Source organism: Clostridium budayi, assembly GCF_055396605.1.
Window position 1 is genome coordinate 2,258,157 of sequence record NZ_AP042456.1, and the last position, 230,686, is coordinate 2,488,842.

Sequence of the window (230,686 nt, forward strand, 5' to 3'; positions counted from 1 at the left end):
GAACTTTTTTTGTTCTATCTACTAAACTCTCTTCAAGTGCTATACTTCCTGTTCTAGGATATGTTATAAATTTCTTTTCATAAAGACTTTGTGCTACTTTTAATACCTTGTCTGATGTCCATCCTTTATATTTACTAGTTACATATCCTTGAAGATTTGAAAGATTAAATAAAAATGGAGGATATTCTTTCTTTTTCTCAGTTTGTTTATCAACAATCTCAGCGGTCTTTCCTTGTAGCTTTTTACTTATGTTTTTCAATACATCCCTGTTTTCAAATTTTTCTGAGTCATTTTCGTAATATAACCCATCATACTCATCATTATTTTTTGTTTTAAACTTACAAGCCAATTTATAATAAGTTGTTGCTTTAAAGTTTTCTATTTCTTTATCTCTATCATAAATAATTTTTAATGTAGGAAGCAAAACTCTTCCTATATTTAAAATTTTATCATCATTAAAATTATATTTTATAGTTGCAACAGACGTTAAATTAATTCCAATTATCCAATCTGCCCATTGTCTTCCTATTCCCGCATCTTGAAGTGATTTCATCTCACTATTATTTTTTAAGTTATCCATACCTTTTTTTACTTCAGTTTGTGTCCATTCATTAAGTAGTAATCTATATACAGGCTTTTTCTCATTAAAATATAAAAATATTTCATCTGCAATTACTTGACCTTCTCTATCAAAGTCAGTAGCTGATATAATAGAATCTACATCATCTCTATCAATTAATGATTTTATTATATTTAACTGTTTTTGTGCACCTTTATCTGTAATACTTCTGTTTTTACTATCTACTTTGATTTTGTACTTAAATTCTGATGGTATAAATGGAAATTTATTAAGTTTCCAACTTCTCATATTCTCATCATAATCTTTAGCATCATAAAGTTGTAGTAAATGTCCAAAAGCCCAAGTAACTAAGTATTCCTCGCCTTCAAAATACCCATCTCTTCTTGTCTTTATTTTAAAAGCATCAGCAATATTTTTAGCTACAGATGGTTTCTCTGCTATTATAACTTTCTTCAATTTATCAGCTCCTAAAATTGTCTTTCTCTATTTATAGAAAACTTATTACAAAGTTATATTATAAACCGTTTTTTAAGAAAAAGAAACTTTTTAGAATCTACATTTCGTTTAACATCCAAATAACTATGTTTAAATAAAGAAATATTCCACTTCCTAAAATATATGGTATAAGTAGTATTCCAGATACTTTATCTATCTTAAAGAATTTTATTATTGTTACAATAAGTATTAATATAATAAGAATAAGTTCTATCCATGCAATACCATACAATCTTAAAGAGAAAAATATTAAAGGCCATAATAAATTAAGTATTAATTGCAAACTATAGAAAAATAATGATCCATTTCTTCTACTATCACATTTTTTTATCATTCTTATTCTATAAACTGCAATCCCAGAAAGTAAATATATCACTCCCCACATAACTAAAAGTATCCAAAATGGTGGAAAAAAGCTTGGCTTTTGTAAATCTTTATAAATATTAATATTATCTTTAATTAATATTGATACAATAAAAAAGCCTACAAAAGGGATTAAAAGATTTATGATAAATGTAAAAAATTTAAATTTCCCATCTATCTTTAATATATTTTTCATAACTTCACCTCAAAGTATAATTATCTAATACTATTAATATAATGTTTCTTATGAAATTATTCTTTAAAGATAAATATCTGAAAATTCTATATCAACCTTTTTATCAAGACTTATAATCTCAACATCCTCACCTTTAGAATACTTTCCTAGGTTATATTCTATTGGAAGATTAATAATAAATTTATTCCACCCTTCTTTACAGCTTTTATAATATATACTTCCTCCATGAAGTTTAACTATAGCTTTAACTAAATATAACCCAAGTCCACTTCCTTCTTTTTCTCTTGATAAAGATTTATTTAAATTTGTAAATTGATCAAAAATATAAGGTTCTTCTTCTTTTTTAATAGGTCTAGAATTATTTTTAACTACAATTTTTACAATTCCTTTTTCTATTTGTAAATTTACAATTATTTTCCCACCATTTTCCCCATACTTTACACTATTAGAAAGTATATTCAATATAACTCTTTCTATTAAATCTCTATCACAGGCTAAATTAATTTCTTCAAATTCTGAATCAAAAATAAGAGTATTTTTGATTTTATCAACATATTTTTTAGTTGCAATAGTTGCATTTTCAACAACCTCTACAATATTATATATTTTTTTATTTAGCTGTAAATATCCTTCCGAAATCTTATTTGTATCAATAAAGTTATTTATAGTTCTAATTAATCTTAAACAATTTTGTCTTATCCTATTGTTATTTTTACTTAATAAATTTAAATCTTTTTTGTTTAAACATACTTCATTTAGTTTTAATGCTGAATTTATTATATTTATTGGTGTTCTAAGTTCATGGGATATATTTGAGTAAAATTTATTTTTTATTTCTTCTTGCTTCAAATACTCATCATATTTTTCCTTCATTTCATTATATCTATTTAACTCACTCATATCTCTTATATATACTATTTCTATATCTTGCTCACTTTTTATTATATAAAGCTCTAATTCTTTATATTTGTCTATTCCACTTTTTAAAACGTATCTTTTATCTATTTTTGTATTGAATATATTTATATTCTCTTCTTCTATAATATTTTCTTTATCTATCATTTGCTCAATACTTATCATATAAATGAAATTATTAAAACTTCTATTTAATATATTAACTCTATAATCTATCCCCATCATAAATAAAGCTTCATTATTTATATAAGAGACTCTCTCATTTTTTAGTATAATAATCCCATCCTTAAATGATTCTATTAAGTTACAATATCTTTTTTCACTTTTATTATTAAGTAAATTTAATTCATTAAGTATAGCATTTCTATCTTTTAATTCATTATTTAATTCACTTTCCTTCTTTTTTACGTCTTCTATATGCAATTTCATTTTATCATATACTAAAACTAGAACATTTTTAGTAATTCCATTATAGATTAATAAAAAAGCACAATACTTTAATATATCTCCTATAATAAAAGTCTTAAAACTTTGCATTTCAATATTATAAATAACATTATATAAAACTATAAAAAGCAGATATAAATATATGCATTTATTTTCTACTGTTATATCTTTTTTAATTTTTTCTTTATATATTATTACTAATACTAATATCATTTGAAATAATAAATTTAAACTCATTATATTGTCATAATATTCATTATGACTTGAATTACTAAATATAGTAGAGTAGATTACTACTAATACAAATGTTATAAAACTATAAAATTTTACAGTTTGTTTTATATTATAATTTTTTTTAAGACACATAAAAGAAGTTACTATTATTAATATTTCTAAATTTTTATTTGTATTTTCTATAATTTTAATAATGTCATTAAATAATGCATAATTTTGAATAATATTTAAAAATAGCTTTATATACTCAATTATTCCTACAAATAAAAATCCAATCCCTATATATTTATACTCGTTATTTACTTTTCTTAATATAGTTACCATTCCTACTGAAATTGCAAAAGTTGCACAGAAAATACTAACTGCATAATGGAACTGCAAATAACGACCTGTAAATAAAAATACAGATATATATAACACTAATATTAAAATTTGTAAATTTGTATATTGTAGCTTTCTTCTTACGTTTTCTTTAACGTAGTTCCCAACCTCTATTTTAATCCCTTCCTTTTTTGAATAATATTACAAATTCGGTTCCTTCTCCCTCTTTGCTATTTATCTTAATTTCTCCTTTTTGTAATTCAACTAAATTTTTAACAACAAATAATCCTATTCCACTTCCCTTTTCTTTTATACTCTCATTATTTTTACCCATAGTATATTTAACAAATATTTTATTTATAAAGTTTTCATCCATACCAACACCATTATCTTTAATACTTATTTCTATATCATTTTCTTTTTCTATTACATTTATATAAATTTCGCCACCAACTTGAGTAAATTTTATTGAGTTTGATATCAAATTAAGCATTATTCTTTGCATAAAACTCTCATCTATATATAAAAATACCTCTTCATTATTAGTATCAAATATAAGAGATATACTTTTCTCTTTAGCATAATCTACTAGTCCAAATACAATGTCTTCTATAAACTCTACTATATTTACTTTTTCAAATGTTGGATAAAGATAGTCAGCCTGTATTCTACTATTATCTATAAGGTTATTAGTAAGCTTCATTAAAGCTAAACAATTTTGTTTGCATATAGAATTATATTTTTTTAAGGAATTTATATCATTATTTTGAGTAAAAATATTTTCCAATTGGATGGCTGAATATATTACATTAATCGGTGTTTTTAAATCATGACTTATATTAGATAAAAAATCTGTCCTTATTCTTTCTTTTAAAATTTTTTCTTCTATACTTTCTTTTATTGAATTCATATCCATTATTGTTGTTGTATCAGTAACGCTAAATACAATTTCACCATTTTCCTTATTATAATCTACCACTTCTAAACTTAAATATTTTTTATATTTACCATTTTCAATGTATCCTCTATATATCTTTTTTTCTATAGTTTTATTCACAAATGTTATTTCTTCATCTAATTTAATAAAAAGTGATACTTTTTTATTTATTATATCTTTTAAGTTTTCCTTGCCTATTAAATTCAAAAATACTTTATTAGAATATATAATTCTTAAAGTTGCAGAACTTAATATAAAAATTGGAACAGGAATAGATTTAAAAAAGTTTTTAAACATAATTTCGTTTTCTCTAACTATTCTTTGTGATATTTCTAATTCATTATTTTTCTTGTAAATTTCTTTATTTATTTTATTTAGTTTTTCAGAACTTTCATATAAATCCTTGAATAATAGTTTATATGGAGCGTTTAACATTTGATCAATTGTACATAAAAATAAAGATGTATACGAAACATATATTATAAAGCAATTGATTGCTAATAAAAATTCTAATAAAATTCTACTATACATAATCAGAACAAGAAAAAAATACAATGTTATATGTATAATAAACCTATTCATATAATTGATGTTTTCACTTTTTATTTTATTTAAATTTTTAATTACTTGTAAAAATTTAAATAGGCAACCTATAATTAACAAAGCACTTGTATATTTGGCTACTTTTATAAAATCATTAAGTTCAAATAAATATATAGTATATGTAATTACTAATCCAACTGCTATATATACTATTGGCTTAAACTTATCTCCATTTAAATATTTAAAAACAACTACTATAAATACTAAAAACATAACATTAGTCGTATATGGAAATAATAACATATAACTTTCATAAAAATTTCCAGATACCAATTTAATATTTACAAAAATATTTACATTAGAAACTATCATTGGTACAAATATTAGTGATATATAATCAAATATCTTATATCCTGTTACATTTGCAGTAGAATATGTTAATAATCCTATACAGAATGCTATTATTAAATGAAAAATGCAATTTATATAATGAAACAGATGTGAATTATTCCAACCTATTAATACAGTTAAGCAATATATAGCTATAGATATGCATATTATAATTTTATATTTTTCTTTACTAATATATAAAATATTTTCTTTTTCCTCTTTTACCATAACTTTTACCCCCATACATTTTCTATTTTACTTTATTTTTCCTAATATGTGAAGTTTTATGATATATAGGGCAAAAAAAAGTCAGCTACCAAAAGGTAGCCGACTTTTTATCTCTTTATTATTGTTGCAACAACATCTTTCCCCTCAACTGCTGGACCATAATTAAAGTTTATTTTTGCATTATCTGTCAAATTAGTAAATACTATTGGCGTTATTAAAGATGGTACTTTATCTTTTATAAGATCAAAATCAACTTCTAAAAGTTTATCACCAACTTTAACCCTATCTCCTTGCTTAATAAATGCAGTTATCCCTTCTCCTCCTAAAGATACCGTATCCATACCTACATGAATTAAAATTTCAAGTCCATTATCACTTGTTATTCCTACTGCATGCTTTGTAGCAAATAATGATGTTACTTCTCCACTTACTGGAGCTATAACTGTTCCTCCAGTTGGATCTATAGCAAATCCATCTCCCATCATCTTCTCTGCAAATACCTTATCAGGTACCATGCTTAACTTTAAAACTTCTCCTGTAAGTGGACATAAAATATCTTCTGGAAGATCATCTAAATTATCTTTCTTTATTTCTCTTATATCATCATGTTCTTCTAATTCCTCTTTTACAACGTTTCCTGCTATTACATCTTTAATTTGACCTTTTAAAATATCTGATTTAGGACCAAAAATTGCTTGAATGTTATTTCCAACTTCCATAACTCCTGATGCCCCAAGATTTTTAAGTTCTTCCTTATTAACTTTAGATACATCATTTACTATAACTCTAAGTCTAGTTATACAAGCGTCTAAATTATTTATATTTTCTTTTCCTCCAAGTGCTTCTAAAACTGATACTGCAAGTGCCGCACCTTTAACATCAGCTTTACTTACATTATCACTATCATCTTCTCTTCCTGGAGTTCTTAAATTAAATTGTCTAATTAAAACTCTAAATACGACATAATAAATAACTGCATATATGAGTCCAACTACTATAGCTAAATACCATGGTGTTCTATTTGGTATAACCCCAAATAAAAGAAAATCTATTATCCCACCTGAAAATGTCATACCTATTTTAACATTTAATAATTGCAGTATAGTATATGATAAACCAGCCATTACACAATGGAATGCAAATAGTAATGGTGCTACAAATAAAAATGAAAATTCAAGTGGTTCTGTAATTCCTGTTAAAAAAGATGTAAGCGCTGCTGATACCATAATTCCAGCTACTGCTTTCTTATGTTCAGGTTTTGCTTCTTGATATATTGCAAGTGCTGCTGCTGGAAGTCCAAACATCATAAATGGGAATTTACCTGCCATAAATGTTCCTGCTGTAAATGGAACTCCATCTCTTAATTGAGCAAAGAATATATTTTGATCTCCCATAACAAGATGTCCTGCTTTATCTACATATTCTCCAAATTGATACCAGAATGGATTATACCATATATGATGTAATCCAAAAGGAATTAATGCTCTTTCAATAGTACCAAAGAAGAATGAAGCAATTGTTGGATTTGCATCAATCATTCCTCTTGAAAAAGCAAACAATCCTGATTGTATAGGAGGCCATATAAATGTCATAATTATACCAATAATTACTCCAAGTGCAGCTGTAACTATAGGTACGAATCTTTTACCTGCAAAGAATCCTAAATAAGGAGGTAGCTCTATCTTATAGAACTTTTTATACATAGCTGCTGCTATGAGTCCCATTATAATTCCACCAAAAACTCCTGTTTGAAGTGTTGGTATTCCAATAACTACTGAATACATAGGGTCACCTATCATATCTAATGTTATTCCTAAGAATGTCCCCATAGCTACATTCATTATTAAGAATCCAACAATAGCTGCAAGACCTGCAACTCCATCACCATCTGATAATCCAATTGCAACTCCTACTGCAAAAATTAAAGGTAAATTGCTAAATATTATACCTCCAGACTGTTCCATAACATTTGCAACTAATTGAATCCACTCTGCTCTCATAAAGGGAGCATTTACAAGTAAAGCTTCATTCATGAATAAATTACCAAATGCTAATAAAAGTCCTGCAGCCGGTAATAAAGCAACTGGTAACATAAGCGCCTTACCAATTCTTTGTAATACTCCAAAAATCTTTTTACCCATCTTTATTCTCCTTTCTCTTTGATAACAAAGTTATTTTCCCCAAGATTCTCCTTATTTACACTAGATATTTATTCCAATAAAAAAAGATGAGATATTTAAAAATAATACCTCATCATCTTTATTAAATCTCTTCTATCCAATTTTTCATATCAAGAATAACATCATCTTTATTTACTTCATTTAACATTTCATGTCTTCCATTTTTATAAAGCTTTCGTTTTACATTTTTAACTCCAACATTTTTATATCTTTCATAAAGATCATTAACACCTTTTCCAAAATATCCAACTGGATCTTTATCTCCTGAAAAAATGTATATAGGTAAATCTTTTCTTACCTTATTAAAATTTTCTTCTTTATGAATGTTCCATAATCCTTTAATTAAATAATGATAAAATGATGTTGTACATATAAATCCACATCTCTCATCATCTATATATTTATCAATTTCTTTGTTATCACTACACATCCAATCAAATTTTGTTCTTGCTGGCTTAAAGCTTTTATTAAAATCACCAAATGATAACTTATCCATTAATTCACTTCTAACTTTTTCTCCTTTTAATTTCATTTCTATTTTTGCTATTACCATTCCTATTTTAGTAATCCACTTTGGTTTTCCATTACTTCCTGATAAAATTAATCCATCAATTGTATCACTATAAAGTTGTGCATACCTTTGGCTTACAAAAGATCCCATGCTATGTCCAAGTAATATTATTTTTAAATCTTTATTTTCTTCTCTTATTATAGTGTTTAATTCCTTCACATTTTCTACAAGTAAAGAGAAACCATCGCCTTCTCCTAGATATCCAAGTTCATCTTCATCTTTTGCTGTATACCCATGTCCTCTATGATCATTTGCATAAACTATATATCCATACTCATTTAGCTTTTTAGCAACATAATCATATCTATATGCTGTTTCTGTCATACCATGAGCAATTTGAATTACACCTTTTATCTCTTTATCTGACTTTGGTATCCACTTATAAACATTAATCTCTTTTCCACTATTATCTTTAAATTTAAAATTCATAATATTAATCCCCCTATTTTAAATTGTTTATACCTTAATTATTTAACTAAAAAAAGAAACTGTCAAAAGTTTTTAACAGTTTCTTTTTAATAAAATTAATGTTCAACTATATCACTTGATCTAAGCTTCTTAATAAATTTCTCACTTGATTTATTCATAATCTTCTTAAAGAATATTCCAATTAGTAAGAATATTATAGCTGCAACTATTAAAACTTTAATGTCTCTACTTATAAGCTCTGGAACTATTCCTCCAACAAATCCTCTCATAGCATCTATTGCATATTTAAATGGAAGTGCAGGATTTATTCCTCTAAAGAAGCTTGACATTACTTCTACTGGGAATGTTCCACCTGAAGCTGCAACTTGTAATACTAAGAATACAATACAAATAGCTTTACCAATATTTCCAAAGACTGAAACTGTTGAATATATAATAGTAATAAATATTAAACTAGTAAACATACCAAATAATACAAATAGTACTGGATGTAATACATATGTTTTTAATATAAATATATCCCCAAGAGTAACTACAGCACCTTGTAATACTCCAATAGTTATAAATAGTAGATATTTCCCAAAGAATATTTCTCTACTTGTTAGTTCCTCTTCACCTTCAAAGTTCTTTGCATTTACAGTTAGTAATGAAACTAATATTAATCCTCCAACCCATAAAGAAAGCACTGTATAAAATGGTGACATTGCTGAACCATAGTTCGGAACTGGGAATAACTTATTAGTTTGAACATCAACTGGGCTTGTTAAGAAACTACTTTGTTCTTTCCAGTTTCCAGTTATTATTTTTAATACTTCATCAATATTATTTTTATTATCTAATTTCTTTAATTCTTTAGTCATCTTACTAAATGATTTTTCTATTTCAGGCATATTCTTTTTAACCTTTATAAGTTCTTCATTTGTAAGTTTTGTTCCCTTTGATAATAATGAAAGTACATCTTTAACATTTGGCATAACACCTTGTGCATCTTTTATTATTGAGTTCATATCACTTGAAAATCCATCTAATTTATCTAATGCTGAATTTATTGCAGGTACTATTTTACTATCATAGTCTCCTATAATTCCTCCAATGTTAGATGAAATATCATTTATTTTATTTATTATTTTTTGTATTGTATCAGGTTGTAATAAAGCATTATTATTTACTAAATCAATATCTTTGTTTATGTTAGATATTAAATCTGCTGTTTTATTTTCTATCTTCTTTAATCTATTAATTATCTCTGTTAGCTTTTCTTTATTGCTTATTTTATTTATTGATTCTAATACATTTATAGTAGATTTAAGTGAATTATCTGCAGCTGTAAGCTTGTTATTAACACTTTGTAATGCCTTTAATAAAGCTTCTTTATCATATTTTTCTGTAACATTATTTAGTAATTCTGTAGAACCATTTAATAAATCTCTACTGAATATTAAGTCATCTTTAACTATAGGTGCAACTTTATTAAATCCTTCTTTTGATTTTCCTATAAAATCTTTACTTTTATCTAAAGCAGTATTTGTTTTATTTAAAGCATCATCAACTTTAGGAAGTATATTATTCATTTTATTTAACATCTCATCTATAGTTATAGTGCCATCATATGCCTTGTTTACAAGTTTATTTATTTCAGGCATATTATCGTTTATTTTATATATTAAATCTACAACTTTTCTAACCTTATCTCTTGAACCTATATATTCAAGACCAACTTCATTTAAAACTTTAAGTACAGTACTATTTACAGTATCAGATACAGTATCATCTATTTGCTGCTTTAATGATTGTACTCCTTTATCAGTTATTTTTGGTGCAATTGCATTTGTAGATTCATTTACTGTATATATAAGTTTAGGTTTTATTATTTCTTTTGATGTTATTGATATTAAATCAGTTGAGAAGTTATCTGGTATTACTATACTTGCAAAATAATCCCCCATTTTAACCCCATTGTCAGCTTTTTCTTTATCTACAAAATTCCAGCCAATTTGATCATTCTTTTTAAGTTCAGTAACTAAACTATCACCTATATTAATATCCTTACCATTATAGCTTGCTCCCTTATCCTCATTTACTACCGCTACTTTTATTCCTTTTGTATTTCCATATGGATCCCATGATGATTTTATATTAAACCACGCATAAAGAGAAGGTAGTATTATAAGCCCTATTACCACTACTAAAGCAACCCAATTTGTAACTATTTTCTTTATATCTCTTTTATAAATCTTAAAAATATTCTTCATATAATAATCCTTTCTCAATATTTTTAGTAATGTATAGATTATAACAAATAACTGACTAAAAGTCATTAATTAAATTTATTAAAATTTACCATAATTTATTATAAATTTGTACACTATTTAGTATGCTCTATTAATAAATAATTAAAATACCACCTTAAATAAAAATTTAATTTATTTAAGGTGGTATTTTAATTATTCCTCATTTCTATATGCAAGTAATGCATTTAAATTATCAAATGAATATACATCTAAAGTTTCTGCATTCCCAAAGCCTCCATATATAACTGAATTTTTATTCATTACTTGGAATGACTCCATTTTCTTTAATGCTTTATTATAAAGTTCTTTATCGCCTGTAACTTCGCATATTCTAACAATTAGTGCATATATTGATGTTGATTCTATGTTAGATTTTTTCTCTCCTGTTTTAGAATCATATTTAGCATAAATTGCTCCATCTTTATTAAACTTTGCATTTAAAAATTTTATACTTTTTGATATATCTTCTGATACTTCAGCCTTATTTAATAAAACAATTAATGATAATAAAGTATCTACATCTTCATCAGTATCATAGCTTTTTGTTTTTCTATCATAAAATTTTTTATAAAGTGGTACATTATCACTTATATACCCACCATTTAAAATTTTATCTGATTCATTATATACTTTCTTCCATTTATAATCTATATTACTCAAATATTTTATTGTTGGTAGATCTAAATAGCAAAGTGTTGTAATATTACTTTTATTATATCCATCGTAAAAATCACTAAGTAAATCATTTTCTATTAGCTTTTCATTTATTGCCCTGGAAATACTTATAGCCTTTATTCTGTAGCTAAATCCTCCCCATCTTTCATCCGCTAAAAGAAGTGCCTTTACTATTCTTAAATCATCTATAGTAGCTGATGTATTTGTTTTTTGTTTTCCATCAACTCTCCATGATATTAATTTATCTTTAAGTCTCATATAGTTTTCAATAAAACTCAACGTCTTATTGAAGTTATCTCTATCATTTTTTTCTAAATAATAAAGTAACATCATCCCTTCCGATTCTGATAAAACAGTGTGACCTTTTGTAATATCTCCTTCTGATTCTAAATTTTTATAATTAGTTTTTATTCCTCCATCACTATCTGTCATTTTTGTATCTATAAAATCTAGCAGTATACTCTCTCTATGACTCATTTTATTATCTTTAAATGTAACTCCACTATCTACTGGAAGGACATATGGTATTCCTACTTTGGCTAAAACTAAAACAACTAATAAAATTACAAATATTATTCCGTACCTTGAAGGTTTTATTTTTATCAACTTTTTCTCATCTCTTTTCAATTAAATTTAAAGAGCTAAATAATATTTTTAAGTCAAATATTATTTAACTTATAATTTATTATTTAGCTCCTATATTTATATGTTATATTAAAAATTTTACATATATATTTTTAATCATATAAGTATTTGTAAATTTTATAATAAATATTCACCTTATCTACATAATTTTTAGTTTCAGGAAATGGTATATAATGAATTTTCTTTCCATCTTTTGAATAATTATTATCTTTAAGCCACTTGTTAACATTTCCTCTACCTGCATTATACGCAGATATTACAAGGTCCTTATTTTGAAACTCATTATACAAATTATTTAAATACCAACATCCCATTTTTATATTCATATTTTCATCATAGAGCATATCACTTGAGAAATCTTTTATTCCCATTTGCCCTGCAATCCACTTTCCTGTACTTTCAGTAATTTGCATAAGACCAATTGCATCCTTATGTGAACGTGCACTTTTGTCAAACTTACTTTCAGCTTTTATTATTGAAAGTACGAATAACGGGTCTAAATTATACTCTTTGCTATACTTATCAATAACTCCCTTATGTTTATAAGGAAAAGCATATTTCTTAACGCCAAATTTTATTCCAGTGAATGCTAAGAATATAATAATAATCCAAACTACTATTCTTCTAAATTTCATTATAAAGCTCCCCACTAAATTACTTTGCTTACAAAATCAATAAAGTCATCAACTTGTTCTTTAGTGTATATAAGATCCTTGCTATTATCTATTATTACATTTGCAAATTCTTTTTTTCTCTCAACAGACATTTGAGCATTTATCCTATTTAACGCATCATTATTTGTAAGCTTATCTCTATTTTTTAATCTTTGTATTTGAGTTGAGCTATCTGCATAAACTAATATTACAAAATCCATTTCTTCATGAAGTTTTGTTTCTATTAAAGTTGGTGCATCAACAATAACTAGCTTTTCTCCATTGTTTTCAAAAGTTTTTATTTGATTGTTTATTTCACTTTTTATAAAAGGAAGTATTATATTTTCATATTTTATTCTTTGTTTTGGGAATCTAAAAATATGATTTCCAAATTCCTTCCTTCTAAATTCACCTCTCCAATCAAAAAAACCTTCTCCAAATTCAATTCTAACTCTTTCTAATATCTCCGGATATTTTACTAAAACATCCCTTGCTATAATATCTGCATCAATTATTTTAAACCCAGCTTCTTTTAGCATCAAAGATATTGTGCTTTTCCCTGTACCAATACCACCAGTAAGCCCAATTCTCATCATGATACTATTACCCTCCTTTATTTTGTGTTATACCATGTATCTCCAAAGTTTGCATCTACATCTAATGGAACACTTAAATTCATTACATTTTCCATCTCTTCTACAACTAATTTCTCTACTTTAGCAGTTTCTTCTTCTTTTACATTTAATATAAGTTCATCGTGAACTTGTAGTAAAAGTCTACTTTGTAGATTTTCTTCTTTTAATCTGTTATATACATTAATCATTGCTATTTTTATTATATCAGCAGCACTTCCTTGTATAGGTGCATTCATAGCAAGTCTTTCTCCTAATGCCTTAACAATCTTATTAGAAGATTTTATCTCTGGTATAAATCTTTTTCTGTTTACTATTGTAGTAACGTATCCTGTTTCTTTAGCATCTTTTACTACTTTATCTAGATATTCTTTTATTTTTGGATACCTATCAAAATAAATGCTCATATATTCTGAAGCTTCTTTTTTAGTTATATTTAAATCTTGTGCAAGTGAAAAATCACTAATACCGTATACTATTCCAAAGTTTACAGCCTTTGCTCTTGAACGCATAAGTGGTGTAACTTCATCTATTGGCACATTAAATACTTCTGATGCTGTTTTTGTATGAATATCGCTATGGTGTTTAAATGCATTTATCATATTTTCATCGCCACTCATATGTGCTAATACTCTAAGTTCTATTTGTGAATAGTCACAAGATAAAAGTTTATCTGATTCTTCTTTTGTTATAAATATTTTTCTAATCTCTCTTCCCATTTCATATCTTATAGGAATGTTTTGAAGATTAGGCTCAGTACTTGATAATCTTCCTGTTGTTGTTACTGTTTGATTAAAGTTTGTATGAATTGATTGATCTACATCTATTAAACTTTTCATACCTTCAACATATGTTGAATTAATCTTAGCAATTTGTCTATAATAAGTTATTTTATCTATTATAGGATGTTTATCTCTAAGTTTATCTAAAACATCTGCATTCGTTGAGTAACCAGTTTTTGTTTTCTTTATAACAGGTAAATCTAATTTTTCAAATAGCATTTTTCCAAGTTGCTTTGGTGAATTTATGTTAAACTTTTCATCAGCCATTTCATAAATTTCGTTTTCTACAATTTGAATTTCTTTTTTAAACTTATCTTGAAGTTCATCTAAAACATTAGTATTAATTTTAAATCCTTCATTTTCCATACCAGCTAATACGAATATAAGTGGATGCTCAATATTATAGTATAGTTCTTCCATATTTTCTTCTTTAATTTTATTAGTAAGAATTTCGTATAATTTCTTAAGGTACGTAGAACCTTCTAAAAGTCCTTCATAGTCTTTTGAAACTTCATTTCCAATAAATGTTCCTACAATACTACTTAATGCATATTCACTTTTTGATGAGTCTATTAAATATGCTGAAATAGCAGTGTCAAACTCAAATCCTTTAATTTGTATACCCATCATACTTAATATTTTAATTAAAGCTTTACCATCATGTATTACTTTTTTCTTATTTTCATCTTCAAAGAATTCTTTTAATATTTTTGTAACTTCTTCTTTTTCATTTTCATAAAAGTCTTTAAACCTAAATTCTGTAGTTTTTCCTTCATCTCCAAATATAATGTTATTTATTTTTCTCTTTGAATTTAAAGGTGATTCTTCTATATCATAAGCTATATAATATGTTTTATTATCTTTTAATAGACTTTTTAATTGTTCTAATGATTTTATTTCATTAATTTCTATTTCTTCTTTTTCTTCCTCACCTATGAATTTAGTTAAAGAAGATTGCATTCTAAGATTTAAAAGAAGTTCTTTAAGACCTTCCTTATCTATCTCATTTTTCTTTCTTATACCATCCATTAGATTATCTATTGGAACTTCAGTCATTATAGTAGCTAATTTCTTACTAAAGATTGCTTGTTCAGTGTAATTTTCTAGATTTTCTTTTAGTTTTTTACCACTAATATTATCTATATTCTTTAAGACCTCTTCCACAGAACCATATTCTTTAATTAACTTAAAGGCAGTCTTTTCTCCCACTCCCGGAACCCCTGGAATATTATCTGATTTATCTCCCATAAGTCCTTTAACATCTATAAATTGAGTTGGAGTTACTTCAAATTCCTTTATAAATGCTTCTTTATTATATTCAGCAGTTTCTGAAACTCCTTTTTTTGTAATAATAACATTTATATTATCATCTGCAAGTTGAAGAGCATCTTTATCTCCAGTAACAATATAAACTTCCATTCCATTTTTTGATGCTTCTTTTGCAGCTGTTCCAATAATATCATCAGCTTCAAATCCATCTAATTCATATATATTAATTCCAAGAAGATTTAGCATTTCCTTAACTAGTGGAAATTGTTCTCTAAGTTCTTCTGGCATCTTTTTTCTTCCTGCCTTATAATCTCCATATGCTTCATGTCTAAATGTTGGAGCTTTTTTATCAAAAGCTGCTACTATATAATCAGGATTTATATCTTCTTTCATTTTTAAAAGCATATTCGTAAAGCCATATATAGCATTAGTATGAACTCCTTCAGTATTAGTAAGAGTTGGTGGTAATGCATAAAAGGCTCTATTCATAAGTGAGTTAGAATCCAAAATCAATACTTTTTCCATATTTTCCTCCTTAACTTAAGCCTTAGGCCCATAGTTATAATTATATCCTTTAAATTTTATTATAACACTCAAAGGTTACTTAAATTTATTTATTATTCTAAAATATGCTAAGGTCTAATTCTTCTGATAAATCTTTAAGTATTTTTATACCTGCAATACTGTTACCTTTTTCATCTAAAGCTGGACCATATACTCCTATTCCCATTCTCTTAGGAACAGAACCTACAATTCCTCCTCCAACTCCACTTTTAGCTGGTATTCCAATATTTACAGCAAATTCACCAGATGCATCGTACATACCACAAGTTACCATTATTGATTTAACCATTTTACATATTTTCTTTTCTATTAATACTTCTCCACTCCATGGAATAACACCATCATTTGCAAGTACTGCTCCAAATCTTGCAAGATCTCTAGCATTTGCTTCAATTGAACATTGTCTAAAATATAAATCTAATATTGCCTCTACATTTCCTTCTAATATTCCATTACTTTTCATAAAGTATGCAAGTGCTCTATTTCTATCTCCAGTAAGCTTTTCAGAAATATATACTTCTTCATTTATTTTGATTTTATCGTTATTTGTTGCCTTCTTCATAAAATCTATTAGCCTTCTAAGCTTTTCTTCTTCTGTTCTTCCTTTAATTAAAGAAGTAGTAGCTATTGCCCCTGCATTTATCATAGGATTATAAGGTCTTTTAGTATCTGTTGTTTCAAGTTTTACTATTGAATTAAAACCTTCCCCTGTTGGCTCAACATTCACTTTTTTTTGTACATTTTCTATACCGTTATCTTTTAATGCAAGTATTAAACTAACTACCTTTGAAATACTTTGTATTGTAAATTCTTTAGTACAATTACCTGCAAAATATTCTTTCCCATCTAAGCCTATTATTGCAATACCTAAATCATTTACATCAGCTTTAAGTAATGCTGGAATATATGAAGCTAGCTTACCCTCTTTACCGTAGATTTTATTTTTCTCTACTAATTGATTTAATAAATCAGTCATGTTAAACTCACCCCATTTTCTTATATTTAAACAAAATCAAGTAAATATATTATATTACTTATTAACTCTTCTTACAACAATCTCATATCTTATTATTTACATTAGTATTTTTTTCATATTTTATGGTAAAATAATATTAAAAATTTAGGCGGTGATACTAATAATGGATAACTTTGATTGTTTATTAAAAAAATATGCTAAACTAGTTGTTACTAAAGGAGTTAACCTTCAAAAAGACAAACTTTTATTTATTAACTCTCCTATAGAATGTAGCAATTTTGCAAAACTTTTAGCAGAAGAAGCATTTAAAATTGGTGCAAAAGATGTTTATATTAATTATTCTGATGAACTTTTTACAAAATTAAGATTTCAAAATGCTTCAATAGAAACTTTATCTAATGTTCCACAATATGAAATAGATAAATATAACTATTTCGTAGATAATGATGCATCTTTTATTTCAATTTCAGCAAGTAACCCTTCTTTATTCAAAGGTATTGACTCAAAAAAAATTGCATCTTCAAGCAAAGCAAAAAGCTTAGCACTTAAAAATTATTCTAATAAACTTATGAATAATGAAAATGCTTGGTGCGTTATATCAATGCCAACTAAAGCTTGGGCAATGAAAGTATTTAATGATTGCAGTGAAGATGAAGCTGTAGATAAATTATGGAATGCAATTTTTAATGTAATGAGACTTAATAATGAAGATCCATCTAGAGCATGGGATATTCACTTAGAAAATCTAAAAAATAATATGGAAAAATTAAATAAATTTAATTTTAAAAAGCTTATATTTAAAAACTCCTTAGGAACAGATCTTCATATTGAATTACCAGAAGGTCACATTTGGTGTGGTGGTGCAGATTATACTAAAAACGGTATAGAATTTATTGCAAACATGCCAACAGAAGAGATATTCTCAACTCCTAAAAGAAATGGAGTTAATGGAAAGGTTGTTTCTACTAAACCTTTAAATTATGGTGGAAACTTAATAACTAATTTTTCATTAACTTTTAAAGATGGAAAAGTAGTAGATTTTACTGCTAAAGAAGGCTATGATTCTTTAAATGAACTTCTAAATACTGATGAAGGTTCTAGATATTTAGGTGAAGTTGCACTTGTGCCTTACGATTCACCTATTTCAAATTCAAATATATTATTTTATAATACATTATTTGATGAAAATGCTTCTTGTCATTTAGCACTTGGAAAAGCTTATCCATCATGTATTAAAGATGGCGAAAATATGAGTGAAGATGAACTTCTAAATGCAAACTCTAATATCTCTTTAGTACATGTTGACTTTATGATAGGATCAAAGGACCTTGATATCATTGGTGTAACTCAAGATTTAAAAGAAGTTCAAGTATTTAAAGACGGAAACTTTTCATTATAATAAGAAAACTACAAGCCAAAATGCTTGTAGTTTTTTATTATCTACTCTTTTCTTTATAATTTGTATATATTTTCCCAAGTAATTCTTGTAAACTATTTGAAGCTTCCTCAATAACTTCTCCTTTGGGCATTTTCCCTCCCTCAATTTTAATATTATAAGCTCCAGACACTGATGGATTATATTTAAATTCAACTGTTGTTTTATCTTTTTTTAACTCTTCTAAAAGCTTATAATATTTCATATATCCTTTTATACCCATATCTCATTTTTCTCCTTATAAAAATAAGAACTTAACTCTTCTTAGAATTTTTCTCTATCATTTCTCTATAATTTTTCATTTCTACTTCTAAACCACTAACTAAAAAAGCAAATCTTTTTTTAATTCTACTTTTAAATAGTAGGTTTTGAAGCATAGAATTTATTCCTTTAAATATTCCTGATGTACTATCGCTTTCTTCTAATGTAAATAAACATTTATTATCATCTATTTTTTTAAATCTATATGTTGAAACAAAAGATAACTTATTTCTTACACTTGTTATTTGATATAATTCATTTTGTTTATAATCAGTTACTTCTACATTCATATCTACACTTTTTCCAGCATATGCTCCACCTTTTTTTGTAACTGATGCTCCTATAGGATTCTTATCATCAAACTTTGGAAAGTCTCTTTTAGCTGCTCTCATAAATACTTTAAATACTTCCTCTACTGGATAATTTACTTCTACTGAATTTTTAAATGACATATTATTCCCTCCCAAAAATTAAAAGCTAAAATTATGCTATAAACTAATTATATTCTAAAGTTTATAATATAATTTTAATCTTCAATATATATTTTGTTAACTATTATAAAGAAGGCATAAGCCATAAGGCTTATGCACTTCAAAAATTTATTTATTATTCATCATTTCCCATTTTATTTGCAGCTATAACGAATGGAGCCCAAATTACTAATGCTAGTAAGAATAGTAATGCAGCTAAAATTGTAGCTTTGATATCTCCATTAGTTGCTAAGAATGCAGATATTACTGGAGGACAAGTCCATGGAATGAATGCACTAATCTTATCAACTAGTCCCATACTTGTCGCGAAGTAAGCAATTGTACATAGTATACCTGGAATTAATACAAATGGTATGAAGTAAATTGGGTTTAACACGATTGGTAAACCGAATATTACTGGTTCATTGATTTGGAATATTGCTGGTACTGCTGCAAGTTTTGCAAGTTCTCTATTTTCTTGTCTCTTAGAGAATATGAATATTGCAACAATTAATGCTAGTGTACCACCTGATCCACCTGGCATTGCATAAACGTCAACGAAGTTTCTTGTGAATATATGAATAGCTTCTTTACCTTGGTTAACAAGTTCTATATTTTGATTTAATGTTGGTAAATATAGAGTGTTAAGAGCAGGTTCTACCATATTTAAACCATGTAATCCGAAGAACCATAGTAATTGTGATAAAGTAATTAATCCTATATAAGCAATTGGTGATTGTCCAAATTTAGTTAATGGTTGTTGTATTGTTTGATCAATCCAGTTCTTAAAGTCAACTCCTACAATTTTCATGAATATCATTGAAATAATTGCAAATACACCAACTGTTAAGATACCTGGTATAACAGCTGAGAATGCTTTTGAAACTGCTGGTGGTACTTGATCTGGTAATTTGATAACCCATCCTTTTTTGTTAATAGCACAGAAAAGTTGAGCTGAAACTAATGCAACAAGAATTCCTGTAAACATTGCAGTTGAGTTAAATGATCCCCAACTTATATTTCCCCAAGTTGGTGTATCAGTTATAAATTCAGCACCAATAAGAGCATCTTTAACAGCAGCAGCATCTACTTGAAGTTTTGCTGCAATAGCATTTAAAGTTTCAGGTACTTTATCTGCATTTTCAGTCATACCTGTTATAGTTGAAGTTCCTCCAGCTATTTTTAAGCTATCTGGTACCATTGCTAAATATGAAGCAACAGCAACAAGAGCTCCTGCAAGTGGGTCAACATCTTGTGATCTACAGAATGCATATGCAATTGTAACTAATAAGTAAATAGTTGTCATTGCAAGTGTAGCCCACCACATTTGGTTGAATACTGTGTTTACATACTTTTCAAGGAAAGGAAAAACTGTATCCTTGTAAGTATCAATCTTCATTAATTCTTTACCTATTAATGAGTCCGGTTTAAGTAAAACGTTTAGGAACATTGTTCCTACAGCACCAATTAAAGAAATTGGTAGATAAGCTATAAATCCATCTCTTAGCGCAGCTAAGTGTCTTTGGCTACCTAATTTTGATGCAATTGGCATCAAGACTCTTTCAAGCCAGGCAGCAAATTTGTCCATAAATTTCATTTCGGTTCCCCCCCAAAATTAATAAAATAATAAATTTATATGAATGTTTCATAAAACCTTATGATTAGAAATTCCGTCAAACCACTTAGGTTTTAAAACATGCATAGCTAATAAATAATTCCCCTTTGTAAAAGATTACATAAAACCCTGTATTGTGCTTATATAATAATAGTATTATATAAGCGTCAATTTAATTACTCTTTATTATATTTTTTCTTTAAGTTTTTCCCGTACCTTTTTATATTAATTGAAATATGGATCTAATAAAGGTAAAATCTTGTCCACTCTTTTAAGGCCAAAATCAACTGGCTTTAATACAACATATGGAACGTTTTTAGCATCTAGTTCTTCTTTTATCTTAGCTTCAACAAGCATCATCTCTGGTGATATAATAACAACATTAATATCTCCCTTGTCTACATATTTACTCATTTCTGATTGATTTGAAAAAATCCATTCTATATCTAATGAATTTTTTTCAGTATGTTCAACCATAACTCTTTCAAAAGATTTTGCTTGTCCAGTTCCTTTGGATAAAACTAAAACTTTATTCATTTTTTCTACAACCCCTTCTAAAAATAAATATTAAATGTTTGTCAGTAATTGCTATACGAAATAAATTTCATTATATTTACAATTTTATCATATTTTTAATATTTTGTATATACTTTTGTAATTTTTATCAAATCCTTTTCATAAAAGCTATTACTGATCTATTACTATAATTATTGCTATGTTTATTAATTTATCAATCGTTTTATTTCTTATATTAACTATTTTATACAATACTTTCCTATTTGTAAACATTTTTTGTTAAGAAAATATAAAAAAATATATTTTTTTGTAACTTTATTGATATTTCGTTTACATAATATCCATTTTAACTATAAATATTAGCATTTTAAATTTAAAAGAAGATGCATCATAGGCATCTTCTTTTAAATTAATTTATAATAAATTTTCCAATTTTTCTTTTATAGCTTTTATAAAATCGAAACTATTTACAACTTTAATATTTTTATAATCTGATATAATTGCTAAGTCTTTTGTCATAGTTCCACTTTCAATAGTATCAATTGATGCTTTTTCTAAAACTTTAGCATATCTTATAAGTTCTTTATTATTATCAAGTTCTCCCCTCTTTTTTAAAGCCCCGCTCCAAGCAAATATTGTTGCCATTGAATTTGTTGAAGTTTCTTCTCCTTTTAAGTGTTTATAATAATGTCTTTGAACTGTTCCATGTGCAGCTTCATATTCGTAATTTCCATCTGGTGAAACTAATACTGATGTCATCATAGCTAATGATCCAAAGGCTGTAGCTACCATATCACTCATAACATCCCCATCATAATTTTTAAGCGCCCATATAATTCCACCTTCAGATTTAACTACTCTAGCAACAGCATCATCTATTAAAGTATAAAAATATTCTATTTTAGCTTCTTTAAACTTTTCTTCATATTCTTTTATATATATTTCTTTAAAAATATCTTTAAATGTATGATCATATTTTTTTGATATTGTATCTTTTGCTGAAAACCATAAATCATTTTTGCATTCTAATGCAAAATTAAAACAACTTCTTGCAAAACTTTCTATTGATGATTTTAAATTGTGCATTCCAAGAACAATTCCATCCCCATCAAAGTTTTGAATTAATTCTCTCTTTTCATTTCCATTCTCATCTGTAAATACTAATTCACACTTTCCTTTTCCTTCTATTTTCATTTCTACATCTTTATATATATCCCCATAAGCATGTCTAGCTATAGTAATTGGCTTTGTCCAATTCTTCACGAAAGGCTTAATAGAACTTATACATATAGGTGTTCTAAATACAGTACCATCTAATATTGCTCTTATTGTTCCATTTGGACTTTTCCACATTTCCTTTAAATTATATTCTTTTACTCTATCTGCATTAGGAGTTATTGTTGCACACTTTACTCCTACGCCATATTTTTTTATTGCTTTTGCTGCAAGAGTTGTAACTTCATCATTAGTCTTATCTCTATTTTCTATTCCTAAATCATAATATTCCGTTTTAAGGTCTACATAAGGACTTATAAGTTCATCCTTTATTGCTTTCCATAAAACTCTTGTCATTTCATCCCCATCCATTTCTACTAATGGATTTTTCATTTTTATTTTTTCCATAAATATTCTGCCCCCTTTTAATTACTAGTTTGTAGTAATTTAATTTATTATACATTATTTCCCTATTATTTTCAATTTTACTAATCTTTCTTAAAGAAAAATAGCTGTATGAAAATAAATTTTATTAGTTTATTTTCATACAGCTATTTATTAATTATACCTTATAAGCTCTTGCTTCATCCATAAATTCATTCATATTATTACTTATAAATTTATCTTTATGAACTAATAACAATAAGTCTCTTTCTATAGTTTCTTTATCTAATGTTATATTTTTTAATTTTTTTCTCTTAATTTCTTCTTTTATGCACTGCTTAGATATACAGCCAATTCCAAGGCCTGCCTCTACACTTCTTTTTATAGCTTCACTATTTCCAAGTTCCATAAAAATATTATATTCTATAGCTTTATCTTTTAAATATGATTCTACTATTTCCCTAGTTCCACTACCTTTTTCTCTAATTATAAATTTTTCTTTTCTTAATTCATCTTTTTCTATAGTTGATTTCTCATTCCATTTATCATTACAAGGCGCTATAAATACAATCTCATCTTTCCATACCTTTTCATATTTTATTTCATCAGAATGTACTTTTCCTTCGATAAAAGCAAAATCTATTTTATTTTGAAGTATCATCTTTTCTATGTTTTTAGTGTTTTCTATTATAAGAGAAATTTCTATCCCTTTATTTCTTTCAACAAAATCTTTAATTATATCAGGTAAAATATATATACCTATTGTAGTACTTGCTCCAATTACAATTTTACCTTCTTCTTTATTATTTATCATTTTTATTTTTTGTGCACCTTCATCATAAAGATTTAGTATTCTTCTAACGTAGTTAAAGTATACTTCGCCTTCGTATGTTAGACTAAGTCTTTTACCTATTCTATCAAAAACTTTAACTCCAAGTTCCTCTTCAAGTTCTTGTATCGCTTGACTTACAGATGGCTGACTTATATATAAAGCTTTAGCCACTTTAGTCATATTTAAATTAATTGCAGTTTCGTAAAAAATCTTTAGTTTTCTAAAGTTCATTATATTACCCCTCTTTATTAAATACGGATTAACATATATTTATTATTTATTATTTATCTTTATCTACTTCTTCATAATCAACATCTATAGCTTTTGAAGTATCAAAATCATCATCGCTGCTTGCATTATTATCATGACTTTCATATGTATAAGTCTCTTCATACTCACTATTATAATCACTCTTTTTATTCTTAGTAAAATATCCTCTTACTTTAAATATTATCCACATTACTAATATTATAGCTAGTAAAAAAGGTAATAGTGTAATAAATACTTTTGCAACTACTCCAATTACTAATATAGTTATTATAAAATATAATGCGAATTTTAAATTTCTATTCATTCTCTCATTCCTTTATAATATTATCATTTTTTATTATTATACAATTTAATTGTTAAGTATTAAAGAGATTTCTCTTTCATTTTTATTAACATTTATTTGAAAAAAGTGACATCTACTAATGTAGTAGATGTCACATTATATTTATTAATCTTTTATTTTTGTCTTCTTGCAATTTTAGGAAGTATAAATCCAAGTCCTATTAATATAAATGGTGTTGCTACATTTAGTATTAATTGGAACCACCATCCGCCTGTTAAAGCTTCAACTCCTTGTGGTGCCATTCCTAATATACATGCAACTGCTGTAAATGCAAAGCACCAAACACCAATTGCTAATGCAAACTTATCGTTTTTAACGAATTTATAATCTGTTTTAAATTTGTCCCCAGCTTTCTTAAGTAATATGAATGCTAAGAATACCCATAAGTATCTAAGTGGCATTACAACTGCATTTAATCTTAATAGCCAGTTATAAAGTTCATTTACATTACCAATTCCAAGTGCTGGTACAATTATTAGTATACCAACTAGTATAGCAGTCATTAAATATCCTTTTATTGGTGCTCCATACTTATTAGTCTTTGTTAATCCTTTAGGTACAAAGTTATCATCAGTTTCTGATAATAATACTTTAAGTGGTGCATCTATTGAGAATATTAATGCTGATATTTGTGCTAAAGCATTTGCAATAGCATATATAATTAAGAATACATTACCTATTCCATAGTATTCTCCAAGCTTTTGGAAAGCATAGTATTGACCATTCATCATAAGGTCTTTAGGAATATGATTTGCATCAAACATCATTCCCATTGCAAATGATCCAAGTATTGCTGATACTGCAACCATTACTGCAAGTATTATCATTCCTAGAGGGAATTCACGACTTGCATTTTTTGTATTATTTACATAAGGTGATATTTTTTCTGCTCCACCAACTGAGAATACAAGCATAGCTATTGTTGTAAAATATGCAAAATTAAAATTAGGTACTATAGTATCTACTGAAATATTAGTTGTAGCTATTGTTGCTCCAGTTATAGCTGGTGCTGCTATCATTAATACTATATAAAGTATAGACATAATAAATGTCGCTGCCCCTGCTATTGTTCCGATAAGTTTAAGTGATGTCATACCTCTTGAAGCTATCCATAAGAATAATAGGAATATTCCTAAAGTTATAAGTTGAGCTACTAAAGGATCCATTGATTTTATAAGATCACCGTTACCTTTAAATACCCATCCTAATGCTACTAATAAAGTTTGTGGCTTTTGTGCTAAATAAGGTATATGTACAACCCAATAAGTCCATCCTGCAAAGTATGCAAGTGTCGTCCCTTTAGTTTCTCTAATCCATGTACTTACACCAGCTTTACCATCTTTAAATACTGATCCAAGTTCACCAACCATTAAAGCATATGGTACAAAATATAGTCCTATAATTAAGACCCATGATACGATAACTTGTAATCCTTGGTTAGCAAAGTTATTAACAACATTACCAAATCCCCAAACAGAAACAAAGGCCATCATAGCAAGATTATACCATCTTAGTTTTTTATCTTGATTTGACATTGTCTTCTCTCGCTTTCTTAGTTTAGTTATATTTTTACTGGTATATTATATCAAAATTTTTACTTTTCGACAATATACTATTTTTTTATATATTTTTTTCATATTCATTCGAAATTATAGACTTATTTTATTAAATTAATAATATTATTTCTTATATTTATTATTTAATTTATCAATTCATTACTTTAGTTTATTAAATTATTAAGATTATTATTTTTTCTATGAATGATAAAAAAAATTCTGTGATTTATATAAATCACAGAATTTTATATTTTAAATTAAAAATTTAAGTAAGAATACAACCCCTATAATTACAGTAGTTATACTTATTTCTTTTACTTTACCAGTAAATAATTTTAGTATTATATATGATATTACTCCGAATATAATACCATCTGATATACTGTATGAAAATGGCATCATAATCATAGTTAAAAATGCTGGTATTGATTCTGTATAATCTTCTAGGTTTATACTTCTTATAGGTTCAATCATAAATAAACCAACTAATACTAAAGCTGATGCTGTTACAGCTGGAGTAATTGATGCAAATATAGGTGCAAATAATAATGATAATCCAAACATTACAGCTGTAGTTACTGCTGTTAGTCCTGTTCTTCCACCTTCTGCAACACCTGATGCACTTTCAACAAAAGTACTTACTGTACTTGTTCCTACACATGCACCAAAAGTTGTACCTATAGCATCTGAAAGTAATGCCTTTTTGATGTTTGGAACTTTTCCATTTTCATCAAGCATTTTAGCTTTAGTTGCAACCCCAACTAAAGTTCCTATTGTATCAAATAAATCCATAAATAATAACGTGAATAAAACTATTACCATATCCATTGAGAATATATTGTGCCATTCAAAATCAAAAAGCACTCCGCTAATTGAAGGTGGTGCACTCATAAAGCCTGTTGGCATTGGAGTTATTCCAAATGGAATTCCAATTATAGCTGTTATCATCATTCCAAAGAACAAAGCACCCCTAACGTTTTTTGCTAAAAGAATAGATGTAATTAATAGTCCTATTATAGCAAGTAATCCTGCTCCTTTAGTTATATTTCCAAGTGCAAGTATTGTTCCTCCATCTGCTGGATGTACTACAATACCGGCTCCTTCTAATCCAATTAAAGCTATTAAAAGACCGATACCAACTGATATACCTTTTTTAATACATTCTGGTATTGAATCTACTATCGCTTCTCTAACATTACATAATGTAAGTAGTATAAATATTATACCTTCTAAGAAAACTGCTGTTAATGCAAATTGATATGAATATCCCATACCAACAACTACTGTATAAGCAAAGAAAGCATTTAATCCCATTCCAGGTGCTTGTGCAAAAGGTAGTTTAGCATATAATCCAGTAAGCATAGTTGCAACAAATGCTGAAAGTGCTGTCGCTGTAAATACTGCTCCTTGATCCATTCCTGCAGCTGCTAATATTGATGGGTTAACAATTAATATGTACGCCATAGTCATAAATGTTGTTAATCCTGCAACGATTTCTCTTTTTGTGTTTGAACCATTTTTACTTATTTCAAAATAGTTATCAAGTAATCCATCTTTTTTAAAGAAGTTTCTCATGTTACCACTCTCTCTTAATATTTTTCGTCCGAGAACTATAATATCTTATTTTTCAACAAATTTCTACCCTAAATACGAATAATTTTTATTTTTTTTTGAATTAATTATGTTTTTATAGTATATTTCCGAACTTTACACCTTTTTATCTTTAGCTATTATTCGTATTTTAAAAATTAAAAAGGTTAATTTAGATAATTAAACCTAAATTAACCTTATATTGATTATTCTTCCTCAGAACTTTTTTCATCCTCTAAGATTGTAATTTCTACTTCTTCAACTCTTCTATCTCTGACCTTTAACACTTTTAATTTTATATTGTTTATAACAAATTCTATCTTTACACCTTCTTTAGGTATTTTTCCAATGTAAGTTGTTATATATCCATTTAAAGTATCGTAGTCTCCTTCTTCAATCTCAGCACCAAACTCTTCATTAAAATCATAGATACTTATAGTACCTTTGACTATATATTTATTATCACCAAGTTTTTTAATATCTGGTTCATCCATATCATACTCATCATCGATATCACCCATAACTTCTTCAATTAAATCTTCCATTGTTACAATTCCTGAAAAACCACCATATTCATCAATTAATATTGCCATATGATTTCTATTTAATTGAAGTTCCTTAAATAACTCATTAATTCTTTTCGTCTCTGGTACAAAATACGGCTTATGTAGAATATTTCTTATATTTACATTTTCAAACCCAACTTTTCTTGCTTCTATGAAAAAGTCTTTTATATATAAAATACCTACTATATTATCTATGCCATCTTCATAAACAGGGATTCTTGAATATTGAGCATTTATTATTTCATCAACATATTCACTTATATTTGAAGATATATCTAACATATAAGTATCTTTTCTAGATGTCATAATTTCCTTTGATAGTCTATCATTAAACTCAAATATTCCATTTAACATCTCTTTTTCATCTTCATCTATAGCTCCCTCAGCTTCACCTTCTGATATTAAAGCTTGTATCTCTTCTTTAGATACTTTTTCTTCAATTCCACTTTCATTAACCCCAATTAGTTTTAAACTAAGTGCAGTTGATACTGAAAGTATTTTTATAAATGGTTTTGCTATTATTGATGTAAAATATATTACTTTTACAGATGATAATGCAGTTTTTTCTTTCTTTTGAAGTGCCATCCTTTTAGGAACTAATTCCCCAAATACTAGTGTAAAATAAGATAATATTATAGTAACTATTATTACTGCTATTTGCTGTGCATATGGTATATTTAATTTGCTTAATTCATTTGAAAAAGCACTTGAAATTCCAGTTGCAGCTGATGCACTTGAAAAGAAACTTGCAAGGGTTATTCCAACTTGTATTGTCGCTAAAAAATTACTTTGATTTTTAATAACTTTTTCAAGTAAAATCGCTTTTTTATTTCCACCTTCTGCTAAGTACCTAATTTTATTTTTATTTACTGATACTATAGCCATTTCTGCTGATGAGAAAAAAGCGTTTATTGCTGTTAATACTATTACTAATATAAGCTGTGGAATAATACTCCCCGATTCTGGTTCTATTGTCATTTTTGTTCCTCCTAAAATTTATATAATGTTTTGATATTATCATATGATAAAGATTTTTTCAAATATTTTTATTAGTGTATTCTTCCCATTCCAACTATCATTCCTGTGAAATATGGTATTAACCATATTGCCCATACTACTATACTAAATTTATGGAACTTAGCCTTAGACTCTGGATTATTTTTAATAAGTACTATTGTTGCCCAAGCTGCATGGAATAGCATAAGTAATAATGCCATTAATCCTGTAACTCCATGAAGATTTAATTTAACTCCACCTGCTATGTCACTCATAAAATGTGTTCCTAATGCATCACATACTAGACCACAATAAAAGATTATTACATGCCATTTTTTAAGTTCTCCTTCTCTTTTTTCTGACCACACACCTATTGTGTAAAATATTAATGCTGATGTTATAAATATAATTGCTCTTATTAATTCTGTTGACATAATCTTTCCCCCTTAAAATTTTAAGTGTGATAATTCTATCTAAATAATACTTCTCACCTCTTTATATTACAATTAATAGAAGGTTAATTAATTATGAATAAATTTTTCTTATATTCTTATTTACATATTTATTAAGTATGGAAACTTCAATACATAGAAGTGTCTGAGCTATAACCTTATATAAATAAAAATTAGGGCAGGTCTAACTAAACCTACCCTAATTTCTATAATACATTTTTTATTTTTTCTACAAATATATCATTACCATCCCTTGTTAATATATACATAACTCCATCAATTACCATAGCTGTTTCTTCATTTAAATCCTCTGTATTAATTAATATATTATTTATGTTTTCCTTTTCATAGTACTCAATGCCTTCATCATATTTAATCATAAATTACCTCCGCATACAAAACTCTCTCAATTTAATTTTATTCCATATTTTATCTTTTATGTGTGTTTATACCTATATTATACAATAAAAAAAGCCTCATACAAGACTTAATAAAATCTTGTATGAGGCTCTATTTTAAACTTTTATAATCTAAAAGCCGTTATTACAATGAATTAATTATCTGTTCATTGCTTCTTCAACAGCAACAGCTACAGCTACAGTAGCTCCTACCATTGGGTTGTTACCCATTCCGATAAGACCCATCATTTCAACGTGAGCTGGAACTGATGATGATCCTGCGAATTGTGCATCTGAGTGCATTCTTCCCATTGTATCAGTCATACCGTATGAAGCTGGACCTGCAGCCATGTTATCTGGGTGAAGAGTTCTTCCAGTACCACCACCTGATGCAACTGAGAAGTATTTCTTTCCTGCATTTACACATTCTTTCTTGTATGTTCCAGCAACTGGGTGTTGGAATCTAGTTGGGTTAGTTGAGTTACCAGTGATTGATACGTCAACTCCTTCTGAGTGCATTATAGCAACCCCTTCTCTAACGTCGTTAGCACCATAACATCTAACCTTTGCTCTATCTCCGTTTGAGTAAGCTTTTTCTCTTACTATCTTTAATTCTGAAGTATAGAAATCGAATGCTGTTTCAACATATGTGAATCCGTTAATTCTTGAGATTATCATAGCAGCATCTTTTCCAAGACCGTTTAAGATAACTCTTAATGGTTCTTTTCTTACTTTGTTTGCTTTTTCTGCTATTTTGATAGCTCCTTCAGCAGCAGCGAATGATTCGTGTCCTGCTAAGAAAGCGAAACATTTAGTTTCTTCTCTTAAAAGCATTGCTCCAAGATTTCCGTGTCCTAGTCCAACTTTTCTGTCGTCAGCAACTGATCCTGGGATACAGAAAGCTTGTAATCCTTCTCCGATTGCTTCAGCAGCATCAGCAGCTTTTTTGCAACCTTTCTTTATAGCTATAGCAGCTCCTAAAGTGTAAGCCCATCCAGCATTTTCAAATGCGATTGGTTGAGTTTCCTTTACGATTGTGTATGGATCTATTCCTGCAGCATCACATACAGCTTTAGCATCTTCTATTTTTTCCATTCCGTACTTGTTAAGTACAGGAACGATTTGGTCTATTCTTCTTTCATAACTTTCAAATAATGCCATGATTAAAATTCCTCCTTACAAATTAAAATTAATTATTCGTGTCTTGGATCTATTAATTTAACAGCGTCAGCTACTCTTCCGTATTGTCCTGATGCTTTTTCCATTGCTTCGTTAGCGCTCATTCCCTTAGCAACGAATTCCATCATCTTTCCTAAGTGAACGAATTTGTATCCGATAATTTCGTTATCAGCATCTAAAGCAACTTTTGTTACGTATCCTTCTGCCATTTCAAGGTATCTTGGTCCTTTAGCAACTGTTCCGTACATAGTACCAACTTGTGATCTTAATCCTTTTCCTAAATCTTCAAGTCCAGCTCCTACAGGTAGTCCACCTTCTGAGAATGCAGTTTGAGATCTTCCGTATACAATTTGTAAGAATAATTCTCTCATTGCAGTGTTTATAGCGTCACAAACTAAGTCTGTGTTTAATGCTTCTAATATAGTCTTTCCTGGTAATATTTCTGAAGCCATAGCAGCTGAGTGAGTCATACCTGAACATCCTATAGTTTCTACTAATGCCTCTTCTATTATTCCATCTTTAACGTTTAAAGTAAGCTTACAAGCTCCTTGTTGAGGTGCACACCAACCTACTCCATGAGTAAGACCTGAGATATCTTTTACTTCTTTAGCTAAAACCCATTTTCCTTCTACAGGAATTGGTGCTGGTCCATGGTTAGGTCCTTTAGCGATTACACACATTTCTTGAACTTCTGTTGAATACATCATATTCTTATTTCTCCTCCCTAATTATTAGATTATAAACTGCTTTTTATGTATAAAAAATTAGTTTACTTTTCTAGCTAGGTCAAAAACCGCCCCGGTGGGGTTAGTTTTATCCTACATACATTTTAACAAAAGTGCTACAATCAAACAACTATAATATTAAATTTTTTCATTTTTTTGATATATTTATTTCTCCATTGAATTTTTTTCTATTATTTGCTATAATGTTTTTATTCTTAAACTTTACTTTGCCACCATGGCGGAACTGGCAGACGCACATGACTCAAAATCATGCGGTTTTACCGTGTGGGTTCGATTCCCACTGGTGGCACCATAGTTTTATAGAAATAGCACTATCACTTACTTCATTAGTATTTTGATAGTGCTTTCTTTTTATATTTACCACTATTTTTCCACTTCTACAATGAAATTATAATAATATTAATTTTAAATCGCTTGGATCACTATAAAAATAGTTTTTATATGTATAAAGAAAAATACAAAGTAAATTTTCTACTTAAGATAAAAAGCTAATTAAAGTCATGCCAGTACCTAAATTCTTTTTAAGTAATCCAGTAGTAGAAATATCCATATAAAATTTACCAACTTCCAAACTAAGTGTTTCTTTATTATTTAACTTGCGAAGTGCTAGTTGTCGTAAGGATTCTGCTAAGTTCATTAACTGTTGCTCAAAATCCTTTCCGCTTTCAACTGCATCCTTAAATTCAATCAGTTTAGAACGCTCATCATCAAGAGTTTCTGTATTTAAAATCAAATCATAAACTCTTGATAATAAAGCATCTTGTGCTGCCATTCTTTTTTCTTTTTTATTCATCCAATACCCACCTTCTGCCAAAGCATATGTTCTTTGACTATATAAGAAAATTTTTAAAATACTATCTTAATTAATTATATCACTAAACACTAGGACAACGAAATTGTATTCCTAAGAATGCGTATTCCTACAAAACGGTGAGTGAATAAATATTTTATAGATATATACTCCTATATAAACACTCTAATTCAATGAATTTTATTTTAATTTAGTAAACTTTTTCCTAACTCTCACATTAAGTTATAGGTAAGTATTGACAATATATAATAATACAAGTTAATATACAAAAGATTGTCATAAAATTTAATTATTAAAAAGGAGTAATATTATGCTTATTTGGAGTAGAGGTGGAATATTAGCACCTATAATGGCTGCTTTTAGTCTTATATTAACTGAGTATTTAGTTAATATATTATTTAACCAAAATTATTATGGAGATCATGGTTGGCCTAAATTTATAGCACTTTCTATTGCAGGACTGCTATGTCTATTATTAGGGCACATCTTAAATAATGATGAAAAAACATACATAGATAAAGAAACTGGGAAAGAAGTGCTCCTTAGAAAAAAACATTCTTTCTTCTTTATTGATATAGAATATTGGGGGATTATTTTTCCTATAATAGGGATAATATCTTGGATTATATCTAATTAAAAGCACATAAAGAAAGAGTGTCAGTTTTAGTGACACTCTTTTATTTTTTATTCATCCTCATATTCAATTTGATCAATAGGCTTAACTTTAAATCTTTCTAACTCTATTTTTACATCTCCAGTAAATGCAGTTAAATTTTCAGCTGTACCTAATATACTCTCACTAATACCATGAAACTCTTCAACTGATGCTGTAACTTCTTCAGTAGTTGCAGATATTTCCTGGGATATAGCAGACACATTATCAACTTTTTCTAAAATCTCACTTTTACTCTCTTGTATATTATAAAAAGCTTTAGACATAGTTTCTATCTTTGGAATTATATCATTTATTGATAATGATATCGCTGAAAATACCCTTATTGCATTAGATACAATCTCCGTTTGATCTGAAAGCTGTTTATCTATTTTAGATGTTCTTTCAATAAGCAATTCTGTATTATTCAAAATAAATTTTACAGTATTACATATATTTTCAGTTGAACTTCTACTTCTTTCTGCAAGTTTTCTTATTTCATCTGATACTACAGCAAATCCACGCCCAGCTTCCCCTGCTCTTGCAGCTTCTATTGCAGCATTTAGCGCTAAAAGATTTGTTTGTTCTGATATATTATTTATTAAGTCTGTCATTTGATTTATTTTATTAATTTCATTTGTAGTTGATATTATAGATTTATTAAATCTTCCAAATTCCTCTATAAACTCTTTCATATTTGATGTTAATTTTTCTAATTCATAGTTACTATCATTTGCTTTTTTATTTATAGCACTTGCCATCTCTTCTATTTCTTTCACATCTTTTGACACATCATCAACATCTTCACCGAACTTATTAAAAGTGCAGGAAATAGTAGACAAATCAATTGCTTGATTAGCAGTTCCTTTTGCAACATCATTTATAGCTATTGTAATACCTTCTGTAAGATTATATAACTTTTTAGATGTTGTTGCTAATACGTATGCATTTTCATCTATTGCCTCTGAATTAAACTTTACATTTGCAATCATACGTTCAATAGTTCTTTGAGTTTTCTTAAATGAATTAAACATTTCATCTAGTTCTGAACTTGAATCTTTCTCTCTTTTCATATTAAATGAAAAATCCCCCATAGCAAATTTACCTAAGTCATTTTTCATTCTTTCTAATGCTTTTAAAGATTTATCAATTATCTGAACAATTATTGATGTTATAATTGTAAGCAAAACAAATATTACAAAAAAACTCTCTATTGCATATGTATTCATTTCCTTTGTTAAGAAATCATCATTTAATGTAATCTCTCTATTTTCATTTAAAGACTTATGTTGCTCTTCAATATTTACTAATTCTCTAACATTTTGTTTTATTTCAACTTTAATTAAATAACTTAATGATATAGCCCCTATAACTGATACAATAAAAATTACTGGTAATATCCTAACTATAATCTTTTTCTTAATTGTCATATTATTATCCATATCCTCACCTATCTCCCTTTCACTCATTATAATTTATTTTTCAATTTTATACAATATATGAATTATATACAAATTACCATTAAAAAATAAAAAACCTTTTTAAAAAGGTTTTTTATCTTAAAAATTTATTATATAAGTTCTACAAAAATCTTATAAACTAAAAATACTATGCTCGTACAAGCAGCTGTCCATACTAATTGAGCTAATGCTATAAGAAAGAAAGTATTATCATCTTCTTTTTCATTCATATATTCATCCACCCCATATATTTAATTTGTAAATATTAACTACATCATTTAAAAATTTAACTGTCTTTATTGGTGCTTTTCCAATTGATGTCTCTCCAGATAGTAGAAAACCTTTAACTCCATTGCAAATTAAATTATATATACTATCTACTTCTGAGAATTCTGCCATCCTTCCAATCTTCATACTATTTAAAATATGAGTTGCGGCAATAATTTCTCCATTATAATTCTTAAGATTTTTTATTAACTCTCCTTGATATATAGGAGCCTCTATTATACTACTTTCTGGAACTAAATCGCCTCTTCCAATTACTATTCCAGATACCTCATTTGCTATTTCATTAATATTTTCTACACCTTTTATAGTTTCAACCTTTGCAAATATAATAGGCTTGTACTTACTATCACTATTTTCTTTTATATATTTTTTTACTATTTCTATATCCGAAATATCTTCTACAAATGATTCACATATTATATCTGCATTATTTTTTATTGCCCAGTCTAAACCTATCTTATCCTTTTTAGATATATTGCTTTTGTCCCTTCTAATATATCCTTTAATATTAAAGCCTTTTCCCGCTCTTATTATCCCACCTTTTTTAACCCTAACTCTTATCCCCCTATCCTCTTTTTTTATTACTTCAAATTGCATAGTACCATCCTTCATAGAGATACTTTCAATATCATCTTCATTTAAAGTATTATCTTTAATATTTAAAGGTATTATCTTCGTCTCACCTTTTCTAATTATATATCCTTTATTAACATACACATCTTCCCCGCAAAATATGATTTCTTCTCCATTGTATATTTTATAAATGTATAATAACTTATCAGAAATTCTTATTTTATTTCCCGGTAGGTCAACCATAATATCTATGTCCTCATTTAAGCTTTTGATGTTATTCTTCATATTATTAAACTCATCTATAGAACCATGCGAAAAATTAAACCTAAATGTATCAACATTATTTTTTATAAGCTCATCTATTACTTTCTTCTTTCTAATACTTGGTCCCATAGTCGCTATTATCCTCATTCACTCTAACCCCCTTTATTTACTATGAAATATTGTCTATACATTTTATGCACTCTATTATTTTCTGTCCTAATATTTCTTTATTTATATTAAGCACTTGTAAGTTCATTTTCATTAAAATAGTTGGTACATCAGTATTTTTTATTAAATAAAAATCTTCACCATTTTCTAAACTTATATCATTTAATTTAAGCTCTCTTAATTTTTTTAATATTTCATAGGAAAATTTTTTTGAAAGTCCATCTTCTTCGTAATAAATCTTAATAGAATTTTCTTCTTCTGAGATTTTAATAGACAAGAAAAAATCTAACCTTGAAGCATTTACAAGTATTGCTTTTCTAAATACTTCCTCACCTATACTTCTTATATTTTTTAAACATATATCTACCACTTGGTATTCATAATCTTTAAGTTTCTCTTTTATTTGGTTTGAAATAACAGAATCATTAATGTCTATTCCTATCTTCATCCTATACCTCCTAAAGAGCACTTTTATTAATTTATTATATTCAGATAGGCTTAAAATGTTCTAAATATACATATATAAGAATAAGTTATTATAGAAGTTCATTATTTTAAAAGGAGGTTTGTTTTGAAAAAAATTAAATTTTTTATTTTACTATTACCTTTAATTTCTTTAATAGGTTGTAATTTTGACGTAGCAAGATATGCAAACTTTAAAGATAGTCCATCTAAAACATATTACACTAACGAAATATTAGAAAAGTTATCAAATAAAGAAGAATTCTCATTAGATGTATTTGACACTAATCTTTATAAGTATTATTCTGTTTCTTCGGAAGATCTTAATATTTTAAATAATTTTTTAACCTCTTTAGATGATGAAGCTTTTTCTAAAGAATTTACTACTAAAAGCAAAGAAAAATTTAGATTAATAATAAAGTTTTCTGATTCTAAATATATTATAAAAATTTATGATAAAGAAAATGCTAAATTATCACCTTGGGATGGAAATTATAGTGAAGATATTGTAAATATGAAAGACGTGCCTACTCATTATAATTTATATGACTTCTGTGACTATATTGAACATAAAAAAGTGGAGCAAGATTAATCTTGCTCCACTTTTTATCATTCAATTCATTTCTTAAAATAATCTATTTTAAATCTTCAAGTAATCTAAAAACTCTTTTTTTAAGTAATGGATGAAGCTTATTTGGTGCTATTTCACATAAAGGCTTAAGTACAAATTCTCTCTCTTCCATTCTTGGGTGAGGTATTACTACATATTCATCATCACTTATAATATCATCATAAAAGATAATATCTAAATCAATTATTCTAGGTCCCCACTTTACAATTCTTTCTCTTTTCATTAAAGCTTCAATGTTTAAAAGAACTGTCATAAGTTCCTTAGGTGATAATGTTGTCTTTATTTTTAAAGCTCCATTTAAAAATTCCTCTTGATCCTCAAGTCCCCAAGGTTCTGTTACTATAAAACTTGATACATCTAAAACTTGTATCTCATCTATTTCTTTTAAATATTCAATTGCTTTATTTAAATTTTCTTCTTTATTTCCAATATTACTTCCTATTGAAATAAAAGCTTCATGCCATCCCCTATTCACCTCAATAGCAGCATATTTCAAATGTCTTCCAATTGGTGCCCAAGGCTTTTTAACTTTTACTTTAACATTTTTAACTTGATTATATTCATTAAGTATAAAGCTCGCTACCTTTTCTCCAACAGTTTCTATTAGATCATAATCTTTTTCTAATACTACTTTCTCCATAGCAAGGCAAAGTTCTCCATAATGAACTGATGATTCTAAATCAGAAGTTTTACCTGCTTTTGAAAGATCTAATTCAAGCTCTATATCAAAGATAAACTTTTGCCCTAAAGTTTTTTCTTCTTTAAAAACTCCATGATTTGCAAATATTTCAACGTCTTTTAAATATATTTTATCCATAAGTATTCCCTTCTTATTTTGCTTTTAGCATTGCATCAGTCATAACACACGCTCTCTTATTTTCTCTTATATCATGAACTCTAACAAATTCACATCCTTTAGTAATCCCAAGAACTGTAGTTGCAATCGTTCCTTCAACTCTTTGATCAACAGGTTCATCTAAAGTAAGGCCTATCATAGATTTTCTTGAAGTAGCTAATAACACTGGATATCCTAAATCCTTTATCTTTTCAAGGTTATTCATAACAATTAAATTTTCATTTAAATTTTTAGCAAATCCTATACCTGGATCTAAAATAATATTTTCTCTACTTACTCCAGCATTAAGTGCAATATTTATGCTTTCTACTAAATCAAATACTACATCTTTCATTAAGTCGTTATATTCTTTATTTTCTCTATTATGCATTAATATACATGGTACATTATATTTAGCTGCTACCTTTGCCATATCTTTATCTTTCTTAAATCCCCATATATCATTAATTACATCAGCACCAGCTTCAATTGCCGCTTCTGCTGTTTTACTTTTATAAGTATCTATAGATACCGGAATATCAAAATTTTCTTTTATTGCTCTTATTATAGGAACAACTCTTTTTATTTCTTCCTCTTCTTTAACAACTTCAAAGTTTGGTCTAGTTGATTCTCCACCTACATCTATAATATCTGCACCTTCTTCAATCATTTCTTTAACCCTTTTAAGCGCAGCATCTACTTCATTAAATTTTCCTCCATCTGAAAAAGAATCTGGAGTTACATTTAATATCCCCATTACATATGTTCTTTCTTTTAAATCAAATTCTTTATTTCCTATTTTCATATGCTAAATCTCCCACCTTAATAATTAATTATATTATTTTTCTTATTACTGCCCCAGTAACACTCATCATAGCTTTTACACATAAAACAATTTCTAGATAACTTATCACTCTTAAAAATAAGTTTATTAAATTCACTAGCATTCTCTTTGTTTCTATGATTTTTAATAGCCTCAATTATTATACTGATTTCTTCATCATCATACGAAGTATCTTTCAAAATTTCTTCTGCTATTATTACACTTCCTTCATGATGGGAAACTCCTTTTTCATATTGCATAACCCTTCCTATATCGTGCAGAAGGGCTATAGCGTATATAATGTCCTTTGAATAATCAAGCCCATTTTCTAAAGTCATAATATATGCTATTCTTGCAACATCTAAACTATGATTAATTCCATGTCTACAAAACTCTCTATTTTCCTCAAGTTTTTCAAGCTTCTCCATGTTAAGTTTAAATATATCGTTTTGTAAAATTTCATTTATTTTATCCATAAAAATATATTCACCTACTTCATAAGTGATAAAATTTCATTCTTTAAATCTTTATCATCCTTGCATATTCCTCTATATGTTGTTGTTATTGTTCTTGTACCTGGCTTTTTTACACCTCTCATAGTCATACACATATGTTCTGCTTCAATCATTACAACAACACCTTTTGCATCTAAATACTCCATTATAGCATCTGCAACTTCATTAGTTAAATTTTCTTGAAGCTGAGGTTTTTTAGCATATGTCTCTAGTGTTCTTGCAAGCTTTGATAAACCCGCAACTTTTCCATTTGGAATATATGCTATATGTGCTTTTCCAAAGAAAGGTACAAAGTGATGTTCACACATTGAATAAAATACTATATCTTTTTCTATAACTAAATCATCTCTTGAAACTTTAAATGTCTTACTTAAATGATCTTTGGCCGTTTTATGTAACCCTTGAAATATTTCTTCATACATTCTAGCAATTCTATCTGGAGTTTCTATAAGCCCTTCCCTGTTTGGATCTTCCCCTATACCTTCTATTATAAGTTTTACGCCTTCAATTATCTTTTCTTTATTTACCATATATCTTCAATCCTCCATTAGGTCCGTTAATTGTTTTATTATAATCTTCTCTTATTTTATCTGTAAAAATTGTTTTATTAAATCTAACTTCATCAATACATTTAATTTTCATTATACCAAATAAACTATTTGTTACAAACACCTCGTCCATTTTTAGCAAATTGTCTTTTGTTATAAAAGTTTCCTCTACATCATAATTTTCTATTATAAAATTTCTAACTGTACCGTTTAAAAGCCCATTTTCTAATTTAGGAGTAAATATTTTATTATTTTTTATACAGAAAATATTTGAAGTTGATGTCTCGCATAAATAACCTCTTTCATTATAGAAAACTACATCATTATAGCCTTCTAAAATAGCCTTCTTCTTTTCAATTATATTTTCTATATAATTAGTAGATTTTATTTTTGGAAGTATTGATGTAGAATTTCTTAAAACCCTTGATGTTTTAAGTTTAAATCCTTTTTCATAATCACTATCTTTATAAGGTATATCTCTCGTTGTAATTACTACATTTTTATCCGTAACTGTTATTTTTAAAACCTTATCTTTTAAATTTAATTTTTTGATTATTCTTAAAGCCTCTTCCTTTTCATAAAAAGGTTCTAAATTTAATACTTTAAGACCTTCTTCTAATCTTTTAATATGATAATCTAAAAATACTAATGACTTATTTACTAAAATAGTTTCAAATACTCCTTGACCAAAAAATAATCCATTATCTAAAATTACATTTTCACCTTCTAGTATTATTTTTCTCATCTTAATACACTCATAAGCGCTTTAGCTTTTTGAATTGTTTCATAATATTCTTCTTCTTCATTAGATTCAAAAGTTATTCCCCCTCCAACTCCAAAGTAAGCTTTATTATCTTTTTTTACTATAGTTCTTATTACTATGTTTAAATCGCTATTTCCTCTTAAATCAAAATAACCAATTGAACCTGTATAAAGATTTCTTTTTAAACCTTCAAGTTCTTCTATAATTTCCATTGATCTTATTTTTGGTGCTCCTGTTATTGATCCTCCAGGAAAAGCTTCTTTTATACATTTAACTGCTGAGTTTTCTTTTTTTAGTTTACCAACTATTTCTGAAACTAAGTGGAATACTGTTGCGTATTCTTCTATTTTGAATAGTTCTGTTACCTTTACTGAATTATTTTCACACACTTTACTTAAATCATTTCTCTCTAGATCAACAATCATTAATAATTCTGATTTATCTTTCTCACTGTTTTCTAATTCTTTTCTATAAAATAAATCTTCTTTACTATCTTTTCCTCTAGGTCTTGTACCTTTTATAGGTCTTGTTATAACCATTCTATCTTGGATTTTTATAAATCTTTCTGGTGATGAACTTATAATTTGGAAATCTTTATAATTTAAATAAGCAGAAAAAGGTGCTTTATTTATTTTTCTTAATTTTGAATATATAAAAAATGGATTTTCATCATTATGACAATAAAATCTTTGAGTCATATTTGTTATGTATATATCCCCTTCTTTTATATAGTTTTTAAGTTTTCTTAAAGCTTCAATATATTCTTTCTTTGTAAAGTTTGAATAAAACTTTATGTTTTTATTCGTAAGTTCTACATCCTTAGCCTTTTTTGCATTTAATATTTTACTTTCTATCTCTTCAATATCATTTTCCTTGTACCCAAGAGATGTTATAAATGTTTTTTGATTTATTAAATCAAATATAATTATATTATTATATAATATAAATTTCATATGAGGTATATTAAAGTCTTCTGTTGATGTATCAGGTAACTTTTCGAGCGTTCTTCCTGCATCATAAGATATATATCCTATAAATCCGCCAAGTAGTGGAATATCACTTTTATAATCTAATTTATAATGTTCTATTCTCTTTTCAAGTTCTATAAAATAGTCACCTTTTCCTATACTTTCTGAGTTTATAAAAACTTCTCCATTAATACCCTCTATTTCTTCAATTTTATTAATTCCTATAAATGAATACTTAGATAATTCTTTATCTTCTTTAGAACTATCTAAAAATACACTATCTTCCTCATTTTTAAATACATTATATATATCAAAAGGAGACAGGTTAGTTTTTATTTCTTTTATTTTAAAATTCATTCTCTTCTCCTTAAAGTTCTTTGCATATTTTTATAAAATTATTAAGTAAACTATGTCCTTCCTCTGTAAGAACAGCTTCTGGATGATACTGAACTCCATATATCTTCATATCCCTATGTTCTATCCCCATTATAACTCCATCATCTGTTTGTGCTGTTATTTTAAGTTCTTTTGGAAGAGTCTTTTTATCTATTATTAAAGAGTGATATCTAGTAACATTAAATTCACTTTTTAGTCCCTTAAATATACCTTCTCCTGTATTAGTTATTTTGGATATCTTTCCATGAATCGGTCTTACGCCCTTTACTATATTACCTTTAAAATATTCACCAATACACTGATGTCCAAGACATATACCTAATATAGGCACTTTCCCCTTAAAACTATCTATTATATCTAAAACTTCTTTAGCATCTTTTGGCGCCTTTGGACCTGGCGATATTACAATTCCGCTAGGTTTTAATTCATTTATAATCTTATTATTTATTTTATCATTTCTATAGACTATAACTTTTTCATTTAACTCTTCAAAATATCTAACTAAATTATATGTAAATGAATCGTAATTATCTATCATTAATATCATAAAACAGCCCCCATTTTATTTATTATTATTTTCTTTTGTGCTAAAATACTCTTAATATTTAAATTAAATTATATCATAGGTTTTTCTATTAAAAAATAAAATAGTAATAAAAGGAGTTGACCCCCATGAAAAAAGTAGATTTTCATGTTCATACTAATTTTTCTGATGGTTTACTAAGTCCTAAAGATGTGGTTAAAAGGGCTTCTAATAATGATGTTTCAATACTTGCAATAACCGATCACGACACTATTGATGGTATTTCTGAAGCTATAGAAGAAAGTAAACTTCATAATATAAAAATTATACCTGGTATAGAACTTTCAACTAACTATAATGGTGAAAGTATTCATGTGTTAGGATATTTTAAAGACGATAGCTATAAAGAAAAAGACTTTATAGAGTTTTTAGATAAAATAAAAAATAGAAGACTAAATCGTGCAAAAGAAATGATACAGAAATTAAAAGATATATTTAATATAGAAATTAAATTTGAAGATGTAATTAAATATGGAGAAAACGTTGTAGCTAGACCTCATATTGCAAAGGCAATTATAGATGCAGGATATCCATATACTCAAGATTATATATTTGATAATTTTATAGGTAAAGGAAAGCCTGCTTATATAGAAACTACCAAAATAACAGTTAAAGAAGGAGTAGATTTATTACATAAATATAATGCTCTTGTATTTTTAGCTCATCCAATTTTAATTAACAATAGTAACATATCTGACTTTTTGCAGTTTAACTTTGATGGAATTGAAGGAATCTATTTCTTAAATTCTAAAACTCAAGAAAAAGAACTATTAGACTTTGCAAACAAAAATAATCTATTAGTATCTGCTGGTTCTGATTGTCATGGTGACTTCATAAATGATAGTAGACACGGTGATATTGGAGATATGAACCTTGATGAAAATTACATTAATCTAATATTAGAAAAATTAAATGCTTAATCTTAAAATTCAAAAATATAGTGGATATATTTATTAAAATATATCCACTACCTTAACTTAAGCTTTAAAGTGTTTATCTTTATCCTTTGTTATATTTTATCCACTTATAAATTCATTATTTCTCTATTTTTTTATTATCTAAATCAATTTTATCATCAACGAATCCTTTATTATCAGTAGTAGGATTACTTATTATTCCTAACATAACTAGTATTGCTAAAACTGCATTTATTACTTCTTGATAATTATCTGGTAAAATATCGATATTAAATCCTTTTAAAACCATTGGTATTAAAGCTGCTATTGAAACCCATAACCCATAGTTTTTAAAACGTGACGTATCTATATTTAACATAATATCAGCTCCTTTGTTCTATAATATATGCAGATTTCTTTCCTATTGTTACATTATGAAGAGTAAAAATATTATTTTTAAAAAAAGCAGTAAGTTATTATTTTAATAACTTACTGCTTATCTTTTTTATTTTATGCTTCCTTTAAGAATGCAACGTATCCTTTTTTAGTTTCATATATATCAACTTTTGAAGCTACTTCCCATGGTGCATGCATATTTTGAAGTGCAACGCCACAATCTATTACTTCCATATTATACTCTGCTAATATATAAGCGATGGTTCCGCCACCACCTTGATCAACTTTTCCAAGTTCAGCTGTTTGGAAAGATACATCATGTTTTTCCATAATAGCTCTAAGTTCTGCCATATATTCAGCATTTGCATCATTACATCCTGATTTTCCACGTGCACCAGTATACTTATTAAATACAATACCTCTACCAAAGTATGCAGAATTTTTCTTTTCCATAACTGATGCATAGTTTGGATCAAAAGCTGCACTAACATCTGATGATAACATTTTTGAATTAGCTAAAGTTCTTCTAAGTTTTAAATCTGAATATCCTTCAATTCTATCTATAACTTCTGCAACCATATTTTCAAAGAATTTTGATTGCATTCCTGTAGCACCAATGCTTCCAACTTCTTCTTTATCAACAAGTAAACATACACAAGTCTTATCGCATTCTTTTATTTCAGTTATTGCCATTAATGATGTGTATGCACATACTCTATCATCTTGACCATAACCAATTACCATACTTCTATCTAATCCGTAGTCTCTAGCGTCTCCAGCTGGAACAACTTCTATTTCAGCTGATAAAAAATCTTCTTCTTCAAATCCATATTTATCTTTTAATATTCTAAGAATATTTTTCTTAACGGCATCTTTTTCTTCACCTTTTAAAGGCATGCTACCTACTAATACGTTAAGGTCTTCACCTTCAACAACTTTATTACCTTTCTTTTCTAATTGTGTTCCTGCAAGATGTACTAAAAGATCTGATACACCAACAACTGGATCACCTTCATTGTCACCAATATTTACATCAATCTTTGTCCCATCTTTTTTAACAACTACTCCGTGTAATGCAAGTGGAAGAGTAACCCATTGATATTTTTTAATACCACCATAGTAGTGAGTATCTAAAAGAGCTAAATCTGTATCTTCATATAATGGATTTTGTTTTAAATCTAATCTTGGAGAATCAATATGTGCTCCTAAAATTTTAAGCCCTTCTTGAATACTTTCTTTTCCTATAACAAATAAAGCTAATGCCTTTCCCATATTGTTTGCATATACTTTATCCCCTGCTTCTAAAGGCTCATTTGATTTTATTATATCTTTTAAATTTTTAAATCCATTTGCCTCTGCAATTTTAATGCTTTCTTCTACGCATTTTCTTTCTGTCTTACATTTTGATATAAATTCCTTATATCCTTCATTAAACTCAAAGATTTTCTCAATACCTTTTTCATCGTATTTTTCCCAAGCACTCTTTTTCATTATATGTCTTCCTCCCTATTAATTTCTCTTACCATATTATTATTATATTAATTATTATCGCTTATACTATTTATTCTACTTTCTATTATATCTACTGGTGTTTCATTAGACATAAGTGAATATCTAAAGTTTACAGCAGCTGCTTCAATAATAACAGCTATGTTTCTACCTGGTCTTATTGGAACTGTTAATTTTCTAACCTTAGTACCTAGTATATCCATATATTCATAGTTAGTTCCAAGTCTATCATAATCACCATCATTTTTCCAATGTTCAAAGTGCATAACAAGCTTTATGTCTTTTTGTTGAAGCACAGAGCTTAATCCATATAATGCAGATACATCTATAATTCCAATCCCTCTAACTTCAAGCATTCCAATTGTTATCTTTGGTGATGAACCAATAAGTTCTCCATCAATTTCTTTTATATCAACAGCATCATCCGTTACTAATCTATGTCCTCTTTTTATAAGTTCAAGTGCAACTTCACTTTTACCAATTCCACTTTCACCTGTTATTAATATACCAATTCCATATACATCTACTAACACCCCATGTAATCTTGTTTCTGGTGCAAGCTTGTCAGACATATATATTGTAAGTCTACTAATGAACTTAGTGGTAACTAAACTAGTTCTTAAAACCCATATATTTTTATTCTTTGCATACTTTATAAATTCCTCATGTGGCTCAAGATCTCTTGTTATGATTACACATTTCATATCAAAACTAAAATATTTTTTAAGTCTTTTTCTTCTTAGTTCGACTTGCATATCATCTAAAAAACTCCATTCAGCCTTACCAATTACTTGTATTCTTTCAGGCGTAAAATAGTTATAGAATCCTGATAGCTGAAGACCTGGTCTATTAACATCACTAACAGTTATTACTTCATCCCCGCTACCTTCTACTAATACTTCTAGTTCGAAATCTTTAATTAACTTTTCAACAGTTACCGCCATATACTATCACCCTTTTTAATTTTATTTCTTTTTTATTGAATCAAGTTGTGCTTTAAAATTTCTTTTTACATTATCTATATATCTTTTTCTAAGCTTTTGTTGTAAATCCTTCTCTTCTTCAGTAAGTCCACATTCCTCTTTACTTTTTTTATATAATTCATTAATCTTTTCAGTTACTTCTTCTATTGACATCTTATCTATATTGTATTCTTTATTTTCCATTATCATTTCTCTCCTCAAATGTTTGTATATTTTTATTTTCTTATTCCTATTTTACCTATAATTATGTGTATAATCAACTTTTATCCACAAGGCTTTTGTGTTTTCAACAGCTTTATTTAAAATTATTTTTTTCAATTAAATATGTTTTTTGACAGTTACTTATGTTTTATAGACAAATTAACTTATTAATCTTTGACATTCCCTGTTCATTTGTCAATTTTTGTATATCAATTTAAATTTACATATTTGGTATAAATGTTATAATATGACTATAAAATCAATATTTTTACAAGTGAGGTGTAAATTATGACAGCTAAAAAAATCCGTAAAAAGATATTAAAGAGACAATTTATTATGAATTTATTACTTAAATTTTTAAAGCCAACTAATAAATTAATGGTTAAGTTATCTCAGAATTTAGATAAAGATATAACTAGATATCAAATGATTTTGTACAAGCTTCATGTAAATAAAACTAAAAATAATAGGAATTTAGATCGCATAGCCGCTTAATAATTTTTATATTTAAAATTGATTTATAGTGTGTAATAATAATTTTCATAGACTTTTCCCTAATTGCTACCTATAAAAGCACTAGAAAATTATTATTACACCTAACTATATAATTTCTAAATATTCTAGTTAAAATAAAAAAATACCCCTTTAAGAGGTATTAATTTTCTAAATAATTCTCCCAACATGCCGTTAGCTTATATATTCAAAACCTGCGCCTCGCAGGTGGGTTCTACTCATATAATCTCAGCCTTCTCCTGTCAAAAATTTTGAAGCATAAAGCTTGGAGCCTGACATCCATTATAATTTTGCAAATCCCGGATATCATATGTAGGTTGAATATGATAAGCCTGGCGCACATCTCAGGAACTTTATGACTTTATTATATCACAATTTTTTTCTATTTCAAGTATTTAATAATTACTTATTTATCCTCTTTATTCCTTATAAGTAATCGTTTAAAATTTCTTCTAGATCTAAACTACAATTTTCTGTACAAAATGCTCCTACAAACTTTATGTAATCATTGTTATTACCATCAATGTTTGCTTCTTTTATTATACCCTCTACTTGAAGTTCTTCAGTTATATCTTCTAATACAGCTTCAACATTATCTTTAGCTAAATCTAAAAGATATGGTATAAACCAATCTCTATTCCATTCATCACTATTTTCTTCTGCATCACTTTCTTCATTTGCATAAGCTTTTGCAGCCGTAAGTTCATCTCTATCAAAGTCATAGAAAAATTCTACTACTGCATTATCCTCTTCTACCATTAATTCTTCAACTTCTGATAACCCATTTTCTTCTAATATGTCAATTATATCGGCTACATTCATTTTTACTTCTCTCCTTTTAGTATAAAAGCTTCTTGTATTCTTTCTTTACAGCAATAAATTCCTTATCATCTTCTACAAGGTTAAGTTCTTCCTTGTCACCATCTACTTTATCAACTCTGAAAATAAATATATCTTCTGCATCCTCTTCAACAGGTGTTAATAAAAGATATTCTTTATTATCAAGAAATATTCTTGCAACAGCTTCAAAATCTACTTTGTTACCTTCTTCATCTCTAAATGACATTATTTCCTTATCGTCCATTATTGTTCCTCCTAAATTATTAATTAATTTATAGCATAACTTAAGCTTAAAGAAGTAAAAAATATAGTTTACTTCTTTAAGCTATATTTCCTTTAAGATCTATTCTTTGACTTAAACTATAGAGAATTATATATTAATTTTTTTTATTTTTCAACAAAAAATTTAATACTAATTATCTGTAATTAAAGATGTAGTATTTCCTAATGAAATTATATATTCTGTGTGAAGTGCTCTTGTTAAAGATACATATAATAGTCTTTGATCCAATGTACTTTCTTCATTATAATTTTCTTCACTTGGATTATAAATTATACTACAGTCAAATTCCAATCCTTTTGTTAGATATGATGGAATTATTATCATATCTTCTTTTATTTCTTTTTCTTTTCCTTTTATTCTTTGGAACTTATACTTACACTTTCTTTTTATAGCCTTTTCTAATTGTTCGGCTTCAGCACTATCTTTTGTTATAATTGCAATACTATTCTTACCCTTTCTTATAACATTATCTATAATATTTTCTATAACATTTGGTAATTCAGTCTTTTCTTCTACATTTATTATTTCTGGAACATCACCATGTCTAAGTACTGGTTTTGCATCCTTTAATCCCAATTTTTGTGCATCTAATGCACCTTTTGCAAAGTCTATTATTTCAACTGTTGAACGATAACTTTGTGTTAAGCTTATAAAAGTAGCTTTCCCTCCAAATAATCCATCAGTTATATCAGTCCAATTAGTAAGGCCTTTATAATAATAAATTCCTTGAGCTAAATCTCCAACTAATGTTAAAGAATTTCCTTTTGCAAGTTCATTTACTAAATATATTTGCATAGGACTATAGTCTTGCGCTTCATCCACGACTATGTGTTTAAACTTTTCCTTTTCATCTATTCCTTCAAGTAAGACTCTTATATATAAAAGTGCAGCTAAATCATCTTCATCTATATAGCCTTCTTCATCTCTTTTATTAAATTCTTCTCTCATAAATTCAGCTAACTTATCTGGTATTTTAGAATCGGTTGCTATAGAGAATAAATCTTCATCATTATAAAATCCTCTATATATATCACTTGGATTTATACCTCTCCAAGCTTTAAAATAATTATTCATACATGTTTTTGAATTTTTCTTTATACTATCTTTTATTCTATCTCTTTCATCATATACCTTTATAAGCTTTTCTCTTCTCTCCTTAGAGTCAGATTCATTTAACTTAATTTCTCTAATTTTACTTTCCCACTCTAAATTAACTTTTTCAGTAAGAATAGCTATCTTTTCTTTTAATTTAAGAGATAAATATCTTTTTATCTCATCTTTTCTCTTATTTATTGGATATGCTTTTAAATCCTTTAAGTACAGTCTCATTATTTCTTTTCTAGTAAATAATACTTGACCTTCAATTTCTATATCTTTTATTTCAAGTGCTCTACTTTCAACTAAGGTAATATATCTATCTATCATAGTTTTAAAAACTAATGATCCTCTAATTTTTGCAGAATTAACAATAAGTTTTTTCTTATTCTCATCTGTTTCTTCCATTATACTTTTAAGTTTTTCATCTTTATTGTATATTTTACCTTTAAGCTTAGCCTTTTCTTTTGCCATTTCTTCAAATGTGCTTTGCTTAACTTCCATAGCACCAAGACTTGGCAGAATATCTGAAATATAATCTAAAAATAATTTATTAGGGGCAAGCACTAGTATATCTTTACTTTCCATAGTTTCTTTGTATCTATAAATAAGATACGCAAGTCTATGAAGTGCAACAGTTGTCTTTCCAGAACCTGCTGAACCTTGAACTATTATAGGAAGATTTCTTGGCCATCTTATAATATCATTTTGTTCTTTTTGAATTGTCGCAACAACTTCTTTAAGTTTTTTTCCTCTGCTTTCTTCAAGATTAATCTTTAAGAATTCATCTACTAATCCTTGACCTTCTTCTCCATTTATCATAAGTTCATTTATGCTTTCATCAAACACTCTAGACAGTTCTCCATCTTCATTAAAAAGGAATTTTCTCTTTAATGAAAGTTCTCCATCTATTATTCCAGAAGGCGCTTTGTAATAAGCTTCTCCACCTGTACCACTATAGTATAAATCTGCAACAGGTGCTCTCCAGTCAATTACTATTTCTTCTCCATTTTCTGAATCACTTACACTATGTTTTCCAATATATATATTTTCAATCTCTGCTGATCTTTTCTCTCTAAAATCAACTCTTCCAAAGTAAGGGGTAAAATATGTTTCTTCATACTTTTGAATGTCATTTTCAGCCATATTCATAGCTTTTTCTGTTGTATCTTTTTCAGCATTATACTTTCCCTTTGCTTCTTTACTTAATTCGTTGAATTTTCTTCTTACTTGATTTACGTAATCACGTTTACTTAAAAGCTCTGCTTCTATACGTTCTCTCTTTTCTTTTAATATAATCTTTTCTTCTTTTAATCCACTACTCACACTAAATACCTCTTAGTCTTTATTTTAAAAATCCAATACTTTTATAAAAAAGCTCTAACTTATATTATATACTTATTACCCGTAATCTATAAAGTAAATTTATTTTAAATCTGTACTATAATAAAGTAAATTATTCATTTCCTATAAATAAAATCTATATTTTTTCTATAATATATTATAAAAAAAATAGCCTATATATAGGCTATTTTAATAATTTTATTTAAGTTAAGCTTGTACTTCTTTATTTAATCTAACATCATCAAATAAAGTATATATATTTTTTCTCCTAACTTTACTCATTAAAGTTAATAATCCATAACTAATTCCACTGTCTATTGAATGATGAATTATAGCTCCAACTCCAGTTACAATTAATAATTGATATACATCAAGACCTATAAAAGGTATTACAACTAATGCCTCTAAGCCTCCATGTATTATTGAAGTGATTACAGTCATCTTTACATATGATTTTCTTTTCATTATATAGACTGCTCCAACATATCCAACAATTATATGTGTTGCAGCTCTAAATACAACTGGCATTGGCATTCCTGATATTAGGAATCCTAAAGTTGATCCAATTCCTGTTACAACTGCAACCATTGGTGATATTAAGATTGCTATAAACATTGGTACATGTGCTGCAAGTGTTGCACTAAATGGTGGTATGTTCACTTTTAGAAAACTAAATTGTATTGGAATTATAATTGCAAGAGCCGTTAAAAGTGCTCCATAGACCATTTGTTTTACTTTATTATTCATAATAACTCCCCCTTTATACTGATGTATATACACTAGTATATACTCGATGTAATCTTTTGTAAATATAATTTAGAATTTTTACCATAAATTTTATTTATAGTAAATTTGTATTTGACAACACAAACTCTCTTCCATATAATTCAAGAAAGGTGATGAAATTATGGAATTAAACGCAGAAAAAATCAAAAAACTTTTAAAAGATAACTATAAAGATAGTGACATATTTATTTATAAGTTAATAGATTCTACAAATACAGAGGCAAAAAAACTTTGCAAGTCTAATTTATCTAAAGAAACTATTATTATTGCTAATGAGCAAACTCTAGGTAAAGGTAGGCTATGCAGAAAATTTTTCTCCCCAAAAGATACAGGAATATATATGAGTATTATATTAAAAGCTAATACTTCTATATCAAATGCTATATTAATTACAACTGCTACATCTGTTGCAGTATGTAGAGCAATAAAAAAGGTATGTAATTTAAATGTAGGAATCAAATGGGTAAATGATATATTTTTTAATAATAAAAAAGTATGTGGAATTTTAACAGAAGCAACTCCAAATCTTAAGAATGGGAATATAGAAAATATAATAATAGGAATCGGATTAAATTTTAATACTAAACAGGAAGACTTTCCTGATGAACTTAAAGAGATATCAGGTTCTTTATATAATATAAATAATCCTACAACTACTAGAAATGAACTTATAGCTCAAATTATTAACGAAGTCTTAGATATATATAAAGATTTAAACAATGATGAGATTTTATTAGAATATAAAAAACTTTCTTTAGTTATTGATAAACCTATTAAATTTTCTAGAAATAATGAATGGATAAATGCAAAGGCATTAGATATTGATTCTAATGGTGGTTTAATAGTTAAAACTAATGACGGAAAAATTGAAACATTAAACTCTGGAGAAATATCAATAAGAAAATTATAAATTTTATAAAATAAAGAGAAGGCTAAGCCTTCTCTTTATTTTATAATTGATTTAAGTTTCTTTATTAATAATTCATTTTCTTCATGCTTTAATACACAAACTCTAAAGAATTTGTTATTAAGTCCTTCAAAGGAACTACAATTTCTAATTATTATTCCTTCTTTTAAAAGTGACTCGTATAATGTACCTGCATTTAAATTATCCTTTTCTATTTCACATAATATAAAGTTTCCTTTACTTTCATAAACTTTAATTCCTTCTATGCTACTTAGCTCTTTATTTAAATATTCTCTTTCATCTGTCATATGCTTAACAGTACTTTCTATATACTCATAGTCTTTAAACATTACAGTACCCATTGTCTCAGCTAAAATATTTATATTCCATAAATCAAGTTTTTCTAATATTTTATTTCTTATATTCTCATTAGAAATAAGTCCATATCCAAGTCTTATTCCTGGAGTTGAGAAAAATTTTGATGTTCCCCTTATAACAAATAAATTATTATATTCATTAACTAACTGAGATGATGAGTATTTAGATTTATCTGTGAATTCAACATAAGTTTCATCCACCATTACATTACCCTTAAAGTTTTTTAGTAATTTTTCTATTTCTTCCTTTGTAAATGCAAAACCTGTTGGATTATTAGGATTACATATAATTATTAGATTATATGTACCTTCAATAGATTCTTCAATTAATTTATCAATATTAATTTTAAATCCATCTTCCTTTTTAGAAAAATATTTAACTATATTACAATTTATTTTCTTAAGTTCTCTTTCATATTCAGAATAAGCTGGAGAGATAAGTAGAGCCTTATTTGGATTAATTATACTTATAAATGATGAAATAAGCTCTGTTGCTCCTGAACCTAATATAATATGCTTTGAATCTGAAGCGCAGTAATTTGATATACTTTTTTTAAGTTCAACATATTCAGGGTCTGGATATATTGAGACCATATCTATATTTTTAATAACAGCTTCTTTAGCTTTATTTGATGCTCCAAAAGGATTTATATTAGAACTAAAATCTAAAATCTCATCTTTTTTAATTCCAAGTTCCTTTGAAAGTTCAAATAAATTAGCGCCATGTTTAATAGCCATAAACTTTCCTCCCAAAAATTATATTATTTTATTATTATAATATAATTTAACATAAATAATATATTATTTTTTATCCTTTAAAACTTTTGAATGTCTAACACCATAACTAAAATAACTTATTACTATAAGAATTAATATAATACTAAATAATATCCATGTAATTTTAGATAGATTAACCATTAAAATAATACAACATACAACTCCAAGTGATGGAATAAATGGTACTAATGGTGTCTTAAAACTTCTCTCTAATTTAGGATATTTTTTTCTAAATACTATTATTGAAGAACATACCATTATATAAACTAATAAAAATGCTATACTTGCAAAATCAGCTAATGTTTTTAAATTACAAAAACCTGCAAGTATTACTTCAACAATACATATTGACCATAATGATATATATGGTACTCCATTTTTATCTTTTTTATCAAAGAATTTTGGTATTAATCCATCTTTACTCATAGTTGAAAATATTTCAGAAGTTGCAAAATTACCTGCAAAAATTACAGCAAGTATTCCTATTACACTTCCAAGAGAAACAATAAATGCTACTTTATAATACCCTGCTACTTTTAATCCATAAGAAAGAGCATCTCCAACATTTAAATTTTTATAAGATGTAATACCTGTAAGAACTAAAGATACTGCTACATATACTAATGCACAGACTAATAGTGAAACTAAAAGCCCAATAGGCAACGCTTTTTTAGGATTTTTTACATATGGTGCAGCTGACGCTGTTGCATCAAATCCACAATATGCAAAAAAGACAGATGCGGCTCCAGTCATAACCCCTGTAGTTCCATATGGTGTAAATGGAATCCAATTAGATGTTTTCATATGAAAAGCTCCAACTGCAATAAATATCGCAATAACTCCTACCTTAACTAATACCATAATATTATTTACTTTCTTACTTTCCTTTGTTCCTCTAGATAAAACTATTGTTATTAATAGTATAGCTATTATAGCAGGAATATTAATAATACCACCTTCAGCTGGTATTTTAGTCAATTCACTTGGAATATGTATATTAATAATATCAAGTAAGCTTAAAAGATAACTTCCCCACCCTGATGCTACTGTTGCAGTAGATAATATATATGCAACAACTACACACATTCCGACTACATAGGCTAAAACTTCACCTAAAGTTACATATGTAAAAGTATAAGAACCTCCAGAACTTTGTATACTTGCACTTAACTCTGCATAACATAGAACTATTAAAGCAGCAACTATAGCTCCAATTGCAAATGATATACTTACAGCTGGTCCTGAATCCTTTGCCGCAACTATCCCTGTAAGAACCATAACTCCTGTACCTATTACAGAACCTATACTCATTAATGTTAAATCTAAAGTTCCAAGATTCTTCTGATCTTGGGTAACTACTTGTGATACATCCTCTATTTCTTGAGTTCTAAAAATATTCAAAATTTTATTCACCTTCTTTTGTTTATAAGCAATATTAAACTTGTTTACTTTATTATAGCAACTATAGTGCCAATTAATTATTAAGTTTATATGTAAAAAATGAATATTTATTTTCACATTTTAGTACAAAAGTTTTGTAATTATGTATATACTATAAGTTAGACTATACACAAAGGAGATTAATATTATGGATTTTATAAAGCTAAATTTAAATGAAAATATAATTTCTGGATTAGAAAAGCAAAATATAACTGTTCCAACAGAGATTCAAGCCCTTTCTATTCCTGAAATATTAAATAATAAAGATGTCATAGGAGAAGCACATACAGGTAGCGGTAAAACTTTAGCATTTTTAGCACCATTATTTCAAAAGATAGATACTTCAAAAAAAGAATTACAAGTTTTAATTCTTGCGCCAACACGTGAACTTGTTATGCAAATAGAAAAACAATGCAAGTTACTAGCTACTAATTCTACATTACCTGTAACATCAGTTCCTATTATCGGTGACGTTAATATGGATAAACAAATAAAAAAATTAAAGGAAGTTAAACCTCATATAATAGTTGGATCTCCTGGAAGAGTTAGAGATTTAATATTAAAGAAAAAAATAAAAGCTCATACAATTAAAACAATTGTACTTGATGAAGGGGATACTCTTTTAGATAATACTCACACTAAAATTGTTAATGATATAATTAAAACTACAATGAGAGATAGAGAGCTTTTAATTTTCTCTGCTACAATAAGTCCTAAATCTTTAGAAATGACAAAAAGCTTAATGAAGGACCCAGTAATATTTAAAAACGAGAAAAAGGCATCTTTAAACCCTAACATTGAACATATGTTTATAGAAGTAGATGAAAGAGATAAGCCAGAAGTTTTAAGAAAGCTTATTGCAGCTGAAAGTCCAGAAAAAGCTATAGTATTTATAAATCGTGGTTATGATGTAGAAATGATTGCTGAAAAATTAAATTATCATCATAAAAATGCTTTTGCAATGCATAAAAGAATTACTAAAGAACAAAGACAACAAGCTCTTGAAAATTTCAGAAATGGTAAAATAAATATATTAGTTTCTTCAGATATTTCTGCAAGAGGTCTTGATATAGCTGATGTAACTCATATTATAAATTTAGATTTCCCAGCAAACCCAAGTGAATATCTTCATAGGGCTGGAAGAACTGCTAGAGGAAATAAATCAGGCATTACTATATCTTTAGTTACTAAGAAAGACCTTAGAGCACTTAAAATGTACGAAAAAGAATTTAATATTAAAGTAAAGAAAAAAGAACTTTCACATGGTAAGTTAATATAAAAATAAAGGATGAGATTAATCTCATCCTTTATTTTTATTCATTAAATTATTAACTACATCCCCAATTATCTTTATTCCCTTTTCAATATCCTCTTCACTTACTCTAGAAAATCCAAGTCTTATTGTATCTTCTCCAATATCTCCGTTATAGAAGATATCTCCTGGCATAAATACAACGCCTCTTTCATAACATTCCTTAAGTACATCTCTACCATTTATTCCTTTTAATTTTATAAATATATGAAGTCCGCCTTCACCTAAAATATAGTCATTTGGTATATACTTTTTAACTTGTTCTAATGTAAAATTATATTTATCTTTATAGTGCTTCCTTATCTTTTTCATATATTTTTTAAAAGCACCACTTTCCATATACTTATAAAAAACAGCCTGATCTATAAAAGATGAATGAATATTTCTTTCTCTTTTTACACTTTCTAATATATCTATAAGTCTAGCATCTCCAAATATCCATCCAATTCTAAGGCCTGGAAATAATATCTTTGAAAAGCTTCCTACATAAACTACACCATTTCCATTAGAGCAAAGTGATGCAATTGGTGCAACGTGTGAGCTTGAATATAAAAGTTCTTCATTAAACCCATCTTCAATTATTGGAACTTTATATTTTTCACATACATTATAAACATCTTGCCTCTTCTCGCCTTTTATTACAATACCAGTTGGATTGTGATAAGAAGGTATTAAATAAATAAATTTTGGCTTGCTTTCTTTTAAAGTTTTCTCTAAACTTTCTATATCAATTCCGTCCTTATTCATTTTTACAGGCTTTATATCTAAATTATGAGTTTTCATCATCTTAATTGCTGTATTATGAGTTGGCTCCTCACAAGCAACTTTATCTCCATCTATAGTAAGAGTGCTTAAAAGTATATCAAATCCTTCTGTAAAACCATTTGTAATTAGAACATCTCTACCTTCTAAACTTACACCTTTATTTTTCATATATTTTTTTATATATTCAATTAAAGGTTTATACCCTTTTGCATATCCATAATTTAAAAGCTTATCCCCTTCTAATGAAAATGCATTTAAAAAACTTCTTTTAAATTCTTCTAAATCAAATAAACTTCCATCTGGCGCTATACTTTTAAAAGAAATCATACCTTTTTTCCATGGAAGTTCTGTCTTAACTATATCAAGCTCTTCACAAAGCTTTCCATAATCATTAATCATATCTTCCCAGTTTATAGTTAAATCACCTTTTTGCATTTTAGAGCTAGCTTTAACAAAGGTTCCTCTCCCTTTTAAGCTTTCAATAATTCCTTCTTCTTCTAAATTTTCATAAGCTGTAATTACTGAATTTCTGCTTATTGAAAGAAGTTTACTAACTTCCCTAGTTGATGGAAGTTTACTTCCTTTTTGAAGTAAACCATTATTAATTTCATTTTTTATATGATTTTCTATCTGAATATGAATTTTCTCTTCGCTATTTAAGTTTAAGGATGAAAAAATCAAAAACTCACCTCAATTTCTAAAGATAATTTTTAACCTTTACAATTTCATTATCTTTTATATATATTCTTGGAATTCTATGTCTTATCATACATAGTACTTCATAATTTATTGTACCCATAGCTTCTGCCATATCATCTGCATTAAATTTTAAATCTCCATCTTCTCCAAGAAGTATAACTTCATCAGAAACTTTAACATCTCCAATATCTGTTACATCTATCATACATTGATCCATGCATATTCTTCCTACAACATTTGCAAACTTACCATTTATAATAACTTTAGCTTTTCCACTTAGAAGTCTTAAATATCCATCTGCATATCCAATTGGAAGTGTTGCAATTACACTTTTTCTTTCAGTTTTAAAAGTTCTACCGTAACTAATATACATATCTTTATCTAATGTTTTAACATGAGCTACTCTAGTTTTTAATGTAAGTGCTGGTTCTAATTTAAGTCTGTCTTTATTAACTTCATTTGATGGATAATATCCATATAATATTATACCAGCTCTAACTCCATCTAAATAAGTTTCTGGAAGATCTATTATAGCTCCACTATTTGATGCATGTTTTAATTTAATATCTATTCCTACTTCTTTAAGTTTATCATTAAATTCTTTTATTTTATTAAATTGCTCATAAGTGTAAGTTTTATCTTCTTCATCTGCAGTAGAAAAATGTGTAAATATTCCGCATACATCTAAGCCATCTAAATTACATATTTCTACTACATCTTTAAAACTTTCTTCATTTGGTAAAAATCCTATTCTACCCATTCCAGTATCTAAAGCTATATGAATTTTTGCTTTCTTTCCTAATCTTTTAGCTATATTTGATAACTCTTTTGCATATTCTAAATCATATACTGTTTGTTCTATATCATAATTAATTAAGTCTTCTCCAAGTTCTAATGGAGTGTATCCAAGAATCATAATCGGCTCTTTTATACCTGCATCTCTAAGTTCTATACCTTCTGCAATTACTGCAACAGCAAGCTTTGATGCACCATTTTTTAAAAGAACAGGTGCCACACTTGTTGCTCCATGTCCATACGCATCAGCTTTAACTACAGCAATAACTTCTTTGTCTCCTGCAAGTTCTTTTATTCTTTTCATATTATTTTCTATTTTATTTAAATCTATCTCTGCCCATACAGCTCTTAAATTCTTTTCCATTATTTCACCTCTAGTTATTAAAAAACTCTATATTACTATTATAGGGATTTTATAATTAAATGAAAGAACCACTATTAAGTCAATTTTGTTACATAGTGGTTACATTACATAAAAAATTATGGATTTATTTACATCTTAATATATAATGTACTTAGCAATATACGCAATCAAAAATTATTTAAGGAGCAAATAATGACTAAAGAAACACATTCATCAGGAGGATTTTTAATTGCTCTTATAGCTTTAAATTCTTTCATAGAAAATTTTTTAATAAATTATAATATATACTATAAGATTTTTTTAATTGTAATATACTTTTATTTTGCAAATTTGGGATCACTTTTTCCTGATATTGATCTGAAAAGTTCATTTATAAGTAAAAGACACCCTTTTATAGCCAAACATTTTGGGAGACATTTTAGACATAGAAGCTTTACTCATAGTTTAATATGTGTACTTATTCTTTTTTTTATATGTAAAATATTAATTTCTATTAGTTCTCTAAATGTTGCTATTATTTCTATATGTTATGGTTTTTTATTTGGATATATATCACACTTACTTTTAGATTTACTTACTAAAGAAGGAATAGAATTATTTTTCCCACTTAAAACTAATATAAAAGTATTTTTTATAAAAACAGGCTCTAAAGCTGAAAAAGTATTTTATAAAGTATTAAAAGTAATTGTTGTATTTTTTGTGCTTTATAACGTTTATATAATACTTAATAACTACTATCATATTGATATATTTAAGAACTTAAAGTTATTTAAATTTAAGTAACATAAAAATTATTAAATTACTGTCTTTAATTCAAATATTTTTTACTTTTCAAAATTTGCTAATATTCTACATAAGTTGTAAAATTGTATTATAAAAGTAATTGAGGAGATGGTTATATGTTAAGTGAAAACTTACTAAAAAATCTTAATGACCAAGTAAATTTTGAATTTTATTCATCATACACTTATTTAGCAATGGCAGCATATGCTGAATCTGTTGACTTAAGTGGTTTCGCTAATTTCTTTAGAGTCCAAGCTAAAGAAGAATTAGACCATGCGATGAAATTTTATGATTACATATTCCAAAAGAACGGATTTGTTGAACTTGAACAAATTCCAAAGCCTAATCATAAATACGATAGTATAATTGACGTGTTCCAAAAAGGATACGAACATGAACAATTAGTTACAAGTAAAATATATGCTCTAGCTGATATTGCAGCAGAAGAAAGAGAACATGCAACTATGAGTTTACTTAACTGGTTTATTGATGAACAAGTAGAAGAAGAAAATAATTTTAATTCTCTTTTAAAGAGAGTTAAAAGATCAGAAGGCAATCCTGCCGCTATATATATGATGGATGATGAACTTGCTAAAAGAGTTTACGTTCCATTAACTAAAAATGCTTAAAAAAATAGTCATCACAAAATTTGTGATGACTATTTTTTTCTTTCTTTTAACTTTTCTATTCTATATCCAATTTCTTTATTAGCTAATCTATACCCTTCATCTATCATATCTTTTTCTGACATTCCAGTCCCTAAAAGAGAATCTATAGTGATTTGGTTTCTATCTTTAAAGTATTTATCAAGAAGTCTATTTTCAATATCTTCTTGATTTATTATAGAATAATCATCTAATATATGATTTACCTTTACCCCTCTTTTATTGAGTTCTCTTCCAATTAATATTGCTCTATGACATCTTATAGGCTCTTGCATCGCTCCAAGAACTGCAATTTTAAAATTCTTATTACATCCATCTATTAATCTATCAATTCCTCTTATAAAGGCCTCTTCATTAATTACTTTTTCAAAATCTGAATATCCTTCTTCATTATAAGATTCCTTATTATCTCTTTTAGCCCCAAGTTCATTTGCCATGTAAATATATATAAAACCTTCTTTTTTTAATGTATACATTAATCTTTCTTTGTCAAATTGTACATTATATTTTGAGTAAGGAATCTTTCTAACATCCACAACACAATCTATTTTAAAATGTTTTAACATATGGATTAATCTCTCTATTGAATAATTTGAATGTCCTATCGTAAATAATTCCAAAAAATCACCTCATAAATATTATAAATCAAATTTCATTTCAATATGTGTATAGTGTTTATTTTTTTATTGTTTACATAATGTTAAATTATAATTTAATCTTTAATTATTATCCTCATGGTAAAATAATGTTAATTTGTTTAATAGAGGTGATTCGTTGTATATTATTTTTATTACTTTAGTTTCATTATTCTGCACAATTATAATGTACTTTCTTATTCATACATATAAAATTTTTAAAAATACTAATTATAAAATAGTTTCTACTTTTAAGAGAAAGCACTATTCGTATAAGTATCTTTTATTTATCAAAATTTTTTCTCTAGAATTTTTATTAATTGCTAGTATTATAAGTGTTTTTATTTTTAATGAAATACCATCTTACATAATATTTTTACCAGTTTTATTATTTTTGCCAAATACATATAATTATGCATTATTAATTAATGATTCATATATATCTACAATGCTATATAATATTCCAACAAAAAATTTAGATTATATTTTGATTGAAAAACCAAATTATAATTCATCAAATATAGTTTTTCATACAAATGATAATCACAAATATCGTAGTATAGTAGTATCTAATAGAAATATAAAATATATTGTTACAACTTTACGAGAATTTGGCTATGAAGTACATATAGCCCCTTAAATATCTTATAAATAAATGTTACTAATAAAAAATAAGGGCGTATGTACGCCCTTATTTTTTACATTATTAATATTATTTTTAATTTAATATACTATTATTTATTATCATAATCAATATGTTTTATATCTATATATTTATTAACTCTAGATTATTCTTACTTAAAAATTCATTTATAGCTGGAATAGTTAAATGTAAAAACTGACTAAATGATACTATAATTTCTCCTTTTCTTGCATCATTTAATGCTTTAAGTATTGCATCTCTCTCTTCAAGTAAAATAATTATATTTTCTTCTTTAAATCCTTTATTTATTAACCCCTTTTTTAGAAGTTTAGCAGTTTCACCATCTTCTTTTCCTCTTTTATCTTCTTGCTCTTTAATTATAACTTTATCACAAAACTTTGCTGCTATTTCTCCAAGTTCTATTATGTGATTGTCTGTTCTATCTCCAGGTGCTGTTATTAGTCCTGTTATTCTAGTTGGATTTAATGATTTTGCAATTTTAAAAACTTCATTAAAAGCTTCACTATTATGTCCATAGTCTATTATTAATTTAAAATCTTTTATATTTAATATGTTTTGTCTTCCTTTGTTTGTTGTTAAATCACATTTTATGCTTTTTAAAGCATTAACTATTTTATTAATATCATTATTTATTGTTTTTATAGATGCTATAGCTGCCATTACATTTCTTACATTACTTTCTGATGCACCATTATGTGTGAATTCTAATTCATTTAATGAAACTATATTACTTTCAGCTCCATTTAAGTTATGTACAATATACCCTTCTCTTGTATAAAATGCTTCCCCACCATTTTTATATGATTACATATAATATCATTTTTATCATTTTCAAATAAAATTAATTTATCATTTTCTTTAAATAAATTCACTATTTCATTAGTTGCTCTAATAACCACTACTCCACCTTCTCTAAGTCCTTCTTTTATTAAAGCTTTAACCTTTCCTAATTGTTCTAGTGAATTAATGCCTTCCATTCCCATATGATCTTCTGATAAACTTGTTATTATACATGCCCTTGCATTTTTAAAACCGAGTCCTTTTTTTATAAGCCCGCCTCTTGCAGTTTCTAATACAGCTACATTTACATCTTTTCTCTTTAAAACTTCTAATGCACTATAATATCCAGTTGTATCTCCAGTTCTTATAGTTTCATTTCCAATTATTATACCACCTGTTGATGACATTCCACTTTTATAACCAAGTTCTAGTAATGTATTATGAATTAATCTTGTTGTAGATGTCTTTCCGTTAGTTCCTGTTACTGCAATAATTGGTATATCCCATTTATCAATTAATTTGCTTATAATTTCATCAATATTAAAATCTTTATAATTTTCCTTTGTTAAAATTATAGAATTTTCTCCATAACCAATTAAAAGAGAATCATCTTCAAGTTCTACTTCACTGATATTATTCTCTCTTAATTTTTTTATTATTTCATTTTTCCAATCATTCTTTAAAACTTCTGCTATATTATTTAAAATATATTTATCATCATCTAGTATTGCTTCAATTATCATTGAAGCAATACTTTCTCTATCATAACTTAAGTATACACTTTCCTTTTCTAATTTAAGTATTCTTCCATTTATAGAAAGCTTTGAGCATACATCTTCATATATCTTTGCTACTTTTTCTAAATTAGACCCTTTTATGAAAATAACTTTTTTCATTCCTGTTATATTTTTTTCAGCTAAAAATCTTATTCTTTCTATATTCATATATACTCTGTGCTCCCTTCTTAACTTAAGTTTAAATTTTCATAATACTATTTTAATTTTCCAAGTTAAGCAGAGTTTTATTCAAATTTAATTTATTCTGAATACTTCATAACATGATTTTCTAAAAAGTTTTTAAAATCACTAAATTGATTTTCTGATATTATACCTTTATAACTTAATACCTTTAATTTATGTCCTTTATCTCCCTTTTTATATGGAGGATGTAAGTGATTAAATTTATTCATCTTAAAACCTAATCTTTCATAAAAAACTAATCTCCTTTCTGATATCTCATCTACAACAGGATCAATTTCAAGTATAGTTATTTTATCATCGTTGCATATCTCTTCTAATATTTTAGATCCATATCCACCACCTCTTAAATTTATGTTTACTGCAAAGTGTTCAATATATCTAAATTGTTCCCATTCCCAATAGAATATTATTCCTACTACTTTATCATCTTCTTTTACATAAGTACAAAAGAATTCATCATCATTCATAGCATCCTTTTGTTCTTTAATATTTCTAAGCTCATAATGCGGAAAGCTTTCCTCATATATTTGCCAAACTTTATTCCAATTTTCATCTTTTATATTTTTAAGTCTTATATATTCCATAATCTCTCCCCTTTTAATTTTATAAAATATAATTTATTAATTTATATCTTATTTCCTAACTTTATGCAAATCTCATATTATTTCTCTATATAAGAATAGATGGTGACTTCCACCATCTACTCTTATATAATATAATACTATCTTTGTTTTTGCTTTCTTAATACTTTTACTATCTCATACCACATTACAGCAATTATTGAAATAAAAATCACTATTATAAGTTCTTTTATTCCTAATGGTGCAAGTTTTAAAAATCCTGATATTGGAGTATACATTATTAATAATAAACCAATTATTGTTCCACCATTTACAACCCACATAACTTTATCTTTAATTAGCTTTTTAAATGATTGGTATGCAAGTTCTGTATTAGAGCTATTTACATAAACTAATAATATATTAGAGATTATAATTATAGCTAGTCCCATAGTTCTTGCTATATTAATATCTCCCGCATTATATTTATAATATATATAGTAAGTTCCAAAGGATGCTAAAAACATTACAATTCCTTGTACTATACTCTTTATAAGAACACCCTTAGTTAGAATGCCTTCATTAGGATTTCTAGGTTTACGCTTCATTATATCAATTTCTGCTGGCTCTCTTTCTAATACTATTGAACACGTAGGATCAATTATTAATTCTAATAACACAACATGAACCGGAAGTAATAATAGCATTGATGACCCTATACCTAAAATAGGTGCAATTATTGAAGCAAATGCTATTGGTATATGAATTGTAAATATATAACCAATGGCTCTTCTAATATTATCATATATTCTTCTTCCGTCTTTAACAGTATCTACTATGGTACTAAAATTATCATCTAAAAGAATCAAATCTGCTGCCTCTCTTGAAACTTCTGATCCTCTCTTACCCATTGCTATACCTATATCTGCATATTTAAGAGCTGGTGCATCATTTACTCCATCACCTGTCATCCCAACAATTTCTCCATTTTCCTTAAATGCTTTAACTATACGCATCTTATGCTCTGGTATAACTCTTGAGAATATATTTGTATGCTTAACTTTCTCCCTAAGTTCATAATCACTAATTTTATTTAATTCATCACCTGTAATTATTTCACCACTATGTGAAATTCCAACCTTTCTAGCAATAGAACTAGCTGTAATTCCACTATCTCCAGTTATCATAACTACTCGTATTCCTGCTCTATTACATATTTCTATGTCCTCTTTTATTCCTTCCCTTGGTGGGTCTAAAAGTCCAACTAAGCCTATAAAATTAAGAGTACACTCTTCTAAAGTGTCCTTAATTTCTTCTTTATCATTAATATTCATTTTAGCTACAGCTATAACACGAAGCCCTTTTGATGACATACTATAAATTTTATCTTCTATTTTATTACGCTCTCCATCATTTAAATTACATATATTTAAAATCTTCTCTGGTGATCCTTTTGCAGCAACTATAGTGCCCTCTTCTCTTTTCCATACATGTCCCATCATCTTCTTCTCATGTGTAAATGAGTATTCAGTTATTAATTCTCCATTAAATAAAAATTCTTTTGATATATTATTCTTTTCACAATATTTAAGCATAGCCTTTTCCATAGGATCATAGGCTTCAGTTTCACAAGCCATGCCCATAACTTCTAATAAAGGCTTATCATTCCCATCCATTGACCACGCTTCATCAAGGATCATTTCATTCATAGTAATAGTTCCTGTTTTATCTACACAAAGAACTGAAATAGCACCTAATGTTTCAACTGATGGAAGCTTACGTACAAGTGAGTTTTTCTTTGCAAGTCTCCAAGCACCCATTGATAAAAATACTGTTAACACAACTGGGAATTCTTCTGGTATCATAGCCATTGCAAGAGTTACACCAGAAAGTATACTTTGAATTATTCTATCTTCAAAAACTACATCCTGTAGATTTAAATAAGTCATTCCACTAACTAATGCAAATAAAACACCTGCTATTCCTGCACAAACTTTAACAAGCTTGCCGGTTTGTTTTTGAAGTGGTGTATCTTCCTCCACATTTTCAGAAACATTTTTTCCAATCTTTCCATACTCAGTATTAGCTCCAATTTTCTCTACTAAAATGACTCCACTACCTTGTATCACTAACGTACCTGCATAACAGTAATCTTTTCTAAAATATTGTTTATTTTTATCTATACATTCAGAACATTTCCATACACCTAAGGCTTCCCCTGTAAGAGATGATTCATCAACACAAAGATCATTTGAATAAACTACATTTCCATCTGCCGGTATTTTTACTCCTTCTTCTATTATCATCAAATCACCAGGTACTAGTTCTTCGCTGTTTATTAAAGTTCTCTTAGAATTCCTAATTACCTCTATATGAGGTGCTGATAAGTCTTTAAGTGCTTTAAGAGTTTTGTCTGTTTTCCATTCTTGGATAACTTCTATACTAATTACTCCAAACACAAATATAAGCATTATTGATCCATCTTTAGGTTCGCCTAATATAAAGTATATTATAGCTGCAATCATTAATAGTAAAAACATAGGCTCCTTTATTACTTCTACAATCTTCATTAAAAAGTTTTCTTTTTTCTCTTCAATTAATAAGTTCTTTCCAAATTTTTCTCTAGCTAATTTAACTTCTTCATTTGTTAAACCTTTCATATTATAATTTTTTTCTTGTGCCATAAAAGTTACCTCCAAATTGTATTCATAACTTTTTTATTATGAATAATTATTTTGATAGCTCTATGTCAATGCATAAGAATGGCCAGTTACAATAATAAAATGTTCTAAAATAATAAAAAACCTGTAGAACATTTTACTGTCCCACAGGTTTTAATAGTCCTGTTGCCTTTCGGCCCGGCTCCATAAATACATATTTAACGGCCTGATCAGTTTGTACTGTAGATTTGTATGCAGCGCAAAGAGATTTTTCTATATATAATATGCATTTATTCCTTTATTTTCTACTATTTTTTTCAATTTTATTTCAAAGAAATCCAATAGCTAAGTACTTTATCCTCCATAAATCCTCTTTTTTTATACATTTTATAAGCAATTTTGTTAGTTTCAATAACTATTAAATATACATTTTCAATATCTTTACTTTCAAAAAAGTCTATTGCTGTCTCAAGTAGTCTTTTCCCATAACCTTTACCTCTAAATTTACTACTTAATCCTATATCAAATGTACCTTGTTTTCCCTTTATAGTTGTATTTAGTACACCTATATTTTCATTTAAATTAGAAACTATAAAATACTTATTTCCTGTATTATTCTCATTTAAGTATTCTTCAGCCTCTTCCTCATCTAAAGATGCTCCATGTGGCATATTATTAAATGATTCATTATAAAGTCTCATATACTCCAATTTATTTTCTTTATTTATTTCTTCTATATTTAATACTTTTTCTTTTTTTGTTCTATCTTGTAATGTCATTATCTTAGCTGCATAATCAGCATCAAAACCAATTTCATGTAGCATTTCAGTAGTTTCTTTCTTTCTAAATCCAAGAAGTATCTTATTAGCATTATATTCTTCTGCTTTTTTATAACACTCATTTATCATTTCCTTAATTACTTCTTTTTTATTTTCTACATTCTTTAATATATCTAAAAAATGTATATATGCTATTCCCGTTAATGGAATTTCTTTCAGAACTACTCTACCAACACAAATTACTTTATTATCTTTTTTAAAGACTAATATACCGTCTCCATTCCCATAAACTTTATTTTCAAACATTTTTCTCATTTCAGATAATGCTACATTTTCATTATTTCTATTTAAAAATACTAAAAGCTTGTCTTTCTCATCACAAGAAAGTTCTAAATAACTTTTTATCATCTCCCCACCCCACTAAACTCTTATAATTTATTGTCCATATTATAACATATTAATTTATTATTTATTACATTCAAATTTTGGAGTTACAATAATATTTTCTTCTTTTATTCTATTATATTTTTCTAATGCATTTATAACTTGACTTTGTCTTTTTTTGCATAAATCATTATTGTTACTTAATGCGTAAACACTTGGTGCTTGAGGAAGTCCTGCAAGCATTGTAGCTTCACCATAAGTTAAATATTTTGCACTTTTACCAAAGTAACCTTTTGTAGCTTGTCCTATTCCTATATTACCATCACCAAAATTTATTACATTTACATATAACTCTAATATTTCTTCTTTTGAATATTTTTTTTCTAATTCAAAAGCTAGTAATATTTCTTTAAATTTTCTCTTAAAACTTCTTTCATTAGATAAACATAAGTTTTTTGCTAATTGTTGAGTTATTGTGCTTCCCCCTTCTACTACTCTTCTCGCCTTTATATTATTTATAGTAGCTCTACAAATTGATATATAATCTAATGCCCCATGAGAATAAAACCTATGGTCTTCTATTGCAATAATTGAATCTAAAAATTTTTTATCTATATTTTTAAGTTTTACGTAATTTCTATTGTTTCTTATTGAATTAATCTTATAACTTAATGATTTACTATCTAATTCTACTTTATATGAAAAAAATCCAAAACTTAATATTAATAATAATGCTAAGGCTGTAAATATCCATAATAATTTTCCTTCATGTAATATGATACTTTTCATTACTATCGCCTCCATTTATATTAGTAACTTTTTATATACATTATTATATGTTCTAGAGGCTAAGTCTCATATTTATTAACATTACTCTAATCTTTCATTTATGTAAGATTAAATTAAATGTCCTATAAATTACAGAAATCTCTCTATATTTCTTCTATTATTTCATTTAGTTTTATATTTAATTCTTTAATTTCAAATGCTATATTTATTTCTCGATCCTTTAAAATAGTATTGATTCCTTCTATTTCATTCTTGTAATTAACTATATTTTTTAATGCTGATTTCATCTTTCCCTGAAGTGATATATCTGAAAAAAGTTTATCAAAAACAATATTTAAAGTATACGTGAAATTATCTATTTCTAATATACTCTTTGGTATTTTAAGATTTACATTATTAAGTTCTTTTTTAAATTTATCTATAATATATATAAGCCCATTTAATTCCATTTCAACATCATCAATTCTACTATTCTTTATTGTTTGTGATAAAAATCCTCCACCTATAATATCATATACCCCAAATCTTATAGCTGCTTCTAAATTTTCTTCTATTTTTCCAATTATTAATATACATTTTTCACCTTGATTAATAGCTTCATCTAATTCTATCTTTTCCTTAACTAATTTCTCTCTTTCTTTATCAATTCTAATTACTTCTTTATTATATGCTAAGTTTTTCTTAACTAAATTATATTTTTCTTCTACTAGTGTTTTATATTTACTTTCTAGTCCCTCAAGATTATTAAGCTTTTTCTTTATCTCTTTATATTCTTTCTCATACCCTTCTATAATAGCAATACATTCTTTATGTCTTATCTTTAAAATAATATATTCTTGTTCTTTCTCTTTTAATTTACTATCTTTACTTTTTAAAATTTTAGTTATTATTTTATATATAGATAGTTTTTCTAAACGTTTAACATAAATCTCATCTCTACTTAATTTCTCTTTTAAATTTATCTCTTCTTCTTTTTTATCATTTAAAATTTCTTCTAAATATTTTTTTCTATAACTTAGAGACTCCTTTAATAGCAATTTATCTTTACACTCTCTTATTTCTTTATTAATATCTTCTACCATAGTTTCATCACCTTCAGTTTGAAATTTTAATATTTTGCAGTATAATTATACCATATAAAGGAAACTATATTCTATTTATTAATTTTAAACTTTAATTTAACATATGTTTTATTACTATGTTCAAGCTGTTTAGTATTTTGATGAATTTTTTTCTATGCAAAGAAGTTAAAATAGAACAAATTCCAAAAATTTATTTAATGGTTATAAGGAAGCTTCTAAAACTTATTACTGATACTATGAATGGGAAAATCAAAATTTAATTGAATTGCTTGAAGAAAAAGGACTAACACTATAAAATTAAAAAAGCTATTTTGATTAGTTTCAAAATAGCTTTTAAACTTATCTTAAGCTTCGCTCTGTTTTTTAGGCTTTATAAGAAATTTTGAAGAAATCATTCCAATTAAAAGTATTCCTATAGGAAGTAAAAATTCAACTGAAAGTGGATTCTTAAAACTCTTTCCTAGAACTGAATAACACATAGTTTCAGGTACTACCCCTAATAGAGAAGCTAATATAAAATCTTTATATTTAATTTTAGTTAAACCACATGCATAGCTTAATGGATCAAATGGCAAAATTGGTGGTAATCTTAATAAAAACAATATTTTAAATCCATTCTTTTCCATATTATCTTCTAACTTTATAAATCTTTTACCAATTATACTTTCAACAAATCCTCTTCCTAAAAATCTTGCTACATAAAAGGCTACTGTTCCTGATATAAAAAATCCTGTCATTGTTAATAAAAATCCTTTTATAGGACCAAACATAGTTCCACCAGCTATTGCTATTATATTAGTTGGTATAATAACAAAGAATGGTTTTATAGCAAAGAATATTAAGTAAAATATCGCAGCAAGCAATCCATGTTCTTTTATAAATATAGAAATTTTCTCTGTATCTAAATTACTTATTGTTGTCCAATTTTCTAATAATACAAATACACAAATTCCAACTAATGCTATAAAAATAACAAATTTAATTATATTTAATTTTTTTCTTCCCATCTAAACTCCCCTTATTAAATTTAATACTAAATATATCTATCCCCTAAGTAAAAATATCATATAATATTTTCTATGTAAACATTTGTACCACAGTATTAAGAGTTTAATTATAAAATCTTAATAAATTTATAAGTAATATCAAAAAAGAGGTGTAATAATATTGCTTATACACCTCAAAAGCTTAGAAATTTTAATTATTAAATACTTCTTTCGCTATTTCTACTGCCATCTTTGCATCTTTTGAATAATAATCTGCTTTAATTTTTTCTGCGTAATCTTTTGTAAGTACTGCTCCACCAACCATAACTTTTCCTTCGAACTTAGCATCTCTTAATGCTTTAATTGTATCTTCCATAGATTGTATAGTAGTTGTCATAAGTGCACTAAGTCCTACAAGTTTTATATCATTTTTTATTGCTTCATTTACAACTTTCTCTATTGCTACATCCTTACCTAAGTCTAATATATCATATCCATAATTCTCCAATATTACTTTAACTATATTTTTCCCTATATCATGGATGTCCCCTTTAACTGTAGCTAATATAATTTTACCTTTACTTACAGTATTTTTATTATTATTAACTAAGTTTTTCTTTATTAAATCAAATGCTACTTTAACTGTTTCTGCTGATTGAATTAATTGTGGAAGAAATATTTCTCCCTTTTCGTATTTTTCTCCCACTTTATCTAAAGCTGGTATTAAATACTCGTTAACTATTTCTAGTTCACTTTTACTATTTAATAATTCTTCAGTACATCTTTTTGTGCTATTTTTTAAACCTTTAATAATAGAGTTTTCTAACGTTTCTTCATTCTCTACTTTCGCTATATTATTCTCACTTTTAACTATAACTCTCTCTATTTTTTTATTCCCATATTTATTAATGTAATTACTTCCACTCTTATCAGTATTATTTAATACTTTAAAAGAATTAATAACATCCATCATTCCAGCCTTATTAGGATTCATTATTGGAAGGTCAAGTCCTGCCCCTAAAGCTAATGCTAAAAATGTTTCATTGATTAAATCTCTATTTGGAAGTCCAAAAGATATATTAGATACTCCAAGAAGTGTTTTTACTCCAAGAAGTTCTTTAACCATTTTTACCGCTTTAAGTGTTTCCATAACTTCCTCTTGCTGAGCAGAAACAGTTAAAGTTAAACAATCTATATATACATCTTCTTTTTTTATTCCATACTGAGCTGCTTTATTAACTATCTTTTTAGCTATATTAAATCTTTCCTCTGCCTTTCTTGGTATTCCATTGCTGTCTAATGTTAACCCTACAACTGCAGCTCCATACTTTTTAACTACAGGTAATATACTATCTAATACATCATCTTCCCCATTTACAGAGTTGACTATAGGTTTTCCATTATATATTCTAATGGCTTTTTCAATTACATTTTTCTTTCCTGAATCTATTTGAAGTGGAATATCCACTATTCCTTGTATTTCTTTTATTGCACATTCCATTATTTCTTCTTCATTTATTTCAGGAAGTCCAACGTTAACATCTAATATTTCAGCTCCGCCTTCAATTTGTTCTATAGCTTGTTTTAGTATATAATCCATATCTTTATCAATAAGTGCTTTTTTAAATAATTTCTTTCCTGTTGGATTTATTCTCTCACCAACTACTCTAACTTCATCTATATATACAACTTTAGATGGAGATGTTATTGCTGAAAAATGTAATTTCTTTCTTGATACTATTTTTTTATTATCTTTAAGCTTTTTAAGTTCTTTTATAAAGTCTGGATTTGTACCACAACATCCACCAATAATTGATACCCCAATATCAACAAGTTTTTCTATCTCTTCTCTAAACTCTTCTTTGCTTATATCATAAACAGCTTTCCCATCAACTATTTTAGGTAAACCTGCATTTGGTTGAACTATAATTGGTAAATTAGTATTACTTATAACTTTTTCTGCTATGCCATATAACTCTTTAGGACCTAATGAACAGTTTATACCTACTGCATTAACCCCTAATCCTTCTAAAGTTATTGCCATACTTTCTGGAAGACATCCAGTAAATGTTCTACCATCTTCCTCAAAAGTCATTGTAGCAAGTATAGGTAAATCACATACTTCTTTTGCTGCAATTATAGCTGCTTTCATTTCATATAAATCAGTCATAGTTTCTATAATTATTAAATCTACTCCTGATTTTACTCCCTGAGTTATTTCTCTTTTAAATATTTCAATAGCTCTTTCAAAACTTAAAGTACCCATTGGTTCTAAAAGTTCACCTATAGGTCCAATATCAAGTGCAATATAGCATTTATTATCTCCTCTAGCTTCCTTTGCATTTGATACTGCTTTATCTATTATTTCTTCAACAGAATATCCTGTATTTTTTAATTTAATTTCATTTGCTCCAAAGGTATTTGTTGTTATAACATCTGCTCCACTATTTATATATTTTTTATGTATCTCAACTATTTTATCACCTTCTGTCATATTAAGCTTTTCCATATTTTCTCCAAGCTTAATACCTAAAGTCTGAAGCATAGTTCCCATAGCTCCATCAAATACTAATATATTATTTTTAATACACTCCCTTACATCCACAACTATTCTCCTCTTTTCTATATAAGCAATTATCGTAATTTTTACAATTAATACAACTCTTTTTTATTTTTTTCCCTAGTTTTTTTCTTATTCCAACTATTGCCGTAACAGATTTCCTAGGAAATAATAGCATATGCTCTGAAACATTAACGCCAATTTTTCTTGTGGCATCTAAAACTTCAATAAAGTTTTTCTGAATATTTAGGCTTAAATCCCCATAACCTGGACTATATCTAAAAGTTAACTCTTCAAAATTTTCTATAATATCTTTTTCTATAAAATCACATACTTTATCACATAAATCTTCAACTGCTGTAGTTGAAACTGAATCTAATATCATACCTCTTGTAAGATCTATTCTCTCATATAATCTTATCTTCTTTTCAATATAATTTCCAATAGTTGCAACCATTAATATACATCTATTTGAGTCTATTAATAGTTTTTTTATATCATTTCCTTCAAGAACTAATGTTGTTCCAATAACCTCTACTCCATTTTCTAAAATATTTATAGGATATTCTTTATATATAATTTTTGGTGCAAATAACTTTTTTCCCTCTTCTATTGTGTCTTGTATTTTTAGAAGAAGTTCTTCTTCTATTTTTTGGCCTTTATAACCTAAATAGCGAAAAACTTCATTTTCATCAATATTTATTTCTATATTAGTCTTCTCCATAAATATTTAATGAAAAACCTTTCTCTAATATTTCTTTTGCATATTCCTTTGCTCCAAAAAGGGAAAGATCCTTATAATTACCACATTGAATTTCATTATTTGCTGGAACTTCTGTTGCCTTTAATACAATCTCTAAAACTTTTTCTACTGCACTTTTAACTTCTGCAGGGTCCCTATCTCCCCAAATAATCATATAAAAACCTGTTCTGCATCCCATTGGAGATATATCTATAACTCCATCTAGGAAATCTCTTATATTATAAGCTAAAAGATGCTCTAAGGCATGCATAGCTGCTGTTCCAAACGCTTCTTTATTAGGTTGTAGAAATCTTATATCAAATTTACTTATAGAATCTCCTAAATTACCTTTAAGATTTCCACATTTCCTTATATATGGTGCTTTGACTTTTCTATGATCTAATTCAAAACTTTCAACTTTTTTCATGCTATTGTTTCCCCCTTATTATTTATTGATTTAACTATTACTTCTATATTTTCTTTAATCCTTCTTGCAACATATGGGTTATTCATTGTGTATAAATGAATTCCATCCACCCCACTAGATGCTAAATCTATTATTTGTTCTATTGCATAAGCAATACCAGCCTCTCTTAAAGCTTCACTATCATACTCATACTTATCCATTATCTTTTTAAATTTTAATGGTATAGTTGCACCACAAAGTGATGTAATTCTATCTATTTGCTTCTTATTTACAACAGGCATAATTCCAGCTTGAATTGGTACATTAATACCGCTACCTTTTGCCTTATCTAAAAAATCATAGTATATATTATTATCAAAAAATAACTGAGATATAAAACTCGATGTTCCAGATTCAATTTTCCTTTTCATATTCATTATTTCAGCTTCAATACCTTTATTTTCTATATGCCCTTCTGGATAACATGCTGATATTATATTAAACTTTTCTTTTTCATTTACGTATTTTATAAGATCTGTTGCATACTTATATTCACCGGCTCCATTGTCATTATTGTCTCCTCTTAATGCAAGAATGTTTGTTATTCCTTCAAGTTCTAATCTCTCCATAATATAATCTATATTTTCTTTCTTAGAAGATATACATGTTAAATGTGCTAGCGCTTCTATGTTGTATACGTTTTTTATTAATGATGAAATTTCAGAAGTCTTATTATTTATAAGGCTTCCACCTGCCCCATAGGTTACACTAATAAAATCTGGTTTTAAAGTGCTAAGCTCATTTAAAGCTTTATAAATTGTTTTAACAGGTGAAGTATTTTTAGGTGGAAATACCTCAAAAGATAAAATTAATCTTTTACTATCAAAAAGTTTTCTAATATTCATAAAAAGCCCCCTTATTAATAAAAAAGGTCCTAGGATAATACCTAAGACCTGTAATCTTAAATTTATATCCTTATCTATCTGGAATTAGCACCACATTTTTATATAGGTTGCTGGGCTTCATAGGGCCAGTCCCTCCGCCACTCTTGATAAGTTTTTCCAATTGTTGTATTTTATTATATACTAAACACTTTTATTTGTAAATATATTCTATTTTGTATTATTAAAATATTCATCTTTAAATACAGCCATTAATATTACATCTGCGTACTTTCCTTCTCTATATAATTCCTTTTTTAACCTTCCTTCTTCCTTAAATCCTAATTTTTTATAACAAGCTATTGCTCTACTGTTAAACTCATATACACTAAGCTTTACTTTCTCCATATTACATTCATTAAAAATAAAATCTATAAGTGTTTTTAATGCATCATAGCCATAGCCTTTTCCCCAATAATTTTTATCTCCAATCATAATTCCAACTGTACAATTTCTATTTTTTATACTAGTCTCATTTATACTACATCCACCGATTATATTTCCACTTTCTAAATCTTCTATTGCAAAGTCATAAGTTTGATCATTAGCTCTTTTTCTTTTTACCCATTCCTCTTCTTGCCACTTTGTTAATGGAAGTACTGTTTCAAGATCTAGAAATTTTTTTACTTCATAATCATTTATAAACTCATAAAGTTTTTCTATATCTTCCTCACAATGACACCTAAGTAATACCTTTTTCCCTTTATACATAAATATTCCCCCTTCATTTATTTTTTATATATTACCAATTAAGGCATCATAAGTCAATTAAAATATAAAAAAAGAGTAAGCTAATGCTTACTCTTTTATGTTATGACCCTTTTACGGGTGATTATAAAATACTAATAAAATTGATGCACATGCACATAGGATACTAATTCCAACTATTAAATGTACAATTTGTGGCTTAGTAAGACCCTTTTCCTCTAGTCTAAAATGCATTTGACTTCTATCAGCTTGATATACTGGCTTTCCTTCATTAAATCTTTTTAGTATAACAAAGATATTATCAAATATAGGAACAGCAATTGCTAATACTGGTGCTACTAAACTTAATACAGTTGCTTGTTTAAATGCGCCATCTAAAGCGATTATACTAAGTATAAATCCTAAAAAGTTTGCACCTGAGTCACCCATGAATACTCTAGCTGGATATTTATTATAAACTAAAAATCCACCAATAACTCCAGCAAGTATTATTGAAACTGTTGCTGAGTAGCTTTGGCCTAATATAATTGCGGCAATAAAAAATGTACCTGACGATACAAGAGATATACTTCCAGCTAAACCATCCATTCCGTCTGACCAATTTATAACAGTTGTAACCCCAAATATCCAAGTTACACTAAGAACAAACTTTAAAAAATCATTTAACTCAATATACTGTCCTGTAAAAATGTTAGTAAACCCATTAAAGGAAACCCCTGCTTTAAAAACTATAATAGCTGCTAATATCTGTATTATTAATCTTGGCATTATAGGGAATTCTTTTCCCTTTGATTTATAATAATCATCTACAAGACCTATACATACTATTAAAATCGATGCTACAAATACCCAAAACATTTCATTATCAAATCCACCATTTGTAAAGTATAAAATAGTGAAAAATCCTATAAACATTCCAAGCCCTCCAGATAATGGAGTTATGTTCTTATGTTTTTTCCTCTTTGTAGGTTTATCTGTAAAACCTATCTTATGTGATAATTTCATAAGTATTGGCGTAAGAATCGTAACGACTACAAACGAAATTATAAACTCTATAAAATAATTCATCTTTCCTTCTCCTACACTATAACCTATTAAAAATTATACTATTAAACTATTACATTATCAATTCTAATAAATTAAATTTAATTTTCTTTTAAGCTTTATAAAAAAAAAGTGTACCTTAAGTATTCTACCAAGGTACACTTTTTAAACTAACTAACCTCTTTGTTCTATCATGCTCTTAACTTTCATAAGTCTTGTTAAAGCACTTCTTTCATTTTCATCAAGTTTCATTCTTATATACTTGATAGTTTCTTGTAATTGAGGAATAGTCATATATTCAAGAGCATTAACTCTTCTTCTAGTTTTTTCTATTTCATCTGCCATAAGTTGACATGATTTTTCTACTTCAGCTAATTCTAAAAGCTTTGGTAATATTCCATAAAGCTTTGTTATTGCACCATCTAATTCTGATGATGTATTTGCAAATCCATATGGGAAGATACTACCTTCATCTCCTTCAAGCTGTCTTTTAAAGTTCATAACTGGAACATTAACACTCATTATGTTCTTGTTTCCAACTTCTACTGAGATGCTTTCTTTTGGATAAGCTATAGCTTCTTCTAAAAACTCTGAACTCATTACAGCTCTTGCCATAACGAAATCTTTTAAAGATCCTTGAAGTTCATTCTCAACATCTTTTCTTAATGAGTTATTATATTTTACTAGGTTAATGAATTGTCTCATTAACTCATCTTGCTTATCTTTTAAAAGCTTATGACCTCTAGTAGCTGTTGTTAATCTCTTTTTCAGCTTTGTGAGTTCCATTCTAGTAGGATTCACATTTAATCTAGCCATAGCTTATTCTTCCTCTCTTGGCATATATTTTTCAAGATATTCATCTCTGATTCTCTTAAGTTCAGTTCTTGGAAGTAATTTAAGTAGCTTCCATCCTAAGTTAAGAGTTTCTTCAATTGTTCTATTTGCAGTAAAGCCTTGTGAAACATATTCATTTTCGAACGCTTCTGCAAATTTAGCAAATGCTTTATCTGTATCTGAAAGAGCTGATTCTCCTAAGATAGCTGATAATTCTTTTGCTTGCTTACCTTGAGCATATGCTGAGAATAATTGGTTCATAGTATCCGCATGGTCTTCTCTAGTCTTTCCTTTACCAATACCTTTATCTTTAAGTCTTGAAAGTGATGGTAAAACATCTATTGGAGGCATAATACCTTTTTTATAAAGTTCTCTTGAAAGTATTATTTGTCCTTCTGTTATATATCCAGTTAAGTCTGGAATTGGATGTGTCTTATCTTCTTCAGGCATTGTAAGTATTGGAATTTGAGTAATTGATCCTTCTTTACCTCTAAGTCTTCCTGCTCTTTCATATAATGTTGAAAGGTCAGTGTATAGGTATCCTGGATATCCTCTTCTACCTGGAACTTCTTTTCTAGCTGCTGAAACTTCTCTTAGAGCTTCTGCATAGTTTGTTATATCTGTCATTATAACTAGAACGTGCATTCCTTTTTCATATGCTAAGTATTCAGCAGTAGTTAATGCCATTCTTGGAGTAGCTATTCTTTCGATAGCTGGGTCAGATGCTAAATTCATAAATAGAACTGATCTATCTATAGCACCAGTTGATTTGAACTCATCAACGAAGAATTGAGCTTCTTCGAATGTTATACCGATAGCTGCAAATACAACTGCGAATTTTGAATCTGAATTTAAAACTTTCGCTTGTCTTGCAATTTGTGCTGCAAGTTCAGCATGTGGAAGTCCTGATGCTGAGAAAACTGGAAGCTTTTGTCCTCTAACTAGAGTGTTAAGTCCATCGATTGCTGATATTCCTGTTTGAATGAATTCTGATGGATAATCTCTAGCAACTGGATTTATAGCTTCTCCATTTATATCAAGTCTTTTTTCTGGTATTATCTTTGGACCATTATCTGTTGGTCTTCCCATACCATCAAAGACTCTTCCAAGCATATCTGCTGAAACCCCAAGTTCAAGAGGTCTTCCTAAAAATTTTGCCTTTGTTCCTTTTAAGTTAATTCCTGAAGAACCTTCGAAAATTTGTACCATTGCAGTTGATCCATTAACTTCAAGTACTTTACCTTTTCTCTTTTCTCCAGTTTGTAATTCTATTTCAACTAGTTCGTCGTATTTAACTCCACTAACACCGTCAACTGCCATTAATGGTCCTACAACTTCTGTAACTGTTCTATACTCTTTAAGCATCTAGAAAGCCCCTCCTTCGCTGATTAATTTATCCATTTCAGCTGTTAAATCAACACCGATTTGGTCAATCTTTGAAATATCTGATTCTGGGATATATTTAGCTCTTGCAATTCTATCTCTTATTTCATCTTGAGCTAAAATCTTGTCTAAGTATACTCCAGCTTCTAAAGCTCTATCTGCTTCATTCTTAAATTGAAGAATTAACTTTAACATTTTATGTTGCTTATCTAATGAAGTGTATGTATCAACTTCATGGAAAGCATTTTGTTGAAGGTAATCTTCTCTTATTGATTTTGCAATTTCAAGCTTTAATCTATCCCCTTCTGATAGGGCATCAATACCTACAAGTCTTACGATTTCTTGTAAGTTTGCTTCTTCTTGTAATAATGCCATAGCTTCTATTCTAAGCTCTGACCAATCACTAGCTATTTCTTCATCCATCCACTTACCGATTCTATCTGCATATAATGAATATGAGTTTAACCAGTTAATTGATGGGAAGTGTCTTTGGTATGCAAGTTGAGCATCTAGTCCCCAGAACACTTTAACTATTCTTAAAGTTGATTGAGTAACTGGTTCTGAAATATCTCCTCCTGGAGGTGATACCGCACCGATTGCTGTAACTGCTCCTTCTCTTCCATCTTTACCAAGACAAACAACTTTACCAGCTCTTTCATAGTAATCTGCAAGTCTTGATCCTAAGTATGCTGGGTAACCTTCATCACCTGGCATTTCTTCAAGTCTACCTGACATTTCTCTTAATGCCTCTGCCCATCTTGATGTTGAGTCAGCCATGATAGCTACTGAATATCCCATATCTCTGAAGTATTCAGCTATTGTTATACCAGTGTATATTGAAGCTTCTCTCGCTGCAACTGGCATGTTTGATGTATTAGCTATAAGAACTGTTCTCTTCATTAAGCTTTCGCCTGTTTTTGGGTCTTTAAGTTCTGGGAATTCGTTAAGAACGTCTGTCATCTCATTTCCACGTTCTCCACATCCAACATAAACAACTATTTCAGCATCTCCCCATTTAGCAACTTGGTGTTGTACAACTGTTTTACCAGCTCCGAATGGTCCTGGAACAGCAGCAGCTCCACCCTTAACAACTGGGAAGAATGTATCTATAACTCTTTGTCCTGTAGTTAATGGCGCAATTGGGTTTAACTTATTTGCATAAGGTCTTCCCTTTCTTACTGGCCATTTTTGCATCATTGAAACTTCTTTTAATCCATTTTCAGTTTCAATAGTACAAACTATTTCTTCAACATTGAATTCTCCACTCTTTATATCTTTAATTTTACCCTTTACTCCAAAAGGTACCATTATTCTGTGAAGAACTACTGGAGTTTCTTGAACTGTACCAATTACATCTCCAGCTTCAACTTCGTCACCAACTTTTGCAGTTGCTTCAAAAGCCCAAACTCTATCTCTGTTTAATGATTTAACAGATACCCCTTTTATTAAGAAGTCTGAATTTGCTGCTTTCATGAAAGCATCAAGTGGTCTTTGTATTCCATCGAACATCGCTTCAATAAGTCCTGGTCCAAGTTCAACACTTAGTGGTTCTCCAGTTGTAACAACTGGGTCTCCAGGTCCTATTCCTGATGTTTCTTCATATACTTGTATAGATGCCTTATCGCCTCTCATTTCAATGATTTCTCCGATAAGACCCTTCTCTCCAACTTTACATACGTCAAATATATTAGCTTCATCCATTCCTTCAGCAACTACTAAAGGACCTGAAACCTTAATTATTTTTCCGGTCTTCACCTTACAAAACCTACCTTCCTATAAGATATTAACGCCAACAGCTTTTTCTACGTTATCGCTGATTCTTTGCATTCCTATATTTAATGATCCTTGATTACTTGGTATTAATATTACAGCTGGAAGTGTCACTCTATTGTATCTTTCAATAGTTTCTTCTATTTCCTTTGCAACTTGCTCTGTTACAAAGATAACTGCGTAATCTTTCATTGCTAATCTATCTATAGTTTTTCTAGCTTCTTCTGCTTCAACAACTGGAAATACATCTATTCCAAGTGCTTTGAAAGCTAAGACAGAATCCTTATCTCCAACTACACCGATCTTCTTATACATAAATATCACGCAGCCTTTCTCTAATTACTTCCCCTGATATATTATTAAGTTTACCTACCATTATAATTCTAACAATCTTAATTTCTGTTTCTTTAGCATAGATATAAGCTAAAAGTGGCTCTACACCAAAAGGAATATATTTAGCTTCCTTCATCATGTTCATAATATAATTATCAACTAATCTTTCTAGCTCATTTACAGAACCTGATTTAGTGAAATCTTCGATTCCAAGCTTTATCATTTCTCCGTAATTTGTAAATGCTAATTTGTTAGATATATTTTCTGGTGCATCATGTAGCATTGAAATTAAAGTATCTTTATCAATTTCTCCGCCTTCTATAATAACTTCTTCTAAGAAATCTTTATCTTTCTTTTGCATTTTAACTCTTAATAAAGTTTTTATATTAGTTGAATCAATAGTAACTTTAACGTATTTATCCACAAATTTGTCATCTATTTGCTTAGCTATTTCTCTCATTTCTTTAAACATAGTATTATCTAATATAATATCTATTGCTTGAGGGTCTTTAGTTTCTTCAAATACTTCTTTAGCCTTTATTATTCCCTCTTTCATAGTTTCATTTAGATCACCTAAATTATTATTTTCAATGCTATGCTTTAATGTTTGAACATCTATCATTCCAACTGGAATTAGCATGTGACTAAAGTCTTTTTGAAGGAACATTCCTTTTAAAATAACTTTTATATTGTGGTAATCATATTTAATACCCATTATATCTACTAATGATTTAACTGGAGATGCATCATACATAAGTTCATAAACTCTTTTTAGTTCTCTTGCAAGTACCATTTCATAATCTTCTGGTCTTTTAACACCAGTCATAACACCTGCATATTCAGATTCTTGAAGCACTTTAAGTGCTTCATTTGCAGAATCTCCATCAATCATTCTATCGATTTTAGCTTTATCAAGGAGTCTTGTTTCTAATACCCTAAGTCTTGGTATAACTTGAGTAAATTGCATTGGGTTCATTTGCTCTCCTCCTTAATTAAATAGAACTTTGGCTACTTCGAATTCTAAATCATCTCTTTCTGAGTTAACTAAATCTTCGAAAGTATTATTTATTTCTATGCCATCCTTTTCTAAGATAAATCCACCTTTAAAGTTTCTTACCTCTTTACTTATAGTAAGTTCGCCTTTTTTACCTTTTGCTAAAAGCTCACTATTTATTTCTTTAAGTAGATTTGCATCAACTAATTTATTTCCTTTTTCATTTAATATGATAGCTTCATCTCCAACTATATCAGCGTTAACTATCTTATTTTTAATGAATTCTTTTATTTCTTCATCAGACATTTTACATAGTTTTTCTATGCTATTTTCAAATACTTTATCTATAACAGCTTGCTTTGCAGTAAGCTTTTCATTTCTACTTTTAAGCTCTGCACCTGATATGATTCTTTCTTTAGCTGTTTTAGCTTCAGTTTTTGCTTTTTCTACCATAGTAGCTTCTTCTGATTTTGCTAAAGCTTCTTTTTTTGAAACTATTTTAGCTTTTTCTTCATTAGCTTCCTTTAGTATGCTTTCCTTTCTTTCTTCCGCATCACTTAAGATTTTGGAAGTTAGATTGTTTATGTTTGACATAGCTTCACTTCCCCAATCTTAATTAAAATAAGTTATTTACTAATAAGAATGAAATAACGAATCCTAATAATGCATAAGTTTCAACCATGGCAGCAAAGATGATACCTTTAGTTGTTTGTTCTGGTTTTTTAGCTAATATTTGAATACCTGCAGCAGCTGCTTTACCTTGAGCAATACCTGACCATAATCCTGCGATAGCTATTGGTAAACATGCGAATAAAAGATATAAACCTTGTGCTAAAGTAGTTTGAGCGCTTAATTGGTTTAATACTAAGAAACCTATAACGAATCCGTATAAACCTTGTGTACCTGGTAATAGTTCAAGAACTAGTGCTTTACCGAATTTTTCTGGTTGTTCTGTCATTAATCCTGCTGCTGATTCCCCAACAAGTCCAACACCTTTTGCTGATCCAATACCTGATAATCCAACTGCTAGAGCGATACCTAGTGCTCCAAATATAAATCCTCCATTATTTTGTATGAAAAAGTTAATCCAACTCATTTCCATGATGAAATCCTCCTATTTTCTCTTAAATTATTTTGCTTTATTATTTTTTTATTTTTATAAATTTATCTAAAGTCTTAAATGGTTCAAATGGTCTTCCGCCACCTTCATAGAATTTTGAGAAGTACTCTACATATTCTAATCTACATGTATGAACATAACCACCTAGTAATGATAACCCTAAGTTAAATATGTGGGCTAATATAAATATTACAGGTCCAAGTATTATTAGAGCAACAGTTGGGAACATACCTATTATAAGATTAAGTGCTCCAGCTATTGATCCACCTGCAAGTCCAAGTGCCATAAGTCTTGTATATGAAACTAAGTCTCCAACGTATCCTGTTATTCCATATAAAGCATATAAACCTTGACCTAATTTTCCACCAACTGATTTCATATGTCTTCCTTGTGTTAAGACAATTGCAATCATACCAACTATCATTCCGTATTTACCTATAGTAGCTAATGATCCGCTACCCATTGCAAATACTCCGATTGATACTAAAGTAAGTACCCATGATCCAACATCATATAGAGCATCTAAAGGTCTTCCATCTCTTATTAAGACATAAGCCTTTATTCCAAGTCCAAAGAATATTTGAATTACACCAAATACAACTGATGCAACAAGTATTGTATTAACATCCTTGCTTGGGTCTATAAGTTTTACACCATCTAGATTTATAAAGTCTCCAAAGAAGGAACCATAAATAAATCCAAAGATTATTGTAGGTATGCTTAAATACATAAAGAATTTAGCAAATTGTTTTTGTGAATCATCTAGATTAAATACTTTAAGTGCTACTAAAGAACCTATAAGTATTAATAATCCATATCCTGCATCTGCAACCATCATTCCAAAGAATATTAAGAAGAATGGTGCAAGTAGTGGTGTTGGGTCTATTTCGTTGTATCTTGGTAGACTATACATTTCAGTAATATTTTCAAATGATTTATTTAAATCATTATTTTTTAGTCTTATAGGAACATCGTCTATCTCTTCATCTTTTACTTCAGCAAATGAAAGATAATAATCTTCCCCAAGTGTATCTTTTACAATTCTAGTTAGCTCATCATTATCTGAATAAGCAATCCATCCTTGAATTAAAGATACTTTATTTGTTTTTAAGAAGTTAGTATTTACTAAAGTTCTTGTATATTCATTATGATAATATTCATACGCAAGTTCTAAGTATTTAACTTCCTCATCTAAAGCTGATAATTCTTCTTTTATTAAGAATTTTTCACCTTCAATTTTTTCAATTCTATCCATGTTAGTATGGATAACCTTAATTGGAGTTTCAGTTCTTTCAGTTTTAAATGCACTGAATCCAAATCCTCTTAAGACCTCTTCAATCTCTTCTTTATCTTCTTTATTAGCTAAAGCTAAGAAGTAGACATCTTGATTATCTCTTGAGATTATTTCTATATAACCTTTTGATAATCCACTAACTAGTTCGTCTTCGTATTGCTTTGCAACACTTCCTAAAAAATAAGGTGTATTCATACTATTTAACTCTTCGAAAGATACATCTAATCCTTCTAGAGGCTTTAATGAATCAATTTCACCTTCTAGTTTAGTTTTTTCATTGTCTAAATTTGCAAGGTGAACGTCTTTCTCCTTAACTTTTTCATAAAGCTCTTCCCAAGCACTATTTTCGACTTCGGCTTTAAGCTCCTCTAATGTTAAGGCTCTTTTCCCTTCACGCATTGCTTTTAAACCGGATTTTTGAGGTACGTATTTTTTCAAGAATTCTAAAGTAAATTTTACTTTAGATAAATCTTCTTCACTTCTTGCATACTTTGAATCAACAGAATCCTTCATTAATTCTTTAAGTTCTTCATGATCTTCAAGATAGTCTTCATTTTGAAGGTTTATAAATTCTACCTCAGAAAAACCTTGAAGCTTTTCTAAAAGAGTATCCTTCTTTGATTCAAAGGCTAATAAAGTGAACTTATTCATCTTAACTATTGCCATGAATCTTCACAATCCTCTCAATCACTAATTTTACAGCATTATCTAACTTATCTTCTGATACGTTATAGATATCTTCTGCATCTTTCTTACCTTTAAGTAAGATAGGTTCTGCTTCCTTATTTCCTGCATCTATAGCATCTTGCATGATACTATTACATTTGTTCTTAGCACCTTCTAAAACCTTATTATAATTCTCTATAGCTTCTACGGTAGCTTTTTGAACGATATCTTTTGCATCTGCATTAGCATTTTTAATAATTTCTTCTGCCGTAGCTTCTGCTTTTTTGATTTCTTTAATTGCTTCTAATGCCAAAATCTCACCACCTTTGTGCTTGAATGCATAATAATATATGAATTAATACTTTATATAGTATTAATTACTTTTTATTCATAAATCTAATTATACACTTTTTATGGATAATTTCAATAAAATTATTTATTTTTATGCCTTTATTTGTTTCTAAAGTGTTAAGTTTTAAAAATAATATTGAATAAAACCGCTATTTGTTAATGTCTATTTCATTTAAATTGATGAATTTAAAGTTTTTACAATTATCTAACAAAGCGTACTTAATTTCATATTTTATTAATCCATTTTCTATATAATCAATTATATTTATGTTAAATTTCTCAATACTGTAATCTCTAAATGAATAAAATTCTCTTAAAGATTCTTTTAATTTTCTTTCCTCTTCTTTTGTTATATCACCTTTTATATAATCTGGAATTCCTCTTCTTTTATTATGTAATAAGTAATCATATCTTATTACTTCTTTTAAAACATCATTCTCTCCATTTAATACTTCCTCATTAAAATCCAAGAAAAATTTATAATATTCATTATTACTTATACTTCTATTAAAGTATCCTTTCTTATCAAAAAACATACCTAAGCTATGGAAAAAGTCAAAGCTAGTTTCAAATTTATCATAGAAGAAGTTTAGTATATTATTAAACTTTTGGCTATTATAGTATTTATCTACCATATGCTCAACTTTCTTCAAATCAATAAGTTCTTCATAACTTATTTTATCTGTACTTAATATTTCATATGGAGGATATGGTGAATATTTCATTCCATAATTATCTCCCTCTTCTCTCATTGAAGAACCTTTAAGTAATTTTAAGAAACCAAGTTGTATTTCTTCTGGCTTAATTGAATGAACATCATTAAAAGACTTTTTAAAAGATTCATAATTCTCACCTGGTAGTCCTGCTATTAAATCTAAATGTTGCTTTATATTTCTTATAGATAATAATTCACATACTTTTTCTTTTATATCACTAAAATTAACAAATCTATTTATGTTTCTTAAAACTTCATCATTAGTAGTTTGAACTCCAACTTCAAATTGGAACTTTCCTTCTTGAGTATTTCTTAAAAGTTCTATTTCTTCATCTTTTAATATATCTGCTGATATTTCAAAATGGAACTGAGTATCTGTATTGCTTTCTATTAAAAACTTCCATATCGCCATAGAAAATTTATGATTACAATTAAATGTTCTGTCAACAAACTTAACTAATCTTACTTTTTTATCAATAAAATATTTAAGCTCCTCTAAGACTCTTTCTATACTATGAAATCTAACTCCATGTACTGTTGATGATAAACAATACTTACAATTAAAAGGACATCCTCTTGAAGCTTCATAATATACTATTTTATTTTCTAAATCTTCATCATCTTCATAAGGGAATACAAGATCATCCATTGACATAAGAGGCCTTTTACCATTAAACTTAACTTCCCCATTTTCTTTATAAACTAAACCTCTAATTGTTTTTAAATCTATTTCTCCTAACTTATATGAAACAAACTCCCTAAATGTTTGCTCTCCTTCTCCTTCTATAACATAATCACCAACATTCTCTTTTAAATAGACCATGCTGTCATATGATACTTCTGGACCTCCATAAAGTATTTCAATATTAGGATTAACTCTTTTTATAAGTTCTGAAAGTCTAGATATCATTTCTACATTCCATATATATGTTGAAAAAGCAACAACATCTGGCTTTTCTTTTATTATTTCTTCTAATATCTTTTCTTCCCTATCATTAATTGAGAATTCTCTTATAGTACATTCATAAGGCATATCCTTAGTAAATGCTCTTAAATATCTAACAGCTAGATTACTATGCACAAATTTTGAGTTTATAGCTGTAAGTAGTATTTTCATAAAACTCTTCCTCTCTTAAAAGATTATATTTTTATTCCTTTTACGAAATAAATATCTTCCCAAACTTTAGTTTCTTCTATTTTGAATTTTTTTTCAAGGATTTTTTTGCATTCTTCTAGATTTGAAGACGAAATTATATTATTGTTTTTAATTTTAAGCTCCCTTATCTCTTCATTTGGAAGAAGAACCTTTAATTTACTATCAACAAATTCTCCAATATTTTTATTAATATCCCATATATATATTTTTGCATTATCTTCTAGCTTATTATAAATATCTTCTATTAACATTTCTCTTTTAGTAGTGTTCCATATACTACTTAAATAAAAAAAGATAGTACAAACTCCATATTTTTTATAATTTATACTAGCTTCATTTTCTCCGCTTAAATCTATTGCTATCTCATCATTATTATCTACTATTAAACTACTTATAATTTCATTATCTTCTTTAGATACATCTATAACCTCTCCACTAATTTTTATATCTTTTAAATTTAATATCAATGTTTTTTTCATAATAATCCCTCCGTAAATATATTATAAATCAATATTACCATTATTTTACATATATATAAAGATGAGCAGCTTAGATTTAAGGATCTAAACTGCTCATATAATTATTTTTTATTTGCTTTTATCTTATAAACTAAAATAGTAACTCCAAGTAATATAATTATGCTAGTTATTATTATAACGCTATATGGTATTTTATCTCCAAGTATTTTATCTTCTTTGAATATTCTATAAATATAACCTTTATCACTATCTAAAAGGAGACATTTATCATTAGAAATTATTATATCCTCTATATTAGTTTCATCTCCAAATGTTACTATATTGCTTAATACTTTTTTGTTATCTAATGAATATAAAGTCTTTTCTTTATTATCATAAAATATTATTGCATCTTTTTCTAAAATGTTACCTGTTTTATCAACAACAAGTCCATCTAGAGAATTAACGCTTTTATGTTGATACATAGGCGTAGGTGTTTTCTTTTCAGGTTGATTTTTTATTATAGGTTTAATTTTTTCTCCATCACTAAATCTTGGTGATGTTATAGGGTCCCCTCCACTAAAATCTGGCCATCCATACCATATACCTTTAGTAATTTTATAAATATAATCGAAGTCTCTTATAACTCCTCTAGTTCCAGAAGGAGTCATACCAGCAATTCCTGCAATTACTTCTCCTTTACTATTTAAATCATATCCTTTTACATTTCTTATACCAGAAGAAAAAAGTGAAACTTTATGTGTTTTTCTATCTACTGATATTATTGAAGCGTTTGCTATTTTCTTTCCTTCTATTTTTTCATCTTCTCTGCTGCTATCACCATAAGGTTTAAATCCACCTGTTTCTCCAGTTCCAAAGTTGTTCCCATTTAATATTAAGTCTATTGGATATGTATCATATGGCTTACCCCTTTCTGCAATACCAGAATTAGTACTAGCACCTATAGAAATTAAAATACTCTCCTTATTATCCAAAAGTTTTCTATCTAAATTTTCACCTTCAAATGGTATATTATCTAAAATAACTTTGCCATTACTATTATTCTCATTAAATAGTAATAGTTTATCCTTAGATATAACATAAAGTGAACCATCTTTATACATTATATCTTCTATATCTAGATTAACATCTTTATATACTTTATTTATTTTATTATCGCTATTAATATTTATTATTTCATTTTTAAATGCTACAAATAGTTCATCTCCATCCCCACTACATATGGAATTTGCTCCTTCAAGTCCTTTTATTAATAGATCACTTTTTATTCCATCTTTTTCTATATCGATATCGTACCTATTAGAATATTTATATATAATAAGCGACATAGATACTACTAAAATAGAAAATATCGAAAATTTTAAAAACCTCTTCATTTTCCCCTCCAAAAAAACTTATATATCCATTAATAAATTTATATTTTACATAGTATATATTTTATTCCTTTTATTTCATTTATTTATATATATAAATAGTTCGTATAAATAATAACTCTTATGAATATTATTTATTGTAGTATAAAGGGGTGAATTTTAATTTGGCAAAAGATAATTTTTTTAGAAATTCAATATTGCTAACAGCTTCTAATATAACTACAGGTTTATTAGGATTTGCCTTCTCAATATATTTATCAAAAGTTTTAGGTGCAGAAGGAATTGGACTTTACAATTTAGTAATGCCTATATATAACTTATTTATTTGTCTTATGACAGCTGGTGTTGTAGCTGCTCTTTCTACAGTCTCTGCTGTTTACAGCGAGAAAGGCGAAAGTAACAACTTAACTAAAACAGTTAATTCAGTTGCCATATTTAATATTATATGGGCTATTTTCATTGGAATTTTAGTATTTTTCCTAGCACCTATTATAGGAAAACATGGTGTAAATGATATAAGGACAATAAATGCAATAAAAGTTACTTGTCCTGCTATGATTTTTATAGCTTTATCTAATATTTTAAAAGGATATTTTTTAGGTACATCAAAAATTAAAGTTCCCGCATTAATAGATATATTCGAGAAAGCTATGAGAATAGTTACAATAACTCTTTTAGTGTATGCATTTAGTACTGAAAATCTAACTACACTGGTTACTTTAGCATACGTTTCTCTTGCTATAGGAGAACTTCAAAGTTTAATTTTACTATTCATTTATTATAGGCGATGCGTATCTAAATTACCTGTATCTAGAAAACCTGCTGAAAGTAGAGCCCAGCTTTTATTTAATGTACTTATTATTTCCTTACCGCTTTGCATAAATGGGTTTTTAAATAATATTTTTTCAACAGTATCTACACTTATAGTTCCAAGAAGATTAATTGGAGCTGGATTTGCTTATAATGAAGCTTTAGCTATGATTGGAAAATATACTGGTATGGCAATGACTCTAATAGGTATTCCGTTAATTGTAGTTGGATCCATTAATACGTTACTTATTCCAGACCTTTCTCAGACTTTAAGTAAAGGGCAAAGCTACGATGCATCTATTAGAATCCATAAAGTTATGAAAATAGCTTTTTTACTTGGATTATCAACTACTGTAATTTGTTCTTTAATACCAAAAGATCTTGGCAGTCTATTTTATGGACGTAGCGATCTTGGAGGATACATTTTTATGGCTTCTATATCTGCTCCAATATTCTTTACTGCCTCTACAATGTTTGGTATCTTAAATGGGCTAAATAAGCAAGGCGTAATTGTTAGAAATTCTCTTATAATAGCATTTTTAGATTTAGTATGTCTATCTATATTTACATCTATTAAAAGTATAAATATATATGGATATAGCATAACTCTTTTAATCACTTCAATATGTAGTTTAATTATAAATCTACATGAAGTTAAGAAAGCTGTATATTTAGATATTTCATTAACTAATGTAATTATTTTTATCTTGCTAGCTATATTAACATTCTTAGTTTTAAACATATTTATTAAAACAGTTTTATTCCCTCTTAGTACTTTAGATATATTAATTGTAATATTTATAACATTCTTATTGTTTATATATTACTCAAAGTTTGGGGAAGCTTAAATTTTAAAATACAGAGAGAAGATTTAAATCTTCTCTCTGTATTTTTTATATAATAAAAGAGTGCCTACTTATAGGCACTCTTTTAAAATGTAAATTAAATTATATTCTTTTATAATAATTTTTTTCTTAAAAATCTTGGAAGCATTCCATATACTTTTGGTGATATAGATTCTATGTCCATTCTTCTTATTCCTCCTAGAATAATCATTAAATAAACATATACGAATCCACCAATTCCAACTAGAATTATTGTATATATTAATGTATAAATCATATAAACTATACGTATGCTGCTAAAGAAGCTTCCTAATATAATTGCAGGTTGTCTTAAAATTAGTATTACTCCTGCCATTATAGTTGCTGATATTATTGGTTTTACACAATTTCTTATTAGTGGTATTCTAGCTTTCATACTTCTTCTAAGTATTCTATGGTTTAATATAACCGGTATTACAAAACATAAGAAGTTACCTATTAATACCCCCATTATATTTATAGATCTTATTCCAACAAAAATATAGTTTGCTGCAATTTTAAATATTATCCCTATAGTAAATGATAATATCATAGGATAAAATTTATTTATACCTTGTAATATAACACTTTGAACTTGAGCTAATGCTGTAAAGATTAGTATTACAGCACCAAGTTGCATAAGATATGCTCCTCTTGTGTCCCTATATAAAATTGTATATATTTCATTACTTAATACAGCAAGCCCAACTGCTGATGGTATTGTTATTATGAAGGTTATTCTAAATGCAAAATTAGAATTTCTTATAAGCGATTTTCTGTCCTTTAATACAGCAGCTTTTGATATAGCTGGTAATACTATTGTAGTAAGTGCAGTAACTATTATAAGTGGTACTCCAATTAAAGTTTTATATTTATATAAAAGACCATTTAAAGATGCAGATTGAATTTGTGTAAATTCTGCATGAAGTAATCTTAAGTTAACATTCATCATATCAACTACTCCACCAAGATTTTGTATACCTGCACTTAATGTTATTGGAAATGCATATCTTATTAACTTTCTTAAAATAGCTTTAGAAGATACTTTTCTTTCTCTAGTTGTTAATCTTAAAGCTTCTTCTTCAAATCTTTTCTTATCATAAATATGAACAAGATAGAAAACTGCAAATATAGCACCAACTGAAGTACCAATAGTACCTCCAGCACTTCCCATAGGCGTACTTATAGTAACTAAAAGCCCTGCAAATAATAAACTTATAACTACATTTAATATTTGTTCTAACACTTGTGATACGGCAATACCTGTCATTTCATTTTTTCCTTGGAAATATCCTCTATAAGAAGATAATATAGCTGTAAAGAATATACTAGGTGCTAATGCAATTATTGCATACATTGAATCTTGTATTTTTACAAGATTTGATAATGGATAAGCTAAGAGTATTAATAATATACTTAAAACCGCTCCAATAACTCCATATACTTTTCTAGAAATCTTTAATGCTCTTATAGCATCTCTTTCATTACCTAATGCTCTAAGTTCAGCTACTACCTTTGCAACTGCTGGTTGACATCCCATACTAGTTATGGCATAGACAAACATAAATATGTCATAACTTCTAGAATACATTCCTATACCACTATCACCTATTATAGCGTTTAAAAAAGGAACATAAAAAGCTGATAATACTTTCCCAAATATACCTGCAATAGATAGTATCATAAATCCTTTAGTGGATGATGATTTTTCCCTCATTTTTAATCCCCTAACTATAATCTAATTTTAAATGTATCGTACTTAATCTTTTTAAATATTGGTGGTAATGCTTGAGTTATAATTTTATTTTTTAAGTATTCAAGCTTTCCATCTGTATTCTTAAAATTTAATTTATATGCATATAAGAATTGATAGTCTAATCCATATTTATTAAAGAAATGTGAATTTAATGCCCTATCACCATATTTATAGTCTCCTATTATAGGATTTCCTAAATGTGATAAGTGAGCTCTTATTTGATGACTTCTTCCTGTTATTAAATCAATTTCTAAAAGAGAAAAAGCACCATCACTTTCTAATGTTTTAATTTCCATTGATATCTCTTTTGAATCTTTAACTTTTTTATCATAGATTCTTGAGATATTTGTCTCTTCATTTTTTAATATGTAACCTTTGTATAAGCCATCTTTTATTCTTCCTTTAACTAGAGCCATATAGTATTTCTTTACTTTTCCTTCTCTAATTATTTCATTAAGTTGTCTTAAACTTTCAAAATTCTTACCAAAAATAACTACTCCTGATGTATTTCTATCTAATCTATTACATGGTGCTGGAGTAAATGTTATTTCTGTCTCTGGAGTATAATCTCCTTTTTCATTTAGATATGATAAAACATAGTCAGTAAGTGTTGGTATCTTCTTGTTTGAGTCTGGATGTACTAAAATTCCAGGCCACTTTTCAACTACTAACATATTGTTGTCTTCATAAACTGTTTTTAATCCACTTGCATCGACCTTTATGAAAGTATCTTTTTTCTTTTCAGTCATCTTTTGACTTTGAATGTATCTAATTTCAACTACATCATCAATTTCAAGTGTATATTTTTCTTTTTGTTTCTTTCCATTTACTCTTATATCACCTTTTCTAAGTGCTTTAAATATAGCACTTAAAGGTACATCTTTAAGTAATTTTCTTAGGAATTTATCTAATCTCTGGCCCGCTTCATTTGCGCCTATTTCTATTCTCACTATTTAATCACTCCTACTTATAAAACTTCTTTAGTGAATCACTTTCTAATTTAATTATTTACATTATTCTAGAGTAATATTTATTTACTCCATTGTCAAATAATCTAAAGCTGATTGACACTGAATTGCTACTCCTAAAGGTAGTGCATCTTCGTCTATGTCGAATAAGCTACTATGAGCAGATTTATCTGTACCCTTTTCTTTATTTCCTGTTCCTAAGAAGTAAAATGCTGATGGCCTTTCCATTGCAAAGTAAGCAAAACTTTCTACTCCCATACTTGGATTCTTTTGTTCTATTACATTTTCTTCTCCTAACACTTTAATTGCAGCATTTTTAACTAAGTCTACAGAATCATCATCATTAGTTAAACAAGGATAACTTTCTTCTATGAAAACTTCAGCTGATCCTCTTGCTATCATTGCAGTACCTTCTGCAATTTCTTTAAGTCTTTTACATGCAAAAGCTCTATCTTCAACAGTCATTGTTCTTATTATTCCTGAAAGTTCAACTTCTTCTGGAATAATATTTTGTGCTGTTCCACCGTGGAAACTTCCAACTGTAATAACAGCAGGGTTAACAGCAGATATTTCTCTACTTACTATTGTTTGAAGCATTGATACAACATTTGCCCCTATAACTATTGGGTCTACAGTTGCACTTGGTGCAGCACCATGTCCACCACTACCTTTTATTTTTATCTTATATGGATTTGATGCTGCATTTACAACACCTTTTTTTATTCTAATTTTTCCGCATTCTAAGTCTTCAGTAACGTGTAGTCCTATAACTCTATCTACTTTTGGATTTTCAAGTGCTCCTTCTTTTATCATTATACTTGCACCACCAGTTGTCTCTTCTGCTGGTTCAAATAATAATTTTACATTTCCACTAAATAAATCTTTGTGTCTATTTAATAACTTAGCCACTCCTAGTAATATTGTTGTATGCCCATCATGTCCACAGGCATGCATTTTCCCTTTTACAGTAGACTTATATTCACATACTTTATTATCTTGTATTGGAAGTGCATCCATATCAGCTCTTATTCCTATAGTCTTTCCACTACCTTCTTTTGTTCCTCTTATTATTCCGCACACTCCAGTACGAGCAACACTTGCATATTCTATTCCTTCATTTTTTAAGAAGTCTTTAATAAGTGTTGAAGTTCTAACTTCCTCAAATCCTACTTCAGGATGCATATGGATATCTCTTCTTATATCTATTAATTCGTTCTTTATTTCATTTGCTTCTTTTCTAAAATCAACCATTCCTCTTTCCTCCTAGATTTAAACTTTAATTTAAAATGATTAATTATACCTAATTTTAAACATAACTATTATAAGTATATCATCTTTTTACATTATAATAAGCTGAAAAATTTCTCTATCTAATTATTCTATGATCATAATTAAGTTTCGTTCTAATAAAACTTTAATAGAAAATGTTCTACTTACGCCATCACTAAATAGTATTTTTATTTTATCACCACTGCATTCCTCAACAATTCCTTGTTCTTTGCGTCCATTATGATAAATTGTAGTTCCTTTTTTAATATCAGAATTTTTTGCTTCCTCAATTTTAAAATCTGTTTCTTTTAAAAATCTAGAAGCTTCCTTAAATTTTCCACCCTTAGTTTTTGGATATAATACATAAAGATTATCTATAGCTCTTGTAATTGCTACATAAAATAATCTTCTTTCTTCTTCAATATTTTCTTCTCCTGCTGATGCATGAGGCATTGTACCTTCATTACAATTTACAACAAATACATTTTTAAATTCCATTCCCTTAACTCTATGAATTGTACTTAAGATTACTCTATCTTCATCTTTTCTATTCTTAGAATTTTCTATTTCTTCTTTTACTTCTTCTATATGCCTAAAGAAATCTACTATCGTTCTGTATTCACTTGCTGATATTTTAAATTCTTCTAATATTTCCTCTAAATCATCTAAGTTTTGATTAAACTTTTCGCAGTACTCTTTTAAGTAATCTAAATATCCTAAATCACTTATTATAAATTGTATTGCACTATTTAAATTTAGCTTAGATAAATAGTTTATATCTTTTCTTAAATCATCTAACTTTTTAATTTGGAAAGGTGGCGTATCTTTTTTATCCATTAGAATTTGAAATGGATCTTTATCTTCTCTAAATCTTCTAACATACTCAACATTATTTTTACTTACATATCTAAAAGGTTTATTTATTATATTTAAAAATGCACTTCTATTATTTGGATCAATAGATAGCTTTAAATAGGTTAATATATCTTTGCAGATAAAATGCTCAAAAAAATTATATTCTTTATCCAATAAAGTAAATGGTATTTTCTTTCTAGTAAATACATCTATAAATGTCATTGCTTCCATATTGGTTCTATAAAGAATTATATTGTCTTTATAATCATAACCATTATTTTTTAATGACTTAATTTCATCTACTATTTGCTCACCTTGAATTTTCTCATCATATGGTGACATAACCTTTATTATTCCCTCATCCTCTTTATTAGCTATTATTTCTTTTTTATTTCTCTTTTTGTTATATTCAATAACGTTTTTAGCTCCATCTATTATATTTTTAGAACTTCTATAATTTTTTGATAAATAGTATTTCTTTCCTTCCTTAAATATATCTAAAAATGTTACCATATATTCTGGTCTAGAACCTCTAAAAGAATATATACACTGATCCTCATCCCCTACTGCAAATAAAGAATTTTCTTTATCCTCATTCATCAATTTTAAAAACTCAATTTGAAGTTCATCACAATCTTGAAATTCATCAACTAATATATGTCTAAAAAGACCTCTATACCCTTCTCTAAGTCTTTTATTTTCCTTAAATAATTCTAATACTTTAATTGCTAAATCATCAAAGTCCCAAAGTCCATTTTCCTTACAATATTTACTGTATGTAATGAAGCATTCTTCAAAAATCTCTTTTGTTAACGATGGTTTAAAATCTTCAATGCTAACTCTTGAATTTTTAAATAATGAAATATTATTAATTACTTCCTTTATTTTATCTTCATTTATATCATCAAAGTACTTTTTTAAAATACTCTCTACTAATCTATGTACTTTAAATCCTTCTATTATTCTAATATCATAGTTTTCTCTAGTTAAAATTTTATAAAACAGTCCATGAAATGTACCAAAAAACGGTGCAGAATTTGTATTAAATGTTTTTATATATCTATCTTTCATATTTAATGCAGCAGCCTTTGTAAAAGTTATTACAATAATATTTTTATTTAATATATTACATTCTTTAACTAAGTGTCTTATTCTGTTTATTATTACAGTTGTCTTTCCAGAACCTGGTGCTGCTACGACTAATATATTTCTATCTTTTGCTAAGATAGCCTCTTTTTGATATGAATCTAAAATCAAAAAAATTCCCTCCTTCTTCTTGATTATTGCCATATTTAATAGGGAATAACTATATTGTAATAATTCTGTTTAAGTTGTACAATAGGTTTAAGTATTTTTTTAGAGGAGTTGACTTATGGACAATATAACAACTTTTAATGTTCAAGATAATAGAAATCTTACTATGTTAGTTGATTTCTATGAATTAACTATGGGAAATGGTTACTTTGAAAAAAACATTGAAGATAAAATAGCTTATTTTGATATGTACTTCAGAAGAGTTCCAGATGGCGGCGGATATTGTATAATGGCAGGAGTTGAACAACTTATAGAATATCTAAGCTCACTTAAATTTACAGATGATGATATAAATTATTTAAGATCTAAAAATATTTTTAGCGAAGCATTTTTAGAATATCTTAGAAACTTTAAATTTTCATGTGATGTTTGGGCTGTTCCAGAAGGAAACCCAGTTTTTCCAAATCAACCCTTAGTTACAGTTAGAGGACCAGTAGTTCAAGCTCAATTTGTTGAAACTATGATTCTTTTAACTATAAATCACCAAACTCTAATTGCAACTAAAGCAAATAGAATTTGTAGAGCAGCTAAAGGCAGAACGGTAATGGAATTTGGCTCAAGACGTGCTCAAGGATATGATGGTGCTATATATGGTGCTAGAGCTGCAATGGTAGGTGGATGTGATTCAACAGCGTGTACTATAGCGGACCAACGTTTTGATATTCCTGCAGTTGGTACTATGGCTCATAGTTGGATACAATTATTTGACACAGAATATGAAGCTTTTAGAACGTGGGCTGAGGTTTATCCAGATAACTGTTTACTTCTTATCGACACTTATAACGTATTAAAATCTGGTCTTCCAAATGCTATTAAAGTTTTTGATGAAGTTTTAAAACCTCAAGGAAAAAGACCAACAGGTATAAGAATAGACTCAGGAGATATAACTTATTTAAGTAAACAATGCAGAAAAATGTTAGACGATGCAGGCTATAGCGATTGTAAAATAGTAGTCTCAAACTCTCTTGATGAATATATAATTTCAGATGTATTAGCTCAAGGTGCTTGTATTGATTCTTTCGGAGTTGGTGAAAGACTTATAACAGCTAAATCTGAACCTGTATTTGGCGGAGTTTATAAACTTGTTGCAGTTGAAAAAGAAGGAAAAATTATTCCTAAAATAAAAATAAGTGAAAATAACGAAAAGATAACAAACCCAGGTTTTAAAAAGACAGTAAGAATCTTCGATAAAGATTCTCATAAAGCTATCGCTGATTTAATTATGTTACATGACGAAGTTATTGATGAAAGTTTACCTTTAACTATTTTCCATCCTATACATACTTGGAAGAAGAAAAATATAACAAATTACTATGTTAAGGATTTAATGGTTAAGATATTCGATAACGGTAAACCTATATACACTTCACCTTCAGTTATGGAAATTAGAGAATTCTCTAATTTAGAAACTGAAAGACTTTGGCCAGAAGTATTAAGATTTGAAAATCCACATGAATATCCAGTAGATTTATCAGATAATCTTTGGTCATTAAAACAGACTTTATTACACTCAGCAACTAACTTTTATTCATAAAAAAAAAGCAACATTGATACTAATGTATCAATGTTGCTTTTTCTATGTTATTTAATATAACAATTTTATAAATTTCTATAGCCTTTTACATTTACTAAATTACCATAACCTAGGCTAGCATCATCTAAATATTCCTTAAAAACACAAACCTCATCTTTCTCTAAGTCTTGTTTCATAGGACATTCAGAATTACATTTTACATCTTCAAATTCTGAAGACCAAAATGGACAATTATTCATAATTTCTCCCCACCCTTTTGAAAACGAACCCATTATTATACACCATTAGTATATAATAATTCTAATGTAAAATAAAGTATTTTTTTCGTTTTTCTATAATTAAAAAGCCACATATAACAAAATTTCCATGTTACATGTGGCTTTTTAATTATTTTAATATACCAGTATTCTTTCCAACTGAAATATCAATTATTTCATTTTGGAAGGCCTTTAATAATGCTTTTTCTAAAACTTTTTCTTGATTAAAGTTTTCTATATCTTTACATACTGCAAAAACTTTATTTGTTTCTCCATTTATGTTTCTATATGTAAGTGTAACGTTTGGCTTATCATACTCAACATTTAATATTTTAATACCCCATGATATTTGAGCATAATCATCATCTACTGTTAACTTTGTTAATTCTTTCAATCTTTGTTTTTCTTTTGTAGGATCATTTACTATTATTAGTTCGTCTCCAACTTTGTATTTAGCCATATTTTCTGCCTCCTTACTAAACTCTCTATATTTTTATATTAGCACTTTAAAATATTATATTCAACTAATCTTTTACTTTTAATCCTAAATTAACTTATTATTAAAATTATTAAAAAAAAATATAGAACAGATTCACTGCTCTATATAAAATGAAATGAACACGGAATTTGTTAATCAATTAACAACTTTGTTTATATTTTAACATTGTTTTTTTAATATGGCAAGTAAAAGTTTTTATTTATTTTCGGAATATTTAATCAATATTGATTATCCACAAATTATCATAACTCTTTGATAGTCATTGACTTCATATATTATTAACGATATAATAATATTATTAAGGATTAAGGAGTGTAAATTATGAATAATATTACAGCTATTTTTAAGGAAAAAAAACTTAAGCTAACACCTCAAAGACTTGCTGTTTACAAATATTTGATGAGTACTTCTGAACACCCTTCAGCTGAAGTAATTTATAAAGCTATTCAAGAAGATTTTCCAACTATGAGTCTTGCTACTGTTTACAAAGCATTAAAAACTCTTGTTGAAGTTGGTTTAGTTCAAGAATTAAACGTTGGTGAAGGAAACTTCAGATATGACGGTAATGCAGATTCTCACCCTCATATTCAATGTGTAAGTTGTGGTAGAGTTGATGATTTAATGAATTTATCATTTGATCACTTAAACTCCGAAGTAGAAAAAAATTCTGATTATAAAGTTTTATCTAACCAAACTTATTTCTATGGCCTTTGTAAGGATTGTCAATAGAATTTATATAAAAGCAGACTTAGTATATAGTCTGCTTTTATTTTTCTATTATTCTCTTCCACTCTTTTCCATCATATTTCCCACTTAGTACATTTTTAACTTCTTTGTCTATCTTTTTGCCCTTTTCTTTTGAAATCATATCAATATATAATATATTTATTTCAGATGCTGCATGAATACTATTTGCCATTTGTCCTTGTACTCCTTTGAGATTACTATCTCCTTTTTTATTTCCTGAAATACAATTTTTTTTACTTAATTTATTAAATGGTTCTTCCTTTAATAAATATCTTAAAAATTTATCTACCTCATCACTTTTTTTATTACCTATTGAGGAACATACTATAAAGTCTACTCCAACTGGTGAATTTATATAATTATCACCTATTGACATTTTATTTACTACTTTCACTTCATTATTACTTTTTATATCGCTTGAACTTAATGTTGTTATAAAAACTACTGGTGATTTTCCTTCATTAAAATTCTTAATTGCTCCCTCTCCTTCTTCTAAAAACATATCTTCTTTTAAAATATTATCTTTATATAAGTCATTTAATCTATTAAATATTTCCTGACCATTATCTAAGGCATATATCCTATCATCGACCTCACTTACTTTATTCATTTTATATATGTCATATATTACAGTATCATTTGCAACTAAAGCACTTATTAGAGCTTCTTTAGAATATTCACTTTTTATATACGTAGGTATTTTTATATTTTTTTCATTTAATTTTTTTAATACTTCTTTCATATCATTGTCACTAATTTCTATTCCAAGTTTTTTTAATTCCTCTTCATTATATACAAGTTCTAAAGAGTATGGCATAAGTCCTATTCCATAATATTTATCATTATAAATACCATATATATTTGTTATATATGAAAACTTTTCCCTAGTATCCTTACTTTTATATAGATATCCTAAATCCCTTAAATAATTTTTATTTGCAAATTTTATATAAGTGTAATAATCTAATAAAAGAACTGAATTTTCCTTTTCTTCTGATATATTTTTTTCAATGTCTTTTTCACTATTAACTGGATTAATATTAACCTTTATATTAGATTCTTTCTCAAATTCCTCAATTATTTCTTTTGCAAAATTAAATGATTTAGTTAATTCGCTATTATAGTATAAATTTATATCTTCATTTTTCTTTGAACCTTTCTTACATCCAGCTGTTAGTGTACAAGTAATTATCAAAAGTAAAATAATACTAATTTTTTTCTTCATCTTACGTACCTCCTTTATTATAGTTTGCCTATATAATCATTAAATTATATATGTTTCATATACTTTATTGAAGGAGGTTATTCTAAATGAAGAATTTTTTTAATTTAAAGATAATTTTACTTTTATTATGTTTTATTATTTTTGTATCATTTTTATTTTTTAAAGATAATGATGAATATATTCAAACTAATGCACCTGTATTATTAAAAGATGAATCTACTATAGATTTAACTGGTGATGGTATTCCTGAAACAATTAAAATTACTAATAAAAAAAATAGAGGTGATGTTCAAATAATAACTTCTAATGATACTATTTTATTAAGTTCTTTGACTTCATCTGACTATTTATCAGATGTTTCTGATTCTTATTCCATGAATGTCGCAATATTAAATGTATCTAGAAACAATACGAATGAAATTATAGTACAAGGATATAAAGATAAGAAACCTATAACTTATTTATTTACATTTAAAAATAATAAATTTATTTTAAAAAATTCTCAAAACAATAATATTGTTGGAATTCTTGATTCGAATTTAAATAGAACTCCAATGTTACAATCATTTAATTGTATAAATTTAAAAGATACATTTAAAAATTATATGCTTTTAAATGATGAACTTATAGACATAACAAACAATTCCTTTGTAGACATAGGATATATAAATATAATTAAATTCATAGATTTAATGCTTATTGATTATGAACTTTCCGAAGTTCCAGATATATTTATTCAGGATATAGATAAAGATGCTCTTTCTATACTGTGGCAACTTGATAAAGAATCCTATAGTTATAGTTTTAAAGATGCATTTTTTTATGATAAAGTAGTTGATGAAAATGGTGTGTTAACTATTTTAGATGTAACTTTAAATTTCGAAAAACTTGATAAGTCTAATTCTAAAAAAACTCCTTTTATTATTAAATTAAATCTTTCTAGAACAGATGATGGAAATTTTAAAATTTCTAATATAATGAAAAAATAAAAGGCCGCTTAATGCGGCCTAAAAGGGGGATGGGGGGTTTTACTATATTAAATGCAATTTAATATAGATGTAGGAGAATACTTTCTCCGGTACATTTATATTATTAACAGCATTAATATTTTTTATTCAATTTTTTAATCTAAATCACCTTTTTTATACATACCTATTATTTTATCTACAAACTCTATTCTATCTGAGTCTACAGCATTTCTAAGAGCTAATAACATATCCATGTTAGCATCTCCAGTATTGTATTTATTTTTTTTGATATTTTTCTTATTTCCATTATTTCTGTTATTCTGATTGTTAAAGTTCCCCATTTGAGTGAGCTGACTAAGTATCGCCATCGGATTCATAGAACCCATAGCCCCCATAGGCCCCATATTATTATTCATCCCCATATTATTAAACATATCCATTGGATTCATATTATTAGGATTAGGATTCATATTATTAGAATTAGGATTAGGATTATGGTTAGGGTTAGGATTACCATTTCCTCCATTGTTATTCATTCCATTATTTCCTGGATTCATTCCATTTTGGGCCATAAATGAATTTAGATCTACTCCATCTTTACTCATTGACTCCATTATGTTATTTAATTTATCTTTATCTACATTTCCTAGCATACTCATAAGTTGATTAGGATCTATTCCAAATGGATTATTCGCAAATGGATTGCCGGAAAAATTATTAAATTGGTCTTGACCGTTTTCATATTCGTTTTCACGATTTTTATGTCTTTTTTTGCTCATATTCATTCTCCTACAAAGTATTCTACTTTTATTGTATGTATGTAATACCAATTTTGTTATTATTTTTGGGCATTTTTTTTGGAGGGCATAAAGCCCTCCAACAACTATCAATTACATGCAATTGATTAATTTGTTTAGATTACCATCCGAATCCATTTCCGTCTCCGCAACAGCATAGTATTAAGATTATCCAAATAATCCACCAGTTACCAAAACCGTTGTTACATCCGTTATTGCATCCGTCATTACATCCGCAGTTTCCACCGAATCCGTTATTTCCACAGCAACAGAATAATAAGATTATTATTATCCACCACCAGCATCCATTTCCGAATCCACAACCTCCTCGGTTATTAAAATTACCCTCATTACCAAAAGGTGAAACTATGACTGTTTTATCACAGCAACTACAACATGATCTTCTGTGTGACATACTAAATTCCTCCTAATATATTATTTTTTATTAACAATTTCCGCAGTTTCCAAAGTTTCCGCAGTTTCCACCGAATCCGTTATTTCCACAGCAGCAGAATAATAGTATTATTATGATCCACCACCAGCATCCATTTCCGAATCCATTGCCACCATCGAATCCTTGGTTTCCGTATCCCATGTTTCCGTATCCCATGTTGCCAAATCCACATTCTGGAACATAGACTGTTTGTTTGCATTTTCTAAATTTTGGTTGTTCACAACAACAACAACAACAACAATTATTTCTTGACATATTACCAAATCCTCCATTTCTATTTTGTGATCCACAACCACAAAGAATTAATAATAAAATGATTAAAGTAAGATTATTATTACCACAGCCACAATTATTATTGCAGTCATGGCGATCATCATCATCTCTGCATCCGAAGTTATCATCGAAATCATCGAATCCACAACTATCGTCTATGCAATCGCTGTCACAATCTGGGTCATTATTGAATCCGTTTAGGATATCATTAATTTCCATCGATCACTCCTCCTTGACTCTTTCTTTTACTTTTTATACTATATACTATTCCCTTCCAAATTTTTTGACACTATTTTTTTTCATATTCTAGTAAGCTTCTACTAAAATTATTCATAAAAAAAAAATCCTATCAAAATATAATATTTTGATAGGATTTATAAGGTTACTATTTTATTCTATATCTTCTGCTAAATCACCAAAAAGATTATTGATTAGCTGTTCACTACCTTTTTTATTAAGAGATGAGAAGAAGTATAGTTTATCATTACCACTTAATTTTAATGCGTCTCTTATAGTTTTCTCACTTTTTCTTAATGCATTATTTGATAATTTATCACTCTTTGTAGCTACTACAATAACATCATATCCATAATGTTTTATCCACTCATGCATCATTATATCATCTGCTGTTGGTTTATGTCTTGAATCAACTAATAATACAACTCTCTTCAGTTCTTCTCTTCCATTTAAGTATCTTTCAATAGTTTCTCCCCAGCTTGCTTTTTCAGCTTTAGATACTTTTGCATATCCGTATCCTGGTAAGTCAACAAGATAAAAATCATTATTGATTAAAAAGAAGTTTATTAATCTAGTTTTTCCTGGAGTCTGACTAACTTTAGCTAATTTTTTTCTGTTTGTAAGAGCATTTATTATTGAACTCTTACCAACATTTGATCTACCAACAAAAGCAATCTCAACCCTTTGATCTACTGGATATTGTGACTTCTTAACTGCTGATATTATAAATTCTGATTGTTTAATTCTCATGGGTATCCTCTCCGATTATAGCGTTATTTAATACCGTATCAATTTGTTCTGCTAAAATTATCTTTAGCCCCTTCTTAATTGAAGCTGGTATTTTATCCGCATCTTTTTCATTTTCTTTTGGAACTATTATTGTATCAATTCCTGCTCTAACTGCTGCAAGCGACTTTTCTTTTAAGCCTCCAATAGGTAATACTCTTCCTGTTAAAGTAACTTCTCCTGTCATTGCAACATTATGTCTAACTTTCTTTTTAGATAAGGCTGATACTAAAGCTGTTACCATAGTTACCCCTGCTGAAGGACCATCCTTTGGTACAGCACCTTCTGGAACGTGTATGTGTATGTCTTTATTTTTATAGAATTCACTATCTATCCCATACTTAGCTGCATTAGCTCTTACATAAGTAAATGCTGCCTTTGCAGATTCTTGCATAACATCTCCAAGTTGGCCTGTTAGTTGAAGCTTACCTGTTCCATCCATAACCATAGCCTCAACTGGTAATGTATCTCCACCATAAGCAGTCCAAGCCATACCTGTAACTACGCCAATCTTATCTTCTTTATCTATTTTTTCATAGCTAAATATCTTTTTACCTAATAGGTTCTCCACTTTTTTAGAATTTATACTTATTGAATCTTTATTTTTCTTAAGCATTTCTGTAATTGATTTTCTAATTAATGCTGCTATAACTCTAGTTAAGCTTCTAACACCAGATTCTCTAGTATATCCTTCAATTATTTCTTTTAAAGCTGTGTCACTTACCTTTATCTTATCTTCGCTTATATTATGTTCTTTAAGCTCTTTTTTAAGTAAGTATCTTTTAGCTATTTGGAATTTTTCTTCATATGTGTATCCTGATACTTCTATAACTTCCATTCTGTCAAGTAAAGCTCTTGGAATAGTATCTAAACTATTTGCTGTTGCAATAAAGAAAGTTTTTGATAAATCAAGAGGTAATTCTAAATAATTATCTCTGAAGTTATAGTTTTGTTCACTATCTAAAACTTCAAGTAATGCATCTTGAGGATCACCTTTATAGTTTGAACTTATTTTATCAATTTCATCTAAAAGAATTAGTGGATTACTTGTTTTTGCTTCTCTTAAAGCATATGCAATTCTTCCAGGTATTGCACCAACGTAAGTTTTTCTATGACCTCTAATTTCGGATTCATCTTTCATTCCACCAAGCGCAATTCTTGCATATTTTCTATTCATAGATTCTGCAATAGATTTTGCTATAGAAGTTTTACCAACTCCAGGTGGTCCAACAAGACAAAGTATAGGACCTTTCATGCTCTTACTTACTTGTTTAACTGCTAAATATTCTATTATTCTTTCTTTTACATCATTTAAACCATAATGTTCTTTATTTAATACTTTTTCAGCACTTTTTATATCTATGGTATCTTTACTTTTTTTATTCCAAGGCATGTCCAGTATCCAGTCTAAATAACTTTTAATAACACCTTCTTCTGATGTTGAAGAATTAGTTTTTAGTCTATTTAGTTCATAAACAGCCTTTTCCTTAACTTCTTTTGGAAGTTTTGCACTTTCTATTTTTTCTTCATATTTCTTTATTTCAAGCTTATTTTCATCATCTTCACCAAGTTCTTCTTGTATAGCTTTTATTTGTTCTCTTAAGAAATATTCTTTTTGACTTTTATCTATTTTTGTTTTAACTTTTTCTGCTATTTTCTTTTGTATAGAAGCTATTTCAATTTCTTGTTCTATAATAACTAATAATTTAGAGATTCTTTCTTTTAAATCTATAGTTTCTAGAATTTCTTGTTTATCTTCTTCTTTTCCTATAGCTACACTACTAACCATGTCAATAAATTCATAAATTTTATTATCAAGTTCTACTGCTTTGACAATATCACTTGAATTTTCTCCTGTAACTTTCATAAGTTTTATGAATTTTTCTTTCAATGATTTTACATATGCATCTATTTCAACATCATTTATGTCGTCTTCTTTAATTCTCTCTAATTCTACTTCTAAATAACTTTTCTTAGGTTGATATTTTTTTATAACCGCTCTTTCTTTACCTTCAACTAAAACCCTTATAATATCATCAGGTAATTTTATAATTTGTTTTATGTTACAAATAGTTCCAACCTTGCTTATGTCGCTCTTCTTTGGATCTTCTATTTCCACATCTTTTTGTGTTGCAAGAAAAATCTTTTCTCCATTTTCCATTGCAGCTTCTACTGCTTTTTTTGACTTTTCCCTTCCTACATCAAAATGAGTAACCATATTTGGAAAAATAGTCATCCCTCTTAGAGGAATTAAAGGAAGTATATTTTCATTTGTCATACCTATCTTCCCCCAATCTTGTTTAAAATTTATTAGACTAATTAAGTATACCATAACCATGACATTTTTCAATAATGGTAAATTTTCTTCTATAATAAAAAACACTCTTATATAAGAGTGTTTTTATCTATGCTGTTTCCATTCCATCTTTACTTTTAGCTGATCTATCAACAAGCATTGGTCTAACTTCACCTTCTGGCAATCTATGAATTTCTGGTTTTTCGCCATTCTTGATTGTGTTTTCAGTTATAATTACTTTTGTAATTCTTTCATCTGAAGGAATTTCAAACATAATATCAACCATCATTTCTTCAATTATAGCTCTTAACCCTCTAGCACCAGTATTTCTACTTATTGCTTCTTCAGCAATTGTATCTAAAGCTTTTTCAGTAAACTCAAGATCTACGTTATCAAGCTCAAATAACTTTTTATATTGCTTTACTAAAGCATTTTTAGGTTCACATAAAATCTTAACTAATGCTTTCTTATCAAGAGATTCAAGTGTTACAACTATTGGAAGTCTTCCAACAAACTCTGGTATTAAACCAAACTTTAATAAATCTCCTGGCATTATTTCTTTAAATAATGTTCCTAAATCTTTTTCTTGCTTTGATTGAATATCTGCACCAAATCCTATTGAACTCTTTCTTGTTCTCTTTTCAATGATTTTATCTATTCCATCAAAAGCTCCACCACAAATAAATAATATATTTGAAGTATTTATTTGAAGTAATTCTTGATGTGGATGTTTTCTTCCACCTTGTGGTGGTACTGAGGCAGTAGTTCCTTCTAATATTTTTAAAAGTGCTTGTTGTACACCCTCACCTGAAACATCTCTTGTAATTGATGGATTTTCAGATTTTCTAGCAATCTTATCTATTTCATCAATGTATATAATACCTTTTTCTGCTTTTTCTATATCAAAGTCAGCATTTTGTATTAATTTTAATAAGATATTTTCAACATCTTCTCCAACGTAACCAGCTTCAGTTAATGTTGTAGCATCTGCAATAGCAAATGGAACATTTAAAATTTTAGCTAATGTTTGTGCAAGTAAAGTTTTACCTGATCCTGTTGGTCCTAATAATAATATATTACTCTTTTGTAGTTCTATATCATCATTTGATGCTTTTTTTGTGTTTATTCTTTTATAATGATTATAAACTGCAACAGCTAATGATTTCTTTGCTCCATCTTGACCTATAACATATGAATCAAGATATTCTTTTATTTCTTGTGGTTTTGGTAAATCTGTAGCAACAACTTCATTTGTTTCTTCAAATTCATCTTCTATTATTTCTGAACATAAATCTATACATTCATCACATATATATACTCCAGGACCAGCTATTAATCTTTTAACTTGATCTTGGTTTTTTCCACAAAAAGAACATTTTAACTGTTTCTTTTCTTCGTATTTAGCCATATTTTCACCTCGCTAAGGATAAATCCTAACTATTTTATGCTTTTTCGATTTCATTCTTAGTAATTACCTTATCTACTAAACCATATTCTTTAGCTTCATCAGCATCTAAGAAATAATCTCTTTCAACATCACGTTTAAGCTCTTCAAGAGGCTTACCTGTGTTCTCACTTAGTATTTTATTTAATCTATCTTTTATTCTTAAAATTCTCTTTGCATGAATATCAAAGTCAGTTGCTTGACCTTGGAATCCACCTAAAGGTTGGTGTATCATTATTTCTGCATTAGGAAGTGCATATCTCTTTCCTTTTGCTCCAGAAGAAAGTAAGAATGATCCCATTGATGCAGCTAAACCAATACATATAGTACATACATCAGGCTTTATATATTGCATTGTATCATATATAGCCATACCAGCTGTAATTGATCCACCTGGACTATTTATATAAATATATATATCTTTATCTGGATCCTCACTTTCTAAGAATAAAAGCTGAGCTACTACTAAATTAGATGTAGCATCATTTATTTCCCCATTAATCATTATTATTCTATCTTTTAACAATCTTGAGAAGATATCATAACTTCTTTCTCCTCTATTTGTTTGTTCAACAACCATTGGAACTAAACTCATTTAATTCCCCTCCTTTTTAATGTAACTTAAATAAAATTATACCCTAATATAAATCATTTGTTAATCTTTTTATTTGAAATAATTGCCAGAAATTTAATTTCTGGCAATTATCTAATGTTACATTTATTTAATTTTTATATATCAATTATTTGCAGTTTTCTTCTAAGAACTTAATAGTCTTTGAAACAACTAAATCTTTAGCTATCATGTTGCTTTGAGTTTGCATTAACATTTCAGCCATCTTATCAGCTTGATCTGGTGCATAAATCTTAGCTATTTCATTAGCTTTTTCTTTTATTTCTTCTTCAGTAGCTTCAATGTTTTCTGCTTTTGCTATTGCTTCTAATACTAAGTCAGCTTTAACCTTCTTATCAGCATTTTCTTTCATGTATGATCTCATTTTTTCTTCAGTGTTTCCAGTGAATTGCATGTATTGTTCTAATGATAATCCTTGTTGTCTTAATCTATTTTCAAGATCTCTAACCATCATGTCGATTTCTTTTTCAACCATGATTTCTGGGATATCCATTTTTGAATTTTCGATAACAGCAGTTACTAATTCATCTTCGAATTCTCTTTCAACTGAAGCTTTCTTAGTTTCTTCTATTCTCTTAGTTATATCAGCTTTTAATTCATCTAATGTTTCGAATTCTGAAACTTCTTTAGCGAATTCATCATCTAAAGCTGGCATTTCTTTAACTTTTATTTGGTTAACTATTACTTCGAAAGTAGCTTCTTTTCCATTTAAGTCTTCTTTTCCGTAGTTTTCTGGGAAGTTAACTTTTATTTCTTTCTTTTCTCCAGTAGCCATTCCTACTAATTGATCTTCGAAGTTATCAATGAATGAACCTGATCCAATTTCTAAAGCGTAGTCTTTAGCTTCTCCGCCTTCAAATGCAACGCCATCAACGAATCCTTTGAAATCTATAACAGCGATGTCACCATTTTCAACATTTCCTTCTTCTTTAACTTCAACTCTAGCGTTTTGTTGTTGCATGTTCTTTAATTGACCTTCAACTTCAACATCTTCAACTTTAACTTCTTTTCTCTTAATATCTAATCCTTTGTATTCTCCAAGTTCGATTTCTGGATATAAAGTAACTTCTGCAGTATAAACTAAGTCCTTACCTTCTCCAATTTCTACAACATCTATTTTTGGATAATCGATTGGTTTTAATTTGTTTTCTTCGATTAAAGTTGGGTAAGTTTCACTTACTACTGTGTTTATAGCATCTTCAAATAATACTTCTACACCGTAGTGCTTCTTAACCATTGCCATTGGCACTTTACCTTTTCTGAATCCTGGTATATTAAAGTTTTTCTTATTTTTGTTGTATGCTTTATTTAAAGCAGCAGTGAATTTTTCTGCTTCTACTCTTACTTCAAATTTAACAACATTAGCTTCTATTTTTTCCATTTTAGCTTCCATTTTGTTATTCCTCCTAAAATAGTTCTTTGTTCACATTTATTAACTAGGTTATTATAACATAGATTTCTACACATTATCAAATGCTTTATTATAGGTAGTTTTTTTACTTTTTATTACTTTACAATACTACCCTTATTGTTTATTATATATTCATTTTTATCCACTTTAATTTCTATACCTTTTTTAGGTACTATTTTTCCAATAGTAATTTTTTTACCTTTAGTTTTCCAAATTACAGTATCTTTTTTAGTTTTTATATTGTAAATCCATGTGTATTGATTAGTGGCAGCTGTTCCAAAGTAAGGTAAATTACTTACATAAACTATATTTTCATCATCCATAAATTTAGGTTCACTATGCCATAAATAATTTTTATTTTCTTTAATTTTTACTTCTTTTTTGAATTTATCACCTTTTTTTGATACATATTCTTTCTTTGTTATATCTGTAACTTTGCCATCAATATTTATTAATTTCATATTCTGATCTTTATCTAATATAACTATCATTTCTTTATTTGGCGATATGTCGTATGTTATACCTTCTGGATTTTCTATAGAAACAAACTCTTTCTTCTTTCCTTCTTCTTTATACTCACATTTTAAAGTTACTTTATCACTTAATTTTGCTTCTATGTAAGTCTTTTTTGGTGGTTCTGGCTTAACATCTTCTTTAGTTTCCTCCACTGCCTTTTCTTCTTCTTTTGGCTTATCACTATCAACCCATGCCTGTAGTCTTTGTCTTACATTTGAAAAGTCCATCTTTTCTATCTTAAACTTATATATAAGAACACCTGTTATTATTGCAACCAAGCTCACTACTATGGCAATTCTAATCCTTCTACGTTTCATCTTCTTTTCATAATCTTTACTAAATATACTTGGTTTCGCCAAAATATTTACCTCCTAAACTTACTGATACTACATTTATTATACAATACTTACTATATTAAATTAATAAATTTTTTCTTATATTTTACTTACTTTTTTTGTTTTCTTTTCTCTTGCAACATCCACCACAAGTTCTTATTCCAAGTTCTTCTTTTTCCTTGTCTGTTAATTTTGCAACATTTTCAGAATACTCTTCGTATTCCACTGTATCTTTTAAATAAGTTTTCTTTTCTATTCTTAACATAATACTTCTCCTTTATTATAAAAAACTATTATTATAAAAACTATATTTCTCCATAAAAAATAAATTTTCTACAAATAATTTTAACACAATTCCTGTTATTTTATTACTTTAGGAAAATATATTTAAAAAATAGTTTTTAAACGTCTTTTTAAACGTATTATAAACCAAATATTAATAATTCGTAAACTTCTAATTTAACTATTGGAATTTATTTTTAATTTTAGTATAATTACATTAACAAATAAATTAAAAAAAGTTAACAAAGCCCATACCACTCTATTAGCAAACGCTATAGAGTTTAAATAAACCCCACAAAATGTTCATTTATTCCCTTTCTTAAATGAACATAACCCTTTAACCTGTGCTATATTTAGTGCAGGTTTTTTTGTGTTTATTTTTTAATATTAAAAAGGTAGCAATATAGCTACCCCTATTTATAATGAGAAATTTTCAACATCATCAACAATCCATTCATTATCTTTATAAACTAATTTTGTAAAGAAACTCTTACTATTTTCTTCTTTTAAGAATCCAAATAATTTCATACTAACATCATAATTTACATCACATACAATTGTTCCTTTATAATCACCATTATTATATTCAAAATGACTTTTCTCTTTATCTATGTTTAATGATGTCATATCATATTGATTTTTAAATATAAAATAGTTCTTTTCAAGTATTCCATATATTTTATCTTTTGCCTTTTCTGTTGAAGCCTCTATTAAACTCTTATCCTCATTATTTAGTGCATCTATTACACTTTTATAAAATTTATTTACAGTGTTTTGTGCTTCATCCCAAAGTTTATCATTAGCTATGTCTATGTTTATATTAATATTTTTATTATCCTTAACTTCTACTTCCTTGCTATCAATAGTTCCCCAAGGAAATTCTTTTCTAAGAGAAATTTTTACTGTACCATCACTTGGCATTGGACCAATATCTTTAAAATTCTTAACTAATATACCACTGTCTTTTCCGTTTATAATAACACTCGCATCTTTTACATTTGATGAAACTGTAACCATAACTGCTGACAAATTAATATTTATATTTTCATCTTTCATTAAAGTAATATCTTTTTCAGTTTTTATATTTCCATAGTCACTTTTAACTTCTCCAATTATTTTATAATTTCCTGGAATTAGATTTCTTATAGTATCTTTTGGTCTATATTTATCATTTTCATTAATATATATTTGAGCATTTTTAAAATTACTATTTAAAGTGATATTAAACGTCTTTAAATTTATATAGTATTTATCTTTAAATAATCCCTTTTTACTAACAAGTTCAAATATTTCTGTTTTATTATCTCTACTTATCTTATTAATAGTATTATTTACAACTTCATCTTTACCTTTAAAATATTCTGCTAAAGGTTCTATTTCCTCTTTATTTACACTTTCATTATTTACTTCTATTATCTTTGTAAGCTTGCGTGCATTTCCTTCTTTAAGTGCTATATTTAGTTCTTTTAGTACTTGTGACTTTGTTGTCGTTATGTTTCCTATATAATACCCAACCCCTAAGAAAATTATTATAACTACTGCAACAAGCCATTTTAAATTCTTTTTAAAGAACGTTTTATAAGATTCCTTATCAAGTTTATTGTATCTCTCTACAATCGATTCCTTTACTTTATATAACCTATCTTTTATATCCATTGTTCACCTCTATATTCTCTATAAAAAATAAAGCATTATGTAAATATTGTTATCTACATAATGCCTTTATTATACTATTTTATTATATATTTTTTCTACTTAAATATATTAATCTTCTAATATATCAATTATCCACTTTCCACAATCAACACATTTGTAAACTCTAATTACAAATAAATCTAAAGCGTCTTCTTTTAGAACATTTTCAAATTGTTCCTTTTCTTCCTTTGTGATAAACTCATCTTCACTGTTTATATATCCGATAATTTCAACTAAGTAATTATCTTTTCCCTTACCACAGCACTCATTAATTTCAACACATGATATCTTTTCATAATCTAGCTTATCTTCAAGTTCCTTTATTATTGGAATTATATCCTCATATTCTCTAATATCATCAAAAAAGTCTTCTTCATAGAAAGACATATCTTTTATTTTAAATAATTCTTTCATAATTTTTCCTCCTTTATAGGTTGTAAGTCTCAATATTAATAATACTATGCTATAATATAAAAAAGCAATTTATATATTGTACTGGAGGTTTTTTTATGATTTTTGATAGTCACATGCATACAGAATTATCCTCTGATAGTAAAATGACAATAGATGAAGTAATCAAAAGAGGACAAGACCTAAACATTGGAACAATATTAACAGAACATATGGATTATAACTATCCAGTTCCTGATTTATTTAAAGTAGATTGTGATAATTTTTTTGATAAATACGGAAATTATAGAAGCGATAAGTTACTCCTTGGAATAGAAATTGGACTTTCTAAATCAATATTAGATAAGAATAATGAACTATCTAAAAAATATCCTTTTGATTTCATATTAGGATCAATTCACTCTATTAATGATATTGATATATTTAGTGATCCAAATAAAGACTTTATTTCAAAGAAAGATTATTTTATTTCTTACTTTAATGAAATGATAAGAGATATAACGGATTTTGATAATTTTGATTCACTAGCACATATAGATTATCCTTGTAGATATTTAAACTTTAAAGATAATGAAATATATTTCAATGAATTTCCTGACTATATAGATGAAGTATTTAAAATTATTATATCAAAAGGAAAAGTATTAGAACTAAATAGTAGAAGAATTGATATAAAAGATTCTGAGGATGCTTTACTAAAATTATATAAAAGATATAGAGAACTTGGTGGAAAATATGTAACACTCGGTTCAGATGCACATAATAAAGAATCTATTGGTATGAATTTTGACATTGCTCTTAGTATGGCACATGAAGCTAAATTAACACCAATTTACTTTAAAGAAAGAAAACCTAAGATAATAACTTTATAATTCATTATATAAAAATTAGACTATGAACTTCATAGCCTAATTTTTATACATTTTCCTAAAATCTTTTTTAAGTGTTAGAAAATCTTCTAAATCATTTAAAAATTGAAATAACATAGCTCTATTTTCAAACTCGTCTCTTGTTTTTGGAAGTTCCATTTCCCTATAACCAAATCTTAATTTCTTAAGTTTATATAATAATTCAATGCAATCATTACCATCATATATATTCATAGCTACATCTTTAGTAAAATCAGCCATTATTAATGTTTGCTCATAATTCATATAAAATCTTGAAAAATGAGATTTCATCCTCTTTATACTATCAAGTTGCTTTATTCTCATTTCAATATAATCTATATAATATAACTCATCTTTAAATAAATAATTATTATTTATTTTATATGCAATATCTCTTGCCTCTTCAATATTTTTTTCTACCCTTTTAAGCTTCTCCATTTCATTTATTGGTACTGCTCTAAGTACTAAACTCTGTGCCATATCATTTATAATCTCTCTATAAGCAATTTCTATAGCTTCTCTCTTTTCTTTAAACTTTTCTTCTAAAGAAGGCATATATAAATTAAATAATGATGCAACACCAATACCTATTAACGTTAAATACTCTTCATTTAATATCCAACTCAAATCAATATTACTACTAACTAAAAGATGTGTTGAAAGAACCGCTCCAACTACCATACCTTCCTCAATATTAAGTTCTTTTGTAATTGTGATATATATAAGAAGAAATAAACCAAAGATAATAGCCGTACTTCCAAGTAGCATGTATAAAAAGTATGATAATAGAACTGCTATTGTTGCTGCAAAAAGTCTTTTCCCACCTACTAAAAGTGCTTCTTTCTTTGTATTTTGTATACTTAAAATTGCAATTATTCCACTTGTAACACCAAATTTTAATCCAAAACTTTCTGCAATAAATATAGCTAAAGTCGCAGATATTGCCATCTTAAATGTATTTTCTTTTAAAATATTCATTTTACTCTCCTATTATTATTTTTTATAACTACTTAATTAATAATAATAAATTTAATTATTTTTTTCTATATAAATTTATTATTTAAATATGTTAAAATTATCATGTAAACGTTAGGAGGGGTATTATGAGGAATAAATATATAATTGCGTATTTACGTGATATTGGGCTTAAAAACATAAAAAAGGAAGATGCATTAAAACTTACTCATGTAAATGTTGCATTCGCAAAAATTTCGAATTGCGAGCTTTATACTAAGCTAAAAAATCTAGATCAATTAGAAAAAATAAGATCATTCAATCCTGATTTAACAATTTTAATCTCTATAGGTGGATGGGGCGCAGGTGGATTCTCAGAAGCTGCATCCTCAGAAGAAAATAGAAAGTTATTTTCTAAAAACGCTATAGAGTTTATGCATAAGTATAATTTAGATGGTTTAGACCTAGACTGGGAATATCCATGTTATTCAGTATCAGGAATTGTTTCATCACCTGATGACAAAGTTAATTTTACTCTTTTATTAAAAGAACTTAGAGAACAACTAGATATTGAAGAAAAGAAATATAATAAACATTTTTTACTAACTATTGCAACTGGTGCAGAGCAGTATTATTTAGACGGAACTGAAATGGACAAGGTTCATAAATATTTAGATTATATACAACTTATGACTTATGATTTTAGAGGTGGATTCCAAATCTTAACTGGACATCATACTCCTCTTTATAATTCAACTGGTGATTTATTTAAAGGATCAACTCATGATGCAGTTAGACTATTTAAATCTTGCGGCATTCCAGAAGAAAAATTAGTTATAGGTGCAGCTTTTTATGCAAGAGGATTTAAAGGAGTTCCAAATTTCAATAATGGACTTTTCCAAATGGCAGAAACAACTGGTGGCATCTTTGCAAACTATGATGAACTTAAAGAAAATTATATAAACAAACAAGGATTCATTAGATACTTTGATGAAGAAGCTAAGGCTCCTTATTTATTTAATGGTAATGAGTTCATTTCATATGATGACGAAGAATCAATAACATATAAATGCGATTATTTAAAGAACAATAATCTTTTAGGAATAATGTTCTGGCACTACTATGCAGATAGTACAGGTACGTTATTAGATACAATGTATAAAAATTTAAAATAATATTATAAAACCACCTATAGACTATATTAAACTTTTTTAAAATCTATAGGTGGTTTCTTTTAATTAAATCCTAAAAGTAATCCTGCTTGATATACTATTGTTGATACTATTAAAGCTACAACGAATGAACCTATTGCTGAGAATAATGTCCATTTTATAGAATTTGTTTCCCTTTTTATTGCTCCTAATGCAGCAAGACATGGAGTGAATAATAATGTCATTGTCATGTATGATATCGCTGAAAGAGGTGTAAAGTGAGCTGCTATTGATGATATAAGTTCTGGTCCTTCAGCTACACCAGCATATAACATTCCTAAAGTTGCCACAACAGTTTCCTTAGCTATTATTCCAGAGAATAATGCTACTGAAGCTTGCCATGTAGCAAATCCAGCTAAAGCATATATTGGAGATATAAATGTACCTATTCTTCCAAGTATTGAAGCTTCACTATATTGCTGAGTCCCAAATGGTAATACTGATAAAAGCCATATAACTACTACTGCTGGGAATATTACAATTCCTGCTTTCTTTATAAATGCTCCACCTTTTTCCCATGTAAGTAATGCAACATTTTTAATAGATGGCATTCTATAATTTGGAAGTTCCATAACAAAATATGATGTTTCTCCCTTAAATAAAGTTTTACTTAAAATCTTTCCACATATTAAAGCTACAATAATTCCTAATAAATAAAGACTTAATAATATAATAGCTGCGTGTGTTTGGAAGAATGCATCTATAAATACTAAATAAATTGGTAACCTAGCACCACATGATACAAATGGGTTTATAAGTATTGCTATCATTCTATCCTTTTTACTTTCAAGAGTTCTAGTTGACATTATACCTGGCACATTACATCCTGAACCTATTATCATCGAAATAAAAGTTTTTCCGTGTAATCCTAAGGCTTTCATAACTCTATCCATTATGTAAGCCGCTCTTGCCATATATCCGCTATCCTCTAAAAGCCCCATTAAGAAATACATAACCATAATTAAAGGAACAAATGTAATTACAGCTCCAACCCCTGCAAAAATTCCATCTCCTACAAATCCTGTTAAGAATTCTGGTGCCCCTAAACCTTCTAGCCATCCAACTACTACGCCACCTAAAGAATCAATAAGTTCTCCGCCCCACTCTTGAAGTCCTCCACCTATTTTAAATGTTATAGCATATAATAAGTACATAATAATTGCAAAAATAGGTATTCCTAAAAACTTATTAGTTACTATATTATCTATTTTATCTGATAATGTTTTGCTTGACTTACTTGGTTTATTTATAATTCCTTTAATAACTTTACTTATATGACTATATCTATCATCAACTATTGCCATTTCTGGCTCTAAGCCTTCTGATTCTGTATACTTATCTATAACAGACCCAGTATAGTCTATTATTTCTTTAAAACCTTTTTCTTCTAAATAGTTTTTTATACTACTATCATTTTCTAAAAGTTTTAATGATATCCATTCTGATGAATAATCTAAGTTTTCTTTGCTATCAATTTTTTCTTTAATAACATCAATATTTTCTACTATCTTTTTACTTAAATTAATATTTTTCTTAGGCTTTCCTTGTACCTTTAAGGCTTCTTCTATTAATTTATCAATACCTTCTTTTTTAGTAGCAACTGTCTCTATTACAGGTATTCCAAGCCTTTTAGATAACTCATCAGAATCTATATAAATTCCCTTGCTCTTTGCACTATCCATCATGTTAAGCGCTAAAACAACGTTTGTCCCAAGTTCAAGTAATTGTACAGTTAAATATAAGTTTCTTTCTATATTTGATGCATCAACTACGTTTATAACAACTTCAGGTTTTTCTTTAAGTATATAATCTCTTGCAACTACCTCATCTTCAGAATATGCACCAAGGCTATATGTTCCCGGTAAATCTATGACGCTATATTCATTTCCTTTGTGCTTAAGCTTTCCCTCCTTTTTTTCTACTGTAACTCCAGGCCAATTTCCTATATGTTGCCTACCTTTTGTTAAAACATTAAATATGCTACTTTTACCGCAATTTGGGTTGCCGGCTAATGCTATTCTCATTCTTTTTATATCCTCCTAAATTTTTATTCTACTATAATTTTTTGTGCCATCCCTCTACTTATAGCGACTCTTAATCCCTGTATTCCTACTATCAGAGATGCACCATCATTTTTTACAACTTCAACATCTGCCCCTACATTAAATCCCATTTCCTTAATCTTTTTACCCATTTTTTCACTCATTTGAATATTTTTTATTTTTACAGATTTCCCTTCCGTTACAAATGAAATCGGCATAGAACATTCCCCCTCTTATAATAAGATCGCACTTGCTTCTTCTTTTCTTAAAGTTAGTTTATATCCTCTAACATTAATTTCGATAGGATCTCCTAAAGGTGCTATTCCAGTTACTTCTATAGTTATCCCAGGTGTTATTCCCATATCCATAAGTCGTCTCTTTACCTTGCTATCTTTATTTATGCCTTTTACTTTAAGCTTGTCTCCAACTTTACATTCAAAAATATTTTTCATTCTTACACCTCATTTATTTTTTTATTAATTTAAATCCTTTATCAGTTATTTCCCACTGCACTACTGGATTTAATGATTTTTCACTACATCCACAACTGCACTTTTCACACTTACTATTTGTACATCCATCATCCTTTTTTATGTACCCATTTAAAATAAGTTTCTCTTTATACTGCTTTATAATTTGTTCGCTTACATCTAATCCTTCTGCTATTCCTTTGCTAGAAAAATCATTATTCTCATAAATATATCTAATAATATCTTTTATCATATCTCCGTCTCCTATTTGATACTGATTATCATTAACATTTTATTAAATTGGCATTTTCCTGTCAATTTTCCCATTTTCTATTTGGGCAATTTATCTATAAAATGCTTTAATATAATTAATAAAACACCTTTTTCCTTCTTAATTGAAATTTATTATCATTTAATTTTTCACAAAAAAAATTCCTAGTTTTAACTTTTTAGTATTACTAGGAACTTTATATTTAAATATATTTTATATCATATTTTTAATTTTCATTGTTGCATAATCTAATACTGAATCTAGATTATTATTATTTTTTCCGCCACCTTGTGCTAAGAACTTACTTCCTCCACCTCTTCCGTCAATTAAGGTAATTGCATCTTTTAAAAGTATATTCATATCGATATTCTTTATATTTTTAGATGCTGCAAATATCAAGTTTGCTCTCTCATTATTTTTAACTGCCATTAAAGAAATAACATTATCTTTTTCTGTTAGTTTACTAGATAGCTTACTTACATACTTAACATCTTCATCTTCATATATCTCTTTTATAATTGATATATTATTTATCTTCTCTGCATTATCAATAAGTTCTTTTCCCTTATACTCTGATATTTCTACACTTAAACTCTTATTTTTATTAATTAAATTTTTAACTTCATCATTTAAATTTTTTATACTATTAACAGCTTCATTTTCATTACAACTTAAAAAATTACATATTTTTTTTGAAAAATCATCTTTTACAAAATAATCATTAATAGCTCTTCTTCCAGCTAAAAATTCAATTCTAGTATTTCCTTTATGCTTCTCTATCCTCTTTAATTTTATACATTGAAGCTCTATAATATTTCCTGGATGAATTCCACAACAAGCGTTAATATCAAGATTTTCAATTTTAACAACTCTTATTTTCTCATTAGTCTTTGGAAGGTCTCTTCTAAGCCCCATTTTCTTAAGTTCTCTTTTTTCTGGGAATAAAAACTCTACTTTAAGACCTTCTCCTATCATATCATTTGCATAAACTTCTGCTTCTCTTATTTGTTCTTCCGTAAGTTCTCCTACTATATCTATAGTACTTATATCTTTTCCTAAATGTATTCCTGCTGTATTATGATTAAATAATTTGAAAAAACATCCTGAAAGAGTATGCTGTGCTAAATGTTGTTGCATATAATCAAATCTTCTCTTCCAATCAATTTTACACTTTACTTTATGTATTTTTATTGGCTTTTTTGAAACAATGTGATATACAGTTCCCTCTTCTTCATACACTTCTAATACTTCATTTTCATCTATAGTTCCTAAATCACAAGGTTGACCTCCTCCCCCTGGGAAGAATGCAGTTTTATCAAGAACAATATGAAATTTATTATCTTTTTCAATTATTTCTTCTATCTCTGCTGTAAACTCTTTTATGTATTGATCTATATAATATAATTTTTCCAAATTATACACGTCCTTTCACAATTATTACACTTAGTATAACATTTATATAATTTAATTTTAATGTTTAAGTTTAAAAGTAAATATTAAAATGGCTATACTACATATTATCAGTATAGCCATTTGTATTATATTAAATATAAATAATTAATATTAAAATTTATCATAATGAACTTTTTCAAAATCTAATTTTGAATCATCATAAGCATTCTTCTCTTCATCTTTATATCCTATAGTTAATATACTCAAGACTCCATATTTTTCTGGAAGATTTAAAACGTTTCTTACAGCTTCTTCTGAATCTCCTTCATTACTTTGTCTATTTCTTATTTGTATCCAGCAAGAACCTAAGCCCAATTCTTGAACTTCTAATTGTATTAATGTTGCTGATATTGAAGCATCTTCAATCCATACATTACTTTTTTCTGTATCCGCAACAACCACTATTGCAAGCAGTGCTGTTTTTAATCCAAGTGTTCCTTTTGCCTTACAAGTTTCAAGCTTAGATAGTGTTTCTTTATCTTCAACTACTATAAATTCTACTGGCTTTTTGTTCATTGATGATGGTGCAAGAAGACCTGCTTTTAATATGCTTTCTATTTTTTCTTTTTCTACTTTTATGTCTTTATATTTTCTTATACTTCTTCTTTCCCTTAATGTTTCTAACATAAAACTCACCCTCTTACTTTCATATTTTTAGTATTTTAACACTTCTAATTAATTTAATCAACTAATTATATATTAACTTTCTATTATTAATTTTAATCATTATACAATGCTATTATTTTATAAAATTTTAAATAATAGCTTATAAAAAAACTCACGCAACTTTTTTATAAAATGTACGTGAGTTTTATATTAATAACTTTTAGTCCATATAAATTATTTCTAATTAAACTACAAAGAATGCAGCAGCTATAATTATATATACAGCTAGTAGTTGAACTCCTTCAAGCCAGTTTGATTCTCCATCATTTGCAACCTTATTTGCAATCATTACAGCTACAATTAATGCTACAAGTTCAAATACATTAAATACAATACTCATTGGAGTAAATAATAAACTTAAGAAAATTAAAACTGGTGCAACAAATAAAATTATTTGAAGACTTGACCCTATAGCAATTTCAACTGCAACATCCATTTTATTTTTAAGTGCCATAACAACAGCTGTACTATGTTCTGCAGCATTACCTATTATAGGTATTATTATAATTCCTACAAAGAATTCACTAAGTCCTAATGATTGTGTCATAGATTCTACAGCACCAACCAAAAATTCACTTTCAATTGCAATTAAAACTGTAGCTACAGCTAAAACTAAAATTGATTTTTTAAGTGACCATTTTGCAGTTTCTCCATCTTCTTCAACTTCAACTTTATATATATCTTTATGTGTAAAGAATGAAAACACTAAACTTAATATATAAATTATAAACATTATAATAGCAACTATTACACTTAAACCTTCATACTTAGTATTTAATAATTCTTGACTAACTGTATGTGTAAATATTGCAGGTATAATTAATCCTATAACTGCAAATAAAAGCATACTTGAACTATTATCTATTATTTTCTTATTAAAGTTTTGTGTTTTAAACTTTAATCCCCCAAACAGCATACTTGCACCTAGAACCAATAATATATTTCCTATTACAGAACCTGCGATAGATGCTTTAACAACGTCAAAAAGACCTTGCTTTAATGCAAAAAATGATATTATAAGTTCTGTTGCGTTTCCAAAAGTTGCATTTAAAAATCCTCCAAGTTTTGGACCTGTATAAAATGATATTTCTTCTGTTGCTTCTCCCATAAGTCCTGCTAAAGGTATTATAGCAAGAGCTGATAATACAAATATAAGAGTCTCTGATAAGTGCATAAATTCAGCTATTATACTAATTGGGACGAAAACTAAAAGATATTTTAAATATTTCATAATTTCCCTTCTCTCTTCCTTTGTTAATATATTTCTTTTATTATAATAACTCATAAAAGAAACATATTCCATTTACATTTTAGTCTGTTTATTTACTCATAATACTTATTTTTAACATACACTTAATAAAAATATTCAAAATTTATTGTTGACTGTAATAATTTATCGGTATATAATAAGCACATACAAAACATTTATAAAAAAATTTAATTTTATAAAAACTGTGAAGAGAACAAGTAGAAATATCTAAGCTTAACAGAAAGTTGCCGGTTGATGAGAGGCGCAAAGACATTTATTTTCGAATACATCTTGGAGTTATTCATTGAACTCTATTATTTATAATAGATATTAGATGTTATCGGCTGAGTACCGTTAAAAACTTTTAATGAGGTCAAATATTTACGGATGTTTATATTTGATAAATTAAGGTGGTACCACGTGAGCAATCTCGTCCTTATTATGGATGAGGTTTTTTTGTTATATCAAATTATTTTTTATAATTTTTTATATAAATAAAAAAGCTATATAAGAATCACCACAAAACTTATATAGCAAAAAAGAATTGGCTAAATCGTTACATTATTGCCCTTCTTTAATAATTAATAATATTATTTGACAGATATATTATATTAGTTTTTTCTAAGAAGGTCAATAATTAATCGAAATTTTAATTAATTATTGGAGGTATTATTATGGAAAGAAATGTTTTAGACGTTTTAAAAGAACGTGGATACATTAAACAATTTACTCATGAGGAAGAAACAAGAGAACTTCTTGGAAAAGAGAAAGTTACTTTCTATATTGGATTTGACCCTACTGCAGATAGCTTACATGTTGGACATTTCATAGCTTTAATGTTTATGGCACACATGCAACAAGCTGGCCACAGACCAATTGTTTTAATTGGTGGAGGTACTGTTACTATTGGTGACCCAAGTGGAAAAACTGATATGAGAAAGATGTTAACTGACGAACAAATTAATCATAATGTTGAGTCAATTAAGAAACAAATGTCAAGATTTATTGATTTCTCTGATGACAAAGCTATATTAGTAAATAATGCTGATTGGCTTAGAGGATTAAACTACATCGATTTCTTAAGAGAAGTTGGTGGACACTTCACAGTTAATAAAATGTTAGCTGCTGAATGTTTCAAGAAAAGATTTGCTCTAGATAGAGGTTTATCATTCTTAGAATTTAACTACATGTTAATGCAAGCTTACGATTTCGTAGAATTAAATGAAAAATACGGTTGTAAGATGGAGCTTGGCGGAGACGACCAATGGTCAAATATGATTGCTGGTGTTGACTTAGTTAGAAAGAAAAAAGGTAGAAGCGTATACGCTATGACATGTTCTCTTCTAACTAATAGTGAAGGAGAAAAAATGGGTAAAACTGTAGGAGGAGCTTTATGGCTTGATCCAAATAAAGTATCACCATTTGAATTCTTCCAATACTGGAGAAATATCGCTGATGCAGACGTAGAAAAATGCTTAAAATTACTTACATTTGTATCAATGGATGAAATTAAAGAATTATGCTCTGTAGAAGGTTCAGAAATAAACGAAGCTAAGAAGAGACTTGCTTTCGAAGTAACTAAATTAGTTCACGGCGAAGAAGAAGCTCTTAAAGCTGTTAAAGCTTCAGAAGCTTTATTTGAAGGTGGAGCTAACTTAGATCACGTTCCTACTATAGAAATAACTGAAGAACATTTAGGAAATAACCTAATTGATATATTAGTTGATTTTGATGTATTCCCATCAAAATCAGAAGGTAAAAGATTTGTAAAACAAGGCGGATTAGCAATAAACGATAATAAAGTAACTGACTTTGCAGAAACTTTAGAAAAATCACACTTTGAAGATGGGTTCGCTATGGTTAAAAAAGGGAAAAAAGGATTTACTAAAATAATAATAAAATAATATTAACTCACTACACAATATAATGCTTAAAATACGGGGATAATATAATAAACTTTAACTAAAAACGGATAATTATTAATGAATAATTATAAATATAATGCTAAAAAAATAATGCTAAAAAAATAATGCTTAAATAGTCACACTCATTTAATGACTATTAAAAGATAGAGGATACAGGTTTAATGCTTTCTGTATCCTCTATTCTTATTAATTTATTAAATTTTAATCTAATCCACACTTTTTATAAATTTCAAGAATTATTGGCTCTTTTCCATCAATATATAAATCTATATCTTCTGGATACTTTTCTGCCATTTCTTTTTTAACAGAGCCATATCTATCCCGCTCTACTTTATGAGCCTTTAAATAGTCTCTAAATTTAATATGTCTATATAATTCTTTATTATATTTATTACATACATATAAATGATGTTTCATTAAATGTTCTTTATTATAGTACTTAAAAGCTTCCCTACCATGTATACCTAAATCACCTTCACTTATATAATCAATAGATTCTAATATTATCTTTACTTCTTCAAAATTATTATCTATGACTATATCAATATCAATAATAGGTTTAGCAGCTAATCCTTCTACAGCTGTGCTACCTACATGTTCTATAGAAATTATCTTATCATATAAAACCATCATTAACTCTGCTTTAATCTTTTCAAATTCTATTTTCCACTTTGGATTATAATCCTCCACAACTACATGCATAGTTCTCATAAAATTTTCCCTCCATAACTCCTCTTTTATTTACTTCATTCTATATAACTAACCTTAAATTTAAGTATACTATAACTAAGAAAATTTAATATAAGCATAAATATTGGAACTATTATATATGAAAGATTTTCTATACCATATCCTATTAAACCATTTATTACACTTTGAAATGGCAATGTTTTATAAAACGCAATTAAATACATTATAGGAAATATACCATCATCAGGTGTACTCCCTAGAGAAATAAGAGAATCTAAATTTAGAAGTACAAATAAAAAAATTATATATGGATTAAATAAAATATAACAGAAAAAGAACCTTCAAAAATTGAAGGTTCTTTTCATATATAAAATAGTTATTATCTTACGTCGTAGATATTTTCTAACTTTCTTTGGATAGCTGCATCTACTTTTTCCATGTATTCAGCAAATGTTTCTTTATCATTTATGAATGGTGAAAGTACACATGCTCTTAATACTGTAACTTTTTGTACTTCATCCCATGATTCTCTTGAGAAACCAAGTGATTTAACGAATGGGTATGGGCTGTTTCCGTAGTCTGGTACTGCGAAATCAGTGTGTGAAGTTATAAAGTCATTTTCATATAATCCGCCTCTTGCATATGAAGCTTCTTCATAGAAATCGTGATTTAATTGGTTCATCTTAACTAAATCAGTATTTCCTTCTTCATTGAATGCGAAGTCAACCATGTTGAAGTCTGGTCTTATTAATGTGTTAAGTATTATTTTCTTACCACCAACTATAAATTCTTTTCCATTGAAGTGGTTGTATAGGTTGAATGAACCTTCAATTCCAGCTCCAATTAATTTTCCGTATCCAGTTATGTTTAATGGTAATGTTCTGTGTGCTGCCCAAACTGATGCTGCAGTAGCTCCAGCTTTTGATCCTTCAAGCATGAATGCTCCAAGAAGTGCAGGGATGTCCATTCCTTTTTCAAATACGTAAGTTGCGAAGTATGAGATTGATTCTCTCATTCTCTTATCTTTTACAACTATTCCACCAGCTGAGTAAGGGATGTATCCCATCTTGTGTGGGTCGATAGTTACTGTATCACATTCGCTTATAGCTTTGAATGCTTCGTAAGTATCATCTGAAGGCCATTCAGTTTCTTCGTTTAAGAATACTCCGTGTTCTAAGTACTTAGCCTTTAATTCTTCCTTTGGTATGAAATCATAGTTTTCATCTAAGAAGATTGATCTTGCGTATCCGCCGTATGCAGCATCAACGTGTACGTAGAAGTTTATTCCTTCTTTAGCTAACTTATCTCTTACAGCTATGATCTTGTGGATATCATCAACTGCTCCTTCTTCTGTTGAACCAACAACTCCAACAACCCCTAAAGTTGGAATTCCTTGAGCAGCTAATTCTCTTATTCTTTTTTCAAGAACTTCTGTATTCATTCTGTATTGTTCGTTAACTTCTACAGCTTCAACTTGGTCTAAACCTATACCGATTATATCAGCTGATTTAAGCCATGAGTAGTGCTTAGTTTGTGGTACAAACCATTTTCCTAATTTTCCTAAGTTCTTACCGCTTCTTGCTGACTTAGCTTTTAAATCATCTAATTGTTCTGGAACTCTATCAACTAAATCTAAGATTTCTTTTGTTGACATGTTTAATAATTCCCATTCTGATTTTCCTTCAACTAATTCAGGTGCAACTTCTTTCATTGCTAGTGGTAATGATTTTATGTTTCTAGCATACCAGATAGCTTCTAAGTTAGCGATTGATCCGTCTGCACAGATGTGTCCCCAACCGATTCCATCTTCGTATCCCATAAGCTTTGCAAAATCAGCTCCTACTTCTTCTTCCATTTCTGAAGTTCCTGGTGATGATTCATATGCAACGTTGTTTCCGTTGTATAACATACCTGCAAAGTATCCTAATAATGCTGGCATTAAAGTTTCTGAGTTCATGTGTCCTAAGAATCTTGGTGAATGCCATGGTAATGATTTTGATCTTAATTTTCTTGATAATTCTATTAAAACATCGTTCATTTTATCTGCAGTCATTTTGAAATCTTCTGCATGGAAATCTGATGTCTTTATTATATTCTTATCTTCTGGATGATAGTTTTTTCTCCATTCACTATGGTCTTGTAATAAAGTGTTTAAATGTTTTGAGAATGTTTCTTTGTTTTCAGACTTTGGTCCTAAAAATAATGCTTTTAAGTTTAAATCTTGTCCACTCATTTTTAATGCTCCTTTACTTAAACATCCTTGATATGCACATTTAAAATGAAATGCTTAGTCATTTCAAATACTCATATCAAAATGCTTTTAATATAATGCTTTTTTATTATTTAAATTTTTAATAATAATGCTTTTAATAATTTTAATAATGCTTAAATTTATTTTTTAATCCACTCTGGTTTCTTACATTTGAAGATTATAAGTGGTATTATTATACTTACTATTGTTCCAATAACTTGGAATGCAATGTAACCTACGTGTTGTTCTTTTGGTAATATTGATGGTGGTATTAAACTTACTATTACAGTAATTGCTACACCAAATATTGCAAGTAATGCAACTATCCACATTAATCCGTTTCCTGATCCTAATCTGAATGGTCTTTCAACATCAGGTTTTTTGTATCTTAAAACGATAGCTGAAACTGCTATTAATATGTAAACTACACAGTAAAGTATTGTTGTTGTTACAGTTATCATAAAGAACGCACTGTTAACATCTGATGTTACTAAATAAGTTATTGATATTAATGAAATAACTATAGCTTGTATTAAAACGAAAGTTATAGGAACTCCATTTGATGTTCTCTTTTGGAATACTGGTGGTAAGTTTCCTTCTTCAGCAACTTTTATCATTGCTTTTGATGGTCCAAGTACCCAAGCACTTAATTGAACTAATACACCAATTGCTATCATAGCTGATATTATATTGTTGAAGATTGATGGTATTCCTAAACCTTCACAGTATATAACAAATGGTTGAGTTATGTTAGCTAATTCCATCTTTCCGCTTGGAATAGCATTTGAAACTGTTAATCCAGCGATTAAGTTGAATATTACAAGAAGAATAACTGAGCTTATAACAGCTATTGGATAATTCTTCTTAGGGTTTTCGATATTGTTAGCGTGAACTGATGATATTTCAACCCCTGCAAATATAAAGATAATTCCTGAGAAATAAGTTAAGCTTCCGAAATCGTGGAAGTTTGGTATTAACTTGCTTGTGCTAAATGTTCCTAAATAGCTATCAGCTTGTATACCATTTTTACATAAGTAAGCTACTCCAAGTACTACTAAAGCGATAAATGGAATATAAACTCCAATTATAGCACCCCAGTTACCAACAATCTTAACCATATCGAATTTAAGATTTAATAAAGTAACTCCCCAGTAAGATATAAGTATTACTATAAAAATAAATACATTGTTCTTTGATAATGCGTCATTTCCAACAACATAGCCTAGTAAAACACCAACTGTTGAAGCAACCATTACCATTCCGAAGAACATTTGAACCCATAGAAGCCATGAAGTTACAAATCCCCATCTTTCTCCTAGAGCTGCCTTAACCCAAACGTGAGGGCCTCCTTCTTCTGGCCATCCTGTAGCAAGTTCTGCTGCTATTAATGATATTGGAATAGCAAACACAACAACTGCACCTACAAGATAAAAAATTTGTGTCCATCCATTAATCGCTAATGTTGGAACACTTCTAACTGTACCGAAAAATGCCATAGTGATTCCGATAAGTTGGAATAGTGTAAGTTTTTTAACACTGCTCATGAAAACTACATCCTTTCTTAAAAATATTTAGTTTTAATCAAAATCATTAATCTTTCATATAAAATAAAACTATTAATGGTTCTGAAAAAATGTACTGTGCCTTAAATGATAATCATTTCTTGCACAGTACATACTATATATTATTCTCTTTTATTTTTTTGTCAAACACCTTAAATTAGAGCTTATTACACTTTGTTCATATTTTTAACATTTACTCTACTCTGTTTTCTTTTTGTTAACACATTTTGCAATTAAATATGCATTTTAATCCATTCGTAGAATATTAAAAATCATTTATTTTAATATTTGTTCATATTTCAACAAATCTACTTAATGTATTCGTTTTTATATTTGACCATTTTATTAACTACATTTTTTTTATATATAGGTAGACTTTTTTACTTATGTTCCCCTAATAGAAAATTTTAACCAAATAAAATATGGAATATAATTAATTTTATGGAGGAATTTCATATATTTTTATAGAATATATATATAAAGGAAGTGATGTTATGAATTTGAAATGTGATGCTGTAAAATTTAGTTTAGGAATACTCTGTCTATTTGCATTTTTAGTAGTTTTTGCTATAGCATACGGTAAATTTTTTCTTTAAAATATAAAAGGACTATTTGAGATGGATATCGTTGTAATTTACCTACCTCAAGTAGTCCTTTTATTAATTTAATTATATATTCTATTTATTCATAGCATGATCTTTATTCTTCAAACAAAGTGCACATACAAATCCAACTAATGCAATTATTGCTGATGCAATAAACAAGCTTGCAAATCCACTATTTAATGTAGATTGGAAAGTATTTTCTATAACTGTCTTAGCTCCATCTACTTGATGTAAATATTGAACTTTCATACTATTAAATACAGTTTCCATAGAAGTGTGTGGTGGTAAATGACCTACCATCCCTTGTTCAATTAAAGGTTTTGCCTTATCAAACATAAAGCTTGAAAATTCCTTCATAACGCCAGTTATACTAGTAACATCTGCATTTTGGAATGAATTTAGTATATTACTTGGTACATCAGATGCTCCAAGAGAATGGGATGCAGATGATGCCATTCCCGGAATCTTTGGCATAACTTCCATAAGCTTTGTTGGCATTTTATCTCCAGCTTCTGCAATAAAATTAACTAATATATTAGGTGATACTGCAATCCCAACACTCTTTATAAGTGAAAGTGTTGCTTGTGCAGAACTTGCTTCTTCCCTTTTTACATAAGTTTGCATTAAATAATTAAGAGGAGTTCCCATTGTTAGTCCCATTCCAATTCCCATTAATGCTAATGCAATAAATAATCCAACTGCATTATTAGTTTTTGAAACAAATAATGCTAATGTAAGCGTACCTACAGTTGTAGATCCAAATCCAACTAATAAAACTGCCTTAGCTGAATATTTATCTATAAATTTTCCACCTACTGGCGCTGCAATACCTGAGCATATTGCCATTACAGTAATTAAGTATCCCCCTGATCCTTGGCTTAATCTTAATACATTTTCTCCAAACTGTGGAATAAATACAACACTCATCATTCCACATCCAACAACCAATGCCATTATTAATGTTATACGTATATTTCTATTTCTAAAGTAATCTAAATTTATTATTGGATCTTCTGCTCTATTTTCACGATAAATAAATATAGGTAACAATATAATAAATACTATTAAAAATGGATAAACATTAGTTGATTTTAATGATTCTCCAAAATTATGGAAGTTAAGATTTGTAACTGCATACATTATTGATAAAATCATAAATGATACAATAATACTTCCTAAAACATCTAATTTTTTATCTGTAAATTCTCTTTCTTTTATCTTTATTCTAGAAGCCATTATAATTACTACTATACATATTGGTACATTTATAAAGAATAATAATCCCCAATTATCTCTTCCAAAAATATTAATTATTCCAGATCCTATTGTTGGTCCAAGTGTTGTTGCAATACCATAAGTTGCACCAACAATACCAAGGGCAGCCCCTCTTTTTTCTTTTGGAAAACTTTCTCCAATAAAAGCTGTAGCAATTGGCATTATTCCACCACCGCCAATAGCTTGTATAATTCTTGCTACTATTAAGAAACTATATCCACCAAAATAATCAGATATACCACATAATGCTGATCCTATCCCAAACACTGTAATTGAAAATACAAATAACTTTTTCTTCCCATACCTATCCGCAAACTTTCCTGATATAGGCATTATAACTGCATAAACTAATGTATATATAGTTATCATCCATATAGATGTATCAGCACTTACACCTAAAGAATCTGCTATTACAGTTCTTGCAGGTGATACAATACCAGAGTCCATACCTCCAATAAAGATTCCAAGTAAAAACATTACCATTAAGGCATTCTGAACCTTTTTACTATATCCATTTTCATTTTCCATTTTGCTCATCCTCCTTTTATGAACACTGTTCATAAAATATTTTAAAATAACATAAATTTATTAATATAAATTTATGTTATGGAATTTATATTATTTTTTAATTAATATACACATTAAATCATCAAAAGAAAATGCATTACTTTTTATAATTGTAATCATATTGCTAATAATGAATTTACTAAGATTTCTTGTATCTAAATCAATCTTTAGCTCTCCACTTTCTTTATGGTAATCTATTATCTCATCTGTAAGTAAATATAAAGAACCGAATATATTATCATTAGCATGATTTGGCTTAGTTTTTTCTTCATTGTATAATAGTATGAAAATATCTATATGATTGTACAAATAATTTTCTAATTCATCATATACAAATTTCATCTTTTCTTCAAATGTACCACTAAATTCTTTAACCTTTTGTAATCTATTTAATGACCTTTCCCAATCGATTCTAACAATCTCTATAACTATAGAATGTTTATTTTTAAAGTAATTATATAATGTTCCAATCCCTATATTAGAAGCTTTTGCAAGTTTTCTCATACTTAATTTTTCATATCCATTTTCTTTTATCATTTTTCTTGCTTCAGTTAATATTTTATCTCTTGGGTTTTCTAATATCTTTGGCATCTTTAAATCACCTCTTTATGAACCATGTTCAAATTATAATTCTAAGCTTATAATTTTTCAATGATCTTTTTATTATCATTTTATAAACAATCCAATTATTTATTATTCATTTATTCTTATTATGCTTATTCATTACTTATGTTAATTAAATTTAACACTTTTATTACTATTTATTTCTTTTATTTTTTCAAAGTTGTTGTATAGTTTCTTTAGGATAATTACTATTTAGTAATCTCTAGGAGGATTAATTATGGAAAATGATATTGATTTTAAAAAAATTGAAAAAGTATATGGAAAGATTAGTCCATTTGAATTTAAGAATGAATTAATAAATATTGCAAAAAAAGAAACAGAAACTAGTAGAAGACCTCTTCTTGATGCTGGTCGTGGAAATCCTAATTGGACTTGCTCAACACCTCGTCTTGCTTATTTTACATTTGGACAATTTGCTGTTTTAGAAACTAAAAGAACATGGTGTGATGGAGACCTTGCTGGTATGCCTCATAAAAGTGGTATTTATAATAGATTTAAGGAGTTTTATAAATTAAATGAAGAAGCTCCTGGAATAGATTTTCTATTTAACTTTATAGAATTTGGAATTAATGAATTGGCATTTAATCCTGACGATTTCGTTTATGAATTAGTAGATGGTATTATAGGTGATAACTACCCTTACCCTGATAGAATGTTACCTCATATAGAAAAGATCGTACATAATTATTTATTAAAAGAAATGTGTTCTAATAATAAAAATTATGGTAATTTCGATATTTTTGCAGTTGAAGGAGCAACTGCTGCAATGTGCTATATATTTGATTCATTAAAAGCAAATGAATTATTAGTAAAAGGCGACAAAATAGCTATAATGACTCCTGTCTTTACACCATATTTAGAAATACCTAATATTCCAAGATATAGCTTAGATATTATTGAAATTAAAGCTAAAGAATTTACTACAAATGGTGAAGAAACATAGCAATATCCAAAGTCTGAGCTTGAAAAACTTAAAGATAAAGATATAAAAGCTTTATTTATAGTAAACCCTGGAAATCCATCATCAGTAGCATTAGATGATGTAAGCAGAAATAACTTAGTTACAATTATTAAAGAACATAATCCTAATTTAATTGTAATATCAGATGACGTTTATGGTACATTTGTTCCAAACTTCCGTTCATTAATGACTGATTTACCTTACAATACTATAGGAGTTTATTCATACTCAAAATACTTTGGTGTTACTGGTTATAGACTTGGAACTATTGCTATACAAAAAGAAAATGTATTTGATGACTTAATAAAAAAATTACCTGAAGATAAAAAGAATTTAATAAGATCTCGTTATAAAGACCTTTGTACAGATACTGATAATATCCCTTTTATAGATAGAGTTGTTGCAGATAGTAGACAAGTTGCTTTAAACCATACTGCTGGACTTTCAACACCACAACAAGTTCAAATGGCACTTTTCTCAGGTTTTGCACTTCTTGATAATCAAGATAATTATAAAAAACTTACAATGGATATATGCCGTCGTCGTAAAAAATTATTATTTGATGGATTAGGAATTGAACTTGAAGACAATCCTTATAGTGCATATTATTACACTGAATTTAATTTATTAAATTGGGCTAAAGTTTCATTTGGTGATAGTTTTGCAAAATATCTGCAAGATAACTATACAATAGCTTATATTCTTTATAAGCTTGCAAAAGATTATTCAATAATTCTTCTATCTGGTAGTGGATTTAATGATTCAGAATGGTCACTTAGAATTTCTCTTGCTAATTTAGATGATTATGAATATTCAAGAATAGGTAAAGTATTACGTAAATTCATGATTTCACTTATAAATGAATGGCAAGAATCTAAAAATTAAATTTGTATATAAAAAGCAAGGCAAATCTCTATTTGCCTTGCTTTTATTAATTTATATTATTGTCTAGAGTATATTTAAGTATTATATATTTAATAGTATCATAACTTATATCATCTCTTGCTTCTTCTTTTATAGGTTTAAGTTTATTATATCCAACCTTATTAATTGCTCTTATAACTTCTTCTTCATCTTCTTTAGTAAAAAGGTTTGTAAAATCAATTTCAAAATCAACTTTTCCACCATCACTTAAATACTTATATATATGACTCATAACAGTACCAACTGTAATATCTCTATCTTTAGCTATCTCTATAAAACTTCTACCTTCTTTTAATTCTTCAATTGTTATTTCAAATGATTTTTTCTTATCACTTATCCTTTTTGTAGTTTTAGAATTCGTTGTTTTACTTTTAGCATTTAAAAATTCAAATTTTACTTCTAATGAATTATTTTCTATATATTCTTTTACCTTTTCTATAAATTCATCACCATATTTATCTATTTTCTTTTCACCAACACCACTTATATCAAGTAATTGTTCTCTAGTAATTGGCATTCTTAAACTCATTTCTTTTAGTGTATTATCTCCAAATACTATATAAGGTGGAACCCCTTCATTTTCAGCAATTTCTCTTCTTAAGTTTTTAAGACTTATAAATAGTTCATTATCTTCAACAATTCTTTGAACCTTTCTTTCTTCCTTAAATAAAACTTTTTCCTCTCCCATAACAATATTTCTTGATTTTTCATTAGGAGTAACTACAGGAAATTCTCCATTATAATTTAAGTATCCATTAGCTATTAATGTATTTATAAATTCTTTAAGATCATCCTTTGAATAATCCTTCATTATTCCATATGTCGTTAATTCATTTAATTTAAAGTCTACTAACTTTTTATTTTTAGATCCTCTTAAAACGTCCACTATCATTCCAATTCCATAAGGTCTTTTCATCCTATAAACGCATGATATAACCTTTTGAGCATCTATTGTTTTATCAATAACTTCTCCATCAAATTCACAGCTACTACAATTGCCGCAATCTTCTTTAAGTTCTTCACCAAAATAATTTAATATATATCTTCTGTAGCAACCTGTATAATAAACTAAGTCAGTCATAGTCTGAAGTTTTTCTAATTCATTTACCTTTCTAGTAAGATTTACTGTTCCCATATCAATTATATATTTTTGTTTTTGAACATCTCCTGGAGAAAATAATAATATACATTCAGATTTTTCAGAGTCTCTACCTGCTCTACCTATTTCTTGATAATACCCTTCAATATTTTTTGGCATATTATAATGTATTACATATCTAATGTTAGGTTTATCAATTCCCATCCCAAATGCATTTGTAGCGATTATAATACTTTTTCTATCATAAACAAAATCTTCTTGGTTTACTTTTCTCTCATCATCTGAAAGTCCTGCATGATATCTAGTTACACTTAGTCCTCTTTCATCTAACAATTCATATAATGAATCAACTTCTTTTCTTGTGGCACAATAGATTATTCCCGATGCATCTAAATTAGCATTTATATAATTTAATATATAAGCTTTTTTATTTATTCCTTTTTCTATTATTATTTTTAGATTTTCTCTATCAAACCCTGATATAAATACTTTAGGATTATTAAGATCTAAAAGTTTAACTATATCTTCTCTTACTTCTTTTGTTGCTGTTGCTGTAAATGCTGAAACAATTGGTCTTTCTCTTAAAATGTTTATAAATTTACTTATACGTCTATAACTACTTCTAAAATCATGCCCCCACTGTGATACACAATGAGCTTCATCCACTGCAATTTGAGCTACTTTTGCATTTGATATTGTATTTAGAAATTCCATTGATTCTAATCTTTCTGGGGCTATATAAAGTATTTTTATATCTTCATTTTTTACTTTAAGTAATATATCATTTATTTCTAAATTAGATAAAGATGAATTTATATATGCTGAATTTATCCCCATACTATTTAATCCATCTACCTGGTCTTTCATTAAAGATATAAGTGGTGAAATAACAATTGTTATACCATCTAATATAAGTGCTGGTACTTGATAACATATAGATTTACCTCCACCAGTTGGCATTATAGCTACTACATCTTTTTTATTTATTATTTCATTTATTATTTCTTCTTGACCTTTTCTAAAGCTACTATATCCAAAATAGCTTTTTAAAACATTTAATGCATCTTTCAAAACTCTTCTCCTCTTTACTTAAATATTAATATTTTAGACTAAAATTTAAGCTTGTATTCCTATTCTAAAGTTATATTTACTCTATTTAAAATTTTCTCATATACATTTTGCATAAATGGTTCCTCTTTAATATACTTTTTAAAACCTTTTATAGGAAGCCATCTAACTCCACTATTTTCATCTTCCTTCATCCTAATTGATTCAGTTTCATCACCTTCAAAAAGATATGCTATTGATAAATGTAAATGTGGAGATACAAATTTTCCTTTTTTAATATGTCCGTTTACAGGTAGAATATCTAATGAAGCTATCCCATCATAAAGAAGCTTTGCATTTTTTAAGCCTGTCTCTTCTTCAAGTTCCTTAAAAGCAACTTTTAAAAAGTCAGTATCTCCATCCATATGTCCCCCAGTCCAAGCCCATGATTTATAAATATTATGATAAGCCATAAGTGCTTTGTCTTTTTCCTTATTAATTACAAAAGCAGAACTTGTTAAATGACATACTACATTTTCCCTTGTAAGTACATCATTAAAATTATTTATACACATAAGCATACTTTCTTTATCTTTTTCCTCTTGTTCATTTACAGGAATATAATTCTCAATTTCTTTTTTCCAATCCATATTTTAATCTCCTTATTATACTTATCTTAAATCTATTTCCATCATAGCCATATGCTCTAAAGTTTTGTATCCTTGACTTCTATAAAACCCTTCAGTTTCATCAGTTCTTGAAGTAAGTAAATATATACTATCTACTCCTTTATTTTTTAATCTAACTGTAAATTCTTTTAATAATCTTTTTCCAAGGCCTTTACCTTTTATTTTTTTATCTACGCAAAACTCTTTAATATTAAAATGAAGTCCATCATAGTAATGTTCATCATTTCCAAGAATCATTCCAACTTTTTCTCCATTATATATACAAATAAGACCATAAAATCCTTCACAATTAATCATTTGAGTTAATCTTTTTCTCACAGTATCTTCTGTCCACTTATCATTCCATGGAGGTGCATTAAATGCCTCAACATAAAATGGTATAATTTCTCCTAAATTTTCTAATGTTAGTTCTTCGAATTCCATATTTTATCCTCCATAAACACTTTATAACTTTAATTATATCACATCACTTTTTATTCTATATATGGTATAATATAACATATGTTTTGTGATTAGGGGGACTTATGAAGAAAAAAGATATTGTTTTAATAATTCTTACTATCTATGCAGGAATATTATGTGTTTCAAATATTAACTTAAATTCAGAAAATAAAGAATTAAAATCAAAAGTAGATAGCTTATATGATATAACTAACAATTTACAAAATGATATATCAAATATATCTAATAGAAATATTGCAAGTCATTCATTAACTGAATACAACTATACTATTGTAGATGGAAAGCTATCTGTAAATGCTACAATTAACTCACCTAGAAAACCAACTAAAGTTGTACTTAAATACAAAGAAGTATCAAGTAAAAAATGGAGCGAAGTTAATATGACTACTACAGACTATCCAAAGTATAACGCTAATATTAATTTTAATGCTGATAAGGACTACAACATTTCATTATATTTCGTAGAAAGTAATACTGAATATCCTTTTAGTATGGATAACTTCTCATATAAGGCACTTGCAAAATCTCATATAAATTATTCTTCAAATTTACATTTAAAACCTAACAATAACGAATTAGGTGTTCAACTTTATTTTTCAAATGATAGATTAGAAGGTAATATTGAAGTATTTAATATTAATGAATTAAATTATAAAGTGTTCTATGATGGAAAAGTAATTAAAGAATTTAATACTAATGATTTTACCGTAACAAACAATGGAATAAATAATACATTTGTTTTAAACTCTACTGTTCCAGTAGAGACTCTTAAAAAAGATTTTGATAATTCACTATTAAAAGGAGAATTCCATTTTAAAGATTTCTCGGGAAATAAATTTGTCGGAATTTCTTCAAGTGAAGATTTAGAAATAATATATCCTAAATAAAAAATACTGTATCTAATAGATACAGTATTTTTTATTAACTAAACATTTCTCTAAAAGTTTCTTTTTCCTTTTTATTTTCAAATAGATTTAAAAAATCACATATTTCCATAGAAAAATCTATGAATGAATTTCCTTTTGCAGTTATAACATTTAAATCTTTTGCTACATGTGCCTTAACGTAATTCTCTCTATTAAATGGATCTTCTTCTCCAAAAGTTTCCTTATATTTATCTGTCCATTTTTTTATTGGTGTTGTATAAGTTACGTTTTCTAACGCACCAGCTTTAGCTAGATATATTGTTCCAGCTCCACATATACCAGCAACTAATTTATTATTATCTTTAAAATAAAGTATTAAATTTCCAAGTTCATTTCTATAATCTCCATTCCATCCACCTGGAATAATTATTCCTTCAAAATCTTCATATTCTATATCTTCTAATACTATATCTGGCATATATGTAATTCCTGATACACCTTTTACAGGATTTTCATCATACGAAATAGTTACAAGTTCATAAGCTCCAGATGAACTTATTAAATGTGATACAAAAGTTATTTGGTAATCAGCCATACTTTCAAATATAAATAACGCTATTTTTTTCAAAATAAAATTCCCCCTTGAGTATGTGTCATATATTAAAACATTTTACCATATTAAGGTTAATTATATCATAAATTATTATTAATAAATCTTAATTTAATCATTAGAATTTCATAAAAAAAGAAGAAATTCTCCTTAATTTTAAGTGAATTTCTTCTTTTCTTATATTATTTAAAAGTAGTTTAGCCTTTTATAGCTCTTCTCCATCAAAACTTTTATATTTAGGAAGATTTTTTGGATTTCCTACATCATTTTGACTTTGATGAAGTCTTTGTCTTCTTGCTCCTTTTTGCATTGGATTACCAAGATTATCTTTTTTAGGCATATAGACCACACTCCTTTCAAATAATATCTTGCGCTTTATTAAATTAAAACATTCATAAATATATGATTTCTATATATTGTCTATAGGTTTTCTTTCTCCTTTAAAATTATTAATTTTATTTCTTCTATTTTTAAGTTCCGTAACTAAATCTTCTAAAGGAATATTAAGCTCATTTAATAATACTAAGAGATGATAAGTAAGATCACACACTTCATTAACTTGTTCTTCTTTGTTATTATTCTTCATACTTGCAATAATTACCTCCGTGCATTCTTCTCCTACTTTTTTTAATATTTTTTCTTTTCCATTTTTAAACAAATAATTAGTATATGATCCTTCATTATTTTCTAATTTTCTTTTTTCTATAACCTCATAAAGATCTTTTATTATATTTTCCAAAATACCCCTCCATCATTTAATTTATAATATTTTTAAAGAAACAACTCTCCCTGCCAGTATGGCAAGCATTTCCTATTTGCTCTACTAAAATCAATATAGTATCATTATCGCAATCTACCTTAATATCTTTAACATATTGAAAATGTCCTGATGTTTCCCCTTTATTCCAAAGCTTATTTCTACTTCTACTATAAAACCATGTAGTATTACTTTCTAATGTTTTCTTTAAACTATCTTCATTCATATAAGCAAGCATTAAAACTTCTTTAGTCTTATAATGCTGCACAATGCAAGGAACCAACCCATTTCCTTTATTAAAATCAATATCCGTAACCTTTACCTTTTCTATAATTTAAAACATCCCCTTTAATACTCTATATCCTTACAGGCACCCCATTTGCCTTAAGATACTCTTTAACTTGTTTTATTGTTATTTCACCATAGTGAAATAATGAAGCTGCAAGTGCTGCATCTATACTGTCATCTTTTAAAACTTCATAAAAATCTTCTATTTTTCCACATCCTCCTGAAGCTATTATAGGAATATTAACTACTTTTCTAACTGCTTTTAACATATCTATATCAAATCCATCTTTAGTTCCATCCTTATTCATTGAAGTTAAAAGTATTTCACCTGCTCCTAAATCCCTAGCTTCTTTAGCCCACTCTATAAGGTCAATACCTGTATCTTCTCTTCCTCCATTTATATAAACATTCCATCCACTTAAGTCTTCTCTTTTCTTTGCATCAATTGCAACTACAATACATTGACTTCCAAAAATCTTTGCTCCTTCTTTAATAAGATTTTTGTTTTTAACTGCCGCTGAATTTAAACTTACTTTATCTGCTCCACATCTTAGGATTTCTTTTATATCTTCTAAATTTCTAATTCCTCCACCAACAGTAAATGGAATAAATATTTCTTTTGATATATTTAATACAACATTTTTCATAATATCTCTATTTTCATTTGAGGCTGTTATATCAAGAAAGACTAGTTCATCTGCTCCTTCATCATTATAAAATTTCGCAAGGCTAACTGGATCTCCAACACTTTTAAGCCCCTTAAAATTTATCCCCTTTACAACCTCACCATTTTTTACATCTAGACATGGTATTATTCTTTTAGTATGCATAACTATCCCCCTTATTTTCACACTCATTAATCGCTTCTTTTAGAGATAGTGTATTTTTATATATAGCTTTTCCTGTAATTGCCCCATATACATTTAATTTTTTTAGTTCTTTTATATTATTAATGTCTCTAATTCCACCGGATGCAGTAATATCTATATTTACGGAGCTTTTTAGTTCTTTTAGCATATCTAAGTTTGGTCCTTCTAAAGTTCCATCCTTGCTTATATCAGTTACAATAATATTTTTAACCCCTATATCTTCAAGTTTTTTTGCAAAATCTATATAATTAATTGATGTATTACTTAACCATCCTCTTCCACATAAAAAACCATCTTTGCAATCAATTGAAACTGCTATCTTTTCTCCATAGGTTTTTACTACTTCTTTTAAGAAATTTATATCTTCTATTGCTGATGTTCCTAAGATTACTCTAGATATTCCTCCATTAATAAGTTTTTTTATACTTTCAATATTTCTTATTCCCCCGCCCACTTCAACATTTACTTTAACATTTTTAATAACTTCTAAAATAATATCTAAATTTACTAATTCACCTTGCTTTGCCCCATCTAGGTCAACAATATGAATATAACTACAATTAGCCTTTTCAAAGCTCTTTGCTATTTCTAAAATACTATCCCCAACTAATTCTTTTTTATCGTAATCCCCTTTATATAACCTAACTGGCTTTCCATCTATAATATCAATTGCCGGTATTATAATCATAATAGCCCCCTCATTTCATGATTTATTACTTACACATCTTACAGAAATTTTTAAGAAGTTTTATTCCTTCCTCACCACTTTTCTCTGGATGGAATTGAACTCCAATAATATTATCTCTTCTAACTATTCCTGGTACATTTAATCCATAATAATCTGATGATGCTACAAGCTCTTCTTTGTCGTATTCATCTGCATAATAGGAATGTACATAATACATATGACTTTCCTCTTTTAACCCCTTAACCAACTCGTCATCTTTATTTATATTTAATGAATTCCAACCTATATTAGGAACCCTAAATTTTTCTTCATTCATTTTTATTACTTTTCCTTTTAGTAATCCTATCCCTTTAGTTTCTTCACCTTCGTATCCTTTTTCAAATAATAATTGCATACCAAGACATATCCCAAGTAGCGGTTTTCCTGTTTTTTTCACTTCTTTAACAACTGAATATAATCCATCTTTTCTTAAATTGAACATTCCCTCTTTAAAAGAACCAACTCCAGGAAGTATAAGACCACTACATTTTCTTAAATCATATTTATAAGCGCTTATTAAATATTCCTCATTAATAGATTCTAGTGCATTACAAATACTCTTTAAATTTCCCATACCATAGTCAATAATACCGATCATTAATTTCTACCCCTTTAATATATTTTATTAAAGCACTCCTTTAGTTGATGGTAGTTCATTGCCATTAATAGCTTTCGCACACTTTATTGCCCTACCGAGTGCCTTGAATAATCCTTCAATCTTATGATGATCATTTTTACCATATAAAACTTTTCCATGAAGAGTTACCATTGCATTAAATGCAAAACTCCTAAAAAATTCTTCAGTCATCTCAGTTGAAAATTCTCCAATATTATCACGAGTGAATTGTCCATCAAATACTAAAAAAGGCCTACCACTTATATCTAATGATACAAAAGCTAGTGATTCATCCATTGGAATATAAAAACTTCCATATCTCTCAATCCCTTTCATATCTCCTAAAGCTTCCTTAAATGCCTTTCCTAATACTATACCCACATCTTCTACTGTATGATGATCACAAACCCAAGTATCACCACTACAATTAATTATTAAATCCATTTTGCTATGAAAAGCAAGTAGATTAAGCATATGGTCAAAAAATCCTATCCCAGTATTAATATCACTTTTTCCAGTTCCATCAATATTTAATTTTAGATTTATTTTAGTTTCTTTAGTCTCCCTATTTATAACAGCTTCTCTCATTTAAAAACTCCTTTATAACTCTTAAAACTGAATTATTCTCTTCATAATTTCCTATAGTAATTCTAAAAGTATCATCTTTAAAGCTTCTAATTTCAATACCATTATTACTTAATAAATTAAGTAATCTTTCTTTATAAATACTTCTTCCAAATATATAATTTCCAGAGCTTTTATAAAATTTTATTTCTTTAATTTCATTATTGTTAGTAAGTATCTTAAGTTCAGTTATTAACCTTTCTCTCTCTTTTAATGTTGTTTTTAAGTTTTCCTTCATCCTATCAATATTTTCTAATACTTTTGTTCCAATTATTTGAGATACACTATTAACATTATATGGAACTTTAGCTTTACTAAGTTTATTTATAACTTCTATATTTCCAATTAAAAATCCAACTCTTATGGAAGCTGCTCCGAAAGCTTTAGATAGAGTTCTTGTAACTAATAAATTTTTATAATTATTAATTTCATTTATTATAGTAGATTCATTAAATTCATAATAAGCTTCATCAATTAACACTGGAATATCTTTAAAGACTTTTAATATTTCTTTTATGTCTTCATTTTCTATAGAATATCCTGTTGGATTATTTGGATTTGAAAATATTATTAGTTTTATTTTTTCTTTTTCTCCAAGGTTAATAAGATCTTTAACATCATAACTACCATCATCTTTGCAATCTAACTTAATAAGTTCCCCATCATTTAAAGATACATAATAATCATACATACTAAAGTCTGGATTTAGTGTAAGAACTTTATCTCCCTTATTTATATATGAAGATATAACAAGAGATATCATTTCATCAGAGCCATTTCCTGCAACTATGTTTTCATATGGAATGCCACAATATTTACTGTAAGCTTTTCGTAAATTTAAACTATCACTGTCTGGATATCTATTTAAATCTAAGTTACTTATATCCTTGGCTATTTCATTAAGCTTTATTTCATTTATATTTTTAGAAGATTCATTTCCATTTAGCCTTATTTTGCTTGAAGTTTTCATACTCTCATAAATATTTTTATTACTCATTTTCTAAAATCCTCACCCTTATAGAATTTGCGTGTGCAGTTAGACCTTCTTTATTTGCTATATTAATTATCTTTTCTCCATCTTCAAATAAGGCTTTTCTTGTGTAACATAAAAAAGATGATTTTTTAATAAAACTTTGCACAGATAGTGGTGAGAAAAATTTTGCGCTTCCGCTAGTTGGAAGTACATGATTTGTTCCTCCAAAATAATCTCCAACTGGCTCTGGAGAATATTCTCCTAAAAATACTGAACCTGCATTTTTAACTTTTCCTAAATAATTCATTGGATTATTTAGTATTATTTCTAAATGTTCTGGAGCTAAAAAATTTGCTATTTCAAAACACTCATCGATATTTTTGCATACTATTATTTTTCCATAATTATTTAGTGATTCAGATATTATATCCTTTCTTTCTAAATCTTTAATTTGCTTTTCTAATTCCCTTATTACTTCTTTTCCTAACTCTTTTGATGTTGTAAGAAGAATAGATGATGCTAATTTATCATGCTCAGCTTGTGACATTAAATCTGCTGCAATAAATTTTGGATTAGAGTCTTTATCAGCTATAATTAAAATCTCACTAGGTCCTGCAATCATATCAATGTCCACATCTCCAAATACTTCTTTTTTGGCAAGTGCCACAAATATATTTCCAGGTCCAACTATTTTATCAACAGACTTTATACTTTCTGTTCCATATGCTAAAGCACCTATCCCCTGTGCACCACCTACTTTATATATTTCTGACACACCACATATTTTTGCAGTAACAGCTATATAAGGATCTATTTTTAAATCTTTTTTAGGAGGTGTTATCATAACAATTTCTTTTACTCCTGCAACTTTAGCTGGTATTACATTCATTAAAACTGTTGATGGATAGCTTGCAGTTCCTCCTGGTACATATACTCCGATTCGCTCTAATGGAATTACTCTTTGCCCCATATAAACTCCATTTTTTCTATTTAATATATAATCTTTTTCTTTTTGGAGACTATGATATTCTAAAATATTTTCCTTAGCTTCTTTTATATTAGCTATAAAGTTTTTATCAACTAAATTATATGCTTCATCTATTTCTTCATCCCTTACTTTAAAGTCGTCTATTGATACTCCATCAAATTTTTTAGTTAACTCTTTTAATGCTTTATCTTTATATTCTCTAACATAATCTAATATATTTTTTACCGACTCTAAATTCTCTTCTTTTTTTCCCTCATCTCTTTTTCTAATTTCCTTTAAAACTTCTTCTTTATTGCTCTCTTTTAAATCTATTAAATCAATCAACTAAAAGCCCCCTTTTAATTTTTAACTTTTACATACCCCACCTTGTAATTTGTTTATAAAGTTTCCTACTTCATCTTTCTTTACTTTAAAACTTGCTTTATTTACTATTACCCTTGCACTTATATCACAAATTTCATCTAATACTATAAGACCATTTTCTTTTAATGTTGTACCAGTTTCCATAATGTCTACTATTCCATCGCACAATCCAAGTATTGGTGCAAGTTCAACTGAACCTTCAATTTTTATAATCTCTACATCCATACCTAAATTTTTAAAATACTCCTTGCAAACTTTTGGGTATTTAGTTCCTATTTTTATGTGTCCAACTTTTTCATAAAGCTTTTTATTAGGTAATGATGCAACGATAAACTTGCACTTTCCAATATTTAAATCTAGAATCTCAAAATAATCTTTATCACATTCAAGCAATGTGTCTTTTCCTACTACCCCAATATCAGCCACACCATGCTCTACATAAGTTATACAATCCTGTGCTTTTACTAAAAAATACTTCACATCTTTCTTAGTATCATTAAATACAAGTTTTCTTCCTTTATTTTTTAATTCATCTACCCCAAATCCAATGTTCTCTAATATTTTTACAGTATCTTTTTCAAGTCTTCCTTTAGTTAAAGCAATACTTATACTCATATACTATTCCCCTTTATAAATCTTAAATAAATTTTCTTCATCACTTGCTAAAAGTTTCACCCTAATTCCTTTATCTCTTAAGGTTCTTGATTCTTTTATTGCTTGTACTAATTTATTTTTTCCATAATATATAATATATTCTTTTATCTTTTCTTCATTATTAAAATTAATATTTTCTAAAATAAGATCTACATCTATAGAAAATCCAACAGCAGGTAAATCTCTACCAAAACTTTCTATTAAATTATCATATCTTCCACCACTTAATACTGGTGCTCTTGCCCCTTCTATATATCCTTTAAATATTATTCCTGTATAATAATTAACACCAGGTACCATTCCTAAATCAAATGTTATATTATCTTCATAACCTAATTCTTTTAAAATTTTATTTATCTTTTTTAAATAAAGAATTGCGCTCATTACATCTTTATCGTCTTTAAATTCTATATCATTATTTAATATATCTTCATTACCAAAAAGCCATGGTAATCTCTTTAGAAAATTTTTCTTACTTTCTTCTATCTCTAAAGAATCTAGAAATTTTTCTAATTCTATTAAGCTCTTTTCTTCAATTAACTCTGCAAGTTTTTCTTTTTCATCTTCTTTAATTTTAGATTTATCAAAAATCTCATTAAAAAATTTGATATTACCTATCTCAAGCTTAAAATTACTTATATTAAGTTTTTTAAATCCTTCAAGTGCCATAGTAAGTGCTTCTATATCTCCATCTAATTCAGGCACTCCTATAAGTTCTACACCTAAGTCTGTATATTCGTTTTTCTTTCCTCCAAACTTTCTATTAACTCTAAATATATTTGATGTATACCTAAGTCTTATTGGTGTTTTTACTTCCTTCATTTTCGTTGAGACAACTCTTGCAATTGGTAATGTCATATCTGGTCTAAGAGCTAATATTCTTCCATTACTATCAAAGAATTTATATACCTTTTCTTCATTCATACATTCATCATCTATAGAGAATGTTTTATAATATTCTACTGTAGGTGTTATAACCTCATCATATCCAAAGCTTTCAAAAGTTTTTTCAAGACCATTAATTATTATTTTCTTTTTTCTACATTCATTGAAAATTAAATCCCTAGCCCCTTCTGGTATTATATTTTTATTTTTCATATTTTCACCTCTTTTCACTTTACTATGCTAAATCGTTAAACTGTTAATATTATAATAAATTACCATATACTGCATGTCAACTCTTATTTTTAATTTTCTATATTTATATATATTAAAAAAGCACTAGAAATATATAATTTCTAGTGCTTTGTTTTATATTTTATTCCATTTCTTCTGGTTTTCCAAAGAATTCATAATTCCTATTTTCTTTTGATACACCTAAATTCTTAAGATATTTATTTAATAATTTCATAAAGATTGGTGGTCCACAGAAATAAAACTCTCCGTTTAGTGGAAGATTATCTTTAATCCATTCTTCAGATATATATCCTTTAACATCATAATCTTTTCCTATTAAATCATTTTCAAGTGGGCTATCAAAGAAAATAGTATGTTTAACTAATCCTTCCTTAGCTAACTTTTTAATTTCACCTGATAATGCCATAAGACTTGAATTTTGATTACATTCGATAAAATATATGTTATCTCTTTTTCCTACAGCTTCTTCAAGCATTGATAAAACTGGAGTTATTCCAATACCTCCACTTAATAATACTAAAGGCATATCTTTAGGTTGATCTTTTAATGTGAATTTTCCAAATGGCATTCTAGCGCCAATTGTATCTCCTTCTTTTACCTTATCATGCATATATGAACTTACTTTACCGCCTTCAATTCTTTTTATGCTTAATCTATAATAATCATTATTAGGCTTCATTGAAAGACTGTATGTTCTAACAAGTCCATCATAATTTTTATCTTCACTATTGATTCTTATAGGTAAAAACTGTCCTGCTTTATGTTTAACAACCTTACTTCCATCACATGGAACTAAATAAAATGATTTTACTTCTTTATTTTCTGGGACTATTTTTTCTATTTTAAATTCTTTTATACCATTCCATGGCTTTACATTATTTTCTGTCATAGTAAAATCCCTCTCTTTCTCTCTTTCTCTCTATCTTTATCTTTATCTTTATCTTTGTATAACTATATTATATCACTCCTCCTTCCTAAAATATGTGCGTAGGATTACAAAAAAAGATCAAAACTTAAAGTTTGATCTTTTTTCTATATTAATTTGCACTTATATCATTATATATTTTTGTGCTTAGAGGAGTTATTTTTTTACTTGCTTCTCTATATTGCTTATTTTTTATAAGCTCCTCAGCTTCTTTTATTTGATTTTCTATTTCTGCTCTCTTTTCTTTACTAAGTTTTTTTAAACTTATGTTCTTTATGTCGTTAAGTTCTTTAGTTAATGTTTCTTCATCTTCTTTTTGTGCTTTAGAAACTAGTTCATCCATTTTTTCTTGAATTTTTGGCATAGCTTTCACATTTCTATAATTTATAGCCTCTTTACTTTGTTTTATTAAACTCTTATATTCTTTATCATCACTACCTATAATATATTGTGAAAACTCACCTTCTTTATTCTGTAAGTATTCTTTAAAATTATCTATTTGCTTATTTTCGTACTCTGTTACAGCTAGTAGCCCTGCTACCACTGCAATTGCAATTACTATTCCAATTATTATCTTTTTCATATAATTCATTCACCTTCAATAAATATAGTTTTCTATATATTTTACATTAAAGTTATATATAAATTATTTTTATTTTTTTAACATTTGTTAAAATTTTATTATCATTTTATTTATTATTGCCACTTAACACAAATAAAAATCAATTTAATCTTATTTTGATGCTAATTCTTTTATCTTTTCTCTAGTTAATCTATATACAGTCCACTCACTCATAGGAACTGCTCCTAAACTTTTATAAAACTTAATTGATGGAGTATTCCAATTTAGACAGCTCCACTCCATTCTTTCGCATTCTTTTTCATAAGCAATATTTGCAATTATTCTAAATATCTCTTTACCTATTCCTCGTCCTCTATATTCTGGTTTTATATATATATCTTCTAAATAGAATCCAGCTTTTCCTATGAATGTTGAATAATTAAAGAAGTAAAGTACATATCCTATAGGTTCTCCATTAAATTCAGCAATTAAAACTTCTGCTTCTTTTCTTTTAAATATAGAATCTCTTATACTTTCTTCTGTAGCAACAACTTCATCTAACATCTTTTCATAAACTGCAATTTCTTTAATAAGTTCTAATATTAAAGAAGTATCCTCTACTTTAGTCTTCCTAAGTTTAAATCCATCAATTTTAGTATTAATATACATCATAGTAACCCCCTAATATACATATAATATGTTATATTATACCATCTAACTTTACAAAAAAATAGCTATAAAAAAGAGAGGTCTAAAATACCTCTCTTTTTTAGATTATTTATTCCATAGCTATAAAATCAACTTTTTCTACATGTTCCATAGATGATAAATTCTCTAAAAATGCTGTTATATCACATTCTAAATGAGACATATCAATTGTTACACTTAAATTTGCTGTTCCACCAATTGGAATACCTTGATCAATCGTTATTATATTTCCACCTTTATCAGATATACGATTTAAAATATCTGATAATACTCCCTTTTTGTGTTCTATTATCATACTAAAAGTCATCTTTCTACCTTGAATACTCTCTACGAATTCAAAAACATGATCTTTATATTTATAATAAACGCTTCTGCTTATTCCTATCATTTTTGTTGCTTCTGTTATTTCCTTAATTTTACCTTCTTTAAGTATTTTTTTAACTTCTAGTACCTTTTCATACACATCAGGTAAAACTTTTTTATCAACAACTAAATAATTACCTTTCACTTTCGTTACCACCTTCTATAACAATTGCCCCCTTGTTATCTATTGAAAGTTCCAAAACTTGAAATTCAAGATTCTCTCTTTTAAGAACCTCTTTTATCTTATTGCTAAAGTCGCTTCCCCTTTTAACTATAGTCATTATAGTTGGCCCTGCACCGCTTAAAAAAGACGCTAATGCCCCATTATTATATGCCTCTTTTTTAATAATATCAAATTTTTTTATTAATGGTCCTCTATAAATTTCATGTATTCTATCACTACATGCATATTTAAGTATATCATCACTTCCATTTGTAAGTGCTGCTACCATTAAAGCTGCTCTACCAATATTATAAACAGCATCTTTTAATTCTATATTTTCTTTTAATACACTTCTTGCTTTCTCTGTTGATAACTTAAAATCTGGTATTATCGCAACAAAGTTTAAAGCTTTTAATACATTTACTTTATCATATATAGTTCTGTTTCCTTCTCTTATTGCAACAATAACTCCACCTAAAAGTGCTGGTGCAACATTATCAGGATGTCCTTCTATCTCTACAGCAATATCTAAAAGCTCTTCATTAGATAATATATTACCCATTATATAATTTGCCCCAATTAATCCTGCAACTATGCAACTTGAACTGCTTCCAAGCCCTCTTGAAATTGGTACCTCTTGTTTTGTAATTGAAATTTTTAATCCCTTTATTTTATAGTTACCTCTTTCAAAACACTTAAGCATTGCTTTATATATAATGTTATCTTCATTGCAAAATTCTTCTTCAATTCCTTCAAACTCAAGCCCCATAAGAGTTTCAGAAAAAGAATATTCATTATATAAGTTTAGTGCAACCCCTAAGGAATCAAATCCTGGTCCCATATTGGCAGAAGTTGCAGGTACTCTTACCCTAATCATAATTTTTATTACCTTCTAAATAAAATAATATTGCTTTTTTCATATCTTCTTTATTACATACCTCTTTATGTCTTATATCTTTATTTTTTAATTCTAAAAGACAGTTTGGTATTTTAGTATTAGTTTCTTTAGACATCTTATTTAAAACTTCAAAATCATCCATATCTTCTATATTCACTCCTAAAGCGTTACATATACTCCTAGGGAACTTATAAGGACTTGCAGTTGAAGCTATTAATACTTGTCTTTTATCATTAGTTTTACTTTTATATTTATTATATACAGAATACGCTACTGCTGTGTGTGTATCCATTAAATAATTCTTTTCGGAAAATTCTTTTTTTATGCTCTCATATACCTCTTTTTTAGTTGAAAAATCTCCATAAAAATCACTTAAAAATTCTCTCATTTTATCATTTATTTCATATACACCTTTTTCCGAAAGATTATTCATAAGTTTGTTTACTTCTTCAGGATCTCTTCCACATGCTTCGTATAATAGCCTTTCTAAATTAGAAGATACTAATATATCCATAGAAGGTGATTCTGTTAAAATAAGTTCTCTTTTCTTATTATAAATTCCAGTATTAAAAAAGTCTGTAAGAACATTATTTTCATTTGATGCACATATAAATTTATGGATTGGTAATCCCATCTTTTTTGCATAATATGCTGCTAATATGTTACCAAAATTTCCAGTTGGAACAGCAATATTTATTTCATCTCCTTCTTCAATCTTCCCATTATTTATAAGATTAAAGTATCCATAAAAATAATATACTATTTGTGGAATTAATCTACCTATATTTATAGAATTTGCAGAAGATAAAATATAGCCCTTATTTTTTAATTCTTCTTTAAATTTACTATCATTAAATATATCTTTTACCCCTTTTTGTGCATTATCAAAGTTTCCTTTAATAGCTATTACTTTAAGATTTTTGCCTTCTTGAGTAATCATTTGTCTTTTTTGGATCTCACTTACCCCATCTTCTGGATAATAAACAACTACCTTAACTCCTTCAACATCTTTAAATCCTGAAAGTGCAGCTTTACCTGTATCCCCTGATGTAGCAGTTAGTATAACTATTTCCTCGTTAACTTTACATACACCTTTTGCTTCTTTCATTATTTGTGGAAGGAAAAGTAATGCAGCATCTTTAAATGCACATGTTGGTCCATGATAAAGCTCTAAAAATTCATTTTCTACTTTAGCATCAAACCTATCTTTATAAGCATTATTTATAGCATGCTTTAAATTTTCTTCTTTAATATCTGTAAAAAACTCTTTTATAATAGAAAATGCAATTTCTTCGTAGCTTGCTTTTCTTTTATCAACTAAGCTATTATAGATATTTTTAAAACTATCTGGAACAAATAATCCTCCATCTTTTGCAATCCCCTTAATAATTGCTTCAGACGACTTTATTCCTACCTCAGCCCCCCTAGTACTTCTAAAATCCATATAACCACCCCAAATCATAATTCTAGAATTTTTCCCTTATTTTATAATAATATCATGTGTTTTATATAAATACAACTGTATCTTATTCATAAACACATATATTGGTTACATTTACATTTTTAAAATACTAATTTTTTCTAAGTTTTTCTTGTATTTTCATTAATAGGATAAAAAAAGTACTCCTTGATAGGAGTACATTTTTTTATATTCCGTTAGCTATTAATCTTAGAATTATTCCACCCTTTATTGAAACATTATTGTTCTCTGCAAACTCTTTTGCATCTTTTATCTTTATTTTAAATATTTCTATTTCTTCGTCATCTTCCATATATTCAGTACTAGGTTCCCCATAAACTTCCATTTTAACTATAGCTGTAGTTTCATCAGTCATACCAACTGATGAGTAACTAGGTTTTAAGAATACTTCGTAGCTTGATGCTTTAAGACCCGTCTCTTCAAATAACTCTCTTCTTGCAGCCTCTTCTAAAGATTCACCTGGATCTACTATTCCAGCTGGAAGTTCATATATATAATCATTAATTGCAGGTCTGTATTGCTTAATTACAATAACTTCTCCTTCTTTTGTTATTGGTATTATCATAACTCCATCTGCCTTATTATGATCTTTTGTAACACAACATAAATCTTCTTTATCTCTTCTACTAGCTACAAAATATATTTTTTTGTCACCTTTTTTATTTCTTAGCTCTAATTCATACATATTAAGAAATTTATTATTTGTTTGCTTTTTAATATTAAGTAATTTCATCTATTATCACTCTTTCCTTTTTACATAGTCTTCTATATTTACATTTATTACATTTAAAATCTTCATCGCACATTATAAATGTATCTTTATCTTTAGGAATATTATTATTTTCATCAACTAACAGGGCATTTATTACATTAAGTTCTAGAGATATTCTATTTCTTATATGTTCTATATCTTCATTAGTAAAGGTATATTCAACATGTTCTCCTTGTAATAAATACTCAACTCTCCCTTTAACTTTTTCAACTGGTACATTATATTTTTCCATTACATAAAGTAAATAAACTAATAGCTGCTCTCTATCTTCTTCATTTTGTTTACCAGTTTTCCAGTCAACAATAACTATATTTCTATCATTATCTAAATATAATAAGTCTATAAGTGCAAATACTTTTACTCCTTCATGAAAGAAATAATCAAAATTTCCTTCATCAACTTCAAGTATATCTAAATATTCACCCTTATTTATATCAAAGAAAGTTTTACTTTCAAAAATATTTTCAACACATTGTTCTATTCTATCTTTTATCTCTAAGATGTCTTCCCTCTCTAGCTTTCCATCATAGTAATATTCTAATAACATATTTCCCTTTGGGTACTCATTCCATCTTAAAATACTATCTTTTCTACTGCTTTGCTTAACAATTATATTTAAATTTGTACGAACAAACTCCTTAAGAGCATCAACATCTATTTCTTTATCTATATTATTCTTCTTAAAATCTATAATATTCTTTATTGCTTTATGAATTACATCTCCAAAAGCTAACCAAATATTAGTTAATTTTTTAAGTCTCCAAGAATATTTTTGTTCATAAGATGCTTCCATATCCCATCCTCTATGTGACCCATAATAAGTATAGTAATATTCTCTTAAACAAGATTTTATAGTTTTTACTCTAGAAATACTCCATGATTTCTCTGGATATTCCTTTATAATAAATTCTCTTTTAGTCATAACTTCCTCCAAAATGCTAGTCTTATTTAAATTATACACCCATTATAATCGTCATAACTAATGAACTTATTAAAATAAAACTTAAAAGAATAACAATTATTATTGCTTTTTCATTTCCATAGTTAAAGTCATATCCTATACCCATTCTCTTTCTACTTAATATAGATTTATCTTTAGGATTATAATAAAATATTCCCCATTTAAATTCATCATCATCGTCTATATAATATTCTGGTGATTTACTATTATAATCTTTGTTTATATTTTTATTTTGACTCATTAAATATATAGTATATATAATTATATATATTGTCATTATAACAGTTATAATCATCGTTATATTAAATCCAAGTTTACTAGATTTAATTATTCCAGTAATTATGAAAGTTATACAAAGCATCAATACTGCTATAAAAATAGAAATTCCACTCATCATGCTATTTGTTGATTTAAAACTAGTATTTTCTATTTCTTTAATTTGCTCATAAGTCCCACCATTTAACTTAATATTTTTTCTTTTTTTATAATCTATAAATGTAGATATATACATTATAAATATTGTAAATATACTAATAATAGGAATTAAGAATATTTCTATTTTTCCACCTAAAGTTCTTATATCTGCATATCTGTCAACATCACCATTAAAATTAAAATGAACTGGAACTAAATCAGGTAATGATTTTAATCTTACTATAGTAATGATCAGTGATAATATAGCAATTAAAAATGCTATTATAAACCACTTCATATTTATTTTACTATCATAATCTTTTTTATCTAAATTTTTAATCTCTATATACTTTTTATTTTGGAATTCTTTTTTCCACCCTATTTCTTCTTTTACTTTTTTCATTTCTTTATTCGCTTTTGAATATAAGTAAAATTGAAGAAAAATCATTATAAAAATGTATAATATACTTATAAATACTTTTTGAAATTTAAATATTAAAATTGAAAATATTATTGTTAAAATTAATATATAAATTACTGATTTCTTTTTATATTCTTTATCAATCTTTTCTATTTTTATATCCTTTCTGTATTTATTTGGAACCCTAACTCCATAAATTACTCCAGCATAATTTAAATTATTTATATTAAGTGATATTCCTATAAATAAAATAAATGTAGTTATTATTATAAGCCCATAAAACAAAATTAAACCTTTTAAATCCATACTTAGTCCATCCCCTTTTTTAATTGCTATTTATTTAACAATTTTCCTTCTATTTTTTACTATTTGAACCATAAATAATTATTTTTTATCATTCTATTTATACATTTTTTATTTTTTTGAAAACAGATTATTATATATATGATATAACAATTTCTACTTATTTTATAGCTTTTTCCATAAAATCACTTCTTAAATATTCCTAAATATTAGTAATATCAATTAATACTATATTGTAATTTACAAACCATTATCATATACTAATTTTAACTATATTTATTTAATATTAGTATGGAGGTTTATTTATGAAAAAATTATATAAGGTCCCAAGTATGGGGAAAATAAGTGGTGTATGCCAAGGATTATCTGAATATTTTAATATAGATGTAACTATAATAAGATTACTTTGGGTTATATTAGCATTTATTTCATGTGGTGCTGCTATTTTTGGATATATAGCTTGTATTCTTATAATTCCAAATAAAGAAGATATTATTTAAGAGCATTATTAATTGCTCTTTTTTTATTTAGATAAACAAAGTATTTTTTTAATTTTCTGAATATATTTTCTTTTTATACCTAAAACTAGTATTTACCCCATTATCTATTTTTTAAGGTTAAATCTTCGATAAAAATTTAACATTTTCTATTGAAACATGTATTTCTTCATTGTAAAATTAAATCGTCGGTATTCTTTATGAAACTGAACGCAAATTACAAAATTTAATAATTGTTTTTTGCCGAATTATATCCCTTAAGGGGAATAAGAACGGAGGGTTTTTAAAATGGAAAGAAGTACATCACACGCGGCTCTTGGGCTTAGAAAAATGGTGATTATAGGTATGCTATCTGGTATATCTATATTTATGGGACTTACTGGCCTTGGATTTATTCCACTACCATTTATGAAAGCTACAATAATGCACATTCCTGTAATTATAGGTGCTATTATTGAAGGTCCTATTGTTGGAGCATTTGTTGGTTTAGTATTTGGACTATTCTCAATGTATAATGCACTTGTAAATCCAACACCATTAACACCAATATTTTTAAATCCAATAGTTTCAGTAGTTCCAAGAATTCTAATTGGAATTGTTGCTTACTACGTGTATAAACTACTTAAGAACAAATTTAAGAAGGAATCAATACCAATTGGTGTAGCTGCAGTACTTGCAACTATTACTAATACAGTAGGAGTTTTAGGTTTTACTTATCTTCTTTATGTTGAACAGTATGCTAAAGCGATGGAAATATCATCTTCAACAGCTGGTATTACAATAGCTTCTGTTGCACTTACAAATGGAATTCCTGAAGCACTATTATCAGCACTTATAACTGTTCCAGTAGTTGTTGCAATTAAAAAAATTAAAAGATAACGATATTTATGCTCCTATTTTTATAGGAGCTTTTAGTATATTTATGAAAATAAAGGGGTTTTATTATGAAAGAAATTAAATTTACTGATATAGATAATATAAAATTAGGTCATTCTCAAAATGAAAAAGGCTTAACTGGATGTTCAGTTATAATATGTGAAGATGGAGCAACTGGTGGAGTTGATGTTCGTGGTGGTGCACCTGGAACACGTGAAACTGACCTTTTAGATCCATCTGAAATGATAGAAAAAATTCATGCTGTTGTTTTATCTGGTGGAAGCGCATATGGACTTGAAGCATCAACTGGAGTTATGAAGTACTTAGAAGAACATAATATTGGCTTTGATGTTTCAGTATGTAAAGTTCCTATAGTTTGTTCTGCTGTTTTATTTGATTTAGCTTTTGGAGACTTTAAAATTAGACCTGATAAAAAAATGGGATATGAAGCTTGTATAAATAGCGAAACTTATAATGACGATATTAACGGTAATATAGGTGCTGGATTTGGTGCAACTATTGGTAAAATTCTTGGACCATCTACCTCTATGAAAGGTGGGCTTGGTACATGTGCTGTTGAAATTAATGGATTACAAGTTGGAGCAATAGTTGCTGTAAACTGCTTAGGTGACGTTGTAGATCCTTCTAATTCAAAAATTTTAGCTGGTGCACTTAATAAACAAAATAATGAATTTTTAAATAGTGAATCTATTCTATTAAATAATATAAAAAGTCCTAAAGAACCTTTCAAAGGAAATACTACAATTGGCTTAATTGTAACTAACGGAAAGTTTTCTAAAGCACAAGCTAAAAAAATTGCTTCTATGGCTCATAATGGCTTTGCTAGAACTATGAGACCTGCACATACTATGTTTGATGGTGATACTATATTTACAATGGCTACAAATAAGGTAGATGCTGATGTTACAACTGTTGGAATGATTGCTGCTAATGTAATGGAAAAAGCAGTTATTAGAGCAATAAAAGAAGCTAAAACTTTAAATGGTGTTATAGCTTTTGATGATTTAAATAAATAATTACATTAATATTCCATTTACTCTTTTCATTGCCACCATTGCCTAAAATATAATAGTTTATAATTCGTTACAGGACACATACTATGAGTGTAAAGTAAATCAAACAAACTTTACAAAAAAATTTATCTCGTAGAGGAGGAATGTAACATGGCACAAAAATTAGTACCAGAAGCAAAAAACGGATTAGCAAAATTCAAAAATGAGGTAGCTAATGAAATGGGAGTTCCATTTTCTGACTACAACGGAGACCTTTCTTCAAAACAATGCGGAAGCGTTGGCGGAGAAATGGTTAAGAGAATGGTAGCACAATACGAGAGCACAATGAAATAATAATGACCTAAAGAAAAAATGGTAGGATTAATTTTCTACCATTTTTTCTTTTAAAAGTGTTTTGTTTTTTAGTTTGTAAGTTATATCTGAATTTTTAGTTATATCTATATTATGTGTTACCATTATTAAACATTTATTTTCTTTCTCTACTATATCTTTAAATATTTTTATTATCTCATTTGATGTTTTTTCATCTAGATTTCCTGTTGGTTCATCTGCTATTATTACATCTGTTTCTGAGACTAAAGCTCTTGCAATTGCAACTCTTTGTTGTTGACCACCACTTAAGGTTAATACTTTTTGATTACACTGTTCTTCTGTAAGCCCCACTTTTTTAAGCATCTCTAATGCTCTTTCCTTCTGACTTTTAACCTTTATCCCTTTTATTGAAATAGCTGAAATAACATTTTGAAGAGCTGTCATGTATGTTAGTAAATTATATCCTTGAAATATAATAGATACATATTTATTTCTATAATTATTTAATCCTATTTTATCTATATTTTTACCACAGTATAGTATTTCACCATTTTTCTTTTTATCAAGTCCTGATATTAATGATAAAAATGTAGTTTTTCCACTTCCTGATGGCCCTATAACCGTATAAAACTTTCCTTTTTCAAAATTAACAGTTAAATTATCTAATATAGTTTTATCTTTCTCATACCAATAAGAAACATTTTTAAGTTCTAAAATACTTTCCATAAAAATCACCTCTAATCATGTTTACTTAATATAGTTTTTGGCTGTAATTTCATAACATTTATAGCTGGAAGTAATACTGCTAATATTGATATTAAAACTGCAATTGCGCTCATCTTCAAATAATCAGTTCCAGTTACACTAACATTTAATTCATCTATCACTTCTGTATTTTCTTTATTTAAATTATTTGGACCTCTAAAACCAAAGCCTCTTCCATCTTCACCGGGCATTTTCATACCACCTTGAGACATATTTGTACTACTTTCTTCTATAGCTATTACCTCTTTTGAAATTAATTTATCCGCTATAACATTACTTATAGAATTACCAGCTACTAATGATACTCCAAGTGATATTGATAATATAATTAGTATTTCAACTGCAAATTGTGCTATTATTTTAAATTTCTTTTCTCCTAAGGAAAGTAATATTCCGATTTCATTTCTTCTATCTTTTATTGAAAGCATAATTATTAAACAAAGAATTAATGCCCCACAAACTCCTACAATAATAACAGTAGTCTTTGCAAATGATCCAACATTCTCAATTGGTTTAATCATTTGTTCATATTCTCTGCTCTTTGCATCAAGAGTATATTTATCAAAATCTATGTCTAATTTCTTTCCTTCTTCTATAAATTCATCTACATTTAATGGATCATCTAGGTAATAGATTGCACTATCAACTTTATCTTTGTAATCACTTCCTTTTAAAGTATTTGCTACGTTATATGGTGTATATATTTTGTTATAAGGATTCATTGCCTCATTTCTCATTGCGCCTTCATCTATTTCAGATGAAGTTTCATATATACCTATAACTTTTAATTCTACTGAGCTATCAGTATTTACTGTTGATTTAACTTTTATTTTGTCACCAACTTTTATCTCATTTTCCTCTGCTAAAGTCTTTTCAATTACAGCTACCTTTTCATCCTTATTATTATGTGTAATAGCTTCTCCAGATGTTAAACTTGCTTCTCCATTTGCAAATGCATTTACACCTTCTAGACTAAGTACTCCTTCTATACTTACATCTCCCATAACCCTTTTCCCGTCTTCTTTTTGGCCTCTCATCTCAAAATTATTGCTATTTGTATTATATGTTACACTCTCACTACTTTTAATTGGATTAAATCCATCTGCAATTCCTTCAGTTGAAGATGTAACATTATAACCTGTAATATGATTTAAAGTTAAAACTTTCTCAACATCTTCTAATGAAATAGGATTTCTCTCCATTTTAAACCCTCCAGGACCTCCAGCTTCTTCTCTCATCTGCTCCTTTTGCTTTTGCATATTTTGTGATAAAGTCACTGTTGCTCCAAGTTTTTGTCTTGCTAGTATTTCTGATTTTTCTGTTGCACTTTGAATCGATATTCCCGAAAGTACAAAAATACAAATGGTTGTTATTACAAAAAATAATATTATAGATTTTCCTTTTCGCTCTACAACACTTAAAAATGCTCTAAATAAAAAATTCATGTTTTCCCTTCTTTCCTTACGTTATGTTTATATAATAACTACACAAGCTGTAAGTAAAGTGAAGTCAACATGAATTCTATATGAAATTAATTATTCTTTTTAAAATTTAAATTAAATATGAAAAAGCCATCTACTAGATTCACACTGTAGTCTATATCTCCATGCATATCTAAAAGAGTTTTCACTATATAAAGGCCTAATCCATTACCTCCTGTGTCTTTACTTCTAGACTCATCTATTCTGTAGAATGCTTTAAATAAATCTTTCTTATTCTCTTTCGTAATATTATTACATTTATTTATTATTTTTATATTATAGTCATTTTTAATTTCTATTATTATATCTGTGTTATCTAAAGCGTAGTTTAAACTATTTTTTATTAAATTAGATAAAACTTTTTTTACTATATTTCTATCAGCATTAACTATTAAATTTTTATTTTCATTAATTATAATATTTAATCCTTTTTTATCTTCTAAATAACTATATGAATCAACAACCTCTTTTACTAAATCATTTAATTCTATATCTTCTTTTTTTAAAGATATACTTTCTTCATACTTTGCAATATTTATTATTTCATAAACTAAAGATTTAAGTTCTAAAACACTTTCTAAACTTTCCTTAAGATACTTATCCCTATCTTTATAAGGTCCTATTTTATAAATCATCCCTTCTATTTGACCATTTATAACTGTTATTGGGGTTTTAAGTTCATGAGAAATTGCTTTTATAAAATCTCTTCTTCTTTTATCTTGTAACTTTTCTTTTTCTATATCTGTCAGAAGTTCTCTATTTGCATCCTCTAAACTAACTATAGTTTCTTGAAGATTTGTACTTATTAGATTTATGCTATTAGAAAGCTCCGCTATTTCATCATCACCACTAAAATTCAACTTTTCATCAAATTTTAATTTAGATATTTTTTTAGCAACATCATTTATTTTAAGTAGTGGTTTACTTATAACTGTAGAATATATGTAAGCTGATAGTATTCCAATACTTATAGTTATTAAAAGTATTAATGGAAGAATCCTTATCACTATTCTTTTTGTATCATTAAAAATTTTTATTGGCACATGTACATTGATTATGCAATCTTTCCCTATATACTTAAAGTAAAATTGCTTATTTATCGCTATATCATCTTCAGCTTTTTTAAATTCCCTAGGCTTCACTCTATTAAAATTTTCTGCTCCAGCAGGTTTTAATAAAAAATTATTAGATGCATAAACAAGTTCTCCATATAATGTAGTTATAGTTACCATTGCACTATTATCATAAGAATATTTATTAATTTCTTCTAGGTAATCTTTATCTGCACCTTTTTCTAATTTACTAATAATTTGTTCTGTAGAATTTTTAACATTATTTTCTTTTATACTTATGTATACTTTTGGAACAATTAAAAATAATGCTGTATATATAATTATTGATGTTACAAATATTAAAGATGCTGATATTATAAACAATTTCTTTTTAATTCCAATATCATTCCATTTATTTTTTAAGTACATAACCAACCCCCTTTACCGTACTAATACAGTCTTTAGGAATCTTCTTTCTTAAATTTTTTATATGCGCATCAATTACTCTCATATCCCCATAGTAGTCATATCCCCAAACTTTATCCATTAATATTTCTCTTGATACTACATTTGGATAAATCTCTATCATTATTTTTAGTATATTAAATTCTTTAAATGTAAGTTCTATCTCTTCTCCATCTACATAACATTTATAAGTATTTGAATTTAACTCTATAGAATCAAATGTTAATGTATCCTTATTTATATTGTTAGTATTGCTTCTCCTAAGAACTGCTTCAACTCTCTTTATTAATACATGAAAAGAAAATGGCTTTGTTATAAAATCATCTGCCATTGCATCAAAGGCTTTTATTTGATCCTCATCTTCATTTAATGCAGTTAAAAATATTATAGGTACATCACTTTCTTCTCTTATTAAATTACATAGACCATACCCATCTAATTTAGGCATCATAATATCTAATATTATTAAATCATACTCTTCTTCCTTAAATTTTGAATAACCTTCTATACCATCTTTTGCACTATCTATTTTATAATCTTGGCATTTTAAAAACTCAACTATTAATTCTCTTATTTTTGGATCATCTTCAACAACTAATATTTTCTTCAATTTAGAATCACTCTCCTATAAAATAATTCTATCATTAACAATTAACTTTTTTATAAATTTCACATAGAATTCACATTGGAAAATATGTATTTTTATTATTGTTATGATTTTATTTACCGTGTATAATATTAATTATATTATTTTTTAGTGTAAAATTTTGGTTATAGTTTGTATAATAAGGGGGTTCAAAATTGAAAGAACTAAATAAAAAATTAAAACCATATATATTGCTCTGTACATATGTAATAGTTCTAGCTTATCTATTAATAAATATAAAGTCTGTTTTTAAATTGTTAGGATTTATTCTTGGTACCATGAGTCCGTTTATTATTGCTATTGCAATTGCTTTTGTATTAAATATTCCTATGAAGCTTTTTGAAGAAAAAGTCTTTTCCTTTTTAGATGCACAAAAGTATTCTTATTTTGTAAGGTTTAAAAGACCACTATCAATTGTATTTACGCTTTTAGTAGTTGTAGGTTTATTATCTACTTTAACAGTTTTTATAATACCTCAACTTGTCTCTAGTGTAACTACTCTTGCTAATAATGTTCCTGATTACTTAAATTCATTTGAAAATTTTATTATTACTAATTTAGGTGATATTCAAGGTTTTGATAAGATATGGCAAGATTTATTAAATGCTTGGAAAGACATTTTAGGTTTTGCAGGACAATTTTTAGGTTCTACTATAAATCATATAGTTAATATTACTATAAATATTACTTCAAGTATTGTTAATTTCTTTTTAGCAATAATTTTTTCAATATATATGCTTTCAAGTAAAGAAAAGCTTATATTCCAATTGAAAAAAGTTCTTTTTGCTTACTTTAATAAAAGAGTATGTGAAAAATTAATTAGGATTGGTAAAATTTCTAATGCTACTTTTTCAAGTTTTATAGCTGGTCAATGTACTGAAGCTATAATAATTGGAACTCTTTGCTTTATTGGTATGTGGATATTAGGTATCCCTTATTCTCTACTAATAGGATTTATAGTAGGTGTAACTAGTCTTATTCCTATATTCGGTGCTTTTATAGGAACTATTCCTTCAGCACTTATAATTTTACTTATAGATCCATGGAAAGCTATTTTATTTATAATATTTATAATAGTTCTTCAACAAGTAGAAGGCCACTTTATATATCCAAAAGTTGTTGGCAATTCAATAGGTTTATCTGCTATATGGGTAATGTTTGCAATGCTTGTTGGTGGAGGCACCCTTGGATTCTTAGGACTTTTAATAGGTATACCACTTTTTGGAGTAATATATAAAATATTTAGAGAATATACAAATAATAAATTAATAAGTAAAAATATTTCTTTAGATGATCTCTCACATATTTCCGATTCTAAAGAATAAAAAACTCTAGCTAAATTAGCTAGAGTTTTTTTATTTATTATGGAACTAATTCTCTTTAAATTTTAATATATTATTCTTTAATTTCTTCACCTTTTGATTACATAACTTTCTTAATATTCGTCAATATATCAACTTTTAAATTTTCTAAATATGTTTATTATCGTATACATATAACTATTAGAAAAACAGTTATCTATAATTATAGTTAGTACTTAAATTAACGATTAATTGAACGGGCAATCATTGATACAGTATGACGAACCCCACGAATTGCTTTACTCATGGCAAAAATATTTTCATATGGTGCAACTCCACCATATCCAGCATCACCAATATGTTGAATATCTACTCCACAAATTTTATTACGTATCGCAATTTGTTTAATAGTATCTTCATCAGAACTTTCCTGGCTAGTTCCTATTGCTGTTAATACAAGTGCACCTTTATTATGTGCTACTCTAACTACTTCTTTTAATTCAGCATCATCAAAACCAGGCACTGTTCCAACAGCTGGAACTAATATTATATCTGCACCAGCTTCAATAAAATCTTCTATTGCATTTAAATCTGTAACTGGTTCATTAACACCTGCTCCATGCATTTTACCAGCAATAATTAATCCTGAAAAAATTTTTTTAGCTAAATGAATTGTTTTTTCTATTTGTGAATTAGTTACTCCTGTTCCTGGGTTTCCAGTAAAACAAACAAAATCCATCCCAAGCTTTTCAATTTCCTGAATTGTCTCAAGATTAGCTTGTCTGCCTTTGCTAATTGTAGAAAATTCCTCTGCCATATTTGCATCTAAATCTACCGGCTCAAGGTTTACACCTATTGGTCGTCCTACTAGACGATGTAATTCATCTACAAAATTTCCTTTTTTAAATTCTAATCCAAAAATCTCTGGATTTAAAACATCTACACAGTTAAGAAGAATTAAATCTGCTCCAAAAGCTCTAGCTATTTCCGAATTTGTAATATCCCCTATAAAGGATTCTCTTGTTGCAACGTTTTCTGAAAGAATAGTTCTTCCTTCACTTGCTCTTATACTTTGTTTTAATTCTGCTGCAGTCATTTGTAATATTTCCGAAGTATTTGCGCTAATTAATCTTTTACCCATAAATTACTCCTTTAAAATTCCTAACTCATTATCGTAATTTTATTATATTCAAACGTCATGTTCGTTATAAAAAATAATTTATACCTTGATAAAAACAATTTTATACTCATATTTGATAATAAATAATTATTTATTAGTTTAATAATATATTATTAAACAGAATATGTCAATAATATTTTCTAATTTATTGAATTTAATTATTTATAAATTATAATTAATACTATATAATATTAATATTGGGAGGAGGAAAATTATGAAACTTACAAAAAACCAACAAAAGTTAAGATCTAAAATTTTAGATATGATATACGCTAAAGGCCCTATTTCAAGAATTGATATTTCAAACGAAACTGGTATTACCCCTGCAACCGTTAGTGAATTTACTGGTTATATGATCAAAGAAAATCTAATTCATGAAATTGGCGAAGTTGTATCTGAACAAAATAAATCTGGAAGAAAAAAAATACTATTAGGTGTATATCCTGAACATAGCTTTTATATAGGATCTGAATTATCAGAAAAATATATATCATTTTGTTTAACCGACAACGTTGGTAAAATTTTTAAAGAAAAAATTATTCAACTAAATACTTATGATTTAGCAAACACTTTAACTGAAGAATTTTATGTTAATGAACTAAAATCCTTTATAAAAGATTGTAATAGTTATAATCCAACAGGAATTGGAGTTGCAATTCCTGGTCATTTTGATAAAAAAACCATATCAATTGTTAGTAATAATTTATTTTGGAAAAACTTTAATATTAAAGTTTTATTAGATAATATTGATTTACCAATTTACTTCGAAAATAATGTTAAATGTATGACATTAGCAGAAAGGTTATTTACTTTCACTGGTAACGATAGTAATTTTATATTTTTTCATGTAAGTAGAGGAATGTTTTGTTCATATATGTATAATGGTAATCTCTATGCTAAAAATAATTTTCTAGTTGGAGAAATAGGACATATAGTTGTTCATCCAGATGGAGAATTATGTGAATGTGGTAAGAGAGGCTGTCTTCAAACTTATTGTAGTGAAGTTTGGATTATAAAAAAATGTCAAATACTATTTGATAATTCCGAAGTTACATACCTAAAACAATTAGTTACAAATAATAATAAAATAACAATTAAAACAGTATTGAATGCATATAGATTAGGTGATACAGGCGTAATAAACATATTACATTCTGCTATTAAACATCTTTCAATTGCACTTAATAATTTATCAATGATGATTGATGCCAATAAAATTATAGTACATGGTGAATTATTTAATGAACCTCTTTTAAGAAATCTATTGCAAGAATCAATAGAAAACAGTATTAGTTTAATATCAACATATCCAAAGCAACCTATTGTAATTAAAGATTATAACAATCATAACGGTGCTTTAGCTGCTGCAGCTTTTTGTATATCAAAAAATCTAATTGAATTAAATAATCCCCTGTAAATAACAAAATATTTCTTAAACGAATAACTTAAATAAATTACTATAGTACAAGAATCTTTAAAATAAAAATTTTAAAGATTCTTGTACTATTTATTACATAATAAAAGGAAGATACATATTGCATCTCCCTTCTTTTTTTAACTTTTATTTATTAAAAATTAATTTATTATCTTCTACTATAAATCTCTTCTTTTATTTCAAATTTAGTAATTAAACAGACTCCTTATTAGCCATTTTAACAAATGGTAGATAAACCAATATAGAAATTGCTAAATTTACTAATGATAATATAATTGCTCTCCAGTCAAATCCTGTAGAAAAGAAACCATATAATACAGGCGGCATAACCCATGTAACATTTTGTGTAACTGGTGCTACCAATCCTAAACTTGTTGCCAAGTATGAAACTGCTGCCATTAATGTAGGTGATAATAAGAATGGTATAAATAAAATTGGATTCATTACTGTAGGCAATCCATACATAACAGGTTCTCCTATATTAAATAAAACTGGAGCTATACCTAATTTAGCAACTTCTTTATAATGGCTATTTCTAGATTGCCAGAATATTGCTATTAATAAACCTAACGTTCCATACCATACAAATGATCCATAAGATGTACTTGTCCATAAATATGGAATCGGTTGATTATTTTGAAAAGCTTCCATATTGGCCAATAATGCTACTCCAAATAACCCTTCCATAATTGGTGCCATAACATTTCCACCATGAATACCAAAAAACCAAAATAATTGTGTTAAGAAGGCAATAAGTACAACTGCAATGAAACTTTGTGATAAACCAAGTAATGGAGTTTGAAGTACTTTATATATCCAATCAATTAGTAATTCTCCAGTAAATTTATTAAATACATATACAAGTATAGCTACAACATATAATGCAACAAAACCAGGAATTATTGACATAAAAGGTCTTGTAATAGCTGGCGGTACTGTATCAGGTAATTTGATTGTCCAGTTTTTATTCATTAATTTACTATAAATAATGCAAGCTATGAAACCAATAATAATTGCAGTAAAATACCCATTTGAATTAATTTGAGCTCCAGGAATAAGACCACTAACTGTAACAGAAAGTTTATTTCCTTCAACAGCTATATCTTTAACTCCTTTAAAAAGTTCTGACAGAACTTGTCCATCAGCATTAGGTAATTGTAATAGAATTGCTAATAGATATAATAAAAGCTGAAAGAGCAACTATACCTGATGATAGTGTATCCGTATTATAAATTTTAGCAACATTTACTCCCAAAGAAAAAATAAATAATAACGATACTATAGCTAAACTTCCTTTAAATATTAGGTTGTTTATATCTACAAACCAACTAAATGTTTCAGGAATAAAATTATTACCAAATTGACCAGGTACATCTACTAAAAATGCATTTAGTAAAAGTGCAATAGAACCTGTCATAACAACAGGCATAGTACCTATAAAAGAATCTCTAAGGGCTACTAAGAATTTTTGATTACTTATTTTTGAAGCAATGGGTAATAAATATTTTTCTATAGATTCCATAAATTTATTCATTATATATCTCCTTACAATTATATTTTTCTTTATTTTGATTTTAGCAAAATACAAATAATAGTTAATCGTTTTCTTTAGGTATAAATTATAATTACGATAAATTTTCTATAATTAACTTGAATTTATTATTAATGTATTTAAAAGAAATTGTACTTATCAAATAACTTAGCTAAATTTAAATTGCTCCCTATCAATCCCCCCTTTGCATATCTATTATTTATAAATAATTATTTATATAGTACATTTCTCTTTAAAATACAGATATTTAATAATAAATTATTATTTATTACTCTTAAAGTATAATTTACAAAAAATAATTTGTCAATATAAACATCACCTATTTTGGTATTTTTTGTTTATAATTTATAATAAATAATTATCCTGAAGCCTAGCTAAAGGTTTTTCATTTTTGCGCACAAGTCTAACTCGTGTTTTATAAATACAAAAAGATGACTTCTGTTAACTACAGAAATCATCTTCTTAATCTATCTTACTCTTTTTAACTGTCCTTAACAAAGAGAACAGTTGAATCTAGCTAGAGCTTTTTTATTTATAATCCTGATTCTTTAAATTTATGTTCCATAAACATAGTTACTTTATAAATAAATTTCTTAAATATTCCAAGTACAAAGAATATTAATCCAAATATACAAAGCATTTTTATATCATTAATTGTATCACTCCATATAGGTCCTGCAATTCCTTCTCTAAATCCATCAATTGCATAAGTAAATGGCCATAATGGTTGTAATACTTCAAATATCTTTGGATTTGTTTGAATAGGATATATTCCTCCAGCACCAGCTATTTGGAATACCATAATTACTACAGCTATTGCTTTACCTACATTCCCAAATAATGATACTAGTGTGAATATCATTATTGTAAATACAAAGGCTGATAATAATCCCATTCCCATAAATAGTGCCGTATTAACTGGATGAACACCAAGTACTAATATATCTCCTACAAGTACTATTACAGTTTGAATTACTGATATTAATAAGAATAATAATAATTTACCAAAGTGTTTTTGTGTTACTGATATCTCTTCTCCATCTTCAAAATCTTCACATTCTGTTGTAAGAAGGGCAAGCATTAATAATGAACCTACCCATATTCCAAGTACAGTATAAAATGGCGTTAAGGCAACTCCAAATATACCAGCATCATATACATCAACTGTTTTTACCTCAATTGGTGATGACATAAATGAGGCCATTACATCTGGATTTTTGCTCATTGTATTTATTGCTTCATTTAAACTGTCACTTGTTATATTATTTGTTTCACTTTGTATTTTAGATACTTTATTTTTAAAATCATCAAGTTTTGTTTTAACAGTATTCATTTGTGAATTTGCTAAATCTCCACTTGCTATTCCAAAACTTGCAAGAGCATTTAGTTGAGGAACTATTGCTTTACTACTTTCTAATAAGCTGTTAGCTGTATCACTACTTTTTGATAATGTATTACCTATATTATTTAAATTAGGTAACGTATTATTATAAAAGTTATTGCTTGCTGAAGATAAATTATTTCCGAAACTACTATTTAAATCAGTTAAATTCTTTATAGCATTATTTGTTAATTCTCCAATTTTACCTGAGTTAATTAATACCTTTAATGATTTTAATTGTTCTTTATCCTTACTAATAAAGCTTTGCATTGCATCTAACTTATCTATTTGAGTTTGAATTGAATTACTTGGATACTTAGAATTAATAGTTTCTAATGTATTTTTGCTATTATTTATTATAGTATTTAATGTATCTAAAGCACTTTGCATATCATCAATAGTTTTATTAATAGACTTAACATCTACATTGCTACTATTTATTTCATTTAGTTTATTTAACAGACCATTATATTTATCTGTTACCATTTGCATTTGTAGCAAATCATTCTTAACTCCATTAGATATATTTTGAATACCAACTTGAGTACTTGATACTAAATCTTTATTACCATATACCATACCTTGAAGATCATTAATTTGATTTGTAACACTAGGCAAATCCCCTTTAACTGAGTTAAGATATGATGATACTTCACTTACACTCTTTGTTGATTTATCTAAATAATTTTGTATTTTAGTTAAACTATTTTGAGCATCATCTATTGTATTTTTAAGTTCTAATATATTAGATTCATTCTTTTTTACACTATCACCAAATTGGTTTAAATAATTAAATGCTTCCTTATTGACTGTATCAATAAAATTGCTTTTTATTTCATCAGTTAACTTTTCTTCTGCAACATCAGTTATTTTTGTTGCTATAGCATTTACTTTTTCATTAGCCTTATATATTATATTTGGTTTTATTGGGTCTTTTGTTGCTAAACTTGTTAAATCACTTGAGAAGTTTGATGGAATTTCAATTAAAGCATAATAATCTCCTTCATTTAATCCATAATTTCCTTGCCAATCTGATACAAATCTCCAACCAATATCTTTATTATTTTTTAATTGTTCTATTATTTGATTACCTACATTAACGTTTGTTCCATTAAAGTTTGTTCCATTATCATTGTTTACCACCGCAACAGGTATTTCTCCAGTATTTACATATGGATTCCAACAAGCTTTTATATTTACCCATGCATATAATGATGGTATTAATGATAAACCTATTACTATAATTATAGCTGCTGGATTTTTAATTATATTCTTTATATCTCTCTTAAAGACTTTAAAAATCTTCTTCATATTTTCACCTCATAAGTAAATATTATTTACTCTGCAATTCCTGATTCTTCGAATTTTTCTTCAAATTTATTAATGTATTTATTAATCTTTTCTTTAAAGAATATTCCGATTAATATAAATACAATTGCAAATATAAATAACATAGTAAAGTCTAATACTACACTACTTATAAGAGGTCCTCCTATTGCTTCTCTAAAACCTCCAAGTGCATACGTAAATGGGAATGAAGGTTGTAGTATTCTAAAGAATAGTGGATCAACTTGGATAGGATATGTTCCTCCAGATCCAGCAATCTGTATAACCATCCATATAATAGCAAGAGCTTTACCTACATTACCAAACAATGATACTAGAGTATATATAATTGTTGAGAATGTAAATGAACTTACTATACCAAACAAGATTAAAAGCGGTGCATTTACTGTATAAACTCCAAGAAGTAATTTATCACCCATTGTTATAATAAATCCTTGAATCATTGCAAGAACAGTGAATGTCATTAGTTTACCTAAATATTTTTCTCTTATTGTTAATTTTTCACTGCCTTCAAATGGTGTAACTTTAGTTGAAAGTAATGATGTAAGTATAAGTCCTCCAACCCATACTGCTAATACAGAATAAATAGGTGCCATACCTGATCCGTAATTTGGAATTTTGTATATTGATTCATTTTTAACGTTAAATGGATCTGATATATATTCTCCCATAACTTCTGGATTACTTTGAAGGACTGTAACAATCTCTTGGATATTATTATCACTTATTCCTTCAAGCTTCTTACTTAATTCCCCCATACTACTTTCAAAGTATTTAAGTTTTTCTTCAAGTTTTCCTGCCATCTCTGAAGTTAAATTACTTCCATCAATTGCACTATTTAAAAGTGTATCTATACTATTTACCATTCCTTTTGAATTTCCAAGTAATTTATTTGCTTCTTCAGTAGCTTTTATATAATTATCACATATTTTTGATATAGCACTCTTTGTACTAGTATTATATATATCCATTGTATTTTTTACATTGCTATTTGCAGAAGAATTTAATGAATTTATTTCATTTAAAATATTTTCATTTAATTTTCCTGTTCCATTAAATGAGTTACTTAAATTATCTAATTTACCACTTTCTTCACTAAGTGAATTTTTTACATTGTTAAGTGAAGTTATAAGTTTTGATATATTATCTTTATTAGCTTTCTTATTTGTTTCTGTTAAGAATTTATTTATTATATCAATATTATTATTTATATAATTTATTTCTTCCTTAATCATTGATATAGTTGTACTAATATTTTGGCTACCTTCTTCTTTAACTTTTCCATTTAAATCCTTAATAAGTGAAGTTATTTTTTTACTAGATGCTTGCATTTGATTTAAATTCATTTCTAAATTATTAAAAGAACTATCTAGAGTGTTTCTTGTATATTTAGTTAAATCCTTAGATTGTTCTGTACCATTTTGCACAGCACTTATACCATTTGTTAATTGAGGCATAGTTGACTTTATACTATTTAAATATTCACTTAAATTTTTAGCATTAGTACTTGTACCATTTAATGCTCCATTTATAAGGTCCATATTTTTATTAATCTTTATTATAGCGTTTTTCATCTCTATAATTTGATTTTTATTTTGTTCTATTTTATCCCCTACTTTATTAAGTGATGAGAATGCAATTTTATTTACTGTAGATACAAAATTAGACTTTATCTCATTTATAAGTTGCTCTTTAGCAACATCTGTAATCTTACCTGCAACTGGATTTGCTTTTGTATCAACTTTGTAAATTATATTTGGCTTTACTGGATTATCCGTTGTAAGACTTGTTAAATTTTTCGAAAAATCTTCTGGTATTTCAATGACAGCATAGTATTTACCACTTACTACCCCTAATTCAGCTTGTTTTGAATCAACAAACTTCCAACCTATATCTTTATTATCTTTAAGTTCCGATACAACTTCATCTCCCATATTTAAATCTTTACCATCTAAAGTTGTTCCTATATCATTGTTAACTACAGCAATTGGTACTGTACTTGTATTCTCATATGGATTCCAGCATGCTTTTATATTTACCCATGCATATAATGATGGGATTACACATACACCAACGATTATAAGTATAGCTACTGGGTTTTTTATTACTGCCTTCATATCCCTTTTGAATACAGAAAGAATATTTTTCATAATTCACCTCCAAATTTAAATTATATTCACACAATATTCTTCATTTTAGCAACTTTAAATGTATTGCAATTAAATTTTTTGTTAATATTTCATGTACAAGTTATTCAAAAAAATAGAATTATTTCTGTATATTGTAACAATTTCAATAAATACTATTAATAAAATGTTTATATTTACTTCATTTTATAATTAAGCTATTGTGTTACAATTGTTATTATCTTTAATTTCGGGAGGAATATCATGGAAGACAACAAAAAGAAATTAACTTTAATATCATTAATACTTATGATATTTACATCAGTTTTTGGTTTTACAAATATAGCAAGAGCTTTCTTACTTATGGGATATTCAGCAATTCCTTGGTATATACTTTCTGCTATAACGTTCTTTATACCATACGCTTTTATGCTTGCTGAATTTGGTGCCGCATTTAGAAAAGAAAAAGGTGGTATTTATTCATGGATGAATAGATCAGTTGGTCCTAAATATGCATTTATAGTTACATTTATGTGGTACACATCAAACCTTATATGGATGGTTTCAACATCATCATCAATTTGGGTTCCTTTATCAAACTTAATATTTGGTGAAGATATTACATATAGATGGTCATTATTTGGCCTAAGCGCACCTCAAACAATGGCATTACTTGCTATTATATTAGTATGTTTAATTACTTTCACAGCTTCTAAAGGATTAGAAAGTATAAAGAAAGTTACATCAATTGGTGGTACATTTGTTGCCTTATCTAACATAGTACTATTAGTTGGAGGATTTATAGTGCTAGCTTGTAACCACTTTAAACTTGCGCAACCAATCTCCGGAGCATCATTTGTAACCTCTCCAAATCCATCTTACCAATCACCAATTGGAATTCTTGGATTTATGGTATTTGCAGTTTTTGCTTATGGTGGGCTTGAAGCAGTTAGTGGTCTTGTTGACCAAACAGAAAACCCTGAAAAAACATTCCCTAAAGGAATAAAAATAGCTGCAATAGTTATAACTATTGGTTATGCTCTTGGAATACTTTGTGTAGGTTTCTTTACTAACTGGACTGTTACATTAGATAATAAAACTGTTAATATGGCTAATGCCGGATATATTGTAATGGGTAACTTAGGTACTTCATTAGGTCTTGCACTTAACCTTGGAACTCACGCTGCTACTCAACTTGGACTTTGGTTCTCAAGATTTATAGGACTTTCAATGTTCCTTGCATTAATTGGTGCATTCTTCACATTAACTTATTCACCAATTAAACAATTAATGGAAGGTACTCCAAAAGAAATTTGGCCAAAATCATGGATAAAGCTTGATAAAAACAATATGCCAAAAAATGCAATGTGGATTCAATGTTTAATAGTTGTTGTTATTGTATTTGTAACATCATTTGGTGGTAAGACAGCTTCTATTTTCTTAAATTACTTAATATTAATGAGTAACGTTGCAATGACAATTCCTTATATGTTTATTGCATTTGCATTTATATCATTTAAGAAAAAGAAAGAAATTGAAAAACCTTTCGTTATATATAAATCACACGGCATGGTTACTTTCTGTACTATAGTTGTTATAGCAACAATTGCTTTTGCAAACTTATTTACAATAATAAAACCAGTTCTTGAATCAGGAGATTACGTAGCTACATTATTCCAAATTGCAGGCCCTGTAATCTTTACTATAGTAGCTCTTATACTTTATGATAGATACGAAAAAAATTATCTAAAGAAATCATAACCACCCGTCCAACGGGTGGTTTGCTCTGGGGCTATAAGCCCAAGTGTTACCGGCTAGCGTCTAAAGGCGCTAGCTTTCACTTTGTTCAAGCTACTTGCCTTTGCCGCTTTTGCTACCCCTAAAGGGGTGACGTATTACTTTTTAACCCTTAAAAGGGTCTTCATACTCTCTTACACTTAACTTATCTATCGCTATATCATGTTTTTCTTGCTCTTGAATATATTTCTTTATTGTTGCTTCATTTAATCCAACCGTACTTACATAGTATCCTTCTGCCCAGAAATGTCTATTTCCAAACTTGTACTTTAAATTTGCATGCTTATCAAACAACATTAGTGCGCTTTTACCTTTTAAATATCCCATAAAACTTGAAACACTTATCTTTGGAGGGATGCTCACAAGTATATGTACATGGTCCGGCATTAAATGTCCTTCTATTATTTCTACTCCTTTGTATGCACACAGTTGTTTTATTATATCTCTAACACTTGCCTTGTATTGATTATATATAACTTTTCGTCTATACTTTGGAGTGAACACAATGTGATATTTACACATCCATTTTGTGTGAGATAAACTATTAGTTTTATTAGCCATTAAAATCACCTTTCCTTTCATTATATCGTAGCCTGAACAACTACATTATATCGGAAAGGTGATTTTTTTGTATAACAAACCGCTTCCGCACCCGCATAGCAGGTGGTTTAATGTTTCGTACGCTATTGCGCACTCAACAGGCTTAAAGCCAATAATAAAAAGAAAGCTATAAGGTAAACTACCTTATAGCTTTTATTTTTTATATTAATTTTGCACTGTCGTTAACTTTAATAACTCCACCCTTTATAACTCTGCTAAATACTCCATGTATAGGCATTATACATTTTCCTACCCTATGGAATATTTCACATTCATTATGACACTTCTTACCGATTTGAGTTATTTCTAAAATAACATCACCAATTTGGATTCTTTGTCCTATTTCTAATTTATCAACTTCAATTCCATCTATAACTAAATTTTCTCCAAAGTCGCCAAACTTAACATTTCCGCCTTGCTTATTAAATTCTTCTATCTTTTTAAGTTCTAAAAGACTTACTTGTCTATGCCACTTACCAGCATGAGCATCATTTTCTATACCGAATTCTTCAATAAAATTTGCTAAGTCAACTTGAATTTTAGCTGTTCCTTTTTTCTCACTCATACATATAGCTGCTATTTTTGCCATACTGTTTATCCTCCTATTTCATTCATGAACTTTTCTTCTTTATCTTCACTTTCTTCTTTAAATAAATACTTTTCAGGTTTATTATATATGGACTTTTCTATTATATTCTTTAACTCTTCTTCACCATTACTATTAACAGCTTTTTTTAAATTAATCCCGCTTTTCCAGTTTAAACACTGTTTAAGTGTTCCTTCTGTTGTAATACGCATTCTATTACAATCTTCACAAAAACAATTACTCATTGGACTAATAAACCCAACTCTACCTATTGAATTTTTAAGTTTAATATATTTTGCAGGGCCATCACTAGACTCTCTAGCTTCATAATCAAAATCTATATTTAATTCCTTAATATAATCTTTTATATGTTCATTTGATAATCCTTCAAATTTTTTACCCTCTCCAATTGGCATAAGCTCAATAAATCTTACATCCACTTTTTTATTTAATGTTAAATTCATAAGGTCTAATATTTCATCATCATTAATTCCTTTTATAATGACAACATTTAATTTGACTACTATTCCATAATCTAAGCATTTATCTATAGCGTTTATAACTTTATTTATATCTCCGCCTCTTGTTATCTTATTATATTTTTCCTTATTTAAAGTATCTAAACTTATATTTACTTTTCTTAATCCACTTTTATATAATTCATCAATATTTTCTTCCAGAAGAATTCCATTTGTAGTTAAGCATATTTCTTCAATTTCCTCTATGCTATTTATCTTTTTTATTAAGTCTACTATTCCTTTCCTTACTAAAGGTTCTCCTCCAGTAAGTCTTACTTTTCTAATACCTAACTTTGCTGATTCTTTAGCTATTTTGTATATTTCCTCGTTTGAAAGGATATTTTCTTCCATCTGAAAAGAACTTCCTTTTTCAGGCATACAATATATACATCTTAAGTTGCATTTATCCGTAATAGAAATTCTAAGGTAGTCTACGTTTCTTCCATGCTTATCTAGAATTTTTCTCACCTCTATATTAGAAATTAAACTCTCCAGACTTTCCACCAGTTTTTCTTACTAAGTGAATATCATCAATTACCATTCTTTTATCAACAGCTTTACACATATCATATATAGTTAAGGCTGCTACAGAAACTCCTGTAAGTGCTTCCATTTCAACACCTGTTTTTTCAAATATTTTTGATGTTCCAGTTATTATTATTTCTGAATTTTCTTCATCTATTTCAAAATCAATACTACAACCATTAATCATTATAGGATGGCACATTGGAATTAAGTCTGATGTTTTCTTCATTGCCATTATACCAGCAACTCTAGCTACTCCAAGTACGTCTCCCTTTCCAATTTCACCATTTTTAATTAAAGTTATAGTTTCCTTACTAGCTTTCACTTTTCCTGTAGCAATTGCTACTCTTTCAGTTTTTTCTTTTTTAGTTACATCTACCATAACTGCATTTCCATCTTTATCAAAATGCGTTAACTTATCACCCATAATTCTTATTCTCCTTTACCAAATGAACAATGTGGGAATGTGCAAACTTTACAATTTAAACAAAGACCTCCATGTCCATATAAAGCTAAATCTCTCATAGTAAGCTTTTCGTCAGCTAATACTCTAGGTAATACTAAATCAAATACTGTTCTTTTTGAATACATAACACAACCTGGAAGTCCAAGTATTGGAATATCTCCATAGTATGATAATAAGAACATAGCTCCAGGTAATACTGGTGCCCCATAGCTTATAAGCTCAGCGCCGCACTCTTTTATAGCTGTAGGTGTAACATCATCAGGATCTACTGACATTCCACCAGTACAAACTATCATTTCAGCTCCTTCTTTTAAAGCTCTTTTTATTTCTGCTACAATTTTATCTTTATCATCTGGAAGTATTGTTTGATTTACAAGTTCACATCCATAGTATTCAAGTTTCTTCTTAACAGCAGGTCCAAAGGCATCTTTAATTCTTCCATGATATACTTCACTTCCTGTTGTTATCATAAATACTTTTTTGCCTTTAATATCTTCTATATTTATTATTCCCTTTTTCACTGTTTTTTCAGCTTCAATTATTTTTTCTTCATCAATAACTAACGGAATTACTCTTGTAGCTCCTACTATTTCTCCCTTTTTTACTGGAGTATTATTGTGTATAGTTGATACAATTATATCTCCTAGCATATTTATTTTAAGTAACTCTTCTTTATCTATTTTAAGTAATCCATCTTTTTTAGCTATAAAATTAATTTTACCTTCTTTTATTTCGCCAAATTCTAGACCAGTTCCACAAACTAAATCTTTAAGTCTTATGGCTGCATCATTTTCATGAAGGGTGCCTTCTTTAGCTTCCCATACATAAATATGTTCTTTTCCAATAGATAATAGTTCTTTTACATCTTCTTCTTTTATTATATGGCCTTTTTTAAAAGCTCTTCCTTTAAATTCTCCTGGAACTATTTTTGTTATATCATGACATAAAATCATTCCAATTGCATCTTCTACTCTTACACTCTTCATAATCTCTCTCCTAAATTAAACTATTCTCTTTAGTATTTTGTTATATAAACATGTTAATACTATACTTATTATAACTATAATTATAAGTATAGTTTTTGAAGCTAATACATCATTATTTTCTATTGCATAATACATAGCCATTGGCACTGTTTGAGTTTCTCCTGGTATATTCCCTGCAACTAATATAGTTGCACCAAATTCTCCAAATACTCTTGCAATACTAAGAATTAACCCTGTAAGAATTCCCTTTCTACAAAGAGGTAAACTTATTTTTCTAAATACTTGAAATTCACTAGCTCCCATTTCTCTAGCTGCATTTTTTATATCTTCGTCAATACTAAGTATTGATGTCTTTATACTTTGATACATAACTGGAAGAGAAACTATAACTCCAACTACTACAGCTGCAAACCAAGTAAATATAATACTTATATTGAAGTTTTCATATAACATACTTCCTAAAAAGCCTCTTCTTCCAAGTGCTATTAAAACTAAATATCCAACAGCAGATGGTGGAAGAAACATAGGAAATATCATTATAGTTTCTATTAAATTTTTACCTTTAACTTTCTTCTCAATTAATATATTTATAGCTATAAGTGTAACTATTAAACTAATAATTACACTTACTACTACAACTTTAAAAGATATATAAAATGCATTTAAAATCATACTATTATTCTACTCCAAATCCATAATTCTTAAATATTTCTTTACTCTTATCTCCTTTTAAGAAATCTAAAAACTTTTCACTATTGTCTTTATTTTTACTATCTTTTATTAAACAAAGAGTATACTCTATACTTTTATGATACTTATTTGGTACCTCATATACTATTTTACTATTTTTTAAATCCATTCCGTCAGTTTTATATACAAATCCGTAATCTGCATCTCCACTTTCAACATAGTTCTTTACACTTGTTACGCTTTTTGCATAAACTAATTTATCTTTTATACTATCCCAAAGTTTTAAATTTTCTAAAGTTTCCTTTGTATATTGTCCAGCTGGAACTGTAGAAACTTCACCTACTGCTATTTTACCATTAATATTTTTAAGTTCATTAAGATCTTTAAGGTTCTTATGAATATTGTTTCCAGCTATTAATACAAGAGAATTTGTTAAAATATTATAAGAATCTTTTTTATCTACAATATCTTTTTCAATTAACTCTTTAACATATTTAGTACTTGCTGAGAAAAATAAATCAGCATCTCCACCTTGAAGTATTTGTTTTTGTAGTGTTCCTGATCCACCAATATTATATTGTACTTTTATTCCAGTTTCTTTTGTAAATTCATTAGCTATCTCTTCCATAGGCTTTTGAAGACTTGCTGCAATACTCACTTTAATTTCTTTTTTATTAGATGAACTACTACCACCTTTATTACATCCTATTAAACCTACTGATAATATTAAACTTAACGTTATTATTAATAATCCTATTTTCTTGCGCATTCAGAAGCACTCCCTTTTAATATATCTAATCCGTGTTTTAAGTCATTTAATATGTAGTCTAGAATCTCTGTACAGGCTTTAGGACTACCTGGCATATTTACTATTAATGTTTTATTTCTTATACCTGCTGTCCCTCTAGATAGCATTGCTCTTTTAGTTATTGTAAAACTATAGTTTCTTATAGCTTCTGCTATTCCTAAGGCTTCTTTATATATTACATCTTTTGTTGCCTCTGGAGTTACATCTCTTTCACTAAATCCAGTTCCTCCAGTTGTTAATATAAGATCTACACCAAGTTTATCACTCATATATATCATTTCTTCTGACAGTTTATCTCTTTCATCAGGTAAAACTACATATCTTTTGACTTCAAAGTCATTTTCTTCTGATATGTTTTTTATTACTTCTCCACTTTTATCTTCTCTCTCTCCCCTAGAGCCTTTGTCACTACTAGTTATTATTCCAAGTGTATACATTATATTCCTCCTTTTGTTTCTTTCTTAAATTTATCTAATATTACATTTACTATATTTTTATAATCATTTATATCTATCAAGTAATCTTCATATGTTTCTATATCAGTATCTGATGCTATACATATTAATCTTTCTTTTGGAGTTATTATATTCTTACTTATACCTCTCCTAAAGACTTCTATCTTTTTTAAATTACTTTTCTTATATCCTTCAACTATTATAAAATCTTTATCATTTAACATAGATATTAAAGAATCTAAATCCATCTCTTCTTTAACTTCTTTAATCATAGCCATTTTATTTTTTGAGGATATTATTACAGTATCTGCTCCAGCTTCTCTATGTCTATAAGTATCTTTTCCTTTCTTATCCATATCAAAGCCATGAACATCGTGCTTTATAGTTCCTATAGAATAACCCCTTAATTTTAATTCTTTTATAATACCTTCTACTAAGGTTGTTTTTCCAACACCAGAACATTCAGCAACTACATTTATAACAAATGCCATAATTATTCACTCTTTTCTTTATTAAGGATTTTTTCATACTCATAAACAGTATTAATATTTGAAAAGTTTTCTCCATTTTCTATATCTATATATTTAACATTTAGTCTATTCAATAAATTTTTAAGTTTATAATCTTTCTCTTCGATCATTTTTAATATAGTTTCTAAAACTTTCTTCTTATAAATACTACATAGTGGTTGTACTTTTCCATTTGTAACTGGCACTAATACATCTTCATTAAACTTATAATTTCCAAGGAAATTTAATACCTCTTTATTTAAAAATGGCATATCTCCTGCAACTACAAGTGCTTCATCTAAAGTAGTTTCTTTAAGCGCTGAATATATTCCACCTATTGGTCCTATTTCTTTAAATTTATCCACAACAAGTTTAACATCTTTAAACTCTAAATATTTACTAATATCGTTACATGATATTAGTTTTTCTTTATAATCTGAAGATGCTAATAAAATATTATCAATAAATCTATATCCATCTAAGCTTAGAAATGCTTTAGTCTTCCCATTCATCCTTGTATTTTTTCCACCAGATAGTATAATAACCGCTCTATTTATCATAATTATATCCTCTACACTAAAACCTCTACGTAATCTCCTTTTTTAAGAGACTTATTTTTTGGAACTTCAAGTATTCCATTACTATTTATCATTGTGTGTATCTGTCCTGGACTTTGATAAACATTATTTATGTGTACTTCATTTGAATCATTTATATTAACTCTTAAAAATCTTCTCTTTCCTGTAACTTTATTAAAATCATCTTTTAATATTCCTATACGCTTATTTAAAGTAATTTTATTGCAGTTTAGCATATTCCCTATAACTTCTCTAGCTGTAAGTTCAAAAGTTGTAGCTGCTGCAACTGGAGTTCCTGAAAGGCCTATGTATAACTTTCCATTTTTCTCTGCCGCAAACATAGGTGAACCTGGCTTTATATCAATCTTCCAAAATAAAGTTTCAAATCCAGCCTTTTTAGTACAAGACATTACAATATCTTTTTCTCCAACTGAAACTCCTCCAGTTGAAATAATTAAATCACATTTGTCATATAACTCTTCAATAGCTTTTATAATACTTTCTTCTTCATCACATATAACATTATAAACTATAGGAATACATCCAAGTTCTCTAAGTCTAGCACTTAAAAAATATCCATTACTATTGTATATCTTTCCTTCTAATAAATCCTTCCCTGGATTTTGTATTTCGTCTCCAGTATTTAGTATTCCTACGGAAGGTTTTCTATATACTTTTATTGTTTTTCTTCCAACAGATGCAAGTGCCATTATTTCTGATGATGTTAATAACGTATTTTTTTCTAATATTCTCGTTCCAGCTTTAAAATCTTCACCTTCATAGCAATAATTATCATAAGGTTTATGACTTTTCATTATTTTTACTAATCCATTTTCTTCTATAGTATCTTCTTGTCTAACAATACAGTTACAACCTTTAGGGATAGGTGCACCTGTCATTATTCTTATAGCTTCTCCACTTTTTAAATCTTTTTTACTTACATATCCTGCGTAAATTTTATCAATTACTTTAAGATATACATTATTATTTGAGGCATCTTCTATATCTTCACCCTTTACTGCATATCCATCTAAAGGAGAACGTGGAAATGGAGGACTATTTATCTCTGAAAAAATATCTTCATAAAGGACTCTATTTAAAGAGTCTTTAATGTCAATCTCTTCAAAGCTTAATGTTTTAACTTTTTCTAGCAATAATTCTTTTGCTTCTTCAAGACTTATCATAATAAATTCTCCTTTTTAAATCTTGCAAAGCCCATCCTTTAAATAAAAGAATGAGCTTTATAATTTAAATTAAACTGATTACTTTTTAAATACATTTACAGTTACATACTTATAAGATGGTTCTCTTGAATAAGTATCAAACTTTCCTTTTGTTAATCTGTTAGTTTCAATATAGTGCATTGGTCCATATAATTGATTATGAGGTAATCCTTCATTTATTTTAGCATCAACTTCTACAGATTCACCATTTGATGATTTAACTATAATTTTATCTCCATTAGCTATACTTAATTCATCTGCAAGCTCTTTGCTTAATTCTATATACGGATCTTTTGGAGTAGTTTTATTTACAATTGGTATTTCTCTTGTTCTAGTTTGAGTATGCCATTGACCTACTGTTCCTCTTCCTGTATTAAAGATGTATGGATATTCCTCGCTTGGAAGTTCACTATTTTCTCTTACATCTTCATACATAAACTTCATTTTACCATTTGGAGTATAGAATTTGTTATCTTCAAAAAGTCTTCTTGTATCTGATTTTAATTCTTCTCCTTTTCTAAATGGCCATTGAATTCCTTTACTACCTACTAGTTTATCATAATCAATGCCTGTTATGTCACATGGCATTCCTTCTGAACATTTCTTTAAAAGTTCAAATGCATCTTTTGTAGTATTCCATTTCTCTAAAGCTTTTTCTCTTCCTAAAGCTTTTCCAATTCCTTTTAATATTTCAAAGTCTGTTAATTCATTTTCTTCTTTTTCTACTAATGGAATCATTCTTGATACTCTACGTTCAGTGTTTATATAAGCACCTGTTTTCTTTATTCCAGGTATAGCTGGTAAGAATAAATCACATATCTTTGCAGTATCTGTATCTGCATAAAGATCTTGAACAACTAAGAAGTCTAAATTTTTTCTAGCTTCCATAAATGTTTTATTATCAACCCATGAATCTACAGGGTTAGTTGAAACTATCCATAAAGCTTTTATATCTCCCTTTATAGCACCTTCAATTATTTCTGGATATGCTAAAGTTGGTTTCTTTGGAATATCTGAATCTTCTATTCCCATTACTTCTCTAACAAGTTTTCTATCCTCTTCATTTGCATAATCTCTACCAGCGTAAAGGCAAGTCGTATTACTATATAATCTTGATCCCATAGCATCACTTTGACCTGTGATTGAATTTGGACCTGTTCCTTCTCTACCTATGTTACCTGTCATAACAGCAATATTTATTATAGCTTGAGCTGTTCTTACTGCTTCATATCCTTGGTTAACACCCATTGTCCACCAGAATGATACTCTTTTTCCGTTATTTATTGTTTCTGCAAGTTCTAATACTCTTTCTTTACTTATTCCAGTTTTAGCTTCGCAATCTTCTAATGAATATTTCTTTACATGTTCTTTAAATCCATCAAAATCTTCAGTATATTTTTCTATATACTCTTCATTTATATATCCTTTTTCTATAAGCACATTAGCTAAAGTATATAATAATGTTAAATCTGTTTTTGGATTTATTCCATACCACTCATCAGCAAAAGCTGCTGTTTCTGATTTTCTTGGATCTATAACAATCAATTTAGCATCTTTATTTCTTCTAATTCTTCCCCATGTTACTGGATGTGCAATTGCAGGGTTTGCACCTATAAGTATTAAAGTGTCTGTTAAATCTATATCATGTAATGTATATGGTGGAGCATCAAATCCAAAAGATTGCTTATAAGCAACTGCTGATGTAGCCATGCAAAGTCTTGTATTACCATCACCATGCATTCCCATGAAACCTCTTCCTATAAGTCCAAGTAACGCCATTTCTTCCATTGGCATTTGTCCAGTACTTATAAATGCTGCACTTTCTTTTCCATGCTTTGTTTGAATCTCTCCCATTTTTTTAACGAAAACTTCAAATGCTTCTTCCCATGATATTTCATGCATCTTTCCATCTTCACCTCTTAAAAGAGGAAGTCTTTGTTTTCCATAGACTGTACATTGTTTGTCTAAGTTTAATCCTTTTATACATGCTGTTCCATTGTTTACAGGGTAATCTTTTTGTCCAATTATCTTTACTATTTTATTATCTTCGACAGTAAAGCTAAGATTACATCCTGTAGAACAATAATTACATACCGATTGTTTTATTTCCATAACTAATAAATCTCCTTCTAAAACGTATCTCAATTTAATATGTTATTTTATTATCAATTACTTTAATATTAACATGTTATCTAATTGTCATACGTGATAATTATCACAAAATAAGATGAATTTACTGACTTTTAATAAATATACGTGATAATTATCACATATATTTAGTCCGATATAGATTATTATTATTTTAACTAATTATATATTTTTTATTTACATTATAGGGAGGGATAAATTTGGGTGAAAATTCAAATACTAACAATTCCGGTAAAGTCGTTAAAACACTGGCACTTATCGGTTTTTTGTTTTCTTTGTTAATAATTTATCTAATTCAAACTCTTTAAAGTTACTTTTTTAACAAATTGGACATTATATTAATTTTGAGGTGATACTTTGGAAAAAAGGAATTTATTAAAAATTAGGCTAGAAGAATACCCGATAGCTTTTATAGGAACTTGCCTTGGTGCAATAACATTAACTAACTTATATGATAATTTTGAGTTTACTGCCGTTAGATCAATTTTTGCTTTTATAGGATGTGTGGCATTATTATTTTTAATTCGTAAAGCAATTCGTCATCCGAAAGTTGTTTGGGAAGAGATGAATAATACTATTCTTATGGCTCTTTACCCAACTTCAACTATGCTTCTTATGAATCTAGGAAATTATTTTTTAAAATTTAACTATACTTTAGGGAAAACCCTTTGGTCTATAGGATTAATTATAAATGTAATATTTGTAATTTTCTTTTTAATAAGACATATTATAATAGGTTTTAACATGAAGTATGTTTTACCTTGCTGGTATGCATTACTTGTTGGGGTATCTGTATCATGTACTACAAGTGTACAAATGCATGAAACTACTTTAGTTAAACCAATATTTTATTTTGTAGTAATTGCATTTTTAACTTTTTTACCTGTAGTTATTTATAGACTTTGTACACTCGAAGTTCCAGATGCTCAATATCCATTAATCGCAATATTTGCAGCACCTGCAAGTCTTTGTACAATAAGCTATATAACTTTATATAAGAATGCAAATATCTATATAGTAATGTTCTTCTTCATATTAACATTACTTACAACTTTATATGTTTATATTAACTTCCCTAAGTTCTTCTCATTAAAGTTTAATCCAACATTTGCAGCACTTACCTTCCCACTTGCAGTTTCAACTGTAGCTTCATTTAAGGTAAAAGCATATTTATTAGGATTAGGGTATAGTAATGCAGCAAGAATTGTTACAGAAATATCTGGTATAGAGTTCTTCATAGCAACTGCTGTTATTGGGTTTGTATTTTATAATTTTATATTTAATCATATATTTAACATAAAAATTAGAAAGTTTACTAAATAAAAAATTAGAGCAATCCCCTCTTCAAGTTTAGGATTGCTCTTTTTTATTTAATCTTCAAATCTTATTTGTTCTACAACAGAATCTTTTGTTATCTTTTTTAAAGATATTCTAGTTACTATAATTAATACTCCTAACATTACAGTTATACAAAGTATATTTTGAAGTAATGGGAATCCATACTGAATATAGCTAGCAATTTGTTTAAACATTAAAGTAGCTATAAAAGCTATAATGTTTCCTAGTATTAAACCTATTATTGAAGTTATTCCAACTAAGTATAAACCTTCATTAATTATTACTTTTCTAATTTCGCTATCTGTTAATCCAACCGCTCTTAGCATACCAAGTTCTTTCCTTCTTGACATAATACTTGATATCATTGTATTTATGAAATTCATTACTCCAATAAATGCAATTACAAAAACAATTAAGTATCCAACAAACTGTATTCCTTTCTTTTCTTCTTTTAATGATTCAAGAGCCTCTTCATAGTTTTTAGGTTCAGAAATATTTTTATATTTAGATGTTATCTTTTTAATATTATTAGAAACTGATTTCATCTCACCTTTATTTGTTTCTACAAGTATCTTAATGTTTTTATCTATATCTTTAAATATTTCTGAATTATTATAAACATATACTGCATCTGATGATACTTCAATTAATTGTTTCTCTACTAAGGCAACAATCTTTATTTCTCTTTCTTTGCCATCTTCCCCTTTAACTTTTATAATATCCCCTATTTTATAAGCTGATTCACCATGAGTTAAATAACTTATTCCTTCAGTACCATTTTTAAAGCTTGTTTCATTAAATTCCCCTTCAACAACATTGTTTTTTATATTTTCAATTACTTTATTATTAATTCCAATTATTTTTATAAATTTATTATCTTTTGATACATCTATGGATTTTAATCCTTCAATACTCTTTATTCCTTTTACACTTTTTATTTCTTCAACTACTTCATCATTTATAAGATTATTCTCAAATAACTCCATAAAAGGTACATCTATTTCTATATCAGAAATAAACATTGATTTTGCTAAATTTTCTACTTTCATGCTCTTTAGTATTGTAGCTGCAACTATAAATAATATAACAGACAATATTATTGAAATCATTGTAATACTTGTAGCCTTTTTGTTTCTCCAAAGATTCACCCTTGCTAAATCTTTAAATACGTCTTTAGATGCTTTTTTTCTTTTTTTCTTTATCTTTATACTTGAATGTTCTGAATACTTACTAGCTTCAATTGGTGATAATTTTGATACCTTTCTAGCTGGTAATATTACTGATAAAAATACTGTTATAAGTGTTAATAGAATAACTATTGGAATCACTATAGGATTAATATATAATCTTAAATCTCCATTTACATATATTGATTTTATTACTACAAACGAACTTATAAATCCTAAAACGAGACCACTTGGAATTGCTATAGCTGATAATATCATACTCTCATATACAACCATCTTCTTAAGTTGTTTGCTTGTAATTCCTATAGTCAGTAGTAATCCTAAAGCTTTTATTCTTTCTCCTAATATAATGTAAAATATATTATATATTATAAAGAATGCTGATATTGCTATTAAAAGTGCTAAAAGTATATATGGTGCTATAGATGCCATATCAATAGTTGAATCCTGTATTATATTCTCATTTAATATAACATCATCTTTGCTTTTTCCTACAAGGTTTGCTATTTTAGAAAAGTCATTCTCATAATTATCTATACTATTTAGCTTAATAAGTGCTATATTTTCTTTGCTATTCTTTTTTGCGAAAGCTTTACTCATATATACTCTATAATTTGTTACATAAGAATTTTCTTTTGTTAAATCATAATTTAAATTATCAACAACTCCAACGATTTTAAATTGCTTATTTAAAATATTAATTGTATCTCCTATATTCTTATTATTTTTTTCTAAATACAATTTATCTACAGCTATTTCCATTTCACCTTTAGGATATTCCCCTTTAGTTACTTGCAATAAATACATCTCCAAAGCTATTTCATTAAAATATTCATAATTAATATAAGCATCTGTTGTTTCTTCACTGTAAACTGAAATTACTTCACCTAACTTATCTACATTTGAATACTTATTTATATTTTCAAAATCTTTTTCTCCATTAACGGATAATGCTCCATAATAATCTCCCTCAATACTTTTCATAGAATTATTCATCATCTTATTAAAACTAAATCCATATATACATATAACAGTTAAAAAAGCTGTTACTAACGCTATTGTTGCTATTATTATTATGTTTTTCTTTTTTCTACTTTTTATATATTCTAAAGCAATCTTTCTTTCCATAATCCACCCCTATAAAATGCAATTATGCATTCTTAACCTTACCATCTTCTATTCTTATAACTCTATTCCCTTGTAATGCTATTTCATCATTATGTGTTATAAGTACTAATGTTTGATTATATTTTTTTGCACAATTTTTTAAAAGAACCATAACCTCTTCTGTATTTTTAGTATCTAAATTTCCTGTTGGCTCATCAGCTAAAACTATTGATGGTCTTGTAGAAAGCGCTCTTCCTATAGCAACTCTTTGCTGTTGTCCTCCTGATAGTTCATTTGGATATCTATCTTTCTTATCCCATATTCCTAAACTTTTCATAATATCTTCAATAAATTTCTTATCTACTTCTCCACCATCCAATCTAGTTGGAAGTGTTATATTTTCATATACGGTAAGCACTGGAACTAAATTAAATGCTTGAAATATAAACCCAATATTTCTTCTCCTAAATATACTAAGTTCATCTTTTTTTAAAGAATAGATATCTTTATTATCTATTAAAACCTTACCTGATGTTGGATAATCTAACCCGCCAATCATATGTAACAATGTGCTTTTACCAGAACCTGAAGTACCAACAATTGTTACAAATTCTCCCTTCTTTATTGTAATATCTATTCCGTCTACAGCTTTAACTGTATTTTCCCCTTCTCCATAAACTTTTTTTAAATCAATTATTTTTAACATATCCATAACCAAATCCCCTTTTTGTTTAATTCTATAATCTTATTATAGATACACTCCCTTACAGTAAAATAACAGGTAAAATAACAATTTTGTTATTTTACCTGTTATAAACTAATTTATAATGTGTTTATATAATGTTATTTCAAATATAGTACCCTTATTAATTTTACTTTTTACATTAATAGTTCCACCTTGTTCTTCAATTATTTTTTTACACAAATATAATCCAAGACCAGATCCCTCTTTAGCTTGTACATTACTATCTAAACTTCTATAAAACCTTTCAAATATTTTATATAAATCTTCTTTATTTATTCCTATTCCTTTATCTTCAATAACTATAGTCGTTTTAAAATCAGTATTTTTCATACTTACAACTATTTCTGAATTTTTATTACTATATTTTATTGCATTATCTAAAATGTTTATTATAGCTTCCTTCGTCCATCTTACATCATGTACTATATAAAAATCATTAATCCCTTTAACATTTATAAATATATCTTCTGATATAGCCTTTCCATATACAGCATTTATTGCACCTAAAACTGTATTTTTTATATTTTCTTCTTTCTTATTAATTTGTATACAGTGGACTTCTAGCGCTGATATCTTAAGAAGTCCTTCAGTAATCCACTGAAGTCTAATTATATTTTCTTTATTATTAACTAAAAACTCATTCATTTCATTCTTATCAACATATCCATCTAAAATAAGTTCATTATTCATTTTAATTGAAGCTATTGGTGTTTTTAACTGATGGGATAATTCATTTAGAAGTTTCTTTATTCCTTCTCTTTCATTTTCTAATTCATCAATCCAAGATCTCATTCTAAATGATAATATATTAAATCTGTGGTAAGCTAAAGCAAATATACCTTCCTTATTTTCTTCTAGCTTATCAGGATACTCTCCCTCTGAAAGTTTTTTAATTCCCATACTTAATTTATTTACCTTTTTTATTATTATGTATATTAAAAAAACTAATATTGCGGTTATTGCCATTATACTTATAATATTTAATATTTGTACTCTTATTTTAAAAGTTTTATAACCATTTCCAAACCATTTATTATTTTCAATATTGATGTCTTCGCTATAAGCATAATTATTTAGTATATCTAATCCTTCTTTAATATTAGTTTCATCCTCACCTGGTTTTATAATCTTTCTAATAAGATCTTCATCTATATTATTTTCTTTTAAAATTCCAATAATATTGGCATATCTCACTAGCTCATCCTTCTGTATCTTTTTAACTTCCGAATCTATAAATACTTCTGAAATTATCGTAATAATTGAAATTAAAACTATAAATATAATCAAATATTTTTTAAAGAATCCATCTCTTACATTATTCTCAATCATCTTTTAACACATCCTTGTGCCCAAACATAACCTATTCCTCTAATATTTTGTATGTATTCTGGTTCCTTATAATTATCTTCGATTTTTTCTCTTAATCTCTTTATATTTACAGGCACAACATTTTTATCTACAAAAGAACCTTCATTATCCCATATCGCTTCAAGTATTTGATCTTTTGTTAAAATTATTTGGGGATTACTCATAAAATATTGAATGAGTTTCATTTCTTTTTTACTTAAAAATATCTCTTCTCCAAACTTTTCAACTTTCATAAGCTCAATACTAAATACAATATCCTTTGATACTAATTTTTTAAATCTACTCTCACTACTACTTCTTCTAAGAATTGCATTAATTCGTGATACTAACTCCCTTGCACTAAAAGGTTTTGTAATGTAATCATCAGCTCCCATATCTAGTCCATTTGTTATTTCTAGCTCACTACTTTGAGCAGTTAAAAAAATTATTGGAACATCTGAAGTTTTCCTTATTTTTATACATAAATCAAATCCATTCCCATCTGGAAGATTTACATCTAAGATTATTAGCTTAATATTTTCATTTTTAAAAATGTTTTCTCCTTCAGCTATTGTTGTTGCACTAAAGACATTTAACCCTTCCTTTTTTAATGCAAATGTAATACCTCTGTTAAGCGATAAATCATCTTCTATTAATAATAAATTCATAATAAACCCCATTTTAAATATTTTCTATAATTTATTTTATATGTAAGTTACTGCAATTGTAAATATATTTTAATAACATTACAAAAAAGTGGAGTCAGAATAATTCTGACTCCACTTTTATATATTAGTCTTTAAAACACATATAATCAAATTATTAAAATTAATCTCTACTTGAAAAAATCTTTGCTAATAAGTCTAATATCTCCATGTATAACCATACTAATGTTACCATTAATCCAAAAGCTGCATACCATTCCATATATTTTGGTTCTCCAAATTGAGCTCCTCTTAATATGAAACTATAATCTTGCATTAAGCTAATTGTTGCAACTACAACAACTACTAAACTAAATATAATACCTATAGGTCCATTTGAGTATATAGGTAATGTTATTCCAAAGAAACTTAATATTATTCCTATAAATGAAGTTACTATTATTGTTGTTAATGCAATCATTACACCTTTTCTTGTTCTGTCTGCTATACTTGGATTTCTACCAAATACAATTAATGTTACAAATACACATACTATTGTAAGTAATATTGCAGGTAAAACTATTCCAGGATACATCATATTAAATAATTTAGAAATACATCCTAAAAATAAACCTTCAAAAGCTGCATATATAATTGAAGAATACTGAGCTAACTTCGGTGCAAAACTTGTAATTAAAGCAACAACTAAAGTTAATATTGATACCCCCATCATTATTCCACTGCTGTATGGTATATATAACCAGCTGTATATAAAACCACATGAAAGCACTGCAAGTAATATAAGTATTTTTGTAATTGTTCCTGTTATAGTCATTGTTGTGCCATCTTGCACGACTTTTTTAAAACCTGAAGTTAATGCTGGATTTGTCTTCCCTATATTCATATATTTTCTCTCCTTTTCTATTATAAATTTATTATATTTTATATTATAACTCTTTATTGTGTCATTTTTCTGTATATAGTATTTATTTTTATTTTTTATAACTAACTTTTACTCAACATTCATTTTTTTTGTAATTTGAATCACATCTTTATTATTCAATTTAATATATTATTAATACATAAAACATATTGGTTTACTCATACTATTTATTGATAGAGTAAATTATTAAGAGGAGGTTATTGTTATGCAAAAATATATTTGTGATGTTTGTGGATACATTTACGATCCTGCAGTTGGAGATCCAGATAATGGAGTAGCAGCTGGAACTAGCTTTGCTGATGTTCCTGAAGATTGGGTTTGTCCATTATGTGGAGTAGGTAAAGATCAATTCTCAGTTACTGAATAGTTTTAAATTTTATAAAGTTTAAACAAAAAGAAACTTATTTTTTAAGTTTCTTTTTTCTTTAAAAATTCTTTATACTTAAAGTCTTCCATTAATATATGATTCTTTATCCATTTTACTACAGACTCTAAAAGTTCTTTTATATATTCATCTTGATTCTCATCTATTTTACTCTTATCTAAATTTTCTATGTAATTTAAAAATTCATCATGCTTTACCTTATGTGAAAAAAATTTATTATATCCTATAGATAAAAGAAATTCTTCCTCTTCTTTAAAGTGATACTTAGTATAATCTTCAAGTTCATAAATTATTTCCATTATTCTATCGTGTTTATCAAAATAAATATCATTAAATAAAAGTTTACAACATCTATCAATTATATTAAATAGAATTTTATGTTCATTATCAATTTTTTCTATTCCAACAGAATAACTTTCTGACCATGCCCCCATATTCCCATCTCCTAATTCATGATTTATATATACTATTTTTACATTTTATACATATATTGTACATGAAAATTATTATTTTATGCAATAAATATATGTATTTTATGAAAAAATACTAATATTAATTATAAAAACTAATATTAGTATTTTTAATTATTTCTTATTTAATATTACTTTAGATATAATCAATGGATCTACTTATTTATTTAGCGTAAGCTAAGACATTTTGCTCTCTTTTAAATATAACTTTTAAAAGCACAGGCGTTATTACTGTAGTTATAACTACCACAATTACTATTGGTGCTAAAAATGCTGGATTCATAAGACCAACTGCAATTCCCTTATTTGCAACAATAAGTGCAACTTCTCCCCTAGATACCATGCCAGTTCCTATTTGTATTGATTCATCTAGAGTATATTTACATAATCTAGCAGCTAAAGCGCAACCTATTATTTTACTTAATATTGCAACTATTAATAATACACCTGTAAATATTAAAATAGTTGAATTCATTTCTGTAATTTCTACCTTTATTCCTATACTTGCAAAGAATATAGGTGATAATAATATATAAGATAATGTTTCAAATCTAGCATTTATATATTTTGTTCTTTCTGTATTTGATATTATAAGACCTGCTATGAATGCTCCTGTAATATCTGCAACTCCAAAAAACTCTTCTGCAGCAAAAGCTAGTAATAAGCAAAATACAAATGATACAATAACAAATCTTCTCATATCTTTACAATATCTTGACATCCATAATTTAAATAATTTATAAAATAGTACACCAACAGCAGCTGAGAATATAAAGAATAAAACTATCTTTAATAATACAATTCCAACATTTACATTTGGATCTGCTACACTAGTTATTATAGTAAGTGCTATTATTCCTAGTATATCATCAATTAAAGCTGCTCCAAGTATTGTATTTCCAGCTCTAGTATTTAACTTCCCAAGTTCTTTTAACGTCTCTACTGTAATACTAACAGATGTAGCTGTAAGTATTACCCCTATAAATATATTTTGAAGTAGAGCACTTGTACTAGCATGAGATAATTCTCCTCTATTAAAGATAAATGCTACTACAAATCCTCCTATTAAAGGAATTATAACCCCTAAACAAGCAATTAAAGCTGATGCCTTCCCTGTTTTCTTTAATTCATTTATGTCTGTTTCAAGTCCAGCAGTAAACATTAATACTATAACTCCAAGTGCTGCCATCTGTTGAATAAATTCAGTTTCATGAAGCACGTCCAACATAGCTGGTCCAAGTATTATACCTGCAAGTAATGCTCCGACAACTTGAGGCATTTTAAATTTCTTAGTTAATACCCCTAAAGCTTTTGTACTAAGAAGTATAATAGCGATATCAAATAAAAATCTATAAGATAACATAACAAATAATCCCCTTTCTAAATTCCCTTTTACTCATGAAATTATAGGCTCATCTTCTAAATATTTCAAATATGTTATTCCCTCTTATTTTTTGATTTTTAATGAATTTTATTAATTTTTTGTTAATATAGCATTTATTATCTCCGCTTTTCACCCTTTTTCTAGACATTACATATTATATTTTTTATTAATTACGATATTTAACCCTCTTTTTCTGCAAATTTTTCTTTATTTTATTACATTTTTCTTCTTAATTTAAAATAAAGATTTATAATAATATATGAAAAAGATTAGTAAGTAATTACTAATCTTTTCTATATATTAATCTAATAATTTATCTATTTTCTTCTCTTTAGAAAAAGCTATTTCTAAAAGTATTGGCGTTATAACCGTAGTTATTACAACAACTATAACTATAGGTGTTAAAAAATTTGTATTTATAAGAGAAACTGCTATACCTTTGTTAGCAACTATTAATGCAACCTCACCTCTTGAAACCATTCCAGCTCCAATTTGTACTGATTCATGAATACTATACTTGCAAAGTTTTGCTCCTAATGCACATCCTATTATTTTAGTTAATATTGCAATAATTAATAATATAACAGTAAATATAATAGTATCTAAATTCATTCCTGTTATTTCAACTCTTATTCCAATACTTGCAAAAAATATTGGTGACAACAACATATAAGATAAGGTTTCAAATCTTGAATCTATGTACTCTGATTTTTTATTATTAGAAATTATAAGACCTGCTATAAATGCACCTGTAATATCCGCAACACCAAATACCTCTTCAGCTATAAATGATAATAATAAACATATTACAAAAGATATAATGGCAAATCTTCTTACATCACCATCATATTTATCAGCCCATATTTTAAATACTTTCTTAAAAATAATAGCAAATAAAATTGCAAAAACAAAAAATAATATTATCTTAATGACTACTAAATATATATTTACTGATGTATCTGCAAGGCTAGTTATTATTGTTAAAATTATTATTCCTAATATATCATCAATTAAAGCTGCACCAAGTATAGTGTTTCCAGCTCTTGAATTTAAACTTCCAAGTTCTTTTAATGTTTGAACAGTAATACTTACTGATGTTGCTGTAAGTATTACTCCTACAAATATATCTTGAAGCAAAGCATTTGTATCAACTGCGCCTACACTTTCACTAAAAATATAGGATACTAAAAATCCTCCTAAAAGCGGGACTAAAACTCCTAATATTGCAATAACAATTGCAGCTTTACCTGTCTTTTTAAGTTCATTTACATCAGCCTCTAACCCAGCTGTAAACATTAAAACTATTACTCCAAGTTCAGCCATTTGATGTATAAATTCCGTTTCATGTAATATATTTAAAACTGCAGGCCCAAGTATTACACCCGCAAATAATGCCCCAACTACTTGAGGCATTTTAAATTTCTGTGCTATTAAACCAAATACCTTAGTACTTAATAAAATTACAGCTATATCAAATAAAAATCTATAAGATAACATTTAATTGCACTCCTCTTAATTATCCTGCCTTTAGTATATCTATAAAATATATAGCTTAGTTTAAACTAAGCTATATATTTAGAAGGTATCATTAAATATTTTAACTATACTTAATAAATTTTATGTAGTTATATTAACCTTAAACTAAATTAATTTTATTCATAATTTTTTATACGTGGTTTAATTACTTACAATTAATACCTTCCTTCAATTATATCTGTAACATTTATTAAAATTTTATCTAATCCATAATGAGTAGTATTTATCCTTGAATTATTTCCCAACATTTTACTTATTACTTCTTCTTGTTCTTCTATAAAAGCACCTGAATTTTGTATAGCCTCAAATACATCATCTAAATAATATACTTTAGGATCGCCTTCTTCAGCTCCTATTATTGTTGATATTCTATCCCTTGCATCTTCTTTTGTTAAATCATAATCTTCATAAATACCTTCAGTGGCATGAAGTCTTACTCTCTCCTCATAATATCTATTTATATAAGCATCACAACCTTCTATATCTTTAAATGTAACACCTCTTCCATCAGGAAATACTACTAAATAATTATCTTCTGGAGTTAAATATTCCATTAAAATCCCTCCTAAAACTATATATTTATAAAAAAAGGTAGGCTTTAAAGAAAAATTTCTTTAATCCTACCTATTTTATTTATATTTATTTTTTGTAGATTTTAATGTTTGTATACTTCTAAATTTCAGAATTAATTATTATATTATCACCTTCGCCGTCAATTTTTACCTTTGAGCCATATCCGATGTCACCTTTAATAATCATTCTAGCTAATTTATTTTCTAAAGTATTTTGAATGTATCTTTTAAGTGGTCTTGCACCATATATTGGATCATATCCTTCAGTAGCTAATATGCTCTTAGCACTATCAGTTATATCTAGCTTGATGTCTTTATCATGTAATCTCTTTTCAACATCTTTTAAGAATATATCAATAATCTTCTTGATACCTTTTTCTGTTAATGGTCTAAACATTATAATATCATCAACTCTGTTTAAAAATTCTGGTTTAAATCTTGCTTTCATTTCTCCCATTACAAGATCTTTTGCTTGTTCTGAAACTTTACCATCAACTTGGTTTTCTAAAAGATATTGAGAACCTATATTTGATGTCATTATTATTATAGTATTCTTAAAATCAACAGTCTTACCTTTATTATCTGTAAGTCTACCATCATCTAGTATTTGTAAGAATATATTAAATACATCTGGATGAGCTTTTTCGATCTCATCAAATAATAATACTGAATATGGATGTCTTCTAACAGCTTCTGTTAATTGTCCGCCTTCTTCATATCCAACATATCCTGGAGGTGGTCCAACTAATCTAGATACTGATTGCTTTTCCATATATTCTGACATATCTATTCTAATCATGCTATCTTCACTATCAAATAATGTTCTAGCTAAAGTTTTAGCAAGTTCTGTTTTACCAACACCAGTTGGTCCTAAGAATATAAATGATCCTATTGGTTTATTTTCATCTTTAAGACCTGCTCTAGCTCTAAGTATAGCATTTGATACTGATTCAACAGCTTCCTCTTGATCTATTACTCTCTTTTGTAACTCTTCATCTAATCTTAAAAGTTTTTCTCTTTCGCTTTCAAGTAATCTTGTTACAGGAATTCCAGTCCATTTTGATAATACTTCTGATACTTCTTCTTCAGTTACCTCTTCTTTTAAAAGTGCACCATCTGAATTATCAGAAACTTCTTCTTCTTTTGCTTTAATCTTTTCTTCTAATGCTGGAATAACACTATATCTAATTTCAGCTACCTTATTGTAGTCGTAGTTTCTTTCGTATCTTTCAAGTTCTCCCTTAGCTTCATCCATTTGTTCTTTTAATTCTCTAAGTTCAACTATGTGTTCTTTTTCTTTTTCGTATTTAGCAGACATTGCATCATTTTGTTCTTTAAGTTCTGCAAGGTCTTTTTCTATAACTTCTAATCTCTTCTTAGAATTTTCATCTTTTTCTTTAGATAAAGCTTCTTTTTCAGTTTCAAGTTGGAATATCTTTCTTCTAACTGCATCAAGTTCAGTTGGAAGTGAATCAACTTCTGATCTAATCATAGCACCAGCTTCATCAATTAAGTCAATTGCTTTATCTGGTAAATATCTATCTTGAATATATCTATCTGAAAGTTTAGCAGCTGCAACTATAGCTGAATCATGAATTCTAACTCCATGATGTATTTCAAATCTTTCTTTTAATCCTCTTAAAATTGATATTGCATCTTCAACTGATGGTTCGTTAACTATTACTGGTTGGAATCTTCTTTCTAATGCTTTATCTTTTTCAATGTATTGTCTATATTCATCAAATGTTGTAGCACCAATACAATGTAGTTCTCCTCTTGCAAGAAGTGGTTTAATTAAGTTACCTGCATCCATTGCACCATCTGTTTTACCTGCACCTACTATTGTATGAATTTCATCAATAAATAGTATTAACTTACCTTCACTATTTTGAACTTCCTTAAGTACAGCTTTTAATCTTTCTTCAAATTCTCCCCTATACTTAGCACCAGCAATTAATGAACCCATATCTAATGAGAATATAACTTTATCCTTTAATCCTTCAGGAACATCTCCATTAACTATTCTTTGTGCAAGACCTTCAACTATAGCAGTCTTACCAACACCAGGTTCACCGATTAAAACTGGATTATTTTTAGTTCTTCTTGAAAGTATTCTAACAGTTCTTCTTATTTCTTCATCTCTTCCTATAACAGGGTCTAACTTATGGCTCTTAACTAACTCATTTAAATTAGTACCGTACTTAGCTAAAGCATCATAAGTTCCTTCAGGGTCTTGAGTATCAACCCTTTGGCTTCCACGAACTTCTTTTAATACTTCCATAAATCTATCTTCAGTTATATTATAAGATCTTAAAATATCATAAACCATTCCGTTTTTTTCAATTTCAATAATTGCAAGCATTAAATGTTCAACACTTACATAAGAGTCTTCAAATTTCTTTGAGATATCTTCAGCTTCTATTAATACTTTTTCAACTTGTCTTGTTATATATACATTTGTTTCTGCACCTTGACTTGCTTGTACCTTTGGTATTAAATCTAAAGCTTGTTTTATTGAAGATTCAAGTGCTCTTACTTGAATACCCATTTTAGTGAATATATTTGGTATTAGTCCATCTTGTTGTTCTACTAAACTTGCAAAAAGATGAATTACATCCATTTGTTGATTATCATTTTTTACAGCTATTAAATTTGCTTCATTAAGAGCTTGTTGAACTCTTAAAGTCATCTTATCTACATTCATCTTTAAATTCACCTCTCATTATTAATTTATATTCATAATAGTATATTAGTCAAAGAAAGTCAAAGTCTGTTTTTAAAGCAAATTAATTTATATATATCTTTAAACTATTATTTTTTTAAAGTATTTATTACTTTGCTTTAATTCTTTTTGATTTTCTTCTATTTTCTATTAATGTTGTTTTTTATATAATCTAATGAATATTCTATGAATGGTTAAACTTAAGTAATTCTCATATATAAATATATTAAGTTACAAAACTAAATCCATTTTAAATATTGATTAAAATTAGAGCTATTTTTATCTATTATTATTTATATTTAAAAAAATTTTTTCATAAGTTATTATTCGCAATTATAGAAGTATTATTTATACTCTAAAATAAAAAGAACATTTCTAATAATTTAGAAATGTTCTTTTTAAAATTCTTTATATTTTCTTTTGCATCTTCATTGCAAGTGTAAAGTATTTTATTGAATCATGTGTATCATTTATTTTATGATACATATTTGCCATATCTATATATCTATTATATAGATCTTTTCTTGTCCCAAATTTAACTAAAGAATCTAATGATAGATTCATATATAATTCTGCTTCTATATACCTACCTTGTTTTTGTAGTAGCATTCCTTTTAAATAATAAGATTGTTCAATTAATTCTATATGATTTAATTCAATAGCTATATTTATTGCTTTATCAGCAAACTCTTCTGCCATATCCAATATCTCATTAGCTTTAAGAAGCTTTACTGCATTAACAAAGAACTTTCCAAGTCTATAAGGATCATCATTAGGTAACATTTTTACAGCACTATCTATTGCTTCTAAAGCATTCTCTCTTTTACTCATTTTAAAATATGCTTCTGCAAAATCTAACTTCATTTCTGATATTTTATTATCGCTTTCTTTTGCATATTTATATGCCATATCAACTTCCTCTTTAGTTACATCTTTACCTAAAGATATACTTATTAAAGAACTTGCATAATAAATTCTATATTTTAATTTACTATCTATTACATATTTAATATTTTCTTTTGCTATATCAATATGTTCTTTTGCAAGATTATATTCTCCACATTTTAAGTAACACATTCCCTTTCTATATCTGATACTAACATACAGTTCTTCTTTAATATTATTGTCTTCAATAAGAGTATCTAATACTCTCCTATAATAAGTTACAGCTTCTCTATATTCCTTGCTATAGTAAAGATAATTTCCCATATCTCTAAAATACATTATTGTATTTTCATAAACATTATTTCTTCTATATAAATCATAGTATCTAGGAATTATATCTAAAATATCATTTAATTTATTATTTTTTAAATAATAATTAAATAACTTATGTGTTAATTCAAAAGCCAAAGTAAAATATTTATAGTCTACTGCATATTCTAAATTTAACTTAATATCTTTCTCTAGCTGTTCATCTAACTCATCTTTTCCTTCAAAGAAATCAATATTCTCAATTATTTGCTCATATACATCTTTAGCTAAATAATCATAATCTAACTCTAATTTATCTGCAATGTATTTTAAAATATCTTTATCTGCTTTTACTTTTCCATTCTCTATACAACTCATCTTAGAGATTGAAATCTCATTAGCACATAATTCTTTTAATGTAACACATTTATATATTCTTGATCTTTTTATCTTTTCACCTGTTGAAAGTATCTCCATACCTAACCACCCTTCTCTTTAGTTATTTAGTATTCCTATCTCCCTAAAAATACTAACCCCTTTGTCTAAATATTTTGCTGCATTTTCATCATTTTTATTATCAAGATAGAACTTACCAATCATAATTGCAAGTTCACCAGCTCTTTGGTATAATTCATTGCTCTTTGCAAATTTATAGCTATCTAATAATATTTGTTCAGCTTCTACATCCCTACCATTTATAATTGCCATTCTGTATCTCACTAGATTACATTCTATCATTTCCTCTTTATTATTTTCTGTAAGTTTCTCTTCAATATCATCTAAAATTTCAGCACACTTATTTAAGTCTTTTATCTTTAAATAATTTTTGCTTATATTTATTAATGTATCTATAACCCTGTCATCATTATTTTGCATTCTGATATCTCTTGCAAGTTCATAATGTTTAAATGATTCTTCGATATTTTCAAAATTATAGAATAACTTACCTAAATCATTTTCTATATTTGATATATTATTTATGTCATTAAGCTCTTTGTATATTTTTAAAGTCTTCTTAGAGTATTTTATTGCATTTTCTAAATCACCTTTTTTGCTATACTCTTCTGATAGGAATAATAAAGTTTTTGCATACTTATCTTTATTATTTATTTTTTCAAATTTCTCTTTTGCTAAGAATGAATAATCTATCGCTTGTCCTATATTATCCATTTCAAAATATGCCTTAGCTAAATAGAAATAGATTTCGCCTAAAAGATAATCCTCTCCAATTTCATTATCTATATATACTTTTTCTGCTTGTTTTAAATAACTGTTAGCAGAATAGTATGCTTTAAGCTCTAGTGTAATCTTTGCTAGGTTTAAAAACGTTTGTATTATATCCCTATGTTTACTATTCTTAATAAAAATAACATTTGCAGATAGGAAATATTGTTGTGCTAATGTTATTTCTCCTTTGCCAACATGTATTTTTGCTCTTAAATATAATATTTTTGCTTTTTTATTTTCAAGATTATATAACTCTGCATAATAAAGTGCATTCTCTATATATTTTTCTGCAACTAAGTATCCTTCATCTAATATATAAGCTTCAGCTATTTGTTCATAATAAGTACAAACCTTTTCAGCTTGACTCTCTTCTGATTCCATTAAATACTCTACTGTCGTATTTAAATTATTCGCTAAGTATTCTAATAAATCCATAGACGGATTTGACCTTCCTGACTCTACTAGACTTATTTGCCCCGGCGTTATTCTGTCTTTAGCTAAATCCTTTAACGTCATATTAAGTTCTTTTCTTTTTCTTTTAATCTTTTCTCCTAAAGATAGAATTTCCATATTTTCTCTTCCCCTTATAAATATAAATTAATTTGTTAATTATTTTTTTACTTTGTTTACAATTTGTATAAATTTAGATTTATTATAACATATTATGTGGAAAATATACAAGATTCTTGTTAAACTTTGTTAATTTTTCTCATATCAGAATTTAATTTTAATTAATATTTAAAAGAATAAATTATAAAAAAGAGCTTATTTAAAAAATAAGCTCTTTTTTAACTATTTCATCATTGTCATCATATGGTCGTATGTTTCACCTGCTGCATTAATAAATCTTTTTCCTGCTCTTTTCATATGTCTTCTTGTTCTTTTGTCTATTCTTGGCAACATAGCCATACTAACTGCAGTTCCTATTAAAGCACCAGCTGCCATACCTTTAATTATCTTACCCATAAATAACACCTCTTTTTAAAAATTATTTAAGACTGTATATTTAGGGTATGTATTTGATAGCTTTTTAAACTATGAATTTATTTCTTATCCTTCTATTTTATCCCTAATGCTTCTTTAGCTAAAGCATCAACTCTATCATTAAATTTATCTCCAGAATGTCCTTTAACTTTTTTAAATAAAATCTTTATGTCTTTCATTTTTTCTTTCATAAACTCATGATAATTAGATGTTATTTCATTATTTCTCTTCCAAGTTCCAAGTGCCCATGATTCAATTCCTTGATAGTCAAAAACTATAGTAACCATTTTATGATTATTATTAATTGCATATTCTACAGCTTTCATAGCTCCTAAAACTTCACCTGATACATTTCTAAGTGGAATTGCTTTTTCATCAAATCCAACTCCATTATCTTCATAAATAACTTTTCCATCTTCAATTGCTACAAGTCCATAAGAAAAATTCTTTTTTTCTAAAGAAAAACTTCCATCTACATAAACAGTTAACCCTTCATCTGCAATAAAACTTTCTTCTTTTTCTAATTTTGATGAAGATTTTTTTGATTTAGCACTACTTCCAGTTGTATTTATAAGAATAAATTCTTTTGCTTCATCTAATGTTTTAAAACTTTTATAAATAGCTCCACTACATCCTATAACTTCTTTTTTACACTCGTCCCAAGAAGTTAAAATTTTAGGAACTCCTGATTTTCCTTTAAATACTGAATAATATTTTGCCATAATAGTCTCCTTTTGAATTTATAATAACTTTATAAAGTTGCAACTTCTTGAGCTATATTATAAATTTTATCTATATTTTTTGCACCTGTAAAATTAGTTACATATTCTATTCCATTTTTTAATACTAAAATTAATTCATTTTTTCCTGACCAATTTTCAACAAGTACATTAAAAGGAACATCTGTTGCAATTCTATTTAATGCAAAGAAAATAACTGCTAGATCATCTATTGTTCCTATAAAAGGTATATTATTTGGTATCATATCTGTTGGACATATTATATATGCTATTGAACCTGATACTGCAAGTTTTGTTTTTATAGGTACTCTATTATCTTTTAATAATCTAAAAATAAGCGCAACTAAGTCTGGTATTAAAAATAAATAATCTGAGTACACCTTAGCATTATCAGGTAATTTTTCTTCAATTTTTTCTTTAGTAGTATCTCTACCTACTGTATAATAATCTTCTTTTTTCTTAGTATTTTCTATTATCTTTTCATATTCTATATTTTCTTCTAATTCATTATCTTCTCTATTTTCATATACTAAGTTTTCTTCTTTTTCTTCTATATTATTAACAGAAGCCTTATCTTCTACACACTCTTTTATATTTTCACTCTTTTCTTCTGTATTTAATTTTGATAAATCTAAATTTATATTTGAAACTTCTGCTGCTACAGTATTTTCTTTTATATAAACATCTTTCACATTAATTTTTATAAATGGGAATCTTTCTAATATTTTATTAATATCAACAGTGATTACATCTTTATTTGTATGTATTCCAATATCTCCAATAACTTTTATTAATGTTTTTAAAGCTAAACTTCTAAATATTCTAAATATACCTAGCTTGTACACTTTTAATTTAGAAAGTTTTCCTACAACTTTACCATTAACTACATTTAATTCATCTATTAAAAGCTTAAAATCTATTTTTATTCCTTTTTTAAAGCTTCCTTTTATTTCTACACCATTATCTATCGTAACTTCATTAAGCGTTAATCCATTAATATTAACAAAGTCATTTATTATACTTAAAATATCTTGTCCTGTTAAATTTACACAAACTTTTGATATCTTCATTACCCTTCCCTCCAAAAAATAGTTTATTCTCTTTATTTTACCCTTTTATGTTTCTAATGTAAATTAATATACTACCTAATAATATCTACAAAAAATTAAAAGGTAGCTAAAAATAGCTACCTTTTATATAATACTTCTTCATTAAAATACTGGAATTACTGCTCCATCGTATTTTTCATTTATAAAGTTTTTAACATCTTCTGAAGTTAAAGCTTCTGTTAAATCCTTTATCTTTTGGCTATCCTTATCTGATTCTTTTACAGCAATTATATTTGAGTATGGTTCTGCTGCTTTAGAATCTTTATCTTCTACAATTAATGCATCTTTTTCAACTGAGAAACCTGAATCGATAGCATAATTCCCGTTAATTACAGCAGCATCAACATCTTCAACAGTTCTTGGAATTGATGCAGCTTCTAATTCTCTAAACTTTAAATTTTTACTGTTCTCTGTTATATCTTTAGGTGTTATAAGTTCTCCGTCCTTTAATTTTATAATACCATTTGCTTCTAGAAGTCTTAATGCCCTTGCTTCGTTTGAAGGATCGTTTGGTATTGCTATAGTAGCTCCGTCTTTTAACTCATTTATATTTTTTAATTTCTTTGAGTATAAACCAAGTGGCTCTAAATGTACTTTAGCTGTATATGTTAATCCTAAATTTTCTGATTTATTTTGTTCATTCAAATATGGAATGTGTTGGAAGAAGTTTGCATCTAAGCTTCCTTCTGATAATGCTTTATTTGGAGTTACATAATCAGTAAATTCTTTTATTTCAAGCTTATATCCCTTTTCCTCTAATTTAGGTTTTATATGTTCTACAATTTCTTTATGAGGAACTGGTGTAACACCTATTGTTATAGTCTTATCGTCCCCTTTACTATTTCCACCACAACCTACTAACGCTAATGATAATACTCCTACTAATATTGATGATATTATTGTTCTTTTTTTCATATTAAAATCCCCCTTTTTATTTTTTCACTTATTGCTTTTATACTTATTATTTTGAAAGTCTTTTATAAAAATAATTTCCTAGACTTTGTAGCCCCTGAACTATAATTATTAATAATATTACTGTTACAATCATGTAATCTGTTTGGTATCTATGATAACCATATCTTATAGCAACATCTCCAAGTCCACCTGCACCTATTGCCCCTGCCATTGCTGAATATCCAATTACACTAATTATAGTTAAAGTTAATCCTGAAACTATTGATGGTACTGCTTCTTTAAGCATAACTTTAAATATTATTTGACTATCTGATGCACCAAAAGATTTTGCAGCTTCTACAACTCCTTTGTCCACCTCTCTTAATGCACTTTCTATAATTCGTGCAATAAAAGGTGCTGTTGCTATAGTTAATGGAACTATCATTGCTTCTTTTCCAACAGTTGTTCCAACTATTATTCTGCTTAGTGGGAATACTGCAACCATAAGTATTACAAATGGAAAGCTTCTTAATATATTAACTATAAAATCTAGTACACTATATATTCCTTTGTTTGGTTTTAATCCATCTTTAGCTGTTAAAGTTAAAGCTATTGCAATAATGAATCCAACTATAAGAGCAAAAAATGTTGATAAAAAAACCATATATCCTGTTTCCCACGTAGCTTTTAATATTTCTTCAAACATTTATAATACCTCCCACTGAACATTTTTTTCTTTTAGATAATTAAATATAATATCTTTGTCTTCATCATTTATATTTATAACTAAATTTCCTAGAACACTTTCTCTAAACCTTTCTAGCTTGCCCCATACTATTGAAAAATCTACATTTGTGTCTCTTGCCATTTTAGTTATAAGTGCATTTTCTGATGAATCTTTTGGGAAAAATATTTTTATATTTATTCCGCTCTCTGGTAATAGGTCTATATCATTTTCTCCAAGGAATTTTTTAAGCGAAACTCCTGGCTTTAAAAATAATTCTTCAGCCCTGCCTTGTGCTTTAATTTTTCCCCCTTCTAAAAGTGTTATTTTTTCACAAACTTCTTTTACCACCTCCATTTGGTGAGTTACCATTACTATAGTTATCCCAATTTCTTTATTTATTTTTAAAATTAATGATAGTATGTCCTTAGTTGTTTTAGGATCTAATGCTGAGGTAGCTTCATCACAAAACAGTATACTTGGTTTTAATGCTAATGCTCTTGCAATTGCAACTCTTTGCTTTTGACCACCACTTAATTCTGACGGCATACTTTTAATTTTATTTTCTAAATCTACAAGCTTTAGTAATTCTAAAACCCTCTCCTTAACTTGTTCTTTTTTATATCCCCAAAGTTCTAATGGAAGTGCTATATTTTCATACACATTTTTTCTTTCTAATAAGTTAAAATTTTGAAATATCATTCCGATATCTTTTCTAAGTTCTCTTATTTCTAGTTTGTTTAAATCCTTAATTTCCTTATCCTTTATTAAAATACTTCCTGTATCATAGCTTTCTAATCCATTTAAACATCTTAAAAGCGTTGATTTACCAGCTCCACTATGACCTATTATTCCGTATATCTCTCCTTTTTTAACTTCTAAGGATATATCTTTTAAAACTTCTATCTCCCCAAATTTCTTTTTTAAATTTTTAACCTTTATCATATACTTAAAGCCCCCTTTTTTAGAAAATAAAAAATGCACTAGAGAATAAATCTCTAGTGCATGAAACGTTCCTTGCCCTATTAATGTATTCCCTTATCTATCAGATATTAAATCTGCAGGATTTAGCACCACACTAAAATAACAATTTAAATATAAAATATATTTAAACCTTGCTATTAATTTAGCAGGTTGCTGGGCTTCATAGGGCCAGTCCCTCCACCACTCTTGATAAGAATTCGATATTTTATTTTGTAAATAAATAATTTAATTTGAAATTTTATCCATAAACTACTTATATATAATATATTATGTTTTTAATACTTTGTCAATAACCTTTTATAAAAAATTTTTATATAATAATTTTTTATATTAGTTTTTAAAAATAATATAATTTTATATCTTTAGTCTTATAAAGCATCTGCCTTTCTAATGTGTTATTTATCATTAATCTATGTATAACTGATACTTATTGTTCATCATATTTTAGTAAATATTAAAATTTCTCTACGTCCCATAAAATATCTATAATTTCTCCCTCAGCATTATCATCTATAAATTCTAATATTTTCTCCTTCATACTATCTGCTATTTTATTATTTCCACAAATTGATGAAAGTCCTATTGTAATTAACTTATGATTATCCATATTATCTACTTCACCAAGGGAAATATTAAATTTATTTTTAAGCCTTTGACTTATGCTTCTAACTATCATTCTTTTTTCTTTTAAAGAATTAACCCATTCACTTCTTATTGTTATTTTCATAAGTAATATGTACATTTTCCCACCTCAAGCTTTACATAATTTGTATTTAATATATGCTCTATATTCTTATAATATTCCATATTTTTATTTATATAAATCATATTAACTTTAATTTATTTCTTTAATTAATCTATAGTGAAAAAGCCTAAGAATTCATTTTAAATTCTTAGGCTTTTTCACTATCTTAACATATAATTAAAATTGTAAAACAAATAATTACATAGTTGCAATTACTTCAATTTCAACTGGAGCATCTAGTGGTAGTTTAGCCACTTGAACACAACTTCTTGCTGGTGGTTTCCCCTCAAAGAAAGTAGCATAAACTTCATTAACTGCTGCAAAATCGTTTAAATCTTTAACGAATACAGTAGTTTTAACAACCTTATCCATACTTGTTCCAGCTTCTTCTAATATGTTTTTAATGTTTGTTAGACTTTGTTTAGTTGCCTTCTTAATTTCAGTAACTAGTTCTTTTGTTTCAGGGTTTATTGGAATTTGTCCTGATGTAAAAATCATATCTCCAATCTTGATAGCTTGTGAATATGGTCCTAATGCTTCTGGCGCATTTTTTGTATTGATTACTGTTTTTACCATAGTAAATTCCCTCCTTTTATATCTTCCATTTTCATTATAGAATTTTTTTCTACAAATGTCTAAATATTTTTATAATTTATTATTTTCCTTTTTTATGAAAATGTTATAATAATTGTGAGGATACAAAAGAGAGAGGTGTTTTTATGAATTTAGATAATATAAGGGTAGCTAAAGAACATATTAAAGATGTGGTAGTTAAAACTCCACTTCTTCATAGCAATTTCTTCTCAAAGCAAAGTAATAATAATGTTTATATGAAATGTGAAAATTTACAGCTTACTGGAGCTTATAAGCTAAGAGGAGCATTAAATAAAATGATGAGTTTAAGCGATGAAGAAAAAGAAAAAGGAGTTGTCTGCTCTTCTGCTGGAAATCATGCACAAGGAGTTGCATATGCAGCTAATCTTATGGGAATAAAAGCTACTATAGTTATGCCAACTACTACACCTTATTTAAAAGTAAAATCTACTAAAGATTTAGGTGGAAACGTTATTTTACATGGCTCTGTTTATGATGATGCATATAGTTACGCTAAAAAGTTAGAAGAAGAAAAGGGATATACTTTCTTACATCCTTTTAATGATCTTAATGTAATATATGGTCAAGGTACAATCTCATTAGAAATATTAGAAGACTTAAAGGATGTTGATGTAATAGTTTGTCCAATCGGTGGCGGTGGACTTATAAGTGGAGTTGCACTTGCTGCTAAAGGTATAAATTCAAATATTAAAATAATTGGAGTTCAAGCAGCTGGTGCTAATGCTATGGAAACTAGTTTTCATCTTGGCAAATTAACACCCCTTACTTCTGTAAATACAATTGCAGATGGAATTGCTGTTAAATCTCCTGGAGATATTACATTCTCAGTAATAAAAGAATATGTTGATGAAATTATCACAGTAACTGATGATGAAATCGTTGATGCATTTTTAGCTCTTAGTGAAAAACATAAATTAATTGCTGAAGCTTCAGGTGCAGCATCACTTGCAGCTCTTTCAAAGCTTAATTTTGAAGGTAAAAATATTGTTTCTATAATAAGTGGTGGAAATATTGATATGCTTACTATAACTTCTTTAATAAATAGTGGTTTAGTTTCTCGTGGACGTCTGTTCTGCTTCTCTATAGAGCTTCCAAACATTCCAGGAGAACTAAATAGAATTACTCATATTCTTAAAGAATTAAATGCAAATGTTGTAAAACTTGAACATAATCAATTTAAAGCTGTAAATAAACTTAAAAATACTCTACTTGAAGTTACAGTAGAAACTAATGGTTATGAACATATAGATACAATAAAAAATAGATTTACATCTGATGGTTATTTAATAGAACAATTATACTAAATATAAAAAGATTGAAACTAAATTTAGTTTCAATCTTTTTATTTATAAATTACTTTTACATTTAAGTCCACAGGTTTCAAGCTTGTCCTCTAAATCTCTATAATCAAATGGATTATGAAGCATTGCTTTAATGAATAATTGTGGATATGAACCTTTTAAATGTCTCATATATCTACACCATATTTTTGTAAGTTGTTCATATGCTACATTTAAATCTTTCTCTATATGATTATTATCACAACAGTCACATATTAAATTATAATATCTATCATCAAACTCTTCTAATAGATGAAATAAAGACATTAGTAAGTCTGAAAATACTTCATGTTCCATTAAAGTTGGATTTCCTATAAAAGAAATTAACATATCTTTTTTATTTCTAAGTATATCTTTAATTCTATTTACATCTACTTTGTTGACATCAATTGAAAAATTATGTTCTTTTATTGTATGTTCAAGTTCCTTAAACTCTGTCTTTCCCCACTCTTTATCAACAAGCGCAATTTTAGATAAATTGGAAATATTTCTATCTCCTTTTGCAAGTTCTTCTAAAAGATCTGAACCAAATTCTGAAAAGAATACTCCTTTTATCATATTTAATTTTTCCATGTTATGAACTTTTTCTCTACTTGCTAGAAGTTTTTCAATAACAAATGCTGTAAAAAAAACATCCATTGGAATAAATGCAATATCTGCAAATAAGAAAATTAAAGTATGATGTAAATCCCTAAATGTTAAGTAATGAAGATAGTGTAAAAATATAGATAATAAAATTAAACCACTTCCAATTAAAATGGTCTCTTTTTTATGTTTTTTCATAAAATCTCTCTCACCCTTTGCTTAATATATTATTTTTTTGAATTATACACTATTTCCTCTTTATTCTGCAAATTTTTCTATACAAAAATGGAATACTCGCCATATTTTATTATGTTATAATATTTTTAACTATAACTTTAGGAGGGATAGATTTGAATAAAGAACTGAAGCTAAAAAAAATTCACGAATTAATAAATGAGTTAAATGAATATAAAAATGCTTTAGAAAATGATGAAAGTTATTATCTTAGTAAAAAATTAGACAGTATTATATATAGTAATGATAAAGATTTAGCAGAGCTATTTAATTATAAAAATAAAAAAATAAAAATAGAATATGCAGAATTTCATAAAGAAAATAAAGAAACACTTTTAATGACTAGAATAAATAAATTATTTGCTAAATATACTCTAGATGGATATACACTAACTGATGATGATGGTAATACAGTTATAAAACCTATAGAGAGATTACTTGATTTTCTAAATGAAATAAATCAAAGATATATAATTGAAGAAAAATATATTCTAGAACTATGTAAACTTAATGAAAATAGGCAAATTATTATTGACTTTATGAAAGATTATAATTTTAATTCTATGCATGAATATCCAGGTGATTTAAGATTTGATTTTGATTACACCTACATATCATTTAAATACGATAATGAAGAAATAGAAGTTATAGATCCATCTTTAACTTTATTTGAAAAGTTTAAGGAAGTTTCTCCTCAAGCAGTTCTTAGTAGTATTAGTCCTCTATGTTTTTAACTTAATATTTTAGTAGAATTTTTTATAAATTATCATATATTATAATATATTTCTATTACATAGAGGTGATTATTTGAATGAGTCTAATAAATTCAATTCAGATTTTTTTAATCAATTAGACTTAAATATTGCTAATTATGAAATTTTAGGTTCAGCCTTATTAATATATGGATACTATGAATTTATAATTGCTTCAAATTTAGATAAAGCTAATACTTATAATGAAATGGCAGGGATAGAATCTTCATTAGGAGATCCTATTTTAATATTAGTTTCAGGAGAGACAAAAATTACTTTAGGACTTGTAATATTAAATTTTGTTGCTTATAAAAGGTTTTATGAGCAAAAACTTAAAGGTATTAGTGGGGTTAACCTAGAACCTTATAATACATTGGTACAAGCTTATATAGCTAGTGTTGTTGCTAACTTTAAAAGGCTTGAAGCATTAGAGCAAATTGCAAACATAAATGCTTCTGGAGAAGGCTTTGTCTAATAATTATATTTTGAGGTGATTATATGGCTAGTTATAATAATACTACTGATTCCTCATTCAATACATCTAACACCTCTAATACCAATAATATTAATCCTGAATTAGATAGATATCTAACAGAACTGGAACTTCAAGTAGTCAATTGGGAAATTGTTGGAAGTTTCCTATTTACACTATCTAGTACTTATTATTTAGAAGCTACTTTGGTTGGGCAAAAAATTTTAATTGATAGGCTTAACAATATAAATGATAACCTAGATTCAACAGACTTAACTGATGCAGGTGAAATTTTCTCATTAGAAGGTGTAATAATATTTACAGTAACTGCTTTTGTAAGAGCTTATATAGAAAGAATGCGAAATACTAATACTTTATTAGACTTTGATGAAATAGCTAATAGTTATTTAGTTACTCTTTGGGCAGTTTTAACAAGAATAAAGGATAGAGCTCACATTTTAGGCAGAATTCCTACATTTTAAAACAAACTTATATCTATATTTAACCCATTAACAAAAAGACTAGAAGTTATTAATAACTTCTAGTCTTTTTTAACATAAGTATTTACCTATCCATATTATAAAAATTATATATACTTCTTATATAGTAATTAGATATATAATTAAATTAAAGTTAATTATAGGGAGATTTTAAAATGGGTAACAAACTAACGAGAGATGAAAAATTAAGATTAAAAAGAATGGGAATCATTAATCAGAAACAAGAGAATTTTTATGTGATTAGATTCTTAAGTGATGTTGGATATTTTAAAGCAGAAGATATGCAATCTTTAGTTCAAATAGCAAATGAGTTTGGTAATGGTGAGTTAAGTTTAACTAGTAGATTAACTATAGAGATTCCATATATAAAAGAAGAAAATGTAAATGCTGTTATAAATAAAGCGAAGGAAAAAAATCTTAGAATCGGAGGGGCTGGAAATACTGTTAGAGCTATAGTGGCTTGTAAAGGTACAGTATGCAAGCATGGAATGATAGATACTAGAAAATTATCTAAAAGAATTGAGTCTGAATTTTTAGGAAGAGAAGTTCCTGTAAAATTTAAAATTGGAATTTTTGGCTGTATGAATAGCTACGGAAAAGCTCAAAGCAATGATTTTGCAGTAGTACCAAAATACAATATAGCCATGAGTCAGATGGAATTTTTAGTATTTTTAGGTGGAAGATCTGGTAGGAAATCTAGAAAGGCTACTCCAATGAAGAAAAGATTTAAAGAAGAAGAATTAAGTAAACTTATTGATAAAACTATAAATTTTTATAATAAAAATGCAATTAAGAAAGAAAGGTTTGCAGAAGTTATAGAAAGATTAGGTCAACGCACAGTTGAAGCTGAAATAATAAAAAGTTTTAAAGCAGATTTATAATAAAATAAAGAAGTGTTGTTTATGAAATATAAGAAAGTAATAATTCAAAATAATAAAGAATTATATAAATTTTTTAATAAATATAAAAAGTACGAGGATTTTATAAAAGATACTATTAATAAAAATACAATTAACTTTATGGAAGAAAAACCTTATAAAATAAAAACTTGTCGTGGATTAAAATACGAAGGAAAGACCATATACGAATATAAAATATCATACAATAAATTTTTAGAATGGAGAGTTGCATACATTTATAAAGATGATGAGATAATAATATTTTTCATATCAAATATAATTATTAAAAATGAATTTTTAAAGTCACTAACTAATCTCAGGGGTGTATCTAAATGATGGTAAGTAATTTAGATTTTATAAATATTGCAATGACATCTTTAAAGAGAATGACTCCAAACCAAAAGGTTATATTTAAAACATTTAAAAAGGATAGAAAAGTTGAAATTCTAAAATTAGAAAATAGTTATACTATTATTGAATATGGGTTTAAAAATAACATTATAGAAAACTTAGATTATAAAGAAATAAAAAAGATTCTTAAAGAAACTCAAAAAATTGAATTTCCAAGAAGTAATAAACTTTGGTACAGTATAAAAAACTTTTTGCCTAAAAAATAAATCTAGAACTCTAAAAACCCCAGACTTATAATACGATATTTTTATAAAAAAGGCTGTCGCTAGTAGATTTTACTCCACTAATGCGACAGCTTCTTTTAATAATTGTCTTTCTCTATCTCTAAAAGTTTCTTCTTTATATTTAAGCCACCTAAATAGCCTGTTAAATTTCCATTACTCCCCACTATCCTATGACAAGGTATAAATATAGGAATTGGATTTTTGTTACATGCAAGGCCTATAGCACGAGCAGCCTTTGGTCTACCAATCTTTTTTCCTAACTCCTTATATGATAAAGTCTCTCCATATGGAATTTTTAGTAGTCCATCCCAAACTTCCTTCATAAATTCAGTGCCATCTACTTTTAATGGAATAGTAAATTCTTTTATGTCCCCTTTTAAATAATTATTTAATTCTACATATGCTTTTTTTATTACATCTACCTCTTTAATATCTTTATCTTTAAAAGATGTATTACTACCAAAATGAACTTTAACTATAAAACCATTCTTTTCTTCTATTCCTATCTTACCAATATCTGTATCATAAAAAAATATAGACATAATCTTTTACTTCTCCTTAAGTCCTTCTTTTCATCCAGTTATAAACTTTATATAACTTTGGGTGTGTTTCTTCCTCTTCTTTTTCATATTTTAATTTACTCATAATCATTATTGGTTCTAAAAGTCCCATAGTATCTTCATATCCCTCTTTAATTCTAGTTCTCTTAGACTCAGTATCAAGATTTAAGGTTCCTTTAAAAGTATTTTCATTTAAATTTTTTGGAGCTAGTTCTAATATCCTAGTACCTGGATAAAGAGACTTATCAATACTTATATCCTTAGATAACAATACTACTATTATTATGTCACAATTTTCGCCATAAACTGGCTGTATTGGTGTGTTATCCGTGACCCCTCCATCTACATACTTAACTCCTAGAACTTCAGTACAATCATATATCATAGGTAATGATGCTGAAGCTATTACCATATCTTTTGCTGTTTCGTCATCATAATCATTAATCTTAAAATATTTTGGTGTAAATGATGGTAACTCAGTACAAGCAGCATAACATATTTTCTTTCTTCTTTTTACCTTACCTACATCTAAATATGTATCTATTATTTCTTTTGCACCATCCTTAGGTACTCCGCCCTCTTCAAGTCTTTGAATCATATATTTTTTTGCTAAATTGATATGTCTTCCACCAATTACAAGCTCAAGTCCCCTTTTAATAAGTTCAAATTTACTTATTGGAACTAGCTTATCCATAGTTACTTCATCCCATAACTTTTCAGCAGCTTTCATATCATCTTGAGCAAATAAAACAGCATTAAAAGCTCCTATAGAAGTACCTGAAAAAACATCTATATATTTATCTAATTCTAATTCCTTTAGCGCCTTCCAAACACCAAGTTCATAGGCGCCTTTTCCGCCTCCACCTGATAATACTAATCCAATTTTCATAAAACTCTCCCTAAAATAGTTATTTCTTTAATATTTTCAATATTAACATTTTATCACCTATTTATTCTAGAGCTTATATTATTTTTTAATAATAAATTTTTAATATTCAATTTTCATTGAAAGTTTATTATAAATTCATTGAATAATAAGTATATTAACCTTATATATGTGTAATTTTTTACAAAATTATGGTATATTGTTGTAAATGATTAAATGGAGGGAATCTTATGAGGAAACTTTTTTTTAATGTCGATATTTTAACTATGGAAAATAAACTTTATTGTGAAGCCATATTAATTGAAAATGGAATTATAAAAGAATTAGGTAATAAAGATGATATTTTAAGTAGAAATACAACTGATATAGAATTGATTGATTTAGAAAGAAAAACTTTAATGCCTTCTTTTATTGATTCACATAGTCACATAACGGCTTTTGCAAATACTCTTGCTTTTGTCTCTTTAACTTCTGCTAAAAGCTTTGAGGATATTATAAATAAAATTAAAGATTTTAAACATATGAAACAGTTAGAAGATGATGATTGGATCGTTGGATTTGGCTATGATAATAATATATTAAATGAAAATAGACATCCAGATAAATGTGTTTTAGATAAAGCATCATCTACTAATCCAATAATTATATCTCATGCATCTGGACATGCTGGCGTCCTTAATTCTCTTGCACTAAAAAAACTTAATATTACACCAGAAAGTAAAGATCCAAGTGGTGGTTTAATAGGAAGACTTCCTAATTCAGATGAACCAAATGGTTATTTAGAAGAAAATGCATTTATAAACTGTTCAAGAGGAGTATCTCCCCCTTCTCTTAAAAATTTAACTAAGCTCTTAATTGAAGCTCAAAATATTTATTTAAGCTATGGTATAACAACTGCGCAAGATGGAATGATCAATGAAAATGAATTTAATTTATTAAAACATGTCTCTACTGAAAATAATTTATTTATTGATGTTGTTGGTTATGTAGATTTAAAAAATAGTCCTGAAATAGTAAAAAATAATACTGAATACGTAAAAAATATTTAAATAGATTTAAAATTGGTGGATATAAAATCTTCCTAGATGGGTCACCTCAAGCTAAGACTGCTTGGCTTACAAAGCCTTATACAAGCGGTCCTAAAGATTATGTTGGATACCCTATATATAAAGATAATGAGGTAATAGATTTTATTAAAACTGCTTTAAACGAAGATATTCAAATTTTATCTCACTGTAATGGAGATGCAGCTTGTGGTCAATTTATAGATTCTTTTTATGAAGCTAAAAAGTCATTTATTAATCCTCCTAATATTAAGCCTGTTATGATACATGCACAAACTGTTAGGGAAGACCAATTAGATAAAATGAACGAAATAAATATGATACCATCTTTCTTTATTGCACATACTTATTATTGGGGTGATGTTCATATAAAAAATCTTGGAAAAGAAAGAGCCTATAAAATTAGTCCAGCTAAAAGTGCTTTAGATAGAAATATTCCTTATACATTCCACCAAGATACACCTGTTATACTACCTAATATGTTAGAAACTGTATGGTGTGCTGTTAATAGAATTACAAAAGACGGAATCGTATTAGGTGATTTTGAAAAAATAACTCCTTTAGATGCATTAAAGGGAGTTACTATAAATGCAGCTATGCAATATTTTGAAGACGATAAAAAGGGTTCATTAAAACCTGGTAAATTAGCTGACTTAATTATATTGGATAAAAATCCACTTAAAGTTGATCCTTTAAATATTAAAAATATAACTGTACTAGAAACTTTAAAAGAAGGTAAAACACTTTATAAAAAAGATATATAAATAAAAAAGCTTAAATTTTAAATTTAAGCTTTTTTATTTAAATACTAGATTTAAATATAATATTTAGTTTCATATAATTCTATTGGAAGTCCATCTGGATCTTCAAAAAAAGTAAATTTACAATTTGTAAATTCATCTATTCTTACTTCTTCTGTATCAATTCCATTTAAGTTAAGTTCATTTATAACTTCCTCTATATTATTGACTTCTAAAGCTAAATGTCTAAGTCCACACGCTTCTGGATAACTTAATCTCTTCGGTGGATTATTAAATGAAAATAGCTCAATTTGACTATCTCCAATTTTTAAATCTAATTTGTATGAATCTCTGTCTTCTCTATAAATTTCTCTTATTATTTCAAGCCCTAGTATTTCAGTATAAAACTTTTTTGACTTTTCATAATTAGAACTTATTATAGCAACATGATGAATATTTTTAAATTGCATAAATTCTTTTAATTCCCCTTACACTTTTATAAATCTTTTTTTCTTGTAATTAAACTTAAGAAAGTTCCTCCCATATCCGAAACATGTCCAAGAATTCCACCACATATTAAAGAAATTATAACTAAAGGCCAATCTCCACCTGCACCAAATGTAGCACACGCTCCACAAAAAGCTCCCGGAATAAATTCTAATATTTTCCCTTTAGCTTGGATACACATAACAAATGAGAAAAATCCAGTTAATATGTATGAAGTATATGTTCCACCAAAATATTTAGTACCAAGTATAATACACATTGCCCAAAGAACACCTGATAAGTTAGCTAAAATAGATTTCTTTAATCCTTTAAACTTCCCACCTGATGCAAAGTAACTCGTACAGCCTATAAATCCAACCCATGTTATAAGTCCAAATGAAGCACTAATCCAAGCCCATACTCCTGATAGAATACCTACACTAATAGCAACTGCTGTTAATAATTCCATATTGTTACCTCCTTTGTTTTTATAAATTTTATCTTATATAAATTATCTTCTTACTGTAAATGTATCTTATTTAAGTTTTTTTTGCAAGATTATAATTAAATAAAAAAAAGATATAAAATTATTAATAATTTTATATCTTTAAAATTCAATAAATCATCTTAATTAATCTTGTGATTCACATAATTTCTCTAATTCTTTCCTTAATATTGTTTCATAATTTTTATCAACTAATACTATTAAATAATCGCCTGGACGTATAGTAGTATCTCCATTTGGAATAATTGTATCTCCTTCTCTTTCTATACTAACTATAAGAGCATTATTTATAAGTTTAATATTTTTTATATTCTTTGAAGCTATTGGCGATCCAAGTTCAACTATACAATTAACAACTCTTCTTTCACCTGATACTTCTTCCTTTTCACATGTATTTGAAGCAATTCTTCTCTTTAATAGTGATGTATAAACTGGCTCACACTTACAAAGTTCTGCAACTAAATAAGCTGTTCCACAAACCGTTGCAAGAGGTCCAAGTTGTGATATAGAACCACTCATTTCACAAACAAGTATTAGCCCAGTTATTGGGGCTCTTACTATCGATGCAAACATCCCAGCCATAGCAAGTAGTACAAAATTAATTACAAATGAACTATCAATTCCTAAAATATTTACCGCTACATGTCCAAATATAACTCCAACTAAAGCTCCTAAAGTTAAAAGTGGAAATAATATTCCCCCCGGTGTATCAGAAGCAAAACTAATCATTGAATATATAAATCTACATACTAATAGTATTACTCCAAGTTTAATAACCATTCCATCTACTAATATTCTATTAATTAATGAATTTCCTCCTCCAAGAACCTCTGGAAGGAATAAACCAAAAATCATTGCACAAGCAAATGGAATCATCATTCTTATTCTTAATTTTACTTTAAGTTTTTTATATACATCCTGAGTTTTAAGAAGTGTATTATTATATAATACACCACCAAGACCTACTATTATTCCTAAAATTACAATAAGTATATAATAACTAGCTGGTATAGTCTTAAGTTTATCTACATGTAATATTGGTTCTGATCCAAAAAATATCCAAGTTACAAGATCTGATGAAACTGCAGCAGCTATCGTTGGTAGTAAAATCAGAGGAGAAAAATCTTTATTTACCTCTTCTAAAGAAAACATAACACCAGCAAAAGGTGCATTAAAAGCTGCTGCAAGTCCAGCTCCAGCTCCACTTGATATTAAATATCTCTCCTCTAATTTTATTTTTTTAGTTATATTGCTATAAAGATTTCCAACACTTGCACCTAATTGAATTGATGGACCCTCTATACCTAATGATAATCCACAACCTATCGCAAGAACTCCTCCAACAAATTTATTAATTAATATTGTAAGTGGATTTTTTATATTAAAATATCCTTTAAGTGATCCTTCTATTTGTGGTATACCACTACCACTTATCATTGGATTTTTCTCTACCATTCTTCCAACTGTGTATCCAATAAACATTAAAAATAACAACCCTAAAAATATGTAAAGTTTATGCATATACATAAATTCATATATTTTTAAACTATAGTCTCCAATATATTTTAAAACTAATCTATATAAAGATACGATAAGTCCAGCCCCTAGACCAACTAATATACTTTCTAGAACAACCCGTACTCTTAAATTATCTATAAAGATTAGTTCTTTAAAAGATTCATTATTCATATTTTACTCCTTTCTCTAAGTAGTTTTATTTATTAATTATATACTCATTACAAATCCATACTATTAAAATCTCCTAAATATTTAGTTAATAAAAAATACCTTATGAAATAGATTAAATAATCTATTCCACAAGGTATTCTAATTTTTAAAAATTAGTTTTTTAATTTGTCAAAATATAAGGTTTTATTTTTATCCTCTTGGATTGCAATCCCACATCATACCTGTAGGCGTATTGCAATTTGGAAGTTCAAATTTACCTTTTATTGTTATTGAACACTCATCTTTTTCTTCGCATACTTTTACATCTTTTACTTTTACGCATTTACAATTTTCTAATTTTTGTTCTAAAATCCAGCATGCTATTATAGCATCTCTTTCATTACATTTATCACAAATAGTTTTATTTACGCATACACAGTTACTACAGCATAAGAATATATGACGTTCATGTGGATATTTTGAAGATTCTTCTTCTTCTTTCATATCCTTTGAAGGTTCTTTTGATTCTTCACAGTCTTCTTCCATTCCATGCCACTTGTGACATTTAGTATCTACTTTTTCAATACATTGATCATCTTTCTTCAATATTGGTACATTAACTGTAAATGGAATACATCCAACAACTTTTACTTCGTATCTTGGCACTTCATATCTATTACATTTTGGTACCACTATACATTCAAGACAACTTAAATCAAATAGTATTTTAGTATCTTCGTCTTTATCTAATATATGATGTTTTTTGTGTTGATTTGGTAAACCAATTGTACAACAAAAATCTACTTTTTCTCTCATTGATGGTCTGTGAGAAGCACTTGCTTCCTCAGAAGTGATTTCATCAACAACAAATTCTTCTTTAGCTTCTTCTTGTGTTTCAGCCATATTTGTTGTAATTTCTTCACTTAAGTTATCCATTTCTATCATCACATCTTGTATATTTTTCATATCTATTCTCCTTTAAAAATATAATCTAACGTTATTATTCTTAATACTATATTATTCACATTCAAAAAAAGTTTACATCTATTGTGTTTTTTTATGATTTTTATCATATTTTATATAAAGAATACTTTTTAGAAGGAAAATTTATGTTTAAAGGTAAAAATCTTTATTTATTTAACGAATCAAGCAATATAATCTGGAATTTTGCTTCTCACGAAAATTCATGTATTTTATGTAGAAGTTTTAAAGAGGATGAGTGGTCTCCTTATGAAGTAATTGCTAAAAATTGCAGTCCCAAATTTTATTTAACAACACTTCCAAATGACATTATTTATGTTTTTTATAAAGACTTTAATGGTAATTTATTATTTAAAGTAAATGATAAAATGAATTGGAGCAAAGAGTTATTGCTTCAAAAAAATATAAGTAGTGCATATACAATAAAATTTAAAGTTATTCCATTAGATGATGAGGTAAACATTGTTTATGCATTATTTAATAAAGCTACAAATAAAACTATCCTTCTTCATCAAAAACTACATGAGATTTATAATCTATCTGATATTAAAGTAATAGATACAATAGATGGTTATCATAATACACCTATTAATATCTATATAACAAAAGATAAAGAACTCCGTATTCTTTATCAAAGATTTAATAATTTCTATGAATTAGGATATAAAACATTTAATTTAACTACTGACTCTTGGTCTAGTTTTAACCTTGTAGCTCGAGATGATAAACCATTTATAAACTATAATTTTTTACTACTTTCTAACAATAGAAATGTAGATATTAATAATTCATCATCAAACTCTAATCTTCACGAAAAAATTTATTCATATACTAAACTAATCAATCAAAAAGACAAATTGATCTATAATCTTAATGCTAGTTTAGATATCGAAAAGAAAAATTCATTATCTTACAGATTAAAATTAGAAAAAATAAAGGAAAGTTTAAAGAGATTTAATGAAAATAAAGAGCTTATTCAAGAATGCATAGACTATCTCAAAGAAAACTTAGCTATTAAAAATGAGGAAAACTTAAAATTAAAAGAAATGAGTTTACAAGATAATATTAAAATTCAAAATCTAACTAAAGAAGTTTTATCCTTAAGAGAAACTCTTAATAATCAAGATTCTAGATTATCAGAACTATTAGCCGATCTAGTTACAAGGATTTAATAATATATAAGCTAAATTAAACTATAGAAAATAAGGTTACCAAAATTAATGGTAACCTTATTTTTTATATTTATTTTATTCCTTGTTCAAAACTAAATACATTTAATGGATCATATTTTTTTCTTACATCTCTTAATCTTTTGTAATTCTCTCCATAGTAGTCTTTTTCATAATCTGAAAGATCACTATATGGGAAATTTACAAATGAACCTTTTGTTATTTTTTCTATATGTCTAAAGTTTTCTTTTATCCATTCTATATTTTCTTTTTTATATTCATCCTCTTCAAATACAGATTGTATTCCCATAATAAATTTTGCATCTCTATAATAAAATGCTGATGAAGTTTTACCTATATTTTTAATAGCTCCACCTAAACCATAAAATGAAATTGCAGAATAATATGCTCCTTTTGCCTTATTTTTTACTATGTTAATAAGATCTTTTATTTCATCTTCTGTATAATCCCTACATACAAATCTTCCTGTTGATTTATACTTTTCATAATCTGGATGACTATCTTGTATAATTCTGTTTGCTTCTAAAACAGTCATATATTCTAAACTATAATTAATTTTTGTAGGTATACTTTTAATTTTACTTAATATTTTATTAGCTTCTTTTTCATCACCATAAAATAATCCTGTAGATTTAATTCCAATTCCTCTTTCACTTGAATTATAAATGGCAGTTTTAAGATTCATACGATTATCTAAAGTTTCAAACTCTTTAAATAAAGCCTTAATTAAATCTACCATTTCTGAAGTATCTATATTAGGACAATCAAAATTTATAAGTGTAGCCATTTTTATTTTTTCTGGTATTTTAAATGTCATAGAAGTAACTACTCCAAAGTTACCTCCACCACATCCTTTAGATGCCCAAAATAAATCTTCATTCTCATTTTCATTTGCAACTATTTCATTGCCACTATAATCTATGTAACTTACTTCTAATAAATTATCACATCCAAGTCCAAAAAGTCTTCCAGAGTACCCCCAGCCTCCACCTAAAGTGTAAGCTACTGCACCAACTGTTGGGCAACCTCCACCTGGGAATGGATACCCCTTTTTACCTAGTGCTTCGTAAAGTTCTCTATTTCTTACTCCACCTTCTATTGTTACTCTTCCATTCTCTTCATCTACATTAATGTTATTCATAAGACTAACATCTATAACTAATATATCATTGCCTGTTGAATATCCTTCATAATTGTGACAACCAGATCTTATCCTAAATTCTATATTATTTTCTCTTGCAAGAGTTATTGAATTTTTAATATCATCTTTATTTTTACAATAAATTATAGCTAAAGGATATTTTTCTATTGCCCTATTCCATGATTTTCTACAATCTTCATATTTATAATTCTCTTTAGTTACTACTTCGCAATGTAAACTTGAATAATCAATCTCTCTCATATGCTCACCTTCTATTTAACTTATATATATTAGATAATAACATATATACTTATTAAATAAAATTTAAGCTTACATAAATTTATTAACTTAAGGCTTCTAAGTTTTCCTTTTCTCTCTTATCTTTCTTCTTTATAAATAAACATAATGATCCAATTAATCCTATTAAAAGAATTATAGAACCAACTAAAAAAGTGAAATTAAAACCTCTTGTAAATGCTAAAGCTGATTGTTCTTTACTTACAGTACCAGAAATAGATTCTAAGTAAGAATTTTTATGTGTAGTCATTAAACTAACAAATAAAGATGATCCCATTGCAGCTGAAATTTGTTGTACTGTATTGATTATTGCTGTTCCATGTGGATATTCCTTTGGTTTTAATTGGTTTAAACTATTTGTTTGTGATGAAGTCATAACAAGTGGCATTCCCACATTTAATATACAAAGTAATTTTATTATTGTGTTATAACTTGTACTAACTTCAACTCTTGATAATAAATAGAAACATACAACTAATATAACAAAACCAAAAGGTACTACTTTTTTAGCTCCTAATCTATCATATATATTCCCTGTTATAATTGAAGTTACTGCATTTATTAATCCAGCTGGAAGTATTGCAAATCCAACTTGAAGTGGTGTTAAATGATATGCTCCTTCTAAATACATTGGCATAACAACTAAAGTTTCAAATAAAGTCATCATAGATATCATTACAAATATTACACCTAAAGTATATGTTGGTGATTTAAATACTTTTAAATCTAGCATTGGTTCTTCTAATTTTAATTGTCTAATTGCGAAAAGAATAAGTGATATTATTCCTACTATAAATGCGATAACTGCTTTGCTATTTCCAAGTAAACTAAAGCCCATTATAATTCCACCAAAACCTAAAGTTGATAAAATTATTGATAATATGTCTATTTTAGGATTTGTCACTTCAGTAACTTTTTCTAAGTATTTGTATCCAACTAATATTGCAATAATTATTAAAGGTATTTCTATTATAAATAAATAACGCCATGAAAGAATTTCAAGTATAAATCCTGATATACTTGGTGCTATTGATGGTGCAAATAATATAACAAAAAGTCCAAGACCTACTGCTGCTCCCCTTTTTTCTGGTGGATTTATTACAACTATTGTATTCATCATTATTGGCACTAACATTCCTGTACCTGAAGCTTGTACTAATCTACCACATAATAAAAAAGGAAAACTTGGTGCACTTGCTGCTATTATAGTTCCAAGTAAACATAAACTCATTGCAGCTATGTAAAGTTGTTTAAGAGTAAACTTTTGTATCAAAAACGCTGTTACAGGTACTAATATTCCTATAACTAAAAGATACCCAGTACTTAACCATTGTATTGTTTGAGCCGTTACATTAAGTTCTTCCATAAGCTTTGGAAGTGCAACATTTACTATTGTTTCATTGAAAAGGGCCATAAAGCCACCAAATAGTAATACTCCCATAATCTTAAATATTTCTTCTTTCGTGTTCATTTTTTTAACCTCTTTCTATAATTAGACCAGTCTATATAATTTTCTCCAAAATAATAAAGGGTATTATTAAAAATATCCTTTATTAATATAAATTTTATTTTATATATTTATTTATAATACTAGGTATATTATCTTTAACTAATATAAGTGAACTATTATCCTTTTTTGTTAAAGACATTACAATAGCCCCTTCAATCATAATTTGAATCATTCTACTAATTTCTATTGCATCTTCTTTTTCTATATTTAGTTCTAGTAACCTATCTTCATATAAGTTTTCCCAAGTACTAAATGTTTCTGCACATGCTTTTCTTAAAATTTCATTAGTTTGAGACGCCTCTAATGCTAAAAGGCTAACCGTTGTACCCTTTTCTATTTCATCTCGCCCTATTATATCAGCAACATTTAAAATTACTTTTTGTATTCCCTCTATTGGATTATTGCATGAATATAATTTTTCTTTTATCTCTTCTTTAATAGATTCTTTTACTACTTTTATAGCCTCTAATGCTAATTCCTCTTTTCCATTTGGAAAGTAATAATAAAGTGACCCTTTTGGAGACTCACTTTTTTTTAGAATTGCATTTAGTCCTGTTGCATGATATCCATTTGAGAAAAACATCTGTGATGCTGTCATTAGTATTTTTTCTCTAGTATCTATTTTGTTTCCCATATTATTTCTCCTAAAAATTATAACGATTGGTCTATATATAAAATACTTTTTAAATATCTAATTGTCAATAGGCTAAAAATAAAGTTATCCCTAGATGTATTAAAATACACCTGGGGATAATATCACAAATTTTTATTCACAAACTTTTCCTGGGTTTAAAATATTCTTTGGATCGAATGTTAATTTTATTCCTTTCATAAGTCCTACTAATTCATCACTTAATGATTCATTTAAGTATTCCTTTTTAGCAAATCCTATACCGTGTTCACCTGAAACTTGTCCTCTTAATTCTTTTGATTTATCATACATACATTGCATAACTTTTTGAAGTTTTTCATTCCAAGCTTTTTCATCTAATTTATCTCTTAATATATAGATGTGAAGATTACCATCACCTGCATGACCAAAGCTCTTAATTCTTATATCATATTCTTTTTGTAGTTCATTAGTATACTTAACAAATTCAGCTACTTTATTTCTTGGAACAACCACGTCAACTTCATCCATTTCAGTAGTAGATGCTTTAATAGCTTCTAAGAATGCTCCTCTTGCAGACCATATTGATTCTTGTCTTTCTTCTGTATCTGAAATAAATGCATCAATTGCTCCTTCTTTTAGACATATATCAGCTACTTTTTCATAATCTTTTTCTATTTCTTCTCTTGAATTTCCATCAAAAGTTAAAAGTAAGTATGCATCTGAAGTATGATCTGGGAATTTCTTTCCTAAGTATTCTTCTGCTGCAACAATTGCTTCCTTTTGCATAAATTCAATTGCTGTTGGTATTGATTTTGATTTTATAATCTTAGGAACTGTTTCTATTGCAGTTTCTAGGTTTTCAAAAGGAACAAGTAAACTAATTGCCTTCTTAGGTAATGGTAATAGTTTAAGTGTAGCTTTTGTAATTATTGCTAAAGTTCCTTCTGCACCTACGATTAAATCTTTAATGCTATATCCTGAACTATTTTTAACAACTTTACCACCTAAGTTCATTACATGACCATTAGGTAATACAACTTCTAGTCCTCTAACATAGTCTCTAGTTACTCCATACTTAACAGCTCTCATCCCACCGGCATTTGTGCTAATGTTACCACCGATTGTAGCTGTTTTTTCTCCTGGATCTGGTGGGTAGAATAAATCATTTTCTTCTACGAATTTTGCAATTTCCATTAAAAGAACACCAGGTTCTACAGTTAATGTTAAGTTTTCTTCATCAAGTTCTAATATTTTATTCATTCCACTTAAATCTAATACTATACCTTTATGAAGTGCAACTGCAGCACCAACAAGTCCTGTTCCTGAGCCTCTTGCTGTTACTGGAATATTGTGTTCATAAGCATACTTCATTATTTCTGATACTTCTTCTGTAGTATTTGCTTTAACTACTACATCAGGCATTTCTTTTATAGAGCCTAATTCATCATGGCTATAGTCTTCACTTATATTTTCGCCATAAAATACTCTATCCTCATCATTAATTATTGCTTTTATATCTTTTATAGTACTTTCTGAAACTTTGTTGTAACTCATGATTATTCCCCCTTATTTGCCTTTATTTCTTCTATTAATTTTGGAACTATATCGTATATATCTCCAACTATTCCATAGTGTGCTACTTTAAATATTGGAGCTTTGTCATCTTTATTTATTGCAAATATATAATCTGAATTGTTCATACCTGCTGTAAATTGTACTGCGCCAGATACACCACAAGTTATTATAAGTTTTGGTCTTACTGTTCTACCACTTAATCCAACTTGCTTTTTAGCATCTTCCCATCCAGCTTCAACTAATGGTCTAGTAACTGCAACTTCTCCACCTAAAAGGTCTGCAAGTTCTTTTATCATTTCCATATCTTTTTCTGCTTTTACAGCTCTACCTGCAACTACTAATACATCAGCTTCTGATATACTATGTTCCTTTTCTTTAGGAATAACTTCTTTTACTTCTATATTAGAAGCTAATTTAGAATCGTCTATATCACAAATTGTTAACTTACCTGAAGTTTTTTCACTTCTTTCAGGTGCTGACATTACTTTATATCTAACTGTTGCAAGTTGTGGTCTTGAATTTGGTGTAACGATTTGAGCCATTATATTACCACCAAATGCAGGTCTTATTTGTACTAAATCTGTATTATCTTTTATATCAAGTATTGTACAGTCCGCTGTTAAACCAGTTCTACATCTTGCAGCAACTCTTGGAGCTAATGATCTACCAACTGTTGTTGCACCGACAAGAAGCACAGCTGGTTTAACCTTCTTTATAAAGTCATCTATAACTGCTGCATATGGTTCTATTCTAAAGTTCTTAAGTTCTTTTTTGTCATATACCATTACTTCGTCTACACCATAGTGTAATAATTCTTCTGCTTTTTCTTTTATATTGCTTCCTATAAATATACAGTAAACTTTTTGATTTACCTTATTTGCAAGTTCCCTTGCTTTTCCTATTAATTCAAATGTAACTGGATGTATATCTCCATCAACATGATCTACATATACACAAACTCCATTCCATTTGCTTTTATCTATCTTAACTACTTCTTCCTCTATGTATTCCACAGCTCCCTTAGGACCTTTTTTCACACACATTTTACACATTTTGCAGTTTGCATTTATTTCAAGTTTTCCATCTTTATTTTCTAGAGCTCCAAATGGACAAATCTTTATAATTTCTTCTATATTACCTACTTTATCTTGATTTACTACTAACTTTGCCATAACTTACTCCCCCTTAAATAAATTTTAGTTCCTTTAATTTTTTAGACATTTTTTCACTTATCTCATCTGAATTACCTGTCCACATTTCATGGTCATCATTTGATTCTGGTGGGAATATTCTTTCAACTTGAGTAGGAGAACCATTTAATCCATACATTTTTTCATTTTTATCATCAAAATCTTTTAAAGAAATCATTCTTATTTCTCTATCTTTTGAATCTAAATGTTTCTTATATGAAGGTAATCTTGGTTCAAATATATCTTTTTCTACTGTTATAAGACATGGATATTTAATATTTACAATTTCTAATGTATTTGGCATATCCATTTCAACTGTTATAAAATCATCATTAACTTCTAGTATTCTTCTAACGTTTGCAACATGAGGAATTCCAAGGTATTCTGCCATTTCTGGTCCAACTTGTGCAGTATCACCATCTGTTGTTTGTTTACCACAGATTATTAAATCAAAATCTCCACATTGTCTTATTCCTTGTGATAATGTATAAGATGTTGCAAGTACATCTGCTCCTGCAAACTTTCTATCTGATACTAATGTTCCCTCATCGGCTCCCATTGAAAAAGCTTCTCTTATTACTTCCATAGCTTGAGGAGGTCCCATACTTATAACCTTTATTTTTCCACCTTTTTGTTCTTTTATATTTAAAGCAGTTTCTAATGCATATAAGTCATAAGGGTTCATTTTTGTATCTATTCCATCCCTCTTTAATACACCTGTTTTTTCATCAACTTCAACTTTTGATGTTCCTGGTACTTGTTTAATACAAACTATTGTATTCATAATACACATCCTCCATTTCTCTATATCATATAATTATTAATGTTCCCACATATGTCAGAACTCCTAAGAGTAATACATAAGCTATGCAGAATTTTAATGTTGAACTTAATATTTTACCTTCTTCTCCTTCGATACCTGTAGCTGCTGTTGCAACTGCTATACTTTGTGGAGAAATCATTTTACCGGCCGTTGCGCCACAAGTATTTGCTGCTGCAAGCCAATAAGGATCTACACCTAATGACCTAGCAGCTTCAACTTGAAGCCCACCGAATAATACATTTGCAGAAGTATCGCTTCCTGTTACGAATGTTCCAAGTGCTCCTATTAGTGGTGATATTGCAGGATAGAAACTTCCTGTTATCATTACTAAAACTAAAGCAATTGATTTTATCATTCCGCTATACCCCATTACCTTTGCTAATGCAATTATTGCTATTATTGTTATAGCTGATTTAAACATCTGTTTAACCGTTTTTATTAAAACCTTTACAATTTCACTGAACTTAGCTCCTTGCACTAGGCCTCCAATAAATGAAGCTATTATTATTAAAGTTCCTGGAGTTGCAAGCCAAACAAGGGTATAAGGCGTTGCTCCTTCTCCTCTATAAAGAGTAACAGATGTCTTTACTGATGCTACCATATTATATAGTTTTGGAAATAATGGACTAACTAAGATTATAAAAATAAATATCAAAATAAATGGTAGCCAGGCTATTAAGCCTTGTTTAAGTGTTATGTTTTCTCCGTTTTCATCTTCAGCTTTTTCTTCTTTATAAAACTTTTTAGCAATAAATATAGTAACACCCATTGAAATAACAGAGGCAAAAACTGCTGGAAGTTCTGCTCCTAAGTACTTTGCAACAATTAATTGAACTATAGCAAATGATGCACCAGAGGCAAATGTTATAAATGTTACTCCTTTTAATCCTTTTACTCCTTTTGAAGTTATAATAACTAAAATAAAAGGAAGAAGTATTATAAAAATAAATAATTGAATCCCTATAGTGTAGCTTAACTCTCCTGCTGAAATATCTGATACTTTTGCTAAAGTAGTAACGGGTAATCCAATCGCACCAAACGCTGTTGGTGTAGTATTAGCGATTAAACATAGTACGGCTGCAAATATTGGTTCAAATCCAAGGGCTGCCATTATACCTGCTGGAATTGCAACTGCAGTTCCAAATCCAGCAACTGCTTCTAAAAAACCACCAAAGCCGAAAGCCAGTATGAGTACTAATATCCTCTTATCAGTAGTTACACTTGTAAGCATCTTTTTTATAACTTCCATTCCTTTAGTATGTATGGATAAGTTATACGTAAATACCGCTGCTATAATTACAATCATTATAGGCCAAACAGCAAGCACGATACCTTCTATAGCAGCTGATATTGTAATATAAGCTGG

The 230,686-nt window shown here is 27.5% G+C and carries 223 protein-coding genes, 1 tRNA gene, 1 other RNA gene, 1 pseudogene, 3 riboswitches and 1 other annotated feature (2 of these 230 only partly in view); of the genes and pseudogenes, 38 read left to right on the forward strand and 188 right to left on the reverse strand.

Annotated features, from left to right (window positions below):
• The 12 genes from ACZ5TJ_RS10830 to glsA form a co-directional block, all read right to left on the reverse strand.
• On the reverse strand, nt 1-1,036 hold the 5' end (the start) of the coding sequence (locus tag ACZ5TJ_RS10830) for a type IA DNA topoisomerase (protein WP_464199589.1). It extends 1,124 nt beyond the left edge of the window; 1,036 of the gene's 2,160 nt are visible here — the first part of the coding sequence; its start codon is at nt 1,034-1,036; the stop codon falls past the left edge of the window.
• A 97-nt stretch (nt 1,037-1,133) separates the two neighbouring features.
• The gene (locus ACZ5TJ_RS10835) at nt 1,134-1,634 is read right to left on the reverse strand and encodes a TspO/MBR family protein (RefSeq protein WP_464199591.1); all 501 of its coding nucleotides are present in this window, start codon (nt 1,632-1,634) and stop codon (nt 1,134-1,136) included.
• A 63-nt stretch (nt 1,635-1,697) separates the two neighbouring features.
• On the reverse strand, nt 1,698-3,611 hold the full coding sequence (locus tag ACZ5TJ_RS10840; protein WP_464199593.1) for a sensor histidine kinase: 1,914 nt from the start codon (nt 3,609-3,611) through the stop codon (nt 1,698-1,700).
• A gap of 115 nt (nt 3,612-3,726) precedes the next feature.
• Nucleotides 3,727-5,649: a sensor histidine kinase gene (locus ACZ5TJ_RS10845; RefSeq protein WP_464199595.1), complete on the reverse strand. Its 1,923-nt coding sequence runs from the start codon at nt 5,647-5,649 to the stop codon at nt 3,727-3,729.
• A 107-nt stretch (nt 5,650-5,756) separates the two neighbouring features.
• Nucleotides 5,757-7,790 carry a glucose-specific PTS transporter subunit IIBC gene (gene ptsG / locus ACZ5TJ_RS10850; protein WP_464199597.1) on the reverse strand — a complete coding sequence of 678 codons (2,034 nt, stop codon included), beginning with the start codon at nt 7,788-7,790 and terminating at the stop codon, nt 5,757-5,759.
• Nucleotides 7,791-7,911: 121 nt separating this feature from the next.
• Complete coding sequence (locus ACZ5TJ_RS10855; RefSeq protein ID WP_464199599.1) at nt 7,912-8,829, reverse strand: alpha/beta hydrolase; 918 nt, start codon at nt 8,827-8,829, stop codon at nt 7,912-7,914.
• 95 nt (nt 8,830-8,924) lie between these two features.
• Nucleotides 8,925-11,081, reverse strand: coding sequence for a YhgE/Pip domain-containing protein (locus tag ACZ5TJ_RS10860; RefSeq protein ID WP_464199601.1), 2,157 nt, complete (start codon nt 11,079-11,081; stop codon nt 8,925-8,927).
• Nucleotides 11,082-11,273: 192 nt separating this feature from the next.
• Nucleotides 11,274-12,401, reverse strand: coding sequence for a glycosyl hydrolase family 8 (locus tag ACZ5TJ_RS10865; RefSeq protein ID WP_464199603.1), 1,128 nt, complete (start codon nt 12,399-12,401; stop codon nt 11,274-11,276).
• 131 nt (nt 12,402-12,532) lie between these two features.
• The gene (locus ACZ5TJ_RS10870; protein WP_464199605.1) at nt 12,533-13,075 is read right to left on the reverse strand and encodes a lytic transglycosylase domain-containing protein; all 543 of its coding nucleotides are present in this window, start codon (nt 13,073-13,075) and stop codon (nt 12,533-12,535) included.
• A gap of 14 nt (nt 13,076-13,089) precedes the next feature.
• Nucleotides 13,090-13,689, reverse strand: a complete 600-nt coding sequence (gene coaE / locus ACZ5TJ_RS10875; protein WP_464199607.1) for a dephospho-CoA kinase — start codon at nt 13,687-13,689, stop codon at nt 13,090-13,092.
• A gap of 17 nt (nt 13,690-13,706) precedes the next feature.
• Nucleotides 13,707-16,301, reverse strand: coding sequence for a DNA polymerase I (gene polA / locus ACZ5TJ_RS10880; RefSeq protein ID WP_464199609.1), 2,595 nt, complete (start codon nt 16,299-16,301; stop codon nt 13,707-13,709).
• Nucleotides 16,302-16,398: 97 nt separating this feature from the next.
• Complete coding sequence (gene glsA, locus ACZ5TJ_RS10885) at nt 16,399-17,316, reverse strand: glutaminase A (protein ID WP_464199611.1); 918 nt, start codon at nt 17,314-17,316, stop codon at nt 16,399-16,401.
• A gap of 163 nt (nt 17,317-17,479) precedes the next feature.
• On the opposite strand from glsA, the gene ACZ5TJ_RS10890 reads away from it, so the two are divergent.
• Nucleotides 17,480-18,715 (forward strand): aminopeptidase, encoded by a 1,236-nt coding sequence (locus ACZ5TJ_RS10890; protein ID WP_464199613.1) that lies wholly within the window; start codon nt 17,480-17,482, stop codon nt 18,713-18,715.
• Between the two features lie 37 nt (nt 18,716-18,752).
• On the opposite strand, the gene ACZ5TJ_RS10895 is transcribed toward ACZ5TJ_RS10890, so the two are convergent.
• From ACZ5TJ_RS10895 to ACZ5TJ_RS10960, 14 genes are all read right to left on the reverse strand, one after another.
• Nucleotides 18,753-18,974 (reverse strand): hypothetical protein, encoded by a 222-nt coding sequence (locus tag ACZ5TJ_RS10895; protein WP_464199615.1) that lies wholly within the window; start codon nt 18,972-18,974, stop codon nt 18,753-18,755.
• Nucleotides 18,975-19,005: 31 nt separating this feature from the next.
• Nucleotides 19,006-19,464, reverse strand: a complete 459-nt coding sequence (locus tag ACZ5TJ_RS10900) for a DUF3284 domain-containing protein (RefSeq protein ID WP_464199617.1) — start codon at nt 19,462-19,464, stop codon at nt 19,006-19,008.
• Nucleotides 19,465-19,618: 154 nt separating this feature from the next.
• Nucleotides 19,619-21,079 (reverse strand): PTS sugar transporter subunit IIC, encoded by a 1,461-nt coding sequence (locus tag ACZ5TJ_RS10905; RefSeq protein WP_464199619.1) that lies wholly within the window; start codon nt 21,077-21,079, stop codon nt 19,619-19,621.
• Between the two features lie 243 nt (nt 21,080-21,322).
• Complete coding sequence (locus tag ACZ5TJ_RS10910; RefSeq protein WP_464199621.1) at nt 21,323-21,634, reverse strand: hypothetical protein; 312 nt, start codon at nt 21,632-21,634, stop codon at nt 21,323-21,325.
• 393 nt (nt 21,635-22,027) lie between these two features.
• Nucleotides 22,028-23,236 (reverse strand): NADP-dependent isocitrate dehydrogenase, encoded by a 1,209-nt coding sequence (locus ACZ5TJ_RS10915; RefSeq protein WP_464199623.1) that lies wholly within the window; start codon nt 23,234-23,236, stop codon nt 22,028-22,030.
• 154 nt (nt 23,237-23,390) lie between these two features.
• A complete protein-coding gene (locus ACZ5TJ_RS10920) occupies nt 23,391-24,275 on the reverse strand; it encodes a LysR family transcriptional regulator (RefSeq protein ID WP_464199625.1) in 885 nt (294 codons plus the stop codon).
• A 49-nt stretch (nt 24,276-24,324) separates the two neighbouring features.
• Nucleotides 24,325-24,618: a hypothetical protein gene (locus tag ACZ5TJ_RS10925; RefSeq protein WP_464199627.1), complete on the reverse strand. Its 294-nt coding sequence runs from the start codon at nt 24,616-24,618 to the stop codon at nt 24,325-24,327.
• Between the two features lie 152 nt (nt 24,619-24,770).
• Nucleotides 24,771-26,192 carry an amino acid permease gene (locus ACZ5TJ_RS10930; RefSeq protein ID WP_464199629.1) on the reverse strand — a complete coding sequence of 474 codons (1,422 nt, stop codon included), beginning with the start codon at nt 26,190-26,192 and terminating at the stop codon, nt 24,771-24,773.
• Between the two features lie 273 nt (nt 26,193-26,465).
• Nucleotides 26,466-27,788, reverse strand: coding sequence for an NCS2 family permease (locus ACZ5TJ_RS10935; protein WP_464199631.1), 1,323 nt, complete (start codon nt 27,786-27,788; stop codon nt 26,466-26,468).
• Nucleotides 27,789-28,009: 221 nt separating this feature from the next.
• A complete protein-coding gene (locus ACZ5TJ_RS10940; protein ID WP_464199633.1) occupies nt 28,010-29,347 on the reverse strand; it encodes a hemolysin family protein in 1,338 nt (445 codons plus the stop codon).
• Nucleotides 29,348-29,418: 71 nt separating this feature from the next.
• On the reverse strand, nt 29,419-29,799 hold the full coding sequence (locus tag ACZ5TJ_RS10945; protein ID WP_055207747.1) for an HsmA family protein: 381 nt from the start codon (nt 29,797-29,799) through the stop codon (nt 29,419-29,421).
• A gap of 224 nt (nt 29,800-30,023) precedes the next feature.
• A complete protein-coding gene (locus tag ACZ5TJ_RS10950) occupies nt 30,024-30,197 on the reverse strand; it encodes a hypothetical protein (RefSeq protein WP_155500220.1) in 174 nt (57 codons plus the stop codon).
• A 177-nt stretch (nt 30,198-30,374) separates the two neighbouring features.
• Nucleotides 30,375-31,376, reverse strand: coding sequence for a GGGtGRT protein (locus tag ACZ5TJ_RS10955; protein ID WP_055226162.1), 1,002 nt, complete (start codon nt 31,374-31,376; stop codon nt 30,375-30,377).
• A gap of 32 nt (nt 31,377-31,408) precedes the next feature.
• Entirely contained in the window at nt 31,409-32,101 is a 693-nt protein-coding gene (locus ACZ5TJ_RS10960; RefSeq protein WP_055207745.1) for an iron-sulfur cluster assembly scaffold protein, read from the reverse strand.
• A gap of 247 nt (nt 32,102-32,348) precedes the next feature.
• On the opposite strand from ACZ5TJ_RS10960, the gene ACZ5TJ_RS10965 reads away from it, so the two are divergent.
• Nucleotides 32,349-32,432, forward strand: a tRNA-Leu gene (locus tag ACZ5TJ_RS10965).
• Between the two features lie 183 nt (nt 32,433-32,615).
• Here ACZ5TJ_RS10965 and ACZ5TJ_RS10970 read toward each other — a convergent pair.
• On the reverse strand, nt 32,616-32,933 hold the full coding sequence (locus tag ACZ5TJ_RS10970) for a bacteriocin immunity family protein (RefSeq protein WP_464199640.1): 318 nt from the start codon (nt 32,931-32,933) through the stop codon (nt 32,616-32,618).
• A 328-nt stretch (nt 32,934-33,261) separates the two neighbouring features.
• Here ACZ5TJ_RS10970 and ACZ5TJ_RS10975 point away from each other — a divergent pair, with 328 nt between their 5' ends.
• Nucleotides 33,262-33,588 (forward strand): hypothetical protein, encoded by a 327-nt coding sequence (locus tag ACZ5TJ_RS10975; RefSeq protein ID WP_464199642.1) that lies wholly within the window; start codon nt 33,262-33,264, stop codon nt 33,586-33,588.
• Between the two features lie 47 nt (nt 33,589-33,635).
• Here the strand turns inward: ACZ5TJ_RS10975 and ACZ5TJ_RS10980 are convergent, their stop codons facing one another.
• From ACZ5TJ_RS10980 to ACZ5TJ_RS10990, 3 genes are all read right to left on the reverse strand, one after another.
• Entirely contained in the window at nt 33,636-35,045 is a 1,410-nt protein-coding gene (locus ACZ5TJ_RS10980) for a methyl-accepting chemotaxis protein (RefSeq protein WP_464199644.1), read from the reverse strand.
• A gap of 252 nt (nt 35,046-35,297) precedes the next feature.
• Nucleotides 35,298-36,335, reverse strand: a complete 1,038-nt coding sequence (locus ACZ5TJ_RS10985; RefSeq protein ID WP_464199646.1) for a pyruvate kinase — start codon at nt 36,333-36,335, stop codon at nt 35,298-35,300.
• A gap of 22 nt (nt 36,336-36,357) precedes the next feature.
• Nucleotides 36,358-36,804: a hypothetical protein gene (locus tag ACZ5TJ_RS10990; RefSeq protein WP_464199649.1), complete on the reverse strand. Its 447-nt coding sequence runs from the start codon at nt 36,802-36,804 to the stop codon at nt 36,358-36,360.
• 123 nt (nt 36,805-36,927) lie between these two features.
• Here ACZ5TJ_RS10990 and ACZ5TJ_RS10995 point away from each other — a divergent pair, with 123 nt between their 5' ends.
• On the forward strand, nt 36,928-37,410 hold the full coding sequence (locus ACZ5TJ_RS10995) for a DUF4883 family protein (RefSeq protein WP_464199651.1): 483 nt from the start codon (nt 36,928-36,930) through the stop codon (nt 37,408-37,410).
• 43 nt (nt 37,411-37,453) lie between these two features.
• On the opposite strand, the gene folK is transcribed toward ACZ5TJ_RS10995, so the two are convergent.
• Genes folK through ACZ5TJ_RS11030 form a run of 7 tightly spaced genes read right to left on the reverse strand, consistent with a single transcriptional unit; the run spans nt 37,454 to nt 42,844 of the window.
• Entirely contained in the window at nt 37,454-38,266 is an 813-nt protein-coding gene (folK, locus tag ACZ5TJ_RS11000) for a 2-amino-4-hydroxy-6-hydroxymethyldihydropteridine diphosphokinase (RefSeq protein WP_464199653.1), read from the reverse strand.
• Between the two features lie 13 nt (nt 38,267-38,279).
• Entirely contained in the window at nt 38,280-39,089 is an 810-nt protein-coding gene (gene folP, locus ACZ5TJ_RS11005) for a dihydropteroate synthase (protein WP_464199655.1), read from the reverse strand.
• Between the two features lie 17 nt (nt 39,090-39,106).
• Nucleotides 39,107-39,583, reverse strand: coding sequence for an HD domain-containing protein (locus tag ACZ5TJ_RS11010; protein ID WP_464199657.1), 477 nt, complete (start codon nt 39,581-39,583; stop codon nt 39,107-39,109).
• Between the two features lie 14 nt (nt 39,584-39,597).
• A complete protein-coding gene (gene folE / locus ACZ5TJ_RS11015) occupies nt 39,598-40,152 on the reverse strand; it encodes a GTP cyclohydrolase I FolE (RefSeq protein WP_464199659.1) in 555 nt (184 codons plus the stop codon).
• Nucleotides 40,142-40,915 (reverse strand): aminotransferase class IV, encoded by a 774-nt coding sequence (locus ACZ5TJ_RS11020; RefSeq protein WP_464199661.1) that lies wholly within the window; start codon nt 40,913-40,915, stop codon nt 40,142-40,144. Before ACZ5TJ_RS11020 ends, folE begins: the two co-directional genes overlap by 11 nt.
• A complete protein-coding gene (gene pabB / locus ACZ5TJ_RS11025) occupies nt 40,912-42,258 on the reverse strand; it encodes an aminodeoxychorismate synthase component I (protein WP_464199663.1) in 1,347 nt (448 codons plus the stop codon). The genes ACZ5TJ_RS11020 and pabB overlap by 4 nt, the downstream gene beginning before the upstream one ends.
• Nucleotides 42,259-42,268: 10 nt before the next feature.
• Nucleotides 42,269-42,844, reverse strand: coding sequence for an anthranilate synthase component II (locus ACZ5TJ_RS11030; protein WP_464199665.1), 576 nt, complete (start codon nt 42,842-42,844; stop codon nt 42,269-42,271).
• A gap of 125 nt (nt 42,845-42,969) precedes the next feature.
• On the opposite strand from ACZ5TJ_RS11030, the gene ACZ5TJ_RS11035 reads away from it, so the two are divergent.
• Entirely contained in the window at nt 42,970-43,800 is an 831-nt protein-coding gene (locus ACZ5TJ_RS11035) for a PHP domain-containing protein (protein WP_464199667.1), read from the forward strand.
• A 115-nt stretch (nt 43,801-43,915) separates the two neighbouring features.
• Here the strand turns inward: ACZ5TJ_RS11035 and ACZ5TJ_RS11040 are convergent, their stop codons facing one another.
• The 4 genes from ACZ5TJ_RS11040 to ACZ5TJ_RS11055 all read right to left on the reverse strand — a co-directional run bounded on the left by ACZ5TJ_RS11040 (nt 43,916) and on the right by ACZ5TJ_RS11055 (nt 46,847).
• The gene (locus tag ACZ5TJ_RS11040; RefSeq protein ID WP_464199669.1) at nt 43,916-44,155 is read right to left on the reverse strand and encodes a phage holin; all 240 of its coding nucleotides are present in this window, start codon (nt 44,153-44,155) and stop codon (nt 43,916-43,918) included.
• Between the two features lie 131 nt (nt 44,156-44,286).
• Complete coding sequence (locus ACZ5TJ_RS11045; protein WP_464199671.1) at nt 44,287-45,663, reverse strand: aminopeptidase; 1,377 nt, start codon at nt 45,661-45,663, stop codon at nt 44,287-44,289.
• A gap of 47 nt (nt 45,664-45,710) precedes the next feature.
• A complete protein-coding gene (gene hprK / locus ACZ5TJ_RS11050; protein ID WP_039314209.1) occupies nt 45,711-46,625 on the reverse strand; it encodes an HPr(Ser) kinase/phosphatase in 915 nt (304 codons plus the stop codon).
• Nucleotides 46,626-46,646: 21 nt separating this feature from the next.
• Nucleotides 46,647-46,847, reverse strand: a complete 201-nt coding sequence (locus ACZ5TJ_RS11055) for a DUF896 domain-containing protein (RefSeq protein WP_039314207.1) — start codon at nt 46,845-46,847, stop codon at nt 46,647-46,649.
• Between the two features lie 306 nt (nt 46,848-47,153).
• Here ACZ5TJ_RS11055 and ACZ5TJ_RS11060 point away from each other — a divergent pair, with 306 nt between their 5' ends.
• Nucleotides 47,154-47,360, forward strand: a complete 207-nt coding sequence (locus ACZ5TJ_RS11060; RefSeq protein WP_464199676.1) for a hypothetical protein — start codon at nt 47,154-47,156, stop codon at nt 47,358-47,360.
• Between the two features lie 174 nt (nt 47,361-47,534).
• Here ACZ5TJ_RS11060 and ssrS read toward each other — a convergent pair.
• The 5 genes from ssrS to ACZ5TJ_RS11085 form a co-directional block, all read right to left on the reverse strand.
• Nucleotides 47,535-47,732: non-coding RNA, 6S RNA (ssrS, locus tag ACZ5TJ_RS11065), on the reverse strand.
• A 72-nt stretch (nt 47,733-47,804) separates the two neighbouring features.
• Nucleotides 47,805-48,200, reverse strand: coding sequence for a hypothetical protein (locus tag ACZ5TJ_RS11070; protein ID WP_464199678.1), 396 nt, complete (start codon nt 48,198-48,200; stop codon nt 47,805-47,807).
• A gap of 16 nt (nt 48,201-48,216) precedes the next feature.
• Complete coding sequence (locus tag ACZ5TJ_RS11075) at nt 48,217-48,462, reverse strand: DUF1292 domain-containing protein (RefSeq protein WP_054200187.1); 246 nt, start codon at nt 48,460-48,462, stop codon at nt 48,217-48,219.
• Between the two features lie 168 nt (nt 48,463-48,630).
• The gene (helD, locus tag ACZ5TJ_RS11080) at nt 48,631-50,922 is read right to left on the reverse strand and encodes an RNA polymerase recycling motor HelD (RefSeq protein WP_464199681.1); all 2,292 of its coding nucleotides are present in this window, start codon (nt 50,920-50,922) and stop codon (nt 48,631-48,633) included.
• A 225-nt stretch (nt 50,923-51,147) separates the two neighbouring features.
• Nucleotides 51,148-51,687 (reverse strand): ECF transporter S component, encoded by a 540-nt coding sequence (locus ACZ5TJ_RS11085; RefSeq protein ID WP_464199683.1) that lies wholly within the window; start codon nt 51,685-51,687, stop codon nt 51,148-51,150.
• A gap of 160 nt (nt 51,688-51,847) precedes the next feature.
• Here ACZ5TJ_RS11085 and ACZ5TJ_RS11090 point away from each other — a divergent pair, with 160 nt between their 5' ends.
• On the forward strand, nt 51,848-52,636 hold the full coding sequence (locus ACZ5TJ_RS11090; protein WP_464199685.1) for a biotin--[acetyl-CoA-carboxylase] ligase: 789 nt from the start codon (nt 51,848-51,850) through the stop codon (nt 52,634-52,636).
• A gap of 35 nt (nt 52,637-52,671) precedes the next feature.
• On the opposite strand, the gene ACZ5TJ_RS11095 is transcribed toward ACZ5TJ_RS11090, so the two are convergent.
• Nucleotides 52,672-53,748 (reverse strand): pyridoxal phosphate-dependent aminotransferase, encoded by a 1,077-nt coding sequence (locus tag ACZ5TJ_RS11095; protein WP_464199687.1) that lies wholly within the window; start codon nt 53,746-53,748, stop codon nt 52,672-52,674.
• Nucleotides 53,749-53,811: 63 nt separating this feature from the next.
• A complete protein-coding gene (locus ACZ5TJ_RS11100) occupies nt 53,812-55,188 on the reverse strand; it encodes an APC family permease (RefSeq protein WP_464199689.1) in 1,377 nt (458 codons plus the stop codon).
• A 187-nt stretch (nt 55,189-55,375) separates the two neighbouring features.
• Between ACZ5TJ_RS11100 and ACZ5TJ_RS11105 the strand changes: the two genes are divergently transcribed.
• A complete protein-coding gene (locus ACZ5TJ_RS11105; RefSeq protein WP_464199691.1) occupies nt 55,376-56,506 on the forward strand; it encodes a DEAD/DEAH box helicase in 1,131 nt (376 codons plus the stop codon).
• A 21-nt stretch (nt 56,507-56,527) separates the two neighbouring features.
• Here ACZ5TJ_RS11105 and pdxR read toward each other — a convergent pair whose 3' ends face one another.
• Both pdxR and alr read right to left on the reverse strand, forming a co-directional pair.
• Entirely contained in the window at nt 56,528-57,985 is a 1,458-nt protein-coding gene (gene pdxR, locus ACZ5TJ_RS11110) for a MocR-like pyridoxine biosynthesis transcription factor PdxR (protein WP_464199693.1), read from the reverse strand.
• Between the two features lie 16 nt (nt 57,986-58,001).
• Nucleotides 58,002-59,162: an alanine racemase gene (gene alr / locus ACZ5TJ_RS11115; protein WP_464199695.1), complete on the reverse strand. Its 1,161-nt coding sequence runs from the start codon at nt 59,160-59,162 to the stop codon at nt 58,002-58,004.
• Nucleotides 59,163-59,354: 192 nt separating this feature from the next.
• Here alr and ACZ5TJ_RS11120 point away from each other — a divergent pair, with 192 nt between their 5' ends.
• Together ACZ5TJ_RS11120 and ACZ5TJ_RS11125 are read left to right on the forward strand one after the other, a co-directional pair.
• Nucleotides 59,355-59,945: a metal-dependent hydrolase gene (locus tag ACZ5TJ_RS11120; RefSeq protein WP_464199697.1), complete on the forward strand. Its 591-nt coding sequence runs from the start codon at nt 59,355-59,357 to the stop codon at nt 59,943-59,945.
• Between the two features lie 116 nt (nt 59,946-60,061).
• Nucleotides 60,062-60,574: a ferritin gene (locus ACZ5TJ_RS11125; RefSeq protein WP_464199699.1), complete on the forward strand. Its 513-nt coding sequence runs from the start codon at nt 60,062-60,064 to the stop codon at nt 60,572-60,574.
• Nucleotides 60,575-60,603: 29 nt separating this feature from the next.
• On the opposite strand, the gene ACZ5TJ_RS11130 is transcribed toward ACZ5TJ_RS11125, so the two are convergent.
• The 27 genes from ACZ5TJ_RS11130 to ACZ5TJ_RS11260 form a co-directional block, all read right to left on the reverse strand.
• On the reverse strand, nt 60,604-61,230 hold the full coding sequence (locus ACZ5TJ_RS11130) for a DUF488 domain-containing protein (RefSeq protein ID WP_464199701.1): 627 nt from the start codon (nt 61,228-61,230) through the stop codon (nt 60,604-60,606).
• A gap of 781 nt (nt 61,231-62,011) precedes the next feature.
• Entirely contained in the window at nt 62,012-62,569 is a 558-nt protein-coding gene (locus ACZ5TJ_RS11135; protein WP_464199703.1) for a glutamate ligase domain-containing protein, read from the reverse strand.
• An 83-nt stretch (nt 62,570-62,652) separates the two neighbouring features.
• Complete coding sequence (locus ACZ5TJ_RS11140; protein WP_464199705.1) at nt 62,653-63,633, reverse strand: Mur ligase family protein; 981 nt, start codon at nt 63,631-63,633, stop codon at nt 62,653-62,655.
• Between the two features lie 92 nt (nt 63,634-63,725).
• Nucleotides 63,726-64,253: a GNAT family N-acetyltransferase gene (locus ACZ5TJ_RS11145; protein WP_464199707.1), complete on the reverse strand. Its 528-nt coding sequence runs from the start codon at nt 64,251-64,253 to the stop codon at nt 63,726-63,728.
• Nucleotides 64,254-64,390: 137 nt separating this feature from the next.
• Entirely contained in the window at nt 64,391-66,913 is a 2,523-nt protein-coding gene (locus tag ACZ5TJ_RS11150) for a cation-translocating P-type ATPase (protein ID WP_464199709.1), read from the reverse strand.
• 134 nt (nt 66,914-67,047) lie between these two features.
• A riboswitch (NiCo riboswitch) is annotated at nt 67,048-67,133 on the reverse strand.
• Nucleotides 67,134-67,212: 79 nt separating this feature from the next.
• The gene (locus ACZ5TJ_RS11155; protein WP_464199711.1) at nt 67,213-68,076 is read right to left on the reverse strand and encodes a GNAT family N-acetyltransferase; all 864 of its coding nucleotides are present in this window, start codon (nt 68,074-68,076) and stop codon (nt 67,213-67,215) included.
• A 57-nt stretch (nt 68,077-68,133) separates the two neighbouring features.
• Entirely contained in the window at nt 68,134-68,841 is a 708-nt protein-coding gene (locus ACZ5TJ_RS11160; protein WP_464199714.1) for a transglycosylase domain-containing protein, read from the reverse strand.
• Between the two features lie 143 nt (nt 68,842-68,984).
• Nucleotides 68,985-69,923 (reverse strand): hypothetical protein, encoded by a 939-nt coding sequence (locus ACZ5TJ_RS11165; protein WP_464199716.1) that lies wholly within the window; start codon nt 69,921-69,923, stop codon nt 68,985-68,987.
• Nucleotides 69,924-70,267: 344 nt separating this feature from the next.
• Nucleotides 70,268-70,930 carry a TVP38/TMEM64 family protein gene (locus ACZ5TJ_RS11170; RefSeq protein ID WP_464199718.1) on the reverse strand — a complete coding sequence of 221 codons (663 nt, stop codon included), beginning with the start codon at nt 70,928-70,930 and terminating at the stop codon, nt 70,268-70,270.
• A 190-nt stretch (nt 70,931-71,120) separates the two neighbouring features.
• Nucleotides 71,121-73,514: a homocysteine S-methyltransferase family protein gene (locus ACZ5TJ_RS11175; RefSeq protein ID WP_464199720.1), complete on the reverse strand. Its 2,394-nt coding sequence runs from the start codon at nt 73,512-73,514 to the stop codon at nt 71,121-71,123.
• Nucleotides 73,492-74,193, reverse strand: coding sequence for a methionine synthase (locus ACZ5TJ_RS11180; protein WP_464199722.1), 702 nt, complete (start codon nt 74,191-74,193; stop codon nt 73,492-73,494). Before ACZ5TJ_RS11180 ends, ACZ5TJ_RS11175 begins: the two co-directional genes overlap by 23 nt.
• A complete protein-coding gene (locus tag ACZ5TJ_RS11185) occupies nt 74,180-74,638 on the reverse strand; it encodes an S-ribosylhomocysteine lyase (RefSeq protein WP_464199724.1) in 459 nt (152 codons plus the stop codon). The genes ACZ5TJ_RS11180 and ACZ5TJ_RS11185 overlap by 14 nt, the downstream gene beginning before the upstream one ends.
• Nucleotides 74,635-75,522, reverse strand: coding sequence for a methylenetetrahydrofolate reductase [NAD(P)H] (gene metF / locus ACZ5TJ_RS11190; protein WP_464199726.1), 888 nt, complete (start codon nt 75,520-75,522; stop codon nt 74,635-74,637). The genes ACZ5TJ_RS11185 and metF overlap by 4 nt, the downstream gene beginning before the upstream one ends.
• 67 nt (nt 75,523-75,589) lie before the next feature.
• A riboswitch (SAM riboswitch) is annotated at nt 75,590-75,675 on the reverse strand.
• A gap of 54 nt (nt 75,676-75,729) precedes the next feature.
• Entirely contained in the window at nt 75,730-76,269 is a 540-nt protein-coding gene (locus ACZ5TJ_RS11195; protein WP_464199728.1) for a GNAT family N-acetyltransferase, read from the reverse strand.
• 111 nt (nt 76,270-76,380) lie between these two features.
• Nucleotides 76,381-77,334 (reverse strand): MraY family glycosyltransferase, encoded by a 954-nt coding sequence (locus ACZ5TJ_RS11200; RefSeq protein WP_464199730.1) that lies wholly within the window; start codon nt 77,332-77,334, stop codon nt 76,381-76,383.
• Between the two features lie 150 nt (nt 77,335-77,484).
• On the reverse strand, nt 77,485-78,126 hold the full coding sequence (locus ACZ5TJ_RS11205; protein WP_039314158.1) for a V-type ATP synthase subunit D: 642 nt from the start codon (nt 78,124-78,126) through the stop codon (nt 77,485-77,487).
• 3 nt (nt 78,127-78,129) lie between these two features.
• Complete coding sequence (locus tag ACZ5TJ_RS11210) at nt 78,130-79,509, reverse strand: V-type ATP synthase subunit B (RefSeq protein ID WP_464199734.1); 1,380 nt, start codon at nt 79,507-79,509, stop codon at nt 78,130-78,132.
• On the reverse strand, nt 79,510-81,282 hold the full coding sequence (locus ACZ5TJ_RS11215; protein WP_464199736.1) for a V-type ATP synthase subunit A: 1,773 nt from the start codon (nt 81,280-81,282) through the stop codon (nt 79,510-79,512). It lies immediately after the preceding gene.
• 18 nt (nt 81,283-81,300) lie between these two features.
• The gene (locus ACZ5TJ_RS11220) at nt 81,301-81,612 is read right to left on the reverse strand and encodes a V-type ATP synthase subunit F (protein WP_039314145.1); all 312 of its coding nucleotides are present in this window, start codon (nt 81,610-81,612) and stop codon (nt 81,301-81,303) included.
• Complete coding sequence (locus ACZ5TJ_RS11225) at nt 81,605-82,606, reverse strand: V-type ATP synthase subunit C (protein ID WP_464199739.1); 1,002 nt, start codon at nt 82,604-82,606, stop codon at nt 81,605-81,607. Before ACZ5TJ_RS11225 ends, ACZ5TJ_RS11220 begins: the two co-directional genes overlap by 8 nt.
• Before the next feature lie 12 nt (nt 82,607-82,618).
• Complete coding sequence (locus tag ACZ5TJ_RS11230) at nt 82,619-83,218, reverse strand: V-type ATP synthase subunit E (protein ID WP_055207700.1); 600 nt, start codon at nt 83,216-83,218, stop codon at nt 82,619-82,621.
• A 22-nt stretch (nt 83,219-83,240) separates the two neighbouring features.
• Entirely contained in the window at nt 83,241-83,726 is a 486-nt protein-coding gene (locus tag ACZ5TJ_RS11235) for a V-type ATP synthase subunit K (protein ID WP_039314140.1), read from the reverse strand.
• Nucleotides 83,727-83,766: 40 nt separating this feature from the next.
• Entirely contained in the window at nt 83,767-85,704 is a 1,938-nt protein-coding gene (locus ACZ5TJ_RS11240; RefSeq protein ID WP_464199743.1) for a V-type ATP synthase subunit I, read from the reverse strand.
• Complete coding sequence (locus tag ACZ5TJ_RS11245) at nt 85,691-86,017, reverse strand: ATPase (RefSeq protein WP_464199745.1); 327 nt, start codon at nt 86,015-86,017, stop codon at nt 85,691-85,693. Before ACZ5TJ_RS11245 ends, ACZ5TJ_RS11240 begins: the two co-directional genes overlap by 14 nt.
• Before the next feature lie 187 nt (nt 86,018-86,204).
• Nucleotides 86,205-87,887, reverse strand: a complete 1,683-nt coding sequence (locus ACZ5TJ_RS11250) for a B12-binding domain-containing radical SAM protein (protein WP_464199747.1) — start codon at nt 87,885-87,887, stop codon at nt 86,205-86,207.
• A gap of 23 nt (nt 87,888-87,910) precedes the next feature.
• On the reverse strand, nt 87,911-88,405 hold the full coding sequence (locus ACZ5TJ_RS11255) for a hypothetical protein (RefSeq protein ID WP_464199749.1): 495 nt from the start codon (nt 88,403-88,405) through the stop codon (nt 87,911-87,913).
• Between the two features lie 101 nt (nt 88,406-88,506).
• Nucleotides 88,507-89,781, reverse strand: coding sequence for a PQQ-dependent sugar dehydrogenase family protein (locus ACZ5TJ_RS11260; protein WP_464199751.1), 1,275 nt, complete (start codon nt 89,779-89,781; stop codon nt 88,507-88,509).
• A gap of 161 nt (nt 89,782-89,942) precedes the next feature.
• Between ACZ5TJ_RS11260 and spoVB the strand changes: the two genes are divergently transcribed.
• Nucleotides 89,943-91,436 (forward strand): stage V sporulation protein B, encoded by a 1,494-nt coding sequence (spoVB, locus tag ACZ5TJ_RS11265; protein WP_464199753.1) that lies wholly within the window; start codon nt 89,943-89,945, stop codon nt 91,434-91,436.
• 109 nt (nt 91,437-91,545) lie between these two features.
• Here spoVB and ACZ5TJ_RS11270 read toward each other — a convergent pair whose 3' ends face one another.
• The 4 genes from ACZ5TJ_RS11270 to ACZ5TJ_RS11285 all read right to left on the reverse strand — a co-directional run bounded on the left by ACZ5TJ_RS11270 (nt 91,546) and on the right by ACZ5TJ_RS11285 (nt 97,589).
• A complete protein-coding gene (locus ACZ5TJ_RS11270; protein ID WP_464199755.1) occupies nt 91,546-93,168 on the reverse strand; it encodes a putative polysaccharide biosynthesis protein in 1,623 nt (540 codons plus the stop codon).
• A gap of 14 nt (nt 93,169-93,182) precedes the next feature.
• On the reverse strand, nt 93,183-94,157 hold the full coding sequence (locus ACZ5TJ_RS11275) for an RluA family pseudouridine synthase (protein WP_464199757.1): 975 nt from the start codon (nt 94,155-94,157) through the stop codon (nt 93,183-93,185).
• An 84-nt stretch (nt 94,158-94,241) separates the two neighbouring features.
• Nucleotides 94,242-95,426: a M20 metallopeptidase family protein gene (locus ACZ5TJ_RS11280; RefSeq protein WP_464199759.1), complete on the reverse strand. Its 1,185-nt coding sequence runs from the start codon at nt 95,424-95,426 to the stop codon at nt 94,242-94,244.
• A 123-nt stretch (nt 95,427-95,549) separates the two neighbouring features.
• Complete coding sequence (locus ACZ5TJ_RS11285) at nt 95,550-97,589, reverse strand: ATP-dependent helicase (protein WP_464199761.1); 2,040 nt, start codon at nt 97,587-97,589, stop codon at nt 95,550-95,552.
• 82 nt (nt 97,590-97,671) lie between these two features.
• Between ACZ5TJ_RS11285 and ACZ5TJ_RS11290 the strand changes: the two genes are divergently transcribed.
• Nucleotides 97,672-99,147, forward strand: coding sequence for a nicotinate phosphoribosyltransferase (locus ACZ5TJ_RS11290; RefSeq protein ID WP_464199763.1), 1,476 nt, complete (start codon nt 97,672-97,674; stop codon nt 99,145-99,147).
• A 65-nt stretch (nt 99,148-99,212) separates the two neighbouring features.
• Here ACZ5TJ_RS11290 and ACZ5TJ_RS11295 read toward each other — a convergent pair whose 3' ends face one another.
• Together ACZ5TJ_RS11295 and ACZ5TJ_RS11300 are read right to left on the reverse strand one after the other, a co-directional pair.
• Nucleotides 99,213-99,386 (reverse strand): hypothetical protein, encoded by a 174-nt coding sequence (locus tag ACZ5TJ_RS11295; RefSeq protein WP_464199765.1) that lies wholly within the window; start codon nt 99,384-99,386, stop codon nt 99,213-99,215.
• 148 nt (nt 99,387-99,534) lie between these two features.
• A complete protein-coding gene (locus ACZ5TJ_RS11300) occupies nt 99,535-99,864 on the reverse strand; it encodes a hypothetical protein (protein WP_039314117.1) in 330 nt (109 codons plus the stop codon).
• 360 nt (nt 99,865-100,224) lie between these two features.
• Between ACZ5TJ_RS11300 and perR the strand changes: the two genes are divergently transcribed.
• A complete protein-coding gene (gene perR / locus ACZ5TJ_RS11305; protein WP_039314115.1) occupies nt 100,225-100,632 on the forward strand; it encodes a transcriptional regulator PerR in 408 nt (135 codons plus the stop codon).
• Nucleotides 100,633-100,669: 37 nt separating this feature from the next.
• On the opposite strand, the gene ACZ5TJ_RS11310 is transcribed toward perR, so the two are convergent.
• Complete coding sequence (locus tag ACZ5TJ_RS11310) at nt 100,670-101,875, reverse strand: extracellular solute-binding protein (RefSeq protein ID WP_464199769.1); 1,206 nt, start codon at nt 101,873-101,875, stop codon at nt 100,670-100,672.
• 86 nt (nt 101,876-101,961) lie between these two features.
• Between ACZ5TJ_RS11310 and ACZ5TJ_RS11315 the strand changes: the two genes are divergently transcribed.
• Nucleotides 101,962-102,864 carry a hypothetical protein gene (locus tag ACZ5TJ_RS11315; RefSeq protein WP_464199771.1) on the forward strand — a complete coding sequence of 301 codons (903 nt, stop codon included), beginning with the start codon at nt 101,962-101,964 and terminating at the stop codon, nt 102,862-102,864.
• Between the two features lie 134 nt (nt 102,865-102,998).
• Here the strand turns inward: ACZ5TJ_RS11315 and ACZ5TJ_RS11320 are convergent, their stop codons facing one another.
• The 12 genes from ACZ5TJ_RS11320 to ACZ5TJ_RS11375 form a co-directional block, all read right to left on the reverse strand.
• On the reverse strand, nt 102,999-103,622 hold the full coding sequence (locus ACZ5TJ_RS11320; protein WP_464199773.1) for a hypothetical protein: 624 nt from the start codon (nt 103,620-103,622) through the stop codon (nt 102,999-103,001).
• 139 nt (nt 103,623-103,761) lie between these two features.
• Nucleotides 103,762-104,055, reverse strand: a complete 294-nt coding sequence (locus ACZ5TJ_RS11325; RefSeq protein ID WP_464199775.1) for a hypothetical protein — start codon at nt 104,053-104,055, stop codon at nt 103,762-103,764.
• A gap of 30 nt (nt 104,056-104,085) precedes the next feature.
• Nucleotides 104,086-104,586 carry a hypothetical protein gene (locus tag ACZ5TJ_RS11330; protein WP_464199777.1) on the reverse strand — a complete coding sequence of 167 codons (501 nt, stop codon included), beginning with the start codon at nt 104,584-104,586 and terminating at the stop codon, nt 104,086-104,088.
• 171 nt (nt 104,587-104,757) lie between these two features.
• Entirely contained in the window at nt 104,758-105,354 is a 597-nt protein-coding gene (gene yihA, locus ACZ5TJ_RS11335) for a ribosome biogenesis GTP-binding protein YihA/YsxC (protein WP_464199779.1), read from the reverse strand.
• Nucleotides 105,344-107,668, reverse strand: a complete 2,325-nt coding sequence (gene lon, locus ACZ5TJ_RS11340; protein ID WP_464199781.1) for an endopeptidase La — start codon at nt 107,666-107,668, stop codon at nt 105,344-105,346. The genes yihA and lon overlap by 11 nt, the downstream gene beginning before the upstream one ends.
• Nucleotides 107,669-107,795: 127 nt before the next feature.
• Nucleotides 107,796-109,094 (reverse strand): ATP-dependent Clp protease ATP-binding subunit ClpX, encoded by a 1,299-nt coding sequence (gene clpX / locus ACZ5TJ_RS11345; RefSeq protein WP_464199783.1) that lies wholly within the window; start codon nt 109,092-109,094, stop codon nt 107,796-107,798.
• Between the two features lie 34 nt (nt 109,095-109,128).
• Nucleotides 109,129-109,725, reverse strand: a complete 597-nt coding sequence (clpP, locus tag ACZ5TJ_RS11350) for an ATP-dependent Clp endopeptidase proteolytic subunit ClpP (protein ID WP_039314101.1) — start codon at nt 109,723-109,725, stop codon at nt 109,129-109,131.
• A 145-nt stretch (nt 109,726-109,870) separates the two neighbouring features.
• Nucleotides 109,871-111,154 carry a trigger factor gene (gene tig, locus ACZ5TJ_RS11355; RefSeq protein WP_464199785.1) on the reverse strand — a complete coding sequence of 428 codons (1,284 nt, stop codon included), beginning with the start codon at nt 111,152-111,154 and terminating at the stop codon, nt 109,871-109,873.
• Nucleotides 111,155-111,267: 113 nt separating this feature from the next.
• Nucleotides 111,268-112,047: a hypothetical protein gene (locus ACZ5TJ_RS11360; RefSeq protein WP_464199787.1), complete on the reverse strand. Its 780-nt coding sequence runs from the start codon at nt 112,045-112,047 to the stop codon at nt 111,268-111,270.
• 82 nt (nt 112,048-112,129) lie between these two features.
• Nucleotides 112,130-112,288 (reverse strand): hypothetical protein, encoded by a 159-nt coding sequence (locus tag ACZ5TJ_RS11365; RefSeq protein WP_464199789.1) that lies wholly within the window; start codon nt 112,286-112,288, stop codon nt 112,130-112,132.
• 434 nt (nt 112,289-112,722) lie between these two features.
• Nucleotides 112,723-113,961: a TcaA 3rd/4th domain-containing protein gene (locus ACZ5TJ_RS11370; protein WP_464199791.1), complete on the reverse strand. Its 1,239-nt coding sequence runs from the start codon at nt 113,959-113,961 to the stop codon at nt 112,723-112,725.
• A gap of 108 nt (nt 113,962-114,069) precedes the next feature.
• Nucleotides 114,070-114,414, reverse strand: a complete 345-nt coding sequence (locus ACZ5TJ_RS11375; protein WP_039314093.1) for a hypothetical protein — start codon at nt 114,412-114,414, stop codon at nt 114,070-114,072.
• 95 nt (nt 114,415-114,509) lie between these two features.
• On the opposite strand from ACZ5TJ_RS11375, the gene ACZ5TJ_RS11380 reads away from it, so the two are divergent.
• Nucleotides 114,510-115,283 carry a histidinol phosphate phosphatase gene (locus ACZ5TJ_RS11380; protein ID WP_464199794.1) on the forward strand — a complete coding sequence of 258 codons (774 nt, stop codon included), beginning with the start codon at nt 114,510-114,512 and terminating at the stop codon, nt 115,281-115,283.
• Between the two features lie 36 nt (nt 115,284-115,319).
• Here ACZ5TJ_RS11380 and ACZ5TJ_RS11385 read toward each other — a convergent pair whose 3' ends face one another.
• Nucleotides 115,320-116,279 carry an aromatic acid exporter family protein gene (locus tag ACZ5TJ_RS11385; protein WP_464199796.1) on the reverse strand — a complete coding sequence of 320 codons (960 nt, stop codon included), beginning with the start codon at nt 116,277-116,279 and terminating at the stop codon, nt 115,320-115,322.
• A 125-nt stretch (nt 116,280-116,404) separates the two neighbouring features.
• Between ACZ5TJ_RS11385 and ACZ5TJ_RS11390 the strand changes: the two genes are divergently transcribed.
• A complete protein-coding gene (locus tag ACZ5TJ_RS11390) occupies nt 116,405-117,430 on the forward strand; it encodes a glycoside hydrolase family 18 protein (RefSeq protein ID WP_464199798.1) in 1,026 nt (341 codons plus the stop codon).
• A gap of 59 nt (nt 117,431-117,489) precedes the next feature.
• On the opposite strand, the gene feoB is transcribed toward ACZ5TJ_RS11390, so the two are convergent.
• The 7 genes from feoB to cax form a co-directional block, all read right to left on the reverse strand.
• A complete protein-coding gene (gene feoB / locus ACZ5TJ_RS11395) occupies nt 117,490-119,490 on the reverse strand; it encodes a ferrous iron transport protein B (RefSeq protein WP_464199801.1) in 2,001 nt (666 codons plus the stop codon).
• A gap of 23 nt (nt 119,491-119,513) precedes the next feature.
• Nucleotides 119,514-119,726 (reverse strand): FeoA family protein, encoded by a 213-nt coding sequence (locus ACZ5TJ_RS11400; protein WP_045724037.1) that lies wholly within the window; start codon nt 119,724-119,726, stop codon nt 119,514-119,516.
• Between the two features lie 15 nt (nt 119,727-119,741).
• On the reverse strand, nt 119,742-119,960 hold the full coding sequence (locus ACZ5TJ_RS11405; RefSeq protein WP_054200229.1) for a FeoA family protein: 219 nt from the start codon (nt 119,958-119,960) through the stop codon (nt 119,742-119,744).
• 13 nt (nt 119,961-119,973) lie between these two features.
• Nucleotides 119,974-120,231, reverse strand: coding sequence for a FeoC-like transcriptional regulator (locus ACZ5TJ_RS11410; protein WP_464199805.1), 258 nt, complete (start codon nt 120,229-120,231; stop codon nt 119,974-119,976).
• Nucleotides 120,232-120,462: 231 nt separating this feature from the next.
• On the reverse strand, nt 120,463-121,662 hold the full coding sequence (locus ACZ5TJ_RS11415) for an alanyl-tRNA editing protein (protein WP_464199807.1): 1,200 nt from the start codon (nt 121,660-121,662) through the stop codon (nt 120,463-120,465).
• Between the two features lie 150 nt (nt 121,663-121,812).
• Entirely contained in the window at nt 121,813-122,328 is a 516-nt protein-coding gene (locus ACZ5TJ_RS11420) for a nitroreductase family protein (RefSeq protein WP_464199809.1), read from the reverse strand.
• Nucleotides 122,329-122,551: 223 nt separating this feature from the next.
• Nucleotides 122,552-123,598 (reverse strand): calcium/proton exchanger, encoded by a 1,047-nt coding sequence (cax, locus tag ACZ5TJ_RS11425; protein ID WP_464199811.1) that lies wholly within the window; start codon nt 123,596-123,598, stop codon nt 122,552-122,554.
• A gap of 214 nt (nt 123,599-123,812) precedes the next feature.
• Nucleotides 123,813-124,057, forward strand: a binding site (T-box leader).
• Between the two features lie 233 nt (nt 124,058-124,290).
• Between cax and tyrS the strand changes: the two genes are divergently transcribed.
• Entirely contained in the window at nt 124,291-125,520 is a 1,230-nt protein-coding gene (gene tyrS / locus ACZ5TJ_RS11430) for a tyrosine--tRNA ligase (protein ID WP_464199813.1), read from the forward strand.
• Between the two features lie 222 nt (nt 125,521-125,742).
• On the opposite strand, the gene ACZ5TJ_RS11435 is transcribed toward tyrS, so the two are convergent.
• The 5 genes from ACZ5TJ_RS11435 to ACZ5TJ_RS11455 form a co-directional block, all read right to left on the reverse strand.
• Nucleotides 125,743-126,252 (reverse strand): GrpB family protein, encoded by a 510-nt coding sequence (locus ACZ5TJ_RS11435; RefSeq protein ID WP_464199815.1) that lies wholly within the window; start codon nt 126,250-126,252, stop codon nt 125,743-125,745.
• A 358-nt stretch (nt 126,253-126,610) separates the two neighbouring features.
• A complete protein-coding gene (tdc, locus tag ACZ5TJ_RS11440; protein ID WP_464199817.1) occupies nt 126,611-128,464 on the reverse strand; it encodes a tyrosine decarboxylase in 1,854 nt (617 codons plus the stop codon).
• A gap of 158 nt (nt 128,465-128,622) precedes the next feature.
• Nucleotides 128,623-130,026, reverse strand: a complete 1,404-nt coding sequence (gene tyrP / locus ACZ5TJ_RS11445) for a tyrosine-tyramine antiporter (protein WP_464199819.1) — start codon at nt 130,024-130,026, stop codon at nt 128,623-128,625.
• Nucleotides 130,027-130,721: 695 nt separating this feature from the next.
• A complete protein-coding gene (locus tag ACZ5TJ_RS11450) occupies nt 130,722-132,452 on the reverse strand; it encodes an MFS transporter (RefSeq protein WP_464199821.1) in 1,731 nt (576 codons plus the stop codon).
• Between the two features lie 90 nt (nt 132,453-132,542).
• Nucleotides 132,543-133,082: a TetR/AcrR family transcriptional regulator gene (locus ACZ5TJ_RS11455; RefSeq protein WP_464199823.1), complete on the reverse strand. Its 540-nt coding sequence runs from the start codon at nt 133,080-133,082 to the stop codon at nt 132,543-132,545.
• Nucleotides 133,083-133,332: 250 nt separating this feature from the next.
• On the opposite strand from ACZ5TJ_RS11455, the pseudogene aspD reads away from it, so the two are divergent.
• Nucleotides 133,333-134,961 (forward strand): annotated as a pseudogene (gene aspD, locus ACZ5TJ_RS11460) (aspartate 4-decarboxylase).
• 46 nt (nt 134,962-135,007) lie between these two features.
• Here aspD and recQ read toward each other — a convergent pair.
• Genes recQ through ACZ5TJ_RS11475 form a run of 3 tightly spaced genes read right to left on the reverse strand, consistent with a single transcriptional unit; the run spans nt 135,008 to nt 138,258 of the window.
• Nucleotides 135,008-137,170 carry a DNA helicase RecQ gene (recQ, locus tag ACZ5TJ_RS11465; protein WP_464199825.1) on the reverse strand — a complete coding sequence of 721 codons (2,163 nt, stop codon included), beginning with the start codon at nt 137,168-137,170 and terminating at the stop codon, nt 135,008-135,010.
• A gap of 59 nt (nt 137,171-137,229) precedes the next feature.
• Nucleotides 137,230-137,796, reverse strand: a complete 567-nt coding sequence (locus tag ACZ5TJ_RS11470; protein ID WP_464199827.1) for an NUDIX hydrolase — start codon at nt 137,794-137,796, stop codon at nt 137,230-137,232.
• A gap of 21 nt (nt 137,797-137,817) precedes the next feature.
• Nucleotides 137,818-138,258 (reverse strand): GNAT family N-acetyltransferase, encoded by a 441-nt coding sequence (locus ACZ5TJ_RS11475; RefSeq protein WP_464199829.1) that lies wholly within the window; start codon nt 138,256-138,258, stop codon nt 137,818-137,820.
• A gap of 101 nt (nt 138,259-138,359) precedes the next feature.
• Between ACZ5TJ_RS11475 and ACZ5TJ_RS11480 the strand changes: the two genes are divergently transcribed.
• Nucleotides 138,360-139,184, forward strand: a complete 825-nt coding sequence (locus ACZ5TJ_RS11480) for a hypothetical protein (RefSeq protein ID WP_464199831.1) — start codon at nt 138,360-138,362, stop codon at nt 139,182-139,184.
• Nucleotides 139,185-139,218: 34 nt separating this feature from the next.
• Here ACZ5TJ_RS11480 and ACZ5TJ_RS11485 read toward each other — a convergent pair whose 3' ends face one another.
• The 21 genes from ACZ5TJ_RS11485 to ACZ5TJ_RS11585 all read right to left on the reverse strand — a co-directional run bounded on the left by ACZ5TJ_RS11485 (nt 139,219) and on the right by ACZ5TJ_RS11585 (nt 155,742).
• Nucleotides 139,219-139,791 (reverse strand): DJ-1/PfpI family protein, encoded by a 573-nt coding sequence (locus tag ACZ5TJ_RS11485; RefSeq protein WP_464199833.1) that lies wholly within the window; start codon nt 139,789-139,791, stop codon nt 139,219-139,221.
• Between the two features lie 187 nt (nt 139,792-139,978).
• On the reverse strand, nt 139,979-140,113 hold the full coding sequence (locus ACZ5TJ_RS11490; RefSeq protein ID WP_252120226.1) for a clostri-philic family protein: 135 nt from the start codon (nt 140,111-140,113) through the stop codon (nt 139,979-139,981).
• 69 nt (nt 140,114-140,182) lie between these two features.
• Nucleotides 140,183-140,512, reverse strand: a complete 330-nt coding sequence (hisE, locus tag ACZ5TJ_RS11495; protein ID WP_464199837.1) for a phosphoribosyl-ATP diphosphatase — start codon at nt 140,510-140,512, stop codon at nt 140,183-140,185.
• A 16-nt stretch (nt 140,513-140,528) separates the two neighbouring features.
• Nucleotides 140,529-140,861 carry a phosphoribosyl-AMP cyclohydrolase gene (gene hisI / locus ACZ5TJ_RS11500; protein WP_464202323.1) on the reverse strand — a complete coding sequence of 111 codons (333 nt, stop codon included), beginning with the start codon at nt 140,859-140,861 and terminating at the stop codon, nt 140,529-140,531.
• A gap of 25 nt (nt 140,862-140,886) precedes the next feature.
• Nucleotides 140,887-141,648, reverse strand: a complete 762-nt coding sequence (hisF, locus tag ACZ5TJ_RS11505) for an imidazole glycerol phosphate synthase subunit HisF (RefSeq protein WP_464199839.1) — start codon at nt 141,646-141,648, stop codon at nt 140,887-140,889.
• Entirely contained in the window at nt 141,638-142,375 is a 738-nt protein-coding gene (hisA, locus tag ACZ5TJ_RS11510; protein ID WP_464199841.1) for a 1-(5-phosphoribosyl)-5-[(5-phosphoribosylamino)methylideneamino]imidazole-4-carboxamide isomerase, read from the reverse strand. The genes hisF and hisA overlap by 11 nt, the downstream gene beginning before the upstream one ends.
• A 25-nt stretch (nt 142,376-142,400) precedes the next feature.
• Nucleotides 142,401-143,012 (reverse strand): imidazole glycerol phosphate synthase subunit HisH, encoded by a 612-nt coding sequence (gene hisH, locus ACZ5TJ_RS11515; protein ID WP_464199843.1) that lies wholly within the window; start codon nt 143,010-143,012, stop codon nt 142,401-142,403.
• A gap of 27 nt (nt 143,013-143,039) precedes the next feature.
• Nucleotides 143,040-143,618 (reverse strand): imidazoleglycerol-phosphate dehydratase HisB, encoded by a 579-nt coding sequence (gene hisB, locus ACZ5TJ_RS11520; protein ID WP_464199845.1) that lies wholly within the window; start codon nt 143,616-143,618, stop codon nt 143,040-143,042.
• Nucleotides 143,596-144,651 (reverse strand): histidinol-phosphate transaminase, encoded by a 1,056-nt coding sequence (gene hisC / locus ACZ5TJ_RS11525; RefSeq protein WP_464199847.1) that lies wholly within the window; start codon nt 144,649-144,651, stop codon nt 143,596-143,598. The genes hisB and hisC overlap by 23 nt, the downstream gene beginning before the upstream one ends.
• On the reverse strand, nt 144,644-145,939 hold the full coding sequence (gene hisD / locus ACZ5TJ_RS11530) for a histidinol dehydrogenase (protein WP_464199849.1): 1,296 nt from the start codon (nt 145,937-145,939) through the stop codon (nt 144,644-144,646). The genes hisC and hisD overlap by 8 nt, the downstream gene beginning before the upstream one ends.
• Nucleotides 145,940-145,960: 21 nt before the next feature.
• The gene (gene hisG / locus ACZ5TJ_RS11535; RefSeq protein ID WP_464199851.1) at nt 145,961-146,593 is read right to left on the reverse strand and encodes an ATP phosphoribosyltransferase; all 633 of its coding nucleotides are present in this window, start codon (nt 146,591-146,593) and stop codon (nt 145,961-145,963) included.
• A gap of 3 nt (nt 146,594-146,596) precedes the next feature.
• Nucleotides 146,597-147,730, reverse strand: a complete 1,134-nt coding sequence (hisZ, locus tag ACZ5TJ_RS11540; RefSeq protein ID WP_464199853.1) for an ATP phosphoribosyltransferase regulatory subunit — start codon at nt 147,728-147,730, stop codon at nt 146,597-146,599.
• A 160-nt stretch (nt 147,731-147,890) separates the two neighbouring features.
• Nucleotides 147,891-148,658 (reverse strand): FAD-binding oxidoreductase, encoded by a 768-nt coding sequence (locus ACZ5TJ_RS11545; protein WP_464199855.1) that lies wholly within the window; start codon nt 148,656-148,658, stop codon nt 147,891-147,893.
• Nucleotides 148,659-148,806: 148 nt separating this feature from the next.
• Nucleotides 148,807-149,277, reverse strand: coding sequence for a hypothetical protein (locus ACZ5TJ_RS11550; RefSeq protein ID WP_464199857.1), 471 nt, complete (start codon nt 149,275-149,277; stop codon nt 148,807-148,809).
• 150 nt (nt 149,278-149,427) lie between these two features.
• Complete coding sequence (locus ACZ5TJ_RS11555) at nt 149,428-149,928, reverse strand: N-acetyltransferase family protein (RefSeq protein ID WP_464199859.1); 501 nt, start codon at nt 149,926-149,928, stop codon at nt 149,428-149,430.
• A 106-nt stretch (nt 149,929-150,034) separates the two neighbouring features.
• Entirely contained in the window at nt 150,035-150,472 is a 438-nt protein-coding gene (locus ACZ5TJ_RS11560) for an ACT domain-containing protein (RefSeq protein ID WP_039314012.1), read from the reverse strand.
• The gene (gene thrB / locus ACZ5TJ_RS11565; protein ID WP_464199862.1) at nt 150,462-151,367 is read right to left on the reverse strand and encodes a homoserine kinase; all 906 of its coding nucleotides are present in this window, start codon (nt 151,365-151,367) and stop codon (nt 150,462-150,464) included. Before thrB ends, ACZ5TJ_RS11560 begins: the two co-directional genes overlap by 11 nt.
• Nucleotides 151,360-152,832, reverse strand: a complete 1,473-nt coding sequence (gene thrC, locus ACZ5TJ_RS11570; RefSeq protein ID WP_464199864.1) for a threonine synthase — start codon at nt 152,830-152,832, stop codon at nt 151,360-151,362. The genes thrB and thrC overlap by 8 nt, the downstream gene beginning before the upstream one ends.
• A 202-nt stretch (nt 152,833-153,034) precedes the next feature.
• Nucleotides 153,035-153,601 carry an NUDIX hydrolase gene (locus ACZ5TJ_RS11575; protein ID WP_464199866.1) on the reverse strand — a complete coding sequence of 189 codons (567 nt, stop codon included), beginning with the start codon at nt 153,599-153,601 and terminating at the stop codon, nt 153,035-153,037.
• A complete protein-coding gene (locus tag ACZ5TJ_RS11580; protein ID WP_464199868.1) occupies nt 153,588-154,562 on the reverse strand; it encodes a PD-(D/E)XK nuclease family protein in 975 nt (324 codons plus the stop codon). The genes ACZ5TJ_RS11575 and ACZ5TJ_RS11580 overlap by 14 nt, the downstream gene beginning before the upstream one ends.
• A gap of 31 nt (nt 154,563-154,593) precedes the next feature.
• The gene (locus ACZ5TJ_RS11585) at nt 154,594-155,742 is read right to left on the reverse strand and encodes a DUF1648 domain-containing protein (RefSeq protein WP_464199870.1); all 1,149 of its coding nucleotides are present in this window, start codon (nt 155,740-155,742) and stop codon (nt 154,594-154,596) included.
• 302 nt (nt 155,743-156,044) lie between these two features.
• Here ACZ5TJ_RS11585 and ACZ5TJ_RS11590 point away from each other — a divergent pair, with 302 nt between their 5' ends.
• The 4 genes from ACZ5TJ_RS11590 to ACZ5TJ_RS11605 all read left to right on the forward strand — a co-directional run bounded on the left by ACZ5TJ_RS11590 (nt 156,045) and on the right by ACZ5TJ_RS11605 (nt 158,479).
• On the forward strand, nt 156,045-156,239 hold the full coding sequence (locus ACZ5TJ_RS11590) for a PspC domain-containing protein (RefSeq protein WP_464199872.1): 195 nt from the start codon (nt 156,045-156,047) through the stop codon (nt 156,237-156,239).
• A 285-nt stretch (nt 156,240-156,524) separates the two neighbouring features.
• Entirely contained in the window at nt 156,525-157,115 is a 591-nt protein-coding gene (locus ACZ5TJ_RS11595; RefSeq protein ID WP_464199874.1) for an ECF transporter S component, read from the forward strand.
• Between the two features lie 65 nt (nt 157,116-157,180).
• A complete protein-coding gene (locus tag ACZ5TJ_RS11600) occupies nt 157,181-158,149 on the forward strand; it encodes a P1 family peptidase (protein ID WP_464199875.1) in 969 nt (322 codons plus the stop codon).
• A gap of 147 nt (nt 158,150-158,296) precedes the next feature.
• Complete coding sequence (locus tag ACZ5TJ_RS11605; protein ID WP_045723998.1) at nt 158,297-158,479, forward strand: alpha/beta-type small acid-soluble spore protein; 183 nt, start codon at nt 158,297-158,299, stop codon at nt 158,477-158,479.
• Nucleotides 158,480-158,506: 27 nt separating this feature from the next.
• On the opposite strand, the gene ACZ5TJ_RS11610 is transcribed toward ACZ5TJ_RS11605, so the two are convergent.
• The 4 genes from ACZ5TJ_RS11610 to ACZ5TJ_RS11625 form a co-directional block, all read right to left on the reverse strand.
• On the reverse strand, nt 158,507-159,184 hold the full coding sequence (locus ACZ5TJ_RS11610) for an ABC transporter ATP-binding protein (protein ID WP_039313989.1): 678 nt from the start codon (nt 159,182-159,184) through the stop codon (nt 158,507-158,509).
• A gap of 11 nt (nt 159,185-159,195) precedes the next feature.
• Entirely contained in the window at nt 159,196-160,668 is a 1,473-nt protein-coding gene (locus ACZ5TJ_RS11615) for an ABC transporter permease (protein ID WP_464199876.1), read from the reverse strand.
• Between the two features lie 86 nt (nt 160,669-160,754).
• Entirely contained in the window at nt 160,755-162,185 is a 1,431-nt protein-coding gene (locus tag ACZ5TJ_RS11620; protein ID WP_464199878.1) for an ATP-binding protein, read from the reverse strand.
• A complete protein-coding gene (locus tag ACZ5TJ_RS11625) occupies nt 162,169-162,831 on the reverse strand; it encodes a response regulator transcription factor (RefSeq protein WP_464199880.1) in 663 nt (220 codons plus the stop codon). Before ACZ5TJ_RS11625 ends, ACZ5TJ_RS11620 begins: the two co-directional genes overlap by 17 nt.
• 191 nt (nt 162,832-163,022) lie before the next feature.
• Between ACZ5TJ_RS11625 and ACZ5TJ_RS11630 the strand changes: the two genes are divergently transcribed.
• Complete coding sequence (locus ACZ5TJ_RS11630) at nt 163,023-164,192, forward strand: AI-2E family transporter (protein ID WP_464199881.1); 1,170 nt, start codon at nt 163,023-163,025, stop codon at nt 164,190-164,192.
• A gap of 217 nt (nt 164,193-164,409) precedes the next feature.
• Here the strand turns inward: ACZ5TJ_RS11630 and ACZ5TJ_RS11635 are convergent, their stop codons facing one another.
• Complete coding sequence (locus tag ACZ5TJ_RS11635; protein WP_464199882.1) at nt 164,410-165,309, reverse strand: DUF7916 family protein; 900 nt, start codon at nt 165,307-165,309, stop codon at nt 164,410-164,412.
• 253 nt (nt 165,310-165,562) lie between these two features.
• Here ACZ5TJ_RS11635 and ACZ5TJ_RS11640 point away from each other — a divergent pair, with 253 nt between their 5' ends.
• Nucleotides 165,563-166,765: an ROK family transcriptional regulator gene (locus ACZ5TJ_RS11640; RefSeq protein ID WP_464199884.1), complete on the forward strand. Its 1,203-nt coding sequence runs from the start codon at nt 165,563-165,565 to the stop codon at nt 166,763-166,765.
• A gap of 210 nt (nt 166,766-166,975) precedes the next feature.
• On the opposite strand, the gene ACZ5TJ_RS11645 is transcribed toward ACZ5TJ_RS11640, so the two are convergent.
• From ACZ5TJ_RS11645 to ACZ5TJ_RS11660, 4 genes are all read right to left on the reverse strand, one after another.
• A complete protein-coding gene (locus tag ACZ5TJ_RS11645) occupies nt 166,976-167,983 on the reverse strand; it encodes a PTS sugar transporter subunit IIC (RefSeq protein WP_464199886.1) in 1,008 nt (335 codons plus the stop codon).
• Nucleotides 167,931-168,317 carry a hypothetical protein gene (locus tag ACZ5TJ_RS11650; protein WP_464199888.1) on the reverse strand — a complete coding sequence of 129 codons (387 nt, stop codon included), beginning with the start codon at nt 168,315-168,317 and terminating at the stop codon, nt 167,931-167,933. Before ACZ5TJ_RS11650 ends, ACZ5TJ_RS11645 begins: the two co-directional genes overlap by 53 nt.
• 550 nt (nt 168,318-168,867) lie before the next feature.
• Entirely contained in the window at nt 168,868-171,027 is a 2,160-nt protein-coding gene (locus ACZ5TJ_RS11655) for a YhgE/Pip domain-containing protein (RefSeq protein ID WP_464199890.1), read from the reverse strand.
• Between the two features lie 26 nt (nt 171,028-171,053).
• Nucleotides 171,054-173,213, reverse strand: a complete 2,160-nt coding sequence (locus ACZ5TJ_RS11660; RefSeq protein ID WP_464199892.1) for a YhgE/Pip family protein — start codon at nt 173,211-173,213, stop codon at nt 171,054-171,056.
• Between the two features lie 240 nt (nt 173,214-173,453).
• On the opposite strand from ACZ5TJ_RS11660, the gene yjeM reads away from it, so the two are divergent.
• On the forward strand, nt 173,454-174,950 hold the full coding sequence (gene yjeM, locus ACZ5TJ_RS11665) for a glutamate/gamma-aminobutyrate family transporter YjeM (RefSeq protein ID WP_464199894.1): 1,497 nt from the start codon (nt 173,454-173,456) through the stop codon (nt 174,948-174,950).
• A 141-nt stretch (nt 174,951-175,091) separates the two neighbouring features.
• Here yjeM and tnpA read toward each other — a convergent pair whose 3' ends face one another.
• The 12 genes from tnpA to ACZ5TJ_RS11725 form a co-directional block, all read right to left on the reverse strand.
• Entirely contained in the window at nt 175,092-175,547 is a 456-nt protein-coding gene (gene tnpA, locus ACZ5TJ_RS11670) for an IS200/IS605 family transposase (RefSeq protein ID WP_464198428.1), read from the reverse strand.
• 199 nt (nt 175,548-175,746) lie between these two features.
• Entirely contained in the window at nt 175,747-176,175 is a 429-nt protein-coding gene (locus tag ACZ5TJ_RS11675) for an MOSC domain-containing protein (protein ID WP_338630754.1), read from the reverse strand.
• 5 nt (nt 176,176-176,180) lie between these two features.
• The gene (gene moaA, locus ACZ5TJ_RS11680) at nt 176,181-177,149 is read right to left on the reverse strand and encodes a GTP 3',8-cyclase MoaA (RefSeq protein ID WP_464202325.1); all 969 of its coding nucleotides are present in this window, start codon (nt 177,147-177,149) and stop codon (nt 176,181-176,183) included.
• 16 nt (nt 177,150-177,165) lie between these two features.
• Nucleotides 177,166-177,642 (reverse strand): cyclic pyranopterin monophosphate synthase MoaC, encoded by a 477-nt coding sequence (gene moaC, locus ACZ5TJ_RS11685; protein ID WP_464199898.1) that lies wholly within the window; start codon nt 177,640-177,642, stop codon nt 177,166-177,168.
• A 5-nt stretch (nt 177,643-177,647) separates the two neighbouring features.
• Nucleotides 177,648-178,667 (reverse strand): molybdopterin-binding protein, encoded by a 1,020-nt coding sequence (locus ACZ5TJ_RS11690; RefSeq protein ID WP_464199900.1) that lies wholly within the window; start codon nt 178,665-178,667, stop codon nt 177,648-177,650.
• 15 nt (nt 178,668-178,682) lie between these two features.
• Nucleotides 178,683-179,339, reverse strand: coding sequence for a molybdate ABC transporter permease subunit (modB, locus tag ACZ5TJ_RS11695; protein WP_464199902.1), 657 nt, complete (start codon nt 179,337-179,339; stop codon nt 178,683-178,685).
• Between the two features lie 4 nt (nt 179,340-179,343).
• On the reverse strand, nt 179,344-180,126 hold the full coding sequence (modA, locus tag ACZ5TJ_RS11700) for a molybdate ABC transporter substrate-binding protein (protein ID WP_464199904.1): 783 nt from the start codon (nt 180,124-180,126) through the stop codon (nt 179,344-179,346).
• Entirely contained in the window at nt 180,111-180,602 is a 492-nt protein-coding gene (locus tag ACZ5TJ_RS11705) for a MogA/MoaB family molybdenum cofactor biosynthesis protein (RefSeq protein WP_464199906.1), read from the reverse strand. Before ACZ5TJ_RS11705 ends, modA begins: the two co-directional genes overlap by 16 nt.
• Nucleotides 180,602-181,111 (reverse strand): molybdopterin-guanine dinucleotide biosynthesis protein B, encoded by a 510-nt coding sequence (mobB, locus tag ACZ5TJ_RS11710; RefSeq protein ID WP_464199908.1) that lies wholly within the window; start codon nt 181,109-181,111, stop codon nt 180,602-180,604. Before mobB ends, ACZ5TJ_RS11705 begins: the two co-directional genes overlap by 1 nt.
• 2 nt (nt 181,112-181,113) lie before the next feature.
• The gene (locus ACZ5TJ_RS11715; protein WP_464199910.1) at nt 181,114-181,689 is read right to left on the reverse strand and encodes a molybdenum cofactor guanylyltransferase; all 576 of its coding nucleotides are present in this window, start codon (nt 181,687-181,689) and stop codon (nt 181,114-181,116) included.
• 11 nt (nt 181,690-181,700) lie between these two features.
• Nucleotides 181,701-182,891, reverse strand: coding sequence for a molybdopterin molybdotransferase MoeA (locus ACZ5TJ_RS11720; protein WP_464199912.1), 1,191 nt, complete (start codon nt 182,889-182,891; stop codon nt 181,701-181,703).
• A 78-nt stretch (nt 182,892-182,969) separates the two neighbouring features.
• Nucleotides 182,970-185,042, reverse strand: a complete 2,073-nt coding sequence (locus ACZ5TJ_RS11725) for a molybdopterin oxidoreductase family protein (RefSeq protein ID WP_464199915.1) — start codon at nt 185,040-185,042, stop codon at nt 182,970-182,972.
• Nucleotides 185,043-185,435: 393 nt separating this feature from the next.
• Between ACZ5TJ_RS11725 and ACZ5TJ_RS11730 the strand changes: the two genes are divergently transcribed.
• Entirely contained in the window at nt 185,436-186,401 is a 966-nt protein-coding gene (locus ACZ5TJ_RS11730; protein WP_464199917.1) for a TDT family transporter, read from the forward strand.
• Nucleotides 186,402-186,448: 47 nt separating this feature from the next.
• On the opposite strand, the gene ACZ5TJ_RS11735 is transcribed toward ACZ5TJ_RS11730, so the two are convergent.
• The 5 genes from ACZ5TJ_RS11735 to ACZ5TJ_RS11755 all read right to left on the reverse strand — a co-directional run bounded on the left by ACZ5TJ_RS11735 (nt 186,449) and on the right by ACZ5TJ_RS11755 (nt 192,350).
• Nucleotides 186,449-188,731 (reverse strand): ABC transporter permease, encoded by a 2,283-nt coding sequence (locus tag ACZ5TJ_RS11735; RefSeq protein WP_464199919.1) that lies wholly within the window; start codon nt 188,729-188,731, stop codon nt 186,449-186,451.
• Nucleotides 188,732-188,753: 22 nt separating this feature from the next.
• Nucleotides 188,754-189,422: an ABC transporter ATP-binding protein gene (locus tag ACZ5TJ_RS11740; RefSeq protein WP_464199921.1), complete on the reverse strand. Its 669-nt coding sequence runs from the start codon at nt 189,420-189,422 to the stop codon at nt 188,754-188,756.
• Between the two features lie 105 nt (nt 189,423-189,527).
• Nucleotides 189,528-190,784, reverse strand: a complete 1,257-nt coding sequence (locus ACZ5TJ_RS11745; RefSeq protein ID WP_464199923.1) for a sensor histidine kinase — start codon at nt 190,782-190,784, stop codon at nt 189,528-189,530.
• On the reverse strand, nt 190,781-191,470 hold the full coding sequence (locus ACZ5TJ_RS11750; RefSeq protein WP_464199925.1) for a response regulator transcription factor: 690 nt from the start codon (nt 191,468-191,470) through the stop codon (nt 190,781-190,783). Before ACZ5TJ_RS11750 ends, ACZ5TJ_RS11745 begins: the two co-directional genes overlap by 4 nt.
• A gap of 160 nt (nt 191,471-191,630) precedes the next feature.
• Nucleotides 191,631-192,350, reverse strand: a complete 720-nt coding sequence (locus ACZ5TJ_RS11755) for a Bax inhibitor-1/YccA family protein (RefSeq protein ID WP_464199927.1) — start codon at nt 192,348-192,350, stop codon at nt 191,631-191,633.
• Nucleotides 192,351-192,594: 244 nt separating this feature from the next.
• On the opposite strand from ACZ5TJ_RS11755, the gene rd reads away from it, so the two are divergent.
• Complete coding sequence (gene rd / locus ACZ5TJ_RS11760; protein ID WP_464199929.1) at nt 192,595-192,756, forward strand: rubredoxin; 162 nt, start codon at nt 192,595-192,597, stop codon at nt 192,754-192,756.
• 41 nt (nt 192,757-192,797) lie between these two features.
• Here rd and ACZ5TJ_RS11765 read toward each other — a convergent pair whose 3' ends face one another.
• The 15 genes from ACZ5TJ_RS11765 to ACZ5TJ_RS11835 form a co-directional block, all read right to left on the reverse strand.
• Nucleotides 192,798-193,208, reverse strand: coding sequence for a bacteriohemerythrin (locus ACZ5TJ_RS11765; RefSeq protein WP_464199931.1), 411 nt, complete (start codon nt 193,206-193,208; stop codon nt 192,798-192,800).
• A 199-nt stretch (nt 193,209-193,407) separates the two neighbouring features.
• On the reverse strand, nt 193,408-194,607 hold the full coding sequence (locus ACZ5TJ_RS11770; RefSeq protein WP_464199933.1) for a cation:proton antiporter: 1,200 nt from the start codon (nt 194,605-194,607) through the stop codon (nt 193,408-193,410).
• Between the two features lie 321 nt (nt 194,608-194,928).
• Complete coding sequence (locus ACZ5TJ_RS11775; protein WP_464199935.1) at nt 194,929-196,125, reverse strand: cation:proton antiporter; 1,197 nt, start codon at nt 196,123-196,125, stop codon at nt 194,929-194,931.
• Between the two features lie 194 nt (nt 196,126-196,319).
• Nucleotides 196,320-196,718, reverse strand: a complete 399-nt coding sequence (locus ACZ5TJ_RS11780) for a hypothetical protein (RefSeq protein ID WP_039313920.1) — start codon at nt 196,716-196,718, stop codon at nt 196,320-196,322.
• A gap of 118 nt (nt 196,719-196,836) precedes the next feature.
• On the reverse strand, nt 196,837-199,440 hold the full coding sequence (gene clpB / locus ACZ5TJ_RS11785) for an ATP-dependent chaperone ClpB (RefSeq protein ID WP_464199938.1): 2,604 nt from the start codon (nt 199,438-199,440) through the stop codon (nt 196,837-196,839).
• 426 nt (nt 199,441-199,866) lie between these two features.
• Nucleotides 199,867-201,129 (reverse strand): transcriptional regulator, encoded by a 1,263-nt coding sequence (locus ACZ5TJ_RS11790; RefSeq protein WP_464199940.1) that lies wholly within the window; start codon nt 201,127-201,129, stop codon nt 199,867-199,869.
• Between the two features lie 18 nt (nt 201,130-201,147).
• Nucleotides 201,148-202,449, reverse strand: a complete 1,302-nt coding sequence (locus tag ACZ5TJ_RS11795) for a helix-turn-helix domain-containing protein (protein ID WP_464199942.1) — start codon at nt 202,447-202,449, stop codon at nt 201,148-201,150.
• 222 nt (nt 202,450-202,671) lie between these two features.
• Nucleotides 202,672-202,845: a YtxH domain-containing protein gene (locus ACZ5TJ_RS11800; RefSeq protein WP_464199944.1), complete on the reverse strand. Its 174-nt coding sequence runs from the start codon at nt 202,843-202,845 to the stop codon at nt 202,672-202,674.
• A gap of 92 nt (nt 202,846-202,937) precedes the next feature.
• Nucleotides 202,938-203,585, reverse strand: coding sequence for a ribonuclease H1 domain-containing protein (locus ACZ5TJ_RS11805; RefSeq protein ID WP_464199946.1), 648 nt, complete (start codon nt 203,583-203,585; stop codon nt 202,938-202,940).
• Nucleotides 203,586-203,614: 29 nt separating this feature from the next.
• Complete coding sequence (locus tag ACZ5TJ_RS11810) at nt 203,615-204,673, reverse strand: YkvA family protein (protein ID WP_464199948.1); 1,059 nt, start codon at nt 204,671-204,673, stop codon at nt 203,615-203,617.
• Nucleotides 204,674-204,814: 141 nt separating this feature from the next.
• Nucleotides 204,815-205,627 carry a MetQ/NlpA family ABC transporter substrate-binding protein gene (locus ACZ5TJ_RS11815; protein WP_464199950.1) on the reverse strand — a complete coding sequence of 271 codons (813 nt, stop codon included), beginning with the start codon at nt 205,625-205,627 and terminating at the stop codon, nt 204,815-204,817.
• A 46-nt stretch (nt 205,628-205,673) separates the two neighbouring features.
• Complete coding sequence (locus ACZ5TJ_RS11820) at nt 205,674-206,312, reverse strand: methionine ABC transporter permease (RefSeq protein WP_464199952.1); 639 nt, start codon at nt 206,310-206,312, stop codon at nt 205,674-205,676.
• Nucleotides 206,313-207,275: a methionine ABC transporter ATP-binding protein gene (locus tag ACZ5TJ_RS11825; protein ID WP_464199954.1), complete on the reverse strand. Its 963-nt coding sequence runs from the start codon at nt 207,273-207,275 to the stop codon at nt 206,313-206,315. It lies immediately after the preceding gene.
• A 90-nt stretch (nt 207,276-207,365) separates the two neighbouring features.
• A riboswitch (SAM riboswitch) is annotated at nt 207,366-207,510 on the reverse strand.
• A gap of 258 nt (nt 207,511-207,768) precedes the next feature.
• Nucleotides 207,769-208,056, reverse strand: coding sequence for a DUF503 domain-containing protein (locus ACZ5TJ_RS11830; RefSeq protein ID WP_464199956.1), 288 nt, complete (start codon nt 208,054-208,056; stop codon nt 207,769-207,771).
• A 201-nt stretch (nt 208,057-208,257) separates the two neighbouring features.
• The gene (locus ACZ5TJ_RS11835; RefSeq protein ID WP_464199958.1) at nt 208,258-208,635 is read right to left on the reverse strand and encodes a RidA family protein; all 378 of its coding nucleotides are present in this window, start codon (nt 208,633-208,635) and stop codon (nt 208,258-208,260) included.
• A gap of 143 nt (nt 208,636-208,778) precedes the next feature.
• Between ACZ5TJ_RS11835 and ilvA the strand changes: the two genes are divergently transcribed.
• A complete protein-coding gene (gene ilvA, locus ACZ5TJ_RS11840) occupies nt 208,779-209,978 on the forward strand; it encodes a threonine ammonia-lyase (protein WP_464199960.1) in 1,200 nt (399 codons plus the stop codon).
• 42 nt (nt 209,979-210,020) lie between these two features.
• Here ilvA and ACZ5TJ_RS11845 read toward each other — a convergent pair whose 3' ends face one another.
• Nucleotides 210,021-210,797, reverse strand: a complete 777-nt coding sequence (locus tag ACZ5TJ_RS11845) for a hypothetical protein (RefSeq protein ID WP_464199962.1) — start codon at nt 210,795-210,797, stop codon at nt 210,021-210,023.
• Between the two features lie 152 nt (nt 210,798-210,949).
• Between ACZ5TJ_RS11845 and ACZ5TJ_RS11850 the strand changes: the two genes are divergently transcribed.
• The 6 genes from ACZ5TJ_RS11850 to ACZ5TJ_RS11875 all read left to right on the forward strand — a co-directional run bounded on the left by ACZ5TJ_RS11850 (nt 210,950) and on the right by ACZ5TJ_RS11875 (nt 214,073).
• Nucleotides 210,950-211,567: a hypothetical protein gene (locus ACZ5TJ_RS11850; RefSeq protein ID WP_464199964.1), complete on the forward strand. Its 618-nt coding sequence runs from the start codon at nt 210,950-210,952 to the stop codon at nt 211,565-211,567.
• 73 nt (nt 211,568-211,640) lie between these two features.
• Nucleotides 211,641-212,060, forward strand: coding sequence for a hypothetical protein (locus ACZ5TJ_RS11855; RefSeq protein ID WP_464199966.1), 420 nt, complete (start codon nt 211,641-211,643; stop codon nt 212,058-212,060).
• 23 nt (nt 212,061-212,083) lie between these two features.
• Complete coding sequence (locus ACZ5TJ_RS11860) at nt 212,084-212,539, forward strand: hypothetical protein (RefSeq protein ID WP_464199969.1); 456 nt, start codon at nt 212,084-212,086, stop codon at nt 212,537-212,539.
• 173 nt (nt 212,540-212,712) lie between these two features.
• Nucleotides 212,713-213,438 carry a nitrite reductase gene (locus ACZ5TJ_RS11865; RefSeq protein WP_464199971.1) on the forward strand — a complete coding sequence of 242 codons (726 nt, stop codon included), beginning with the start codon at nt 212,713-212,715 and terminating at the stop codon, nt 213,436-213,438.
• A gap of 21 nt (nt 213,439-213,459) precedes the next feature.
• Complete coding sequence (locus ACZ5TJ_RS11870; RefSeq protein ID WP_464199973.1) at nt 213,460-213,792, forward strand: hypothetical protein; 333 nt, start codon at nt 213,460-213,462, stop codon at nt 213,790-213,792.
• The gene (locus ACZ5TJ_RS11875) at nt 213,789-214,073 is read left to right on the forward strand and encodes a hypothetical protein (protein WP_464199975.1); all 285 of its coding nucleotides are present in this window, start codon (nt 213,789-213,791) and stop codon (nt 214,071-214,073) included. Before ACZ5TJ_RS11870 ends, ACZ5TJ_RS11875 begins: the two co-directional genes overlap by 4 nt.
• Nucleotides 214,074-214,168: 95 nt before the next feature.
• Here ACZ5TJ_RS11875 and ACZ5TJ_RS11880 read toward each other — a convergent pair whose 3' ends face one another.
• Together ACZ5TJ_RS11880 and ACZ5TJ_RS11885 are read right to left on the reverse strand one after the other, a co-directional pair.
• A complete protein-coding gene (locus tag ACZ5TJ_RS11880) occupies nt 214,169-214,633 on the reverse strand; it encodes a methylated-DNA--[protein]-cysteine S-methyltransferase (RefSeq protein WP_464199977.1) in 465 nt (154 codons plus the stop codon).
• A 16-nt stretch (nt 214,634-214,649) separates the two neighbouring features.
• Nucleotides 214,650-215,540, reverse strand: a complete 891-nt coding sequence (locus ACZ5TJ_RS11885) for a patatin-like phospholipase family protein (protein ID WP_039313866.1) — start codon at nt 215,538-215,540, stop codon at nt 214,650-214,652.
• 227 nt (nt 215,541-215,767) lie between these two features.
• Here ACZ5TJ_RS11885 and ACZ5TJ_RS11890 point away from each other — a divergent pair, with 227 nt between their 5' ends.
• Complete coding sequence (locus ACZ5TJ_RS11890; protein WP_464199980.1) at nt 215,768-216,586, forward strand: amidohydrolase; 819 nt, start codon at nt 215,768-215,770, stop codon at nt 216,584-216,586.
• A gap of 26 nt (nt 216,587-216,612) precedes the next feature.
• The gene (locus ACZ5TJ_RS11895) at nt 216,613-217,365 is read left to right on the forward strand and encodes an amidohydrolase (RefSeq protein ID WP_464202327.1); all 753 of its coding nucleotides are present in this window, start codon (nt 216,613-216,615) and stop codon (nt 217,363-217,365) included.
• Between the two features lie 50 nt (nt 217,366-217,415).
• On the opposite strand, the gene gloA2 is transcribed toward ACZ5TJ_RS11895, so the two are convergent.
• The 4 genes from gloA2 to ACZ5TJ_RS11915 all read right to left on the reverse strand — a co-directional run bounded on the left by gloA2 (nt 217,416) and on the right by ACZ5TJ_RS11915 (nt 220,966).
• Nucleotides 217,416-217,811 (reverse strand): SMU1112c/YaeR family gloxylase I-like metalloprotein, encoded by a 396-nt coding sequence (gloA2, locus tag ACZ5TJ_RS11900; protein ID WP_464199982.1) that lies wholly within the window; start codon nt 217,809-217,811, stop codon nt 217,416-217,418.
• A 26-nt stretch (nt 217,812-217,837) separates the two neighbouring features.
• The gene (locus ACZ5TJ_RS11905; protein WP_464199984.1) at nt 217,838-218,296 is read right to left on the reverse strand and encodes a DUF1097 domain-containing protein; all 459 of its coding nucleotides are present in this window, start codon (nt 218,294-218,296) and stop codon (nt 217,838-217,840) included.
• A gap of 162 nt (nt 218,297-218,458) precedes the next feature.
• Entirely contained in the window at nt 218,459-220,021 is a 1,563-nt protein-coding gene (locus tag ACZ5TJ_RS11910) for a ClC family H(+)/Cl(-) exchange transporter (protein ID WP_464199986.1), read from the reverse strand.
• 189 nt (nt 220,022-220,210) lie between these two features.
• Nucleotides 220,211-220,966, reverse strand: coding sequence for a hypothetical protein (locus ACZ5TJ_RS11915; protein ID WP_464199988.1), 756 nt, complete (start codon nt 220,964-220,966; stop codon nt 220,211-220,213).
• Between the two features lie 143 nt (nt 220,967-221,109).
• Here ACZ5TJ_RS11915 and ACZ5TJ_RS11920 point away from each other — a divergent pair, with 143 nt between their 5' ends.
• Nucleotides 221,110-222,153, forward strand: a complete 1,044-nt coding sequence (locus tag ACZ5TJ_RS11920) for a hypothetical protein (RefSeq protein ID WP_464199990.1) — start codon at nt 221,110-221,112, stop codon at nt 222,151-222,153.
• A gap of 70 nt (nt 222,154-222,223) precedes the next feature.
• On the opposite strand, the gene ACZ5TJ_RS11925 is transcribed toward ACZ5TJ_RS11920, so the two are convergent.
• The 7 genes from ACZ5TJ_RS11925 to ACZ5TJ_RS11955 form a co-directional block, all read right to left on the reverse strand.
• Nucleotides 222,224-223,573, reverse strand: a complete 1,350-nt coding sequence (locus ACZ5TJ_RS11925; protein ID WP_464199992.1) for an FAD-binding oxidoreductase — start codon at nt 223,571-223,573, stop codon at nt 222,224-222,226.
• 82 nt (nt 223,574-223,655) lie between these two features.
• Nucleotides 223,656-225,080, reverse strand: coding sequence for an MDR family MFS transporter (locus ACZ5TJ_RS11930; RefSeq protein ID WP_464199994.1), 1,425 nt, complete (start codon nt 225,078-225,080; stop codon nt 223,656-223,658).
• Between the two features lie 94 nt (nt 225,081-225,174).
• On the reverse strand, nt 225,175-225,753 hold the full coding sequence (locus tag ACZ5TJ_RS11935) for a TetR/AcrR family transcriptional regulator (RefSeq protein WP_055207894.1): 579 nt from the start codon (nt 225,751-225,753) through the stop codon (nt 225,175-225,177).
• Between the two features lie 132 nt (nt 225,754-225,885).
• Nucleotides 225,886-227,286, reverse strand: a complete 1,401-nt coding sequence (locus ACZ5TJ_RS11940) for an FAD-binding oxidoreductase (RefSeq protein WP_464199998.1) — start codon at nt 227,284-227,286, stop codon at nt 225,886-225,888.
• Between the two features lie 2 nt (nt 227,287-227,288).
• Nucleotides 227,289-228,479, reverse strand: a complete 1,191-nt coding sequence (locus ACZ5TJ_RS11945; protein ID WP_316314224.1) for an electron transfer flavoprotein subunit alpha — start codon at nt 228,477-228,479, stop codon at nt 227,289-227,291.
• 13 nt (nt 228,480-228,492) lie between these two features.
• Nucleotides 228,493-229,281, reverse strand: a complete 789-nt coding sequence (locus ACZ5TJ_RS11950; protein ID WP_054200293.1) for an electron transfer flavoprotein subunit beta/FixA family protein — start codon at nt 229,279-229,281, stop codon at nt 228,493-228,495.
• Between the two features lie 25 nt (nt 229,282-229,306).
• Nucleotides 229,307-230,686: the 3' portion of an L-lactate permease gene (locus ACZ5TJ_RS11955; protein ID WP_464200001.1), read on the reverse strand. It continues 147 nt past the right edge of the window; 1,380 of the gene's 1,527 nt are visible here — the last part of the coding sequence; its start codon lies off the right edge, out of view; its stop codon occupies nt 229,307-229,309.

Bases quoted from the DNA above. Each gene is read 5' to 3' on its own strand.
- ACZ5TJ_RS10835 (WP_464199591.1), bottom strand. From the start codon at position 1,634: ATGAAAAATATATTAAAGATAGATGGGAAATTTAAATTTTTTACATTT.
- ACZ5TJ_RS10845 (WP_464199595.1), bottom strand. From the start codon at position 5,649: ATGGTAAAAGAGGAAAAAGAAAATATTTTATATATTAGTAAAGAAAAA.
- ptsG (WP_464199597.1), bottom strand. From the start codon at position 7,790: ATGGGTAAAAAGATTTTTGGAGTATTACAAAGAATTGGTAAGGCGCTT.
- ACZ5TJ_RS10855 (WP_464199599.1), bottom strand. From the start codon at position 8,829: ATGAATTTTAAATTTAAAGATAATAGTGGAAAAGAGATTAATGTTTAT.
- ACZ5TJ_RS10860 (WP_464199601.1), bottom strand. From the start codon at position 11,081: ATGAAGAATATTTTTAAGATTTATAAAAGAGATATAAAGAAAATAGTT.
- ACZ5TJ_RS10870 (WP_464199605.1), bottom strand. From the start codon at position 13,075: ATGAAATTTAGAAGAATAGTAGTTTGGATTATTATTATATTCTTAGCA.
- coaE (WP_464199607.1), bottom strand. From the start codon at position 13,689: ATGATGAGAATTGGGCTTACTGGTGGTATTGGTACAGGGAAAAGCACA.
- polA (WP_464199609.1), bottom strand. From the start codon at position 16,301: ATGGAAAAAGTATTGATTTTGGATTCTAACTCACTTATGAATAGAGCC.
- glsA (WP_464199611.1), bottom strand. From the start codon at position 17,316: ATGACTGATTTATTAAATCAATTAGTAGAGAAAAATAAAATCTACGGT.
- ACZ5TJ_RS10890 (WP_464199613.1), top strand. From the start codon at position 17,480: ATGGATAACTTTGATTGTTTATTAAAAAAATATGCTAAACTAGTTGTT.
- ACZ5TJ_RS10895 (WP_464199615.1), bottom strand. From the start codon at position 18,974: ATGGGTATAAAAGGATATATGAAATATTATAAGCTTTTAGAAGAGTTA.
- ACZ5TJ_RS10900 (WP_464199617.1), bottom strand. From the start codon at position 19,464: ATGTCATTTAAAAATTCAGTAGAAGTAAATTATCCAGTAGAGGAAGTA.
- ACZ5TJ_RS10905 (WP_464199619.1), bottom strand. From the start codon at position 21,079: ATGAAATTTATGGACAAATTTGCTGCCTGGCTTGAAAGAGTCTTGATG.
- ACZ5TJ_RS10910 (WP_464199621.1), bottom strand. From the start codon at position 21,634: ATGAATAAAGTTTTAGTTTTATCCAAAGGAACTGGACAAGCAAAATCT.
- ACZ5TJ_RS10915 (WP_464199623.1), bottom strand. From the start codon at position 23,236: ATGGAAAAAATAAAAATGAAAAATCCATTAGTAGAAATGGATGGGGAT.
- ACZ5TJ_RS10920 (WP_464199625.1), bottom strand. From the start codon at position 24,275: ATGAACTTTAGAAAACTAAAGATTTTTTACGAAACTGCAATTAATTTA.
- ACZ5TJ_RS10925 (WP_464199627.1), bottom strand. From the start codon at position 24,618: ATGAATAGAAATTTAAAATTCGCATTATATTTTATAATAACTATATTA.
- ACZ5TJ_RS10930 (WP_464199629.1), bottom strand. From the start codon at position 26,192: ATGTCAAATCAAGATAAAAAACTAAGATGGTATAATCTTGCTATGATG.
- ACZ5TJ_RS10935 (WP_464199631.1), bottom strand. From the start codon at position 27,788: ATGAGAAACTTCTTTAAAAAAGATGGATTACTTGATAACTATTTTGAA.
- ACZ5TJ_RS10940 (WP_464199633.1), bottom strand. From the start codon at position 29,347: ATGACAATAGAACCAGAATCGGGGAGTATTATTCCACAGCTTATATTA.
- ACZ5TJ_RS10945 (WP_055207747.1), bottom strand. From the start codon at position 29,799: ATGTCAACAGAATTAATAAGAGCAATTATATTTATAACATCAGCATTA.
- ACZ5TJ_RS10950 (WP_155500220.1), bottom strand. From the start codon at position 30,197: ATGATTAAATATGATGAAGGCATTGAGTACTATGAAAAGGAAAACATA.
- ACZ5TJ_RS10955 (WP_055226162.1), bottom strand. From the start codon at position 31,376: ATGGCATTATTTGAAAGTTATGAAAGAAGAATAGACCAAATCGTTCCT.
- ACZ5TJ_RS10960 (WP_055207745.1), bottom strand. From the start codon at position 32,101: ATGATGTATTCAACAGAAGTTCAAGAAATGTGTGTAATCGCTAAAGGA.
- ACZ5TJ_RS10970 (WP_464199640.1), bottom strand. From the start codon at position 32,933: ATGAATAAAAAAGAAAAAAGAATGGCAGCACAAGATGCTTTATTATCA.
- ACZ5TJ_RS10975 (WP_464199642.1), top strand. From the start codon at position 33,262: ATGCTTATTTGGAGTAGAGGTGGAATATTAGCACCTATAATGGCTGCT.
- ACZ5TJ_RS10980 (WP_464199644.1), bottom strand. From the start codon at position 35,045: ATGGATAATAATATGACAATTAAGAAAAAGATTATAGTTAGGATATTA.
- ACZ5TJ_RS10985 (WP_464199646.1), bottom strand. From the start codon at position 36,335: ATGAGGATAATAGCGACTATGGGACCAAGTATTAGAAAGAAGAAAGTA.
- ACZ5TJ_RS10990 (WP_464199649.1), bottom strand. From the start codon at position 36,804: ATGAAGATAGGAATAGACATTAATGATTCTGTTATTTCAAACCAAATA.
- folK (WP_464199653.1), bottom strand. From the start codon at position 38,266: ATGGATAAAATATATTTAAAAGACGTTGAAATATTTGCAAATCATGGA.
- folP (WP_464199655.1), bottom strand. From the start codon at position 39,089: ATGAAAATAGGAAATAAAGAATTTGATTTAAAAGAAAGAACATATGTA.
- ACZ5TJ_RS11010 (WP_464199657.1), bottom strand. From the start codon at position 39,583: ATGGATAAAATAAATGAAATTTTACAAAACGATATATTTAAACTTAAC.
- folE (WP_464199659.1), bottom strand. From the start codon at position 40,152: ATGGTAAATAAAGAAAAGATAATTGAAGGCGTAAAACTTATAATAGAA.
- ACZ5TJ_RS11020 (WP_464199661.1), bottom strand. From the start codon at position 40,915: ATGAGAAAAATAATACTAGAAGGTGAAAATGTAATTTTAGATAATGGA.
- pabB (WP_464199663.1), bottom strand. From the start codon at position 42,258: ATGAATTTTAAAATAAAAGAAATAAAAACTAACCTGTCTCCTTTTGAT.
- ACZ5TJ_RS11030 (WP_464199665.1), bottom strand. From the start codon at position 42,844: ATGATATTAATGATAGATAATTACGATTCATTTACATATAATTTAGTT.
- ACZ5TJ_RS11035 (WP_464199667.1), top strand. From the start codon at position 42,970: ATGAAAAAAGTAGATTTTCATGTTCATACTAATTTTTCTGATGGTTTA.
- ACZ5TJ_RS11040 (WP_464199669.1), bottom strand. From the start codon at position 44,155: ATGTTAAATATAGATACGTCACGTTTTAAAAACTATGGGTTATGGGTT.
- ACZ5TJ_RS11045 (WP_464199671.1), bottom strand. From the start codon at position 45,663: ATGAAAAAGAGTGCTTGGGAAAAATACGATGAAAAAGGTATTGAGAAA.
- hprK (WP_039314209.1), bottom strand. From the start codon at position 46,625: ATGGCGGTAACTGTTGAAAAGTTAATTAAAGATTTCGAACTAGAAGTA.
- ACZ5TJ_RS11055 (WP_039314207.1), bottom strand. From the start codon at position 46,847: ATGGAAAATAAAGAATACAATATAGATAAGATGTCAATAGAAGAAGTA.
- ACZ5TJ_RS11060 (WP_464199676.1), top strand. From the start codon at position 47,154: ATGACAGCTAAAAAAATCCGTAAAAAGATATTAAAGAGACAATTTATT.
- ACZ5TJ_RS11070 (WP_464199678.1), bottom strand. From the start codon at position 48,200: ATGAATGTAGCCGATATAATTGACATATTAGAAGAAAATGGGTTATCA.
- ACZ5TJ_RS11075 (WP_054200187.1), bottom strand. From the start codon at position 48,462: ATGGACGATAAGGAAATAATGTCATTTAGAGATGAAGAAGGTAACAAA.
- ACZ5TJ_RS11085 (WP_464199683.1), bottom strand. From the start codon at position 51,687: ATGAATAATAAAGTAAAACAAATGGTCTATGGAGCACTTTTAACGGCT.
- ACZ5TJ_RS11090 (WP_464199685.1), top strand. From the start codon at position 51,848: ATGGAATTAAACGCAGAAAAAATCAAAAAACTTTTAAAAGATAACTAT.
- ACZ5TJ_RS11095 (WP_464199687.1), bottom strand. From the start codon at position 53,748: ATGGCTATTAAACATGGCGCTAATTTATTTGAACTTTCAAAGGAACTT.
- ACZ5TJ_RS11105 (WP_464199691.1), top strand. From the start codon at position 55,376: ATGGATTTTATAAAGCTAAATTTAAATGAAAATATAATTTCTGGATTA.
- alr (WP_464199695.1), bottom strand. From the start codon at position 59,162: ATGGAAAAGAATTTAAGAGCTGTATGGGCAGAGATAGATTTAAATAAA.
- ACZ5TJ_RS11120 (WP_464199697.1), top strand. From the start codon at position 59,355: ATGACTAAAGAAACACATTCATCAGGAGGATTTTTAATTGCTCTTATA.
- ACZ5TJ_RS11125 (WP_464199699.1), top strand. From the start codon at position 60,062: ATGTTAAGTGAAAACTTACTAAAAAATCTTAATGACCAAGTAAATTTT.
- ACZ5TJ_RS11135 (WP_464199703.1), bottom strand. From the start codon at position 62,569: ATGGCAGCTATAGCATCTATAAAAACAATAAATAATGATATTAATAAA.
- ACZ5TJ_RS11140 (WP_464199705.1), bottom strand. From the start codon at position 63,633: ATGAATATAGAAAGAATAAGATTTTTAGCTGAAAAAAATATAACAGGA.
- ACZ5TJ_RS11145 (WP_464199707.1), bottom strand. From the start codon at position 64,253: ATGGAATATATAAGACTTAAAAATATAAAAGATGAAAATTGGAATAAA.
- ACZ5TJ_RS11150 (WP_464199709.1), bottom strand. From the start codon at position 66,913: ATGGCACAAGAAAAAAATTATAATATGAAAGGTTTAACAAATGAAGAA.
- ACZ5TJ_RS11155 (WP_464199711.1), bottom strand. From the start codon at position 68,076: ATGATAAAAAGTTATTTAGAACTTTCTTGTGATGAGAAAGACAAGCTT.
- ACZ5TJ_RS11160 (WP_464199714.1), bottom strand. From the start codon at position 68,841: ATGAAAAGTATCATATTACATGAAGGAAAATTATTATGGATATTTACA.
- ACZ5TJ_RS11165 (WP_464199716.1), bottom strand. From the start codon at position 69,923: ATGGTAGAAGATATTAATAAAGAAATAAGAGAGTGTAAAGATAAATTG.
- ACZ5TJ_RS11170 (WP_464199718.1), bottom strand. From the start codon at position 70,930: ATGGGAAGAAAAAAATTAAATATAATTAAATTTGTTATTTTTATAGCA.
- ACZ5TJ_RS11180 (WP_464199722.1), bottom strand. From the start codon at position 74,193: ATGGAGAAGACTAATATAGAAATAAATATTGATGAAAATGAAGTTTTT.
- ACZ5TJ_RS11185 (WP_464199724.1), bottom strand. From the start codon at position 74,638: ATGAAAAAAGTTGAAAGTTTTGAATTAGATCATAGAAAAGTCAAAGCA.
- metF (WP_464199726.1), bottom strand. From the start codon at position 75,522: ATGAATATTAGAAAACTTTTTGATAGTAAAAGATTAATTTTATCTTTT.
- ACZ5TJ_RS11195 (WP_464199728.1), bottom strand. From the start codon at position 76,269: ATGTATAAAGGGAAAAAGGTATTACTTAGGTGTCATTGTGAGGAAGAT.
- ACZ5TJ_RS11200 (WP_464199730.1), bottom strand. From the start codon at position 77,334: ATGAATTATTTTATAGAGTTTATAATTTCGTTTGTAGTCGTTACGATT.
- ACZ5TJ_RS11205 (WP_039314158.1), bottom strand. From the start codon at position 78,126: ATGGCTAGATTAAATGTGAATCCTACTAGAATGGAACTCACAAAGCTG.
- ACZ5TJ_RS11210 (WP_464199734.1), bottom strand. From the start codon at position 79,509: ATGCTTAAAGAGTATAGAACAGTTACAGAAGTTGTAGGACCATTAATG.
- ACZ5TJ_RS11220 (WP_039314145.1), bottom strand. From the start codon at position 81,612: ATGTATAAGAAGATCGGTGTAGTTGGAGATAAGGATTCTGTCTTAGCT.
- ACZ5TJ_RS11225 (WP_464199739.1), bottom strand. From the start codon at position 82,606: ATGAACCCAATGCAATTTACTCAAGTTATACCAAGACTTAGGGTATTA.
- ACZ5TJ_RS11230 (WP_055207700.1), bottom strand. From the start codon at position 83,218: ATGTCAAACATAAACAATCTAACTTCCAAAATCTTAAGTGATGCGGAA.
- ACZ5TJ_RS11235 (WP_039314140.1), bottom strand. From the start codon at position 83,726: ATGGAAATGAGTTGGATTAACTTTTTCATACAAAATAATGGAGGATTT.
- ACZ5TJ_RS11240 (WP_464199743.1), bottom strand. From the start codon at position 85,704: ATGGCAATAGTTAAGATGAATAAGTTCACTTTATTAGCCTTTGAATCA.
- ACZ5TJ_RS11250 (WP_464199747.1), bottom strand. From the start codon at position 87,887: ATGAAAATACTACTTACAGCTATAAACTCAAAATTTGTGCATAGTAAT.
- ACZ5TJ_RS11255 (WP_464199749.1), bottom strand. From the start codon at position 88,405: ATGAAAAAAACATTGATATTAAATTTAAAAGATATAAAAATTAGTGGA.
- ACZ5TJ_RS11260 (WP_464199751.1), bottom strand. From the start codon at position 89,781: ATGAAGAGGTTTTTAAAATTTTCGATATTTTCTATTTTAGTAGTATCT.
- ACZ5TJ_RS11270 (WP_464199755.1), bottom strand. From the start codon at position 93,168: ATGAGGGAAAAATCATCATCCACTAAAGGATTTATGATACTATCTATT.
- ACZ5TJ_RS11280 (WP_464199759.1), bottom strand. From the start codon at position 95,426: ATGGTTGATTTTAGAAAAGAAGCAAATGAAATAAAGAACGAATTAATA.
- ACZ5TJ_RS11285 (WP_464199761.1), bottom strand. From the start codon at position 97,589: ATGGCAATAATCAAGAAGAAGGAGGGAATTTTTTTGATTTTAGATTCA.
- ACZ5TJ_RS11290 (WP_464199763.1), top strand. From the start codon at position 97,672: ATGGACAATATAACAACTTTTAATGTTCAAGATAATAGAAATCTTACT.
- ACZ5TJ_RS11295 (WP_464199765.1), bottom strand. From the start codon at position 99,386: ATGAATAATTGTCCATTTTGGTCTTCAGAATTTGAAGATGTAAAATGT.
- ACZ5TJ_RS11300 (WP_039314117.1), bottom strand. From the start codon at position 99,864: ATGGCTAAATACAAAGTTGGAGACGAACTAATAATAGTAAATGATCCT.
- perR (WP_039314115.1), top strand. From the start codon at position 100,225: ATGAATAATATTACAGCTATTTTTAAGGAAAAAAAACTTAAGCTAACA.
- ACZ5TJ_RS11310 (WP_464199769.1), bottom strand. From the start codon at position 101,875: ATGAAGAAAAAAATTAGTATTATTTTACTTTTGATAATTACTTGTACA.
- ACZ5TJ_RS11315 (WP_464199771.1), top strand. From the start codon at position 101,962: ATGAAGAATTTTTTTAATTTAAAGATAATTTTACTTTTATTATGTTTT.
- ACZ5TJ_RS11320 (WP_464199773.1), bottom strand. From the start codon at position 103,622: ATGAGCAAAAAAAGACATAAAAATCGTGAAAACGAATATGAAAACGGT.
- ACZ5TJ_RS11325 (WP_464199775.1), bottom strand. From the start codon at position 104,055: ATGTCACACAGAAGATCATGTTGTAGTTGCTGTGATAAAACAGTCATA.
- ACZ5TJ_RS11330 (WP_464199777.1), bottom strand. From the start codon at position 104,586: ATGGAAATTAATGATATCCTAAACGGATTCAATAATGACCCAGATTGT.
- yihA (WP_464199779.1), bottom strand. From the start codon at position 105,354: ATGAGAATTAAACAATCAGAATTTATAATATCAGCAGTTAAGAAGTCA.
- lon (WP_464199781.1), bottom strand. From the start codon at position 107,668: ATGACAAATGAAAATATACTTCCTTTAATTCCTCTAAGAGGGATGACT.
- clpX (WP_464199783.1), bottom strand. From the start codon at position 109,094: ATGGCTAAATACGAAGAAAAGAAACAGTTAAAATGTTCTTTTTGTGGA.
- clpP (WP_039314101.1), bottom strand. From the start codon at position 109,725: ATGAGTTTAGTTCCAATGGTTGTTGAACAAACAAATAGAGGAGAAAGA.
- tig (WP_464199785.1), bottom strand. From the start codon at position 111,154: ATGGAAGCTAAAATGGAAAAAATAGAAGCTAATGTTGTTAAATTTGAA.
- ACZ5TJ_RS11365 (WP_464199789.1), bottom strand. From the start codon at position 112,288: ATGTTAAGAATAGAAAAGAAAACTTATTTAAAAGATACAGTGGAATAC.
- ACZ5TJ_RS11370 (WP_464199791.1), bottom strand. From the start codon at position 113,961: ATGGATATAAAAGATAGGTTATATAAAGTAAAGGAATCGATTGTAGAG.
- ACZ5TJ_RS11375 (WP_039314093.1), bottom strand. From the start codon at position 114,414: ATGAAAGAATTATTTAAAATAAAAGATATGTCTTTCTATGAAGAAGAC.
- ACZ5TJ_RS11380 (WP_464199794.1), top strand. From the start codon at position 114,510: ATGATTTTTGATAGTCACATGCATACAGAATTATCCTCTGATAGTAAA.
- ACZ5TJ_RS11385 (WP_464199796.1), bottom strand. From the start codon at position 116,279: ATGAATATTTTAAAAGAAAATACATTTAAGATGGCAATATCTGCGACT.
- ACZ5TJ_RS11390 (WP_464199798.1), top strand. From the start codon at position 116,405: ATGAGGAATAAATATATAATTGCGTATTTACGTGATATTGGGCTTAAA.
- feoB (WP_464199801.1), bottom strand. From the start codon at position 119,490: ATGAGAATAGCATTAGCCGGCAACCCAAATTGCGGTAAAAGTAGCATA.
- ACZ5TJ_RS11400 (WP_045724037.1), bottom strand. From the start codon at position 119,726: ATGCCGATTTCATTTGTAACGGAAGGGAAATCTGTAAAAATAAAAAAT.
- ACZ5TJ_RS11405 (WP_054200229.1), bottom strand. From the start codon at position 119,960: ATGAAAAATATTTTTGAATGTAAAGTTGGAGACAAGCTTAAAGTAAAA.
- ACZ5TJ_RS11410 (WP_464199805.1), bottom strand. From the start codon at position 120,231: ATGATAAAAGATATTATTAGATATATTTATGAGAATAATGATTTTTCT.
- ACZ5TJ_RS11420 (WP_464199809.1), bottom strand. From the start codon at position 122,328: ATGTTAGAAACATTAAGGGAAAGAAGAAGTATAAGAAAATATAAAGAC.
- cax (WP_464199811.1), bottom strand. From the start codon at position 123,598: ATGAAATATTTAAAATATCTTTTAGTTTTCGTCCCAATTAGTATAATA.
- tyrS (WP_464199813.1), top strand. From the start codon at position 124,291: ATGGAAAGAAATGTTTTAGACGTTTTAAAAGAACGTGGATACATTAAA.
- ACZ5TJ_RS11435 (WP_464199815.1), bottom strand. From the start codon at position 126,252: ATGAGAACTATGCATGTAGTTGTGGAGGATTATAATCCAAAGTGGAAA.
- tdc (WP_464199817.1), bottom strand. From the start codon at position 128,464: ATGAGTGGACAAGATTTAAACTTAAAAGCATTATTTTTAGGACCAAAG.
- tyrP (WP_464199819.1), bottom strand. From the start codon at position 130,026: ATGAGCAGTGTTAAAAAACTTACACTATTCCAACTTATCGGAATCACT.
- ACZ5TJ_RS11450 (WP_464199821.1), bottom strand. From the start codon at position 132,452: ATGGAAAATGAAAATGGATATAGTAAAAAGGTTCAGAATGCCTTAATG.
- ACZ5TJ_RS11455 (WP_464199823.1), bottom strand. From the start codon at position 133,082: ATGCCAAAGATATTAGAAAACCCAAGAGATAAAATATTAACTGAAGCA.
- ACZ5TJ_RS11470 (WP_464199827.1), bottom strand. From the start codon at position 137,796: ATGGATTGGAAAAAAGAAATTGAGAATTATATTCCTGTAAATGAACAA.
- ACZ5TJ_RS11475 (WP_464199829.1), bottom strand. From the start codon at position 138,258: ATGGAATTCGAAGAACTAACATTAGAAAATTTAGGAGAAATTATACCA.
- ACZ5TJ_RS11480 (WP_464199831.1), top strand. From the start codon at position 138,360: ATGAAGAAAAAAGATATTGTTTTAATAATTCTTACTATCTATGCAGGA.
- ACZ5TJ_RS11490 (WP_252120226.1), bottom strand. From the start codon at position 140,113: ATGCCTAAAAAAGATAATCTTGGTAATCCAATGCAAAAAGGAGCAAGA.
- hisF (WP_464199839.1), bottom strand. From the start codon at position 141,648: ATGCATACTAAAAGAATAATACCATGTCTAGATGTAAAAAATGGTGAG.
- hisA (WP_464199841.1), bottom strand. From the start codon at position 142,375: ATGATTATAATACCGGCAATTGATATTATAGATGGAAAGCCAGTTAGG.
- hisH (WP_464199843.1), bottom strand. From the start codon at position 143,012: ATGATCGGTATTATTGACTATGGTATGGGAAATTTAAAGAGTATTTGT.
- hisB (WP_464199845.1), bottom strand. From the start codon at position 143,618: ATGAGAGAAGCTGTTATAAATAGGGAGACTAAAGAAACTAAAATAAAT.
- hisC (WP_464199847.1), bottom strand. From the start codon at position 144,651: ATGAGTAATAAAAATATTTATGAGAGTATGAAAACTTCAAGCAAAATA.
- hisG (WP_464199851.1), bottom strand. From the start codon at position 146,593: ATGAGTATAAGTATTGCTTTAACTAAAGGAAGACTTGAAAAAGATACT.
- hisZ (WP_464199853.1), bottom strand. From the start codon at position 147,730: ATGAAAAATAAAAATATAATACCAGAAGGGGCTAGGGATTTAATTTTC.
- ACZ5TJ_RS11545 (WP_464199855.1), bottom strand. From the start codon at position 148,658: ATGACAGAAAATAATGTAAAGCCATGGAATGGTATAAAAGAATTTAAA.
- ACZ5TJ_RS11550 (WP_464199857.1), bottom strand. From the start codon at position 149,277: ATGAAAAAGATAATAATTGGAATAGTAATTGCAATTGCAGTGGTAGCA.
- ACZ5TJ_RS11555 (WP_464199859.1), bottom strand. From the start codon at position 149,928: ATGATGTATATTAATACTAAAATTGATGGATTTAAACTTAGGAAGACT.
- thrB (WP_464199862.1), bottom strand. From the start codon at position 151,367: ATGATTAGGGTAAGAGTACCTGCAACTTCTGCCAATATGGGACCAGGA.
- thrC (WP_464199864.1), bottom strand. From the start codon at position 152,832: ATGGATTTTAGAAGTACTAGGGGGGCTGAGGTAGGAATAAAGTCGTCT.
- ACZ5TJ_RS11575 (WP_464199866.1), bottom strand. From the start codon at position 153,601: ATGAAATTACTTAATATTAAAAAGCAAACAAATAATAAATTTCTTAAT.
- ACZ5TJ_RS11580 (WP_464199868.1), bottom strand. From the start codon at position 154,562: ATGACTAAAAGAGAATTTATTATAAAGGAATATCCAGAGAAATCATGG.
- ACZ5TJ_RS11585 (WP_464199870.1), bottom strand. From the start codon at position 155,742: ATGGATTTAAAAGGTTTAATTTTGTTTTATGGGCTTATAATAATAACT.
- ACZ5TJ_RS11590 (WP_464199872.1), top strand. From the start codon at position 156,045: ATGAAAAAATTATATAAGGTCCCAAGTATGGGGAAAATAAGTGGTGTA.
- ACZ5TJ_RS11595 (WP_464199874.1), top strand. From the start codon at position 156,525: ATGGAAAGAAGTACATCACACGCGGCTCTTGGGCTTAGAAAAATGGTG.
- ACZ5TJ_RS11600 (WP_464199875.1), top strand. From the start codon at position 157,181: ATGAAAGAAATTAAATTTACTGATATAGATAATATAAAATTAGGTCAT.
- ACZ5TJ_RS11605 (WP_045723998.1), top strand. From the start codon at position 158,297: ATGGCACAAAAATTAGTACCAGAAGCAAAAAACGGATTAGCAAAATTC.
- ACZ5TJ_RS11610 (WP_039313989.1), bottom strand. From the start codon at position 159,184: ATGGAAAGTATTTTAGAACTTAAAAATGTTTCTTATTGGTATGAGAAA.
- ACZ5TJ_RS11615 (WP_464199876.1), bottom strand. From the start codon at position 160,668: ATGAATTTTTTATTTAGAGCATTTTTAAGTGTTGTAGAGCGAAAAGGA.
- ACZ5TJ_RS11620 (WP_464199878.1), bottom strand. From the start codon at position 162,185: ATGTACTTAAAAAATAAATGGAATGATATTGGAATTAAAAAGAAATTG.
- ACZ5TJ_RS11635 (WP_464199882.1), bottom strand. From the start codon at position 165,309: ATGGGTAAAAGATTAATTAGCGCAAATACTTCGGAAATATTACAAATG.
- ACZ5TJ_RS11640 (WP_464199884.1), top strand. From the start codon at position 165,563: ATGAAACTTACAAAAAACCAACAAAAGTTAAGATCTAAAATTTTAGAT.
- ACZ5TJ_RS11650 (WP_464199888.1), bottom strand. From the start codon at position 168,317: ATGAATAAATTTATGGAATCTATAGAAAAATATTTATTACCCATTGCT.
- ACZ5TJ_RS11655 (WP_464199890.1), bottom strand. From the start codon at position 171,027: ATGAAGAAGATTTTTAAAGTCTTTAAGAGAGATATAAAGAATATAATT.
- ACZ5TJ_RS11660 (WP_464199892.1), bottom strand. From the start codon at position 173,213: ATGAAAAATATTCTTTCTGTATTCAAAAGGGATATGAAGGCAGTAATA.
- yjeM (WP_464199894.1), top strand. From the start codon at position 173,454: ATGGAAGACAACAAAAAGAAATTAACTTTAATATCATTAATACTTATG.
- tnpA (WP_464198428.1), bottom strand. From the start codon at position 175,547: ATGGCTAATAAAACTAATAGTTTATCTCACACAAAATGGATGTGTAAA.
- ACZ5TJ_RS11675 (WP_338630754.1), bottom strand. From the start codon at position 176,175: ATGGCAAAAATAGCAGCTATATGTATGAGTGAGAAAAAAGGAACAGCT.
- moaC (WP_464199898.1), bottom strand. From the start codon at position 177,642: ATGGGTGATAAGTTAACGCATTTTGATAAAGATGGAAATGCAGTTATG.
- ACZ5TJ_RS11690 (WP_464199900.1), bottom strand. From the start codon at position 178,667: ATGAAGAGTGTAAGAGTAGAAGATGCAATTGGAATGATTTTATGTCAT.
- modB (WP_464199902.1), bottom strand. From the start codon at position 179,339: ATGATTTTAAATGCATTTTATATATCTTTTAAAGTTGTAGTAGTAAGT.
- modA (WP_464199904.1), bottom strand. From the start codon at position 180,126: ATGCGCAAGAAAATAGGATTATTAATAATAACGTTAAGTTTAATATTA.
- ACZ5TJ_RS11705 (WP_464199906.1), bottom strand. From the start codon at position 180,602: ATGTATACACTTGGAATAATAACTAGTAGTGACAAAGGCTCTAGGGGA.
- mobB (WP_464199908.1), bottom strand. From the start codon at position 181,111: ATGGCATTTGTTATAAATGTAGTTGCTGAATGTTCTGGTGTTGGAAAA.
- ACZ5TJ_RS11715 (WP_464199910.1), bottom strand. From the start codon at position 181,689: ATGATAAATAGAGCGGTTATTATACTATCTGGTGGAAAAAATACAAGG.
- ACZ5TJ_RS11720 (WP_464199912.1), bottom strand. From the start codon at position 182,891: ATGATAAGTCTTGAAGAAGCAAAAGAATTATTGCTAGAAAAAGTTAAA.
- ACZ5TJ_RS11725 (WP_464199915.1), bottom strand. From the start codon at position 185,042: ATGGAAATAAAACAATCGGTATGTAATTATTGTTCTACAGGATGTAAT.
- ACZ5TJ_RS11735 (WP_464199919.1), bottom strand. From the start codon at position 188,731: ATGGAAAGAAAGATTGCTTTAGAATATATAAAAAGTAGAAAAAAGAAA.
- ACZ5TJ_RS11740 (WP_464199921.1), bottom strand. From the start codon at position 189,422: ATGGATATGTTAAAAATAATTGATTTAAAAAAAGTTTATGGAGAAGGG.
- ACZ5TJ_RS11745 (WP_464199923.1), bottom strand. From the start codon at position 190,784: ATGATTGAGAATAATGTAAGAGATGGATTCTTTAAAAAATATTTGATT.
- ACZ5TJ_RS11750 (WP_464199925.1), bottom strand. From the start codon at position 191,470: ATGAATTTATTATTAATAGAAGATGATTTATCGCTTAACAGAGGTATT.
- ACZ5TJ_RS11755 (WP_464199927.1), bottom strand. From the start codon at position 192,350: ATGAATATAGGGAAGACAAATCCAGCATTAACTTCAGGTTTTAAAAAA.
- rd (WP_464199929.1), top strand. From the start codon at position 192,595: ATGCAAAAATATATTTGTGATGTTTGTGGATACATTTACGATCCTGCA.
- ACZ5TJ_RS11765 (WP_464199931.1), bottom strand. From the start codon at position 193,208: ATGGGGGCATGGTCAGAAAGTTATTCTGTTGGAATAGAAAAAATTGAT.
- ACZ5TJ_RS11770 (WP_464199933.1), bottom strand. From the start codon at position 194,607: ATGTTATCTTATAGATTTTTATTTGATATCGCTATTATACTTCTTAGT.
- ACZ5TJ_RS11775 (WP_464199935.1), bottom strand. From the start codon at position 196,125: ATGTTATCTTATAGATTTTTATTTGATATAGCTGTAATTTTATTAAGT.
- ACZ5TJ_RS11780 (WP_039313920.1), bottom strand. From the start codon at position 196,718: ATGGAATATTTAACTCCAGAAGATAATTATTTAGTAGTATTTCCTGAT.
- clpB (WP_464199938.1), bottom strand. From the start codon at position 199,440: ATGAATGTAGATAAGATGACTTTAAGAGTTCAACAAGCTCTTAATGAA.
- ACZ5TJ_RS11790 (WP_464199940.1), bottom strand. From the start codon at position 201,129: ATGGAGATACTTTCAACAGGTGAAAAGATAAAAAGATCAAGAATATAT.
- ACZ5TJ_RS11795 (WP_464199942.1), bottom strand. From the start codon at position 202,449: ATGGAAATTCTATCTTTAGGAGAAAAGATTAAAAGAAAAAGAAAAGAA.
- ACZ5TJ_RS11800 (WP_464199944.1), bottom strand. From the start codon at position 202,845: ATGGGTAAGATAATTAAAGGTATGGCAGCTGGTGCTTTAATAGGAACT.
- ACZ5TJ_RS11805 (WP_464199946.1), bottom strand. From the start codon at position 203,585: ATGGCAAAATATTATTCAGTATTTAAAGGAAAATCAGGAGTTCCTAAA.
- ACZ5TJ_RS11810 (WP_464199948.1), bottom strand. From the start codon at position 204,673: ATGAAGATATCAAAAGTTTGTGTAAATTTAACAGGACAAGATATTTTA.
- ACZ5TJ_RS11815 (WP_464199950.1), bottom strand. From the start codon at position 205,627: ATGAAAAAAAGAACAATAATATCATCAATATTAGTAGGAGTATTATCA.
- ACZ5TJ_RS11820 (WP_464199952.1), bottom strand. From the start codon at position 206,312: ATGTTTGAAGAAATATTAAAAGCTACGTGGGAAACAGGATATATGGTT.
- ACZ5TJ_RS11825 (WP_464199954.1), bottom strand. From the start codon at position 207,275: ATGATAAAGGTTAAAAATTTAAAAAAGAAATTTGGGGAGATAGAAGTT.
- ACZ5TJ_RS11830 (WP_464199956.1), bottom strand. From the start codon at position 208,056: ATGTACATATTACTTATGAAAATAACAATAAGAAGTGAATGGGTTAAT.
- ACZ5TJ_RS11835 (WP_464199958.1), bottom strand. From the start codon at position 208,635: ATGGTAAAAACAGTAATCAATACAAAAAATGCGCCAGAAGCATTAGGA.
- ilvA (WP_464199960.1), top strand. From the start codon at position 208,779: ATGAATTTAGATAATATAAGGGTAGCTAAAGAACATATTAAAGATGTG.
- ACZ5TJ_RS11845 (WP_464199962.1), bottom strand. From the start codon at position 210,797: ATGAAAAAACATAAAAAAGAGACCATTTTAATTGGAAGTGGTTTAATT.
- ACZ5TJ_RS11860 (WP_464199969.1), top strand. From the start codon at position 212,084: ATGGCTAGTTATAATAATACTACTGATTCCTCATTCAATACATCTAAC.
- ACZ5TJ_RS11865 (WP_464199971.1), top strand. From the start codon at position 212,713: ATGGGTAACAAACTAACGAGAGATGAAAAATTAAGATTAAAAAGAATG.
- ACZ5TJ_RS11870 (WP_464199973.1), top strand. From the start codon at position 213,460: ATGAAATATAAGAAAGTAATAATTCAAAATAATAAAGAATTATATAAA.
- ACZ5TJ_RS11875 (WP_464199975.1), top strand. From the start codon at position 213,789: ATGATGGTAAGTAATTTAGATTTTATAAATATTGCAATGACATCTTTA.
- ACZ5TJ_RS11880 (WP_464199977.1), bottom strand. From the start codon at position 214,633: ATGTCTATATTTTTTTATGATACAGATATTGGTAAGATAGGAATAGAA.
- ACZ5TJ_RS11885 (WP_039313866.1), bottom strand. From the start codon at position 215,540: ATGAAAATTGGATTAGTATTATCAGGTGGAGGCGGAAAAGGCGCCTAT.
- ACZ5TJ_RS11890 (WP_464199980.1), top strand. From the start codon at position 215,768: ATGAGGAAACTTTTTTTTAATGTCGATATTTTAACTATGGAAAATAAA.
- gloA2 (WP_464199982.1), bottom strand. From the start codon at position 217,811: ATGCAATTTAAAAATATTCATCATGTTGCTATAATAAGTTCTAATTAT.
- ACZ5TJ_RS11905 (WP_464199984.1), bottom strand. From the start codon at position 218,296: ATGGAATTATTAACAGCAGTTGCTATTAGTGTAGGTATTCTATCAGGA.
- ACZ5TJ_RS11910 (WP_464199986.1), bottom strand. From the start codon at position 220,021: ATGAATAATGAATCTTTTAAAGAACTAATCTTTATAGATAATTTAAGA.
- ACZ5TJ_RS11915 (WP_464199988.1), bottom strand. From the start codon at position 220,966: ATGAAAAATATACAAGATGTGATGATAGAAATGGATAACTTAAGTGAA.
- ACZ5TJ_RS11920 (WP_464199990.1), top strand. From the start codon at position 221,110: ATGTTTAAAGGTAAAAATCTTTATTTATTTAACGAATCAAGCAATATA.
- ACZ5TJ_RS11925 (WP_464199992.1), bottom strand. From the start codon at position 223,573: ATGAGAGAGATTGATTATTCAAGTTTACATTGCGAAGTAGTAACTAAA.
- ACZ5TJ_RS11930 (WP_464199994.1), bottom strand. From the start codon at position 225,080: ATGAACACGAAAGAAGAAATATTTAAGATTATGGGAGTATTACTATTT.
- ACZ5TJ_RS11935 (WP_055207894.1), bottom strand. From the start codon at position 225,753: ATGGGAAACAAAATAGATACTAGAGAAAAAATACTAATGACAGCATCA.
- ACZ5TJ_RS11940 (WP_464199998.1), bottom strand. From the start codon at position 227,286: ATGAGTTACAACAAAGTTTCAGAAAGTACTATAAAAGATATAAAAGCA.
- ACZ5TJ_RS11945 (WP_316314224.1), bottom strand. From the start codon at position 228,479: ATGGCAAAGTTAGTAGTAAATCAAGATAAAGTAGGTAATATAGAAGAA.
- ACZ5TJ_RS11950 (WP_054200293.1), bottom strand. From the start codon at position 229,281: ATGAATACAATAGTTTGTATTAAACAAGTACCAGGAACATCAAAAGTT.